The organism is Salmonella sp. HY31, from assembly GCF_042604575.1.
GTDB lineage: Bacteria > Pseudomonadota > Gammaproteobacteria > Enterobacterales > Enterobacteriaceae > Salmonella > Salmonella diarizonae.
The window spans coordinates 3852407-4083092 of record NZ_CP170479.1 but is presented as its reverse complement, the minus strand read 5'-3'; the positions used below and the strand labels follow the sequence as shown (position 1 = coordinate 4083092).

The 230686-nt window shown below is 50.4% G+C and carries 206 protein-coding genes, 3 tRNA genes, 3 pseudogenes and 1 CRISPR repeat array (2 of these 213 cut by a window edge); of the genes and pseudogenes, 147 read left to right on the top strand and 65 right to left on the bottom strand.

All coding sequences use genetic code 11. The features are described 5' to 3' along the window. Positions 1-137, bottom strand: the beginning of a protein-coding gene (zapA, locus tag ACE15A_RS19425) for a cell division protein ZapA (RefSeq protein WP_001276011.1). Its footprint begins 193 nt before the window's first position; only the first 137 of its 330 coding nucleotides appear in the window; its start codon is at positions 135-137; its stop codon lies off the left edge, out of view. 166 nt (positions 138-303) lie between these two features. Between zapA and ACE15A_RS19420 the strand changes: the two genes are divergently transcribed. From ACE15A_RS19420 to gcvP, 7 genes are all read left to right on the top strand, one after another. After that, positions 304-882, top strand: a complete 579-nt coding sequence (locus ACE15A_RS19420) for a YecA family protein (RefSeq protein ID WP_000027236.1) — start codon at positions 304-306, stop codon at positions 880-882. Positions 883-907: 25 nt separating this feature from the next. Continuing rightward, complete coding sequence (gene pepP, locus ACE15A_RS19415; protein WP_053508130.1) at positions 908-2224, top strand: Xaa-Pro aminopeptidase; 1317 nt, start codon at positions 908-910, stop codon at positions 2222-2224. Then, positions 2221-3399 carry a 2-octaprenyl-6-methoxyphenyl hydroxylase gene (ubiH, locus tag ACE15A_RS19410; protein ID WP_053508129.1) on the top strand — a complete coding sequence of 393 codons (1179 nt, stop codon included), beginning with the start codon at positions 2221-2223 and terminating at the stop codon, positions 3397-3399. Before pepP ends, ubiH begins: the two co-directional genes overlap by 4 nt. Before the next feature lie 97 nt (positions 3400-3496). Then, a complete protein-coding gene (gene ubiI, locus ACE15A_RS19405) occupies positions 3497-4699 on the top strand; it encodes an FAD-dependent 2-octaprenylphenol hydroxylase (RefSeq protein ID WP_053508128.1) in 1203 nt (400 codons plus the stop codon). A gap of 454 nt (positions 4700-5153) precedes the next feature. Next, positions 5154-6248: a glycine cleavage system aminomethyltransferase GcvT gene (gene gcvT / locus ACE15A_RS19400; protein WP_064055715.1), complete on the top strand. Its 1095-nt coding sequence runs from the start codon at positions 5154-5156 to the stop codon at positions 6246-6248. 25 nt (positions 6249-6273) lie between these two features. Further along, positions 6274-6663, top strand: coding sequence for a glycine cleavage system protein GcvH (gcvH, locus tag ACE15A_RS19395; RefSeq protein ID WP_053508125.1), 390 nt, complete (start codon positions 6274-6276; stop codon positions 6661-6663). 287 nt (positions 6664-6950) lie between these two features. Further along, positions 6951-9824 (top strand): aminomethyl-transferring glycine dehydrogenase, encoded by a 2874-nt coding sequence (gene gcvP / locus ACE15A_RS19390; protein ID WP_380911703.1) that lies wholly within the window; start codon positions 6951-6953, stop codon positions 9822-9824. 64 nt (positions 9825-9888) lie between these two features. Here the strand turns inward: gcvP and bglA are convergent, their stop codons facing one another. Then, a complete protein-coding gene (gene bglA / locus ACE15A_RS19385) occupies positions 9889-11322 on the bottom strand; it encodes a 6-phospho-beta-glucosidase BglA (protein WP_053508122.1) in 1434 nt (477 codons plus the stop codon). Between the two features lie 158 nt (positions 11323-11480). Between bglA and yqfB the strand changes: the two genes are divergently transcribed. Further along, the gene (gene yqfB, locus ACE15A_RS19380) at positions 11481-11792 is read left to right on the top strand and encodes a N(4)-acetylcytidine aminohydrolase (RefSeq protein ID WP_001182976.1); all 312 of its coding nucleotides are present in this window, start codon (positions 11481-11483) and stop codon (positions 11790-11792) included. A gap of 163 nt (positions 11793-11955) precedes the next feature. Then, a complete protein-coding gene (locus ACE15A_RS19375) occupies positions 11956-12615 on the top strand; it encodes a hemolysin III family protein (protein WP_023249205.1) in 660 nt (219 codons plus the stop codon). A 100-nt stretch (positions 12616-12715) separates the two neighbouring features. Here ACE15A_RS19375 and ygfZ read toward each other — a convergent pair whose 3' ends face one another. Continuing rightward, a complete protein-coding gene (gene ygfZ / locus ACE15A_RS19370) occupies positions 12716-13696 on the bottom strand; it encodes a tRNA-modifying protein YgfZ (RefSeq protein ID WP_023249206.1) in 981 nt (326 codons plus the stop codon). Positions 13697-13948: 252 nt separating this feature from the next. Here ygfZ and sdhE point away from each other — a divergent pair, with 252 nt between their 5' ends. Both sdhE and ACE15A_RS19360 read left to right on the top strand, forming a co-directional pair. Beyond that, positions 13949-14215, top strand: coding sequence for an FAD assembly factor SdhE (gene sdhE / locus ACE15A_RS19365; RefSeq protein ID WP_000351186.1), 267 nt, complete (start codon positions 13949-13951; stop codon positions 14213-14215). Then, complete coding sequence (locus tag ACE15A_RS19360; protein ID WP_023249207.1) at positions 14196-14609, top strand: protein YgfX; 414 nt, start codon at positions 14196-14198, stop codon at positions 14607-14609. Before sdhE ends, ACE15A_RS19360 begins: the two co-directional genes overlap by 20 nt. Before the next feature lie 51 nt (positions 14610-14660). On the opposite strand, the gene fldB is transcribed toward ACE15A_RS19360, so the two are convergent. Further along, positions 14661-15182, bottom strand: coding sequence for a flavodoxin FldB (fldB, locus tag ACE15A_RS19355; protein ID WP_001055884.1), 522 nt, complete (start codon positions 15180-15182; stop codon positions 14661-14663). 112 nt (positions 15183-15294) lie between these two features. Between fldB and xerD the strand changes: the two genes are divergently transcribed. From xerD to lysS, 5 genes are all read left to right on the top strand, one after another. After that, the gene (gene xerD, locus ACE15A_RS19350; protein WP_000434302.1) at positions 15295-16191 is read left to right on the top strand and encodes a site-specific tyrosine recombinase XerD; all 897 of its coding nucleotides are present in this window, start codon (positions 15295-15297) and stop codon (positions 16189-16191) included. Between the two features lie 23 nt (positions 16192-16214). Next, positions 16215-16928 carry a bifunctional protein-disulfide isomerase/oxidoreductase DsbC gene (dsbC, locus tag ACE15A_RS19345; protein ID WP_023249209.1) on the top strand — a complete coding sequence of 238 codons (714 nt, stop codon included), beginning with the start codon at positions 16215-16217 and terminating at the stop codon, positions 16926-16928. A 5-nt stretch (positions 16929-16933) separates the two neighbouring features. Next, positions 16934-18670, top strand: coding sequence for a single-stranded-DNA-specific exonuclease RecJ (recJ, locus tag ACE15A_RS19340; protein WP_053508120.1), 1737 nt, complete (start codon positions 16934-16936; stop codon positions 18668-18670). Positions 18671-18774: 104 nt separating this feature from the next. Further along, positions 18775-19873, top strand: a protein-coding gene (gene prfB / locus ACE15A_RS19335) for a peptide chain release factor 2 (protein ID WP_100212306.1) whose coding sequence is annotated in 2 segments (ribosomal slippage) — positions 18775-18849 and positions 18851-19873 — 1098 coding nt in all. Because the reading frame shifts where the segments join, the coding sequence is not laid out codon by codon here. Between the two features lie 9 nt (positions 19874-19882). Then, positions 19883-21400, top strand: a complete 1518-nt coding sequence (gene lysS, locus ACE15A_RS19330) for a lysine--tRNA ligase (protein ID WP_000003339.1) — start codon at positions 19883-19885, stop codon at positions 21398-21400. A 76-nt stretch (positions 21401-21476) separates the two neighbouring features. On the opposite strand, the gene idi is transcribed toward lysS, so the two are convergent. Further along, positions 21477-22022, bottom strand: coding sequence for an isopentenyl-diphosphate Delta-isomerase (gene idi, locus ACE15A_RS19325; RefSeq protein WP_023249211.1), 546 nt, complete (start codon positions 22020-22022; stop codon positions 21477-21479). Positions 22023-22292: 270 nt separating this feature from the next. On the opposite strand from idi, the gene actS reads away from it, so the two are divergent. The 6 genes and pseudogenes from actS (at position 22293) to ACE15A_RS19295 (ending at position 25226) form a co-directional block, all read left to right on the top strand. Further along, complete coding sequence (gene actS, locus ACE15A_RS19320; protein ID WP_023249212.1) at positions 22293-23045, top strand: amidase activator ActS; 753 nt, start codon at positions 22293-22295, stop codon at positions 23043-23045. 79 nt (positions 23046-23124) lie between these two features. Next, positions 23125-23198 (top strand) — tRNA-Gly (locus ACE15A_RS19315). A gap of 161 nt (positions 23199-23359) precedes the next feature. After that, positions 23360-23612, top strand: a pseudogene (locus tag ACE15A_RS19310) (Arm DNA-binding domain-containing protein); the annotation flags it as partial. A 348-nt stretch (positions 23613-23960) separates the two neighbouring features. Further along, on the top strand, positions 23961-24443 hold the full coding sequence (locus ACE15A_RS19305; RefSeq protein ID WP_023249213.1) for an Hcp family type VI secretion system effector: 483 nt from the start codon (positions 23961-23963) through the stop codon (positions 24441-24443). 77 nt (positions 24444-24520) lie between these two features. Continuing rightward, positions 24521-24850, top strand: coding sequence for a polymorphic toxin type 44 domain-containing protein (locus ACE15A_RS19300; RefSeq protein WP_077944415.1), 330 nt, complete (start codon positions 24521-24523; stop codon positions 24848-24850). 22 nt (positions 24851-24872) lie between these two features. Next, positions 24873-25226 carry a hypothetical protein gene (locus tag ACE15A_RS19295; protein WP_023249215.1) on the top strand — a complete coding sequence of 118 codons (354 nt, stop codon included), beginning with the start codon at positions 24873-24875 and terminating at the stop codon, positions 25224-25226. A gap of 1062 nt (positions 25227-26288) precedes the next feature. On the opposite strand, the gene ACE15A_RS19290 is transcribed toward ACE15A_RS19295, so the two are convergent. Then, complete coding sequence (locus ACE15A_RS19290) at positions 26289-27380, bottom strand: TQO small subunit DoxD (RefSeq protein ID WP_023249216.1); 1092 nt, start codon at positions 27378-27380, stop codon at positions 26289-26291. Between the two features lie 788 nt (positions 27381-28168). Between ACE15A_RS19290 and ACE15A_RS19285 the strand changes: the two genes are divergently transcribed. Together ACE15A_RS19285 and ACE15A_RS19280 are read left to right on the top strand one after the other, a co-directional pair. Then, positions 28169-28705, top strand: coding sequence for an STM3031 family outer membrane protein (locus ACE15A_RS19285; protein WP_053508114.1), 537 nt, complete (start codon positions 28169-28171; stop codon positions 28703-28705). A 46-nt stretch (positions 28706-28751) separates the two neighbouring features. After that, positions 28752-29384 (top strand): YfdX family protein, encoded by a 633-nt coding sequence (locus tag ACE15A_RS19280; protein WP_053508113.1) that lies wholly within the window; start codon positions 28752-28754, stop codon positions 29382-29384. Positions 29385-29512: 128 nt separating this feature from the next. Here the strand turns inward: ACE15A_RS19280 and istB are convergent, their stop codons facing one another. Together istB and istA are read right to left on the bottom strand one after the other, a co-directional pair. After that, the gene (gene istB, locus ACE15A_RS19275) at positions 29513-30310 is read right to left on the bottom strand and encodes an IS21-like element IS21 family helper ATPase IstB (RefSeq protein ID WP_000544830.1); all 798 of its coding nucleotides are present in this window, start codon (positions 30308-30310) and stop codon (positions 29513-29515) included. Then, positions 30310-31482 carry an IS21-like element IS21 family transposase gene (gene istA, locus ACE15A_RS19270; RefSeq protein ID WP_000952373.1) on the bottom strand — a complete coding sequence of 391 codons (1173 nt, stop codon included), beginning with the start codon at positions 31480-31482 and terminating at the stop codon, positions 30310-30312. The genes istB and istA overlap by 1 nt, the downstream gene beginning before the upstream one ends. Positions 31483-32412: 930 nt before the next feature. Here istA and ACE15A_RS19265 point away from each other — a divergent pair. The 7 genes from ACE15A_RS19265 to sodC all read left to right on the top strand — a co-directional run bounded on the left by ACE15A_RS19265 (position 32413) and on the right by sodC (position 39490). Next, the gene (locus tag ACE15A_RS19265; RefSeq protein ID WP_064055817.1) at positions 32413-33003 is read left to right on the top strand and encodes a fimbrial protein; all 591 of its coding nucleotides are present in this window, start codon (positions 32413-32415) and stop codon (positions 33001-33003) included. A gap of 119 nt (positions 33004-33122) precedes the next feature. Beyond that, complete coding sequence (stdB, locus tag ACE15A_RS19260; RefSeq protein WP_053510930.1) at positions 33123-35612, top strand: fimbrial outer membrane usher protein StdB; 2490 nt, start codon at positions 33123-33125, stop codon at positions 35610-35612. Positions 35613-35652: 40 nt separating this feature from the next. Further along, complete coding sequence (gene stdC / locus ACE15A_RS19255) at positions 35653-36396, top strand: fimbrial biogenesis chaperone StdC (protein ID WP_023249221.1); 744 nt, start codon at positions 35653-35655, stop codon at positions 36394-36396. Further along, positions 36393-37463, top strand: coding sequence for a fimbrial protein (locus ACE15A_RS19250; protein WP_053510928.1), 1071 nt, complete (start codon positions 36393-36395; stop codon positions 37461-37463). Before stdC ends, ACE15A_RS19250 begins: the two co-directional genes overlap by 4 nt. A 109-nt stretch (positions 37464-37572) precedes the next feature. Continuing rightward, positions 37573-38082, top strand: coding sequence for a CaiF/GrlA family transcriptional regulator (locus ACE15A_RS19245; RefSeq protein ID WP_053510926.1), 510 nt, complete (start codon positions 37573-37575; stop codon positions 38080-38082). Beyond that, positions 38066-38830 carry a transcriptional regulator gene (locus ACE15A_RS19240; RefSeq protein ID WP_074177909.1) on the top strand — a complete coding sequence of 255 codons (765 nt, stop codon included), beginning with the start codon at positions 38066-38068 and terminating at the stop codon, positions 38828-38830. The genes ACE15A_RS19245 and ACE15A_RS19240 overlap by 17 nt, the downstream gene beginning before the upstream one ends. Before the next feature lie 129 nt (positions 38831-38959). Further along, on the top strand, positions 38960-39490 hold the full coding sequence (gene sodC, locus ACE15A_RS19235; protein ID WP_023249225.1) for a superoxide dismutase family protein: 531 nt from the start codon (positions 38960-38962) through the stop codon (positions 39488-39490). Positions 39491-39706: 216 nt separating this feature from the next. Here sodC and ACE15A_RS19230 read toward each other — a convergent pair whose 3' ends face one another. The 3 genes from ACE15A_RS19230 to ACE15A_RS19220 all read right to left on the bottom strand — a co-directional run bounded on the left by ACE15A_RS19230 (position 39707) and on the right by ACE15A_RS19220 (position 45289). Further along, entirely contained in the window at positions 39707-42544 is a 2838-nt protein-coding gene (locus tag ACE15A_RS19230) for an autotransporter outer membrane beta-barrel domain-containing protein (protein ID WP_080153672.1), read from the bottom strand. Between the two features lie 549 nt (positions 42545-43093). Beyond that, the gene (locus tag ACE15A_RS19225) at positions 43094-43954 is read right to left on the bottom strand and encodes a helix-turn-helix domain-containing protein (RefSeq protein ID WP_053510922.1); all 861 of its coding nucleotides are present in this window, start codon (positions 43952-43954) and stop codon (positions 43094-43096) included. A 429-nt stretch (positions 43955-44383) separates the two neighbouring features. Then, complete coding sequence (locus ACE15A_RS19220; RefSeq protein WP_380911675.1) at positions 44384-45289, bottom strand: nickel/cobalt efflux protein RcnA; 906 nt, start codon at positions 45287-45289, stop codon at positions 44384-44386. 121 nt (positions 45290-45410) lie between these two features. Between ACE15A_RS19220 and rcnR the strand changes: the two genes are divergently transcribed. After that, positions 45411-45683 carry a Ni(II)/Co(II)-binding transcriptional repressor RcnR gene (rcnR, locus tag ACE15A_RS19215; protein WP_000019952.1) on the top strand — a complete coding sequence of 91 codons (273 nt, stop codon included), beginning with the start codon at positions 45411-45413 and terminating at the stop codon, positions 45681-45683. 30 nt (positions 45684-45713) lie between these two features. On the opposite strand, the gene ACE15A_RS19210 is transcribed toward rcnR, so the two are convergent. After that, positions 45714-46943: an amino acid permease gene (locus ACE15A_RS19210; protein WP_053510919.1), complete on the bottom strand. Its 1230-nt coding sequence runs from the start codon at positions 46941-46943 to the stop codon at positions 45714-45716. 141 nt (positions 46944-47084) lie between these two features. After that, positions 47085-47540, bottom strand: coding sequence for a multidrug/biocide efflux PACE transporter (locus ACE15A_RS19205; RefSeq protein ID WP_023249231.1), 456 nt, complete (start codon positions 47538-47540; stop codon positions 47085-47087). A gap of 103 nt (positions 47541-47643) precedes the next feature. Between ACE15A_RS19205 and ACE15A_RS19200 the strand changes: the two genes are divergently transcribed. The 6 genes from ACE15A_RS19200 to ACE15A_RS19175 all read left to right on the top strand — a co-directional run bounded on the left by ACE15A_RS19200 (position 47644) and on the right by ACE15A_RS19175 (position 54482). Further along, positions 47644-48507, top strand: a complete 864-nt coding sequence (locus ACE15A_RS19200; RefSeq protein WP_053510917.1) for a LysR family transcriptional regulator — start codon at positions 47644-47646, stop codon at positions 48505-48507. Positions 48508-48629: 122 nt separating this feature from the next. Beyond that, entirely contained in the window at positions 48630-49808 is a 1179-nt protein-coding gene (locus ACE15A_RS19195) for an acetyl-CoA C-acetyltransferase (RefSeq protein ID WP_053510914.1), read from the top strand. Positions 49809-50236: 428 nt separating this feature from the next. After that, positions 50237-51073: a 5-dehydro-4-deoxy-D-glucuronate isomerase gene (kduI, locus tag ACE15A_RS19190; RefSeq protein WP_023249234.1), complete on the top strand. Its 837-nt coding sequence runs from the start codon at positions 50237-50239 to the stop codon at positions 51071-51073. A gap of 56 nt (positions 51074-51129) precedes the next feature. After that, positions 51130-51891: a 2-dehydro-3-deoxy-D-gluconate 5-dehydrogenase KduD gene (gene kduD / locus ACE15A_RS19185; protein WP_023249235.1), complete on the top strand. Its 762-nt coding sequence runs from the start codon at positions 51130-51132 to the stop codon at positions 51889-51891. 353 nt (positions 51892-52244) lie between these two features. Further along, positions 52245-53663 carry an arabinose-proton symporter AraE gene (gene araE, locus ACE15A_RS19180; protein WP_023249236.1) on the top strand — a complete coding sequence of 473 codons (1419 nt, stop codon included), beginning with the start codon at positions 52245-52247 and terminating at the stop codon, positions 53661-53663. Positions 53664-53774: 111 nt separating this feature from the next. Continuing rightward, positions 53775-54482, top strand: a complete 708-nt coding sequence (locus tag ACE15A_RS19175) for an aspartate/glutamate racemase (protein ID WP_023249237.1) — start codon at positions 53775-53777, stop codon at positions 54480-54482. Here the strand turns inward: ACE15A_RS19175 and ACE15A_RS19170 are convergent. Beyond that, on the bottom strand, positions 54454-55389 hold the full coding sequence (locus ACE15A_RS19170; protein WP_053510912.1) for a LysR family transcriptional regulator: 936 nt from the start codon (positions 55387-55389) through the stop codon (positions 54454-54456). The two genes, ACE15A_RS19175 and ACE15A_RS19170, sit on opposite strands and share 29 nt — an antisense overlap. Before the next feature lie 117 nt (positions 55390-55506). Here ACE15A_RS19170 and lysA point away from each other — a divergent pair, with 117 nt between their 5' ends. After that, positions 55507-56769, top strand: a complete 1263-nt coding sequence (gene lysA, locus ACE15A_RS19165; protein ID WP_053510907.1) for a diaminopimelate decarboxylase — start codon at positions 55507-55509, stop codon at positions 56767-56769. 9 nt (positions 56770-56778) lie between these two features. Here the strand turns inward: lysA and ACE15A_RS19160 are convergent, their stop codons facing one another. Then, positions 56779-57801, bottom strand: coding sequence for a LacI family DNA-binding transcriptional regulator (locus tag ACE15A_RS19160; RefSeq protein WP_072158784.1), 1023 nt, complete (start codon positions 57799-57801; stop codon positions 56779-56781). A 10-nt stretch (positions 57802-57811) separates the two neighbouring features. Further along, on the bottom strand, positions 57812-58840 hold the full coding sequence (gene galR / locus ACE15A_RS19155; protein WP_053510900.1) for an HTH-type transcriptional regulator GalR: 1029 nt from the start codon (positions 58838-58840) through the stop codon (positions 57812-57814). 592 nt (positions 58841-59432) lie between these two features. Here galR and aas point away from each other — a divergent pair. Then, entirely contained in the window at positions 59433-61592 is a 2160-nt protein-coding gene (gene aas, locus ACE15A_RS19150; RefSeq protein WP_053510898.1) for a bifunctional acyl-ACP--phospholipid O-acyltransferase/long-chain-fatty-acid--ACP ligase, read from the top strand. After that, positions 61585-62781 carry a lysophospholipid transporter LplT gene (lplT, locus tag ACE15A_RS19145; protein WP_053510896.1) on the top strand — a complete coding sequence of 399 codons (1197 nt, stop codon included), beginning with the start codon at positions 61585-61587 and terminating at the stop codon, positions 62779-62781. Before aas ends, lplT begins: the two co-directional genes overlap by 8 nt. Before the next feature lie 82 nt (positions 62782-62863). On the opposite strand, the gene ACE15A_RS19140 is transcribed toward lplT, so the two are convergent. The 4 genes from ACE15A_RS19140 to mutH form a co-directional block, all read right to left on the bottom strand. Continuing rightward, a complete protein-coding gene (locus ACE15A_RS19140) occupies positions 62864-63904 on the bottom strand; it encodes an NADP(H)-dependent aldo-keto reductase (RefSeq protein ID WP_053510894.1) in 1041 nt (346 codons plus the stop codon). 190 nt (positions 63905-64094) lie between these two features. After that, a complete protein-coding gene (locus tag ACE15A_RS19135; RefSeq protein WP_000758662.1) occupies positions 64095-64313 on the bottom strand; it encodes a YgdI/YgdR family lipoprotein in 219 nt (72 codons plus the stop codon). A gap of 169 nt (positions 64314-64482) precedes the next feature. Then, a complete protein-coding gene (locus ACE15A_RS19130; protein ID WP_000895633.1) occupies positions 64483-65196 on the bottom strand; it encodes a TerC family protein in 714 nt (237 codons plus the stop codon). A gap of 181 nt (positions 65197-65377) precedes the next feature. After that, on the bottom strand, positions 65378-66073 hold the full coding sequence (gene mutH / locus ACE15A_RS19125; RefSeq protein ID WP_023249245.1) for a DNA mismatch repair endonuclease MutH: 696 nt from the start codon (positions 66071-66073) through the stop codon (positions 65378-65380). A 682-nt stretch (positions 66074-66755) separates the two neighbouring features. Here mutH and rppH point away from each other — a divergent pair. The 12 genes from rppH (at position 66756) to recD (ending at position 85178) form a co-directional block, all read left to right on the top strand. Next, on the top strand, positions 66756-67286 hold the full coding sequence (gene rppH, locus ACE15A_RS19120) for an RNA pyrophosphohydrolase (RefSeq protein ID WP_000564482.1): 531 nt from the start codon (positions 66756-66758) through the stop codon (positions 67284-67286). 12 nt (positions 67287-67298) lie between these two features. Further along, complete coding sequence (gene ptsP, locus ACE15A_RS19115; RefSeq protein WP_023249246.1) at positions 67299-69545, top strand: phosphoenolpyruvate--protein phosphotransferase; 2247 nt, start codon at positions 67299-67301, stop codon at positions 69543-69545. Between the two features lie 215 nt (positions 69546-69760). Continuing rightward, positions 69761-70636, top strand: coding sequence for a prolipoprotein diacylglyceryl transferase (gene lgt, locus ACE15A_RS19110; RefSeq protein WP_000204647.1), 876 nt, complete (start codon positions 69761-69763; stop codon positions 70634-70636). A gap of 6 nt (positions 70637-70642) precedes the next feature. After that, positions 70643-71437 carry a thymidylate synthase gene (thyA, locus tag ACE15A_RS19105; protein ID WP_000816247.1) on the top strand — a complete coding sequence of 265 codons (795 nt, stop codon included), beginning with the start codon at positions 70643-70645 and terminating at the stop codon, positions 71435-71437. Between the two features lie 184 nt (positions 71438-71621). Further along, the gene (locus ACE15A_RS19100) at positions 71622-72092 is read left to right on the top strand and encodes a prepilin peptidase-dependent protein (protein ID WP_053510890.1); all 471 of its coding nucleotides are present in this window, start codon (positions 71622-71624) and stop codon (positions 72090-72092) included. Further along, on the top strand, positions 72083-72646 hold the full coding sequence (locus tag ACE15A_RS19095) for a prepilin peptidase-dependent protein (protein WP_053510888.1): 564 nt from the start codon (positions 72083-72085) through the stop codon (positions 72644-72646). The genes ACE15A_RS19100 and ACE15A_RS19095 overlap by 10 nt, the downstream gene beginning before the upstream one ends. Beyond that, positions 72643-73050, top strand: a complete 408-nt coding sequence (locus ACE15A_RS19090) for a DUF2509 family protein (RefSeq protein ID WP_053510886.1) — start codon at positions 72643-72645, stop codon at positions 73048-73050. The genes ACE15A_RS19095 and ACE15A_RS19090 overlap by 4 nt, the downstream gene beginning before the upstream one ends. Next, a complete protein-coding gene (locus tag ACE15A_RS19085; RefSeq protein ID WP_000019288.1) occupies positions 73035-73355 on the top strand; it encodes a prepilin-type N-terminal cleavage/methylation domain-containing protein in 321 nt (106 codons plus the stop codon). Before ACE15A_RS19090 ends, ACE15A_RS19085 begins: the two co-directional genes overlap by 16 nt. A 15-nt stretch (positions 73356-73370) precedes the next feature. Next, positions 73371-76742, top strand: a complete 3372-nt coding sequence (recC, locus tag ACE15A_RS19080) for an exodeoxyribonuclease V subunit gamma (protein ID WP_053510884.1) — start codon at positions 73371-73373, stop codon at positions 76740-76742. A gap of 177 nt (positions 76743-76919) precedes the next feature. Then, the gene (ptrA, locus tag ACE15A_RS19075) at positions 76920-79808 is read left to right on the top strand and encodes a pitrilysin (protein WP_129382496.1); all 2889 of its coding nucleotides are present in this window, start codon (positions 76920-76922) and stop codon (positions 79806-79808) included. Then, the gene (recB, locus tag ACE15A_RS19070) at positions 79801-83346 is read left to right on the top strand and encodes an exodeoxyribonuclease V subunit beta (protein WP_053510880.1); all 3546 of its coding nucleotides are present in this window, start codon (positions 79801-79803) and stop codon (positions 83344-83346) included. The genes ptrA and recB overlap by 8 nt, the downstream gene beginning before the upstream one ends. Continuing rightward, positions 83343-85178, top strand: coding sequence for an exodeoxyribonuclease V subunit alpha (gene recD, locus ACE15A_RS19065; protein ID WP_064055855.1), 1836 nt, complete (start codon positions 83343-83345; stop codon positions 85176-85178). The genes recB and recD overlap by 4 nt, the downstream gene beginning before the upstream one ends. 102 nt (positions 85179-85280) lie before the next feature. On the opposite strand, the gene argA is transcribed toward recD, so the two are convergent. Further along, the gene (gene argA, locus ACE15A_RS19060; protein WP_023249256.1) at positions 85281-86612 is read right to left on the bottom strand and encodes an amino-acid N-acetyltransferase; all 1332 of its coding nucleotides are present in this window, start codon (positions 86610-86612) and stop codon (positions 85281-85283) included. Between the two features lie 232 nt (positions 86613-86844). Here argA and amiC point away from each other — a divergent pair, with 232 nt between their 5' ends. After that, positions 86845-88098 carry an N-acetylmuramoyl-L-alanine amidase AmiC gene (gene amiC / locus ACE15A_RS19055; RefSeq protein WP_000011921.1) on the top strand — a complete coding sequence of 418 codons (1254 nt, stop codon included), beginning with the start codon at positions 86845-86847 and terminating at the stop codon, positions 88096-88098. 109 nt (positions 88099-88207) lie between these two features. On the opposite strand, the gene ACE15A_RS19050 is transcribed toward amiC, so the two are convergent. Together ACE15A_RS19050 and ACE15A_RS19045 are read right to left on the bottom strand one after the other, a co-directional pair. Continuing rightward, positions 88208-88284: transfer RNA gene (locus ACE15A_RS19050), tRNA-Met, on the bottom strand. A gap of 29 nt (positions 88285-88313) precedes the next feature. Continuing rightward, positions 88314-88390, bottom strand: a tRNA-Met gene (locus ACE15A_RS19045). A gap of 207 nt (positions 88391-88597) precedes the next feature. Here ACE15A_RS19045 and mltA point away from each other — a divergent pair. Both mltA and tcdA read left to right on the top strand, forming a co-directional pair. Continuing rightward, a complete protein-coding gene (gene mltA, locus ACE15A_RS19040; RefSeq protein WP_023249257.1) occupies positions 88598-89686 on the top strand; it encodes a murein transglycosylase A in 1089 nt (362 codons plus the stop codon). Between the two features lie 125 nt (positions 89687-89811). Then, the gene (tcdA, locus tag ACE15A_RS19035) at positions 89812-90618 is read left to right on the top strand and encodes a tRNA cyclic N6-threonylcarbamoyladenosine(37) synthase TcdA (RefSeq protein ID WP_063390779.1); all 807 of its coding nucleotides are present in this window, start codon (positions 89812-89814) and stop codon (positions 90616-90618) included. A gap of 54 nt (positions 90619-90672) precedes the next feature. On the opposite strand, the gene rarD is transcribed toward tcdA, so the two are convergent. The 3 genes from rarD to csdA form a co-directional block, all read right to left on the bottom strand. Beyond that, positions 90673-91560, bottom strand: coding sequence for an EamA family transporter RarD (gene rarD, locus ACE15A_RS19030; protein WP_077944428.1), 888 nt, complete (start codon positions 91558-91560; stop codon positions 90673-90675). Between the two features lie 299 nt (positions 91561-91859). Then, on the bottom strand, positions 91860-92303 hold the full coding sequence (gene csdE / locus ACE15A_RS19025) for a cysteine desulfurase sulfur acceptor subunit CsdE (RefSeq protein WP_053509181.1): 444 nt from the start codon (positions 92301-92303) through the stop codon (positions 91860-91862). Continuing rightward, positions 92303-93508 (bottom strand): cysteine desulfurase CsdA, encoded by a 1206-nt coding sequence (csdA, locus tag ACE15A_RS19020; protein ID WP_053509179.1) that lies wholly within the window; start codon positions 93506-93508, stop codon positions 92303-92305. The genes csdE and csdA overlap by 1 nt, the downstream gene beginning before the upstream one ends. A 192-nt stretch (positions 93509-93700) precedes the next feature. On the opposite strand from csdA, the gene ACE15A_RS19015 reads away from it, so the two are divergent. The 4 genes from ACE15A_RS19015 (at position 93701) to rlmM (ending at position 96699) form a co-directional block, all read left to right on the top strand. Further along, on the top strand, positions 93701-93928 hold the full coding sequence (locus ACE15A_RS19015; RefSeq protein WP_000750392.1) for a YgdI/YgdR family lipoprotein: 228 nt from the start codon (positions 93701-93703) through the stop codon (positions 93926-93928). A 346-nt stretch (positions 93929-94274) separates the two neighbouring features. Beyond that, complete coding sequence (gene gcvA / locus ACE15A_RS19010; protein ID WP_000044409.1) at positions 94275-95192, top strand: glycine cleavage system transcriptional regulator GcvA; 918 nt, start codon at positions 94275-94277, stop codon at positions 95190-95192. Between the two features lie 18 nt (positions 95193-95210). Continuing rightward, complete coding sequence (locus ACE15A_RS19005; RefSeq protein ID WP_000203913.1) at positions 95211-95606, top strand: DUF423 domain-containing protein; 396 nt, start codon at positions 95211-95213, stop codon at positions 95604-95606. Further along, positions 95599-96699 carry a 23S rRNA (cytidine(2498)-2'-O)-methyltransferase RlmM gene (gene rlmM / locus ACE15A_RS19000; protein WP_023249262.1) on the top strand — a complete coding sequence of 367 codons (1101 nt, stop codon included), beginning with the start codon at positions 95599-95601 and terminating at the stop codon, positions 96697-96699. The genes ACE15A_RS19005 and rlmM overlap by 8 nt, the downstream gene beginning before the upstream one ends. 58 nt (positions 96700-96757) lie before the next feature. On the opposite strand, the gene fucR is transcribed toward rlmM, so the two are convergent. The 5 genes from fucR to fucP all read right to left on the bottom strand — a co-directional run bounded on the left by fucR (position 96758) and on the right by fucP (position 102589). Next, positions 96758-97468 carry an L-fucose operon activator gene (gene fucR / locus ACE15A_RS18995; RefSeq protein ID WP_023249263.1) on the bottom strand — a complete coding sequence of 237 codons (711 nt, stop codon included), beginning with the start codon at positions 97466-97468 and terminating at the stop codon, positions 96758-96760. Positions 97469-97525: 57 nt separating this feature from the next. After that, positions 97526-97948 (bottom strand): L-fucose mutarotase, encoded by a 423-nt coding sequence (gene fucU, locus ACE15A_RS18990; protein WP_023249264.1) that lies wholly within the window; start codon positions 97946-97948, stop codon positions 97526-97528. 1 nt (position 97949) lies between these two features. Continuing rightward, positions 97950-99368: an L-fuculokinase gene (gene fucK, locus ACE15A_RS18985; RefSeq protein ID WP_053509177.1), complete on the bottom strand. Its 1419-nt coding sequence runs from the start codon at positions 99366-99368 to the stop codon at positions 97950-97952. A 97-nt stretch (positions 99369-99465) separates the two neighbouring features. Beyond that, entirely contained in the window at positions 99466-101241 is a 1776-nt protein-coding gene (gene fucI, locus ACE15A_RS18980) for an L-fucose isomerase (RefSeq protein WP_053509175.1), read from the bottom strand. Between the two features lie 31 nt (positions 101242-101272). After that, positions 101273-102589, bottom strand: a complete 1317-nt coding sequence (gene fucP, locus ACE15A_RS18975; protein ID WP_053509173.1) for an L-fucose:H+ symporter permease — start codon at positions 102587-102589, stop codon at positions 101273-101275. Positions 102590-103144: 555 nt separating this feature from the next. On the opposite strand from fucP, the gene fucA reads away from it, so the two are divergent. Then, complete coding sequence (gene fucA, locus ACE15A_RS18970) at positions 103145-103792, top strand: L-fuculose-phosphate aldolase (RefSeq protein ID WP_023249267.1); 648 nt, start codon at positions 103145-103147, stop codon at positions 103790-103792. Positions 103793-103808: 16 nt separating this feature from the next. Continuing rightward, positions 103809-104951, top strand: coding sequence for a lactaldehyde reductase (gene fucO / locus ACE15A_RS18965; RefSeq protein ID WP_053509171.1), 1143 nt, complete (start codon positions 103809-103811; stop codon positions 104949-104951). Between the two features lie 90 nt (positions 104952-105041). Here the strand turns inward: fucO and xni are convergent, their stop codons facing one another. From xni to queF, 5 genes are all read right to left on the bottom strand, one after another. Continuing rightward, the gene (gene xni / locus ACE15A_RS18960; RefSeq protein WP_023249269.1) at positions 105042-105797 is read right to left on the bottom strand and encodes a flap endonuclease Xni; all 756 of its coding nucleotides are present in this window, start codon (positions 105795-105797) and stop codon (positions 105042-105044) included. Positions 105798-105968: 171 nt separating this feature from the next. Continuing rightward, positions 105969-107336, bottom strand: a complete 1368-nt coding sequence (gene sdaB / locus ACE15A_RS18955; RefSeq protein ID WP_053509169.1) for an L-serine ammonia-lyase II — start codon at positions 107334-107336, stop codon at positions 105969-105971. A 58-nt stretch (positions 107337-107394) separates the two neighbouring features. Further along, the gene (gene sdaC / locus ACE15A_RS18950; protein WP_023178908.1) at positions 107395-108684 is read right to left on the bottom strand and encodes an HAAAP family serine/threonine permease SdaC; all 1290 of its coding nucleotides are present in this window, start codon (positions 108682-108684) and stop codon (positions 107395-107397) included. Between the two features lie 564 nt (positions 108685-109248). Beyond that, positions 109249-110613, bottom strand: coding sequence for a nucleotide 5'-monophosphate nucleosidase PpnN (ppnN, locus tag ACE15A_RS18945; RefSeq protein WP_023249271.1), 1365 nt, complete (start codon positions 110611-110613; stop codon positions 109249-109251). 113 nt (positions 110614-110726) lie between these two features. Next, positions 110727-111575, bottom strand: coding sequence for an NADPH-dependent 7-cyano-7-deazaguanine reductase QueF (queF, locus tag ACE15A_RS18940; protein WP_053509167.1), 849 nt, complete (start codon positions 111573-111575; stop codon positions 110727-110729). Between the two features lie 68 nt (positions 111576-111643). Here queF and syd point away from each other — a divergent pair, with 68 nt between their 5' ends. The 8 genes and pseudogenes from syd to ACE15A_RS18900 all read left to right on the top strand — a co-directional run bounded on the left by syd (position 111644) and on the right by ACE15A_RS18900 (position 118953). Then, a complete protein-coding gene (syd, locus tag ACE15A_RS18935) occupies positions 111644-112189 on the top strand; it encodes a SecY-interacting protein (RefSeq protein WP_023249273.1) in 546 nt (181 codons plus the stop codon). Positions 112190-112802: 613 nt separating this feature from the next. Then, positions 112803-113132, top strand: coding sequence for a YqcC family protein (locus tag ACE15A_RS18930; protein ID WP_023249275.1), 330 nt, complete (start codon positions 112803-112805; stop codon positions 113130-113132). Continuing rightward, complete coding sequence (truC, locus tag ACE15A_RS18925) at positions 113132-113914, top strand: tRNA pseudouridine(65) synthase TruC (protein ID WP_053509165.1); 783 nt, start codon at positions 113132-113134, stop codon at positions 113912-113914. Before ACE15A_RS18930 ends, truC begins: the two co-directional genes overlap by 1 nt. Positions 113915-113932: 18 nt before the next feature. Then, on the top strand, positions 113933-114382 hold the full coding sequence (locus ACE15A_RS18920) for a flavodoxin (RefSeq protein ID WP_023249277.1): 450 nt from the start codon (positions 113933-113935) through the stop codon (positions 114380-114382). Positions 114383-114862: 480 nt separating this feature from the next. Continuing rightward, a complete protein-coding gene (gene gudP, locus ACE15A_RS18915; protein WP_053509163.1) occupies positions 114863-116221 on the top strand; it encodes a galactarate/glucarate/glycerate transporter GudP in 1359 nt (452 codons plus the stop codon). A 61-nt stretch (positions 116222-116282) separates the two neighbouring features. Next, a pseudogene (locus ACE15A_RS18910) lies at positions 116283-116372 on the top strand (hypothetical protein); the annotation flags it as partial. Positions 116373-116392: 20 nt separating this feature from the next. Then, positions 116393-117733, top strand: a complete 1341-nt coding sequence (gene gudD / locus ACE15A_RS18905; protein WP_001275833.1) for a glucarate dehydratase — start codon at positions 116393-116395, stop codon at positions 117731-117733. Positions 117734-117810: 77 nt separating this feature from the next. Next, on the top strand, positions 117811-118953 hold the full coding sequence (locus tag ACE15A_RS18900; RefSeq protein WP_053509161.1) for a glycerate kinase: 1143 nt from the start codon (positions 117811-117813) through the stop codon (positions 118951-118953). Between the two features lie 72 nt (positions 118954-119025). Here the strand turns inward: ACE15A_RS18900 and barA are convergent, their stop codons facing one another. Next, positions 119026-121782: a two-component sensor histidine kinase BarA gene (gene barA / locus ACE15A_RS18895; protein ID WP_053509159.1), complete on the bottom strand. Its 2757-nt coding sequence runs from the start codon at positions 121780-121782 to the stop codon at positions 119026-119028. Positions 121783-121839: 57 nt separating this feature from the next. Here barA and rlmD point away from each other — a divergent pair, with 57 nt between their 5' ends. The 7 genes from rlmD (at position 121840) to ACE15A_RS18860 (ending at position 131618) form a co-directional block, all read left to right on the top strand. Then, complete coding sequence (gene rlmD, locus ACE15A_RS18890; RefSeq protein ID WP_129382495.1) at positions 121840-123135, top strand: 23S rRNA (uracil(1939)-C(5))-methyltransferase RlmD; 1296 nt, start codon at positions 121840-121842, stop codon at positions 123133-123135. Positions 123136-123186: 51 nt separating this feature from the next. Further along, a complete protein-coding gene (gene relA, locus ACE15A_RS18885) occupies positions 123187-125421 on the top strand; it encodes a GTP diphosphokinase (RefSeq protein WP_000226833.1) in 2235 nt (744 codons plus the stop codon). A gap of 74 nt (positions 125422-125495) precedes the next feature. Beyond that, positions 125496-126287 carry a nucleoside triphosphate pyrophosphohydrolase gene (mazG, locus tag ACE15A_RS18880; protein ID WP_053509154.1) on the top strand — a complete coding sequence of 264 codons (792 nt, stop codon included), beginning with the start codon at positions 125496-125498 and terminating at the stop codon, positions 126285-126287. 227 nt (positions 126288-126514) lie between these two features. Continuing rightward, entirely contained in the window at positions 126515-128152 is a 1638-nt protein-coding gene (pyrG, locus tag ACE15A_RS18875) for a glutamine hydrolyzing CTP synthase (protein ID WP_000210861.1), read from the top strand. Positions 128153-128234: 82 nt separating this feature from the next. Then, the gene (gene eno, locus ACE15A_RS18870; protein WP_000036734.1) at positions 128235-129533 is read left to right on the top strand and encodes a phosphopyruvate hydratase; all 1299 of its coding nucleotides are present in this window, start codon (positions 128235-128237) and stop codon (positions 129531-129533) included. Between the two features lie 135 nt (positions 129534-129668). After that, entirely contained in the window at positions 129669-130340 is a 672-nt protein-coding gene (gene queE, locus ACE15A_RS18865; protein WP_023249286.1) for a 7-carboxy-7-deazaguanine synthase QueE, read from the top strand. A gap of 480 nt (positions 130341-130820) precedes the next feature. Continuing rightward, on the top strand, positions 130821-131618 hold the full coding sequence (locus ACE15A_RS18860; RefSeq protein ID WP_053509152.1) for an MBL fold metallo-hydrolase: 798 nt from the start codon (positions 130821-130823) through the stop codon (positions 131616-131618). An 87-nt stretch (positions 131619-131705) separates the two neighbouring features. On the opposite strand, the gene queD is transcribed toward ACE15A_RS18860, so the two are convergent. Continuing rightward, positions 131706-132068: a 6-carboxytetrahydropterin synthase QueD gene (gene queD, locus ACE15A_RS18855; protein WP_053509151.1), complete on the bottom strand. Its 363-nt coding sequence runs from the start codon at positions 132066-132068 to the stop codon at positions 131706-131708. A gap of 470 nt (positions 132069-132538) precedes the next feature. Between queD and cysJ the strand changes: the two genes are divergently transcribed. From cysJ to cysH, 3 genes are all read left to right on the top strand, one after another. Beyond that, complete coding sequence (cysJ, locus tag ACE15A_RS18850; protein WP_053509149.1) at positions 132539-134338, top strand: NADPH-dependent assimilatory sulfite reductase flavoprotein subunit; 1800 nt, start codon at positions 132539-132541, stop codon at positions 134336-134338. Further along, a complete protein-coding gene (gene cysI / locus ACE15A_RS18845; protein ID WP_053509147.1) occupies positions 134338-136050 on the top strand; it encodes an assimilatory sulfite reductase (NADPH) hemoprotein subunit in 1713 nt (570 codons plus the stop codon). The genes cysJ and cysI overlap by 1 nt, the downstream gene beginning before the upstream one ends. A 108-nt stretch (positions 136051-136158) precedes the next feature. Beyond that, on the top strand, positions 136159-136893 hold the full coding sequence (gene cysH, locus ACE15A_RS18840) for a phosphoadenosine phosphosulfate reductase (RefSeq protein ID WP_023249290.1): 735 nt from the start codon (positions 136159-136161) through the stop codon (positions 136891-136893). 87 nt (positions 136894-136980) lie between these two features. Here cysH and sopD read toward each other — a convergent pair whose 3' ends face one another. Then, entirely contained in the window at positions 136981-137934 is a 954-nt protein-coding gene (gene sopD / locus ACE15A_RS18835) for an SPI-1 type III secretion system effector SopD (protein WP_023249291.1), read from the bottom strand. A gap of 440 nt (positions 137935-138374) precedes the next feature. Here sopD and cas3 point away from each other — a divergent pair. The 8 genes and pseudogenes from cas3 to cas2e all read left to right on the top strand — a co-directional run bounded on the left by cas3 (position 138375) and on the right by cas2e (position 146797). Beyond that, a pseudogene (cas3, locus tag ACE15A_RS18830) lies at positions 138375-141028 on the top strand (CRISPR-associated helicase Cas3'). Between the two features lie 11 nt (positions 141029-141039). Then, positions 141040-142596, top strand: a complete 1557-nt coding sequence (gene casA, locus ACE15A_RS18825; protein WP_053509143.1) for a type I-E CRISPR-associated protein Cse1/CasA — start codon at positions 141040-141042, stop codon at positions 142594-142596. Continuing rightward, positions 142593-143129: a type I-E CRISPR-associated protein Cse2/CasB gene (gene casB / locus ACE15A_RS18820; RefSeq protein WP_023249294.1), complete on the top strand. Its 537-nt coding sequence runs from the start codon at positions 142593-142595 to the stop codon at positions 143127-143129. Before casA ends, casB begins: the two co-directional genes overlap by 4 nt. A gap of 13 nt (positions 143130-143142) precedes the next feature. Further along, entirely contained in the window at positions 143143-144198 is a 1056-nt protein-coding gene (gene cas7e, locus ACE15A_RS18815; protein WP_023249295.1) for a type I-E CRISPR-associated protein Cas7/Cse4/CasC, read from the top strand. Between the two features lie 10 nt (positions 144199-144208). After that, the gene (gene cas5e / locus ACE15A_RS18810) at positions 144209-144955 is read left to right on the top strand and encodes a type I-E CRISPR-associated protein Cas5/CasD (protein WP_023249296.1); all 747 of its coding nucleotides are present in this window, start codon (positions 144209-144211) and stop codon (positions 144953-144955) included. Next, entirely contained in the window at positions 144937-145587 is a 651-nt protein-coding gene (gene cas6e, locus ACE15A_RS18805) for a type I-E CRISPR-associated protein Cas6/Cse3/CasE (RefSeq protein WP_053509141.1), read from the top strand. Before cas5e ends, cas6e begins: the two co-directional genes overlap by 19 nt. Next, on the top strand, positions 145584-146504 hold the full coding sequence (cas1e, locus tag ACE15A_RS18800) for a type I-E CRISPR-associated endonuclease Cas1e (RefSeq protein ID WP_053509139.1): 921 nt from the start codon (positions 145584-145586) through the stop codon (positions 146502-146504). The genes cas6e and cas1e overlap by 4 nt, the downstream gene beginning before the upstream one ends. Beyond that, positions 146504-146797: a type I-E CRISPR-associated endoribonuclease Cas2e gene (gene cas2e, locus ACE15A_RS18795; protein WP_023249299.1), complete on the top strand. Its 294-nt coding sequence runs from the start codon at positions 146504-146506 to the stop codon at positions 146795-146797. The genes cas1e and cas2e overlap by 1 nt, the downstream gene beginning before the upstream one ends. A gap of 96 nt (positions 146798-146893) precedes the next feature. Further along, a CRISPR array of direct repeats spans positions 146894-147593; the repeat unit is 29 nt; unit sequence GTGTTCCCCGCGCCAGCGGGGATAAACCG. A gap of 14 nt (positions 147594-147607) precedes the next feature. Here the strand turns inward: cas2e and ACE15A_RS18790 are convergent. Then, a complete protein-coding gene (locus ACE15A_RS18790) occupies positions 147608-148654 on the bottom strand; it encodes an aminopeptidase (protein ID WP_023249301.1) in 1047 nt (348 codons plus the stop codon). Positions 148655-148904: 250 nt separating this feature from the next. Between ACE15A_RS18790 and cysD the strand changes: the two genes are divergently transcribed. From cysD to ACE15A_RS18740, 10 genes are all read left to right on the top strand, one after another. Continuing rightward, positions 148905-149813 (top strand): sulfate adenylyltransferase subunit CysD, encoded by a 909-nt coding sequence (gene cysD / locus ACE15A_RS18785; RefSeq protein WP_000372384.1) that lies wholly within the window; start codon positions 148905-148907, stop codon positions 149811-149813. Between the two features lie 9 nt (positions 149814-149822). After that, positions 149823-151262, top strand: a complete 1440-nt coding sequence (gene cysN / locus ACE15A_RS18780; protein ID WP_053509137.1) for a sulfate adenylyltransferase subunit CysN — start codon at positions 149823-149825, stop codon at positions 151260-151262. Then, positions 151249-151854 carry an adenylyl-sulfate kinase gene (gene cysC / locus ACE15A_RS18775; RefSeq protein ID WP_023249303.1) on the top strand — a complete coding sequence of 202 codons (606 nt, stop codon included), beginning with the start codon at positions 151249-151251 and terminating at the stop codon, positions 151852-151854. The genes cysN and cysC overlap by 14 nt, the downstream gene beginning before the upstream one ends. A gap of 50 nt (positions 151855-151904) precedes the next feature. Further along, a complete protein-coding gene (locus tag ACE15A_RS18770; RefSeq protein WP_023184140.1) occupies positions 151905-152228 on the top strand; it encodes a DUF3561 family protein in 324 nt (107 codons plus the stop codon). A 190-nt stretch (positions 152229-152418) separates the two neighbouring features. Continuing rightward, complete coding sequence (gene ftsB, locus ACE15A_RS18765) at positions 152419-152730, top strand: cell division protein FtsB (RefSeq protein WP_000517481.1); 312 nt, start codon at positions 152419-152421, stop codon at positions 152728-152730. Between the two features lie 18 nt (positions 152731-152748). After that, positions 152749-153459 carry a 2-C-methyl-D-erythritol 4-phosphate cytidylyltransferase gene (gene ispD / locus ACE15A_RS18760; RefSeq protein WP_053509135.1) on the top strand — a complete coding sequence of 237 codons (711 nt, stop codon included), beginning with the start codon at positions 152749-152751 and terminating at the stop codon, positions 153457-153459. Beyond that, on the top strand, positions 153459-153938 hold the full coding sequence (gene ispF / locus ACE15A_RS18755; protein WP_023249305.1) for a 2-C-methyl-D-erythritol 2,4-cyclodiphosphate synthase: 480 nt from the start codon (positions 153459-153461) through the stop codon (positions 153936-153938). Before ispD ends, ispF begins: the two co-directional genes overlap by 1 nt. Continuing rightward, positions 153935-154984 (top strand): tRNA pseudouridine(13) synthase TruD, encoded by a 1050-nt coding sequence (truD, locus tag ACE15A_RS18750; RefSeq protein ID WP_023249306.1) that lies wholly within the window; start codon positions 153935-153937, stop codon positions 154982-154984. The genes ispF and truD overlap by 4 nt, the downstream gene beginning before the upstream one ends. After that, a complete protein-coding gene (gene surE / locus ACE15A_RS18745; RefSeq protein WP_053509133.1) occupies positions 154965-155726 on the top strand; it encodes a 5'/3'-nucleotidase SurE in 762 nt (253 codons plus the stop codon). Before truD ends, surE begins: the two co-directional genes overlap by 20 nt. Next, positions 155720-156346, top strand: a complete 627-nt coding sequence (locus ACE15A_RS18740) for a protein-L-isoaspartate(D-aspartate) O-methyltransferase (protein ID WP_000253545.1) — start codon at positions 155720-155722, stop codon at positions 156344-156346. Before surE ends, ACE15A_RS18740 begins: the two co-directional genes overlap by 7 nt. A 110-nt stretch (positions 156347-156456) precedes the next feature. Here ACE15A_RS18740 and ACE15A_RS18735 read toward each other — a convergent pair whose 3' ends face one another. Beyond that, positions 156457-156681, bottom strand: a complete 225-nt coding sequence (locus ACE15A_RS18735; protein WP_226995555.1) for a peptidase — start codon at positions 156679-156681, stop codon at positions 156457-156459. Between ACE15A_RS18735 and nlpD the strand changes: the two genes are divergently transcribed. Continuing rightward, complete coding sequence (gene nlpD / locus ACE15A_RS18730; protein ID WP_226998567.1) at positions 156572-157642, top strand: murein hydrolase activator NlpD; 1071 nt, start codon at positions 156572-156574, stop codon at positions 157640-157642. The two genes, ACE15A_RS18735 and nlpD, sit on opposite strands and share 110 nt — an antisense overlap. 62 nt (positions 157643-157704) lie before the next feature. Then, positions 157705-158697 (top strand): RNA polymerase sigma factor RpoS, encoded by a 993-nt coding sequence (gene rpoS, locus ACE15A_RS18725; RefSeq protein WP_064055859.1) that lies wholly within the window; start codon positions 157705-157707, stop codon positions 158695-158697. A 46-nt stretch (positions 158698-158743) separates the two neighbouring features. On the opposite strand, the gene ACE15A_RS18720 is transcribed toward rpoS, so the two are convergent. The 3 genes from ACE15A_RS18720 to ACE15A_RS18710 are packed head-to-tail and all read right to left on the bottom strand — an operon-like array spanning position 158744 to position 161011. Beyond that, positions 158744-158980, bottom strand: coding sequence for a non-oxidative hydroxyarylic acid decarboxylases subunit D (locus ACE15A_RS18720; protein WP_053509130.1), 237 nt, complete (start codon positions 158978-158980; stop codon positions 158744-158746). Positions 158981-158990: 10 nt separating this feature from the next. After that, positions 158991-160418, bottom strand: a complete 1428-nt coding sequence (locus tag ACE15A_RS18715; RefSeq protein ID WP_064055860.1) for a non-oxidative hydroxyarylic acid decarboxylases subunit C — start codon at positions 160416-160418, stop codon at positions 158991-158993. After that, the gene (locus ACE15A_RS18710; protein ID WP_053509126.1) at positions 160418-161011 is read right to left on the bottom strand and encodes a non-oxidative hydroxyarylic acid decarboxylases subunit B; all 594 of its coding nucleotides are present in this window, start codon (positions 161009-161011) and stop codon (positions 160418-160420) included. Before ACE15A_RS18710 ends, ACE15A_RS18715 begins: the two co-directional genes overlap by 1 nt. Before the next feature lie 169 nt (positions 161012-161180). On the opposite strand from ACE15A_RS18710, the gene ACE15A_RS18705 reads away from it, so the two are divergent. Then, entirely contained in the window at positions 161181-161585 is a 405-nt protein-coding gene (locus ACE15A_RS18705) for a MarR family winged helix-turn-helix transcriptional regulator (RefSeq protein WP_023249311.1), read from the top strand. A gap of 18 nt (positions 161586-161603) precedes the next feature. Here ACE15A_RS18705 and ygbI read toward each other — a convergent pair whose 3' ends face one another. After that, entirely contained in the window at positions 161604-162368 is a 765-nt protein-coding gene (gene ygbI, locus ACE15A_RS18700) for a DNA-binding transcriptional repressor YgbI (RefSeq protein ID WP_023249312.1), read from the bottom strand. Positions 162369-162564: 196 nt separating this feature from the next. Here ygbI and ltnD point away from each other — a divergent pair, with 196 nt between their 5' ends. From ltnD to ACE15A_RS18670, 6 genes are read left to right on the top strand one after another with little or no spacing between them, the layout of a single operon-like run. Beyond that, positions 162565-163488 (top strand): L-threonate dehydrogenase, encoded by a 924-nt coding sequence (gene ltnD, locus ACE15A_RS18695; RefSeq protein ID WP_053509124.1) that lies wholly within the window; start codon positions 162565-162567, stop codon positions 163486-163488. After that, a complete protein-coding gene (otnK, locus tag ACE15A_RS18690) occupies positions 163482-164744 on the top strand; it encodes a 3-oxo-tetronate kinase (RefSeq protein WP_129382494.1) in 1263 nt (420 codons plus the stop codon). Before ltnD ends, otnK begins: the two co-directional genes overlap by 7 nt. Then, positions 164741-165379 carry an aldolase gene (locus ACE15A_RS18685; RefSeq protein ID WP_053509119.1) on the top strand — a complete coding sequence of 213 codons (639 nt, stop codon included), beginning with the start codon at positions 164741-164743 and terminating at the stop codon, positions 165377-165379. Before otnK ends, ACE15A_RS18685 begins: the two co-directional genes overlap by 4 nt. Before the next feature lie 4 nt (positions 165380-165383). Next, positions 165384-166160, top strand: a complete 777-nt coding sequence (locus ACE15A_RS18680; RefSeq protein ID WP_053509117.1) for an HPr family phosphocarrier protein — start codon at positions 165384-165386, stop codon at positions 166158-166160. A 39-nt stretch (positions 166161-166199) separates the two neighbouring features. After that, positions 166200-167150 carry a D-erythronate dehydrogenase gene (denD, locus tag ACE15A_RS18675; RefSeq protein ID WP_053509116.1) on the top strand — a complete coding sequence of 317 codons (951 nt, stop codon included), beginning with the start codon at positions 166200-166202 and terminating at the stop codon, positions 167148-167150. Next, positions 167147-168643 carry a GntP family permease gene (locus ACE15A_RS18670; protein WP_000202719.1) on the top strand — a complete coding sequence of 499 codons (1497 nt, stop codon included), beginning with the start codon at positions 167147-167149 and terminating at the stop codon, positions 168641-168643. The genes denD and ACE15A_RS18670 overlap by 4 nt, the downstream gene beginning before the upstream one ends. A gap of 41 nt (positions 168644-168684) precedes the next feature. On the opposite strand, the gene ACE15A_RS18665 is transcribed toward ACE15A_RS18670, so the two are convergent. After that, the gene (locus tag ACE15A_RS18665) at positions 168685-169617 is read right to left on the bottom strand and encodes a LysR family transcriptional regulator (protein WP_129382493.1); all 933 of its coding nucleotides are present in this window, start codon (positions 169615-169617) and stop codon (positions 168685-168687) included. 87 nt (positions 169618-169704) lie between these two features. On the opposite strand from ACE15A_RS18665, the gene ACE15A_RS18660 reads away from it, so the two are divergent. Both ACE15A_RS18660 and ACE15A_RS18655 read left to right on the top strand, forming a co-directional pair. Further along, a complete protein-coding gene (locus ACE15A_RS18660; protein ID WP_053509109.1) occupies positions 169705-170913 on the top strand; it encodes an MFS transporter in 1209 nt (402 codons plus the stop codon). Then, on the top strand, positions 170910-171290 hold the full coding sequence (locus tag ACE15A_RS18655; RefSeq protein ID WP_053509106.1) for a DUF4440 domain-containing protein: 381 nt from the start codon (positions 170910-170912) through the stop codon (positions 171288-171290). The genes ACE15A_RS18660 and ACE15A_RS18655 overlap by 4 nt, the downstream gene beginning before the upstream one ends. Positions 171291-171345: 55 nt before the next feature. Here the strand turns inward: ACE15A_RS18655 and mutS are convergent, their stop codons facing one another. Further along, complete coding sequence (mutS, locus tag ACE15A_RS18650; RefSeq protein WP_053509187.1) at positions 171346-173913, bottom strand: DNA mismatch repair protein MutS; 2568 nt, start codon at positions 173911-173913, stop codon at positions 171346-171348. A 146-nt stretch (positions 173914-174059) separates the two neighbouring features. Between mutS and ACE15A_RS18645 the strand changes: the two genes are divergently transcribed. The 3 genes from ACE15A_RS18645 (at position 174060) to ACE15A_RS18635 (ending at position 177256) form a co-directional block, all read left to right on the top strand. Beyond that, on the top strand, positions 174060-175517 hold the full coding sequence (locus tag ACE15A_RS18645; protein WP_053509104.1) for a tyrosine-type recombinase/integrase: 1458 nt from the start codon (positions 174060-174062) through the stop codon (positions 175515-175517). Between the two features lie 11 nt (positions 175518-175528). Next, positions 175529-176113 carry a hypothetical protein gene (locus tag ACE15A_RS18640; protein ID WP_129382492.1) on the top strand — a complete coding sequence of 195 codons (585 nt, stop codon included), beginning with the start codon at positions 175529-175531 and terminating at the stop codon, positions 176111-176113. Between the two features lie 159 nt (positions 176114-176272). Then, positions 176273-177256: a hypothetical protein gene (locus tag ACE15A_RS18635; RefSeq protein ID WP_053509101.1), complete on the top strand. Its 984-nt coding sequence runs from the start codon at positions 176273-176275 to the stop codon at positions 177254-177256. A 127-nt stretch (positions 177257-177383) separates the two neighbouring features. Here ACE15A_RS18635 and ACE15A_RS18630 read toward each other — a convergent pair whose 3' ends face one another. Continuing rightward, positions 177384-177899 (bottom strand): helix-turn-helix domain-containing protein, encoded by a 516-nt coding sequence (locus ACE15A_RS18630; RefSeq protein ID WP_000611155.1) that lies wholly within the window; start codon positions 177897-177899, stop codon positions 177384-177386. Positions 177900-178809: 910 nt separating this feature from the next. Here ACE15A_RS18630 and ACE15A_RS18625 point away from each other — a divergent pair. Beyond that, a complete protein-coding gene (locus ACE15A_RS18625) occupies positions 178810-179241 on the top strand; it encodes a hypothetical protein (RefSeq protein WP_064055861.1) in 432 nt (143 codons plus the stop codon). A gap of 113 nt (positions 179242-179354) precedes the next feature. Here the strand turns inward: ACE15A_RS18625 and ACE15A_RS18620 are convergent, their stop codons facing one another. From ACE15A_RS18620 to ACE15A_RS18600, 5 genes are all read right to left on the bottom strand, one after another. Then, positions 179355-179675: a hypothetical protein gene (locus ACE15A_RS18620; protein WP_001525471.1), complete on the bottom strand. Its 321-nt coding sequence runs from the start codon at positions 179673-179675 to the stop codon at positions 179355-179357. Between the two features lie 26 nt (positions 179676-179701). Then, entirely contained in the window at positions 179702-180088 is a 387-nt protein-coding gene (bamE, locus tag ACE15A_RS18615; protein WP_053509097.1) for an outer membrane protein assembly factor BamE, read from the bottom strand. Positions 180089-180124: 36 nt separating this feature from the next. Beyond that, positions 180125-180403, bottom strand: a complete 279-nt coding sequence (locus ACE15A_RS18610; protein ID WP_022651757.1) for a hypothetical protein — start codon at positions 180401-180403, stop codon at positions 180125-180127. A gap of 178 nt (positions 180404-180581) precedes the next feature. Then, complete coding sequence (locus ACE15A_RS18605; protein WP_053509095.1) at positions 180582-181781, bottom strand: relaxase/mobilization nuclease domain-containing protein; 1200 nt, start codon at positions 181779-181781, stop codon at positions 180582-180584. Next, the gene (locus tag ACE15A_RS18600) at positions 181750-182187 is read right to left on the bottom strand and encodes an ATP-binding protein (protein ID WP_072158699.1); all 438 of its coding nucleotides are present in this window, start codon (positions 182185-182187) and stop codon (positions 181750-181752) included. The genes ACE15A_RS18605 and ACE15A_RS18600 overlap by 32 nt, the downstream gene beginning before the upstream one ends. A 953-nt stretch (positions 182188-183140) precedes the next feature. Here ACE15A_RS18600 and ACE15A_RS18595 point away from each other — a divergent pair. Then, the gene (locus ACE15A_RS18595) at positions 183141-185639 is read left to right on the top strand and encodes an NACHT domain-containing NTPase (RefSeq protein ID WP_053509091.1); all 2499 of its coding nucleotides are present in this window, start codon (positions 183141-183143) and stop codon (positions 185637-185639) included. Positions 185640-186232: 593 nt separating this feature from the next. Here the strand turns inward: ACE15A_RS18595 and ACE15A_RS18590 are convergent. Continuing rightward, entirely contained in the window at positions 186233-186973 is a 741-nt protein-coding gene (locus ACE15A_RS18590) for a hypothetical protein (protein ID WP_129382488.1), read from the bottom strand. Between the two features lie 826 nt (positions 186974-187799). Beyond that, positions 187800-188243: an invasion lipoprotein InvH gene (locus ACE15A_RS18585; RefSeq protein WP_023249323.1), complete on the bottom strand. Its 444-nt coding sequence runs from the start codon at positions 188241-188243 to the stop codon at positions 187800-187802. Positions 188244-188699: 456 nt separating this feature from the next. Here ACE15A_RS18585 and invF point away from each other — a divergent pair, with 456 nt between their 5' ends. The 22 genes from invF (at position 188700) to ACE15A_RS18475 (ending at position 210554) form a co-directional block, all read left to right on the top strand. Next, positions 188700-189350 carry an AraC family transcriptional regulator InvF gene (gene invF / locus ACE15A_RS18580; RefSeq protein ID WP_023249324.1) on the top strand — a complete coding sequence of 217 codons (651 nt, stop codon included), beginning with the start codon at positions 188700-188702 and terminating at the stop codon, positions 189348-189350. Next, the gene (gene invG / locus ACE15A_RS18575; protein ID WP_023249325.1) at positions 189347-191038 is read left to right on the top strand and encodes a type III secretion system outer membrane ring protein InvG; all 1692 of its coding nucleotides are present in this window, start codon (positions 189347-189349) and stop codon (positions 191036-191038) included. Before invF ends, invG begins: the two co-directional genes overlap by 4 nt. After that, positions 191035-192153 (top strand): type III secretion system gatekeeper InvE, encoded by a 1119-nt coding sequence (gene invE / locus ACE15A_RS18570; protein ID WP_023249326.1) that lies wholly within the window; start codon positions 191035-191037, stop codon positions 192151-192153. Before invG ends, invE begins: the two co-directional genes overlap by 4 nt. Positions 192154-192177: 24 nt before the next feature. After that, entirely contained in the window at positions 192178-194235 is a 2058-nt protein-coding gene (invA, locus tag ACE15A_RS18565; RefSeq protein ID WP_053509087.1) for a type III secretion system export apparatus protein InvA, read from the top strand. A gap of 23 nt (positions 194236-194258) precedes the next feature. After that, a complete protein-coding gene (spaK, locus tag ACE15A_RS18560) occupies positions 194259-194666 on the top strand; it encodes an SPI-1 type III secretion system chaperone SpaK (RefSeq protein ID WP_023249328.1) in 408 nt (135 codons plus the stop codon). After that, positions 194663-195958, top strand: a complete 1296-nt coding sequence (gene invC / locus ACE15A_RS18555) for a SctN family type III secretion system ATPase InvC (protein ID WP_023249329.1) — start codon at positions 194663-194665, stop codon at positions 195956-195958. Before spaK ends, invC begins: the two co-directional genes overlap by 4 nt. Then, complete coding sequence (spaM, locus tag ACE15A_RS18550) at positions 195936-196379, top strand: SPI-1 type III secretion system protein SpaM (protein ID WP_023249330.1); 444 nt, start codon at positions 195936-195938, stop codon at positions 196377-196379. The genes invC and spaM overlap by 23 nt, the downstream gene beginning before the upstream one ends. After that, positions 196379-197389 (top strand): SPI-1 type III secretion system protein SpaN, encoded by a 1011-nt coding sequence (spaN, locus tag ACE15A_RS18545; RefSeq protein WP_023249331.1) that lies wholly within the window; start codon positions 196379-196381, stop codon positions 197387-197389. Before spaM ends, spaN begins: the two co-directional genes overlap by 1 nt. Further along, positions 197389-198300, top strand: coding sequence for an SPI-1 type III secretion system protein SpaO (spaO, locus tag ACE15A_RS18540; RefSeq protein ID WP_053509084.1), 912 nt, complete (start codon positions 197389-197391; stop codon positions 198298-198300). Before spaN ends, spaO begins: the two co-directional genes overlap by 1 nt. Beyond that, positions 198290-198964, top strand: a complete 675-nt coding sequence (gene spaP / locus ACE15A_RS18535) for an SPI-1 type III secretion system export apparatus protein SpaP (protein ID WP_000526016.1) — start codon at positions 198290-198292, stop codon at positions 198962-198964. Before spaO ends, spaP begins: the two co-directional genes overlap by 11 nt. Before the next feature lie 25 nt (positions 198965-198989). Further along, complete coding sequence (spaQ, locus tag ACE15A_RS18530) at positions 198990-199250, top strand: SPI-1 type III secretion system export apparatus protein SpaQ (RefSeq protein WP_000342503.1); 261 nt, start codon at positions 198990-198992, stop codon at positions 199248-199250. 3 nt (positions 199251-199253) lie between these two features. Continuing rightward, positions 199254-200045 carry an SPI-1 type III secretion system export apparatus protein SpaR gene (gene spaR, locus ACE15A_RS18525; protein WP_000498971.1) on the top strand — a complete coding sequence of 264 codons (792 nt, stop codon included), beginning with the start codon at positions 199254-199256 and terminating at the stop codon, positions 200043-200045. Continuing rightward, entirely contained in the window at positions 200032-201102 is a 1071-nt protein-coding gene (gene spaS / locus ACE15A_RS18520) for an SPI-1 type III secretion system export apparatus protein SpaS (RefSeq protein WP_023249334.1), read from the top strand. Before spaR ends, spaS begins: the two co-directional genes overlap by 14 nt. Positions 201103-201239: 137 nt before the next feature. Further along, complete coding sequence (gene sicA, locus ACE15A_RS18515; RefSeq protein WP_000386309.1) at positions 201240-201737, top strand: SycD/LcrH family type III secretion system chaperone SicA; 498 nt, start codon at positions 201240-201242, stop codon at positions 201735-201737. Positions 201738-201739: 2 nt separating this feature from the next. Continuing rightward, positions 201740-203521 (top strand): SPI-1 type III secretion system needle tip complex protein SipB, encoded by a 1782-nt coding sequence (sipB, locus tag ACE15A_RS18510; RefSeq protein WP_053509083.1) that lies wholly within the window; start codon positions 201740-201742, stop codon positions 203519-203521. Between the two features lie 27 nt (positions 203522-203548). Then, on the top strand, positions 203549-204778 hold the full coding sequence (locus tag ACE15A_RS18505) for an IpaC/SipC family type III secretion system needle tip complex protein (RefSeq protein WP_053509081.1): 1230 nt from the start codon (positions 203549-203551) through the stop codon (positions 204776-204778). Positions 204779-204848: 70 nt separating this feature from the next. Further along, on the top strand, positions 204849-205880 hold the full coding sequence (gene sipD / locus ACE15A_RS18500) for an SPI-1 type III secretion system needle tip complex protein SipD (protein WP_053509080.1): 1032 nt from the start codon (positions 204849-204851) through the stop codon (positions 205878-205880). 18 nt (positions 205881-205898) lie between these two features. Next, positions 205899-207944: an SPI-1 type III secretion system effector SipA gene (gene sipA, locus ACE15A_RS18495; RefSeq protein ID WP_023249338.1), complete on the top strand. Its 2046-nt coding sequence runs from the start codon at positions 205899-205901 to the stop codon at positions 207942-207944. An 18-nt stretch (positions 207945-207962) separates the two neighbouring features. Continuing rightward, positions 207963-208211, top strand: a complete 249-nt coding sequence (locus ACE15A_RS18490) for an acyl carrier protein (RefSeq protein ID WP_023249339.1) — start codon at positions 207963-207965, stop codon at positions 208209-208211. Positions 208212-208254: 43 nt separating this feature from the next. Further along, positions 208255-208506, top strand: a complete 252-nt coding sequence (locus ACE15A_RS18485) for a hypothetical protein (protein WP_023249340.1) — start codon at positions 208255-208257, stop codon at positions 208504-208506. Positions 208507-208540: 34 nt separating this feature from the next. Continuing rightward, positions 208541-208933: a chaperone SicP gene (gene sicP / locus ACE15A_RS18480; RefSeq protein ID WP_053509078.1), complete on the top strand. Its 393-nt coding sequence runs from the start codon at positions 208541-208543 to the stop codon at positions 208931-208933. Further along, positions 208884-210554: a type III secretion system effector BopA family protein gene (locus ACE15A_RS18475; RefSeq protein ID WP_072158698.1), complete on the top strand. Its 1671-nt coding sequence runs from the start codon at positions 208884-208886 to the stop codon at positions 210552-210554. The genes sicP and ACE15A_RS18475 overlap by 50 nt, the downstream gene beginning before the upstream one ends. 54 nt (positions 210555-210608) lie before the next feature. Here ACE15A_RS18475 and iagB read toward each other — a convergent pair whose 3' ends face one another. From iagB to hilD, 3 genes are all read right to left on the bottom strand, one after another. Then, complete coding sequence (iagB, locus tag ACE15A_RS18470; protein ID WP_023249343.1) at positions 210609-211091, bottom strand: type III secretion system invasion protein IagB; 483 nt, start codon at positions 211089-211091, stop codon at positions 210609-210611. 17 nt (positions 211092-211108) lie between these two features. Further along, a complete protein-coding gene (gene hilA / locus ACE15A_RS18465; RefSeq protein ID WP_053509076.1) occupies positions 211109-212770 on the bottom strand; it encodes a transcriptional regulator HilA in 1662 nt (553 codons plus the stop codon). Between the two features lie 1111 nt (positions 212771-213881). Then, positions 213882-214811 (bottom strand): transcriptional regulator HilD, encoded by a 930-nt coding sequence (gene hilD, locus ACE15A_RS18460; RefSeq protein ID WP_023249345.1) that lies wholly within the window; start codon positions 214809-214811, stop codon positions 213882-213884. Positions 214812-215126: 315 nt separating this feature from the next. Between hilD and prgH the strand changes: the two genes are divergently transcribed. The 10 genes from prgH (at position 215127) to avrA (ending at position 222765) form a co-directional block, all read left to right on the top strand. Continuing rightward, on the top strand, positions 215127-216305 hold the full coding sequence (gene prgH / locus ACE15A_RS18455) for a type III secretion system inner membrane ring protein PrgH (RefSeq protein WP_053509075.1): 1179 nt from the start codon (positions 215127-215129) through the stop codon (positions 216303-216305). 23 nt (positions 216306-216328) lie between these two features. Beyond that, complete coding sequence (locus tag ACE15A_RS18450; RefSeq protein WP_053509072.1) at positions 216329-216568, top strand: type III secretion system needle complex protein; 240 nt, start codon at positions 216329-216331, stop codon at positions 216566-216568. A gap of 18 nt (positions 216569-216586) precedes the next feature. Then, positions 216587-216892, top strand: coding sequence for a type III secretion system inner rod protein PrgJ (gene prgJ / locus ACE15A_RS18445; RefSeq protein WP_000020427.1), 306 nt, complete (start codon positions 216587-216589; stop codon positions 216890-216892). Next, positions 216889-217647 carry a type III secretion system inner membrane ring lipoprotein PrgK gene (gene prgK / locus ACE15A_RS18440; RefSeq protein WP_023249348.1) on the top strand — a complete coding sequence of 253 codons (759 nt, stop codon included), beginning with the start codon at positions 216889-216891 and terminating at the stop codon, positions 217645-217647. The genes prgJ and prgK overlap by 4 nt, the downstream gene beginning before the upstream one ends. Further along, positions 217619-218218 (top strand): oxygen-regulated invasion protein OrgA, encoded by a 600-nt coding sequence (orgA, locus tag ACE15A_RS18435; RefSeq protein WP_077944426.1) that lies wholly within the window; start codon positions 217619-217621, stop codon positions 218216-218218. The genes prgK and orgA overlap by 29 nt, the downstream gene beginning before the upstream one ends. After that, the gene (orgB, locus tag ACE15A_RS18430) at positions 218175-218846 is read left to right on the top strand and encodes a type III secretion system linker protein OrgB (RefSeq protein WP_023249350.1); all 672 of its coding nucleotides are present in this window, start codon (positions 218175-218177) and stop codon (positions 218844-218846) included. The genes orgA and orgB overlap by 44 nt, the downstream gene beginning before the upstream one ends. A gap of 15 nt (positions 218847-218861) precedes the next feature. Further along, positions 218862-219320: a type III secretion system effector protein OrgC gene (locus tag ACE15A_RS18425; protein WP_023249351.1), complete on the top strand. Its 459-nt coding sequence runs from the start codon at positions 218862-218864 to the stop codon at positions 219318-219320. Positions 219321-219666: 346 nt separating this feature from the next. Next, a complete protein-coding gene (gene hilC / locus ACE15A_RS18420) occupies positions 219667-220554 on the top strand; it encodes an invasion transcriptional regulator HilC (protein ID WP_023249352.1) in 888 nt (295 codons plus the stop codon). A gap of 385 nt (positions 220555-220939) precedes the next feature. Then, complete coding sequence (locus tag ACE15A_RS18415) at positions 220940-221695, top strand: transcriptional activator SprB (protein ID WP_023249353.1); 756 nt, start codon at positions 220940-220942, stop codon at positions 221693-221695. 161 nt (positions 221696-221856) lie between these two features. After that, the gene (gene avrA, locus ACE15A_RS18410) at positions 221857-222765 is read left to right on the top strand and encodes a type III secretion system YopJ family effector AvrA (protein ID WP_077918500.1); all 909 of its coding nucleotides are present in this window, start codon (positions 221857-221859) and stop codon (positions 222763-222765) included. Between the two features lie 98 nt (positions 222766-222863). Here the strand turns inward: avrA and sitD are convergent, their stop codons facing one another. Genes sitD through sitA form a run of 4 tightly spaced genes read right to left on the bottom strand, consistent with a single transcriptional unit; the run spans position 222864 to position 226295 of the window. Further along, on the bottom strand, positions 222864-223712 hold the full coding sequence (sitD, locus tag ACE15A_RS18405; RefSeq protein WP_023249355.1) for an iron/manganese ABC transporter permease subunit SitD: 849 nt from the start codon (positions 223710-223712) through the stop codon (positions 222864-222866). Continuing rightward, entirely contained in the window at positions 223703-224563 is an 861-nt protein-coding gene (sitC, locus tag ACE15A_RS18400; RefSeq protein ID WP_023249356.1) for an iron/manganese ABC transporter permease subunit SitC, read from the bottom strand. The genes sitD and sitC overlap by 10 nt, the downstream gene beginning before the upstream one ends. Further along, positions 224560-225381: an iron/manganese ABC transporter ATP-binding protein SitB gene (gene sitB, locus ACE15A_RS18395; RefSeq protein WP_000083165.1), complete on the bottom strand. Its 822-nt coding sequence runs from the start codon at positions 225379-225381 to the stop codon at positions 224560-224562. Before sitB ends, sitC begins: the two co-directional genes overlap by 4 nt. Continuing rightward, positions 225378-226295: an iron/manganese ABC transporter substrate-binding protein SitA gene (gene sitA / locus ACE15A_RS18390; RefSeq protein WP_053509067.1), complete on the bottom strand. Its 918-nt coding sequence runs from the start codon at positions 226293-226295 to the stop codon at positions 225378-225380. Before sitA ends, sitB begins: the two co-directional genes overlap by 4 nt. A gap of 181 nt (positions 226296-226476) precedes the next feature. Between sitA and ACE15A_RS18385 the strand changes: the two genes are divergently transcribed. Beyond that, positions 226477-226821, top strand: coding sequence for a nitrous oxide-stimulated promoter family protein (locus tag ACE15A_RS18385; protein WP_023249358.1), 345 nt, complete (start codon positions 226477-226479; stop codon positions 226819-226821). A gap of 61 nt (positions 226822-226882) precedes the next feature. Here the strand turns inward: ACE15A_RS18385 and flhA are convergent, their stop codons facing one another. The 3 genes from flhA to hypD form a co-directional block, all read right to left on the bottom strand. Beyond that, a complete protein-coding gene (flhA, locus tag ACE15A_RS18380) occupies positions 226883-228961 on the bottom strand; it encodes a formate hydrogenlyase transcriptional activator FlhA (protein ID WP_023249359.1) in 2079 nt (692 codons plus the stop codon). 146 nt (positions 228962-229107) lie between these two features. Then, positions 229108-230118, bottom strand: a complete 1011-nt coding sequence (gene hypE / locus ACE15A_RS18375) for a hydrogenase expression/formation protein HypE (RefSeq protein WP_023249360.1) — start codon at positions 230116-230118, stop codon at positions 229108-229110. Beyond that, positions 230115-230686: the 3' portion of a hydrogenase formation protein HypD gene (gene hypD, locus ACE15A_RS18370; protein ID WP_053509065.1), read on the bottom strand. 550 nt of this gene lie beyond the right edge of the window; only the last 572 of its 1122 coding nucleotides appear in the window; its start codon lies beyond the right edge, outside the window — the gene reads right to left on this strand; it ends in the stop codon at positions 230115-230117. Before hypD ends, hypE begins: the two co-directional genes overlap by 4 nt.

Genomic DNA, 230686 nt, shown 5'->3' with positions numbered 1-230686 from the left:
CTAGTGCGAACTTTCAGATCTTGCAACCGCTGATTCAGATCGTCCGCAGCCTGATTCAACGCATCCCTTTGGTCAGGCGGGCAATTCACTCGCAGTGAACGGCCAAATATTTGGATATCGACGGGTTGTGCAGACATGCCACCTTCCTGCTGATTGACTGCGCTGCCTTCGTCTCCAGACCCAGGGTCCGCGAAGGGGCGACACTATAGCTACCCTGGTGTGAAGATACAAGCCCTTTTCTGGTTCACCAGGGTCCAAAGTGGTAGCATACCATGAATATCCTCCCTTTGATGACGAATGCTTATGTCTATACAGAACGAAATGCCTGGTTACAACGAAATGAACCGGTTTTTGAATCAACAAGGGGCCGGTCTGACCCCGGCTGAAATGCATGGTTTAATCAGCGGGATGATTTGCGGCGGCAACAACGACAGCTCATGGCAGCCGCTGCTTCACGACCTGACGAACGAAGGTCTGGCCTTCGGGCATGAGCTTGCTCAGGCGCTGCGCAAAATGCACGCGGCGACCAGCGACGCGCTGGAAGACGACGGCTTTCTTTTTCAGCTTTATCTGCCTGAAGGCGACGATGTCAGCGTGTTTGATCGCGCGGATGCGTTAGCCGGGTGGGTTAACCACTTTTTGCTTGGCCTCGGCGTAACGCAGCCTAAACTTGATAAAGTCACCGGCGAAACGGGTGAAGCGATTGACGACCTGCGTAATATTGCGCAGCTTGGTTATGATGAGAGCGAAGATCAGGAAGAGCTGGAGATGTCGCTCGAAGAGATTATTGAATATGTCCGTGTTGCGGCGCTGTTATGTCATGACACTTTCACGCGCCAACAGCCGACTGCGCCGGAAGTGCGTAAACCGACGCTACACTAAGAAAAAACGAAATGGAGGCCATGTCATGACTCAGCAGGAATACCAACGTCGTCGCCAGGCATTACTGGCGCAAATGCAGCCCGGCAGCGCCGCGCTGATCTTTGCCGCGCCGGAGGCGACGCGTAGCGCAGACAGTGAATATCCGTATCGCCAGAGTAGCGACTTCTGGTATTTCACCGGTTTTAACGAACCGGAGGCCGTGCTGGTACTGATTAAGAGTGATGACACCCACAACCACAGCGTTTTGTTCAACCGCGTTCGCGACCTGACGGCGGAAATCTGGTTTGGTCGCCGTTTAGGGCAGGATGCCGCGCCGGAAAAACTGGGCGTTGACCGGGCGCTGGCGTTTAGCGAAATCAACCAGCAACTCTTTCAATTGCTTAACGGTCTGGATGTGGTGTACCACGCGCAGGGCGAATATGCGTATGCCGACGAGATTGTTCTGGCTGCGCTGGAGAAGCTACGTAAAGGCTCCCGCCAGAATCTGACCGCGCCGGCCACCATGACTGACTGGCGACCTATCGTCCATGAGATGCGCCTGTTCAAATCGCCGGAAGAGATTGCGCTCATGCGCCGCGCCGGGAAAATTAGCGCGCTGGCGCATATCCGCGCGATGGAAAAATGCCGTCCGGGGATGTTTGAGTATCAGTTGGAGGGTGAAATTCACCACGAATTTAATCGCCACGGCGCGCGCTATCCGTCTTATAACACCATTGTCGGCAGCGGCGAAAATGGCTGCATCCTGCATTACACTGAAAACGAAAGTGAAATGCGCGACGGCGATTTAGTGCTTATCGACGCAGGCTGTGAATATAAAGGTTACGCGGGCGATATCACGCGTACTTTCCCGGTGAACGGGAAATTCACGCCAGCTCAGCGTGAAATTTATGACATCGTTCTGGAATCGCTGGAGACCAGCCTGCGACTGTTTCGTCCTGGTACTTCTATTCAGGAAGTAACCGGCGAAGTGGTGCGCATCATGATAACCGGGCTGGTGAAGCTGGGGATTTTGCGAGGAGAGGTTGATCAACTGATTGCCGAAAACGCGCATCGTCCCTTCTTTATGCATGGCTTGAGCCACTGGTTGGGGCTGGATGTTCACGATGTTGGCGTTTATGGGCCGGATCGCTCCCGCATCCTGGAGCCGGGCATGGTGCTGACTGTAGAGCCAGGTCTCTATATCGCGCCGGATGCCGACGTGCCGGAAGCGTATCGCGGCATTGGCGTTCGAATTGAAGATGACATTGTCATTACCGAAACCGGTAATGACAACCTGACCGCTGGCGTTGTGAAGAAGGCGGATGACATTGAAGCGTTAATGGCGGCGGCGCGGCAGCAATGAGCGTCATTATCGTTGGCGGCGGCATGGCAGGCGCGACGCTGGCGCTGGCCATCTCTCAATTCAGTCATGGGACGTTGCCGGTACATCTGATTGAAGCGAAAGCGCCTGAAGCCGACGGTCATCCCGGCTTTGACGCCAGAGCGATTGCGCTGGCGGCGGGCACTTGCCAGCAACTGGCGCGAATTGGCGTTTGGCAGGCGATTTCCGATTGCGCAACGGCAATCAACACCGTACACGTCAGCGATCGCGGTCATGCCGGATTTGTGACTCTCGACGCGCAGGATTACAGCCTGGCAGCGTTGGGTCACGTTGCGGAGCTGCATGATATCGGGCTGCGTCTGTTTGCGCTCTTGCGTAAAGCGCCGGGCGTTACGCTGCACTGCCCGGAGCGCGTAGCCAGCGTGTCGCGTACCCAGCAGCAGGTTAACGTCACTCTGGAAAACGGCAATGTGATAGCTGGCAGCGTTCTGGTGGCGGCTGACGGTACCCACTCCGCGCTGGCGTCAGCCTGCGGCGTTGACTGGCGTCAGGAGCCTTACGAACAGTTAGCGGTGATAGCGAATGTCGCGACCGCTATCCCGCATCAGGGACGCGCCTTTGAACGTTTTACCCCCCATGGCCCGCTGGCGATGTTGCCGATGTCGCACGGCCGATGTTCGCTGGTTTGGTGTCACCCGCTCGACCAGCGCGATGAGGTGCTGAGCTGGTCTGACGCGCAGTTCTGTCATGCGTTGCAGGCCGCGTTCGGCTGGCGGCTGGGGCGAATGACTCTGGCGGGTAAGCGCAGCGCGTATCCGCTTGCTCTTACTACGGCGGCGAAAGCGTTTACTCACCGGACTGTACTGGTCGGCAATGCGGCGCAGACGTTGCATCCTATCGCCGGGCAAGGGTTTAATCTCGGTCTGCGCGATGTCATGAGTCTGGCGGAAACGCTGGTCGCGGCACAGGACGCGGGCGAGGATATTGGCGCCTGGCACGTGTTATCGCGCTATCAGCAGCGTCGTCAGGTTGACCGGGATACGACGATTGGCGTGACGAACAGTCTGGTCCATCTGTTTGCAAATCGCTGGGCGCCGCTGGTTATTGGGCGCAATATCGGTTTAATGGCGATGGAATTATTACCGCCTGCGCGCGATGCGTTGGCACAGCGTACGCTTGGCTGGGTCGCGCGATAAGTTAACCGTAAGCCGCCATCCGGCAGGCGCTGTACAAGCCCTGATGGCGTTTCGCTTATCAGACCTACGAAAGGCGTCATTTGACCAGGAGTAAATAGTGCAAAGTGTTGATGTAGCAATAGTTGGCGGAGGCATGGTGGGACTGGCTGTCGCCTGCGGCTTGCAGGGGAGCGGTTTGCGCGTTGCGGTACTGGATCACGTTGTCCCCCAGCCGTTGGCGAACGATGCGCCGCCTCAGCTTCGGGTGTCGGCGATTAATGCCGCCAGCGAAAAACTGCTTACCCGTCTTGGCGTATGGTCAAACATTGTGGCGCGGCGGGCAAGTTGCTACCACGGTATGGAAGTCTGGGATAAAGACAGCTTTGGCCGTATTACGTTTGATGACGCAAGCATGGGATATAGCCATCTGGGGCATATTGTTGAAAACAGCGTCATTCACTACGCACTGTGGCAGAAAGCGCAGCAAGCAGCGGATATCACCTTAATGGCGCCAGCGGAGTTGCAGCAGGTCGCCTGGGGAGAGAACGACGCTTTCCTGACCTTAAAAGACGGCGCGATGTTAACCGCGCGTCTGGTGATTGGCGCGGATGGCGCCAACTCCTGGCTGCGTAACAAAGCGGATATTCCCTTAACCTTCTGGGACTACCGACACCATGCGTTGGTAGCGACTATCCGCACCGAAGAGCCGCACGGCGCGGTTGCTCGCCAGGTATTTCATGGTGAGGGTATTCTGGCGTTTTTGCCGTTAAGCGATCCGCATCTGTGTTCCATTGTCTGGTCGCTTTCTCCGCAGGATGCGGAGCGTATGCAACAGAGCGGCGACGAGGCGTTTAACCAGGCGTTGACTATCGCCTTCGATAATCGGCTGGGCTTATGCCGCGTGGAAAGCGAACGACAGGTCTTTCCTCTGACGGGCCGCTATGCTCGCCAGTTTTCCGCACATCGTCTGGCGTTGGTCGGCGATGCTGCGCACACCATCCATCCGCTGGCAGGGCAAGGCGTCAACCTCGGCTTTATGGACGCGGCTGAACTGGTGGACGATCTGCGCCGGCTTCAGCGCCAGGGCAAAGACATTGGCCAACATCTTTATCTTCGTCGTTATGAGCGTAGCCGTAAACATAGCGCGGCGATGATGCTGGCCGGGATGCAGGGTTTTCGTGACCTGTTTGCCGGAGAAAACCCGGCAAAAAAATTGCTGCGCGACATCGGGCTGAAACTGGCCGATACGCTCCCCGGCGTCAAACCCCAACTGCTTCGCCAGGCGATGGGGTTAAACGACCTTCCGCAATGGCTTCGTTAAGCGTTTGACTGCACGCCGGCAAGAGTTTGAAACCCGTCACACTTTGCTTTCCCGGCTATCGTGCCGGGGGGCTATCCTCATTTGAAATAATCTAATTTCACCGCTTATTTCGCATTATATTTTCTAATGTCACCATTTTTAGCTAACGTGATTTTCGACATTTTTTCCGCATTTAATATTAATTCATGTCGGGATAAATCGTATCAGCTTGCTGTTTATGGAGGTCATTTATCGTGATAGTGGTTTTTTGTGCTGATGGGGTTTTGGCGTTTTTTAGTCATAAGCTAATGTGATGGTAAATTCAGCCTTATGGTTTAGCGTTTGGTTCGGTGGTAAGTTCAGGAGTAAGAGAACGTTTGCGTCGGCGCAGGGAAAAGGGCGTCGATGTCAGGTTTCGTGGCGAAGATTTCCCATGAAAATGGTTGTTAGCCCCCGCTAATTCAACGAGGAAAAGATGGCCCAACAGACGCCTTTGTACGAACAACACACGCTATGCGGCGCCCGCATGGTCGATTTTCATGGCTGGATGATGCCCCTGCATTACGGTTCCCAGCTTGATGAACACCACGCTGTGCGCACTGATGCCGGGATGTTTGATGTATCGCATATGACGATTGTCGATCTTCATGGTAGCCGCACACGAGAGTTTCTACGTTATCTGCTGGCCAACGACGTGGCGAAGCTGACCATCACCGGCAAAGCGCTTTATTCCGGTATGCTCAATGCCTCGGGTGGGGTGATTGATGACCTCATCGTCTACTACTTCACTGAAGATTTCTTCCGTCTCGTTGTTAACTCCGCCACCCGCGAAAAAGATCTCTCCTGGATTACCCAACACGCTGAACCTTATGCCATCGACATCACCGTTCGTGACGACCTGTCGCTGATTGCGGTACAGGGGCCGAATGCGCAGGAAAAAGCGGCGACGCTGTTTAGCGAGGCGCAGCGTAACGCGGTAGAAGGGATGAAGCCGTTCTTCGGCGTACAGGCGGGCGATCTGTTTATTGCCACCACCGGTTATACCGGCGAAGCGGGCTATGAAATCGCCATGCCGAATGAAAAAGAGGCGGATTTCTGGCGTGCGCTGGTGGAGGCGGGCGTGAAGCCGTGCGGTCTTGGCGCGCGTGACACGCTGCGTCTGGAAGCAGGCATGAACCTGTACGGTCAGGAGATGGATGAAGGTATCTCTCCGCTGGCGGCCAACATGGGCTGGACTATCGCCTGGGAACCGACGGATCGCGACTTTATTGGCCGTGAGGCGCTGGAGATGCAGCGTGAAAAAGGCCATGAGCAGCTTGTCGGTCTGGTGATGACTGAGAAAGGCGTATTGCGTAATGAACTGCCGGTGCGTTTTATCGATGCGCAGGGCAATCAGCAAGAAGGTATTATCACCAGCGGGACGTTCTCCCCAACGTTGGGCTACAGCATTGCGCTGGCGCGCGTTCCGGCGGGCATCGGCGAGACGGCGATTGTACAAATTCGTAACCGTGAAATGCCGGTAAAAGTGACTAAACCTGTTTTTGTGCGTAACGGCAAAGCCGTCGCGTGATTCATCCTTTTTTGGAGATTGATTGATGAGCAACGTACCCGCAGAACTGAAATACAGCAAAGAACACGAATGGCTGCGTAAAGAAGCGGACGGCACTTACACCGTTGGCATTACTGAACACGCTCAGGAGCTGTTGGGCGATATGGTTTTTGTTGATCTGCCGGAAGTCGGCGCGACCGTAAGCGCGGGCGACGACTGCGCCGTGGCGGAGTCCGTAAAAGCGGCGTCCGACATTTATGCGCCGATAAGCGGCGAGATCGTGGCGGTAAACGATGCGCTGAGCGACTCCCCGGAGCTGGTTAACAGCGAACCGTATGCCGGCGGCTGGATCTTTAAAATCAAAGCCAGCAATGAAAGCGAGCTGGAGTCTCTGCTGGATGCCACCGCGTACGAAGCATTACTCGAAGACGAGTAAATACGCTTCATCCTTCACGCTGCAGGCGCGTTAGCTTTACTCGGCCTGAGGCCTCGCCCCTTCGGGGCCAGCGCAAGCGCTGTTCAAACCGGCGTAGCCGGTTTGTCTTCGCTCATCCCAGTCACTTACTTATGTAAGCTACTGGGGACTCTCTGCGTCGCCGCCGTCCTGCATCGCGAATGATTTTGCGTATTCGTTTTATATGCTCAGGCCCGGTAAGCGCTAGCGTCACCGGGCAACGTAGTCTGACAAATACGATTCACTGCATGTTTCAGGAACCATCGCTCATGACACAGACGTTAAGCCAGCTTGAAAACAGCGGCGCTTTCATTGAACGCCACATTGGACCCGACGCCGAGCAGCAGCAAGAGATGCTGAATGCCGTCGGCGCCGAGTCATTAAACGCGCTGACAGGCCAGATCGTGCCGAAAGACATTCAGCTCGCGACCCCGCCTCAGGTTGGCGAGGCGGCAACCGAATATGCCGCGCTGGCAGAATTAAAAGCCATCGCGGGCCGTAACAAGCGCTTCACGTCGTACATTGGTATGGGCTATACCGCCGTGCAGCTACCGCCGGTTATCCTGCGCAACATGCTGGAAAATCCAGGCTGGTATACCGCCTACACGCCGTATCAGCCGGAAGTCTCTCAGGGGCGTCTGGAAGCGCTGCTCAACTTCCAACAGGTGACGCTGGATCTGACCGAACTGGACATGGCCTCCGCCTCGCTGCTGGATGAAGCGACCGCCGCCGCTGAAGCGATGGCGATGGCAAAGCGCGTCAGCAAACTGAAAAATGCCAACCGTTTCTTTGTCGCCTCTGATGTCCATCCGCAAACTTTGGATGTCGTCCGCACCCGCGCCAAAACCTTCGGCTTTGATGTGATTGTCGATGATGCGGCAAAAGTGCTGGATCATCAGGACGTATTCGGTGTGCTGTTACAACAGGTAGGCACCACGGGCGAAATTCACGACTACAGCGCGCTGGTTAGCGAACTCAAAGCCCGTAAAGTGATCGTCAGCGTCGCCGCCGATTTTATGGCGTTAGTGCTGCTCACCGCGCCGGGTAAACAGGGCGCGGATATTGTTTTTGGCTCTGCGCAACGTTTTGGCGTACCGATGGGTTACGGTGGCCCGCACGCGGCATTCTTTGCCGCCAAAGATGAATTCAAACGCTCCATGCCAGGCCGTATTATCGGTGTCTCAAAAGACGCGGCGGGCAACACCGCGCTGCGCATGGCGATGCAGACGCGCGAGCAGCATATCCGTCGTGAGAAAGCGAACTCCAACATTTGTACCTCGCAGGTGCTGCTGGCTAACATCGCCAGTCTGTATGCCGTTTATCATGGTCCGGTCGGCCTGAAGCGCATCGCTAATCGTATCCATCGCCTGACTGATATTCTGGCGGCTGGCCTGCAACAAAAAGGGCTGAAGCTGCGCCACGCGCACTACTTCGACACGCTGTGTGTGGAAGTGGCCGATAAAGCTGCGGTACTGGCGCGTGCTGAAGCGGCAGAGATCAATCTGCGCAGCGATATTCATAACGCGGTGGGCATCACCCTGGACGAAACCACTACCCGCGACCATGTCCTGCAACTGTTTACGGTACTGTTGGGCGATGACCACGGCCTGAACATTGAAACGCTGGATAAAGACGTGGCGCTTGATAGCCGCTCCATTCAGCAAAGTATGCTGCGCGATGACGCGATTCTGACGCATCCGGTATTTAACCGTTACCACAGCGAAACCGAAATGATGCGCTATATGCATTCGCTGGAGCGTAAAGATCTGGCGCTGAACCAGGCGATGATCCCGCTGGGTTCCTGCACCATGAAGCTGAACGCCGCTGCTGAAATGATCCCTATTACCTGGCCGGAATTTGCCGAATTGCATCCGTTCTGCCCGCCGGAGCAGGCGGAAGGATATCATCAGATGATTAGCCAGCTTTCTGACTGGCTGGTGAAACTCACCGGGTACGACGCCGTCTGTATGCAGCCGAACTCCGGCGCGCAGGGGGAATACGCGGGGCTGCTGGCGATTCGTCACTATCATGAAAGCCGTAACGAAGGGCATCGCGATATCTGCCTGATCCCGGCATCTGCCCACGGCACCAACCCGGCATCCGCTCAGATGGCGGGAATGCAGGTGGTGGTGGTGGCATGCGATAAGAACGGTAACATCGATCTTGACGATTTGCGCGCCAACGCGCAGCAGGCAGGCGAAAATCTCTCCTGCATCATGGTGACGTATCCGTCTACGCACGGCGTCTATGAAGAAACGATCCGTGACGTGTGTGACATCGTTCATCAGTTTGGTGGTCAGGTTTACCTTGACGGCGCGAACATGAACGCTCAGGTTGGTATCACCTCACCGGGCTTTATTGGCGCAGACGTTTCGCACCTCAATTTGCATAAAACTTTCTGTATTCCGCACGGCGGTGGTGGTCCGGGGATGGGACCAATCGGCGTGAAAGCGCATCTGGCGCCGTTTGTGCCGGGTCACAGTGTGGTGCAAATTGAAGGAATGCTGACTCGCCAGGGCGCAGTGTCTGCGGCGCCGTTCGGCAGCGCCTCCATTCTGCCGATTAGCTGGATGTATATCCGCATGATGGGCGCGGAGGGGTTAAAACAGGCGAGCCAGGTGGCGATTCTGAATGCTAACTATATCGCCAGTCGTCTGAAAGACGCGTATCCGGTACTGTATACCGGTCGCGATGGCCGCGTGGCGCACGAATGTATTCTTGATATTCGCCCGCTGAAAGAGGAGACCGGCATTAGCGAGCTGGATATCGCCAAGCGCTTAATCGATTACGGTTTCCATGCGCCAACCATGTCTTTCCCGGTCGCGGGCACGCTGATGGTAGAGCCGACGGAATCTGAAGGTAAGGCTGAGCTGGATCGCTTTATCAATGCGATGCTGGCGATTCGCGCGGAAATCGAGCGCGTGAAAGCTGGTGAGTGGCCGCTGGAAGATAATCCGCTGGTGAATGCGCCGCACACGCAAAATGAGCTGGCGGCGGAGTGGAATCATGGTTACAGCCGTGAGGTTGCCGTCTTCCCGGCGGGCGTGGCGAACAAGTACTGGCCGACCGTGAAACGCCTTGATGACGTGTATGGCGACCGGAATCTGTTCTGTTCCTGCGTACCGATGAGCGAATACCAGTAATTACTACCGCTGTAAAAAAGTTTTGTAGGCCGGGTAAGGCGTAGCTGCCACCCGGCAATCGCAACTATAATTTCTCGCCGTTGCTGGCGATCACCTCTTTGTACCAGTTGAAGCTTTTCTTACGTGAACGTGACATATCGCCAGTACCATCGTCATGCTTGTTCACATAGATAAAGCCGTAACGCTTGCTGTACTGTCCGGTAGTGAATGAAACGCAGTCGATACAGCCCCACGGCGTGTAACCCATGAGATCTACGCCATCCCAGGTCACTGCTTTCATCATCTCTTCAATATGAGCACGTAAATAGTCAATGCGATAGTCATCATTGATGCTGCCGTCTTCTTCAACCTTATCGTATGCGCCAAAGCCGTTTTCGACGATAAATAGCGGCTTTTGATAGCGTTCGTACAGTTCACACAATGAATAACGCAGGCCCACCGGGTCAATCTGCCAACCCCAGTCAGAGGCTTTGACGTAGGGGTTAGGCACGCTGCCTTCAAAGCCGGAAATCGCATCGCCGCTACCGCCTTCGGCTTTGACCGCGTTGGTCATGTAGTAGCTGAAGCCTAAATAGTCGCAGGTACCTTCACGCAAAATGGCTTCGTCGTCTGCTTCCATCTTGATGTTGAAGCCGCGACGCTCCCATTCGTTCAGCACATAGCTTGGGTAGTAGCCGCGTAGCTGGACGTCGGTAAAGACATAGCGTTCGCGCATCGATTCCTGAGCAAACATCACATCTTCCGGTTTACAGGAGAAGGGGTACAGCGCGACCATCGCCAGCATACAGCCGACTTTCATCTGCGGATTAATACGACGTGCCGCTTTTACCGCCAGCGCGCTGGCGACAAACTGATGATGTAAGACCTGATACATGGTTTCTTCTGGATTCTCATGCTCGGTATACACCACGCCGGAACAGCAGTAGCCAAATAGCGGCGCGCGCCAGTTTCGCTGATTGTTGATTTCATTGAAGGTCATCCAGTATTTGACCTTATGTTTGTAGCGTTCAAACACGACTTCAGCAAAACGGACAAAGAAATCAACGACCTTACGATTGGTCCAGCCGCCGTAGTGCTGTACCAGATGTAACGGCATTTCAAAGTGGGAAAGGGTGATGACCGGTTCGATGTTGTATTTGAGCAACTCATCAAACATGTCGTCGTAGAATTTCAGACCGGCTTCGTTTGGCTGGGATTCGTCGCCATTCGGGAAGATACGCGTCCAGGCAATAGAGGTACGGAAGCATTTGAACCCCATTTCGGCGAAAAGCCGGATGTCTTCTTTGTAATGTCCGTAAAAATCGACCGCCTCGTGGTTCGGATAATATTTGCCAGGAACGACGTCCTGGGTGATTTCGCGTGGTACGCCGTGTGCGCCGCCGGTTAACACGTCGCAGATACTGGGGCCTTTACCGCCTTGATTCCAGCCGCCTTCGACCTGGTGGGCGGCAACCGCGCCGCCCCATAAAAAATCTTTTGGCAGGGTGAGTTTTCTCATTGTTGCATAATCTCAATTTATTTAGTCTGTTATCATTCATTCTGCACCAAATGACATGTAAAGCGTACGCAAAATTCCAGGGTGCTCGCGTGTCGGGACAAGAACACATTCAGATCGTAACATTCACTTCAAGGGGCCATATTCAGGGGGATAACCACATGCAGCCAAACGACATTACTTTCTTTCAACGTTTCCAGAATGACATTCTGGCAGGGCGTAAAACCATCACTATTCGTGATGCCTCCGAGTCCCACTTTAAAGCAGGCGATGTGCTACGCGTGGGGCGGTTCGAAGATGATGGCTATTTTTGCACAATCGAAGTGACAGGAACGTCAACTGTGACGCTGGATACGCTGAACGAAAAACATGCGCAACAGGAAAATATGTCTCTTGATGAGCTGAAGCGTGTAATTGCTGAAATCTATCCCAACCAGACGCAATTTTATGTGATTGATTTTAAATGTCTTTAATAAATCTGAACGCTTGTTAGTTGAATTTTTCAATTTAACACGTTGAATAATAATAAAAATATAATTTTACGGATTTATTTTAGCTAACATGTGTTCACTGGAACTATTCTCAGTTACGCTAGAGGCGCAGTTCATCATTATGAACGTTTCTCCGGAGTAAGTTATGGGGCAAAAACCATTAATGGCGCAGGGTTATTCGCTGGCTGAGGAAATCGCCAACAGTATTAGCCACGGCATTGGATTGGTATTTGGTATTGTCGGCCTGGTGCTGTTGTTGGTTCAGGCGGTAGAGGCGAATGCTGGTATGACGGCTATCGCCAGCTACAGTTTATATGGCGGGAGCATGATCCTGCTTTTTCTTGCCTCAACGCTTTATCATGCCATTCCTCATCAGCGGGCAAAAATCTGGTTAAAGAAATTTGATCACTGCGCTATCTATCTGCTCATTGCCGGAACCTATACACCATTTCTGCTGGTAGGTCTGGATTCGCCGCTGGCGCGCGGGTTGATGATTGTGATCTGGAGCCTGGCGCTACTCGGTATCCTCTTCAAGTTGACAATTGCGCACCGGTTTAAAGTGCTTTCACTGGTTACGTATCTGGCAATGGGCTGGCTATCGCTGATTGTGGTTTATCAACTGGCGATTAAGCTGGCGATAGGCGGCGTGACGCTGCTGGCGGTAGGCGGTGTCGTTTATTCGCTGGGCGTGATTTTCTATGTTTGCAAACGCATACCTTATAACCACGCTATCTGGCATGGTTTTGTACTGGGCGGCAGCGTGTGCCATTTCCTGGCCATCTATTTGTATGTGGGGCAGGCGTAATGTCGTGATGCCGGCGCAAGCGCCTTATCTGGCCTACGGCAACAGCGCGTGCGGGCCTGATAGCGCAGCGCCATCAGGCTATCCGGTTTTTAACGCGATATCACTCTTCCAGCGAGTAGGGGAGCGGGACGATATGCAGGGTGTTGGCATCGTCGCGAACGCGGAAGACGCTTTCGGCCTCTAAATCGTTATTCATGACGGCCTGAACCAGTAACTGACCATCGTCCAACTGCGTCGCAGCCAGAATAGCGCCAGTACGACGCCAGTTCTCGCCCATCTGTAGCTCCAGATCTTCTCCTGCTTCCGGTACCCGGCTGGCTTTGCCCGCCAGCGACCAAAGCGCGCGTTTATTGGCGCCGCGGAATTTTGCCCGCGCGACCATCTCCTGCCCGGTGTAGCAGCCTTTCTTGAAGCTGATGCCGCCCAGCGCCTGTAGGTTAGTCGCCTGGGGGATAAACTGACCGCTGTTCGCTGCGTCAATCACCGGAATGCCTGCTTCAATATCCAACGCCAACCACTGTTGGCTGTTATTCAGTTCGGCTTCACCGTGCAACTTCTCCGTTAACATGTTTACCGTAGCGACATCGGTGACAAGCAGGAATCGTTCTGCAGGATGTTCAAACCACAGCAGCGTGGACACACCGTCTCTGACCACCTGATTTTCGCTATTGGGCAGTACGCTAAAGACATTAGCCAGCGCCGCGCGAGCCTGAAAACCCGCCACGCCAAGCAATACGTGGTCGTCATCCGGCGCGATGACCACTTTGGAAAATACGGCGTATTTTTTCAGCTCCGTTAATTGCGCTTCACGCACGCTACGGCGTTCAATCCAGGCGAAACCGTCGCGCTCGCGAAACAGACGCAGATTGCTCCACATCTTACCTTTAGCATCGCAGTGGGCGGTGAGAAGGTGTTGCTGTTCAGTCATCTGGCTTACGTCAGCGGTGACCTGGCCCTGAATATACTTTTCACTGTCTACGCCGGTAATGGTCGCCAGCGCCCAGTCGTCAAGCGCGATCAGCGTCAGCGGCAGGCGGGCTGACGCCGAGGGATGACGTGGTGGAAAGGAGATAAAAGCCATAATTAATGTCCTGGTTAGCTGCAACAATAATGGTTAATGGTAAAAGAGCCATAGCCCATTGCAAGTGCTTTAAATAGCCCATTGAGAGCGGATTGATCGTTTTGCGAGGCGGTATCCAAAACGGGTGAACATATTGATTCCCTGCTTTTTATTTCGCGATCGCGTTCCAGATTACTGAGATTCCCGTAAAACAACGTCAAAAACACGTTACAATAGCCCGGTACTTCATTTTCGCGAGGCAGGAAGAAGAACATGGACATTCACAATAAAGCACGTATTCACTGGGCATGTCGTCGCGGTATGCGCGAACTTGATATTTCCATCATGCCGTTTTTTGAACATGAGTACGATAGTTTAAGCGACGAAGAAAAGCGTATTTTTGTCCGTTTGTTGCAGAGTGATGACCCGGATTTATTTAACTGGTTGATGAATCACGGTAAACCGGCTGACGCTGAACTGGAACAGATGGTCCGACTCATTCAGACACGGAATCGGGAACGTGGTCCTGTGGCAATCTGAATTACGCGTCTCATGGCGCGCTCAGTGGATCTCGTTGCTTATTCATGGGCTGGTTGCCGCGGTGATTTTATTGATGCCCTGGCCGCTGAGTTATACCCCATTGTGGATGATGCTACTGTCGCTGGTCGTGTTTGACTGCGTACGTAGCCAGCGCAGGATTAATACCTGCCAGGGAGAAATCAAGCTGCTAATGGATGGGCGCTTACGCTGGCAGGGGCAGGACTGGACGCTTTTGCGTCCGCCCTGGTTACTGAGGAGCGGGATGGTGTTGCGTTTACGCGCTGAGTCTGGGCACCATCAGCATTTATGGCTGGCGGCGGATAGCATGGAAGCAGCGGAATGGCGTGAGTTGCGTCGGATAATGTTACAGCAACCAATATCGCGCCAACACTGACGGAACGGCACAAAACCGGTTCCGTCGGGAGGCGCATGCAGGGGTAAGGCTTCAGGCGTAGTGTTCGGCCATTTCGCCGAGAATTTGTTCACACCAGGCCTGTATACGCTCATCGCTGAGATCGTACTGGTTCGTTTCATCCAGCGCCAGGCCGACAAACAGTTGCCCATCCGCAATGACCGGTTTATTGCTGGTAAATTCGTAGCCTTCAGTGGGCCAGTAGCCGACAAATTTAACGCCTTTGAGGGCAAGTTTGTCATGCAACATACCCAGAGCATCCAGGAACCACTCACCGTAGCCGAGCTGGTCGCCCATACCGTAAAGCGCAACGATTTTGCCTTCCAGATTGAGATCGTCTAACTGCTCCCAGACGGCTTCCCAGTCCTCCTGGATTTCGCCAAAATCCCAGGTGGGGATGCCTAAAATGAGCACGTCGTACTGCTCCATTAAGGCGGGCGCGTCATCCTTGAGGTTATGTAATGTCACCAGCTCCGGGCCGAGGATATCGCGAATTTTCTCTGCGGCCATCTCGGTGTAGCACGTGCTGGAACCGTAAAAAAGACCCATGTTCATTACGTTACATCTCGATTCTGCTATAGCGTTGCGGGTAGTGTAACAGAATCGCTGCATTCACGGCACAATGAGGCATAATGCACCAAAAGTAAGCGTGAAGTAGGGGGCGCGAATGGAACAGGATTTAGCGCGTATTGAGCAGTTTCTGGATGCCCTGTGGCTGGAACGAAATCTGGCGGAAAATACATTAAGCGCGTATCGTCGCGATTTATCGATGGTCGTTGCGTGGTTGCATCATCGCGGAAAAACGCTTGCGACGGCACAGGCTGATGATTTGCAAACGCTGCTGGCTGAACGGGTGGAGGGCGGATACAAAGCGACCAGCTCCGCACGCCTGTTAAGCGCTATGCGGCGCTTTTTCCAGCATCTGTACCGTGAAAAGTATCGTGAGGATGACCCGAGCGCGCAGTTGGCCTCGCCTAAGCTTCCGCAGCGTTTACCGAAAGACCTTAGCGAGGCGCAGGTTGAACGACTCTTACAGGCGCCGCTTATTGATCAACCTTTGGAGTTGCGCGATAAAGCTATGCTGGAAGTGCTGTACGCCACTGGTTTGCGCGTGTCGGAACTGGTGGGGCTGACAATGAGCGATATCAGTCTGCGGCAGGGCGTGGTGCGGGTTATCGGTAAAGGCAATAAAGAGCGGTTGGTGCCGTTAGGCGAAGAGGCGGTGTATTGGCTGGAGACGTATCTGGAGCATGGGCGTCCCTGGTTACTCAATGGCGTATCGATTGACGTATTGTTCCCCAGCCAGCGTGCGCAGCAGATGACACGGCAGACCTTCTGGCACCGTATTAAACATTATGCGGTACTGGCTGGAATTGATAGCGAAAAACTGTCGCCGCACGTTTTACGTCACGCTTTTGCCACGCATTTGCTGAATCACGGCGCCGACTTGCGCGTTGTACAAATGCTACTTGGACATAGCGATCTTTCGACGACACAAATTTATACGCATGTCGCAACGGAGCGTTTACGTCAACTTCATCAACAGCACCATCCGCGGGCATGAGTGCTGACAGGAAAGGATAGTTTATGAAAAAGCGTTTTATGATGTTCACTTTACTGGCGGCGGCGTTTTCAGGCGTGGCCCATGCGGATGATGCGGCTATCCGTCAGTCGCTGGCTAAGCTGGGCGTTCAGAGTACGGAAATTCAAGCCTCGCCAGTGGCAGGCATGAAAACCGTCCTCACTAACAGCGGCGTACTGTACGTCACTGACGACGGCAAACATATTATTCAAGGGCCGATGTATGACGTGAGCGGCGCGCATCCGGTAAACGTGACGAATAAACTGCTGATGGGCCAGCTAAATGCGCTGGAAAAAGAGATGATCGTCTATAAAGCGCCGGATGAGAAACATGTCATTACTGTTTTTACCGATATCACCTGCGGCTATTGTCATAAGCTACATGAAGAGATGAAAGATTATAACGCGCTGGGGATAACGGTACGTTATCTGGCCTTCCCGCGCCAGGGGCTGGAAAGCCAGGCGGAGCAGGATATGAAATCTATCTGGTGCGCCAAAGACAAAAACAAAGCGTTTGATGACGCCATGGCAGGTAAGGGCGTGAAACCGGCAAGCTGTGACGTGAATATTGCTGATCATTATGCGTTGGGCGTACAGTTGGGCGTTAGCGGTACGCCAGCCATTGTATTGAGTAACGGCTATGTGGTGCCTGGCTATCAGGGACCGAAAGAGATGAAAGCGTTTCTTGATGAGCATCAAAAACAGACCAGTGGTAAATAATACGCGTGAAACAACAGAGACAACTTCGTCGGCGCGAGGCTGATGAGACGGCGGAACTACTACTCGCCGATCTTCCTCCATTACTGCGACGTTTATATGCCAGCCGGGGCGTTCGTAGCGCCCGCGAACTGGAGCGCAGCGTGAAAGGAATGCTGCCCTGGCAGCAGCTTAGCGGCATGGATAACGCGGTGGAGATCCTCTACAACGCCTTTCGCGAAGGTATCCGCATTATTGTTGTCGGCGATTTTGACGCCGACGGCGCGACCAGTACTGCACTAAGCGTATTGGGAATGCGTGCGTTGGGGTGTGACAACATCAGTTATCTGGTGCCTAATCGCTTTGAAGACGGCTACGGTTTAAGCCCGGAAGTGGTCGATCAGGCAAAGGCGCGCGGGGCGCAGCTTATCGTCACCGTAGACAACGGCATCTCATCCCACGCCGGCGTAGCGCATGCAAAGACGCTGGGGCTTCCGGTGATCGTGACCGATCACCATCTACCTGGCGACACGTTGCCGGATGCCGAAGCGATTATTAATCCCAATCTGCGCGACTGCGAATTCCCGTCTAAGTCGCTGGCGGGCGTTGGCGTGGCGTTTTACCTGATGCTGGCGTTGCGGACATTTTTGCGCGACAAAGGATGGTTCGACGAGCGCGGCATCGTGCCGCCGAATCTGGCGGAGCTGCTGGATTTAGTGGCGTTGGGAACGGTAGCAGACGTTGTGCCGCTGGACGCTAACAACCGTATTCTGACCTGGCAAGGGCTAAGTCGTATTCGTGCCGGGAAATGCCGTCCGGGAATTAAAGCGTTGCTGGAGATATCGAATCGCGATCCGCAGCAGCTTGCCGCCAGTGATTTAGGCTTCGCGTTGGGGCCTCGCCTGAATGCCGCCGGCAGACTGGATGATATGTCCGTTGGCGTGGCGTTACTGTTGTGCGACAACCTCGGCGAAGCGCGTGTTCTGGCCAGCGAGCTGGATGCGCTTAACCAGACGCGCAAAGAAATAGAGCAGGGGATGCAGGCGGAAGCGCTTATCCTGTGCGAAAAGCTTGAGCGCAGTAGTGAAACGCTTCCGGGCGGTCTGGCGATGTATCATCCTGAATGGCATCAGGGCGTGGTCGGAATTCTGGCGTCGCGTATTAAAGAGCGTTTTCACCGCCCGGTAATCGCCTTTGCGCCTGCGGGCGACGGCACGCTTAAAGGCTCAGGCCGATCGATTCAGGGGTTGCATATGCGCGATGCGCTGGAACGGCTGGATACGCTTTACCCTGATCTGATGATCAAGTTTGGTGGCCATGCGATGGCGGCGGGATTGTCGCTGGAAGAGCATAAATTCGAGCAGTTCCAGCAACGTTTTGGCGAGCTGGTGACGGAATGGCTCGATCCTGCCCTGTTGCAAGGTGAGGTGATCTCCGATGGTCCATTAAGCGCGGCGGAGATGTCTATGGAAGTGGCGCAACTGTTGCGGGATGCCGGACCGTGGGGGCAAATGTTCCCGGAACCGTTATTCGATGGCCGTTTCCGTCTGCTACAACAGCGCCTGGTGGGCGAGCGTCACCTCAAGGTGATGGTGGAGCCCGTCGGCGGCGGCCCGCTGTTAGATGGCATCGCATTTAATATTGATACTACCTGCTGGCCGGATAACGGCGTGCGGGAGGTAGAACTGGCTTATAAACTGGACATTAACGAGTTTCGCGGCAACCGTAGTTTACAGATTATTATCGATGATATTTGGCCGCTATGATCGGGGCGATTTAACAACACTTTCGCTGTAATTAAGGGGCGAAATCCGCTAATATTTCGCCCTTATAACCGCATTTTGACAAGTCAAATAAAAGAAATCAGACCATGTTTGAAATTAACCCGGTGAATAACCGCATTCAGGACCTCACGGAACGCACCAACGTTCTTAGGGGGTATCTTTGACTATGATGCCAGGAAAGAGCGTCTGGAAGAAGTAAACGCCGAGCTGGAACAGCCGGATGTCTGGAACGAACCCGAGCGCGCGCAGGCTCTGGGAAAAGAGCGCTCATCGCTTGAAGCGATCGTCGATACGCTTGATCAAATGTCTCAGGGGCTGGACGACGTTTCCGGGCTGCTGGAACTGGCGGTAGAAGCTGACGACGAAGAGACGTTTAACGAAGCCGTCGCGGAACTGAATACGCTGGAAGAGAAACTGGCGCAATTGGAATTCCGTCGGATGTTCTCCGGTGAGTACGATAGCGCCGATTGCTATCTCGATATTCAGGCCGGTTCCGGTGGTACTGAAGCGCAAGACTGGGCCAGCATGCTGCTGCGTATGTATCTGCGCTGGGCGGAAGCGCGCGGCTTCAAAACTGAAGTCATTGAAGAGTCGGAAGGTGAAGTCGCCGGCATTAAATCCGCGACTATCAAAATCTCCGGCGAATATGCCTATGGCTGGCTACGTACTGAAACCGGCGTGCATCGTCTGGTGCGTAAAAGCCCGTTCGACTCCGGCGGTCGCCGTCATACTTCGTTTAGCTCCGCGTTTGTGTACCCGGAAGTGGACGACGATATCGATATCGACATTAACCCGTCGGATCTGCGTATCGACGTCTATCGTGCGTCCGGCGCAGGCGGTCAGCACGTTAACCGTACGGAATCCGCGGTGCGTATCACCCATATTCCAACCGGGATTGTGACACAGTGCCAGAACGACCGTTCGCAGCACAAAAACAAAGACCAGGCCATGAAGCAGATGAAAGCGAAGCTTTATGAACTGGAGATGCAGAAAAAGAACGCTGAAAAACAGGCGATGGAAGACACCAAGTCCGATATCGGCTGGGGAAGCCAGATTCGTTCCTATGTCCTGGACGATTCCCGCATTAAAGACCTGCGTACTGGGGTGGAAACCCGCAATACACAGGCGGTACTGGACGGTAGTCTGGATCAATTTATCGAAGCAAGTTTGAAAGCAGGGCTATGAGGAATCAACATGTCTGAACAAAACGCACAGGGCGCTGACGAGGTAGTCGATCTTAACAATGAAATGAAGGCACGTCGCGAGAAGCTGGCTGCACTGCGTGAGCAGGGTATCCCGTTCCCGAACGATTTCCGTCGTGACCGTACCTCAGACCAACTGCACGCAGAGTTTGACGCGAAAGAAGCTGAAGAACTGGAAGCGCTGAATATTGAAGTGTCCGTCGCGGGCCGTATGATGACTCGCCGTATTATGGGTAAAGCCTCTTTTGTTACCCTGCAAGACGTAGGCGGCCGCATTCAGCTGTATGTGGCGCGCGATGATCTGCCGGAAGGCGTTTACAACGAGCAGTTCAAGAAGTGGGATCTTGGCGATATCCTCGGCGCGAAAGGTAAGCTGTTCAAAACCAAAACCGGCGAGCTGTCTATCCACTGCACCGAACTGCGCCTGCTGACTAAAGCGCTGCGTCCGTTGCCGGATAAATTCCACGGCCTGCAGGACCAGGAAGCGCGCTATCGCCAGCGTTATCTGGATCTCATCTCTAACGATGAATCCCGTAACACGTTCAAAACCCGTTCGAAGATCCTGGCCGGTATTCGCCAGTTCATGGTGGCTCGCGGCTTTATGGAAGTCGAAACCCCGATGATGCAGGTGATCCCAGGCGGCGCGTCTGCCCGTCCGTTTATCACCCATCACAACGCGCTGGATCTGGACATGTACCTGCGTATCGCGCCGGAACTGTACCTCAAGCGTCTGGTGGTTGGCGGCTTCGAACGCGTATTCGAAATTAACCGTAACTTCCGCAACGAAGGCATCTCTGTGCGCCATAATCCTGAGTTCACCATGATGGAACTCTATATGGCGTATGCGGACTACAAAGACCTGATCGAGCTGACTGAGTCTCTGTTCCGTACGCTGGCGCAGGATGTTCTGGGCACCACCCAGGTTCCGTACGGTGATGAAGTGTTTGATTTCGGTAAGCCGTTCGAAAAACTGACCATGCGTGAAGCGATCAAGAAATATCGTCCGGAAACGGATATGGCTGATCTGGACAACTTCGATTCCGCGAAGGCGATTGCTGAAAGCATCGGCATTCACGTCGAGAAGAGCTGGGGTCTGGGCCGTATCGTCACCGAGATCTTTGACGAAGTTGCTGAAGCGCATCTGATTCAGCCGACCTTCATCACCGAATATCCGGCTGAAGTGTCTCCGCTGGCGCGTCGTAATGATGTGAACCCGGAAATCACTGACCGCTTCGAGTTCTTTATCGGCGGTCGTGAAATCGGTAATGGCTTTAGCGAGTTGAACGATGCGGAAGACCAGGCGCAGCGTTTCCTGGATCAGGTTAATGCAAAAGCGGCGGGCGACGACGAAGCCATGTTCTACGACGAAGACTACGTGACAGCGCTGGAACACGGTTTACCGCCGACAGCGGGTCTGGGAATTGGTATCGACCGTATGGTGATGCTGTTTACTAACAGCCACACGATTCGCGACGTTATTCTGTTCCCGGCGATGCGCCCGGTGAAATAAGATGTAAATTGCCGGATGGGGCATTAGCCGCCATCCGGCATCTCTTCGTTCAGGCGTAGCGCCATCAGGCAATCATTCAGCGCTGGCAGTAATCGCGCAGTAGTTCACGCGCTTGTTCGTCTGACGTTTGCATGACCATCCACGGGCTAAATGCCCACGGCGTAGCGAGAAGGCTTTTCCATACGCTTTTAAATTCGCTCCACTGATAGTCCATCACCTCTTCGCTGTTAACCTGTAACCCACTGGTCGCCCGCGCGGCAAATACCGGACAGACTTCATTTTCCACAATACCGTTTGGATCTGTCGCCCGATAGCTGAAGTGCGGATAGACGGGGGTGAGATCGGTAATTTCCACGCCGAGTTCGAACCGACAACGGCGGATGATCGCCTCTTCGGTGGTTTCGCCTTGTTGCGGATGACCGCAAACCGAATTCGTCCATACGCCCGGCCAGGCTTTCTTGCTCAGCGACCGTCGTGTTACCAGCAACTGACCATCTTCGTTAAATAGCCAGCAGGAGAAAGCCAGATGCAAAGGCGTATTAAGAGTATGAGCCGCATACTTTTCCAGTGTGCCGGAAGGCTTATCCTGCTCATCCAATAAAACGACATGTTCCTCAGTCATGAAAGCTCCTGAAAATTAAAATGACCCGGCAGCATGGCCGGGCCATATACTCAGACGATCAGCGTAGCTCATAACAGAAAGAAAGGCATTACCAAAACAGGTCTTGACAGAACGCAGACGAGCGCCATTGTGCCGTTAGTCGATATTATGCTGGAATATCGGATACTAGCGGCATCATCATCCACGCTGCTCCTTTCCGGCGTCAATGGATTGGGCATACGGCGTTTGGCTGCTATCATAAGGCGTCTGTCAATAGAGTGAGGAAAAGTTTTGAGCGCAGGACGCCTGAACAAAAATAGCCTGGGTATTGCGGTGCTGTTATGCACAGGGCTGCTGCTGGCGGGGTGTTCCAGTAATTCCGGCTCAGGAACATATTCCGGCTCCGTCTATACCGTTAAGCGCGGCGATACGTTGTATCGTATATCGCGCGCCACGGGAACCAGCGTGAAAGAACTTGCCCGACTGAATGGCATTTCTCCGCCTTATACTATTGAGGTGGGGCAGCGAATTAAAGTGCGCGGCAGCGCAAAGAGCAGCAGTGCAACACGCAAAACCAGCAATAAAACAGCAACAAAAACTGCCGCGGTCAGACCGTCATCTTCGGTGCCAAAATCCTCCTGGCCGCCGGTGGGGCAGCGTTGTTGGGTATGGCCTGCTAACGGTAAAGTGATTTTACCTTATTCCACCGCGGAAGGCGGAAATAAAGGAATCGATATTGCGGGCGCGCGCGGAACGCCTGTTTATGCGGCGGGAGCTGGTAAAGTTGTCTATGTCGGGAACCAGCTGCGCGGTTACGGCAATCTCATTATGATTAAGCACAATGAAGACTACATTACGGCTTACGCTCATAATGACACCATGCTGGTTAATAATGGACAAAGCGTTAAAGCGGGGCAAAAAATCGCTACGATGGGCAGCACGGATGCCGCATCCGTAAGGCTGCATTTCCAGATTCGCTACCGGGCGACGGCCATCGATCCGCTGCGTTATCTGCCGCCGCAGGGGAGTAAACCGAAATGCTGACGGCGAATTAATCGCCAGTCGGTCAGTTAGTCTCTTGCCAACCAGAGCGTAAGGTTTATAATGCCTTACGCATCTCAAAGCGGGCGTAGTTCAATGGTAGAACGAGAGCTTCCCAAGCTCTATACGAGGGTTCGATTCCCTTCGCCCGCTCCAGACAAACCTTCAAGTTCTCCTAACCCCTACAAAACCCAGTAATCACGAGCTTCTCAGGCTATATTGGTGATTTTAAGCTCTACATGGTTCTAGTGAAATCTACACATACAGTTGTATAGTAATGCGTATAGACGGTTTGCCATTCTTTGGAACTATACACAATGCCACTCACAGACCTTGAAATAAGGCGCTCTAAGCCGCGTGAGAAGTCCTATACACTCAATATTCCTGCTCATCGAGCCTAACGGTTCGAAAGGGTGGCGTTTCCGGTACAGATTCGACGGTAAGCCTAAAATGCTCTCGCTGGGCACATATCCGACTATCTCGCTGACTGATGCCCGGCAAAAACGCGATGAGGCTAAAAAGCTGGTTGTGACGGGTATAAACCCTGGCGAAGTGAGAAAGAGGGAAAAGCAACGTATACGAGCGTAGGTAAACATGTGGCAAGTGATTCCGCAGCAAATGCGCAAATACAGGGAACGGTAAACCTTATAGAACTGACCAAAACACAAAAGGCGGCTGTAGCGAGGTTTGATCCGTCCGAGTTGCTCCGCACAAAAGAGTAGTTCTGTGGAATCTGCGCCGTTAGTAGCAAATCGGGTGATTATCGCCGGTGGTGATCATCCGATAATTTTCCGTAATGGGTGTAAATGCAGCCGGTTAATTAACAGTCAGTAACACACTCGTAATTGTTTGCTTTATCCCTGTAGATATTATGGTTATTAGGGAATGACCCCGTAAAACCATAAGGATTTTATATACATGGCTATTCCAGTTTATTTATGGCTGAAAGATGACGGCGGCGCAGATATTAAAGGTTCGGTTGACGTAAGGGATCGCGAAGGCAGTATCGAGGTTAACGGATTTACGCATAACCTGCGCCTGCCTACCGATGCCTTTACCGGGAAAGTGACCGGCACTCGCCAGCATGCGCCGTTGGTTTTTCAGAAAGAAATAGACTCATCCTCGCCCTACCTCATGAAAGCCGTTGCAACCGGACAAACGCTCAAATCAGCGGAGTTCAAATGGTACAACATCAATGATGCCGGGCAGGAAGCTGAGTATTACAATATGCTACTGGAAAACGTGAAAGTTGTCTCCGTTACCCCGTTGATGCATGACATCAAAGACCCCACCAAAGAGAAGCATAACCACCTTGAGCTGGTGGAACTGCGTTACGATAAAATCACCTGGAAATACTGCGACGGCAATTTGCAGTTTGCTGACAGTTGGGCAGAGCGTTAATCATGCGCTTTCCGGTGTACTCAACTCCATATGATATTTCATCGTTCGCACCGCCCGGCGTTGATGTTGTAAGCCATATGGTGATTGCTCGCCTACACGGTGGCGCTTCGCTGATGACTTACGTATGGTTTTATCAGATGGTTCGGAATCATGGCCCGTGGGATTACAAGCAAGGCCACCCACAATATGCGAATTTCGGTAACTTCCATTACGGCGCAATTGGTGCGGCAGCGGGTATTCCTGACGGTGTGCTTTTACGTGGCGCTGGTGCGGCGCAGATTCTGGCTGGTACAAGTAATCCGGTAGAGTTCGCACAGTACCATGCGGTCGACGCATACGGCGATGACCCCGTAGATCAGTCATGGATAAAGGCGGGTATTGATTATGCAAGGCGCAGTGGGTTTTAGCAGGAAGACAGGCGTAATATTTGTGTTGCTTCTTCTGGGTTTTCTGGCTTATCAGTTTCGTGATTTTTTCAGCGTTTATGAGCAGGTGAAAAGCACGGTTAAAATTAACGATAAGTTGACGTTGTACGTTACCGAAGTGTCTAAAAGCTCGCTCTCTAAAGATACCTACAACTACTATTTTTATGATGCTGGTAAGAGCGCGGATGACTTCCTGATTCACGTTAAGAGTATAGAGCCGGTGATGACAACAGATGACTACAAGGCCAGCGCAGAGGTAAAAGACGGCGATATTTATTTCCGCGTTCGCGGGAATGTCTATGCCTTCAGGAGCGTCGGCTATAACGTCAGTATCCACCTCGATACATCGCCATACTGAAAAATGGCCCCCATCCCGTTTCGGCGGGATTTTTCGTTCTCGCCCGGGCGAATGTACCGTTGTGGCACCGGCAACCACTCAGCCCTGCAATGGTGGCGTTCGCTGGCTCACATAACCGGATTATCATGCCCGCGAAATTAAAAAATCCATCTGCGCAAAAAGCGGAAAATCATTGCGCAAAATATCACTGCGCAGAACGGTGGAAACTGGCCTGTAAGTCTTGCCAGCTCTGGGTTTCATATTGCGCAAAACTCTGCGCATCCTGATCCGCAAAGATCCGCCCCAGCCGAAAACTGCGCAGAAAAAAGTTGCGCAGACGATACACAAAAAAGTACGCAATCTGGTACGCAATTTGGTACGCAGATAATACGCAAAATCCGCGTACCGCTTGGCTTAATCGCTGGTGTGCCGTGGGGCTGATATATAGATTTATATAGGTTTCCACGTAATACGATGCTGAGAAATGCTAAGGTTTTGCGTACCGGGTTATGTCAAGGTTTGTTAAGGTTAAAGGCGCAAATTTCGGTTGATGCTTCCTAAGATTTCCTAAGGTCTTGGCGTGAAATGCGGATGCAGATTCCCCATTAGACCACCATCGCGTGATTGAGATATCTGCGCTGGTGGTCATCATGAACGTTGTAATTTGCACCTAAGTTATGGATGCCCTTGATAGGGTAAACAAGTTCAAGCGACAGCTACGTGTGTATAGAAATGTGTATAGAATTAAAGTCCTAACTCAAAGAGTCCTGGTATTTACAGGGCCTATCGGAGTTTGTACGGCTCCCTTCGCCTATCTACTGACGTCTACTAAGTCCACGAATTTACAGCAATTTTGCCTTTCTGAACGTCTGTTGTTGCTTATGTAACCCCCATTCTGGTTAACAATCTTTTTTCATCAGTGGCCATCCAGGCAGTAACCGAGCTTCAGGACGGGATAAGATTTACCACTCAACGACCTGTTATCGACCCTTTAGTCCCCCTGCCTTTGATGATGAGTTGAACATATCAAGAGCAGGGTATTATATAAATGTATGTATACGTCTATTCGCTTTACGTCTGAAATCAGTCGGAAACCCGTTCAAGAGGCGTGCTGAACGTATGTCCTTCCATATCTATCAGTACCAGCGTTACCGGACCGTTCGGTAATCTATCGCTACCTCTTTTTATAACACCAGCAGGAAGGGTGAGCGTGGCGGCTGATCCGACAATAGCCTGTATGCCGTAGTGACCAGGAGCGAATTTGTTGTAGGCATAATCGTTCCGGAAGCTATCAGGCGGTAATGCCGACAGCATGGCGGTGTCCCAGTGAATAAGCGTTGCGCCATCGGCATCTTTCAGCCATGCCTCCATGATATGCTCAGGTGCCTCAGGCGTTCCTGCATCCAGGTAAGCATGAACCTGAACGCGGCCATCAGGGAACAATTTTCCTTCAGTCAGGCGGACATGATGTGTGGTAGGGCTAACAGGGCCATGATGATATGGCGTGACCACTGAGCCCCGATAGTAACTGTAAGTCCCTACATCAAAAACCACCACTAAAGCTAACAGCCATAGCGCCAGTTTTTTATAACCGACCGGGGTTAGCGGCACAGGAAGTGAACCACAACACCACCGGAAAATCCGACTGTCAGCCAAATGGGGCTTTCTCTTCAGGATAACGTTGTCCAGGGCATAGCTGTGTGACCCGCAAAGAAACAATGTGGTTCCCATCGCCAGATTACAGGCAGCCATTGTCCATTCATCAATACAGGTTGCCCCTTGCCAGCCAAACATCAGCATTAGCAATACGGAGAAAAACATCGACAACAGCGCTGAAATACGGGTGAACAGACCTATCATTAGAAACAGCCCGGCGATGAGTTCAGCCGCGCTGAAAAGTATTACGCCGGCATACAGCAGCCAGAAATGCTGGAGCATAAATGAAATTACATGCTCCAGCCCCATAAGAGCACCGGGCATTGCCGTCTGAAACTTGTAGGCCATCCAGTGGGGTGCATCCGGGTTAAGTTTATCCGGCGCATAAATAAAACGTCGGCTCCCACCCCCCCAGTAAATAAATCCCTGGATAATTCTGACCGCCAGTAATCCCAGGCCTGCCAGCAGATAAACATCTGTCACAGGTTTTGCGGGATTAACGTGTGTAGCTGAACTCATAATTATTATCCCCTGTCGTTATATCGTTATGCCAAAAAGGCATATGAGTAAAAATAAAACAATTAACACACAAATGGTTAACAATATTGTTGCTTTATGTAACGGTTGTTAAGAATATTTATCGTTACGTTCTGGGCATTTTAAACAGGAATGGCACCAGGCTAACGACGACTTATGAAAACCATCTCAGTGGAAACCCTTGCCGGAAGGGTTTGGTGGGTTTTCAAACGTATTGCATACATTTTCAGACCCTTGCTTAATGGTGATTTGCATCACATTTTTAGTTGGCGGTATTTTTTTATGTTGACTGGAGCTGTCTGCCAACAGCATAACTTTTACAGCCAGAGAATAAATAAAAGAGCACCAAAATGTCGTATTCTGACATGTTTGCGAAGGGAGTACCGCTCCCTTCTTTTTTTGTTTCCTGAATACTCACTAAACAATGCCGTTACTGCCAGATAACTGCCGCATACCGCTCTCCATAGTCGTTTCCTGCAACTAATTCACAGGCGTTGATTCACCTGGCTGACATGGCTTCTTGCCCGTTATATATCAGTGAACATCTATTTTTGTCAGTTTTTATTTTCCAGTTTATGTATTATTAAATACTGTTTCTGGCCTGGATTTATTTTCATGAATCAAGCCTCCGGGTGGGCAGAGATAAAGATATTTACTGGCGTAACAGATCTCATAATTTAAAAGACTTATTCATACTTTGTTATCACGGAACGATTTTAACTTAATGCATGCCTGTGAGGCATCAGGTAAAAATAACCGGAGAGAAGAAGATGAACAAAATGCTATTAGCCGGAAGTACCGGTATTGTTCTGCTGTCTGCTGCAGCCAGTCCGGTATGGGCAGACGATAATGCCAGTACATTTTCACTCGGATACGCCCAGTCCCATACTAATCACGCCGGAACGCTGCGTGGGGTACGGCTGGCAAACAACTATAAAATGTCACCGGACTGGGGGCTGACAACCTCATTTTCCTGGCTAAATGGAAGCCAGCGCTATTCCGATGAAAGCAGTAATGGTCGTGTAACAACCCGTTATTACTCTCTGCTTGCAGGTCCCTCATGGAAAATAAATAACCAGTTAAGCCTGTATAGTCAGGTGGGCCCCGTATTATTGCATCAGCGTGATCATGGGATAAATGAGTCTGACAGTAAGGTCGGATATGGTTATTCCGCAGGTGTGGCTTACACCCCAGTCAGTAATGTTGCGGTAACTCTGGGTTATGAAGGTGCAGATTTTGATGCTACCCATAACAGCGGAAGCCTTAATAGCAATGGTTTTAATCTTGGCGTGGGTTATCGGTTTTGAACCGGATAATCCGATAAAAAATGTTAATTTGGGGAGATGATGGATTATGAAAAGCCATATTATGCTAGGAGTTGCGCTGATGTTGATCCTGTTTTCAGGAAGTATTATGGCCGCAACAAATATGTCTGATAACGTTACCCTGAATAATGACAAGATATCCGGACAGGCCTGGCAGGCCATGCGTGATATCGGAATGTCGCGATTCGAACTGTTTAATGGTCGGACACAAAAGGCTGAACAACTGACTGCGCAAGCAGAAAAACTCCTGAACGATGACAGTACTGACTGGAATCTGTATGTAAAATCAGATAAAAAAGCACCAGTTGAAGGAGACCGCTATATTCGGATAAATTCATCGATTACGGTAGCAGAAGATTATCTCCCTGCCGGGCAGAAAAATGATGCTATTAATAAAGCAAACCAGAAAATGAAAGAAGGAGATAAAAAAGGCACTATAGAGGCTCTGAAACTTGCAGGTGTCAGTGTTATTGAAAATCAGGAACTCATTCCTCTTCAGCAAACCCGCAAGGATGTGACCACAGCGCTTTCCTTGATGAACGAAGGAAAATACTATCAGGCAGGTCTGATACTTAAATCAGCTCAGGATGGTGTAATTGTGGATTCTCAGTCTATTCAGGAGTCACCGACACCCCCCGTGCAGCATGATGCTGCACATTAATATCCCCCGGCCTGCTGTATATATTACAGTAGGCCGTATTATGCCTGACAGCTATTTGTAGCTGCTTATGTCAACGCCACGATGTTTGACCGTTATTTGCCATTTTCATGCCCGCTAAGATACTTTCGTTACTGATGCTGTCCGCTTTTCACCATTTCATCATCACTGATTGGCGTTGTGTTTTTGGTCAGCACTCCAGCTTTACGTTTCTCTTTTAACCGGTAACTCTCTCCTTTGATATTCAGCGTGGTTGAGTGATGTAGCAACCGATCCAGTATCGCTGTTGCCAGCACGTGATCTCCGAACATTTCTCCCCAGTCTGCGAACCCTTTGTTTGACGTCAGTATGATGCTCGCTTTTTCATATCGACGGTTCAGTAGCCGGAAGAACAGGCTGGCTTCCTCTCTGTTCATCGGCAGATAGCCTATTTCATCCAGGATCAACACCCGGGCATAACTCAGTTGCTGCAGCTGACGCTCCAGACGGTTTTCCTGTTTCGCTTTCATCAGTGTCGCGATCAGTCTGTCCAGTGGCATAAACAGTACCCGATGTCCCGCATCCACCGCTTTCACGCCAAGAGCTATGGCCAGATGAGTTTTTCCGACACCAGGAGGTCCCAGCAGGATCACGTTTTCGCTGCGCTCCACGAACGCCAGACCAGCCAGTTCCCGGACAACCTTACGGTCGATGCCCGGCTGGAAGGTAAAGTCGAACTGCTCCAGCGTTTTGACCCACGGCAGACGAGCCTGCTTCAGCCTGGACTCCATACCGCGCTGATGCCTGCCGTTCCATTCCTGCTGTAGCGCCATGCACAGGAACTCCCGGTAGTTCAGCTCTTTTTTAGCTGCCTGTTCCAGCAGGCTTTCAACGTGATAACTCAGATGCTCCATTTTCAGGCGACTCAGCAGGACTTCCAGCTCATGCATCACAACAGCTCCTCATAGGCACTCAGTGGTCGATGTTCCACCTGACTGACCTGCTGCCAGAGCGGGGCGTGATGCTCCGGCACTGTCTGCCAGCCAGACGATGCCGAACAGAGGCGATGTGAGGCCACCAGTTTCTCATTACTGTAGATCCGCAACTCGTCATCCAGCGATATTCGTATCGATACCGGCTGACCACACAGCGCTTCGGGAACGCTGTAACGATTACCACCAACCTCGATATAGCTGTCCCAGGACACATGGCGGATATCGAAGTAACTGGTATCGAAGTCCGTATCCGGTAACGGCTGCAGATGTTCCTGCTCCAGCGCGAAGCGCTGTTCCGGCGTTTCTTTGAACTGGCGAAGTTCCCGTTTGTCAGCCACATCGGCTATCCATTGCTCCAGTTGTTGATTAACATGAGTGAAGCTGTCGAACCTGCGGTACCGGACGAAGAAGTTCTCCTTGAGGTATTTCACCATTCGCTCAACCTTACCTTTTGTTCTGGCCCTGCGTGGACGGCATGCCCGTGGCAGGAAGTTATAGTGGTCGGCCAGCAACAGGAATCCGGAGTTGAACACGACTTTCCCGTTGTTATTCTTCAGCACCGCAGCCTTCTGGTTATCAACCAGCACCGTTTTCACACAACCACCGAAGTAGCGGAAGGCGCGAACCAGTGATTCGTAGGTATGCTCAGCATCCTGTTTTGGTGCTGCGAAGACATGGAAGCGGCGGGAGAACCCCAGCGTATTAACCGCAAAGTTAACTTTGCACCGTTGCCCGGCAACCTCCACCTCAACTTCGCCCCAGTCGTGCTGGAGCTGGTATCCAGGCTGAGTTTCGAAGCGAACTGTTCTTTTTGACGGACGCATTTTACGTTTGGGCTGGATGTAGTAACGCAGCATGGAACGTCCGCCCGTATAACCCATTGCCTTAATCTCCGCGAAGATAACCTCACTATTCCAGACATTCTCTGCCAGGCGCATGTCGATGTAATCCATAAACGGTTTCAGCTTAACCATTTTGTGGCGGGTCTTTCTGGCTGGCGGTTCAGGGTATTTGAGGTAGCGTCTGACCGTCCGTTCAGAGCAACCAATCTGAGTCGCAATATCGACAATGTACGCGCCCTGCTGGCGCATTTGCTTTATCATGTAAAAGTCCTCTCTGCTCAGCATGTTGATGTCCTTTCTGGTGTGAGAACCTTAAGGAAACAACATGTTGGGTGGAGCGGACAATCCAAATGGTGAATTACCGTCTTATATCACTGGCGCTGACACTTATTGCTGCTCTTTGTTCAGGAAACAATTTCGACAATGTCTCGACAAACTACCAGACAAAGTATGTAACGGCTGAATAGCCAGAAATACTGTCAATGACCTCTTCCGTACTTGACCAGATATACAGTCTGGGCAGCAAGCAGAAATACATTAGGCTCATGAGAGCATTTCAATAGAGTTATGGATTTATTCTTTACGGTGACATTATTTTTAAATTTCTTCCGTGAAGTTCAGTAATGTCATGGTTCTGAAATTGTGATTAACATCACAAATTCAGGAAGATATCATTTCATTTATTATTTTTTAGTATTTCTACTTATGATGGTTCATAGTTATTTGTTAAGTTAATATTTTGGCATTAAATGTCTTTTGTTAATGAATTGTGTGGGTTTTTATTCTGCTAATGATTGCTTTTTTATGTGTGATTAGCATTATGTTTTGTAAATGTTCATTCCGGCAGAAAAGCAAAATATACATTTTTGATGACATATTACAAAATATTTCTTGCTCGCTGAGAATATCTGTCTGTCAGGTATTCATATGCTTATAATTACATTAAAAAGTATTTCTTTGATGATTATTCTTAAATTACGATCATAATCATCGATCGTATCGATCTATTTTTATTGTTTTAATTTGCATGAGAATTTTCTTACAACTGATCAGGCATTAGCTGAAATCAATATTTTTTCGATGAAAAGTTCAGGTGCTTCGTTTAACACCAGACGTTTATTATTTATACGAATCTTTTCTGAACGCTTTCATTAATACCCTCAGACTTGTTTTCAGTCTTTGCAAAATAATTCTCATTCAAAGGACATATTATCTATGCGTAATAAAATAATACTTGTCATGGCGGCTGCCGGTATGATGTATGGCGCTTCTGTATTCGCCGCCGATACTACGCCTACAGCAGGCCCGTTCGGCTCAGGTAAAATTATTTTCACCGGCACCATCACCAATTCACCCTGCGATATCGCACCGGGTGACGATGCGATCACCGTTCCGTTTGGACAGATTTCTTACCGTAAACTGAATACCGCCGATGCAACCACGGACTCAAAACCGTTCACCATTCATCTGCAGAACTGCGCCTTCGATCCGAATGATGCAGGTTCAAATCCTGCTGGCTCCGCAGGGAAAATGTCTAAAGTAACCGTCTCTTTCAGTGGCACAGCTGATACCTCAGGTAAAGCTTACGTCAGCACCGGCAGTGCCCAGCATGTTGGTGTGCAGCTTCTGAAAAGTGACAATATCTCACTGATTACACCCAATACCCCGATGCCGGATGGCGAAGCTCAGCAACTGCAGGCCGGGAATAACGAACTCAACTTCTTTGCCCGCCTGATAGCCCTGACAGATGCCGCAACTCCTGGCGATGTTAACGCATCCGTCACTTACACCCTGAAATACCTGTGATTTTACGCGGTAAATAACGACAGGGATAAGCCGTCCACGGAGGGGTTCGGACGGCTTTTATATCTGACCACGCCTGCGGGCTGTCTGTTACACGGACGACAACACGAAAGCGCCATGCCATGAAAATTACCCGGCTTGCCATTCTGATTACCCTGACATTTTCCGTCCTGAAGTCGCAGGCCACGGAGTTTAATGCCAGCCTGCTGGACAGCGGGAACCTGTCCAATGTGGACCTCACGGCCTTCAGCCGCGAGGGGTATGTGGCGCCCGGTAACTATATTCTCGATATCTGGCTCAATGACCAGACGGTACGGGAACAGTATCCGGTCAGGGTTGTACCGGCTGCCGGACGCGATGCGGCCGTCATCTGTGTGACAACCGATATGGTGGCCATGCTGGGTCTTAAGGATAAGATTATTCATGGCCTGAAACCCGTTACCGGTATCCCGGACGGGCAGTGCCTTGAGCTGCGCTCCGCTGACAGTCAGGTACGGTACAGCGCTGAAAAGCAGCGGCTGACCTTCATTATCCCCCAGGCCTGGATGCGCTATCAGGACCCGGACTGGGTCCCCCCTTCACGCTGGAGCGACGGCGTCACAGCCGGCCTGCTCGATTACAGCCTGATGGCCAGCCGCTACATGCCGCAGCAGGGGGAGACCTCTGACAGCTACAGCCTCTACGGCACCGCCGGGTTTAATCTCGGCCCGTGGCGGCTGCGCAGCGATTACCAGTACAGCCGCCTTGACAGCGGACATGGGGCATCGCAGTCCGATTTTTATCTGCCGCAGACGTATCTGTTCCGTGCTCTGCCCGCACTGCGTTCAAAACTGACGCTGGGACAGACGTACCTCAGTTCCGCTATTTTTGACTCCTTCCGCTTTGCCGGGCTCACTTTAGCCAGCGATGAGCGCATGCTGCCGCCTTCTCTGCAGGGGTATGCCCCGAAAATCAGCGGTATTGCGAACAGTAATGCGCAGGTCACCGTCAGCCAGAACGGCCGCATTCTGTACCAGACCCGGGTGTCGCCGGGGCCTTTTGAGCTTCCCGACCTGAGCCAGAATATCAGCGGCAACCTGGATGTGACGGTGCGCGAAAGCGACGGCAGCGTCCGGACCTGGCAGGTCAACACGGCCAGCGTCCCCTTTATGGCACGCCAGGGACAGGTTCGCTATAAGGTGGCCGGCGGACGTCCGCTGTACGGCGGGACGCATAACAACAGTACGGTCAGCCCTGACTTCCTGCTCGGGGAGGCCACCTGGGGAGCATTTAACAACACGTCGCTGTACGGCGGTCTCATTGCCTCCACCGGCGACTACCGGTCCGCTGCGCTCGGGATAGGCCAGAATATGGGGCTGCTGGGTGCCCTCTCCGCGGACGTCACCCGTTCAGATGCGCGGCTGCCGCACGGGCAGAAGCAGTCCGGTTACAGCTACCGTATCAACTATGCCAAAACGTTTGATAAAACCGGCAGCACCCTGGCGTTCGTCGGATACCGGTTCTCGGACCGCCATTTTCTGTCCATGCCGGAATACCTGCAACGCCGGGCCACCGACGGCGGCGATGCGTGGCATGAAAAACAGAGCTACACCGTGACTTACAGCCAGTCCGTTCCGGTACTCAACATGAGCGCGGCCCTCTCGGTAAGCCGGCTCAATTACTGGAATGCACAGTCCAACAATAACTACATGCTCAGCCTCAACAAAGTGTTCAGTCTCGGCGACCTTCAGGGGCTTTCGGCCTCGGTGTCATTTGCCCGTAACCAGTACACCGGCGGGGGCAGCCAGAACCAGGTCTACGCCACCATCAGTATCCCGTGGGGCGACAGTCGCCAGGTGAGCTACAGCGTGCAGAAGGATAACCGGGGCGGCCTGCAGCAGAACGTGAATTACAGCGATTTCCATAACCCGGACACCACATGGAACATCAGCGCCGGCCATAACCGTTATGACACCGGCAGCAACAGCAGCTTCAGCGGCAGTGTGCAGAGCCGTCTGCCGTGGGGCCAGGCGGCAGCGGACGCTACCCTGCAGCCTGGACAGTACCGCAGCCTGGGCCTGAGCTGGTACGGCTCGGTGACTGCCACCGCCCACGGTGCCGCTTTCAGCCAGTCGATGGCCGGGAATGAGCCCCGCATGATGATAGATACCGGAGACGTGGCCGGTGTGCCGGTGAACGGCAACAGCGGGGTGACCAACCGCTTCGGGGTGGGCGTGGTGAGCGCCGGCAGCAGCTACCGCCGCAGCGATATTTCGGTTGATGTGGCCTCCCTGCCGGAGGACGTGGACGTCAGCAGCTCCGTCATCAGCCAGGTGCTGACGGAAGGCGCGGTGGGCTACCGGAAGATTGACGCCAGCCAGGGGGAGCAGGTGCTCGGTCATATCCGGCTGGCGGACGGCGCCAGTCCGCCGTTTGGCTCCCTGGTGGTGTCCGGGAAAACCGGCAGAACCGCAGGGATGGTCGGGGATGACGGTCTGGCTTACCTGACCGGACTCAGCGGGGAAGACCGCCGGACCCTGAATGTGTCCTGGGATGGCCGGGTGCAGTGCAGGCTCACCCTGCCGGAAACGGTGACACTCAGCCGGGGGCCGCTGTTACTGCCCTGCAGATAAAAATATCCCTGTCACAGAGCAGGACTAAAGGAGAAAACAGGTGAAAAACAGCAGAATAAGCCGTGTGATTTTACTCGCACTGGCGGCAGCATGGAGCCAGTGCAGCCCGGCGGCCGTCAACGTCGACCGGACCCGTATTATCATGGATGCGCCGCAGAAAACGGTGGCCATCACGCTGAATAACGATGACAAAACCACGCCGTTCCTGGCGCAGTCCTGGGTGACGGATGCTGACGGGGTGAGAACGGATGCGCTGATGGCGCTGCCACCGCTGCAGCGTATTGATGCCGGACAGAAATCCCAGGTCCGTATCACCCAGGTTCGCGGGCTGACAGACAAGCTCCCTCAGGACAGGGAAACGCTGTTCTGGTTTAACGTGCGGGGCGTTCCCCCGAAGCCGGAAGACGACAACGTCCTGCAACTGGCCATGCAGAGCCAACTGAAACTGTTTTACCGTCCGAAAGCCATTATCAGAAGCAGCAGTGACCAGCCGGAAAGAAAGCTGACTGCTGAACGGGAAGCGGGGCGCCTGACATTAAAAAATCCGACGCCGTACTACATCACTGTGGCGTGGCTGGGAGCAGACCGCAGCCACAGGCTCAGCGGTTTCCGCGAGGGCGTGATGGTGCCGCCCCTGGGGAGCCTGCCTTTAAAGGCTGTTCTGCCGGCAGAAACCCGGACGCTGTGGGTGGGGTATATTGATGATTACGGTGGACTGCAGATGAACCGCTACGCCTGTGATGCCCTGAACTGCGCGTTTAAGGACGCAGGGGCGACATCATGACAGAACGATTATTCAATATGAAATCACTGATACTGTCAGGTGTGTTTCTGTTTTTTGCTGTCAGTGATTCTGCACGGGCAAATATCGACTGGTCATATTGTAATGCCACTGGGAGTGTTAACATCCAGAATATTAATATTAAAGCAGGGCAATATAGCGCAGGTGATGAACTGCAGAAAATTAAAGACATTCCCTTCAGTTATACCTGCATCACTACAATTAAAACTTATTCAGAACCTTATAATGCCACTATCAGTCTTAAGAATGTGCAACCAATGGTGGATGCCCTGAAAAAGAGCGGTCTTGGTATTGAGCTGTTTATTCAGGAGGGTAGTCGAGATCCTGTTAATTTTTCATGGCGGGAGATACAGGCAGGTTTTGCCGGCTGGGCCAGCTCAAAGATATTTGGTCAAGAGTTGGAACAGAATAAAACATATAATCTGAGTGGAAAGCTTACTGTACGTATTTATGTTGAACAAAGTTTTAAATATAGTTTTTTGAACATAAACATTCCGGCAAGTACATTTGGTATTCTTCCCTATAAACCATCAACCGTACCGCCACCATCTAAACCGTATACACCTTTGTCGGTTTCCGCCTTTAATATCAGAATGATTCCTGACAACTCAGGCACGGTTATTATTTCTCCTTCTGCTACCATCAATATGGGGCGTTTTTATACGGAATATAAGGAAACCATGGTGCCCAGGGAAGTACCTTTCACCGTTACAGCACAACAGAATGTCGGAACGCAGATCCCGTTCGTCGCCCCACTGGCTATAGAGTTCAGGACCAACGGTCTGACACTGGCAGATGCTGACAGCACCGTGATTCTTAAGAATAATAAACAAGAAAACAATGGCTTCGGACTGTCGGTAATTGATGTGGATAATGACACACCAGTTAAATTTAATATGAAAGCAGATATGGGACCTATCCATCTTGATAACGGTGCCGGTGGCAGAATTATAAAGCACTACAAAGCAAAAGTAGAAGCCATACCAGGAGCGGAAATTAAAACAGGTGATTTTTCTGCAGCAATGACAGTTATTGTTACTTACAATTAACAGGATTAAATGCCATTTACTGATAGTTAATTAAAAATAGATATGGATTTATCTTTATGATTATTTTTTTTGCTTCTCGGTCTTTTTCACAAAAAAACGGAGAGTCTGCATGTCTTCTGATAAAAAAACAAAAGAAAAGATAGTTTTTTCAGGTAACGATATTCATTATCCCGGACAGACCAACCATGATGCCTGCTTTATTCCGGAAAGTGTCCGCCAGTATGCCGGCGAGCCCCTGTATATCATCGTGGCACACTGGTGTCTGTTGCAGCAGAACTGGGTGCAGCGTAACCAGATATCAGAGGCGTTTCACATCACGGCCAGACGGGCCAGCTACCTGATTGCCTACCTGCGAAGCAAAACATCACGGGTGGTCAGCGTCTGCCGTCACCAGACCCTGCCCAATAAAGCCCTGCGCTATGAAATTTATGTTTTCCGGGTTCTTGACAGCCCCACCCCGTCCACGCGCCGTGAAAAGGCCGGACCGCCGCCGGTATCAAAACGCCGGGTCGGTAACGGTGACAGGTCGATGGCAAATGAACTGTGGAACCGGCTGTGCAGTAACAGAAATGCGGGAAAAATCCTGAAAAGGAAAGTGAATGATGGCGACGACGTATAACCGGTCAGTCACGCCCCGGCAGGTTATTATTCTCGGTGACTGCTGGCCGGTGACGACCGCTGTGGCACATCTGGTCCGGACATTTCTGCCGGGCAGCGACTGTGAAAGCACATATAGGCTGCCAGCGCTGTTGCAGCAACTGCGCCGGAAACCGGAGGCCATACTGATACTGTGTTTGCGTCCCCGTGAACATCTCTTTTTGTTCTATGCCCTGAGGCAGGTGCTGCCGGAGCACCCGGTGATGGTCATCAGCGATGAGCTGCTTTTCAGTGACCGGGTGGTACTGAAGGTGTACGGGGGTATCCCGGCGCTGCCGGAGCAGGCGCTGGAGGAGATACTTATCCGGGTGCGGCGGGGTGAACAGTGGTCCGGGGGGGCACGTCTGCGGGTGACGGGAGCACTGGAGGGGTTTCTGTTATCACCGACCCCGGTGACGGGTTTTCTGGAGGTGCCACCGATATTTAACAGTCCGAAGCGGCTGATGAACTGTATGGACCATCTGATGCACCGGGAGATACTGGCATGTGGAGTGAGCCTGGCCCAGTTACGTTTGCTTCAGGAAGTTTACCGTGGACGGGGAAGGTTATCAGCGCTATGTGGGAGGCTGAATACGCAGGAGAAGCAAATCTGGCAGGACAAATACCGGTTACTGGTGAAGCTGAGAATGCGGAACCGGTTACGGGAACTGCTGTTTGGTACCCGGTTTTGTAAATCACTGCAGCGAACTCCGTTTATTGCTCCGCAGTAACCCGCATCCGGCGACCACATCACAATAGCCCCGACAGGCCGAATATCTGGCACGAAGATGACAAAAATGTAATGGAATTTTCAGGCTGAAAACATTAACTATAAGGTCTATATAACAGGAGTGGATAAGATGAAAAAAAGGGTCAGCGCATTGATATTAGGTGGTTTTTTTGTGGCTGGAGTCACGTCCGCTGCCACAATGAGTATTCCGATGAATGAAGCCCTGCCTTCAGGAAGCGGAAAGGCGCTCGGGGAGATTACCGTAACAGAAACACCTTATGGTTTACTGTTTCAGCCACATTTGTCTGGTCTTGTTGCCGGGATACATGGTTTCCATGTGCATACTCACCCAAGCTGTTTGCCGGGGCTTGAAAATGGTAAAGAAGTCCCTGCGTTGCAGGCGGGCGGGCATCTCGATCCGGGAAAAACAGGCAAGCACATGGGGCCTTACAATGATAAAGGACACCTGGGAGATTTACCTGGTCTGGTGGTGAATGCAGATGGAACCGCAACTTATGAACTGCTGGCTCCCCGCTTGAAATCTCTGTCGGAACTGAAGGGGCATTCTCTGATGATCCATGCTGGCGGGGATAATTACTCTGATAACCCAGCTAAACTTGGTGGAGGAGGGGCGCGTTTTGCCTGTGGTGTAGTAGAATAAACGACAGAAAACCATTCAGGCGGAGCACTGAATGTATGGCCTTTCATAACAGTATGATGAGTAAAAATGCTTCTGGAATGAAACTCGAAGCGATAACTTCCCGGTACAGTAGATGCCCACTGTACCGGGTTAGCCAGATATTTATTCGAGGTAACGTGTCTGGTGGGGGCCCGTATTATGCGGCGGGACGGGCAGCATGCCGCCCCGTGTAGCATCTCAGAACGACCATGACATGCCTACCGTCGTCCGCCAGGGGGATTGTACTCCGGCCCCATCCCCGTAACCGGCGCTCAGATGCCCTGTCAGATTATCCGTAATTTTGGCATGTACCCCAGTCTGAAATACACCTCTCATGCCGGACAGATCATTATTAAAACGGTCCCTGTTATTGATAGTCACCTGATTATTATTAGCCAACTCCTGTCGTGCAGAAATTTTCAGCCATGGCTGTAGTTCACCCCCATTGCTCAGTATCAGGCGATAATCCATACCCAGGCCAGCCTCTGCTCTTAGCATACGCGTAGTATCCACGTCAGCCTGCATACCATTAGAAAGGGCATATTTCCGGGCGCTGCCCGTAAAACCGGTAAATGCCATATATGGTGTCGCACTCCAGTTATTGTTGCTTAATCGTATCCCGCTTTCCAGGTGAGCCCCAATGCCCCAGGTACGATAATCACCATCCGCAGCGCCTCCGTTATTCATTCGCCCCTTAACGTTATTGTCGAAAAGATTGGCCTTCGCGATGCTATCCAGATAAAAACCGCTTTCGTGCTGTAATCCAGCGTAAGCGCCGAAGGAATAGCTGTCCACGTAACCTTCGCCACCGCGCGAAAAGCCAATATTCGAGTGTGAATAGCTGAAAAATGCCCCCAGCGTACCCGAACTCTTTTCATACTGTGAAAGGCGATCAATGCCCATGATCAGACCTCCAAGCGTTTGTTTAAACTCGGCTCCCGCAGAGGTGGAGACGTTATTCCGGGTATTGTACTGCGTCATCCATAATGGGTCGTCACGCCCGGCCATTTTTCTGGCTTGCAAACGCTCCCGTACACTTTCCAGTTCAGCATCAAATACCAGCGGCTGTACTGCTGCCATATTTAAAACCGCTGCAGTTGATGCCGAAATACGCCGTTTTATATTCTCAGCCGGTAATTCTGGCTGCGGCAGCGGGTCTGGCTGTGGCGCCGGGTCAGGCTGCGGCGCGGGGTCTGGCTGTGGCGCCGGGTCAGGCTGCGGCGCGGGGTCTGGCTGTGGCGCCGGGTCAGGTTGCGGCACCGGGTCAGGCTGCGGCACCGGGTCTGGCTGCGGCACCGGGTCTGGCTGTGGGGCTGGTCTCAGATCCGGGCTGAGTAACCAGCTTCCGCTATTATTTTCTTTCAGTCTGTATTCCCATGTGCCCAGTTCAACGAGCCCTCCTTTATTTCCGAGGGTGAAAACAGCATCACCTCCTCCTGTTTTGACCAGCAACAGGCTGTCATCTGAAGTCGGACTGACTCCGGAGTCCTGAACAAACAACCGAAACGAACCTGTCGCATTTCCGGTTATGTTCAAAAGATCTCCTTTACCACTGGCCACCTCTGTGTGCATATAAAAATCGCCATTACCGGACAGACTGGATAAATTCAGTGTATTCCAGCCTGTGGAGGCACCCGGAGGGGTGTTATAAAGCGCAACACTGCCTCCTGACAGGGCCAGGCTGTTCAGAGTGTACAGACAGTTTGTGGTACACGCGCCAGCATTGTTTAACTGCAGGCTGGCATCATTACTCACCGTCATATCTGCGCCGGATGAGTCCGCGCCGTAACTTAAAACAATCCGTCCTTTGTCCGAAATGGTGATGTCTCCTGTAATAACAGGCTTCATGTTGTTCCTTGCAGGTTCAAGGTAGAGCCCGGCATCCTGACCTGATACGTCCACATTATTTACCGTTCCGCTATATACATACATGGCTCCTCCGTGAGTAACAGTGGTATCAGTGGCTACAGAATTATCAAATACGGTCAGGCGCCCACCATTATTAATGACGGTACCGGAAACTAAGGTGTTCCCGCGTATATTCTGAGAACCGTTATTAATAGTGGTATCAGTGATATTTCCATTTAATACTTCGAAATGCCCACCATTATTCACAACGGTGTTTTTAATAACGGTTGATAAGTTCGCAGCATCAAGGCGTCCGCCATTAATGACGGTATTCGATACAGATCCGCCATGTGCGTATAGCTCCCCGTAGTGATTGATGGTTGTGTCCGTGACAGAACCGCCAGTCACATTCTGGGTGCCCCCATCATTAATAATCGTGTTTGTGACAGAACCGCCAGTCACATTCTGGGTGCCCCCATCATTAATGATCGTGTTTGTGACAGAACCGCCAGTCACATTCTGGGTACCCCCATCATTAATGATCGAGTCCGTGACAGAACCGCCCTCCACATTCTGAATACCTCCATTGTTAATAGTGGTATCACTGGCTTTGCCTCCAGACTGAATATATTGCTGTCCGGACTCGATTATCGTATTTTTAGCAATGCCGGATACATATTGAACTCCACTATTACTTAATGTTGTATTTATTGCCTGCCCTGAACCATAAACAGACTGATATCCACCTTTAATAAGAGTGCCTTCTACCAATCCTGATATTTTTTGCTCGCCGGAAATGGTTGTATTTAATGCAAAACCATCGACATACTGAATTCCACCTGTATGGATAATGGATGACTCATCTGTCGCGTTTTTATTTACCTCCATAATACCACCAGACTCAATATTTATACCATTACTTCTGGCACCATTATCGAGAGTAAGCCGACCGGATGACACAACCGTAGTGTCTGTAACAGAGTCGCCGTTGGTCAATATTTGATGATAGTCTATGATGTTGTGATTGTAATCCGCGGCAAATACTGCTGTGTGGTAATACAGAGCACTGGAGATAAAACCAAAAAAATTTAATTTCACAAGTTCTAAAGCCTTATTTATGACGAATGTCTTGCTAAAAAATATTACTAATGTACGAAAATCAGTAATAATAAAGGTTATACCTGGCATAATACGAAATGGAGGTAAACTCTAAATTACTATGTGTATCAAAACATCTCCTCTATGCTGATAAATTCATATGGTTATGTTTTTAGAGTGAAATTTACAAAGCGTATTAACCATACCAGAAAAAACTATTTTGCATAAAATTATCCTGAATCATTAAGCGCTATGAAATAATAAATGATGAAAAATACGATGAGTAATAGTTTTGTAACCCGTTAGTCATATACCAGGTCATAAACCAAACCGTCAGCATACCGGTAAAGCTAGTAAATCCTTCGAAACTGAAGCCGTTTGTATTCATTGATTATTCCATTAGTTTCGTTATAGGGTGCAGCAGAGAACGCATCTGTAGTCTTACACCGTGTTTCTTCGAAACGGTCGCGACCATTTCAGATAGCAGGTCGCTCACATATCATGTAATTACATTATTATTGTTAAGGTTTATTTTTTTAGTTGTCATTTTTATGATGAAGACTACTCACATGATGACAAAAGGTTTAATTATATATTCCCTGAGCTAAAGTTTTCTCTAACATAGACTTGAACTGCTAGTTAATCTACTGGGATAAAATAATCACATATAAACTCTGGATCATCATCATAGAAATTGATTGTATAATGAAAGAGTTCTATATCTGCGCCACTCCGTCGGTGTAGTTTTGTTTTTGGTAAAATATTCATATAAATATAGTGGCTAAATTTTGAATAATCGCTCCACTTGCCATTAAATACAAATTTAATATAACGTCCGCCTTCTATGTAGAAAGTATCATGTTTTGCAGATTTTTTCTCTACTTCGACACCCGATAACATAGTAATATCAATAACATCACGAATAGCTGAATATCGATTTCTCGGTGGTAAAAAATTTGACGCAATAACAATGTCAGTTTTATATAATTCGGAATAATACCGTATTTTCTTTAGTCTATTTCTTTTTGATTCTAATGTTGGAGTACGCAAAATTTTTTGCTGATAGAAACATTCGTCGCCACTAACATATATTCCGGAACGCTCGATTATACAGCTATCAACGTGCCAGCAGTTATCAAAATTAATAGCTGATACGAGTAAAGATAAATCCCATGAGGGTAAATTTCTGTACTCTGTCGGGGTCATATTAAATGTACGCTTAAATGCCCTGCCAAAGTTTTGTGCGCCGCCAAAATGAACTCGGTGGGCAATTTCAATAACGCTGAGTTTTGTCAAGCGTAGAAGTGTTGCCGCCCGGCACATTTTTCTCTGCCGCATATAAGTCCCGACCGGTAAACCAAATTCCTTTTTAAACATTAGTTGGACCGCGCTGCGACTGTATCCGGTATAATTAACTAAATCATCAATTGTTTTATCCTCTTCAATGTGATCCTCAATCCATCTTACAAAATGCTGCACTATTTTTTTTTCATAGCTCATCTCCCGTTGACGCCTGCCATATTAGCGGAAAAATCTTATACAGTATGCTCATTTTGTGCAAAAAGCCGGAGACAGGTTGCTCTGACTGTAGAAACACACGCATTAACACGCAAATTCTTACTGCTCGGGTTATAGGGGCAGTATGATGAAGTTGAAAGGTCAGAAACGATACCGCCCCAGCGACTGAAAACCCAGCGGGGGGAGCTCCTTTTTAGGTTGATAAAAATGGGTATCGATCTTTCTTTCGCTTTTTCCCGCCCCCGTTAACATCGACGATGCAACACACGGGTTAATCCCAAATACGTAAACTGATGCTATCTGCATGTCCGGGAAAATGACCCGGCAAGATCGAAGGTAAACAGCAATCCGCAGGAGCGACGCGAAAAGACGCCAGAATAATGATACGACCTGAGCAGAAGCGTTACGTATTTACTGCATAATCCCGGTATAGCCATGAAACCCCATATACAGACCGACCAGACCAATCAGAACGCTCGAAAAATAGGGGGCCCGCCGGGCGAGCGTCGTAAAACCACTCCAGCGCTTTGCTGCCTGTTGAACGCTTATCGCCGCGCCAACGCCTACCGTCACCAGCGTTAATGCCAGGCCAAGACTAAAGCACAGCACCATCGTGGCGCCCAGCGTAAACGCGTTAAGCTGGATACAAATCAGTAAAACAGTGATCGCAGCCGGACAGGGGATAAGCCCTCCGGTCAGGCCGAACAGCAGGATCTGTCCATTTGTCACTTTTTGACCATGAAAACGGCGTTGAATATCGGCAGCATGGGCGCGTTCATGGGCATCCTGATACGCTTTTGACGTTGCGCCTTCCGGATGTATGTGACCATGATGGTCGTGGTCGTGGTCGTGGTCGTGGTCGTGGTCGTGGTCGTGGTCGTGGTCGTGGTCGTGGTCGTGGTCGTGGTCGTGGTCGTGGTCGTGGTCGTGGTCGTGGTCGTGGTCGTGGTCATGGTGATTTCCCGCCAGCCACTGCTGCTCGCCTCGCCATGTCCGCCAGAACATCCAGCACGCGGTGCTCAGAATAATGATCGCGGAAATCAACTGCAGCCATGGTTCCACTGATTCAGCGGTGAAGGCCCGGCTAAGATACATCCCACCCAGCGCGATTAACCAGACGATCCCTGTGTGAGAAAGCGTTGCCGCCAGGCCGAGCATAACTGCCTGTTTAACCGTGCCTTTTATGGCAATGATAAAGGCCGCCATCATGGTTTTGGAATGCCCGGGTTCAAGCCCATGCAAAATGCCTAATAAAATGGCGCTGGGAATGAAGAACCAGCCGTTTCCTTGCTGAAGAAGTGTTGAAAATTCACCCATGAGAATGATTCTTAGTTGTTTTATGTGAGCGTTATTCTACTCCCCCCCAGTATGTAATACTACCCCCCAGTAGCATCGTAATGCTATAATTTGTATTTATTAATGTTAATAAGGTGTAGTAATGTCACATACCATCCGGGACAAACAAAAGCTTAAAGCCAGAACCAGCAAGATTCAGGGGCAGGTGATAGCGCTAAAAAAAATGCTGGATGAACCGCATGAATGCGCGGCTGTTTTACAGCAGATCGCGGCGATTCGCGGTGCGGTAAATGGGTTAATGCGCGAGGTGATTAAAGGGCATCTGACCGAGCATATCGTTCATCAGGGGGATGAAGCCAGACGTGAAGAAGATCTGGACGTAATATTAAAGGTGCTGGATTCTTATATAAAATAGCCGGGAGTCATATCCCGACTATCTTCTCCTTTAGCCGAAAAACATCACCGATACGCAAAGTAAACCGACTACCAACGTAATGAAATTACCTACTGAACGATAGGGTTTTAATGCCGGTATCAGGTACGTTGACAATGTGGGCATAATAAATAGGATCATCGCAATGAGCGGGCCGCTAATGGCATAAATCATTGAAATGGCGTTCGGGTTAATACAGCAAATAATAAACGTAATCCCGGAAACCAGCATGATAGACAGTGCGCGATTGAACGCCCGGCTTTTTTTCACGCCGACCTGCTGTAAGGTGGTTCTTACCATTTCGGTTGCGCCCTCAATGACGCCGAAATAGGTGCCGAGGAAAGATTTCGACATGGCCACGACGGCAACGATAATACCGGAAATAGAGAGCCAGGCCGGCGCATTGGGCATCATCGAGAGCGCGGAAAGGATGGTAACACCTTCGTTGCGAGCGTCTTCAATGTATGATGGCGGAATGGAGAGCAGGCAGCTAAAGACAAAGAACAGCACGCTCAGGCAGATAATCAGGTAGGCGACCTTCATGATCTTTTTGCATTTACCCATGGCCTGCTCGCCAAAATTTTCCCGTCTGTCGATGGCAAACGTCGAAATAATGGGCGTATGGCTAAAAGCAAAAACCATCACCGGAATAGAAATCCATACCTGGTGCAGCGTGTGACTATCAAAAGACATTTGCCCGGTCAGTAACGAGGGTTGCCAGCTTCCGGTTAAGTATAGCGAAAGAAACAAGAAGTAAGCGATAAGCGGAAAGACCAAAAAGCCCATTACGCGAATAGTGACATGTCTTCCCATTAAAAAAATCATATTCAGGATAAGTACTACGCCGAAGCTAACTAACATCCGGATGCGAATATCTATCTGAATATGCTTCGCTAATTGCTCTGTCAGGGAGTTGGTAATAGCCACAGCATAAATTAATACCACGACAAAAAACGCAATGAAATAAAGCGCGGTGATAATACTGCCGATTTTCTTGCCGTAATAATGAGTAACGGCACCAGTAATTCCCTCACCTGCAGAAGTCTTTGAAGAAAGAATAAACTGACACAGCGCCTTATGTGGCCAGTATGTTAGAGGCCAGGCGACCAGCGCGGTAATAAATAGCACGATTGCGCCTGCTGATCCCAACTGGATGGGAAGGAAAAGGGTGCCTGCGCCTACAGCCGTTCCGTATAATGCAAAACTCCAGAGAGTCTCATCTTTTGACCAAATTTTAGACATTATTTGAATTTATCAACTATAAAACACACAAAAAGAAGCGTAATTTACCATAAATAGCGTCAGTTGGGGGCGTTTTAAGCAGGTAGATGTCGCGGAGTAAGGGCGCCGGAACCGTTGCGATCCCGGCAAAAAAGAGCAATATCATGCACTAACGTGTTGTTGGCGGCGAGTCACTATTCGCTGGCGTAAAACATCATATGCCCAGTTGTACAGCATCGTGTACGGCAAAAAGAACAAGAAGAAACTAATTTCCAGAGTGAATGCCTGTAGCAGGCTGACGTTCAGTACCCAGGCGACGATACTCACGCCGATGACGATAAACCCGCTTTCAAACCCTAACGCATGGAACGCGCGGACTTTGGCGGTTCGTCTCACCCGGTGCGTCGGCCACAGCCGATCAAACAGAACGTTATAAATGATATTCCAGATCATGGCCGTCGTTGCCAGCAATATCGTCAGGCCGCCCATCTCCAGTACCGAGCGCTGCATTAGCCAGGCGGTAGCAGGCGCCAGTATCGCAGTCGCGATACCTTCAAAACAGACAGCATGGAAAATACGCTCCGGCAGCGAGCGACGTTGTATTGCGTCATGTTGCATAAACGAAAAAACCTTACTCTTCACCAGACTAAAAAAATTTCAGCTATTTTATCGTTTAATATGATACATAAAAGATAACATCCATCGATAAAGTAGATAGGTTATGCGTTATTCCCCTGAAGCATTAATGGCATTTGTTGAGACCGTCTCTTGCGGTTCGTTTTCTGCGGCGGCGCGCCGCTTGCGTAAAAGCCAGTCCACCATTAGTACCGCCATTGCGCATCTGGAGGCGGATCTGGGATTTTCATTATTTAATCGTTCATCGCGCCAGCCCGTTCTGACCGAAGAAGGAAAACGGGTACTTAGCTATGTTCAGGCTATTTTATCGGCGAGCGACCGTCTGGATGAGGTGGCGTTGGCGTTATCCGGCGAGACGGAGGCGAGACTCACGTTCGTTCTCTCTGATACCCTGCATCCAGACAGCCTGGAAGAGTTAATGGCGCAGTTTGATCGTCAATTCCCGCATACCGGCTTTGAATGCTTGATCGGAGAAAATGATGATGTCATCGACCTGTTGCAAAAAGGGCGCGCCCAGATAGGACTGATTGAAGCGCGTGATGACTATCCCACAGACATTGGCGCGACGCGTCTGCCTGTTCAAAGCTGGATGGGGGTTTATGTGGCGACCACCCATCCGTTGGCATTACAGACGAACCTACAATGGGAGCAACTGCATACCTGGCGCGAGCTGCGTCTGAATACCTACCTTGAATCTAACACCAACATTACGCGCGGCCCGGCCTGGTCAGCGCCAAACTATTTATTACTGTTGAGCATGGCGGCTCAGGGATTTGGCTGGTGTGTGTTGCCCTGTGCGCTGGTGGAGGAGTTTGCGGCGGAAAAACCGCTGACGCAACTGGATGTTCCTGGCTGGCCGAGGGCGATTGCTATTGATTTGCTATGGAACAAGAAGACGCCGCCCGGAACGGCGGGGAACTGGCTTCGCTATCATCTGCAGCAGAAATAAGCTACGCCACCGTCAAATTAGCGTCATTTCCTTTGTGATAAAACTCACCTTTTTTAAACAATCAAGATAACTAATTTTAACAATGCTCTACTATGGCGGTGTCATTTTGCGCTGAGGTGGTAATGAAAGAGGTTGTGATCGTGGGGGCCTTACGGACACCCATCGGCTGTTTTCAGGGAACGCTGGCCCGTCATTCCGCCGTCGAGTTGGGGAGCATGGTCGTAAAAGCGTTAATTGAGCGCACCGGCGTGGACGCTAATGCTATCGATGAGGTCATCCTCGGTCAGGTGCTGACGGCTGGCGCCGGGCAGAATCCGGCACGCCAGTCAGCCATCAAAGGAGGACTGCCTACTACCGTTTCCGCTATTACCATTAATGACGTTTGTGGTTCCGGTTTAAAAGCGTTGCACCTGGCGACGCAGGCTATTCAGTGCGGCGAAGCGGACATTGTTATCGCGGGCGGGCAGGAGAATATGAGCCGTGCGCCGCATGTCCTCAATGACAGCCGTACTGGCGCGCTGCCTGATGCCGACAATCTGGTGGATAGTCTGGTACATGATGGTTTATGGGATGCCTTCAACGATTATCACATTGGCGTGACGGCAGAAAACCTGGCGCGGGAATATGGCATCAGCCGTGAATTACAGGATGCTTATGCGCTCAGCTCGCAGCAAAAGGCCAGGGCCGCGATTAATACCGGACGTTTTAAAGATGAGATTGTCCCCATCGTCACGCAACGTAACGGGCAGGCTATGATTGTCGATACGGATGAACAACCGCGGGCCGATGCCAGCGCGGAAGGGTTAGCCCTGCTGCATCCGGCGTTTGATAGCCTGGGTTCGGTGACGGCGGGTAATGCCTCCTCAATCAACGATGGTGCCGCTGCGGTGATGATGATGAGCGAGACGAAAGCCCTGGCGCTGGGGCTGCCGGTGCTGGCGCGCATCCGCGCGTTTGCCAGCGTCGGCGTCGATCCTGCGCTAATGGGGATTGCGCCGGTATATGCTACCCGACGCTGTCTGGAGCGTGCCGGCTGGCAACTGGCGGAGGTCGATCTTATCGAAGCCAACGAAGCGTTTGCCGCTCAGGCGCTGTCGGTAGGAAAAATGCTGGAATGGGATGAGCGACGGGTAAACGTTAACGGAGGCGCGATTGCGCTGGGGCATCCTATTGGCGCTTCCGGTTGTCGAATTCTGGTTTCACTGGTGCATGAAATGGTTAAACGCGACGCGCGAAAAGGCCTGGCGACGCTTTGTATAGGCGGTGGTCAGGGGGTCGCTTTGACTATTGAACGCGACTGATCCTGCGTCAGCCATCCTTTTCCTTTTTCAGTACTCCTGTCATAAAAAAGCCCTCCATCAAGAGGGCAAAGCCAGTTACAGAAACGCCTATTTCGTTGTAGCGCAGAACGTCTTGCCGCGGACGTTACAGACACGTATCACCTTTAGTTCATTTCGCACATCAGACCCATTTCTCAAACAAGCGCTAATTTTTATCTGAGTCACCTCATACCGCGTCTGGCGCGCAGGTCTGAAAATCAGAGAAGGGCGTAAGTTTTAGCGCCGATCGTGATCGCTACGGCAGTTTCAAAAATAACCAACTGTAAAAATGAAACGATGTTTTATTTATTGTTGAAAACCTTTATCCAGGCGACTATGATGCCGTTAAATAAATCAAAACGATGTTTTGATTTTATGTCGTCGCGATCGATTTATTAATGGAGGGGAAGGTGGACGTAAGGCAAAGTATCCATAGCGAGCACGCTAAAACGCTGGACACTCAGGCGCTGCGACGCGAGTTTTTGATAGAAAACATTTTTGTCGCTGATGAATATACGATGGTCTACAGCCATATCGACCGCATTATTGTCGGCGGCATTATGCCCGTCAGTCATACCGTCGAAATCGGCGGGGAAGTGGGTAAACAGCTTGGCGTCTCCCGATTACTGGACCGCCGCGAACTGGGCGTCATTAATATTGGCGGCGCGGGCGTCATTATCGTTGACGGGCAGCGCCATGACATTGGTCATCGCGATGCTCTGTATATTGGCAAAGGGGCGAAAGAGCTGGTTTTCGTCAGCAATGAGGCGAGCAGACCGGCGAAGTTTTATTACAACTGCGCGCCAGCGCATACCGCTTATCCGACGAAAAAAGTGACGCCTGCCGACGTTGCACCTGTCACCTTAGGCGATAACCTCACCAGTAACCGTCGCACTATCAATAAATACTTCGTTCCGGATGTACTGGAAACCTGTCAGCTCAGTATGGGACTCACCGAACTGGCGCCCGGCAATCTATGGAACACCATGCCATGTCATACCCATGAACGCCGTATGGAGGTTTACCTCTATTTCAACATGGAAGAAGACAGTTGCGTCTTCCATATGATGGGGCAACCTCAGGAAACTCGTCATATTGTGATGCGTAATGAACAGGCGGTTATTTCTCCAAGCTGGTCAATACATTCCGGCGTTGGCACCAAAGCCTATACGTTTATTTGGGGCATGGTGGGGGAAAACCAGGTCTTCGATGACATGGATCACGTTGCGGTAAAAGATCTGCGCTAGTCGCGACCGGTGATAACGCCTGTCCGTGACAGGCATGACAAAAGTAAGGATTAACAATGATTTTGAATGCATTCTCTCTTGAAGGTAAAGTTGCGGTTGTTACAGGTTGCGATACCGGGCTGGGTCAGGGTATGGCTTTAGGACTGGCGGAAGCGGGCTGTGACATCGTCGGTATTAATATCGTTGAACCGACGGAAACCATTGCGCGCGTTACCGCTCTGGGACGTCGTTTTTTAAGCCTGACGGCCGATCTGCGTCAAATCGATGGTATTCCGGCGCTCCTGGAACGGGCGGTAGCGGAATACGGTCATATTGATATTCTGGTGAATAACGCGGGCTTGATCCGTCGTGAAGATGCGATTGATTTCACGGAAAAAGACTGGGATGACGTCATGAACCTGAATATCAAGAGCGTGTTCTTTATGTCTCAGGCGGCGGCAAAACATTTTATTGCCCAGGGCAACGGCGGCAAAATTATTAATATCGCCTCTATGCTCTCCTTCCAGGGCGGTATTCGCGTTCCGTCTTATACCGCGTCGAAAAGCGGCGTAATGGGAATAACGCGCCTGATGGCGAACGAGTGGGCGAAACACAATATCAATGTGAATGCTATCGCGCCGGGCTATATGGCTACCAATAATACCCAGCAATTACGCGCTGATGAACAACGTAGCGCCGAAATTCTCGACCGTATTCCGGCTGGACGTTGGGGACTTCCGGGCGATTTAATGGGCCCTGTAGTTTTCCTGGCATCCAGCGCCGCTGATTATATTAACGGCTATACCGTAGCGGTAGATGGCGGTTGGCTGGCGCGTTAAATCGCTAACGGCAAATGAGTTTCTGGGAAAATTGACTCTTTGACCGAAAAAAACTGACAAGACCCTGTCCTCGCGCAGGGTTTTTTATAATCTCATTAACATAGTCCATATTGTGGATTTAACTTAATCCATATGTCGTTAAATAATAGCCATGACCAATGCTTTAATTCATTGAAATATTAGTGGGTTAAAAAAATATCTTAAAATGGCGTTAAGTTTTAAAAGTGTAATATCCATCACATATCGCTATAGCGTAGCCATTTAATCCATATTTATGCCGTTTCCAGCCTGACACTTGAGGAAGAGTATCCCGTAATTTCAGGCTATGTCTTACTCTGTTGTGGCAGGAAAATATGGTCTCTATTAATCATGACTCTGCTTTAACGCCGCGTTCGCTTCGCGACACACGACGTATGAATAGGTTTGTTTCGGTTTCTGCGGCGGTCGCGGGACTGTTATTTGGTCTGGATATCGGCGTTATCGCCGGGGCGCTGCCTTTTATTACCGACCATTTTGTGCTGACCAGCCGACTGCAGGAATGGGTCGTCAGCAGTATGATGCTTGGCGCGGCAATTGGCGCATTATTTAACGGCTGGCTTTCATTCCGGCTTGGGCGTAAGTATAGCCTGATGGCCGGCGCGATTTTGTTTGTGCTCGGCTCGCTGGGATCGGCGTTTGCTTCCAGCGTAGAAGTATTGATTGGCGCCCGCGTGATACTGGGCGTAGCGGTAGGGATTGCGTCCTATACCGCGCCGCTTTATCTCTCTGAAATGGCAAGTGAAAATGTTCGCGGCAAAATGATCAGTATGTATCAACTGATGGTGACGTTAGGCATTGTGCTGGCTTTTTTATCCGATACGGCATTCAGCTACAGCGGCAACTGGCGCGCGATGTTGGGCGTGCTGGCGCTGCCTGCGGTGTTGCTCATTATTCTGGTGGTATTCCTGCCGAATAGTCCGCGCTGGCTGGCGCAAAAAGGTCGCCATATCGAAGCGGAAGAGGTGCTGCGTATGCTGCGTGATACCTCGGAAAAAGCCCGTGATGAACTGAATGAGATTCGGGAAAGCCTCAAACTCAAGCAGGGTGGGTGGGCATTATTTAAAGCTAACCGCAATGTTCGCCGCGCCGTGTTCCTTGGTATGCTGCTACAGGCAATGCAGCAGTTCACCGGCATGAACATCATTATGTACTATGCGCCGCGCATTTTTAAAATGGCTGGCTTTACCACCACGGAACAGCAAATGATCGCCACGCTGGTGGTTGGACTGACCTTTATGTTCGCGACTTTTATCGCCGTCTTTACGGTAGATAAAGCCGGACGTAAACCGGCGTTAAAAATCGGTTTCAGCGTAATGGCGTTAGGGACATTGGTGTTGGGCTACTGCCTGATGCAGTTTGATAACGGTACGGCATCAAGCGGTCTCTCCTGGCTTTCCGTTGGGATGACGATGATGTGTATCGCCGGTTACGCGATGAGCGCCGCTCCGGTAGTGTGGATACTGTGTTCGGAAATTCAGCCGCTGAAATGTCGTGACTTTGGCATTACCTGTTCAACCACGACAAACTGGGTATCGAACATGATCATCGGCGCGACATTCCTGACCCTGTTGGACAGCATTGGCGCGGCAGGTACGTTCTGGCTCTACACCTCGCTGAATATCGCTTTTATCGGCATCACTTTCTGGCTGATCCCGGAAACCAAAAATGTCACCCTGGAGCACATCGAACGCAAGCTGATGGCGGGCGAGAAGCTAAAAAATATTGGCGTGTAATCACCCCTCCCATGCCGGATGACGCCTGTTATCCGGCATGATGAAAAACAGACTGGAAACGGATGTGTAAGTTTGCTTCACTGCCATAATGCTTTAAAAAAGGAGAGCGCAGTGAAAACGATCGGGCTGTTGGGTGGTATGAGCTGGGAATCGACTATTCCTTATTACCGTCTAATCAATGAAGGTATTAAACAGCAGTTGGGAGGCCTGCACTCGGCGAGCTTACTGCTGCATAGCGTAGATTTTCACGATATTGAAATATGTCAACGCCGCGGTGAATGGGATAAAGCGGGCGATATTCTGGCGCAGGCCGCGCAGGGGTTACAACAGGCGGGGGCAGAAGGCATTGTGTTATGTACTAATACCATGCATAAAATCGCGCACATTATTGAATCTCGTTGTGCTCTGCCTTTCTTACACATCGCGGATGCTACCGGGCGAGCCATTGTCCGTCAGGGGTTGCGTCGAGTGGCGCTATTAGGGACTCGCTATACGATGGAGCAGGATTTTTATCGCGGGCGGCTGGAACAGCAATTTGCGATTGAGACCATGGTGCCGGAGGCGGACGATCGGGCGCGAATCAATCAGGTGATTTTTGACGAGCTCTGTCAGGGGAAATTCACTGACGCGTCGCGCCACTATTATTTACAGGTTATCGAACAACTGGCGGCGCAAGGCGCGCAGGGCGTTATTTTTGGCTGCACTGAAATAGGTCTGCTTGTTCCCCAGGCGCAAAGCGCGCTACCGGTTTTCGATACCACGGCAATTCATGCCGCAGATGCCGTGACCTTTATGCTTTCGTCATCGGCCCCAGAATAACCTCCAGCGGTTCGACCAGGCGCGAAAGATGCGTTTGTAAATGCTTACTGAAGGCGTCAACCAGCGCGGAGGCGGGGCGGTGTAGCGGGCGAATCAGACTGACGGTAAAGGGCACATCAATGCTAAAGCGGCGGACGGTGACGCCGCTGGCGGCATAGTCCAGCGCGGTCAGCGGGTTAACGATCGAAATGCCCGCTCCGGCGCGCACCATCGCGCAGACGGAGGCCGCGCTATGCGTTTCCACCACCATTCTGCGCTTCACCTGATGTTCGGCAAATAACGTATCCAACAACTGTCGATAACTGTCCAGACGGGAGAGGCTGATAAAGTTTTCCCCCTGAAAATCGTCCGGCATGAGTACGGTTTTGGCGGCAAGCGGATGGTCGCAGGGCAGTACGCATACTTCATTCAGCGTCAGTAACTCGGTGCGGGTTGTTCCTGCCGGGGCATGAAGCGTCTCCGTCAGCCCTAAGTCGTGGCGCTGGGCGGAGAGCCACTCTTCCAGCAACGGCGACTCCTGCGGCACAATATTCAGGCTGACATCCGGATAACGCGCCAGAAAAGGTGGTAGCAGCGGCGGCAAAAAGGATTGTGAAAAGACCGGCAGGCAGGCGATAGAGAGCTCGCCCTGGCGGAATTCGCGCAGGCTTTCCGCCGCGCTGACGATGCGATCCAATCCATACCAGGAGCGTTGTACCTCTTCGAACAGGCGTAGCCCTTGTACCGTCGGATGTAAGCGTCCGCGCGTGCGCTCAAACAGCGTTAATCCCAGCACTTTCTCAAAACGCGCCAGTTCGCGACTGACGGTAGGCTGTGAGGTATGCAGCAGCCGCGCCGCTTCGGTGAGATTTCCGGCGGTCATTACGGCGTGAAAAATTTCAATGTGACGTAAATTAACGGCAGCCATACGTTTCCCCGAATAATTTATCCCATATCATTTTTGCATAGACTGACGATAAAACGATATTTTTTATTCCTTTTAAGGTATGGCGTAATCGTTAAAAAGCCTGTTCCGGAGTTTGTTATGTCATTGCCGCATTATTACGCAGAAACCGACCTTAACGCTGAAAATTTGCTCAGATTGCCTGCCGAATTCGGCTGTCCGGTCTGGGTATATGATGCGCACATTATTCGCCGTCAGATAGCTGCCCTACAGCAGTTTGACGTCGTGCGCTTTGCGCAAAAAGCCTGTTCGAACATTCATATCCTGCGTTTAATGCGCGCGCAGGGCGTAAAGGTGGATTCTGTTTCATTGGGGGAGATCGAACGTGCCCTGGCGGCGGGCTACGATCCGCAAACGCGTCCTGAGGATATCGTTTTTACCGCCGATGTGATTGACGCCGCCACGCTGGCGCGCGTGAGCGAACTGCATATTCCGGTCAATGCTGGCTCGGTAGATATGCTGGCGCAGCTTGGTCAGATTTCCCCGGGGCATCGCGTCTGGCTACGCGTGAACCCTGGCTTTGGTCATGGCCACAGCCAGAAAACCAACACCGGGGGCGAAAACAGCAAACACGGCATCTGGCATAGCGATCTTCCGGCGGCGCTGGCGGTAATGCAGAAATACCGACTGAAACTTGTCGGTATCCATATGCACATTGGTTCCGGCGTCGATTATGGCCATCTGGAACAGGTTTGTGGCGCGATGGTACGCCAGGTGCTGGAATGTGGTCAGGATTTGGACGCGATTTCGGCAGGCGGCGGCCTCTCGATACCTTATCGCGAGGGAGAAGAGTCCGTTGATACGCGCCATTACTATGGTCTGTGGAACGCGGCGCGCGAGCAAATCGCCCGTCATCTGGGACATGCGGTCAAACTTGAGATCGAACCCGGACGTTTTCTGGTGGCGCAATCGGGTGTGCTGTTGACGCAGGTGCGTAGCGTAAAACAGATGGGAAGCCGCCATTTCGTCCTGGTAGATGCTGGTTTTAACGATCTGATGCGCCCGGCGATGTACGGTAGCTATCACCGTATTTCGGCTCTGGCGGCGGATGGTCGCGCGCTTGAAAACGGCCCGTGGGTCGAGACGGTGGTAGCCGGGCCGTTATGCGAATCAGGCGATGTTTTTACCCAGCAGGAAGGGGGAATGGTCGAAACGCGCCCCTTACCTGCGGTCATCCCCGGCGATTACCTCGTATTGCACGATACCGGCGCGTACGGCGCGTCTATGTCATCGAATTACAACAGCCGCCCGCTCCTGCCGGAAGTGCTGTTTGATAACGGTCAGGCGCGGCTGATCCGCCGTCGTCAGACCATTGAAGAGCTGTTAGCGCTGGAGATGCTCTGAAGAGCTTCATTAGGCCGGGCGTTGAAAAAACGGGCCGGCGGCGACGGACTCGCGCAGAATCAGCGTGCCGGTAAAGGGCGGGATCGGGGCGACCGGCTCGCTGTTCGCCAGGCGGACGGCCTGATCGATCGCGGTGGCGATCATATCCTCGATGGGTAAATAGACCGTCGAAAGCCCCGGCTCAAGCCAGGTTGCGCCCGGCGCATCGTCAAAGCCAAACAGCGACACATCCTGCGGGATGCGTAATCCGGCATGGCGCAGCGCTTTTGCTGCGCCCAGCGCCGTGTCATCATTACAGGCAAATAGCGCGCTAAACGTGACGCCTTCCTCCAGTAATTCCCGGCAGGCGTCATAGCCGCGCGTCAGCGTGTAATCGCCATATTTCACTTTTGCCGACTGCCAGGGAATGCCATATTTTTCCAGCGCCTTGCGATAACCCGCTACGCGTGATGTGCCGGTGGGGGTATGAACAGGCACCGTAATACAGGCGATATCGCGATGGCCCTGCGCAATCAGATATTCCACCGCCTGGAATGCAGCCGCCTCCTGCTCAAAGAAAATAGCGCGGTCGCGGGCCTGAATGACGTTGCGATTAATAATCACCAGCGGCATTTCCGTGGCGTCAATCAACGACAAAATCGCCGGCTCATCCATATAGCGGGTGTAAAGAATAATAGCGTCGCACTGTCTGTCGGCCAACATTTGTACGGCTTCCTGCTCCCGTTCCGGCGTATCGTGACCATCGGTGACGATCAACTGCTTGTTATGAGACTCCGCCTGGCGCGACGCCCGGCGCAACAAACTGCCAAAATAGAAGCCGTCAAACGTAGAGACGACCAGACCGATGCTGTTGCTGGTGCGATTCGCCAGCGAGCGCGCCAGCAGGTTGGTGCGATAGTCCAGCGCCTGCATCGCCGTAAACACTTTCTGGCGCGTACTTTCTTTTACCTGCCCGGTCCCATTCAGCACTCGTGAGACGGTGGCTTTTGATACGCCCGCATGGCGGGAAACATCCAGCATTGTCGCCATCATGCTACCCTGATTAATCGGTTGTCGACAGGTGCCCGGTATCCGTTGGCGTGGATACCGAATGTCGGCGTACTAGTGTCGGACTAAACACATGAGTCACTTCCGGCGTAGGACATTTCCCTGCCAGCGCTAACGCCAGTTCCGCCGCCTGTGTCGCCATGGTGACGATCGGATACCGAATTGTGGTCAGCCGGGGACGCACATAGCGTGAGACCAGAACGTCATCAAAACCGATGAGCGATACTTCGCCCGGCACCCTCACGCCATTATCATTTAATACTCCCATCGCGCCAGCCGCCATCGAGTCGTTATAGCAGGCCACCGCGGTAAAATTTCTGCCGCGACCTAATAACTCAGTCATCGCCTGCTCGCCGCCGCTTTCATCCGGTTCGCCGAACGTCACCAGCCGATCGTTAGCCGGAATATGGCTTTCCGCCAACGCATCGTAATAGCCCTTCAGGCGATCTTCGGCATCGGAGATGGTGTGATTGGAACAGATATACCCAATACGCGTATGACCTTGCTGGATCAGATGTCGGGTCGCCAGCCATGCCCCGTAACGGTCATCCAGCGCGACACAGCGGTGTTCGAACTCCGGTAAAATGCGGTTTATTAGCACCATGCCGGGGATTTGCTTCATTAATGAGGCCAGGTCCGCATCCGGGATCATTTTGGCGTGAACCACTAACGCTGCGCAACGGTGACGAATCAACTGTTCAATAGCCTGATGCTCTTTTTGTTCGTTGTGATACCCGTTGCCAATCAGTAAAAAATTGCCGGTGTGATACGCCACTTGTTCAACGGCTTTCACCATCGCGCCGAAAAAAGGATCGGAAACGTCGCCGACCACCAGACCGAGGGTTTCCGTTGCCTGCTGTGCCAGCGCGCGCGCGTTGGCGTTAGGGTGATAACTAAGGGACTCCATTGCGCTGGTCACCGCCAGCCGGGATGCTTCGCTGGCTTTTGGCGAATCGTTAATAACGCGAGAAACGGTGGCGACTGAAACACCGGCCAGTCGGGCTACATCTTTTATGGTCGCCATGATAATACCTATAGTGGGTAAACGCTTACATTACGCCAGTTTTACGGAAAATGAACGTCTGTTCAAGCCTCTTGCCCCGCGGTGTCGGGCAAATGTGACCTGTACGGGCGAAATGCGTCTGTAAAGTGACAATACAAATCTTTCGTTACAGTTTGCGAAGCGATGTTGCGATTGTCTACTGGCAGGCCAGCGAGTCAGGTTGATAGAGTAGTGATCCCAGAGGTATTGATAGGTGGAATCAACGTTATTGTTGATCACACGAATTACACCAACCTGCGTAGAGATGCGCAGGTTTTTTTTTGTTTCGCCTGAACGTGTAACAGTAACGGATAATTTACACAACTCGTTGCATTTCCGTTTATTCCTTTGCGTTTTCGGACTGGCGATACAGACGAGCGAAGACCACAATCAAGATCCCAGAGGTATTGATTGGTGAGATTATTCGGTACGCTCTTCGTACCTGTCTTTTGCACCAACCTGCGCGGATGCGCAGGTTTTTTTTCGCACTTATTTTGCTATCGCTCCTGTTACGCATCTCGTGTAATCTGCCACAATTCATGTTTTAGCGAATTGTCGGCCAAAGGGAGTTGAAATGCTGTTTGGATTTTTTCGTAACCTGTTTCGCGTGCTTTATCGCGTGCGCATCACTGGCGATGTCCGGGCGCTACAGGGGAACCGGGTCTTAATTACCCCCAATCACGTTTCATTTATCGATGGTATGCTGCTGGCGCTGTTTTTGCCGGTACGGCCTGTCTTTGCGGTATATACCTCCATCAGCCAGCAATGGTATATGCGCTGGTTAACGCCGCTGATCGATTTTGTGCCGCTCGATCCAACCAAACCCATGTCCATTAAACACCTGGTCCGTCTGGTGGAGCAGGGGCGTCCAGTGGTGATTTTCCCGGAAGGACGGATTTCCGTAACCGGCTCGCTGATGAAAATTTATGACGGCGCAGGCTTTGTGGCGGCAAAATCGGGCGCAACCGTCGTTCCGCTCCGTATTGACGGCGCGGAGCTTACGCCTTTCAGTCGCTTGAAAGGCCTGGTTAGACGGCGCTTATTCCCCCGCATTCAGCTTCATATTTTACCGCCGACGCAAATACCGATGCCGGAAGCGCCGCGCGCGCGCGACAGGCGTAAGATAGCGGGTGAGATGCTGCATCAGATCATGATGGAAGCGCGTATGGCGGTGCGCCCGCGCGAGACGTTATACGAATCGTTGCTGGCGGCGCAATATCGTTACGGCGCGGGTAAAAACTGTATTGAGGACATTAACTTTACGCCGGATACGTATCGTAAATTACTGACCAGGACGCTTTTTGTCGGCCGGATTCTGGAAAAGTACAGCGTTGAGGGCGAGAAAATCGGTTTAATGCTGCCGAATGCTGCCATCAGCGCGGCGGTTATTTTCGGCGCGGTTTCTCGTCGCCGCATTCCGGCTATGATGAACTACACGGCGGGGGTAAAAGGGCTGACCAGCGCGATTACCGCTGCGGAAATTAAAACGATTTTTACCTCCCGCCAGTTCCTCGATAAAGGTAAATTGTGGCATCTGCCGGAACAGCTAACGCAGGTTCGCTGGATTTACCTGGAAGATTTAAAAGCGGACGTCACACCCGCCGATAAGCTGTGGATTTTTGCCCACCTTCTGGCGCCGCGACTGGCGCAGGTAAAACAGCAGCCGGAAGACGCAGCGATCATTCTTTTTACCTCCGGCTCGGAAGGGCACCCGAAAGGGGTGGTACACAGTCATAAAAGCATTCTGGCGAACGTCGAGCAGATAAAAACGATTGCGGATTTTACCGCCAATGACCGTTTTATGTCGGCGCTGCCGCTCTTTCACTCGTTCGGTTTGACGGTGGGTTTGTTTACACCGCTATTGACCGGCGCGGAAGTGTTTCTTTATCCAAGTCCGCTGCACTACCGCATTGTGCCGGAACTGGTCTATGACCGTAACTGTACCGTGCTGTTTGGCACATCGACCTTCCTCGGCAACTATGCGCGCTTTGCCAATCCATATGATTTTTATCGCCTGCGCTATGTGGTGGCCGGCGCGGAAAAACTTCAGGAGAGCACCAAACAACTGTGGCAGGATAAATTCGGCCTGCGCATTCTTGAGGGCTACGGGGTAACGGAATGCGCGCCAGTGGTATCGATTAACGTGCCGATGGCGGCTAAGCCTGGCACTGTTGGCCGTATTCTGCCTGGAATGGACGCTCGTCTGCTGGCGGTACCTGGTATTGAAAACGGCGGTCGGTTACAGCTTAAAGGGCCGAATATCATGAATGGCTATCTGCGCGTGGAAAAACCGGGCGTGCTGGAGGTGCCGTCGGCGGAAAACGCCCTGGGCGAAACCGAGCGCGGCTGGTACGATACGGGCGACATTGTACGCTTCGATGAAAATGGTTTTGTGCAGATTCAGGGGCGCGCGAAACGCTTCGCGAAAATTGCTGGCGAAATGGTCTCGCTGGAGATGGTCGAGCAACTGGCGCTTGGCGTCTCGGCGGACAAAATGCATGCTACAGCCATTAAAAGCGATGCCAGCAAAGGTGAAGCGCTGGTACTGTTTACGACGGACAGCGAACTCACCCGCGAAAAGTTACAGCACTATGCCCGTGAACACGGTATTCCGGAACTTGCCGTCCCGCGCGATATCCGTTATCTGAAACAGCTTCCCTTACTTGGCAGCGGAAAACCCGATTTTGTCACGCTGAAAAGCTGGGTGGATGCGCCGGAACAACATCATGAGTGAGTCAGTACGCACTAACACCTCCATCTGGTCGAAAGGGATGCTGTCGGTGATTGTCGCGCAGTTTCTCTCGGCTTTTGGCGATAATGCGCTGCTGTTTGCGACGCTGGCGCTGCTGAAAGCCCAGTTTTATCCGGACTGGAGCCAGCCTGTTCTGCAAATGGTGTTTGTGGGCGCTTACATTCTTTTTGCGCCGTTTGTCGGTCAGATCGCGGACAGCTTTGCCAAAGGCCGGGTGATGATGGTCGCCAATGGCCTTAAACTGGCGGGAGCGGCAGGTATCTGCCTCGGCGTGAATCCTTTTGTCGGTTATACGTTGGTCGGGATTGGCGCGGCGGCTTATTCTCCAGCGAAATACGGCATTCTGGGCGAACTGACGACAGGTGATAAGCTGGTTAAAGCCAATGGTCTGATGGAAGCCTCTACTATTGCGGCGATTTTGCTCGGTTCTGTCGCTGGCGGCGTATTGGCCGACTGGCATGTCATCGCCGCACTGGTCGCCTGTGCGTTGGCCTACGCTGGCGCAGTGGCGGCGAACCTGTTTATCCCGAAGCTTGTGGCGGCGCGTCCAGGACAATCCTGGCGGTTGGCGGCGATGACGCGTAGCTTTTTCTGCGCTTGCGTTGTCCTTTGGCGTAACGGTGAAACGCGTTTTTCGCTGGTGGGCACCGGGTTATTTTGGGGCGCAGGCGTGACGCTGCGTTTTCTGCTGGTACTGTGGGTGCCGGTGGCGCTGGGCATTATGGATAACGCCACGCCGACTTACCTGAACGCCATGGTGGCGGTAGGGATTGTGGTCGGCGCGGGCGCGGCGGCAAAACTGGTGATGCTGGAGACCGTATCGCGCTGTATGCCCGCCGGGATTTTGATTGGTGTTGTGGTCGCGATCTTCTCATTACAGCACGCATTGTTGCCTGCTTATGCCTTGTTGCTGTTGATAGGTATGCTGGGCGGCTTTTTTGTAGTGCCGCTCAACGCCTTGCTACAGGAGCGCGGTAAGAAGAGCGTTGGCGCCGGGAATGCCATTGCCGTACAAAATCTGGGCGAGAATAGCGCCATGCTATTAATGCTGGGGTTGTACTCGCTGGCGGTGCTGGTTGGCGTTCCGGCAGTGGCGATAGGTATCGGCTTTGGCGTGCTGTTCGCGCTGGCGATCGCGGCGCTGTGGATCTGGCAGCGCCGGCAGGCATAATGCAGAATGAATATGCCGGGTGGCGAGTGCGCCTTATCCGGCTTGCAGGTTCGGGAAGCGTAGCGCCACCGGGCACTGACCATCACGGCGCCGGATAGGTATAAACCTGATGCGCCGCCTCAATCTCCGCCAGGACCTCTTCGCTTAACGTCAGATGCAGACTTTCCACATTCGTCTTGAGCTGCGCCATCGTGGTTGCGCCCAGTAACGTACTGGCGACAAACGGCTGGCGGCGAACAAAGGCCAGCGCCATCTGCGCCGGATCAAGATTGTGACGCTTCGCGATGTCGACGTAGGCGGCAACGGCTTTTTGCGCCTGTTCGCCGCTGTAACGTGTGAAGCGGCTGAACAAGGTATTCCGCGCGTCTGCGGGTTTGGCCCCGTTCAGGTATTTACCGGTTAACGTGCCAAACGCCAGACAGGAATAGGCGAGCAATTCAACGCCTTCATACTGGCTGACTTCCGCCAGCCCGACCTCGTAGCTGCGGTTTAACAGGCTATAGGGGTTCTGGATAGTGACAATACGCGGCAGGTCATGTTTTTCCGCCAGATGCAGATAGCGCATAACGCCAAACGCTGTCTCATTTGAAACACCAATATAACGAATCTTACCCGCTCGCTGAAACTCACTAAGCGCGTCTAACGTCTCCAGTAGACTTACTACTGGTGCGGAGTCTGTCCAGCTATAGCCGAGTTTACCGAAGCAGTTAGTGGGTCGCTGCGGCCAGTGCACCTGATACAAATCCAGATAGTCGGTCTGCAATCGGGTCAAACTGTCGTGTAGCGCTTCGCGAATATTTTTTCGATCCAGCGCCTGATGAGGTCGGATGCCTTGATCATTATGACGTGCCGGTCCGCTGACTTTGCTGGCGATGATCAGTTTTTCACGGTTGCCGCGTTTGGCGAGCCAGTTACCGATATAGGATTCCGTCAGCCCTTGCGTTTCCGGGCGCGGCGGTACCGGATACATCTCGGCGGCGTCGATAAGGTTAATGCCATTTGCGACGGCATAGTCGAGCTGTGCGTGAGCGTCGGCTTCGCTGTTTTGTTCACCAAATGTCATTGTGCCCAGCCCTAGCGTACTTACTTCGAGCGAGCTGTGGGGTATACGGTGATAGTGCATAGCCGTTTCCTTTTTATTATGAAGTCAGAAATTCCCGACAAAGGACAATAAAAATGGCAGAGGGAAGGGAAAAGGGAAAGTAAAATTGCAGGCTGCGCGGCGTAATTGTTACCGGGAGTGGTCGCCACGCACCGTTCCTGGACGCAGCCTGAAGGTCTACAGAATGCTGACCCCGATCACAGGCTATCGTTTAACGTTCGATGATTTGAGACACTTCGTCACGGTTGATTTGCATCTCGTTTCCCTGTGCATCGGTATAGCTGACCAGACCGGTATCGTCGTCAACTTGCGGTTTTCCATCGGTCAGGATCATACGACCATCTTTTGTCGCCATCACGTAATCGCTGCTGCATCCGGATACCGCAAAAGCCAACCCTACTGCGGAAATTACAACTGCCCATTTTTTCATCCGTTTGTCCTCACGTAACCTGCATCTGATAATAGTCTGTTAATCATATGTCTGATAATAGTCTAGTAATAACGCGCAGCTCTGCATGTCGGAAGCAGCAAAATCTTAATCTGTGAGAAGAAAGGAAATAAAGTGAGTATTCGCTCCCCGGCGGGGGAGCGAGACAGGATTACAGCGGATTCTTTTTACTGCGCAACAGATTCAGGCTCTCTACTGCGATAGAGAAGAACATGGCGAAATAGATATACCCTTTCGGAACGTGAACGTCGAAACTTTCCAGAATCAGGGTAAAGCCAACCAGGATCAGAAAGGAGAGCGCCAGCATTTTTACCGACGGATGACGATCGACAAACTCGCCGATGGGCCGTGCCGCAAACATCATGACGCCCACGGCAATAACGACCGCCGCCATCATAATAAACAGATGGTCGGAGAGGCCAACCGCTGTGATAACTGAATCAAGACTGAAAATAATATCCAGCAGCATAATCTGCACTATTGCGCCCAGGAAAGAAGAAACACGGGTTTTTAACCCCTCTTCTTCGCCTTCGATGGACTCATGAATCTCCTTGCTGGCTTTCCAGATTAAAAATAACCCGCCCAGTAAAAGAATGAGATCGCGGGCGGAAATCGCTTCGCCGAAAAGCTCAAACAGAGGATTAGTCAGGCGAGTGACCCAGGCGATTGATGCCAGCAACGCCAGACGCATTATCATCGCCGCCGCCAGCCCAAGCCGCCGCGCGTGGTTCCGTTGCGCCGTAGGAAGTTTTGCTACCACCAGAGAAAGAAAAATAATGTTGTCGATCCCAAGTACAATCTCCAGCAGCGTCAGCGTACCGAGCGCCAGCCAGGCATTGGGATCGGTTATCCATGCAAATAACATCGAACAAAGTCCTGCCAAAAAAAGAAGCGGTAATTATAGGCCTGTCGTGCGGCGGGCGAAAGCCCGGGCTGAATTTGCGCAACCGCGAAGGGTGTAAAATAGCGGCGACAATGCGTTTACGCTTATCGGACGTCGGCCCGATGCGTAGCCATAGCGGGGGCGCGTTTGCGCGTAGCGGGCGTTACGGATTCTGCAATAAAAAATGGCGAGCCAGCAGCGCCTGCGTAAAATTTTTTTTCAGATAAAATCCACGCGGTAGCGTCAAAATCGGTTCCCCGCGCGCGCCGATAGCCTCGGTGAGCGCCCTGGCATTGGCGGCTTTGGGCCGCAGTTGCAAGACTTCGCCATGGCGGGCGGTAATGCGTTCCACCTGCCCCAGCACTATCATGTCCATCAGCTCTTCCCAGTCGAGGCGTAATTGTCTGTCTTCTTCTTCATTTGGACTCCAGAGTAGCGGTGAACCTACGCGGCGTTCGGCTAACGGTATGTTACGCTCGCCTTCGACCGGGACCCATAGTACGCGCTTCAGTTTATGGCGTACGTGGCTTGTCTCCCAGGTCACGCCGCTGTTACCGGTTAACGGCGCCACGCAAACAAAGGTTGTTTCCAGAGGACGACCCAGGCTATCCACAGGGATGGTTTTCAGTTCTACGCCTAACGCGGCGAAATCCTGCTCCGGCTTGCTTCCGGCGCTGGCGCCGAGCCAGATCTCCAGCAGAACGCCGATCCAGCCTTTGTCTCGCTTCAAATCTTTAGGTGTGGTAATACCAGCTATCGCTGCCAGCTCGCCTAACGTATAGCCGGAAAGCTGCCGCGCCTGGGCTAACAGCAATGCTTCCGAAGCAGGCGGAGTCAGTAGCGGACAAAGAGCGGACATTGCAATTACCTTAGGTTAAAAAATGAGCAGTGATTTTATACCGTGTGAACAGAGTTTATCTTTTTCTGTGTCCTATATTCAATAGACTGATTTTTATTGCTTTTTTTGTGTTGTTTCTTCGTGTTGCGCAACGCAGGAGCAGGTTTTCCAATTCTGGTCACTGACAATAAACAGGATCTTACACTATGTTATCCACAGAAAGTTGGGATAACTGTGTAAAACCACCACTACTGTTTCCATTTACAGCCTTGACGTGCGACGAAAATCGAAAATTCAGACAAATAGTGCGTAAGTTATTGGCACAATCTGTGGATAAAACCGACGCTGGTTGATCTTTCATCAGCATAAGGATCTTAGGTGTGACGCTGGTCACGATTTATGAAGGTGACATGTAATATTGGTCTATAACGCCATGAATATAAGGCACTATTTTTACTGTCTCTCACACGAGGAATTCAGACTGTTCTGGGTTTTCCCGTGGTAATTCCATACTTCTTCACAACTATATCCACAGAAAAGGTGAATAAAATGGCGCAAGGGCGTCATCATCTGTTTATAACTCGGCCATTTACTGTGAGTTATTCAATTGTTATTAGGCTGTGTCACTATTACAGAGTGGTTTACCGCCTCACTGGAGTATGAAACAATCGTTCATATATAAGGTTTATGTTGAGGTAGTCCGGTGATTGATGACGATGGCTACCGCCCAAATGTAGGTATCGTAATTTGTAATCGTCAGGGGCAGGTGATGTGGGCCCGGCGATTTGGTCAGCACTCCTGGCAGTTCCCGCAGGGCGGGATAAATCCAGGGGAGTCGGCAGAACAGGCGATGTACCGGGAACTGTTTGAAGAAGTAGGGTTAAGCCGTAAAGATGTGCGAATCCTTGCTTCAACTCGCAACTGGTTGCGTTACAAGTTACCAAAACGTTTGGTGCGTTGGGACACAAAGCCGGTATGTATCGGCCAGAAACAAAAATGGTTTCTTTTGCAGTTAATGAGCGCCGACGCCGAAATCAATATGCAAACCAGCAGCACGCCGGAGTTTGACGGCTGGCGCTGGGTAAGTTACTGGTATCCGGTTCGACAAGTGGTGTCGTTTAAACGCGATGTCTACCGCAGGGTAATGAAAGAGTTTGCAAGTGTTGTAATGGCGCTTCAGGATAATACGCCTAAGCTACAAAGCGCGCCTGCTTATCGACGTAAAAGAGGTTAAGCCACGCAAATTATGCTCACTCGCCTGCGCGAAATAGTCGAAAAAGTGGCCAGCGCGCCGCGTCTGAACGAGGCGCTGAATATTCTGGTCACGGATATCTGTCTTGCGATGGATACAGAGGTTTGCTCGGTTTACCTGGCCGATCATGACCGACGCTGTTATTACCTGATGGCGACGCGGGGATTGAAAAAACCGCGTGGTCGAACCGTTGCGCTTGCGTTTGATGAGGGGATCGTTGGCCTGGTGGGTAGGCTGGCGGAACCCATTAACCTTGCCGATGCGCAAAAACATCCCAGCTTTAAATACATTCCGTCGGTAAAAGAGGAACGTTTTCGCGCGTTTCTCGGCGTGCCGATCATTCAGCGTCGCCAACTTCTGGGCGTGCTGGTCGTACAGCAGCGCGAATTGCGCCAGTACGATGAAAGCGAAGAGTCTTTCCTCGTCACGCTCGCCACGCAGATGGCGGCTATCTTGTCACAGTCGCAGGTCACAGCGCTGTTCGGGCAATACCGGCAGACACGAATCCGCGCGCTTCCTGCGGCGCCGGGCGTGGCTATCGCGTCGGGCTGGCAAGATGCGACCATGCCGCTGATGGAACAGGTTTACGAAGCGTCTACGCTGGATACCTCTCTTGAACGTGAACGATTGACCGGCGCGCTGGAAGAGGCGGCGAACGAATTCCGACGGTACAGCAAACGCTTTGCCGCTGGTGCGCAAAAAGAGACGGCGGCCATTTTCGATCTGTACTCACACCTGCTTTCAGATGCCAGATTGCGTCGCGAGCTTTTCGCCGAGGTTGACAAAGGCGCTGTTGCGGAGTGGGCCGTTAAAAAAATCATCGAAAAATTTGCCGAACAATTTGCGGCGCTAACCGATAACTACCTCAAAGAACGTGCGGGAGACTTACGCGCTCTGGGGCAGCGACTGTTATTTCATCTTGATGATTCAGTCCAGGGGCCAAACGCCTGGCCGGAACGTTTTATTCTGGTCGCGGACGAGCTGTCGGCGACCACGCTGGCGGAGTTGCCGCAGGACAGGCTGGCTGGCGTTGTGGTGCGCGACGGCGCGGCAAACTCTCATGCGGCGATTATGGTGCGCGCGCTCGGTATCCCGACCGTTATGGGCGCTGATATTCAGCCTTCGGTGCTACATCGTCGTACTTTGGTGGTGGATGGTTATCGCGGTGAATTACTGGTCGATCCTGAACCGGTGCTTATTCAGGAATATCAGCGGCTCATTAGTGAAGAGATCGAACTCAGTCGCCTGGCAGAGGACGACGTCAATCTTCCCGCCCAACTGAAAAGCGGCGAGCGCGTCAAAGTGATGCTGAATGCCGGGCTCAGCCCCGAGCATGAGGAAAAGTTAGGCGCTCGGATCGACGGTATCGGCCTGTACCGTACTGAAATCCCCTTCATGCTGCAAAGCGGGTTTCCCTCGGAAGAAGAGCAGGTGGCGCAGTATCAAGGGATGCTGCAAATGTTTAACGATAAACCGGTGACGCTGCGGACCCTGGATGTGGGAGCGGATAAGCAACTGCCCTACATGCCGATCAGCGAGGAGAACCCGTGTCTGGGCTGGCGCGGGATTCGCATTACGCTGGATCAGCCGGAGATCTTTTTGATCCAGGTCCGCGCGATGCTGCGCGCCAATGCGGCGACTGGCAACCTCAGCATTTTGCTGCCGATGGTTACCAGCATTGATGAAGTCGATGAAGCGCGCCGCTTGATCGAACGCGCCGGACGCGAGGTCGAGGAGATGATCGGCTATGCGATCCCGAAACCGCGTATCGGTATTATGCTGGAAGTACCGTCAATGGTATTTATGCTGCCGCATCTGGCTAACCGGATCGACTTTATCTCGGTCGGCACTAACGATTTAACGCAATATATCCTGGCGGTAGATCGCAACAATACCCGCGTGGCCAGTATTTATGACAGCCTGCATCCCGCTATGCTGCGCGCACTGTCTATGATTGCGCAGGAAGCTGAAAAAAATGGCATCGATCTTCGCCTGTGCGGCGAGATGGCGGGCGATCCGATGTGCGTAGCGATTCTTATCGGTCTGGGATATCGCCATCTTTCGATGAATGGCCGTTCGGTAGCGCGTGTGAAATATCTTCTGCGGCATATCGATTTTGAAGACGCGCAAACCCTTGCCAGGCGCAGCCTTGAGGCGCAGATGGCGACCGAGGTGCGTCATCAGGTGGCAGCCTTTATGGAGCGCCGCGGGATGGGGGGATTGATTCGCGGAGGGTTATAACGACCGGAGCGGGAAAAGAGAGTGACTCTGGATTCACGGCGCAGACAACACGCCTGCAAGGTGAAAGACAATGCGTATACATATCTTTTAACGGTAATCGGCATCTCGCTTTTAACCCTTGTGCTATTATTCGCACCTTTGGAGCGTCTGCAACGCGCAGGCGCGCTTATCAATCGCTATCTCTTCAGCGAAATAACAAGAAATTGTGGTGACAGATGACCAGTAGCTATCTGCATTTTCCGGACTTTGATCCGGTCATTTTCTCAATTGGGCCCGTCGCGCTTCACTGGTATGGCTTGATGTATCTGGTGGGGTTCGTTTTCGCGATGTGGTTGGCGGTGCGTCGCGCTAACCGTCCGGGAAGCGGTTGGACCAAAAACGAAGTTGAAAATTTACTCTATGCAGGTTTCCTGGGGGTCTTCCTGGGGGGACGTATTGGCTATGTCCTGTTTTATAACTTCCCTCTGTTTCTGGATAACCCGCTCTATTTATTCCGCGTCTGGGACGGCGGCATGTCCTTCCACGGCGGGCTTATCGGCGTGATACTGGTGATGATTATCTTCGCCAGGCGCACGAAGCGCTCGTTCTTTCAGGTGTCTGATTTTATTGCACCGTTAATTCCGTTCGGCCTGGGCGCCGGGCGTCTGGGCAACTTTATCAACGGTGAATTGTGGGGGCGAGTCGATCCTAACTTCCGGTTTGCCATGCTCTTTCCTGGCTCACGCGCGGAAGATATTGCGCTGCTGCCGTCACATCCGCAATGGCAGCCTATTTTTGATACCTACGGCGTATTGCCGCGCCACCCTTCCCAGTTGTATGAGCTGGCATTAGAAGGCGTGGTGCTGTTTATCATCCTTAATCTCTTTATTCGCAAACCGCGTCCGATGGGCGCAGTCTCCGGATTATTCCTGATTGGCTATGGCGCGTTTCGTATCATTGTTGAATTCTTCCGCCAGCCGGACGCGCAATTTACCGGCGCGTGGGTACAGTACATCAGCATGGGGCAGATTCTCTCTATCCCGATGATTATCGCTGGCGCGATCATGATGGTTTGGGCATATCGCCGCCGCCCGCAGCAACACGTTTCCTGAGGAACCATGAAACAGTATTTAGAACTGATGCAAAAAGTGCTGGATGAAGGCACACAGAAAAACGACCGTACCGGCACCGGCACGCTTTCCATTTTTGGCCATCAGATGCGTTTTAACCTGCAGGAAGGCTTTCCTCTGGTGACGACAAAACGCTGCCATTTACGTTCAATTATTCACGAACTGCTATGGTTTTTGCAGGGCGATACCAACATCGCTTACCTGCACGAAAATAATGTCACCATCTGGGACGAATGGGCCGATGAGAACGGCGATTTAGGCCCGGTTTATGGCAAGCAGTGGCGGGCATGGCCAACACCGGATGGCCGCCATATCGATCAGATCGCCACGGTTTTAAGCCAGCTTAAAAACGACCCGGACTCTCGTCGTATTATCGTTTCTGCGTGGAACGTCGGCGAGCTGGATAAGATGGCGCTGGCGCCGTGTCACGCTTTTTTCCAGTTTTATGTCGCAGATGGAAAACTCTCCTGTCAGCTTTATCAGCGCTCCTGCGATGTGTTCCTCGGTCTGCCGTTCAACATTGCCAGCTACGCGTTACTGGTGCATATGATGGCGCAACAGTGCGACCTGGACGTCGGCGATTTTGTCTGGACCGGCGGCGACACGCACCTGTACAGCAACCATATGGAGCAGACGCACCTGCAATTAAGCCGTGAACCGCGCGCGCTGCCGAAGTTGGTCATTAAGCGTAAACCCGATTCGCTTTTTGACTACCGGTTCGATGATTTCGAAATTGAAGGCTATGATCCGCACCCCGGTATTAAAGCGCCGGTCGCTATCTAAGCGCTGACGATCCTGCCATAACCGACGTTATCGCGCGTCGGTTTTTTTTACCCTTTGTCTCAATCTTCGGCGCGGATTCCTGAAATTTTGCAACGCGCTGCAAGACATGAACTTTTTTCCGTAACGCGCCGAACAATCTGTATTTGGCGCTCGTTATTTTTCTTCCGCCCGCCATACTGCCGACATGAAAAAACAACAAGGCTATACGCTCATTGAAACGGTGGTCGCGATGTCGCTCATTATCATTCTCAGCGCCACAGGACTTTATGGCTGGCAACGTTGGCAGCAGCAACAGCGCCTGTGGCAAACCGCATGTCAGGTGCGGGATTATCTGCTGCAACTTCGTGAGGACGCTCACTGGCATAACCGCGATCACATTCTTCGCGTGGTCAGCGAAGGCGGTTCATGGTGCGTTGTCAGCTCTGTTGCTACGCAAACATCGTGTACGCCATCTTCCCCCTTTGTGTTTACGCCCGACTGGCGTGATGTCGTCCTTGCCGATATCACGCCATCGTTAGCCTTCTTTGGCTTGCGCAATACGGCATGGGCAGGGCACATCGTACTGAAAAACGCAGCCGGAGAGTGGCGTCTGGTCATCTCCTCATGGGGGCGAATCAGGCTATGCGAGCGTAACGAGGCCGACACATGTCAATAACCACGCGGGGGTTCTCGCTACTGGAGGTCGTGCTGGCGATGGCGATAGGTTCCATTTTACTGCCTGGAACTGCACGATTTTTACCGGCGCTACAGCGTGAGATCTGGCACAACACGCGACAGTTATCGCTGGAAGATGAAATCTGGCAGCGAACCTATACCGTAGCGAAGCATCTTCAACGTGCGGGTTACTGTCATGGCCACTGTATCGGCGAAGGGTTACATCTTGCCGAGCAGGGGCAATGCGTCATCGTTCAGTGGGACGGGAATAATAACGGCGTCTGGGATACCATACCGGCGAAAGAGGCCGACCAGACCGGGTTCCGTGTGAAGGATAACGTCCTGGAAACATTACGCGGAGCAACATCTTGCCAGGGTAAGGGATGGGAAAAAATGACCGATCCCAATACGGTACTCATCACGGCGTTTAGCGTTGAGCGCCAGGATATAACGGGATTCTCGCCAATGCTCATGCTGCATCTGCGCGGCGCCAGCAAAGCCGAGCCTCAGACGGTTATTGACGCGCAATACAGCGTAACGGGATTTAATCTGTGAATCGGGAACGTGGCGCTTCTTCGCTAATACTGGCGCTTTTAATACTGATTCTGGGTAGTCTGCTCCTGCAAGGCGTAAATCAGCAGCAGGCCAGCTATGCCTCCCGCGTGGCGACGCAGAGCCTGGCGATACAACGCCAGGCGCTCGTACAGTCGGCGCTGGAATGGGGACGAGGGCAGCTATGGTCAGGCGTAGCCGAAATGGAATGTCGGCGCTATTCCTCTTCGGGAGCGCGAGTCTGTTTGCGGAGATTATCGGGGGATGAGGTGGTGATGGCGGCGCAAGATGACGGCATGACGTTATGGCGTTTGGGCAACGTCATTCAGGGAACCATTGTCTTTTCTCCCCACGGCTGGAGTGATTTTTGTCCGTTAAAAGAGGTGGCGTTATGTCGCATCCCCTGAATTTACAACGCGGGTTTAGCCTCCCGGAAGTTTTAGTGGCGATGGTTCTAATGGTAATGATCGTAACCGCATTGTCAGGCTATCAGCGGGTATTAATGCACAGTTTTGCATTACGACACCAGTATCTCCAGATCTGGCGGCAGGCGTGGCAGCAAACGGCGCTGTATCCATTTTCGCCTGCTGACGGCTGGAAGGCCAACCGGATGCAGACAACGCAATCGGGATGTGTCAGCATCAGCGTCACGATGGTTTCACCCTCTGGCAGGCAGGGGCAGATGACGCGCTTGCATTGTCCAAATCGTTAATCGTCAGGAGTAATTATGTTAAGGGTCTACCACTCCAATCGTCTGGATGTGCTGGAAGCGTTGATGGAGTTCATCGTCGAACGCGAGCGGTTGGATGATCCCTTTGAACCAGAAATGATTCTGGTGCAAAGCACGGGTATGGCGCAGTGGCTGCAGATGACCCTTTCACAAAAGTTTGGTATTGCGGCGAATATCGCTTTTCCGTTACCGGCGAGTTTTATCTGGGAGATGTTTGTCCGCGTGTTGCCGGAAATCCCCAAAGAAAGCGCTTTCAGTAAACAAAGCATGAGCTGGAAACTGATGACCTTGCTGCCGCAGTTGCTGGATAAGGATGAGTTTGCACTGCTGCGCCATTATCTGACCGACGACACCGATAAACGCAAACTCTTTCAGCTTTCCGCGCGTGCTGCCGACCTGTTCGATCAATATCTGGTTTATCGGCCTGACTGGCTTACGCAGTGGGAAGCGGGAAAAACCGTGGAAGGACTGGGGGAGGCGCAAAACTGGCAGGCGCCGCTGTGGAAAGCATTGGTGGAATATACCGCCGCGCTGGGTCAACCGCGCTGGCATCGCGCCAATCTCTACCAACGCTTTATTCAGACGCTGGAGCGCGCGACCTCCTGCCCGCCAGGGTTGCCGTCCCGCGTTTTTATTTGCGGCATTTCCGCGTTACCGCCAGTGTATCTCAGAGCATTGCAGGCGTTGGGTAAACATATTGAAATCCATCTTCTTTTTACTAATCCGTGTCGGTATTACTGGGGGGACATTAAAGACCCAGCCTGGCTGGCAAAACTAATGGCTCGCCAGCGCCGTCACAGTTTTGAAGACCGTCATTTACCTTTGTTCCGTGAAAACCAGAATCCGCAAGCCTTATTTAACAGCGACGGCGAGCAGGATATCGGTAATCCGCTACTGGCCTCATGGGGAAAACTGGGGCGGGATTATATCTACCTGCTATCTGAACTGGAAAACAGCCAGGAACTGGATGCGTTTGTTGATATTACGCCAGATAATCTTTTGCATCGGATTCAGGCGGATATTCTTGAACTGGAAAGCCATGCGGTGGCGGGCGTAAATCTTGAGGAGTATTCGCGCAGCGACAATAAGCGTCTGCTCGATCCCGAGGATAACAGCCTCTCTTTTCACGTTTGTCACAGCCCGCAGCGCGAGGTGGAAATACTGCACGATCGCCTGCTGGCGATGCTGGAAGCCGATCCGACGCTAACACCGCGCGACATTATCGTTATGGTGGCTGATATTGACAGCTATAGCCCGTTTATCCAGGCGGTATTTGGTAGCGCGCCGACGGAGCGCTATCTGCCTTATGCCATTTCCGATCGGAGGGCGCGTCAGTCACATCCGGTGTTACAGGCGTTTATCAGTCTACTTTCGTTACCGGACAGCCGCTTTGTCTCCGAAGATGTTCTGGCTCTGTTAGACGTACCGGTATTGGCTGCCCGCTTTACGATCAACGAAGATGGGCTGCGTTATTTGCGCTTGTGGGTCAATGAGTCAGGCATTCGCTGGGGAATCGACGACGACAACGTACGCGAGCTGGAACTTCCTGCCACGGGGCAGCATACATGGCAATTTGGCCTGACGCGTATGCTGCTGGGATATGCCATGGAAAGCGCCCAGGGCGAGTGGCAGTCTGTTCTGCCTTATGACGAATCCAGCGGCCTGATTGCTGAGCTGGTCGGCCATCTGGCTTCGCTGCTGATGCAGCTTAATATCTGGCGGCGCGGTCTGGCGCAGGAGCGACCGCTGGAAGAGTGGTTACCCGTTTGTCGCGATATGCTCAATGATTTCTTCCTGCCCGATGCGGACACGGAGGCGGCAATGACATTGATTGAACAGCAGTGGCAGGCCATTATCGCCGAAGGCGTCGCGGCGGAATATGGCGACGCGGTACCGATTTCGCTACTGCGGGATGAACTGGCGCAGCGTCTGGATCAGGAACGTATTAGCCAGCGCTTCCTGGCGGGCCCCATCAATATTTGTACGCTGATGCCGATGCGTTCCATTCCGTTCAGAGTCGTTTGCCTGCTGGGAATGAACGACGGCGTATACCCGCGCCAGCTTGCGCCGTTGGGTTTTGACCTGATGAGCCAAAAACCAATGCGCGGGGATCGTAGTCGTCGCGACGATGACCGCTATCTATTTCTGGAAGCGTTAATTTCGGCGCAGCAGACGCTTTATATCAGCTACATCGGCCGCTCCATCCAGGATAATAGCGAACGCTTTCCCTCTGTCCTGGTGCAAGAGTTGGTGGATTACATCGGGCAAAGCCACTATTTGCCAGGCGACGAAACGCTGACCTGTGATGAGAGCGAAGCACGCGTTAAAGCGCATATGACGCGTCTGCATACCCGTATGCCTTTTGATGCGCAAAATTACCAGCCGGGCGAACAGCAAAGTTATGCCAGAGAGTGGTTGCCCGCGGCGAGTCAGTCGGGAAAAGCGCATTCTGACTTTGTGCAGCCGCTTCCTTTTACGATGCCGGAAACACTGACTCTGGAAAGTCTGCAGCGTTTTTGGGCCCATCCGGTCCGCGCATTTTTTCAGATGCGGCTTCAGGTTAATTTCCGCTCGGAAGAGAGTGAGATTCCTGATGCGGAACCGTTTGAATTAGAGGGATTGACGCGATATCAACTTAACCAACAGTTGCTCAATACGCTGGTTGAAGAAGAAGACGCCGAACGCTTGTTCCGCCGTTTCCGTGCTGCGGGAGAGCTGCCTTACGGTGCGTTTGGTGAAATATTCTGGGATGCGCAATGCCAGGAGATGCAGCAACTGGCAAGCCGGGTCATCGCCTGTCGTAAGCCGAGCCAAAGCCTGGAAGTGGATCTGCTTTGCAATGGTGTTCAGCTAACCGGCTGGCTACCGCAGGTACAGGAGGATGGATTATTGCGCTGGCGTCCCGCTTTAATCAGCGTTGCGCAAGGTGTGCAACTTTGGCTGGAACACCTTGTCTATTGTGCCAGCGGCGGTAGCGGCGAAAGCCGCCTGTTTTTGCGCAAAGAGGGAAAGTGGCAATTTCCGCCTCTTGATAAAGCGCAGGCAATGGCTTACCTGGCGCAACTGATTGAAGGCTACCGGGAAGGTATGTCTTCTCCGCTATTGGTACTGCCGGAAAGCGGCGGCGCATGGATAAAAGCCTGTTATGACGCGGAAAATGATGTCATGTTAGACGACGATGACACCTTACAGAAGGCCAGAACAAAGTTTCTACAGGCTTATGAAGGCAACATGATGGTGAGCGGCGAAGGCGAAGATATCTGGTATCAACGTCTTTGGCGTCAGCTGGAATCTGAAACGTTGCAGGCTATTATTGCGCAGTCCCGGCATTACCTGTTACCGCTGTTTCGTTTTAATCAGTCTCGTTGATTGTATGAAAATTGCGCAATTAAAAGGCTTCGACTATGATGCGCTCTTCGTCACAGACTGATTACTGATAAAAAGATGCTGCCTGGTTCAGCACAATAATATCCCGTTCTGCTCAGGTTGATGGTTTATGTGGCCATAGAGATGAGTGGGACTGAAAGTTAATGATGAGGTCCGTGAATGCCCCGCAGCATCTGGTTCAAAGCGTTATTGTTGTTGGTCGCCCTCTGGGGGCCTGTAGTTCAGGCGGCTATCGGTTGGCAACCGCTGCAAGAAACTATCCGTAAAAGCGATAAAGATACCCGGCAGTATCAGGCGATACGTCTTGATAATGATATGGTGGTATTGCTGGTATCCGATCCGCAGGCTGTAAAGTCTCTTTCAGCGTTAGTGGTGCCCGTTGGATCGCTTGAAGATCCTGAGACTCATCAGGGGCTTGCTCATTACCTTGAGCATATGTGTCTGATGGGGTCAAAAAAATATCCGCAGGCGGATAGCCTTGCCGAATACCTTAAAAGACATGGCGGTAGCCACAACGCCAGCACCGCGCCTTATCGAACAGCCTTCTACCTGGAGGTTGAAAACGATGCGCTTCCAGGCGCCGTAGATCGCCTGGCCGACGCCATTGCCGCGCCATTGCTCGATAAAAAGTACGCCGAACGCGAACGAAACGCGGTGAACGCCGAGCTGACGATGGCGCGCACCCGCGACGGTATGCGCATGGCGCAGGTAAGCGCCGAAACCATTAACCCGGCGCACCCAGGCTCGCACTTTTCTGGCGGCAATCTGGAAACGCTAAGCGATAAGCCGGGCAATCCGGTGCAACAGGCGTTGATCGCTTTTCATGAAAAATACTATTCAGCTAATCTGATGAAGGCGGTGATTTACAGTAATAAACCCTTGCCGGAGCTGGCGCGTATTGCCGCAGCAACCTATGGCCGCGTGCCGAATAAACAGATTAAAAAACCGGAAATTACCGTACCTGTCGTCACCGACGCGCAGAAGGGCATCATTATTCATTACGTGCCGGCGCTACCGCGTAAAGTACTGCGCGTGGAGTTTCGTATTGATAACAATAGCGCGCAGTTCCGTAGCAAGACTGATGAACTGGTCTCTTATCTGATTGGCAATCGTAGCCTGGGGACGCTCTCTGACTGGCTGCAAAAACAAGGTCTGGTCGAAGGTATTAGCGCGGATTCCGATCCGATTGTTAATGGTAACAGCGGCGTATTTGCCATTTCGGCAACGCTGACCGATAAAGGTTTGGCCAATCGTGATGAAGTCGTCGCGGCTATCTTCAGCTATCTCAATATGTTACGCGAAAAAGGGATAGATAAACGTTACTTTGACGAGCTGGCGCATGTGCTGGATCTCGACTTCCGCTATCCGTCGATTACCCGCGATATGGATTATGTAGAGTGGCTGGCGGACACCATGATCCGCGTCCCGGTAGCGCATACGCTGGATGCGGTGAATATCGCCGATCGTTACGATCCTGCCGCTATCAAAAATCGCCTGGCGATGATGACGCCGCAGAATGCGCGCATCTGGTATATCAGTCCCCAGGAACCACATAATAAGACTGCGTATTTTGTGGATGCGCCCTATCAGGTCGATAAGATTAGCGAACAGACGTTTAAAAACTGGCAGCAAAAAGCACAGGGCATTGCGTTGTCCCTGCCGGAGTTAAACCCCTATATTCCTAATGATTTTACGCTTGTTAAGAATGACAAAAACTACGTGCGGCCAGAACTGATTGTCGATAAAGCGGATTTGCGCGTGGTTTATGCGCCGAGTCGTTATTTCGCCAGCGAGCCAAAAGCTGACGTGAGCGTGGTATTGCGTAACCCGCAGGCGATGGACAGCGCCCGCAATCAGGTATTGTTCGCCCTTAATGATTATCTGGCGGGAGTGGCGCTCGATCAGCTCAGCAACCAGGCGGCAGTGGGCGGCATTAGCTTTTCCACTAACGCTAACAATGGTCTGATGGTCAATGCGGACGGTTATACCCAGCGTTTGCCGCAGCTTTTCCTGGCGTTGCTGGAAGGATATTTTAGCTACGACGCCACGGAAGAACAGCTGGCGCAGGCGAAGTCCTGGTATACGCAGATGATGGATTCTGCGGAGAAGGGAAAAGCCTACGAACAGGCGATTATGCCGGTGCAGATGATTTCGCAGGTGCCTTATTTTTCCCGTGATGAACGTCGCGCTTTGCTGCCGTCCATTACGTTGAAAGAGGTGATGGCCTATCGTAATGCGTTAAAAACGGGCGCTCGTCCGGAATTTCTGGTTATAGGGAATATGAGCGAAGCCCAGGCGACCACTCTGGCACAAGATGTTCAAAAACAGCTCGCGGCGAACGGATCGGCGTGGTGTCGCAACAAAGAAGTGGTGGTTGAGAAAAAGCAGTCCGTAGTATTTGAAAAAGCGGGCAGTAGCACCGACTCCGCGTTAGCTGCGGTCTTTGTCCCGGTCGGCTACGACGAGTACGTCAGCGCCGCCTACAGCGCGATGTTAGGTCAGATTGTTCAACCGTGGTTTTACAATCAGTTACGAACCGAAGAGCAACTGGGATACGCCGTTTTCGCCTTTCCGATGAGCGTTGGCCGTCAGTGGGGAATGGGATTCCTGCTACAGAGCAACGATAAACAGCCTTCTTACCTGTGGCAACGCTATCAGGCATTTTTCCCTGACGCCGAGACGAAGCTGAGGGCGATGAAGCCGGAAGAGTTCGCACAAATTCAGCAGGCGATTATTACGCAAATGCGCCAGGCGCCGCAGACGCTGGGCGAAGAAGCATCCCGGTTAAGCAAGGATTTCGATCGGGGTAATATGCGCTTCGACTCGCGTGATAAAATCATCGCTCAGATAAAATTGCTGACGCCGCAAAAACTTGCTGACTTCTTCCATCAGGCTGTGGTGGAGCCGCAAGGCATGGCAATATTGTCACAGATTGCCGGTAGCCAGAATGGGAAAGCAGAATACGTGCATCCGACAGGCTGGAAAGTGTGGGATAACGTCAGCGCATTGCAGCAAACTTTACCTCTAATGAGCGAAAAGAATGAATGATGTCGCCGAGACTCTTGATCCTCTGCGCTTGCCCCTTACAGGCGAGCGTCTGATTGAAGCGTCAGCGGGTACAGGCAAAACGTTTACTATCGCGGCGCTGTATTTGCGGCTACTGCTCGGCTTAGGCGGAGGCGCCGCATTTCCCCGCCCGCTGACCGTTGAAGAACTGCTGGTGGTAACGTTTACGGAGGCCGCCACTGAAGAGTTGCGTGGGCGAATCCGCAGTAATATCCATGAGTTGCGCATCGCCTGTCTGCGGGAAAGCACGGATAATCCGCTGTACGCCCGCTTGCTGGAAGAAATTGGCGACAAAAAGCAAGCCGCGCAGTGGTTATTACTGGCTGAACGACAAATGGACGAGGCCGCGGTCTTTACCATCCACGGTTTTTGCCAGCGTATGCTCAGCCTGAACGCTTTCGAATCCGGCATGTTGTTTGAGCAACAGCTTATTGAAGACGAATCTCTGTTGCGTTATCAGGCCTGCGCCGATTTCTGGCGGCGTCATTGCTATCCGCTGCCGCGCGACATCGCGCAGGTGGTGTTTGACGTGTGGAAGGGGCCGAAGGCGCTTTTAAAAGATATCGATCGTTATCTGCAGGGCGAAGCGCCGGTCATTAAAGCGCCGCCATCGCAGGAGGAGACGCTGGCATCGCGTCATGAACAGATCCTGGGGCGCATCAACCAGGTGAAGCAGCAGTGGCGTGAGGCGGTTAGCGAGCTGGACGCGCTGATCGAATCATCCGGCATCGATCGCAGAAAATTCAACCGCGGCAATCAGGCGAAATGGATCGAAAAGATCACCGCGTGGGCGCAAGAAGAGACGAAAAATTATCAATTACCCGAGGCGCTGGGGAAATTTTCACAGCGTTTTTTAGCTGAGCGCACCAAGGCTGGCGGCGTGACGCCCCAGCACCCATTGTTTGTCGCCATTGATAACCTGTTGGGCGAACCGCTATCGATTAAAGATCTGGTTCTTACCCGGGCGCTCTCAGAGATCCGTGAGACGGTGGCTCAGGAAAAACGACGGCGCGGCGAGCTGGGATTTGACGATATGCTCAGCCGTTTAGATACAGCGCTGCGTAGTGAAAGCGGCGAGGCGCTGGCTGCGGCGATTCGTACCCGCTTCCCGGTGGCGATGATCGATGAATTTCAGGATACCGATCCACAACAGTACCGTATTTTTCGCCGTATCTGGCGTCATCAACCCGATACGGCGCTATTGCTGATCGGCGATCCTAAACAGGCGATTTATGCGTTTCGCGGCGCGGATATCTTTACCTACATGAAGGCCCGCAGCGAAGTGAGCGCGCACTATACGCTTGACACTAACTGGCGTTCCGCGCCGGGGATGGTGAATAGCGTTAACAAGCTGTTCAGTCAGATGAACGATGCCTTTATGTTCCGCGATATTCCCTTCAGTCCGGTAAAGTTTGCGCACAGAAACCAGTCGCTGCAATTTAAAGTGAATGACACTCCTCAACCGGCGATGACCCTGTGGCTAATGGAGGGGGAAAGCTGCGGCTCGGGCGATTACCAAAGCTGTATGGCTCAGGTGTGCGCCACGCAAATTCGCGACTGGCTGCGCGCCGGACAAACGGGCGACGCGCTGCTGATGAACGGCGATGTGTCGCGGCCGGTTCGCGCCTCGGATATCAGCGTGTTGGTACGCAGCAGGCGGGAAGCCGCGCTGATACGGGATGCTCTGACCTTACTGGCGATTCCCTCCGTCTATCTTTCTAACCGCGACAGCGTATTCGAAACGCTCGAAGCGCAGGAAATGCTATGGGTATTGCAGGCGGTGATGGCGCCCGAACGGGAGAATACGCTGCGTAGCGCTCTGGCGACATCGATGATGGGCCTTACCGCGCTGGATATCGAAACGCTTAACAATGATGAAAATGCGTGGGATGCGGTTGTCGAAGAGTTTGATGGCTACCGGCAGATTTGGCATAAACGCGGCGTGATGCCTATGCTGCGCGCGCTAATGTCGGCGCGCAATATTGCTGAAAACCTGCTGGCGACGGCGGGAGGCGAACGTCGGCTGACGGATATTCTGCATATTAGCGAACTGTTACAGGAAGCCGGTTCGCAACTGGAAAGCGAACATGCGCTGGTGCGTTGGCTGGCGCAACATATCCTTGAACCCGATAGCAATGCTTCCAGCCAGCAACTACGTCTGGAAAGCGATAAGCATCTGGTGCAAATCGTCACCATCCATAAATCGAAAGGTCTGGAATATCCGCTGGTCTGGCTACCTTTTATCACCCATTTCCGCGTGCAGGATCAGGCTTTTTATCACGACAGGCACTCTTACGAAGCGGTGCTGGACCTTAGCCACGCTGAAGAGAGCATAGAACTGGCGGAAGCCGAACGCCTGGCGGAAGATCTGCGCCTACTTTATGTCGCGCTGACCCGGGCAGTGTGGCACTGCAGCCTCGGCGTCGCGCCGCTGGTGCGGCGTCGCAGTGATAAGAAAGGCGAGACGGATGTGCACCAAAGTGCGCTTGGGCGGCTCCTGCAAAAAGGCGAACCGATGGATGCCGCAGGCCTTCGCGGCTGTATTGAGGCGCTATGTGACGAGGATATCGTGTGGCGCACGCCGGGCAATACGGATAACGACCGCTGGCAAATTGCCGCTGCATCGCACGCGGAACTCAGCGCCAGAATACTGCAACGCCTGCCTTATGATAGCTGGCGCGTCACCAGTTATTCCGGTTTGCAACAGCGGGGGCATAGCGTGGCGCAAGATCTTATTCCTCGCCTCGACATTGACGCCGCAGGCGTTGGCGAAGCGGCGGAAGCGTCGGCAATGACGCCACATCACTTTCCTCGCGGGGCATCACCGGGAACATTTTTGCACAGCCTGTTTGAAGATCTTGATTTTACTCAGCCTATAGATCCCCATTGGGTACAGGAAAAACTGGAGCTGAGCGGTTTTGAGACGCGATGGGAACCCGTGCTTACCCGCTGGCTGGACACCGTGTTGCACGTTCCCCTTAACGAGACGGGCGTCAGTCTGAGCGTGCTGACCGAGCGTGAAAAACAGGTCGAAATGGAGTTTTATCTCCCGATCGTCCAGCCGCTTACTGCCAGAGAGTTGGATGCGTTGATTCGTCGATACGACCCGCTTTCAGCAAGCTGCCCGGCGCTGGATTTCATGCAGGTTCGCGGCATGTTAAAGGGCTTTATCGACCTGGTGTTCCGTTATGAGGGGCGCTATTACCTGCTCGACTATAAATCCAACTGGCTGGGCGAGGATAGCGCCGCTTATACCCAGACGGCGATGGCTACGGCGATGCAGGCGCATCGCTATGATTTGCAGTACCAGCTTTATACGCTGGCATTGCACCGTTACCTTCGTCATCGAATGGCGAATTACGACTATGAACGCCATTTCGGCGGCGTCATCTATCTCTTTTTACGCGGGGTGGATAGCGAACGTCCACAGCAGGGTATTTTTACCACTCGCCCTGCGGCGGCGTTAATTAACCAACTGGATGACATGTTTGCAGGTGAAATGAGTGAGGAGGCGCAATGACAATCCAGGAGCGGTTACTGGAGGCCGTTGGACAAAAACTATTACGGCCCATTGATGCCCAGTTTGCTTTAACCGTCGCCGGTAACGACGATCCCGCCGTGACGCTGGCGGCGGCGCTGCTTAGCCATGACGCGGGCGAAGGTCACGTGTGTCTGCCGTTATCGCGTTTAATGTTAACGGAGGAGGCGCATCCCTTACTGGTCGCGTGGATAAGCGAAACGGCTACGCCAATCGACTGGAAAAAACGGTTACTGGCGTCGGCGGCGGTGAGCTGTGGCGATAGCCCCGCGCCGTTAATTTTGTGCGGCGATCGTCTCTACTTGAATCGAATGTGGTGTAACGAGCGTACGGTTGCGCGCTTTTTTAACGAGGTTAACCAGGCCATCGACGTAGATGAAGCGCAGTTGTCCCGTATTCTGGACGCGCTTTTCCCTACGACTGACGAAGTGAACTGGCAAAAAGTGGCCTCCGCCGTAGCGCTAACTCGTCGTATCTCCGTAATTTCAGGCGGTCCCGGCACCGGTAAAACCACCACCGTCGCGAAGCTGCTGGCGGCATTAATTCAAATGGCGGATGGCGAACGTTGCCGTATCCGACTGGCGGCGCCGACGGGGAAAGCGGCTGCACGCCTGACGGAGTCGCTCGGCGCGGCGTTGCGTCAGCTTCCTCTTACTGATGCGCAGAAAAAACGTATACCGGAGGACGCCAGTACGCTGCACCGACTGTTAGGCGCACAGCCCGGTAGCCAGCGATTACGCCATCATGCGGGTAACCCGCTGCATCTGGACGTGCTGGTGGTCGATGAAGCATCAATGATTGATTTGCCGATGATGTCACGTTTGATTGACGCTCTGCCGCCGCACGGGCGGGTCATTTTTCTTGGCGATCGCGATCAGTTGGCATCCGTTGAGGCGGGCGCTGTGTTGGGCGATATTTGCGCCTATGTCAACGCAGGGTTTACGGCGGAACGCGCCCGGCAGCTAAGTCGGCTAACAGGGTGCGCCATTCCGGCTGGGGCCGGAACGCAAGCCGCCTCTTTGCGCGATAGCCTCTGTTTGTTGCAAAAGAGCTACCGTTTCGGCAGCGATTCCGGTATCGGCAAGCTGGCGGCGGCGATTAACTGCGGCGACAGGTCGGCAATCCAGGCTGTTTTTCAGCAGGGCTTTAGTGATATAGAGAAGCGTACATTACAAAGCAGCGACGATTATGCCGGGATGCTGGATGAAGCGCTGGCGGGCTATGGTCGCTACCTGCGGTTGCTGCATGAGAAAGCGACGCCGGAGGCAATCCTTCAGGCTTTCAATGAGTATCAATTGCTTTGCGCGCTGCGCGAAGGCCCATTTGGCGTGGGGGGACTGAATGACCGTATTGAGCAGGCGATGGTTCAGCAGCGAAAAATTCACCGGCATCCGCATTCTCGCTGGTATGAAGGGCGTCCGGTAATGATTGCGCGCAACGATAGCGCGTTGGGGTTATTTAACGGCGATATTGGTATTGCGCTCGATCGCGGACAGGGGCTACGCGTCTGGTTTGCGATGCCGGACGGCGCGATCAAGTCCGTTCAGCCCAGCCGCCTGCCGGAACATGACACAACCTGGGCGATGACGGTACATAAATCACAGGGGTCTGAATTTGATCACGCCGCGCTGATTTTACCCAGCCAGCGTTCGCCGGTCGTGACGCGGGAGCTGGTGTATACTGCCGTTACACGGGCACGGCGGCGTTTATCGCTGTATGCCGATGAACGGATCCTGGCAGGCGCGATTGTGACGCGTACGGAACGGCGCAGCGGGTTAGCCACCTTATTTGATGAAGTCAGTCGTACCGGATAAGACGAGTTCTCGCCGGATGGCGACGCATAGCGTCTTGTCCGGCCTACAAACGATGCTTTCGAGCGTAGACCTGATAAGCGCAGCGCCCTCAGGCAACCCTTGTTACCCTAAATCAGCCATCAGCACCTTTGAACGCCGCTGATAGTTATACATTTTTTTCTTGCTCTCTGGCAGTAACTCAATATCGACAGGCGTGAAACCGCGCTCCTGGAACCAGTGAATACTGCGCGTCGTCAGCACAAACAATTTACTCAGCCCCATTTGCCGCGCCTGGGCGGCAACCCGCTCCAGAAGCATTTCTCCGCGCGATGAGCTGCGATAATCCGGATGCACTGCTACGCAGGCCATTTCGCCTATCTTCTCTTCCACAAAAGGATACAGCGCCGCGCAGGCGATAGTCATATTATCGCGCTGAATAATGGTAAATTTATCGATTTCCATCTCCAGTTGTTCGCGGGAACGGCGTACCAGAATGCCCTGCTGTTCCAGTGGGCGGATAAGCTCCAGAATACCGCCAATATCGTTGATGGTGGCGCGGCGAATCTGCTCGGCGCTCTCCATGACGATCTGTGTGCCGATACCGTCACGCGAGAACAATTCCTGTAATAGCGCGCCATCTTCCTGATAGCTGATCAGATGGCAACGACGGACGCCGCTACGACAGGCTTTTACCGCGCCGCGCAAAAAACGTACGGTGCCGGAGTTGTAATCGCCCTGCGCTTCCAACTCTTCCACCCGCGCCTGCGCTTCATTCGGGAAGAGTTCAGAAATGATGCCGCCCTCACTATTGGTAACGCCCTGAGAAGAACAGAAACCGATCATTTTTTCCGCTTTCAGTTTAACGGCGAGTTGAGTGGCAATCTCTTCTGAAGTCAGATTAAAACTTTCGCCGGTCACTGAGACAGCGACCGGCCCCATTAGAACAATCGCGCCGTTATCCAACTGGCGGTTGATGGCATCTTCATCAATTCGACGGATACGACCGCTATGACAGTAGTCCACGCCATCATCAACGCCCAGCGGTTGCGCAATGGTGAAATTGCCGCTGACGACATTAATGTGCGCGCCCTGCAACGGCGTATTGTTCAGACTCATCGACAGACGGGCGGTAATATCAAGCTGGAGTAAACCGGCGGCCTGTTTCACCAGCTCCAGCGCTTTGGCGTCCGTCACCCGCGTGTTTTTGTGGTAAATCGGTTCATGCTGATGCGCGGCCAGATTGGCGTCGATTTGTGGTCGTGCGCCATACACCACGACCAGGCGAATACCGAGACTATGTAACAGTCCGATATCGTTAACAATACTGGAAAAATTGTCGTGCTCAATGGCTTCGCCGCCGAGCATAATGACAAAGGTTTTTCCGCGATGGGTATTGATATAGGGAACCGAATGGCGAAACCCCTCTACCAGTTCGGTTCTACGTTCCTTTATCATTGCGCGCCCCAATAGTGAATTATTATTCGAAATTATCGTATTTTTATTCTGTTTTTGTCTTGTGTGCAAGCGTAAATTTTATGCGGACCGATCGCTTTTCTTAGTAATGCCGTGAATATAAAAAGAATGTTTACCCTTTTATAGATGACAGATTATGCGTCATTCGCTAAAGTTTCCGGTCAATTTGGATGAACTTTGTATGATCTCTATTTAGTTTTTGCTCGGGAGAAGCATGTCGGGAGCCAATTCAGCAATCAGCCGTCGCCGTTTACTACAAGGCGCGGGCGCCATGTGGCTATTAAGCGTGAGCCAGGTCGGGCTGGCTGCCGTAAGCCAGGTCGTTGCGGTGCGTATCTGGCCTGCGTCCAGCTATACCCGCGTCACGGTAGAGTCGAATCGTCTGCTGAAATATAAACAATTTGCCTTAAGTAACCCGGATCGCGTGGTTGTGGATATTGAGGATGTGAATCTGAACTCGGTGCTTAAAGGCATTGGCGCGCAGATTCGCAGCGACGATCCGTATATTAAATCCGCAAGAGTAGGGCAGTTTGATCCTAAGACTGTGCGTATGGTCTTTGAGCTAAAACAAAACGTGAAGCCGCAGCTATTTGCGCTGGCGCCTGTGGCAGGCTTTAAAGAACGCCTGGTGATGGATCTTTATCCTGCCAATGCGCAGGATATGCAGGATCCGCTGCTGGCGCTGCTGGAAGACTACAATAAAGGCGATCTGGATAAGCAGGTGCCGCCTTCGCAAAGCGGGCCGCAGCCCGGTAAAGCGGGGCGCGATCGTCCCATTGTCATTATGCTTGATCCGGGACACGGCGGCGAAGATCCGGGCGCGATAGGCAAATACAAAACGCGTGAAAAAGACGTGGTGCTCCAGATAGCCCGCCGCCTGCGAGCGTTGATCGAAAAAGAAGGCAACATGAAGGTCTATATGACGCGCAATGAAGACATCTTCATTCCGTTAAAAGTCCGGGTGGCGAAAGCGCAGAAACAGCGCGCCGACCTGTTTGTCTCTATTCATGCGGATGCCTTCACCAGCCGGCAGCCTAGCGGTTCATCCGTATTCGCGCTATCGACCAAAGGCGCCACCAGTACCGCGGCGAAATATCTGGCGCAAACGCAGAACGCCTCGGACTTAATTGGCGGCGTGAGCAAAAGCGGCGACCGTTATGTCGACCATACGATGTTCGATATGGTGCAATCACTGACCATTGCCGATAGTTTGAAATTCGGTAAAGCGGTGCTGAAGCAGCTTGGTAAAGTTAATGACCTGCATAAAAACAAGGTCGAGCAGGCGGGGTTCGCGGTGTTAAAAGCGCCCGATATTCCGTCTATTCTGGTCGAGACAGCGTTTATCAGTAACATTGAAGAAGAACGCAAGCTCAAGACCGCCACGTTCCAGCAACAAGTCGCAGAGTCAATTCTGGCGGGCATTAAAGCGTATTTTGCCGATGGGGCGACGCTGGCGAGAAGAAGTTAACCTGATATGACGGAGAGCTTATTGCGCGGGTAAGTAGGATACTGCCCGCACTGTCGTTGCGGACCGGACGACAGAAACAAAAAAACACCCGTAAGGGTGTTAATTAAGTTGGTTGCGGGGGCCGGATTTGAACCGACGACCTTCGGGTTATGAGCCCGACGAGCTACCAGGCTGCTCCACCCCGCGTCCGTCTAAACTTTCATTCTCATTGTAATTGGTTGCGGGGGCCGGATTTGAACCGACGACCTTCGGGTTATGAGCCCGACGAGCTACCAGGCTGCTCCACCCCGCGTCCGTGGATGCGCACTATACTCCGCTGAGCTTTTGTTGCAACCCTTTTTTAATATAAATCGCTAATTTCTCATGGATTGCGCAAATACGCCGCAGATAGCGCGATTTTTAAACGAATTTACATAATGAGATAGCGATCGCATTTCATTACCCTGGACGGTTTGTTATCTTCACCGGGCACTTACGATTATGCAGAAGATGAGACACCATGAAAGGACGTTGGGCAAAATATGTGGCGACAGGCGTAATGCTGGCAATGCTGGCTGCCTGTTCATCAAAACCGACCGATCGCGGTCAGCAATATAAGGACGGGAAATTTACCCAGCCCTTCTCCCTGGTAAACCAGCCGGACGCGGTGGGCGCGCCGATTAATGCCGGTGACTTTGCCGAGCAGGTCGACCAGATCCGTTCCGCGTCGCCGCGTTTATACACTAATCAAAGCAACGTCTATAACGCTGTCCAGAACTGGTTACGTTCCGGAGGCGATACGCGCACTATGCGTCAGTTTGGTATCGATGCCTGGCAGATGGAGGGCACCGACAACTACGGTAACGTCCAGTTCACGGGCTACTATACACCCGTCGTTCAGGCTCGCCATACGCGCCAGGGCGCGTTCCAGTACCCTATCTATAGTATGCCGCCAAAACGCGGACGCTTACCGTCCCGTGCCCAGATCTACGCAGGCGCGCTGAGCGATAAGTACATCCTGGCCTACAGTAATTCGCTGATGGATAACTTTATTATGGATGTTCAGGGCAGCGGCTATATTGATTTCGGCGACGGTAGTCCGCTGAACTTCTTTAGTTATGCGGGTAAAAACGGTTGGCCCTATCGCAGTATTGGTAAAGTGCTTATCGATCGCGGTGAAGTGAAAAAAGAAGATATGTCGATGCAGGCTATACGCGAATGGGGAGAAAAGCACAGCGAAGCGGAAGTGCGTGAATTGTTGGAGCAGAACCCGTCGTTTGTCTTCTTTAAGCCGCAATCTTTTGCGCCGGTGAAAGGCGCCAGCGCCGTACCGCTGATTGGACGCGCGTCCGTCGCCTCCGACAGCAGCATTATTCCGCCCGGCACTACTTTGCTGGCGGAAGTGCCGTTGCTGGATAACAACGGTAAATTTAGTGGTCAATATGAGCTACGTTTAATGGTCGCGCTGGACGTCGGCGGAGCGATTAAAGGCCAGCATTTTGATATTTACCAGGGTATTGGCCCGGACGCTGGGCATCGTGCCGGATGGTATAATCACTATGGTCGCGTTTGGGTGTTAAAAACGGCGCCGGGCACCGGGCGCCTGTAACGTGTTTAGCGGCTGATTGTGGTATTCTGCAATAACTGTATTGTCCGATAACGAGAGCGTTATCGGGCCTGAAAACATTGAGCAGGGGTGAGGGATAACCTCACCTTTTTTTATTCTGAGGTCATATGTCTGTGGTGATAAGTGATGCCTGGCGTCAACGATTTGGCGGCACCGCGCGTCTGTACGGTGAAAAAGCGCTGCAGCGGTTTGCTGAGGCGCATATCTGCGTCGTGGGAATCGGCGGGGTGGGATCATGGGCGGCAGAGGCGCTGGCGCGTACTGGCATCGGCGCGATTACGCTGATTGATATGGATGATGTCTGTGTGACCAATACGAACCGCCAGATCCATGCGTTGCGCGATAACGTCGGGTTGGCGAAAGCGGAAGTGATGGCCGAACGGATTCGTCAAATTAACCCGGAGTGCCGGGTAACGGTTATCGATGATTTTATCACGCCGGATAATGTGGCGGGTTATATGAACGCGGGTTTTACCTATGTCATTGACGCCATTGACAGCGTTCGCCCGAAAGCCGCGCTGATTGCGTACTGTCGCCGATATAAGATTCCTTTAGTGACCACTGGCGGCGCGGGCGGGCAGATCGATCCAACGCAAATCCAGGTCGTTGATTTGGCGAAAACCATCCAGGACCCGCTGGCGGCAAAATTGCGCGAGCGATTGAAACATGATTTTGGCGTAGTGAAGAACAGCAAAGGTAAGCTGGGTGTAGACTGCGTTTTTTCCACCGAAGCGCTGGTTTACCCACAGTCGGACGGTTCTGTATGCGCGATGAAAGCCACCGCAGAAGGGCCAAAACGGATGGATTGCGCCTCCGGCTTCGGTGCGGCGACGATGGTGACGGCAACGTTCGGTTTTGTCGCTGTTTCCCATGCGCTGAAGAAGATCATGGCTAAAGCGGCGCGACAGGGGTAAAAGGACGGGGCGGAGAGTCACGCAGACGCGTGTTATCCAGCCCTGCCCCCTTTGTTAGCGAAAGAAGCGATGTACCCTGCCAAGCACCGGTTTCAGACGGGAGCGAAGATAATGAGAATATAAATTTTCAGATATGCATAGAAACAACCCGAACCATACCGCAGAAAAGCAGAGCAGTTCCGCATAATTAATGTGCTCGCCAAATATCATAATGGCAAGTAAGAACTGTAAAGATGGCTCTATATATTGCGCCAGACCGGTGACAATCAGTGAAGTGTGATTTAACGCGATGGCAAATAATACCAGCGGAATAATCGTCACTGGCGCCGTCATGACATATAAAAAGAAAGGAGTATTAGCAGATATAATCGGTCCGGCATCGCTAAAGAGAAAAATTAATAGTGAGACAGGCAACGCCCATAATGTTTCAATCGTTATAGAGGTCATCACATCATAATGTATAAACTTTCGCGCCAGGCCATATAACGCAAATGATAATCCCATTGTTAGCGCCAGTGCCGGAAAATGCCGTAGCATGATAATTTGAAACGTCAGGCCACAGACGCCGGAGAAAACCGCGATGGCCTGAAACAACGAAAGTTTTTCTTTAAGAAAAATGCATCCCAGCGCAATAACAAATAGCGGGTTGATAAAATAGCCGAGGCTGGCATCAAGTACCAGATGATTAGTTAGCGCATAAATAAAGGATGACCATGAGACGATCATCAAGAGTCCGGCGATCATGCAGAAGAAAAAGGATTTTTTATCTTTCCAGGCATCATGAAAACGCGTTCGCTGCCGAAATAACAACCTTACCGCCAGTAATAATGGAATCGACCAGAAAACCCGGTATATCAATATTTGTGCGAGATTACCCCCTGATAAATATTGATAGTATAAAGGTGTTAACCCCCATAATATAAATGCCAGTACCACAAGCATGGGGCCGTTACGCAGATATTTTTCCACTTATCCATATCCTGTTATATCATCACCCGATGCGTATGAATTTTCCAGCTCTCCTGCTACGCTAAATCGGGTGGTTTTATTTACTATAAAATCTTCACGCCGTTTTAACATGAATTCTAACATTGTCATTTCATTGTGATAGCTGATAAAAATCAAAAGAATGTTTATCAGGGAAATCTGATACCGAAAATAATAAAGTCACTGGATTATTCTATCAGTACCACCTGATAGCGTCAGGCGGTACTGTCAGGCAACAGAATATTTACGCTATTTCAATGCTCATGCGTCGCGGCAACAATCGCTTCACTCAGCGCGTTCAGCCCCTGACTACGTGAGGCGCTAAGCTGGGTGCGTAAGTCCAGCTCATCAAACAGCGCCAGCGGGGAACGAGCCTGCAGTTCGGCGGCGTTTTTTCCTTCCACCGCGGTGAGCAATACCGCCAGCAGGCCGCGGACAATCCGCCCCTCGCTGTCGCCGAAAAAGTGCATAGTGCCGTTATCTGACCGGGTAAAGCCCAGCCAGACGAGGTTCTCGCAACCGGCTATCTCTTTCGCCTGCGCTTTGCATTCATCCGGCAGAGCGGGGAGCTGTTTTCCTAACAGAATTAGCTGACGATATTTATCTTCCCACTGGGTCAGCGGGATAAAGATAGCGCGTAATGTCTCTTCCGTTATCGTTGTGCCGAACGGGTGTCCGGTATAAAGAGGGTTTGTCATTAATCCACCAGCAGTTCCAGTGCGCGGTCAACGGCGTTAACCAACGCATCCACATCATGTTGGGTATTATACGGGGCAAAAGAGGCGCGCAGAGTCCCTGTTACGCCAAGTTCCGCCAGCAATGGCTGGGCGCAATGTTGCCCGGCCCGGAGCGCAATACCGTATTCCGCCAGCAGCGTCACCATATCGCCGTGGTGTACGCCGACAAAATCAAAGGCCAACAGACTGGAGTCCTGGCAGCGGAACGAGCGAAAGCCCGGCCGTTTCGCCAATGCGTCTTCCGCCAGCGTCGCCAGCCCCCGGCTCCAGTTTTCGGCTTGTTCAATATCGACGTCGGACAGCCATTCCAGCGCAGCGCTCAGGCCAATGACACCGGCGACGTTAGGCGTTCCCGCTTCCAGCTTCCAGGGAGCGCTTTGAGTGGTGAAACCTTCAAAGCTAACGTCACGGATCATCTTGCCGCCGCCAAGCCAGGGCGACATCGCCTCAAGGAGATCCGGCTTACCGTACAGCACGCCGATACCGGTTGGACCATACAGTTTGTGAGCGGAAAAAGCATAAAAATCGATATCAAGCTGCTGGACATCCGCCGGGAAGTGTACCGCGCCTTGCGCGCCATCCACCATCACTACCATTCCCACCGCGTGAGCGGCGCTGATAGCGTGCGCGAGATCCGGGCAGCCGCCCGTTACGTTCGACATTTGCCCTAGTGCCAGAATCCGGCTGCGCGACGTGATCAGCTCCGGCAGACGCTCAACATCAGGAAGACGTCGGTCATTAAGCGGCAGTTTTATGACGTGCGCGCCGGTTTGTTGCGCCACCATCAGCCAGGGCACAAGGTTGGCGTGATGCTCGGCGACGCTAACGATAATTTCATCGCCGGGGCGCAGACGGGAACGAGCGTAACACTGCGCCACCATGTTGATCGCTTCGGTGGTACCGCGTGTCCAGACGATACTTTTTTCATCGGGCGCGTTTAACAGCCGCGCTGCTTTTGCTCTGGCCGCTTCATATTGCGCCGTCAGGCGCTGCGCCTGTGCGAACTGGCTACGATGAACGTTACCGGCGCTCAAACGATAAAACTGGTGCGTGGCGTCAATCACCGCCTGCGGCTTTAATGCCGTGGCGGCGCTATCGAGATAAACACCCGCATCGGTTAGCGCGGGAAACTGCGCGCGAAACTGCGTGGGATTAAAAGCGTTCATGATATTCCTCGGTTCAGTTTACCGATCGTGGCGTAAAAGTGCGGCTGATACAAGGTTTGTCCTAACCATCGGAATCGTCTGTATATCCTGGCGAATTATGTAAAGGAGGTTATGCTGAATAATGTTAGGCGAATGTTTAAGCCTGTTACGGAGTCCGCTTTAAATAGCACAAACAGCTTTAAGGAGAAGAAGATGAAAAAGACTGCCGCAATTATCTCTGCATGTATGCTGACTTTTGCCCTGAGCGCCTGTTCCGGTCCTAATTACGTTATGCACACCAATGACGGACGTAGCATTGTGACCGACGGTAAACCCCAGACCGATAACGATACCGGTATGATTTCGTATAAAGACGCTAATGGCAACAAACAGCAGATCAATCGTACTGACGTGAAAGAGATGGTGGCTCTGGAAGACTAACCGTTTGTTATGCAAAAAAAAGCACCGCAATATGGCGGTGCTACATTAATCACTATGGACAGACAGGGTAAATGTACAGGAAGTGAAAAAGGGTAGCTTTGCTACCGTGGTCTGAATAGCAGACCAATTGCAAACACAACAACACAACATCACAACCGTAAGCCAAAAGCCCATCAGAACACGCATTCCGATAAAACTTTTCGTTCCGGCTCAGGAAGTGCCGCCACTATAGGTATTTGCTGGTAGAACCTCAACGGACAATTTATAATGTCTCAGATTAAAAAAACTAATAGGTTACATAGTGTTACCTATTTGTTAAATTCATTCGACATTAAGTCCAGAGGCCATGTCAAAACGATTACCTCCTTTAAATGCTTTACGCGTTTTTGATGCTGCCGCGCGCCACTTAAGTTTTACGCGGGCAGCGGAAGAACTTTTTGTGACGCAGGCCGCAGTAAGCCACCAAATCAAGTCACTTGAGGATTTTTTGGGGCTAAAACTGTTTCGCCGCCGCAATCGTTCGCTGCTGCTGACGGAAGAAGGCCAAAGCTATTTTCTCGACATTAAAGAGATATTTTCCCAGCTAACGGAAGCAACGCGTAAGCTCCAGGCGCGTAGCGCCAAAGGGGCGCTGACGGTGAGTTTACCGCCCAGTTTTGCCATCCAGTGGCTGGTGCCCAGACTCTCTAGCTTTAACTCAGCTTATCCGGGAATTGACGTCAGGATACAAGCCGTTGACCGTCAGGAGGATAAACTGGCAGACGATGTCGATGTCGCGATTTTTTATGGCCGCGGAAACTGGCCGGGCTTGCGCGTCGAAAAATTATACGCAGAATATTTACTGCCCGTCTGTTCCCCTTTATTACTCACAGGCGAAAAACCATTAAAGACGCCGGAAGATCTGGCGAAACATACGCTATTGCACGATGCCTCCCGGCGTGACTGGCAGGCCTATACTCGTCAGTTAGGGCTCAACCATATTAACGTCCAGCAAGGGCCGATATTTAGCCACAGCGCGATGGTGCTACAGGCCGCTATTCACGGACAGGGGATCGCGCTGGCGAATAATGTCATGGCGCAGTCTGAAATTGAAGCCGGGCGACTGGTGTGCCCATTCAATGATGTTCTGGTGAGTAAAAATGCTTTTTATCTGGTTTGTCATGACAGCCAGGCAGAACTGGGTAAAATAGCCGCCTTCCGTCAGTGGATTTTGGCGAAGGCGGCGACGGAACAAGAAAAATTCCGTTTTCGTTACGAACAATAATTAACTTAGGGTATGACCATGACCAGCCGTTTTATGCTGATTGTCGCCGCTATCAGCGGTTTTATTTACGTTGCTCTGGGCGCGTTTGGGGCGCATGTTTTGAGTAAAACCCTGGGCGTGGTTGAAATGGGCTGGATTCAGACCGGCCTGCAATATCAGGCGTTCCATACGCTGGCGATCTTTGGTCTGGCGGTGGCGATGCAGCGCCGTATCAGCATCTGGTTTTACTGGAGCAGCGTTTTTCTGGCGCTGGGTACGGTGCTGTTTAGCGGCAGCCTGTACTGTCTTGCGCTTTCGCATTTGCGCCTGTGGGCGTATATCACGCCTGTCGGCGGCGTCAGTTTCCTGGTAGGCTGGGCGCTATTGCTGATTGGCGCCATTCGTATGAAACGTAAGGGCGCGAGCCATGAATAAAGTTGTATTGCTCTGCCGTCCGGGGTTTGAAAAAGAGTGCGCCGCAGAAATTACCGATAAAGCAGGAAAACGGGAAATATTTGGTTTTGCGCGCGTAAAAGAGAACGCAGGCTATGTCATTTATGAATGCTACCAGCCGGAAGATGGCGAAAAGCTGATTTCCGAACTGCCGTTCAGTTCGCTGATTTTCGCCCGCCAGTGGTTTGTGGTGGGCGAACTGCTGCAACATTTACCACCGGAAGACAGAATTACGCCGATTGTCGGAATGTTGCAGGGCGTAGTGGAAAAGGGCGGCGAGCTACGGGTTGAAGTCGCCGACACGAATGAAAGTAAAGAACTGATGAAGTTCTGCCGCAAATTTACGGTGCCGCTACGTGCGGCTTTGCGGGATACGGGAGTATTGACGAATTATGAAACGCCGAAGCGTCCGGTAGTCCATGTCTTTTTTATCGCGCCAGGATGCTGTTATATCGGTTATTCGTTCGCGCATAACAATTCACCGTTTTATATGGGCATCCCGCGTTTGAAGTTTCCGTCCGATGCGCCGAGCCGCTCAACGCTGAAACTGGAAGAGGCGCTCCACGTTTTCATCCCGGAAGATGAGTGGGATGAACGTCTGGCGAACGGCATGTATGCGGTGGATTTGGGCGCCTGTCCAGGCGGATGGACTTACCAGTTAGTGAAGCGCAACATGTGGGTCTACTCCGTAGATAACGGCCCAATGGCGCAAAGCCTGATGGATACCGGACAGGTGACCTGGCTGCGCGAGGATGGCTTCAGGTATCGTCCGAACCGGAATAATATTTCGTGGATGGTCTGCGATATGGTGGAGAAGCCGGCCAAAGTCACCGCGTTGATGGCGCAGTGGCTGGTGAACGGCTGGTGTCGGGAGACGATTTTTAATCTTAAACTGCCGATGAAAAAACGCTATGAAGAGGTGTCGCATAACCTGGCGTATCTTCAGGCGCAGTTGGATGAGCATGGCGTTAATGCGCAGATCCAGGCGCGTCAGCTTTATCACGATCGCGAAGAGGTGACGGTGCACGTGCGTCGTTTGTGGGCGGCCGTCGGCGGGCGTCGCGACGAGCGATAAAAACGCGCAGTCGCCATCCAGCGTGTAATCAGTACCGGATGGCGCACGCTTATCCGGCCTACGACTGCGGCGCATCTGAAACAATATGCGTCACGTTATCCAGATGCCCGATGCGCGCCTCTCCCGAACGATTAAATTTACTTTTATCAATCAATAATAAAGACTGCGATGCGCGCCTGAGCAGGATAGATTTAAAATCGGCGTTGATCGCATTGGAGTCCCACAGATCGCCGCCGCCGTCGATCCCCTCACAGGAAAAGATGAACAGATCGATATCAAGCGATTTTAACTGTGAGATAAGAGATGGATTAACGTAACAGCCATATTTGCGTTCAAGCTGACCGCCGGAGCTTATCAGCGCAATGTGTTCGCGTTTTCCCAGTTCCTGACAGATAGGATGGCTATTGGTAAAAACCTGAACATGAATATCCGGCAACTGGCGGGCCAGATACCAGCAGGTTGAACTGGCATCCAGCGCAATCGTCATTCCTTCTTCTATCCACGCTAACGCTTCACGGGCAATATCGGCTTTATGCGCATAATGACTTTTCAGACGGATATGGAATGGATCGCCGCTGTCCTGATTTTCACGATGAATATATTTAGCTCGTCCGTGATTACGCAGCACTTTTCCCTGTGTCTGTAGTTCACTGAGATCGCGGCGGATGGTCTCTTTACTGACGTTAAGCCGGGTGGCCAGCGCTTCGGTGGTCAGACTTTTATGATTGATCAGCAGATCGACTATCGCTTGTTGGCGTGCCGCTTTCATTTTTCTCACCCCATCATTCGATGAACGCCCGCGCCATGCGGGCGCACCGACAAGAGATTACGGCGTTACCCCTTTTTTTAAAAGAATATTTCCGTACTTCGCGCACTCACCTGTGATAACGATCGCAAACGCTTTTTGCGCCCGTTCATAAAACGCATAGCGGTTGAGACGAACAATATCCGGGCACGGCGCTTCTAATGACAAGGCGTTCCGATAGCGCGCTTCAACGCTGGGGTCGAGCGTGTCGCCTTCCACGGCAGCCATCATCACCAGCGGTGGAGCGTAGCTATCCAGTTCAAATAGCGGAATAATTGCCCGCAGTAGATCGCTGACGCTAAGACCATCGGCACGAATCACCTGTGGGCCCAGACTCTGCGCGGGAAAGTGAGCGTCGGAAAAAATGATTTCATCCCCATGGCCCATCTCGGCTAGCACTTTGAGCAGTGTCGGGGAAATTAATGGTGAAATGGTTTTTAACATTTCATACTCCCTCAATAATTTCGGGTTCGGTTTGCGGCCAGAAATAGCGATACTGATAATTGACCTGCGCGCGCGCCTGCTCCGGGCTACTAAATTCGCCTACGCCGTACCAGCCGAACATGGCGGCGCCGGCAACGGTGGTTTCTGCGTCGTCCAGCACTTTGATAGGGATATCAAGATGATTAGCTTTCATTTGATTCCACAAAGTGTTGCGACTGCCGCCGCCAACCAGTAACAGTTCTGTGGCGTTAAAATGACCGATTTTCTCCAGCGTGCGCAGATTACGCTGAAGTTGCGCCGTCAGGCCTTCCAGCGCGGCGCGATAGAAATGGCCGCGGGTGGTATTGAGCGTCACGCCCTGCCAGCCTGCATTTTGACAGGCGAGCAGATCGCACTGCATCCGCACGCCTTCCGTGCCAGCGGGAATAGCGCGCGCTTCGTCGATCAGCGTTTGCCATGGCGTTTCCGGCGTCCACAGCAGTTTTCGTACCCATTCGAGTACTCCGGAGGCCAGCCACTGCATTCCAGGGTTATAAAGCCCCGACTGACTGTCCAGTTCACAGGTTGAGCCCGGATACTGGCTGAGCAGCGAGGTATCCACCTGACCGCTGCGAACCATCAGAATCTCCCACGTTCCGGAGGAGAGTACCGGTTCACCTTGCTGTGCGCCAGCGCCGAATAACGCGAACTGAGTATCGTGTCCGGCAGAGATCACCGGGACACCCGCTGGTAGCCCAAGTAGCCTGGCCGCGTCTGTCTGTAGCGTGCCTATCGGTGCGCCCGCTTCCACGATACGTGGGAACAGGCGGCGCGCCAGGCCTGTCGCCTGCAAGATTTCCGGACTAAAGTCGCGCTGATGGATATCCAGTAGCTGACTGGTGCCAGCCATAGTGATATCGGTCGTAAACTCGCCGGTCAGACGGTGGTTAATCAGCGACGAGATAAACAGCCAGCAGTGAGCTTGCTCCAGCAAGCGCGGATGATTTTCTTTAAGCCAGACCAGCTTATACAGCGTGTTGAAGCTGAACGCGCCGACGCCGGAGAGCGTCTGCAATTGCCGGGGTGAGATATAGCGCTCGATCGTTTCCATCACGGCGGCGGTCCGCGGGCATTTCCAACTAATGACCGGATAGAGCAGCTTGCCCTGTGCATCGACCAGCGCGCCATCGACGCCGAAAGTAGTCACCGTAATACCGCGAACAGCACACTCTGACAGGGCGCCGGAGAGTGACCTGCAGCAGTCGGCGAAACGTTGTAGAATGGCGTCCAGCGACCACTGATGCCAGGCGCTATTTTCTACGGTAATGTCGCTGGCATTAGCGATTGAGGCGCGGGCGACAATTTTTCCCTGGCGATCAACGGCGATCGCCCGAACGTTAGTCGCGCCGCAGTCGAGAACCAGGATGACGTCTTGTTTCATAGATAACTCCATAAACGCCGCCCGATGGCGCTACGCTTGTCGGGCCTACGTGGTGCTGTAGGCCGGATAAGCGCAACGCCATCCGGCATCCGGTGTCTTAACGCTTATACAGCGGGCCATAATTCTGGCAGGCGCGATAATCCTGGCCTTCAATATCCATACCGTGAGCCGCCCAGGCGGAAGGACGGTAGATCTTCGCCTCCTCTACGTTGTGCATACATACCGGGATACGCAGCATCGCGGCGAGAGTAATAAAGTCCGCCCCTACATGGCCGATGGTGAGTACGCCGTGGTTAGCGCCCCAGTTCGCCATCACCGAATAGACATCGGTAAACGGGCCTTTGCCGGTAAGACGCGGCGCAAACCAGGTGGTAGGCCAGGTAGAGTTGGTGCGGGCATCAAGCTGATCGTGCATCGCTTTCGGCAGTTCGACGCTCCAGCCCTCGGCGATTTGCAGTACTGGCCCCAGGCCTTTGATGATATTCACGCGGGTCATAGTGAACGGCACGCCACCTTCGGTCAGGAAACGGGATGAGTAGCCGCCGCCGCGGAAGTATTCGTGAATCGCCGGGCACCATTCGGTGGCCGCCAGACATGCATCCGCCTCTTGTTGGCTGATTTCCCAGTGTGGCTTCATGGTCGGCTTGCCTTCGCTGTCGCGCTGTTTACAGGCACCGTCCAGAGCTGCAGAACCGGAGTTAATCAGGTGAATAATGCCGTGCTCCGCCAGTCCGCTGAGCGCCTGGCCGGTGACGCGTTCTACGGCTTCCGGCGACCAGTAGGTTCGTACGTCGGCGAAAATCTGCGCGGTACCGGTGAGTTGATGGCCAAATAGCATCGCTACGCCGTTCAGACTGTCATTTTCGGTGGCGACGACAAACGGTTCGCGTACGCCGTTCCAGTCAAAAGAGCTGTTGAGCAGCGCTTCGGCGGTATCGCCGTTCGGGTATTGATCGGTCCAGTGGCGCTGGCCCTGGAAGCCGGCGGCAATGGCGTTGTAGCCCAGCGATTCTTCAACTAACCCTTTGTCCGCCAGCGTCTTGTTGCCCTGCATCATGTCGCGAATACACATCGCCATCAGCAGGCTTTCTTTTAGCACCGCGCGGTTCTGGGCTTCATTGCGCTTATACTGCGGGGCGTTCTGATCTTCGCCGTAGCGGAAGTTTTTATCCGCCCACGCCAGCGCCATCTCCAGTTCGGCCTCATCATAAATTTTCTGATCGATACGGCGACGCAGTTCGGTCATATCTACCGCTTGTACCTTCATGCCCAGCCAGGATTCAAAGAAGTTATGATCGACAATGGAACCAGCGATCCCCATCGACACGCCGCCGACGGAGAGGTAGCTTTTGCCTTTCATACTGGCTACCGCTAACCCTGCCCGCGTAAAACGCAGCAGTTTTTCTTCGACGTCGGCGGGAATGGAGGTATCGTCGGCATCCTGCACGTCATGACCATAAATGGAGAACGCCGGAATGCCTTTCTGGCTGTGCGCCGCCAGCGCCGCGGCAAGGTAAACCGCCCCGGGACGCTCTGTTCCGTTAAAGCCCCAGATGGCTTTCGGACGCATTGGGTCCATATCAATAGTTTCGCTGCCATAGCACCAGCACGGCGTAACGGTAATGGTCACGCCCACGTTCTGGCTGCTGAATTTTTCTTCACAGGCGGCGGATTCCGCCATACCGGCAATACAGGTATCTGCAATGACGCACTCCACCTGTGCCCCGCAGGCGTGGCGGATTTTCTCGGTGATGAGTGCCGCCGTCGCTTTCGCCATATTCATGGTCTGCTCTTCGAGCGACTCGCGTACGCCCATACGACGTCCATCAATCACCGGGCGGATACCGATTTTCGGTAAGCTGATTTTTTTCATGACAGATTCCTCACGTTATTCGGATAAATGTTCAGTTTGTCGCCGCTTGTGAACGGAAACGGGCAAAGATGAAGATGATGGCAAAGCACAATGCCGGAACCAGTTCAGCGGTCGGGATTTTGCCTGCGGCGTCGCTAACGAAGCCCATTACTGGCGTGACAATACCGCCGCCAATGATGGTCATGACGATAAAAGACGAGCCGTACTTAGTGTCCTGTCCCAGATTTTTGATACCCAGCGAGAAGATGGTCGGGTACTGGATTGACATAAATGCGCTACACAACGTCAGCGCCAGCAGGCCGATATGTCCGCCGCTAAAGGCGGAAATCAGACACAGGAGCATGGCAAACAGGGCGTAGGCGGCCAGCACTTTATGCGGCGCGAAGCGGCTGATAAGCCAGGTACCGGTGAAACGGCCGATAAAGAAGCACACCATCGTGCCGGTCAGGTAATTGGCGGCGAAGCCGGGCGTCATTCCTGGGATCTCCTCAATGGCGTAGCGGATCAGATAGCTCCAGCAGGCGGTTTGCGCCCCCACGTAGCAGAACTGCGCCAGCACCGCCCAGCGCCAGTGGCGGATACGGATGAGTCGGGAGAGAGAAGATAAGAAAGAGCTTTGTTTAGCATCGCTGTGATCGTCACTTTGCAGGGCCGGAAATTTGGTCAGCATAATCAGCAGCGCAACTACTAATACGATGGCGACGATAATCATGTATGGCGCTTGTACCGATAACACCAGACTGTGTTTATAGGCGCTAAGCTGATCCGGCGTCATTTTATCAAGCGCTTCCTGTGATTGATGCGGCACGTTAGACAAAATAAGACTTTGCCCAAACACAACGGCGATAATAGCGCCAAAGGAGTTAAAAGTTTGCGCCAGATTAAGCCGAAAATGGCCACCGCTTTCTGGACCCAATACTGTAACAAAAGGGTTGGCCGCAGTTTCAAGACAGCCTAAACCGGCAGCGATGATAAACAGGCCAATTAAAAATAATGTATAATTCATTATTTCGGCGGCAGGCCAGAATAATGCGGCGCCAAAAGCATACAAAAAAAGCCCGGTGATAATCCCAGCTTTATAACTGAGTTTTTTCATCAAAATCCCGGCGGGAATTGGAATGACGAAATAACCGAAATAAAAGGCTGATTGAATCAGTCCGGCCTGAAAGTTGGTTAGCGTAAAAGCCTGTTGAAATTGCGGTAGTAAAATGTCATTCAGATTATTGGCGACAGCCCATAGAAAAAATAGCGAGCAAAGTAAGGCGAATGGAATAATGTAGCGCTTGCTCTTGCTTTGCTCTGCATCCACAGCACGAAAACTCTGCGTTTGTATTGTTGTGTTTCCCATAGCATCCTCATTGGTTCAGAAGCTTTTGCGTGCGGTCGGCTCTACTCACCAGACCGTAAAATTAGGTGAGTTCGCTTTTCTTACCGGTAATAAATTGGCGTCCGGAATGAACTCATGGATTCATTTTCAAATAAAAAAGGCCTTTTAATATGATGGTGGTCACATTTATACCTGAGAGCATAGCGTTCTGTGATTATCATCACTTTAATTTCTATAAAAAAATGACCGTTTGAGATGTTTAATTTAAAAAACCACAGGATGAATGCCCGAATTAAATTATTGCTACGAAAACGGGCAGGTGTAACTTATTCTTCATATTTGCCCGTTTTAAAAAATATTATTAATAGCGGGCATTTATTGACGATTGAAACGGTAGTCGTCTGGTTTATCGTGGCGGATTAATTGATGTGTATCACAAAATATCGTCATTTAAATTCCCTTCTCTTTATTCAGTATGATGATAGTTGCTAACTATTCGATTATTTCAACTGGACAGCAGCGTGATGCAGAAGGCGGTTTTGTTGTCTCATTTTGAATCACAGAGAGAGGTAAATAATGGAACGAAATAGACTGGCGCGGCAGATTATTGATACCTGTCTGGAAATGACGCGGTTAGGGTTAAACCAGGGGACGGCGGGTAACGTGAGCGTACGTTATCAGGGCGGAATGCTGATTACGCCGACGGGGCTCCCCTACGAGAAGCTGACAGAGTCGCACATTGTCTTTATTGATGCTGACGGTCAGCATGAGCAGGGCAAACTGCCTTCCAGCGAGTGGCGTTTTCATATGGCGGCATACCAGACTCGCCCTGACGCCAATGCTGTGGTACATAACCACGCTGTTCATTGTACGGCAGTCTCGATCCTGAATCGCCCGATTCCGGCGATTCACTACATGATTGCCGCCGCGGGTGGGAACTCTATTCCCTGCGCGCCCTACGCCACCTTTGGCACCCGCGAACTTTCTGACCATGTTGCCGTGGCGCTTAAAAATCGTAAAGCGACGCTGCTACAGCATCATGGGCTTATCGCTTGTGAAGAAAATTTAGACAAAGCGTTGTGGCTGGCGCATGAAGTGGAAGTGCTGGCGCAGCTCTATTTAAGTACGCTGGCAATTGTCGATCCGGTACCGGTACTGGATGACGAGGCGATCGCTATCGTGCTGGAGAAATTTAAAACTTACGGGTTACGTATTGAAGAGTGATGTCAGGAGACAGGCTATGGCGAACAGAATGATTCTGAATGAAACGGCATGGTTTGGCCGGGGAGCGGTGGACGCATTAACCGATGAGGTGACGCGTCGCGGTTATCATAAGGCACTGATTGTTACGGATAAAACGCTGGTAAAATGCGGTGTGGTCGATAAGGTGACAAGCAGAATGGATGCCGCAGGACTGGCGTGGGAGATCTATGCAGGCGTGATCCCTAATCCTACGATTTCTGTTGTCCAGGAAGGGCTTAAGTTCTTTACCCAAAGCGGCGCGGACTATCTCATCGCCATTGGCGGCGGTTCTCCGCAGGATACCTGCAAAGCGATCGGTATTATCAGTAACAATCCAGAATTTGCCGATGTGCGCAGTCTGGAAGGGCTATCACCGACCCGTAAACCCAGCGTGCCGATTATGGCGATTCCGACAACGGCGGGAACCGCGGCGGAAGTCACTATCAATTATGTGATTACCGATGAAGAGAAACGGCGCAAATTCGTTTGTGTCGATCCGCATGATATTCCGCAGGCGGCATTTATCGATGCTGATATGATGGACGGTATGCCGCCCGCGCTGAAAGCGGCAACGGGCGTGGATGCCCTGACCCATGCTATTGAAGGCTATATTACCCGGGCCGCATGGGCGCTGACGGATGCATTGCATATCAAAGCTATTGAAATGATTGCTGGCGCGCTGCGCGGCGCTGTTGCCGGAGAAAAAGAGGCCGGTGAGGCGATGGCGCTGGGGCAATACGTTGCCGGGATGGGGTTTTCCAATGTGGGGCTGGTGCATGGGATGGCGCATCCGCTGGGGGCGTTTTACAACACGCCGCACGGCGTTGCGAATGCTATTTTGCTTCCGCATGTGATGCGTTTCAATGCCGGACATACCAACGAGAAATTCCGTGATATTGCCCGGGCGATGGGGGTGAAGGTAGAAGGATTGAGCCTTGAAGAGGCACGTAATGCCGCCGTGGAAGCCGTATTTACGCTAAATCGCGATGTGGGAATTCCGCTGCATTTGCGTGATGTCGGCGTTCGAAAAGAGGATATCCCGGCGCTGGCGCAGGCGGCGTTCGATGATGTCTGTACTGGCGGCAATCCGCGTGAAGCGAGTCTGGCGGACATTGTCGAACTGTACCATATCGCCTGGTAATTTTGCCGGATGGTGGCGTGACGCCTTATCCAGCCTACAGAATGGCACGAAATGTAAGCCGGATAAGCACAGCGCCATCCGGCAACATTGTTACCGCACCAGCCGTAGCTGCTGTAAGTTTCCGTCAATATGTAAATCGGTTTGCAGACGTGCAATATCGCGGCAGAGAAATGCCATTTCTTTATGCGTCTCAAGCTTTTTGCGCCACTTTTCCGGCATCTCATCCAGGTGGGCGTAAATTCCCTCCAGATTTTGAAACTGAATCAACAACTGGGTCGCGCTTTTGGGGCCGATACCGGCAACGCCGGGGACTTTCGAACTGCTGATTCCTGCCAGACCCCAGTAATCCGGCAACTGCCGGGGAAGTACTCCAAACTCTTTTTCAATAAACGGCGCGTCCAGCCAGCGTTTCTGGAAGTAGTCGCGAATGCGCAATCCCGGAGAGAGTAACTGGCAATAGCCTTTATCAGTTGACACAATGGTTGCCTGGTGTCCGGCTTCGGTAACTTTTAGCGCCAGCGTCGCCGCCAGATCGTCCGCTTCGTTACCGTCTGATGCCCAACAGCGCACGCCGCGCTGTTCAAACGCGGCGCGTAGGGCGGGCATTTCATTATGTAAATCGTCAGGCATCGGCGGACGTCCTGCTTTGTAGTCCGGCAAACGCTGATGACGCCAGCCGCTGCTGCGCGCGTCGTCATCAAAGACCGCTACGGCATGGGTTGGCTGGCTGTGGATAATCAATTGATCGAGCGCGTGTTGGCAGGTTTCCACACAGGGCGATCCCTGAACGGCGTGAATACGGCGAATCAAATTGAGTGCGTCGACGATAAGCAGATGAGCAGCCACGGTGTTCTCCCTTACAAACCTGCGCGTAGGGTAACACTGGCGGAGAGACGAGGCTAATGTCAGGCATCAACATTTTACCGGATGGCACCGCGCTGCGGCTTATCCGGTCTACAAATGACACCCGTAGTGTAGGCCCGGTAAGCGTCAGCGCCACCGGGCAATGAGAAACGACTAATCGCAGGTAACGATCTTCATCGCCAGGCCGCCGCGCGAAGTTTCGCGGTACTTAGCGTTCATGTCTTTACCGGTTTCGTACATGGTCTCAATCACTTTATCGAGGCATACGCGCGGTTCGCTGGTACGGCGCAGCGCCATACGCGCGGCGTTGACCGCTTTGACTGAGGCAATCGCGTTACGCTCAATGCAGGGAACCTGTACCTGACCGGCAACCGGATCGCAAGTTAACCCCAGATTATGCTCCATAGCGATTTCTGCGGCGATACACACCTGGGCCGGACTACCGCCCAGCAGCTCGGCCAGACCCGCTGCCGCCATGGAACAGGCTACGCCGACCTCTCCCTGACAACCCACTTCGGCGCCGGAAATAGAGGCGTTCATCTTATACAGCGAGCCAATCGCGCTGGCGACCAGCATATAGCGAGCAAGCGAGTTAGCATTTACTTCGCGGATAAACTTGTCATAGTACGCCAGCACCGCCGGAACAATACCACATGCGCCGTTAGTCGGCGCGGTGACCACTCGTCCGCCTGCGGCATTCTCTTCGTTCACCGCCAGCGCGAACATATTGATCCAGTCAACGACCGCCATCGGATCGGTGGTGGTCTTATCCTGACTGACCAGCATCCGACGCAGCGCCGCCGCGCGACGCGGAACGCGCAGTTTACCCGGCAATACGCCCTCGGTGGTGATACCGCGCTCAATACCTCTGCGCATTACCTCCCAGACCCTGGCGAAGTGCTGCTCCAGCGCTTCTTTACTGTGCAGGGCCAGTTCGTTTTGCATCATCAGACCAGAGAGCGACAGGCCCGTCTCCTGACAGTGACGCTGTAAATCTGCGGCGGTTTTGTAAGGGTACGGTACGTTGACGGGTTCGCTATTCGACAAACCAAAGTGTTCTTCATCGACGATAAAGCCCCCGCCAATGGAGTAGTAGGTTTGGCTGTAGAGAACCTTATCGCCCGCCAGCGCGGTAATACGCATCCCGTTCTCATGCAGAGACAGGTTGTCGGCGTGGAAATTCATGCACTTATCGACCGGAAATTCGACTTCATGCTGCCCATTGGCCAGTAGTAAACGCCCGTGGGTGTTCACATCCTGGATAAAGGACGGAATGGCGTCGATATCGACGGTGTCCGGCAGATTCCCCGCCAGGCCCATGATAATGGCGATATCGGTGTGGTGGCCTTTACCCGTCAATGACAGAGAGCCGTAGACATCCACCACTACGCGGGTGATATCCGTAAGAATATGGCGGGCAATCAGATCGTCCGTGAACTGCTTGCCAGCTTTCATTGGTCCGACGGTGTGAGAACTGGAAGGGCCAATGCCGATTTTAAAAATATCGAATACGCTAATCATAGGGCATCCATTGCGGTTGTATCATAGAGAAGCGCCGCGGTAAGCGGCGCTAAAGGACTTAGCTGAACAGCGAGTAGAAAATAGCGGAGATGGCAATCAGGCCCATAATCACAACGAATACGTTGCTGATATGACCGCTGTACTTACGCATTGCCGGTACTTTCTGGATGGCATACATCGGCATCAGGAACAGAATCATCGCGATGATCGGGCCGCCCAGGGTTTCAATCATGCCCAGGATGCTGGGGTTCAGCGTAGCCACAATCCAGGTGGTGACCAGCATAAACAGTGCGGTAATTTTGTTCAGTTTGTTGATTTCGATGGATTTACCTTTACCACGCAGCGATTTAATCACCATCCCGTTAAAGCCTTCACGCGCGCCCAGGTAGTGGCCGAGGAAGGATTTGGTGATAGCAATCATCGCAATGATCGGCGCCATCCAGGCGATGATCGGTGCGTTAAAGTGGTTCGCCAGGTAAGACAGAATAGAAATGTTCTGCTCTTTTGCCGCCGCCAGATCTGCCGGCGTCAGGCTCAGCACGCAGCTGAAGACGAAGAACATCACGGTCAGCACCATCATGATGTGGGCGAAGGCCAGAATTTTAGAACATTTCTTCTCAGCGCCTTCACCGTACTCTTCACGCTTCGCCACCGCGAAGGAGGAGATGATCGGGGAGTGGTTGAAAGAGAAGACCATCACTGGAATCGCCAGCCACAGCGTCATCCACAGACCGTTGCCGGTAGACGCGGCAGAATCAAAGGACAGCGTTTCCAGCGCCGCGCCGCTCCACTGCGGGATCAGGTACAAGGCCAGCAGCATCAGCGCGGCAACGAACGGGAATACCAGGATACTCATCGCCTTAACGATCATCTGCTCGCCGAAGCGCACGATGGTCATCATGCCGACAATCAGGATCAGGGAAAGAATCGCACGCGGCGGCGGATTAATCGCTAACTGATGGGTCAGGAAGCTTTCCACGGTATTAGTAATAGCCACGCTGTAAACCAGCAGGATAGGGTAAATCGCGAAGAAGTAGAGCAGGGTAATCAGTTTACCTGCACCGATACCGAAGTGTTCCTCAACGACTTCAGTGATGTCTTCGCCCGGATTTTTACCGGACAGCACGAAGCGGGTTAAACCACGGTGTGCGAAAAAGGTCATCGGGAAAGCGAGAATCGCCATGATGATGAGCGGAATCATGCCGCCGACGCCTGCGTTGATTGGCAGGAACAGAACGCCCGCGCCGATAGCCGTGCCGTAAAGGCCCAGCATCCACATGGTATCTGTTTTGCGCCATGCGCTTCGAGAGTCAATCGAAGCAATAGTGCTGGTCTGAGTGGTTTCTATCTATTTCTCCTGGAGGATGCTAAAAATCAGGTTGCTGGTCTAATCCAATGAAAAAAGACCTGATCGTAAAATGAAATCTGCTTAGGGACGCTTTTTATATAATTTTTCGCCGTAATAATTTTCGGGCGGAAAGATACATTTAAGTGATGAATGTATCAGTGATCGCGATCTCAAATGCAATAATCCGCTTTTTATGTGGATAAATTTGGACCATTAATCTATTAAAAAAACGTCATAACGAATTTCCGGGCGCGAAGGCTACCATTAACGATATAAGGCCGGAAAGATTGGGGCGCAAGATACGGAGGTTCCGCTATAAAAATCAATGTTTTTAGTGGATTCTGGTGGCGAATAATCGTTTAGACCGATAAATCACGGTAAGAGGAGTGAGGAAAACGTTTGCCTGGCAATCTATTTATGCCGAATCATAAATGGTGTTTATAAAATAATGCGGGCTATGCCTCTGATGACAATCATAAAAAATGAAGGCATACGTCGGTCGCCATACCGCAATGAAAGGAATGGGAGAAACGCCCGGCTGTTGTCAGCAACCGGGCATAAGCATTAAGCGCAGATCTCGTAACAGGGGATGTAGGCGGAACCCGGCAATTTCATACGATGCTGCGCGACGAATCCCTGAAGCAGATCGTCCATGCGACGCATCATCTCTCGATCGCCGTGGATTTTATACGGACCATTAGCTTCAATGGCGCGTATCCCCACCTCCTTCACGTTCCCCGCGACAATGCCGGAGAAGGCGCGCCGCAGATCGGCCGCCAGAATCTCAACCGGCTGATCCGGGTACAGTTTCAGGTTGGCCATATTGTCATGTGACGGCTCAAACGGCACCTGAAGATCCGGTGAAATACGAATCGACCAGTTAAAGCTATAGGCGTCGCCGGTATCGCGGCGATTTTCTTTCACCAGCGGCATCGCTTTCTTCATCAGCCGCGCCACCTCCGCCGCATCGTCAATGATGATGCGGTAATGACGGCGGGCCGCTTCGCCCAGCGTATGGGTAATAAACTCATCCAGAACGCGGAAGTAATCGGCGCTCTCTTTTGGTCCAGTCAGGATCAGCGGCAGCACCTGATTTTTATTGGCCGGATTCATCAAAATACCCAGCAAATAGAGCAGTTCTTCCGCCGTACCTACGCCGCCCGGGAAGATGATGATACCGTGTGCGATACGGACGAACGCTTCCAGGCGTTTTTCGATATCCGGCATGATAATCAGTTCGTTCACCAGCGGGTTAGGCGGTTCAGCCGCAATAATGGAAGGTTCAGTCATGCCGATAAAGCGGCTGTCTTTATAACGCTGTTGCGCGTGACCGACCGCCGCGCCCTTCATGGGGGCTTCCATCGCGCCCGGGCCGCAGCCGGTACAGATGTTCAGCTCGCGTAATCCCAACTGCGTGCCGACGCGACGGGCATACAGGTACTCGTTTTCGTTAATTGAGTGGCCGCCCCAGCATACCACCATGTTTGGCGCTTCGCCGACGTGCAGCGCCCGGGCGTTGCGCAGAATGGAGAACACCAGATTGGTGATATGTGCTGAGCTTTCAAGATCCAGATGCTGGAAACGCCCGGCATTATGGATCTGCCCATTCACAAAGAGAATGTCGCGCAGCACCGCGAACAGGTTAGCCTGTAGCGCACGAATAATCCGTCCGTCAACAAAGGCGTCTTCAGGCGGATTAATCAATTCCAGCTTCACGCCGCGCTCGCGGCGCAGTACGTTGATATCGAAACTTTCAAAGCGGGACAGCAGCTCTTTGCTGTTGTCAGTCAGGCTGCCGGAGTTAAGAACGGCAAGTGAACAGTTACGAAACAGTTGATACAGGTCGCTACTGGCCGTGCGTTTCAGCATGTCCACTTCCAGTTGCGACAGCATATCCATTGAGCCAAGCGGGCTAATATGTGTAATCAAGTAAACTCCTTATGGGACGCAACACGCCATTCCCCGTTGATTACAATAGCCCTGGCTGATGATCTTTCACAACCTTACATGCGCAATCCGGCACGCAAAATTGACAAAAAAGATTACTGACGCGCCAGCCTGCCCGTGGCGGGCACAAAATCGGTATTGCTGCGCCATGGATTAATGTCCAGCCCGCCGCGGCGGGTATAGCGCGCATAAACGCTTAGCGTTTCCGGCTGGCAGAAGTGCAGAATGTCATTGAAAATGCGCTCTACGCACTGCTCGTGAAATTCATTATGGTGACGGAATGAGACCAGATAGCGCAGCAGTTTTTCCCTGTCGATTTTGCGTCCGCGGTACTGAATTTGTATCGAGCCCCAGTCCGGTTGGTGGGTGATCAGGCAGTTGGATTTTAACAGATGACTGACCAGCGTCTCTTCCACTCTCTTCTCGCCGCTGACCGCATGTTGCAGATAGTCGGTAGTAAGCTGGTAGTTGTCGATACTGATATCCTGATCGTCAATACAGGCGCCGTGGAAATGGGCGACAGGCTGTCCTTCCAGCTCATTAAGACGATGAAGCCTCACGCTAACGTCGCCCTGCGCGCAGGCACGCAGATCGCGTTCCAGCGTCTGGCGCACCGTCTCCCAGGTGTCAAAGCGCGTCTGGTTAAAGCTGTTCAGATACAGTTTAAAGCTTTTGGATTCAATTAAATTAACGCTGGTGTAATCCAGTTCGACATGCCCGACTGCGACCTGAGGAAGACCATGGCTGTTAAGCCAGGAAAGTTCATATAACGTCCAGATATCCGCGCCGTGGAACGGCAGATTATCGGCTTTTAATCCGAGCGGGTCGCGATTTAAACTGCGCGGCACGCCCTGCAGCAGGCTGGCATCGTAATTGTCCCGATAATCCGTTGATTTTCCGAGAGTCAGGCCATCGAGAGCCTGATGGTTTTCATAAGAAGACATGTTTCACCGTCATAAACCAGATACACTATACGCCAAGTGTATCCTGGCTTTTATGAAGAGAGAAACTGGTGGACGAACTGACAGCGCAGGCGTTGAAAGCCTTTACGACGCGTTACTGCGACGCGTGGCAAGAAAAACACGATAGCTGGCCGTTGAGCGAAGAACTGTATGGCGTACCTTCCCCGTGCATTATTTCTTCAACCCGCGATGCCGTTTACTGGCAGCCGCAACCTTTTGAAGGCGAAGAAAATGTAAACGCGGTTGAACGCGCCTTTGATATTGTGGTACAACCTGCGCTCCACGCGTTTTACACCACGCAGTTTGCTGGCGACATGCCCGCGCAGTTTGCGGATGAAAAGCTCACGCTACTGCAAACCTGGAGTCAGGATGACTTTCGGCGCGTGCAGGAAAATCTGATAGGCCATCTGGTCACGCAAAAGCGGCTCAAGCTTTCTCCCACGCTTTTTATTGCGACGCAGGAAAATGAGCTTGAGGTTATCTCGGTCTGTAATCTGTCCGGCGAGGTGATTAAAGAAACGCTGGGCACCCGCAATCGTACCGTCCTTGCCGCAACGCTTGCGGAATTTCTTACGCAACTTAATCCTCTTCTGTAATCGTTTGCCCTAACAAGTGTGAGAGATCTCTTACAAGGTCTGTAGGAGATCGCCAGGATATCAGCGAATACATGGCCTCCTCTTTCTTATGTAAGTCTATATAAATCAATATATTAAAATGTTATTGAGCGCTTTCATATGAAAATTTACTTAAGGTATTGTCTGTAAGCGTCTTGTAAGACAAGGTGAAACAGGCGATTCTATCTTCGTCGACAGGGAGTCGTACACCGAAGTGAACGTCAGGATGATGACGCTTCAGCAGGACACGCCAGGATGGTGTTACAAGGAAAGGCTTCAGGATGAAGCAAAGTGGAAAGCGCAGGATGCGTTAAAGGACACCTCCAGGACGGAGAACGAGAGCCGATGAGGATGTTCGGCGGGTATGGATGACCAGGGACGCTTCAGGATGAAGCTATCACATCGGGGCGATGTGCGCAGGATGCAAACGTTCAGGATGAGCAGGCCGTAAGGTCACAGGAAAAGTTGTCACGGATGAGCAGGGAGCACGAAAAGTAGCTGGAATGCTGCGAAACGAACCGGGAGCACTGTTTACACAGTGCTCCCTTTTTTTTGTTATTCTTCGCGCCAGATTTTCATCATTGAGGTTTTTAACATGACGACTCATGACCGTGTGCGTCAGCAGTTACATGCGCTTGAAACGCTGCTGCGCGAGCATCGCCACTGGCGGCTGGATGCGCCGCAGGCGCACCTGTTTACCAGCACGCAGCCATTTTATATGGATACCATGGCACCGCTGGAATGGTTGCAATGGGTATTGATCCCGCGTATGCATACCCTACTTGATAATGCGCAGCCGCTGCCCGAGGCGTTTGCCATCGCCCCTTATTACGAAATGGCGCTGGCGGCGGATCATCCGCAGCGGGAGGCGATCCTGGCGGTTTTGCAGGATCTGGATGCGCTATTCACCCGCGATAAATCCTGATGCTGGAGATCCTCTATCAAGACCCGTGGCTGGTTGCCGTGAATAAACCTGCAGGCTGGCTTGTTCACCGGAGCTGGCTGGATCGCGACGAAAAAGTTGTGGTTATGCAAACGGTACGCGACCAAATTGGCCAGCATGTTTTTACCGCTCATCGTCTCGACAGACCCACGTCGGGCGTACTGTTGATGGGGCTGTCCAGCGAAGCGGGACGCCGCCTGGCGCAGCAGTTCGAACAGCACCACATCCGTAAACGCTACCATGCCATTGTGCGCGGCTGGCTGATGGATGACGCGGTACTGGATTATCCGCTGGTGGAAGAGCGCGATAAAATTGCCGATAAATTCGCCCGGGAGGATAAAGCGCCCCAGCCGGCTGTAACGCAGTATCGCGGACTGGCGACGGTCGAAATGGCGGTGCCGACCGGACGTTATCCCACCACGCGTTATGGTCTGGTTGAACTGGAGCCGAAAACGGGACGCAAACACCAGCTCCGTCGTCATCTGGCGCATCTGCGCCATCCTATCATCGGCGACAGTAAACACGGTGATTTGCGACAAAACCGCAGCGCGGCGGAACATTTTGCCTGTCGTCGCCTGATGCTTCATGCCAGCCGACTTGAACTGACGCATCCCTTCACCGGGCAGCCGTTGATGATTCAGGCCGGGTTGGATGAAACCTGGATGCAGGCGCTGACACAGTTTGGCTGGCGGGGACTTCTCCCTGACAATGAAAGGGTTGAGTTTACGGCGGCGTCCCGGCAGGATGAGTCTCATCAGGCATAATTCAGGGAGATACGCATAATGGCGGAAATTGGTATTTTTGTCGGGACCATGTATGGCAACTCACTGCTGGTGGCGGAAGAAGCGGAAGCGATCCTCGCCAGACAGGGCCACAGCGCGACCGTGTTTGAAGATCCTGAACTGTCCGACTGGCAGCAATATCAGGACAAGGTTGCGCTGGTGGTCACCTCGACGACCGGGCAGGGCGATCTACCGGACAGCATTGCGCCGCTCTTTCACGGCATTAAAGATACGTTAGGTTTTCAACCAAACCTGCGTTACGGGGTGATTGCGTTAGGTGATAGCAGCTACCCCAATTTCTGTAATGGCGGCAAACAGTTTGATGCCCTGCTGCAGGAGCAAAGCGCGCGACGGGTGGGGGAGATGTTATTAATTGACGCCAGCGAACATCCGGAGCCGGAGAGCCAATCCAATCCCTGGGTTGAACACTGGGGAACCTTACTTTCCTGAGGTAAATCCCTCCCCCTACGGGAGGGTACCTTTTTGTTTGCTTGCGTTGCCAGTAAGCAAAATAACGACCTGTACACAGTGTAAAGAAACTGAATCGTGTTAGCTTTGTGCATATACCCGCAAAAGCGGCAGTTTTTTACGGGCGTTTTCATGTAATCAAGCGACCTGTTTCACATTCTTCTCTTTTTATCCCTCCTGCGTCGGCGCCTGACGCCTTCTGATTTCATTTCCGTGAAGTGGCTTCCACTGTCCTGGGCTTTTGCCATAAACAGGCGTAATTCATCGCCAAAATACTGTGTTGTTGCACGGTGAGTGTGCGTGGCGCGCTTTTTATACTTCTCCTGCCAGTGAATAAAAGCATGCAGCGTGCAAAGCAAACGACCTAATAAAGGCTGCAACAAGGAAACGTTATCTCTGATTCCCTACCGGTTGTGCAATTCAGAGTGAGCGTAGCTAACGCGAAATTTCAGGAGTGCAACAATGAGTTCATTAAGCCACGCGGCGAGCGGTGCGGAGAAACGCACGAACGCCCGCTACTGGATAGTGGTGATGCTGTTTATCGTCACATCCTTCAACTACGGCGACCGCGCCACATTGTCCATTGCCGGCTCAGAAATGGCTAAAGATATCGGTCTTGACCCGGTAGGCATGGGCTACGTTTTCTCTGCGTTTTCATGGGCCTATGTTATCGGGCAGATCCCGGGCGGCTGGCTGCTGGACCGCTTTGGTTCCAAACGCGTCTATTTCTGGTCTATTTTCATCTGGTCAGTCTTCACCCTGTTGCAGGGTTTTGTCGATATCTTTAGCGGTTTCGGCATTGTTGTCGCCCTCTTTACGCTTCGTTTCATGGTCGGTCTGGCGGAATCGCCTTCTTTCCCGGGCAACAGTCGCATCGTTGCAGCCTGGTTCCCGGCGCAGGAGAGGGGAACGGCGGTGGCCATCTTTAACTCCGCGCAATACTTCGCCACGGTTATTTTCGCGCCAATTATGGGTTGGCTGACGCACGAAGTGGGCTGGTCGCATGTCTTCTTCTTTATGGGCGGGTTAGGAATCATCATTAGCTTTATCTGGATGAAAGTTATCCATGAACCGAATAACCATCCGGGCGTAAACAAGAAAGAGCTGGAGTACATCGCAGAAGGTGGCGCGCTGATCAACATGGATCAGAAAGATACGAAAGCGAAAGTACCGTTTAGCGTCAAATGGGGCCAGATCAAACAGTTGCTGGGCTCTCGTATGATGATTGGCGTCTACATCGGTCAGTACTGTATTAACGCCCTGACTTACTTCTTTATTACCTGGTTCCCGGTCTATTTGGTCCAGGCGCGCGGTATGTCGATTCTCAAAGCGGGCTTTGTCGCCTCGGTTCCTGCGGTCTGCGGCTTTGTCGGCGGCGTGCTGGGCGGCATTATTTCCGACTGGCTGATGCGTCGTACTGGCTCCCTGAATATCGCGCGCAAGACGCCGATTGTACTGGGGATGTTGCTGTCAATGGTTATGGTGTTCTGTAACTATGTGAACGTGGAATGGATGATCATCGGCTTTATGGCGCTGGCTTTCTTCGGTAAAGGTATCGGTGCGTTGGGCTGGGCCGTGATGGCGGATACCGCGCCGAAAGAGATCAGCGGTCTTTCCGGCGGCTTGTTTAATATGTTCGGCAATATTTCCGGTATTGTGACGCCAATCGCGATTGGTTACATCGTTGGCACCACCGGTTCCTTCAACGGCGCTTTGATCTATGTCGGCGTTCATGCCCTGGTAGCCATCATCAGCTATCTGGTGCTGGTCGGCGATATTAAGCGTATTGAACTGAAATCTGTCGCAGGACAATTATCATGACAACGCAATCCAGTCCCGTTATTACGGACATGACAGTATGCTACTCAACATGGCGTGAAATGGGACACGCGGTGATGCTCAACGCAGTATGCAGTACCTGATCCCTGGCTGGACTTTTGATCGCAAACGCCCTGTTTTTGGTCGTCACTAATTCTGAATAAGGACTTGATTATGAGCGCACAATTTACGACGCCTGTGGTTACTTCAATGCAGGTTATCCCGGTCGCAGGCCATGACAGTATGCTGATGAACCTGAGCGGCGCGCACGCTCCCTTCTTTACGCGAAATATTGTCATTATTAAAGATAACTCCGGGCACACCGGGGTCGGCGAGATCCCGGGCGGCGAAAAAATTCGCAAAACGCTGGAAGATGCGATCCCACTGGTGGTGGGAAAAACGCTGGGTGAATATAAAAATGTCCTGACCGCCGTTCGTAACCAGTTTGCCGATCGCGATGCGGGCGGACGCGGTTTACAAACATTCGATCTCCGTACCACTATCCATGTGGTGACTGGCATTGAAGCGGCAATGCTTGACCTTCTGGGCCAACACCTTGGCGTCAACGTCGCTTCGCTGTTAGGCGACGGTCAGCAGCGCAGCGAAGTCGAAATGCTGGGTTATCTGTTCTTTGTCGGCAATCGCAAGGCCACGCCGCTACCGTATCAGAGCCAGCCGGATGAGCAATGCGACTGGTATCGCCTGCGTCATGAAGAAGCGATGACGCCGGAAACGGTAGTGCGTCTGGCAGAAGCCGCCTATGAAAAATATGGCTTCAACGACTTTAAACTGAAAGGCGGCGTGCTGGCGGGCGAAGAAGAGGCCGAGTCAATCGTGGCGCTGGCGAAACGCTTCCCGAACGCGCGCGTGACGCTTGATCCGAATGGCGCGTGGTCTCTCAATGAAGCGATCAACATCGGTCGTTATCTGAAAGGATCGCTGGCCTATGCGGAAGATCCTTGCGGCGCGGAACAGGGCTTCTCCGGACGCGAAGTGATGGCGGAGTTCCGTCGCGCCACCGGCCTGCCGACGGCGACCAATATGATTGCTACCGACTGGCGTCAGATGGGGCATACGCTATCGCTACAATCTGTAGATATCCCGCTGGCGGACCCGCACTTCTGGACTATGCAAGGCTCTGTACGCGTGGCGCAAATGTGTCATGAGTTCGGCCTGACCTGGGGCTCCCACTCTAATAACCACTTTGATATTTCGTTGGCGATGTTTACCCACGTTGCGGCGGCGGCGCCGGGCAAGATCACCGCGATCGATACCCACTGGATCTGGCAGGAAGGTAATCAGCGTCTGACTAAAGAGCCGTTTGAAATTAAAGGCGGTATGGTGCAAGTACCGACCAAACCGGGGCTGGGCGTTGAGCTCGATATGGATCAGGTGATGAAGGCGCATGAGCTCTATCAAAAGCATGGCTTAGGCGCGCGTGACGACGCGATGGGAATGCAGTACTTAATTCCAGGCTGGACGTTTGATAATAAGCGCCCTTGTATGGTGCGTTAAGTCAGAGTCGGTTTCGTAAGGGGCCGGTACTTCTCTGGGTGTATGCTTAACAGGAGCAACATGCATAAGGGCGACTTATGAAAATAGTGATCGCACCAGACTCGTATAAAGAAAGTTTGAGTGCTCTTGAGGTAGCGACCGCCATTGAACAAGGATTTCGCGAGATCTGGCCTGACGCGGATTACCTGAAACTACCGCTGGCGGATGGCGGGGAAGGTACTGTCGAAGCGATGGTCGAAGCGACGGCGGGGCGAATCGTGCATGTTGATGTCACCGGGCCGTTGGGGCATCGCGTCAATGCGTTTTATGGGCTTTCCGGCGATGCGCGTTCCGCGTTCATTGAAATGGCGGCCGCCAGCGGGCTGGAGCAGGTACCTCCCGCGCAGCGCGATCCGCTGAAAACCACGTCATGGGGAACCGGCGAGCTGATCCGTCATGCGCTGGATGCGGGCGTTGAGCATATCATTATCGGTATCGGCGGTAGCGCCACCAACGACGGTGGCGCGGGGATGGTGCAGGCGCTGGGGGCCAGGCTACGGGATGCGCAGGGCAATGATATTGCGCAAGGCGGCATTGGGCTGGAAACACTCGCCAACATTGATATCAGCGGTCTGGATAAGCGTTTGTCGGCGTGTCGTATAGACGTCGCCTGCGATGTGACGAACCCCCTGACCGGCAAAGAGGGCGCTTCTGCGGTTTTTGGTCCGCAAAAAGGGGCGACGCCGGAGATGATTGAACGTCTGGATACGGCATTGATTCGCTATGCGCATTTGATTGCCCGCGATCTGCATGTTGATGTGTTGGATCTGGCAGGCGGCGGAGCGGCTGGCGGCATGGGAGCGGCGTTATACGCGTTTTGCGGCGCGCAGCTACGGCGTGGCATTGAGATTGTCACCGATGCACTTCATCTGGAAGAATGCCTTGCGGATGCTGATTTAGTCATCACCGGCGAGGGACGCATCGACAGCCAGACCATTCACGGTAAAGTACCCATTGGCGTGGCAAACATCGCCAAACGGCATAACAAACCGGTAATTGGTATTGCGGGTAGCCTGACGGCGGATGTTGGCGTGGTTCATGAACATGGACTTGATGCCGTTTTCAGCGTGATTTATACCATCTGCACGCTGGAGGACGCTCTGGAGAATGCCGCCGAAAATGTGCGTATGACTGCGCGAAACGTGGCCGCTACGCTGAAGATAGGGCCGCTTTTACGCTAAAGCCAAAGTGGATTCGTAGGCCGGATAAGGCGAAGCCGCCATCCGGCACATTACCGCCTGATAGCGCTACGCTTATCCCAATATCTTCTTCGCTTCACGCGCGACATTATCCATCTCATCCAGCAGCTCCAGAAACTCAGGCTCCATCTCCTCTTCGTGGACGCCGCTGCGAAGCTGTTGCTCAATAAGCTGGCAAAGGTTCTTCATCCGCGGTACGCCGCTATAGCCGCAGCTCCCGTGTAGCTTATGGACCAGATCGACCAGACCGTTGGGATTTTCTCCCACCAGTTGTTCTTCAATTTTGTTGCGCACTTCCGGCAGGAAATCAATCAGCATTTGCAGCATATCCCGCGCCAGATCGGGCTTACCGGCAGCCTGGCGGAGCGCAAGCTGCCAGTCGAGCGTCGCATTCGGATTGAAGATAAATTCAGCCGGTTCCGGCGCCATCAGACGCGCCGCTACGTTGGCGCCGGGTTTATAGCGCAGCAACAGATTATGTAACTTCTCTTCTTCTATCGGTTTAGCCAGATAGTCGTTCATGCCCGCGCTGAGTAACTTCTCTTTTTGCCCCGCCATCGCATGTGCCGTAACGGCAATAACCGGTGTTTGCTGCTGATGAGGAAGCTGGTGAATCAACTCACAGGCGCGTATGCCGTCCATATCCGGCATCTGAATATCCATCAAAATCAGATCAAACTGCATTTGTTTCGCCCGATCTACCGCCTGATGCCCGCTATCACAAAGCTCTACGTGTTGGACTTTATCTTCCAGTAACGCGCCGATAAGCTTCAGATTGGCGGGATTATCATCAACTGCCATGACCGTCATGGCGATTTTACTGGCATCCATCAGTAGCGGTTCAGCATGGTGATTCAACTGGCAATATTCCGTCAGCGCTGGCAACAGGCGCGTTGACGTCAACGGTTTTAACAGACAGGCCGCCGCGCCTCCTTGTTTCAGCTTTTCTGCGTTAATTTGCGCATGGCAAGGCAGCGCCAGCAGCAGGAAGTCCGTCATAGACGCCGCTTTCGCCAGCCGTTCATGCTGCATGGTGAGCGGCTCGCGGAAGGTCACCGGAACGCTCAAAATCATAATATCGTAGTGCGTTAACGGCAGCGCGGAGAAGGTTGGACTGTAAACCACTTCCACTGGCGTGTCGCTCAGCAGATCCAGGGTACATTGCGCGGCGGTAGCATTCGGTTCGACATAAGCCAGTCGTTTTCCGGCCAGACACGCGGTCGACGGCCCGTCAATAATGACATTTGGGTTAAGATCAAGATTAATGTGAAACCAAAAGGTCGAACCGCGATTAGGCTGGCTGTGGAAAGAGATATCCCCGCCCATTTCGTTGACCAGCTTTTGCGTAATCACCAGCCCAAGCCCGGTGCCGCCGTGACGACGAGAAATACTGGCATCGGCCTGGCGAAACGCCTGAAACAGTCGCGACTGGTCGCGCTCCGGAATGCCGATCCCCGTATCACGGATCTGCACTTCAATCTGTACTTTGGTGTTACTGAGCGCCCGCTTTTCTACCAGAATATCGATATTGCCACTCTCGGTGAACTTAATAGCATTACCCACCAGGTTAGTAATGACCTGTTGCAGGCGCAGCGGGTCGCCAATCACATTATCCGGGACGTCGTTTTTAATATTTAACGTCAACTCCAGCCCTTTATCATGCGACGAGTGGGCCAGCAGAGTAACCACTTCATCCAGCGTATTACGCAGTGGAAAAGGGATACTTTCCAGAATGAGCTTACCGGCTTCCAGCTTGGAGAAGTCGAGCACGTCATTAATGATCGCCAGCAGATTATTCGCGGAACGCTCAATGGTGTTCAGATGGTCGCGCTGGGTGGGATTCAGCTCCGTTTTTAATGTCAGGCGAGTAAAGCCAATGACGCCGTTCAGCGGCGTTCGCAGTTCGTGCGACATGTTCGCCAGGAACTCCGACTTAATACGCGCCGCCTCCTGGGCGCGCTTTTTCGCCAGATCCAGCTCAACGTTTTGGATTTCCATCTGCTCAAGGGTTTCACGCAGATCCGAGGTGGCCTGATCGATATTATGCTGCATCTCTTCGTGATAGGCGGCAAGCGACATCGCCATGGAATTAATGCCGTTTTTCAGCATATCCAGTTCGCCCAGCATAAACCCTTCCACACGGCTATCCAGTTGTCCGCGCCGAATACGGTCAACGGTATTCACCATATTACGGATAGGCCCGGTGACATCGCGCATAAGCCGCCAGCCAAAGATCAGCGCAATACCAATACAAAAAAGCATCATCACGCTGGAGATAAAAATCTCTTTGTATTGCTGTAGCCTTACCGACTTGAGATCCAGTTCAAGCGCCACATACCCCAGCATATTTTTGGTATTTTTCGCGTCGGCAATAATGGACTCGTCCGGCGAATAGCTCTCCGAGATAATCGGTGTGCGCAGGATCATGATATCGCCGTGGCGATCGACGCTCAGACGACGTGGAAACGGCGCTCCGGCGGGAAGCTGCATCTGTGAGGGGTCCAGATGGAAATTAGATGTTACAAACAGACGGTTATGATCGTCATAAACGGAAATCGCCCGCACAATATCAGAATGTCTGCGGTGCAGAACGCTGATAAGTTGGCCGATAGACTCCCGGTTTTGTAAGTTCATACCATATTCGCTGGAGACGGCGAGCGGTTCAATAATACTGGCGCCGGCATCTTCCAGTTGACGCTGCAGGTCGTTATAGCGGTGCACCACAAAAAAGATACTGAGCAGCAAACCTATCAGGACGGTCGGGGCCAGGATCAGAATCATCATGCGTGCGCGCAGGCTGTAGTTGGTCATGGAGTTCCGTTATGGGACAATTAGGGTCACACTGTTAAATTGAGAAAAAGCTGGTCGATGGCGCAATTCTACTCTGCAAAACGGCGCGTGACGACGCGTCAGATCATAACCGTTAAAGTCAATGACCTCGATCCATTTGGTCAGGGCGTAGCCCGTCATAACGGAAAGGCGCTGTTTATCCCCGGTTTATTGCCTGAGGAAAGCGCAGAAGTCATTATCACAGAAGATAAAAAGCAATTTGCCCGCGCACGCGTTTCGCGCCGTTTGAATGATAGCCCGGAACGAGAGGCGCCGCGCTGTCCGCATTTTGGCGTCTGCGGCGGTTGTCAGCAACAACATGTCGGCATCGCCTTGCAACAACGCAGCAAAAGCGCGGCGCTGGCGCGTTTGATGAAACACGAGGTGAATGACATCATTGCCGGCGCGCCCTGGGGCTATCGGCGTCGTGCGCGGTTAAGTCTGAATTGCCCGCCGGATAAACCGCTGCAAATGGGATTTCGCAAAGCGGGTTCCAGCGATATCGTCAATGTCGAACAGTGCCCTGTTTTGGTGCCCCAGCTTGAAGCATTGCTGCCCCGAATCAGAGCGTGTCTGGCGAGTTTACACGGCACCCGACACCTTGGGCATGTCGAGCTGGTACAGGCGGGAAGCGGTACGCTGATGATTCTGCGCCATACCGCGCCATTGAGTGCAGCGGATAAAGAAAAACTGGAACGCTTTTCGCATTCTGAGGGATTGTCTCTGTTTCTGGCGCCGTTTAGCGAGATACTGGAAACGGTCTCCGGCGAAGCGCCCTGGTATGACTCGCACGGCTTACGTTTAGCCTTCAGTCCGCGAGACTTTATTCAGGTTAATGAAGCGGTAAACCAGCAAATGGTCGCCCGCGCGCTGGAGTGGCTTGATGTGCGCGCCGAGGATCGTGTCCTGGATCTGTTCTGCGGAATGGGGAATTTTACGCTGCCGCTGGCAACGCGCGCAGCAAGCGTGGTAGGGGTTGAGGGCGTTCCGGCGCTGGTAGAAAAAGGCCGTGAAAACGCCATCCGCAATGGGTTACATAATGTGACATTCTTCCATGAGAACCTGGAGGAAGATGTCACGAAGCAGCCGTGGGCGAAAAACGGCTTTGACAAAGTCTTACTCGATCCTGCGCGTGCGGGGGCTACAGGAGTGATGCGACATATTTTAAAATTAAAACCTATTCGCATTGTTTATGTATCCTGTAATCCGGCGACGCTGGCGCGCGATAGTGAAGCGCTAGTCAATGCGGGATATGAGGTTACGCGTTTAGCGATGCTCGACATGTTCCCGCACACAGGACATCTGGAATCAATGGTTCTGTTCGAGCACATGTAATGATTACCGGCTTACCGACTTCGGTAGGCCTGGTCCCTTAAGGAGAGGACGATGGTCGCGGTAAGAAGTGCACATATTAATAAAGCTGGTGAATTTGATCCGAAGAAGTGGATCGCAAGCCTGGGAATTTCCAGCCAGCAGTCGTGTGAGCGCTTAGCCGAAACCTGGGCGTATTGCCTGCAACAGACACAAGGACATCCGGATGCGGATCTGTTGCTGTGGCGTGGCGTGGAGATGGTAGAAATTCTTTCCACGCTGAGTATGGATATCGACACGCTGCGGGCGGCGCTACTGTTCCCTCTGGCCGACGCCAACGTGGTCAGCGAAGATGTGCTGCGCGAAAGCGTCGGCAAATCTATCGTTACCCTGATTCATGGCGTGCGCGATATGGCGGCGATCCGCCAGTTAAACGCTACTCATAACGACTCTGTTTCTTCGGAGCAGGTCGATAACGTCCGTCGAATGCTGTTGGCGATGGTGGATGATTTCCGCTGCGTGGTGATCAAACTGGCCGAGCGAATCGCTCATTTGCGCGAAGTGAAAGATGCGCCGGAAGATGAGCGCGTGCTGGCGGCTAAAGAATGTACCAACATCTATGCGCCGCTCGCTAATCGTTTGGGGATTGGGCAACTGAAGTGGGAGCTGGAAGACTACTGTTTCCGCTACCTGCATCCGGCAGAATACAAACGCATCGCTAAACTGTTGCATGAACGGCGGATCGATCGTGAGCATTACATTGAAGAGTTTGTCGGGCATCTGCGCGCCGAAATGAAAAACGAAGGCGTTATGGCGGAAGTCTACGGACGACCAAAACATATTTACAGTATCTGGCGCAAAATGCAGAAAAAGCATCTGGCGTTTGATGAACTCTTTGACGTCCGCGCTGTGCGTATCGTCGCCGAGCGCCTCCAGGACTGCTATGCCGCACTGGGGATAGTGCATACTCACTATCGTCACCTGCCGGATGAATTCGATGACTATGTCGCCAACCCGAAGCCGAACGGCTACCAGTCTATCCATACCGTGGTACTGGGGCCGGGCGGTAAAACCGTTGAGATCCAGATCCGTACCAAACAGATGCATGAAGACGCCGAACTGGGCGTGGCGGCGCACTGGAAGTATAAAGAAGGCGCCGCGTCCGGCGGCGTGCGTTCCGGCCATGAAGACAGAATTGCGTGGCTGCGTAAGCTGATCGCCTGGCAGGAAGAGATGGCGGATTCCGGCGAAATGCTGGATGAAGTGCGCAGCCAGGTGTTTGACGATCGAGTCTACGTCTTTACGCCAAAAGGCGATGTGGTGGATTTGCCTGCCGGATCTACGCCGCTCGATTTTGCTTACCACATCCACAGCGATGTCGGGCACCGCTGCATCGGCGCTAAAATCGGCGGCCGTATTGTTCCATTCACCTATCAGTTGCAGATGGGCGATCAGGTTGAAATTATCACTCAGAAGCAGCCGAATCCCAGCCGCGACTGGCTGAATCCAAACCTGGGCTATGTGACGACCAGCCGCGGGCGTTCGAAAATTCACGCCTGGTTCCGCAAACAGGATCGTGACAAAAATATTCTGGCTGGACGGCAGATCCTCGACGATGAGCTGGCGCATTTGGGGATTAGCCTGAAAGAGGCCGAAAAGCATCTGCTGCCGCGCTACAACTTTAATGAGCTGGAAGAGTTGCTGGCGGCGATAGGCGGCGGCGATATCCGTCTTAATCAGATGGTGAATTTCCTGCAATCGCAGTTCAATAAGCCGAGCGCGGAAGAGCAGGATGCTGCGGCGCTGAAGCAGCTTCAGCAAAAAACGTACGCGCCGCAAAATCGTCGTAAAGACGACGGACGTGTGGTGGTGGAAGGCGTGGGTAATTTGATGCACCACATCGCCCGCTGCTGCCAGCCGATTCCGGGGGATGAAATTGTCGGATTTATCACTCAGGGGCGGGGAATTTCCGTGCACCGGGCCGATTGTGAACAACTGGCGGAGCTGCGCTCTCATGCGCCGGAGCGGATCGTAGAGGCGGTATGGGGCGAGAGCTACTCGGCAGGATATTCGCTGGTGGTGCGCGTAACGGCCAACGATCGCAGCGGCTTACTGCGCGATATCACCACCATTCTGGCCAATGAAAAAGTCAACGTGCTGGGCGTCGCCAGCCGCAGCGACATTAAACAGCAGATCGCCACCATCGATATGACGATCGAGATCTACAACCTGCAAGTGCTGGGCCGCGTGCTCGGCAAGCTCAACCAGGTGCCGGATGTCATTGACGCCCGTCGTTTGCACGGGAATTAATAACGTGTACGCCATCCGGCGTTTTTCGCCCGATGGCGCTTTGCTCATCGGGCCTATGTTTTCAGGATATTTTAATGAATCAAATTGACCGTCTGCTTAATATCATGCAGCGCCTGCGCGACCCGGAAGGCGGCTGCCCGTGGGATAAAGAGCAGACCTTTGCCAGCATTGCGCCCTATACGCTTGAAGAAACTTATGAAGTACTGGATGCGATTGCGCGTGAGGATTTTGACGATTTGCGCGGCGAACTGGGCGACCTGTTGTTTCAGGTGGTGTTTTACGCACAGATGGCGCAGGAAGAAGGCCTTTTCGATTTTAATGATATCTGCGCTGCCATCAGCGACAAACTGGAGCGCCGCCATCCCCATGTTTTTGGGGAGCTTTCCGCGAATAATAGCGAAGACGTATTAGTCCGCTGGGAGCAAATAAAAACGGAAGAACGTGCGCAAAAAGCGCAGCATTCCGCGCTGGATGATATTCCACGCAGTTTACCGGCCTTAATGCGTGCACAAAAAATACAGAAACGGTGTTCAAACGTGGGCTTTGACTGGACGACGTTGGGACCGGTCGTCGATAAGGTCTATGAAGAGATCGATGAAGTCATGTTTGAGGCGCGGCAGGCGGTTGTTGATCAGGCTAAACTGGAAGAGGAAATGGGCGATTTGATCTTTGCCACGGTCAACATGGCGCGTCATTTAGGTACGAAAGCGGAGCTCGCATTGCAAAAAGCAAACGATAAATTTGAACGTCGTTTTCGAGAAGTTGAACGCATTGTCGCAGCCAGAGGCCTGGAAATGACCGGGGTGGACCTGGAAACAATGGAAGAAGTTTGGCAGGAGGTAAAACGCCAGGAAATTGATCTCTAAAGGTTTTAGGCGGTCAAGAGCGATTTGTGTGATTTTTTAAATAACAAGCGCTTGATTTACGTCAAAAACATTTACCTCAAAGGGGCTATTTTCTCACTCCCTATGTGAATGTCAGCCTGACGAAGAGGAGGAATAATGAAAGTTTGTGGCGTAGGTCATGTTCGGGTATACTGCTTTCCCGTCCTGGTTATTCCATCGTCTTTTAAACCTAACTTCTCAGGTTCCGCATGACAACGAACTATATTTTTGTGACCGGCGGGGTCGTATCCTCTCTGGGTAAAGGCATTGCCGCAGCCTCCCTCGCAGCCATTCTGGAAGCCCGTGGTCTCAACGTGACCATCATGAAACTGGATCCGTACATCAACGTCGATCCGGGTACTATGAGCCCAATCCAACACGGGGAAGTGTTCGTTACTGAAGACGGCGCTGAAACCGACCTGGACTTGGGGCACTACGAGCGTTTCATCCGCACCAAGATGTCTCGCCGCAATAACTTCACGACTGGCCGTATCTACTCCGACGTTCTGCGTAAAGAACGCCGTGGCGACTATCTGGGCGCAACCGTACAGGTGATCCCTCACATCACTAATGCGATTAAAGAGCGTGTGCTGGAAGGCGGCGAAGGCCATGATGTGGTACTGGTGGAAATCGGCGGTACCGTCGGCGATATCGAATCGCTGCCGTTCCTTGAAGCGATTCGTCAATTGGCGGTGGATATCGGTCGTGAACACGCGCTGTTTATGCACCTGACGCTGGTGCCTTACCTGGCGGCAGCGGGCGAAGTGAAAACTAAACCGACTCAGCACTCCGTGAAAGAGCTGCTGTCTATCGGTATTCAGCCCGATATTCTGATTTGTCGTTCCGATCGCGCGGTTCCTGCCAACGAGCGTGCAAAAATTGCATTGTTCTGTAATGTGCCGGAAAAAGCCGTTATTTCAATGAAAGATGTCGATTCCATTTATAAAATTCCAGGCCTGTTGAAATCTCAGGGGCTTGATGATTATATTTGTAAACGATTCAGCTTGAACTGTCCGGAAGCAAACCTGTCTGAATGGGAACAGGTCATTTACGAAGAAGCAAACCCGGCAGGCGAAGTGACTATCGGCATGGTAGGCAAGTACATTGAATTGCCGGATGCCTATAAGTCGGTGATCGAAGCGCTGAAGCACGGTGGTCTGAAAAACCGTGTTACCGTCAACATCAAATTGATCGATTCGCAAGATGTTGAAACGCGCGGCGTCGAAATTCTGAAAGATTTGGACGCTATCCTGATCCCTGGCGGTTTCGGCTATCGTGGCGTTGAAGGTAAAATCGCCACTGCGCGCTATGCGCGTGAAAATAATATTCCTTATCTGGGCATTTGCCTGGGGATGCAGGTTGCGTTGATTGAGTTCGCTCGTAACGTGGCCGGTATGGACAACGCCAACTCAACGGAATTTGTGCCAGACTGTAAGTACCCGGTTGTGGCGTTAATTACCGAGTGGCGTGATGAAGACGGCAACGTTGAAGTCCGTAGCGAGAAAAGCGATCTGGGCGGCACTATGCGCCTGGGCGCGCAGCAGTGCCAGCTTAGCGATGACAGCCTGGTACGTCAGTTGTATGGCGCGCCGACGATTGTTGAACGTCATCGCCATCGCTACGAAGTCAACAATATGTTGTTGAAACAAATTGAAGCAGCGGGTCTGCGTGTCGCAGGCCGTTCCGGTGATGATCAGTTAGTCGAGATCATTGAGGTACCGAATCATCCGTGGTTCGTGGCCTGTCAGTTCCATCCGGAATTTACTTCCACGCCGCGTGATGGACATCCGTTGTTCGCCGGCTTTGTTAAAGCCGCCAACGAGCATCAGAAACGTCAGGCGAAGTAAAAAAGTTAGAACGGCGGTGCACCCTCAGCGGTGCACCGTTTGTCTGAAGTTTTAGTTTAACTAGTGACTTGAGGAAAACCTAATGTCCAAAATCGTTAAAGTCATCGGTCGTGAAATCATCGACTCCCGTGGTAACCCGACTGTTGAAGCTGAAGTACACCTGGAAGGTGGTTTCGTAGGTATGGCGGCGGCTCCGTCAGGTGCTTCTACTGGTTCCCGCGAAGCGCTGGAACTGCGCGATGGCGACAAATCCCGTTTCCTGGGTAAAGGCGTAACCAAAGCTGTTGGCGCGGTTAACGGCCCGATCGCTCAGGCTATTCTTGGCAAAGACGCTAAAGACCAGGCTGGCATCGACAAAATCATGATCGACCTGGACGGTACTGAAAACAAATCTAACTTCGGTGCAAACGCTATTCTGGCTGTCTCTCTGGCTAACGCCAAAGCTGCTGCTGCCGCTAAAGGTATGCCGCTGTACGAGCACATTGCTGAACTGAACGGCACTCCGGGCAAATACTCCATGCCGGTTCCGATGATGAACATCATCAACGGCGGCGAGCACGCTGACAACAACGTCGACATCCAGGAATTCATGATCCAGCCGGTTGGCGCGAAAACGGTTAAAGAAGCCATCCGTATGGGTTCTGAAGTTTTCCATCATCTGGCAAAAGTGCTGAAAGGCAAAGGCATGAACACCGCTGTGGGTGACGAAGGCGGCTACGCGCCGAACCTGGGCTCCAACGCTGAAGCACTGGCTGTTATCGCTGAAGCGGTTAAAGCGGCTGGTTACGAGCTGGGTAAAGACATCACCCTGGCGATGGACTGCGCAGCATCTGAATTCTACAAAGACGGTAAATACGTGCTGGCTGGCGAAGGCAACAAAGCGTTCACCTCCGAAGAATTCACCCACTTCCTGGAAGAGCTGACCAAACAGTACCCGATCGTTTCCATCGAAGATGGTCTGGACGAGTCTGACTGGGACGGTTTTGCCTACCAGACCAAAGTACTGGGCGACAAAATCCAGCTGGTTGGTGACGACCTGTTCGTAACCAATACCAAAATCCTGAAAGAAGGCATCGAGAAAGGCATCGCTAACTCCATCCTGATCAAATTCAACCAGATCGGTTCTCTGACCGAAACTCTGGCTGCAATCAAGATGGCGAAAGACGCTGGCTACACTGCTGTCATCTCTCACCGTTCTGGTGAAACTGAAGACGCTACCATCGCTGACCTGGCTGTTGGTACCGCTGCAGGCCAGATCAAAACCGGTTCTATGAGCCGTTCTGACCGCGTTGCTAAATACAACCAGCTGATTCGTATCGAAGAAGCTCTGGGCGAAAAAGCACCGTACAACGGTCGTAAAGAGATCAAAGGTCAGGCGTAATCCTGCTTTTACCTCTTAACGTATAAACCCGCTTCGGCGGGTTTTTTTGTATCTGTTCAATAGCGCAGCCGCTGCGCATGACCGGGCAGACGAAATCTGCAATAATTAACGATTATCCCCTTAACAGAGAACGCTATGCAGTACCCGATTAACGAGATGTTCCAGACCCTACAAGGCGAGGGTTACTTTACCGGCGTCCCCGCTATTTTTATTCGTTTACAGGGATGTCCGGTTGGCTGTGCCTGGTGCGATACCAAACACACCTGGGATAAACTTAGCGATCGGGAAGTTTCCCTGTACAGTATCCTTGCAAAAACCAAAGAGAGCGACAAATGGGGTGCTGCGAGCAGTGAAGATCTGCTGGCGGTGATTAATCGTCAGGGCTATACCGCGCGTCACGTTGTCATCACCGGTGGCGAACCCTGTATTCACGATCTCATGCCGCTCACCGATCTGCTTGAAAAGAATGGTTTTAGTTGTCAGATTGAGACCAGCGGGACGCACGAAGTGCGCTGTACGCCCAATACCTGGGTAACGGTTTCACCAAAAGTGAATATGCGTGGGGGATATGACGTGCTTTCCCAGGCACTGGAGCGCGCCAATGAAATCAAGCATCCCGTTGGGCGAGTTCGTGATATTGAGGCGCTGGATGAACTGTTAGCCACGTTGAGCGATGATAAACCGCGTGTGATTGCTTTGCAGCCCATTAGCCAGAAAGAAGACGCGACGCGTCTGTGTATTGAAACTTGTATTGCGCGTAACTGGCGGCTGTCTATGCAAACGCATAAATATTTAAATATCGCCTGATGCGCTATCAATTTTACGGACGGCCTGTCGTTGCCGTCTGTGACTCATCCATTACCTTGCATTCTTTATTTTCTCTATGTGAATTTTGATGAGTGTATAGAAGCACTGATAAATTTTTCCTTAGCGATGCATGGATCACGCTATTTTAGTAAATTTAAAGAAAAAAACATTCTATGAGTTTTTTGCATCAAAATCAGTAAATTAACTTTTCTTTAATAATTTAAATTTGTTGTGATTAGGTCGATAGAATGTAGTGCTTATAAAAAGCACTTCATAAATAATGAGATACATTTACTGTGTTCCCCACGCCCGCGGGGATAAACCGGAACAGCAGGGCTTAACGCCAAAAGACCTGGAGTGTTCCCCGCGTCAGCGGGGATAGCCGTTGCATAATCATAATCTGTATACCAGTAATGGCTTATACAAACCTGTAAAGTAAAAAAAACATCTTCCCGGTTGGGTTTTATACAGGAGAGGGGCATGGCGTTAACGATCAGAGTATTGCTCGAAAATCATAAGGGAGCGGGAGCGAATCAATCGTTGAAGGCCAGACCGGGATTAAGCCTGTTGGTCCAGGATGAATCTACGTCGATATTGTTCGATACCGGCCCTGATGGCAGTTTTATGCAAAATGTGTTGGCAATGGGGATCGATCTATCCGATGTGTCTGCTGTGGTGCTTTCGCATGGTCACTACGATCATTGCGGCGGCGTGCCGTGGCTTCCTGATAACATCCGAATCATCTGCCATCCAGATATTGCGCGCGAACGCTATGCGGCAATGACCTTTCTCGGTATTACCCGAAAAATAAAAAAATTGTCGCGTGAAGTGGACTATTCACGTTACCGAATGGTGTACACGCGTGACCCTTTGCCGATTGGCGAAAACTTTATCTGGTCAGGGGAAATACCGATGGTCGTGCCTGAAGCCTACGGAATTTTTAGCGACCACGATGCGGAGCCAGACTCTATTTTGGACGAGGGCGTACTGATTTACCAGTCGGCAAAAGGATTAGTCATCATTACGGGATGCGGGCATCGTGGGATCGCAAATATTGTTCGGCACTGTCAGAACATTACCGGTATAAAACGGATTTACGCGCTTGTCGGCGGATTTCATCTCCGCTGCGCATCTCCATTTACGCTGTGGCGGGTCAGGCGCTTTTTGCACGAACAAAAACCGGAAAAACTATGCGGTTGCCACTGTACCGGGGCCTGGGGACGGTTGTGGTTGCCGGAAATAACCGCACCTGCAACCGGCGATGTGCTGCGCTTTTAACACAGCGCTCAAGGCAATGTTTTCTCTGATGAAACGCCGTGTGGATGGGCTGGAATCAATCCGGCATCCAGCCCATACTTCTTAAACCTACTCGCCGCGATAGACGCAGCCGGCTGTACAGGTCTCTTTCACCATAACGGCGCTCAGTAGCGGCACGACGGGTTTAACCTGATCCCAAATCCATTTTGCCAGTACTTCGCTGGTGGGATTGGACAGCCCTGGAATATCATTCAGATAGTAGTGATCAAGACGATCGTAAGTGGGTTTAAACGCCGCTTTCAGATCCGCGAAATCTATGATCCAACCGGTATGCGGATCGACTTCACCGGTAATTTCCAGACGCACCGTAAACGAGTGTCCGTGCAGACGGCCGCACTTATGCCCTTCAGGCACGTGAGGCAGTCGGTGAGCGGCTTCAAAGGTGAAATCTTTATACAACGTGGTGGACATGATGAACTCTCAGGCAATAAAAAACCGCCGTAGGGTACCGGAAAGCGCATTTTTTATCATTAACTAAAACCATTCTCCGCTCTGTGACAGGCAATTAATTTAAGGCCTTCCAGAAAATTTAATAATTATCAATCAATTATAAAATCGGTTTTGGCGTTAATAACGATAACTAAAACAGGTTAGTTCATTTGGTTATGTGTTATTTCCAACCCTTCTTTAATTGTTATTGCTCTCACCGTTAATCTTATCCTCAGTTTGGGTTTTATCGCTTATACACTTCATTCTTCAAGCCGCATTTGTGTTGACTGCGTTTACTCACCCCAGTCACGTACTTATGTATGCTCCTGGGATTCGCGTTCTCGGCTTACAGCAGCCAGCACAAGCGCTGTTCAAAACGCTAAAGCGTTTTGTGATGCAACTTGAATGATTTTGTGTATAGATCCGCTTTGCTTACTGGAACATAACGACGCATGACGACACCGGCTCCACTGACTGGGTTGCTTCCGCTTAATCCGGAGCAACTGGCGCGCCTCCAGGCCGCGACAACCGACCTTACTCCCGAACAGCTTGCCTGGGTCTCCGGCTATTTTTGGGGTGTACTGAACCCGCGCTCAGGCGCTGTTGCCGTAACGCCTGCTCCTGAGGGGAAGATGCCGGGGATTACGCTTATTTCCGCTTCGCAAACCGGCAATGCGCGTCGTGTGGCGGAAGCTCTGCGTGATGATCTGCTGGCGGCCAACCTTAACGTGACTCTGGTGAACGCTGGCGACTACAAATTCAAACAGATTGCCAGTGAAAAACTGCTGGTGATGGTGACGTCCACTCAGGGAGAAGGCGAGCCGCCGGAAGAGGCCGTCGCGCTACATAAATTCCTGTTCTCCAAAAAAGCGCCAACGCTCAACGACACCGCTTTCGCTGTTTTTAGCCTGGGTGATACGTCATACGAATTTTTCTGTCAGGCCGGTAAAGATTTTGACAATAAGCTGGCGGAACTCGGTGGCGAACGCCTGCTGGATCGCGTGGACGCCGATGTGGAATATCAGTCTGCCGCCGCACAATGGCGCGCGCGGGTGGTTGATGTCTTAAAATCCCGCACGCCGACGGCGACGTTTGCACAGCCTGTTGCCAGCGGCGCGGTAAATGAAATCCACACCAGCCCCTATACCAAAGAAGCGCCTCTGTGCGCCTCGCTCTCGCTGAATCAGAAAATCACTGGCCGCAACTCGGAAAAAGACGTTCGTCATATTGAGATTGATTTAGGCGACTCCGGTCTGCGTTATCAGCCGGGTGATGCACTGGGCGTCTGGTATCAGAACGATCCCGTGCTGGTTAAAGAGATCGTGGAACTGCTGTGGTTGAAAGGCGACGAATCGGTAACCGTTGATGGCAAACTGCTGCCGTTGGCGGAGGCGCTCCAGTGGCATTTCGAACTGACGGTGAATACCTCCAATATTGTCGAGAACTACGCGACCCTGACGCGCAGTGAGTCTCTGTTGCCGTTAGTAGGCGACAAAGCGCAGTTACAGCATTACGCCGCCGTCACGCCCATTGTTGATATGGTGCGCTTCTCACCGGCGCAACTGGATGCCGACGCGTTAGTTGGCCTGCTGCGTCCGCTAACGCCGCGTCTGTACTCTATTGCATCGTCACAGGCGGAAGTCGAGAACGAAGTCCATCTCACCGTCGGCGTTGTCCGTTATGACATCGAAGGACGAGCTCGAGCAGGCGGTGCTTCCAGCTTCCTTGCCGACCGTATTGAAGAAGATGGCGAAGTACGCGTGTTCATCGAGCATAACGACAATTTCCGTCTGCCGACGAATCCGGAAACGCCGGTCATTATGATTGGCCCCGGCACCGGTATCGCGCCGTTTCGCGCCTTTATGCAACAGCGTGCCGCGGAGGATGCGCCGGGCAAAAACTGGCTGTTCTTCGGTAATCCGCACTTTACCGAAGATTTTCTCTACCAGGTGGAGTGGCAGCGCTACGTGAAAGAGGGGCTGTTAAGCCGTATCGATCTCGCCTGGTCACGCGATCAAAAAGAAAAAATTTACGTACAAGACAAGCTGCGTGAGCAGGGCGCCGAGCTGTGGAGCTGGATCAATGATGGTGCGCATATTTATGTCTGCGGCGACGCCAATCGCATGGCGAAAGACGTTGAGCAGGCTTTGCTGGAAGTGATAGCTGAATTCGGCGGTATGGACCTCGAATCGGCAGACGAATATTTAAGTGAGCTGCGCGTAGAGCGCCGTTATCAGCGAGATGTCTACTAATGAGCGAAAAACATCCAGGCCCACTGGTGGTCGAAGGTAAACTGTCCGATGCCGAGCGCATGAAGCTGGAAAGCAACTATTTGCGCGGTACCATTGCGGAAGATTTAAATGACGGCCTCACCGGCGGTTTTAAAGGCGACAACTTTCTGCTGATCCGCTTTCACGGTATGTATCAGCAGGACGACCGCGATATCCGCGCCGAGCGTGCGGAACAGAAACTGGAACCGCGCCACGCCATGCTACTGCGCTGCCGCCTGCCGGGCGGGGTGATTACTACGGCGCAATGGCAAGCGATCGACAAATTTGCGGCGGATAACACGATTTATGGCAGTATCCGTCTGACCAACCGCCAGACCTTCCAGTTTCACGGTATTCTGAAGAAGAACGTAAAGCCGGTACATCAGATGCTGCACGCCGTCGGGCTGGACGCGCTGGCCACCGCCAATGACATGAATCGTAACGTGCTGTGCACTTCCAATCCCTACGAGTCGCAGTTGCACGCCGAAGCCTACGAATGGGCGAAGAAGATCTCTGAACATCTGCTGCCGCGTACTCGCGCCTATGCGGAGATCTGGCTCGATCAGGAAAAAGTGGCGACCACCGACGAAGAGCCGATCCTCGGTCAGACCTATCTGCCGCGTAAATTCAAGACCACGGTGGTGATCCCGCCGCAAAACGATATCGATCTGCATGCCAACGACATGAACTTTGTGGCAATTGCCGAGAATGGCAAGCTGGTCGGCTTTAACCTGCTGGTCGGCGGCGGACTATCGATTGAGCATGGCAATAAGAAAACGTATGCCCGTACCGCGAGCGAATTTGGCTATCTGCCGCTGGAGCACACCCTGGCGGTGGCGGAAGCTGTGGTGACCACGCAGCGCGACTGGGGCAACCGTACCGACAGGAAAAACGCCAAAACCAAATACACCCTTGAGCGCGTGGGACTGGAGACGTTTAAAGCGGAAGTCGAGCGGCGCGCGGGGATCACATTTGAACCCATTCGTCCGTATGAATTTACCGGGCGTGGCGACAGGATTGGTTGGGTGAAAGGCATTGATGATAAATGGCACCTGACGCTGTTTATCGAGAATGGCCGTATTCTGGATTATCCGGGTCGTCCACTGAAAACCGGCCTGCTGGAGATCGCGAAAATTCATCAGGGCGAGTTCCGTATTACCGCTAACCAGAACCTGATCGTTGCCAGCGTGCCGGAAAGCCAGAAAGCGAAGATAGAGAAGCTGGCGCGTGGCCACGGTCTGATGAACGCCGTGACGCCGCAGCGTGAAAACTCGATGGCCTGCGTCTCTTTTCCGACTTGCCCGTTGGCGATGGCCGAAGCTGAACGCTTCCTGCCGTCGTTTATCGATAAGGTGGAAGCGATGATGGCCAAACACGGCGTGGGAGATGAACATATCGTTCTGCGCGTAACCGGCTGCCCGAACGGCTGTGGCCGCGCGATGCTGGCGGAAATTGGCTTAGTAGGGAAAGCGCCCGGCCGTTATAATTTGCATCTTGGCGGTAACCGCATCGGGAGTCGTATCCCACGGATGTATAAAGAAAATATCACCGAGCCGGATATTCTGGCCTCGCTGGATGAACTGATTGGGCGTTGGGCGAAAGCGCGTGAAGTGGGTGAAGGCTTCGGCGACTTTACGGTGCGTGCGGGCATCATTCGTCCGGTACTCGATCCTGCGCGTGATTTCTGGGAGTAACGCGCATTGCCGGATGGCGGCATAAATGCCTTATCCAGCCTACCGTCATGTCGTTTTGTCGGCCTGATAAGCGCAGCGCCATCAGGCAAGGCAAACAGTGAGGAACTTATGTCCCAACTCGATCTCAACGCTTTGAATAACCTGCCAAAAGTAGATCGCATTCTGGCTCTGGCAGAAACTAACGCCGAACTGGAGACGCTGACTGCCGAAGAACGCGTGGCGTGGGCGCTGGAAAATCTGCCCGGCGAATATGTGCTTTCTTCAAGCTTTGGCATACAGGCGGCGGTGAGTCTCCATCTGATAAACCAAATCCGTCCGGAAATCCCGGTGATTCTTACCGATACCGGCTATTTGTTCCCGGAAACCTATCAGTTTATTGATGAGTTAACGGATAAACTCAAACTCAACCTGAAAGTTTACCGCGCGGGCGAAAGTCCGGCCTGGCAGGAGGCGCGCTACGGCAAGCTGTGGGAGCAGGGCGTAGAAGGTATTGAGAAATACAATGAGATCAACAAAGTCGAGCCGATGAACCGGGCGCTGCAAGAATTAAACGCGCAGACATGGTTTGCGGGCCTGCGCCGCGAGCAGTCCGGCAGCCGCGCGCATTTATCTGTTCTCGCTATTCAACGCGGCATTTTTAAAGTGCTACCGATTATCGACTGGGATAACCGCACGGTATATCAGTATCTGCAAAAACAGGGTCTGAAATACCACCCGCTGTGGGAACAAGGCTACCTGTCGGTGGGCGATACGCATACTACCCGCAAGTGGGAACCGGGCATGGCGGAAGAAGAGACGCGCTTCTTCGGACTGAAACGTGAGTGCGGGCTACATGAAGGGTAATTGTCCTTACGCGGTATGATTATACTTGCCACTATGAAAAATCCGGCAGGCTGCCGGATTTTAAATCGGTTATTTTACTCAATATCATTATGTCAGTAATATATTGCGACTGCACTCATTTTTACCAATATGCAAAGAATGTTCATGCGCTAGATATATTCTTTCAAGAATTACATCAATAAACATTTTATTTTTATGATAGCCGTTATAATCCTGATTAAGTTCATTTAAAAAACCTGCATTTGTTCCTTTAAAATCTACAAGCGGCGTATAGGTATGTAGCAAATAGGAGATGCATGGATGCATCATGCTAAAAGCGACTTCACCTTCTACTTCCTGATAACCTATTTTGCAAAACTGAGTTGTAGGCTCAAAGTTACCTGCATTAATACAGGTCAGCATCGACTTTTCATTTTCAGTAAGTGAGTCCTGCCATTCAACAAGCTGGTGGTCGGGCGCTTCTGCGGGACGCATCATCCCATAAACCGCCTCTTTGATTTGTGCATTACCAGTGACTTCTTTTCGTAGGGTTGATACCGATCCCTGAAGTAACTCTGGGTGCCAGGTAATCGTCGCGCCAATCACCTCGCATATTTGTAAAAATAGCTGTCTCTCCTCTCTACTCATAGATTCTACTACTACATTATCTGAGGTATTGAGGATATCCTGAATCTTGCTTTGGCTGATCACCGTGTCGCCGACCATAAATAAAAGTTGTGTCTGAGAGGCATCCATCTCAATCTTAAACAGATCCTGGTGAGCGGGACAGGCTAAATGTTGTAACCGTTTAAACGCGTAAATTTTACTCATATCCTCTACGTTGACTTCCATTTCTCCAGGTTCCCCAGGACCCCGCCCGTGAATAATGGCGTATAATACTTCCAGCGCATGGTCCTTTTTTTCCGATCTAAAGTGGTCCCGGACTTTATCCCAGTTCCCCATATGGGTTGCTTTTTCTTTATCTGCACTTAGCAGATGAGCAAGCCGAGTTTCATTAAGCGTATAATTTTGATGGTTACCGAAATTTAGAGTGACTGGCATAATTTTTCCTTCAAATTTATATTATTCAACTTCGGGGGTAAAATATGCCGTTCAGTTCACTATTCTTTTATTAAAACAGCCAGAGTTGATCGCAGGAGATAATCTGAACAGCACTGTAAATATAGCAGATTTATTGTTGGCGCTACTTTGGAGTGAAGAGATTTCAGACAAAAGGTAGATAATTCGTTGAGGATGTTCGTTTTTTTAAAGTTTGGCTTATGCCGGAGGCATTGAAAGAGGTCTCTTCGAATGCCTTTTCCAGAAGAAATGGCGGGGAATTTTATAATAATTATTCGTGAAATAAATGCTTTGGCAAAAAATATAAAGTTGAGAGGGAATATTTAAATATAATATTAAGAAGTGCAATTTCGTGAGGTGTATCAAAAAAAAGATCATTAAAAAGGCGTAGAGTATTTTATTATTATCATACGGGAGTTTACGTGTCGATATATCATTACTGGGGAAAGTCCCGGCAGGGGGAGCCTGACGGCGGCGATGATTATCATTTGCTTTGCTGGCATTCTTTAGATGTTGCGGCTGTGGGTTACTGGATGGTGATAAATAATATTTATTTTATTGACCACTATCTAAAAAAATTAGGCCTTCAGGATAAGGAGCAGGCAGCGCAATTTTTTGCCTGGATTTTATGCTGGCATGATATTGGGAAATTTGCTCACTCCTTCCAGCAACTATACCGTCATGAGGCTTTAAATGCCTTTAATGAGCCTACACGGCATTATGAAAAAATCGCGCATACCACGCTGGGATACGAGTTGTGGAACTCCTGGCTAAGTGAATGCCCTGAATTGTTTCCTCCTTCCTCGCTTTCAGTTCGTAAAAGTCAGCGCGTTATGACGCTTTGGATGCCAGTCACTACAGGCCATCATGGACGCCCTCCAGAGGCAATCCAGGAACTGGATCAGTTTCGCCAGCAGGATAAAGACGCGGCTAGAGATTTCCTTCTCAGCATAAAAGCGCTCTTTCCTTTAATTACTCTGCCTGAAGCCTGGGATGAAGATGAAGGTATCGCCCAATTTCAGCAACTTTCCTGGTTTATTTCCGCTGCGGTTGTACTGGCGGACTGGACAGGTTCTGCCAGTCGTTATTTTCCGCGTACCGCGGAAAAAATGCCTGTTGATACCTACTGGCAGCAAGCGCTCGTTAAAGCACAAACTGCTATTACGCTATTTCCGCCAGTGGCGAATGTGTCTACCTTTACGGGCATAGAGACGCTTTTCCCTTTTATTCAGCATCCCACACCGTTACAACAAAAAGCGCTTGAACTGGATATCAACGTGGATGGCGCGCAACTCTTTATTCTGGAAGATGTCACCGGGGCTGGAAAAACAGAGGCGGCGCTCATACTGGCTCATCGGCTGATGGCGGCAGGTAAAGCGCAGGGACTTTATTTTGGGCTGCCAACAATGGCGACGGCTAACGCGATGTTTGAACGCATGGCGAATAGCTGGCTGGCGTTGTATCAGCCGGATTCTCGTCCCAGCCTGATTCTGGCGCATAGCGCGCGTCGCTTAATGGATCGTTTCAATCAGTCAATATGGTCGGTCACTCTTTCTGGTACCGAAGAAGCCGATGACGTACAGCCTTATAGTCAGGGATGCGCCGCCTGGTTTGCCGACAGCAATAAAAAAGCGTTGTTGGCGGAGGCACGTTGGATCAGGCGATGATGGCGGTAATGCCATTTAAACATAACAACCTGCGGTTACTGGGACTCAGCAATAAGATTTTACTGGCGGATGAGGTCCATGCCTGCGATGCCTGGATGTCCCGAATACTCGAAGGCTTGATTGAACGGCAGGCCAGTAATGGCAATGCCACGATTCTGTTATCCGCGACGCTATCGCAGCAGCAGCGAGATAAGCTGGTGACGGCGTTTTCCCGTGGGGTGAGGCGTAATGTGCAAGCGCCGTTGCTGGGCCATGACGATTATCCCTGGCTGACTCAGGTCACACAAACAGAGCTGATTTCTCAGCGGGTTGATACACGTAAGGAGGTTGAGCGTAGCGTAAACATTGGCTGGCTACACAGCGAAGCGTTGTGTCTTGAACGTATAGGCGAAGCAGTGGAAAAAGGAAACTGTATCGCCTGGATACGTAACTCCGTTGATGATGCGATTCGTATCTATCGCCAGCTTCAACTGAGTAAGGTTGTCGCTGCGGAAAACCTCTTACTCTTCCATAGTCGCTTTGCTTTTCACGATCGTCAGCGGATTGAGACCCAGACGCTGAATCTCTTTGGCAAACAGAGCGGGGCGCAACGTGCCGGTAAGGTCATTATCGTCACGCAGGTAATCGAACAAAGTCTGGATATTGACTGCGATGAAATGATCTCTGATTTAGCGCCGGTGGATTTATTAATTCAGCGGGCCGGCCGGCTACAGCGCCATATTCGTGACCGTAACGGTCTGGTGAAAAAGAGTGGGCAGGATGAGCGCGAGGCGCCAGTGCTGCGCATTCTTGCTCCGGAGTGGGATGACGCGCCGCGGGAGAACTGGTTATCCAGTGCCATGCGCAACAGTGCCTATGTCTATCCCGATCATGGGCGCATGTGGCTGACGCAGCGCATATTACGTGAGCAGGGGGCCATTCGGATGCCGCAATCTGCCCGATTGTTAATCGAGTCAGTTTACGGCGAAGATGTCGACATGCCGGTTGGATTTGCAAAAACCGAGCAATTGCAGGAAGGCAAATTTTATTGCGACCGGGCATTTGCCAGCCAGATGCTGCTTAACTTTGCGCCGGGCTATTGTGCGGAAATTAGCGACTTTCTGCCGGAGAAACTTTCGACACGCCTGGCGGAAGAGTCGGTTACGTTGTGGCTGGCGAAAGTTGTGGATGATGCGGTGACTCCTTATGCGCCAGGTGGGCACCCGTGGGAGATGAGCGCTCTGCGAGTACGTAAGAGCTGGTGGGAAAAACATAACGGTGAGTTTGAACGGTTAGAAGGTGAATTATTTCAACAGTGGTGCGTTGAACAACACCAGAATAAGGACCTTGCCATCGTGATTGTGGTAACGGACTCAGCAGCATGCGGTTACTCGGCGACAGAAGGTCTGACCGGGAAGATGGAGGCGTAATAAGAGTCTATATGAAAAGTTTTTCACTATTAACGAATTGCTGGCTTCCCGTCCGTTTCAACGACGGCTCGACGGGTAAGCTGGCCCCCGTCGATCTGGCGGATGAAAACGTGGTGGACATCGCCGCAACGCGAGCCGATTTACAGGGAGCGGCCTGGCAGTTTCTGCTGGGGTTGCTGCAATGCAGCATCGCGCCGAAGAATAGCGCCCGCTGGGAGGATATTTGGTTGGATGGGCTAACAGAGGAAATGCTGCGTGAAGCATTAGCGCCGTTAGAGCACGCCTTTCAGTTTGGCGCGGAAACGCCGTCTTTTATGCAGGATTTTGAACCGTTAACCGGTGAAAAAGTGTCAGTTGCCTCGCTGCTTCCGGAAACACCTGGCGCGCAAACGACCAAATTTAATAAAGATCATTTTGTCAAACGTGGCGTAACGGAACGATTTTGCCCGCACTGCGCCGCGCTGGCGCTGTTCTCGTTACAGCTTAACGCCCCTTCTGGCGGCAAAGGCTACCGTACCGGGCTACGCGGCGGCGGGCCGATGACCACGCTAATTGAATTGCAGGCGTATCAGAGCGAGCGGCAAACGCCGTTGTGGAGAAAACTGTGGCTGAACGTAATGCCGCAGGATGCTGCGGATCTGCCGTTACCTGTGACCTGTGACGCGTCGGTTTTCCCGTGGCTTGCCGCAACACGAACCAGTGAACAGGCGAGCGCGGTGACGACGCCAGAGCAGGTTAATGAGCTGCAGGCATACTGGGGAATGCCGCGCCGTATCCGTCTTGATTTTACGACCACACAGCCAGGCGCCTGCAATATCTGCGGTGCTGACAGTGATGAGCTGCTGAGCGTTATGACAGTTAAGAACTATGGCGTTAATTATGATGGCTGGCGCCATCCGCTGACGCCCTATCGTCTGCCGGTGAAAGAGGGGAGTGGATTCTTCTCGGTTAAACCTCAGCCTGGCGGGCTTATCTGGCGCGACTGGCTGGGATTAAGTCAGGAAAACCATACAGAAGCGAATAAAGAATATCCGGCGCTGGTTGTGAAAGTGTTTAACGCGCGTCGTCTCAGGGATGTCAAAGCGGGGCTATGGGGTTTTGGCGCGGATTTCGACAATATGAAAATTCGCTGCTGGTATGAGCATCACTTTCCGTTACTGATGACGGAAGGTCTGATCCCTGATTTACGTAAAGCAGCACAAACCGCCGCCCGTCTCCTTAGTCTGCTGCGCAGTGCGCTAAAAGAAGCGTGGTTCGCCAGTGCGAAGGATACGCGGGGTGATTTCAGTTTTATTGATATCGATTTCTGGAACCTGACGCAGGGACGTTTTCTCAATCTGATCCACGATCTTGAAAACGGACACAAGCCGGACGAAAGGCTGACTAAATGGCAACGCGAACTTTGGCTATTTACCCGGCGCTACTTTGACGACCATGTCTTTACCAGCCCTTATGAGAGTAGCGATCTGAAACGCATTATGACGGCACGAAAAAAATATTTTACGACATCGGCGGAAAAACAAAGCGCAAAAGCCGCCAAAGCAAAAAAGCAGGAGGCTGCTGAATGAGTATCGTGAAGGACGATCATAATGCCACGCTGCGCCAGTGGCATGAAGAGTTACAGGAACAGCGCGGCGCGCGGGCCAGTCTGCGACGCAGCGTAACGGTGAACGACGTTTGCTTGTCGGAAGGATTCCGCTCCCTACTGATGCAGACCCATACGCTATGGAAAATCGAAGGGCAGGAGTGGCGCTTTACCGCGCTGGCGTTGACGGCGGCAGTAGCGGCCCATATCAAATCGATAGATGAGCGGCAAAAATTCGCCGCACAGCTAAATAACGTCATGTCGGAGCTACGATTTTCCCGACTTTGCGCGGTAAAAACCCCCGATGAACTGCTGCGCCAGCTCCGACGCGCGGTGAAGTTGTTAAATGGCACAGTCAACCTGATTTCGCTGGCGGAGGATATTTTCCACTGGTGCCAGGAAAATAATGAGTTGCTGAACCACCATCGCCGCCAACAGCGGCCAACCGAATTTATCCGTATCCGCTGGGCGCTGGAATACTACCAGGCCGGCGATGACGATAACGAAAAAGATTAACAGGGACTCTCAAATGACAACGTTTATTCAACTCCATTTATTAACCGCTTATCCTGCCGCCAACCTCAACCGTGACGACACCGGCGCGCCAAAAACGGTAGTGCTTGGTGGCGCAACGCGTTTGCGCATCTCTTCGCAAAGCCTGAAACGCGCATGGCGCACCTCTGAATTGTTTGAACAGGCGCTGGCCGGGAATATCGGTATTCGCAGCGGGCGCATCGCGCGTGAAGCGGCGCAAATCCTGATTGATAGCGGTATTGACGCCAAAAAAGCGGTTGAATATGTAGAAAAAATCGCCAACTGTTTTGGTAAAATAAAGGCAGACAAGAAAGCGAAAGATCCATTAACGAACGCGGACACCGAGCAACTGGTGCATATCAGCCCTGCTGAGTTTGAGGCGGTAAAAGCGCTGGCACACCGTCTGGCGGAAGAAAAACGTCCGGCGACGGAAGAAGAGGCTGCACTGTTGCGTCACGATCGTATGGCCGTCGATATTGCGATGTTTGGTCGTATGCTGGCCAATAAACCCGATTTTAACGTTGAAGCCGCCTGCCAGGTTGCGCACGCGTTTGGCGTCAGCGAAACTATCGTCGAAGATGATTTCTTTACCGCCGTTGACGATCTGCGCGCCGCCTCCGATGATGCAGGCGCAGGCCATCTCGGCGAAACCGGCTTTGGCTCCGCGCTGTTTTACACCTATATCTGCATCGACAAAGATCTGCTGGTAAAAAACCTTAACGGCAATGAAGAGCTGGCAAACAAAACGCTGCGGGCCTTTACTGAAGCGGCGCTGAAAGTCTCGCCGACCGGCAAGCAGAACAGCTTTGCCAGCCGTGCCTATGCCTCGTGGGCGCTGGCCGAAAAAGGCACCGACCAACCACGTTCACTGGCGGCCGCGTTTTATGAACCGATCAACGGTACAGACCAATTGAACGTTGCGGTTAAGCGTATTACCGCGCTGCGTGAAAATATGAATGCGGTCTATGCACAGGAGACTGCGTTCAAAGACTTTAACGTTATGAATCAGCAGGGAAGCATGAAAGACATGCTTGATTTCATCTGCGCGTAAGGGGCGGCTTATGAGCCAATATCTGGTTTTTCAGCTTCACGGGCCGATGGCGTCCTGGGGCGTGGATGCGCCAGGCGAAGTGCGCCACAGCCATGATCTGCCCTCGCGCTCGGCGTTGCTGGGGCTGCTGGCGGCGGCGCTGGGTATTCGGCGTGATGAAGAGGAACGGCTAAGTGCGTTTAATCGTCACTATTCCTTTTTGCTGTGCGCCAGCCGCAACCCTCGCTGGGCGAGGGATTATCACACCGTCCAGATGCCGAAAGAGGTACGTAAGGCACGTTACTTCAGCCGCTGTGAAGAGTTGCAGGATCCTGAGTTACTGAGCGCGCTGATTTCCCGACGCGACTACTACACCGACGCCTGGTGGATGATCGCTGTCAGCGCGACGCCGGACGCACCTTACACGTTGGCGCAGCTTCAGGCGTCGTTACAACATCCTGTGTTCCCGCTGTATCTGGGGCGCAAAAGTCACCCTCTGGCGTTGCCGCTTGCGCCGCAACTGCTGGAAGGGAGTGCGGCGGATGTGTTACGCGAAGCGTATCGTCAGTATCAGGATAAATTCAATGCGCTGAAACTGACTCTCCCCAGATTACAGAACGAATGCTGGTGGGAAGGTGAACACGAGGGCTTAACGGCAAACAAAATATTACGTCGTCGCGACATGCCGTTGAGCCGCCAGCAATGGCTGTTCGGTGAACGTAGCGTGAATCAGGGGCAGTGGCTTCGCAAGGAGGACGCGTGTATCTCTCAAGAATAACTTTACATACTGCTCAGCTTGTTCCCTCGCAGCTACTTCACCTTGTGGAGCGCGGCGAGTACGTGATGCACCAGTGGCTATGGGAGCTCTTTCCCGGCGGCAAGGAACGGCAGTTTCTCTATCGTCGTGAAGAGCTACAGGGGGCGTTTCGCTTTTTTGTTCTGTCACAGGAACGGCCAGCGGAGAGCGCGATTTTCGACGTACAGTGTCGCCCATTTGCCCCTGAGCTAAGTGTTGGTCAGATACTACGTTTTACCCTGCGCGCAAATCCAACCATTTGTAAAGCGGGTAAGCGCCACGATCTGTTGATGGAGGCGAAGCGTCAGGTAAAAACGCAGCCTGATAGTCGGGATATCTGGACTTATCAGCAGCAGGCAGCGCTGGAGTGGTTATCGCGCCAGGGTGAACAAAATGGATTCTCTCTGCGCGAGGCAAGTGTCGATGCTTATCGGCAACAGCAGATACGACGCGAAAAATCCCGGCAGATGATTCAGTTTAGCAGTGTGGACTATGCAGGTGTGCTGGTGGTGAATAACCCTGTGCTGTTTCTGCAACGGCTGGTGCAGGGATACGGTAAAAGCCGGGCATTTGGCTGCGGGATGATGTTGATCAAACCCGGAGACAGTGAGTGACGTTCGTACCGCTCAATCCGATCCCGTTAAAAGATCGAACCTCAATGATCTTCCTCCAGTACGGGCAGATTGACGTACTGGATGGGGCATTTGTATTAATCGATAAAACCGGGATTCGTACGCATATCCCGGTGGGGTCGGTCGCCTGCATCATGCTTGAACCGGGAACGCGAGTTTCACATGCCGCAGTACATCTGGCGTCAACGGTCGGCACCCTGTTGGTATGGGTGGGAGAAGCTGGCGTGCGGGTTTATTCTTCCGGGCAGCCAGGCGGAGCGAGAGCAGATAAATTACTCTACCAGGCAAAACTGGCGCTGGATGACGATTTGCGTCTGAAGGTAGTGCGTAAAATGTACGAGTTGCGCTTTCGCGAACCGCCGCCAGCCCGCCGCTCTATTGAGCAGTTGCGTGGTATTGAAGGTAGCCGTGTGCGGGCGACCTACGCGTTGCTTGCAAAGCAATACGGCGTTAAGTGGAATGGCCGTAACTACGATCCTAAAGACTGGGAAAAAGGCGATGTGGTAAATCGATGCATCAGCGCAGCGACATCATGTTTGTATGGGATTTCCGAGGCGGCGGTGCTGGCGGCGGGTTATGCGCCTGCAATCGGTTTTATTCATAGCGGAAAACCGCTGTCTTTTGTTTATGACATTGCTGACATTATTAAATTTGAATCTGTCGTGCCAAAGGCATTTGAGATCGCCGCTCGTCATCCGGCGGAACCTGATAAAGAAGTGCGCCTGGCCTGCCGTGATATTTTTCGCAGTTCGAAGCTGACCGGAAAATTGATCCCACTGATCGAAGAGGTGCTCGCTGCCGGTGAAATTGAACCACCTCAGCCTGCGCCGGATATGTTGCCGCCAGCAATACCTGAGCCGGAATCTCTGGGTGACAGCGGACATCGGGGGCATGGTTAATGAGCATGGTGGTGGTGGTGACTGAAAACGTACCGCCGCGCCTGCGAGGGCGGCTTGCCATATGGTTACTGGAGATTCGTGCGGGGGTTTATGTTGGCGATACATCAAAACGCATTCGGGAGATGATCTGGCAACAGATTACACAACTGGGTGGAGTCGGAAACGTAGTAATGGCCTGGGCAACAAATACGGAGTCAGGTTTTGAGTTCCAGACCTGGGGGGAGAACCGCCGTATTCCGGTAGATTTGGATGGACTCAGATTAGTTTCTTTTCTTCCCGTTGAAAATCAATGAGTTGAATGTTCTTTAATAATAAGAAATTGTTATCTTAATGTTGGTGGATTGTTGGGTGGCAAAAAAGGCTTTCTGGAACAAATATATAGATTTAGTGTGTTCCCCGCGCCAGCGGGGATAAACCGCGCGCCACGTGGCAACGTCATTAGCACAGAAGGTGTTCCCCGCGCCAGCGGGGATAAACCGCGGGGTCAGCGTCTGGTGGGAGATAAAAAATGGTGTTCCCCGCGCCAGCGGGGATAAACCGGGAGAAACACCCGCAGCACCACGGGCGATGCAGTGTTCCCCGCGCCAGCGGGGATAAACCGATTACAAATAATGCGACTATGTATGCAGAAAAGTGTTCCCCGCGCCAGCGGGGATAAACCGGTGTCTGGAGATACCACCACGACGCATCGTTAGTGTTCCCCGCGCCAGCGGGGATAAACCGGCGCGTTGATAGGTATTGTTCTGGGTATTGGTGTGTTCCCCGCGCCAGCGGGGATAAACCGCCAGTGTAATTGTTGTCTGTGACATATAATCCGTGTTCCCCGCGCCAGCGGGGATAAACCGGTGGACGACCTTGAGCATTGATTTAGGTTACGGTGTTCCCCGCGCCAGCGGGGATAAACCGATGATTTTCTCCTCAATTACCCGCTATAATACGTGTTCCCCGCGCTAGCGGGGATAAACCGTTTGCGCTCGCTGACGTCAACAGCTTCTACGCGTGTTCCCCGCGTCAGCGGGGATAAACCGCTGCCGGTCAGGCTGCTGAAGTTACTGTGGTCGTGTTCCCCGCGTCAGCGGGGATAAGCTATTTTTACCAGCAGATCAGGATGTCTTTTCCGTCTTCGCCAGCTCTTTTACTAGCGGCAGCATTATCCGTACTACGTCGCGACTACGGCGCTCAATTCGTCCTGGCAGCGCCTTGTCAATATGCTGTTGATTATCAAGCCGTACGTCGTGCCAGCTATTGCCGTTCGGGAAGGAAGCATTTTTCGCGCGTTGCTGGTATCCGTCTTTTTTACCCAGATTCCAGTTTGTCGCCTCAACGGAAAGCACAGAAATTCCCGCTTTATCGAAAACCTCCGCATCATTACAGCAACCCGTTCCTTTGGGGTAGGACGGATTGAGCCCCGGATTGGTGCTGGCGGCGATACCATAACGGCGCGCAATCGCTAATGCTCGATCGCGGGTCAGTGTACGCACCGCTTCCGGCGTATTTTTCCCGCTATTAAAATAGAGCTTGTCGCCAACAATCAGATTATCGAAATTAATGACCAGCAGCGTATTTTTCTTCTCAGCGTCACTCATTCGTTTGAGTAAATTTTCCGCGCCTGGCTTTCCCTCTTCTTCCCCGCTGGTGGCGATAAAACGAATCCCATAATGGGTCGGTATATCTTTCAGACGCGCCGCCAGTTCCAGCATAACGCCTAATCCCGCGGCATTATCATCCATTCCCTGTAACGTTAAACCGCCCAGATTGGCATCAACATCGGCATCGCTCTGCGGAGCGTAGGTATCCAGATGCGCCATGATGATGATCTGTTGCGGCACGCGCCCTTCATGGGCGGCAATGACCGTACTGCCCGTCACGTTATGCCAGTTTTTGCGATTATCCTTCGTGGTATAAATAAATCGGCTATTAAACGTTCGAATATCGCTTTGGTATCCCATCTGGGTAAATTGTTGGCGTAAATAATCGGCAGATAACATCTCGGCGGGGGAGCCAGTCATTCTCCCGGGAAAAAAGGTGGCGATATGTCGTGCCTGAGTATTCGCTATTTCACCAGGCCCTGGTGATGCTGCTTGTGCAGGAAGGATAAAGCCTACGCCGAGCGCCAGAATGACGGTAAAACGGCGCGTTGCGGAAAACATAATGAGTCCTTAAATACAGAACAAAATTTTACCCGGTTAGTATGAAACTGCGATCGTGTTAACACAATTTCATTTGCTCCTAAATGCCGGGAATCCGGTACGTTAAGCATTTTTTGATATTGGTTTTTGGGCCGCGTTATTCCTTTGAGGAACTACTCATTCCAATTCGTCATTTCATTCACTCTCCTGCGCTCCCTATAGTCGTGTAATCGAAATGTTTAGCAAAAAACGGTATTGCAAAGGAACGGTTATGGATCAAAAACGACTCACCCACCTGCGGCAACTGGAGGCGGAAAGTATCCACATTATCCGTGAAGTGGCAGCGGAATTCGCTAATCCGGTCATGCTGTACTCCATTGGTAAAGACTCCAGCGTCATGCTGCATCTGGCGCGTAAGGCGTTTTATCCGGGTACGTTACCGTTCCCGCTATTGCACGTTGATACCGGTTGGAAATTCCGTGAGATGTACGCCTTTCGCGATCGTACCGCCAACGCATACGGCTGCGAATTGCTGGTACATAAAAATCCGGAAGGCGTGGCGATGGGCATCAATCCGTTCGTTCACGGTAGCGCTAAACACACCGACATTATGAAAACCGAAGGGTTAAAGCAGGCGTTGAATAAGTACGGTTTTGATGCCGCGTTCGGCGGCGCAAGGCGCGATGAGGAAAAATCCCGCGCGAAAGAACGTATTTACTCCTTTCGTGACCGTTTCCATCGCTGGGACCCGAAAAATCAGCGGCCAGAGTTGTGGCGTAACTATAACGGTCAGATTAATAAAGGCGAAAGTATACGCGTCTTCCCGCTCTCCAACTGGACAGAGCAGGATATCTGGCAATACATCTGGCTGGAAAACATCGACATTGTGCCGCTGTATTTGGCTGCTGAACGCCCGGTACTGGAACGTGACGGCATGTTGATGATGGTGGATGACGATCGTATCGATCTCCAGCCTGGCGAAGTCATCAAAAAAAGGATGGTGCGCTTCCGTACACTTGGCTGTTGGCCGCTCACCGGGGCGGTGGAATCCCATGCGCAAACGCTGCCGGAAATTATCGAAGAGATGCTGGTTTCCACCACCAGCGAGCGCCAGGGGAGGATGATTGACCGCGATCAGGCGGGGTCGATGGAGCTTAAAAAACGTCAGGGGTATTTCTAAGGAGCCGCCATGAACACCATACTTGCACAACAAATCGCCAATGAAGGCGGCGTCGAAGCCTGGATGATTGCCCAACAACACAAAAGCCTGCTGCGTTTTTTAACCTGTGGCAGCGTTGATGACGGTAAAAGTACGCTGATAGGTCGTTTGCTGCACGATACCCGCCAAATTTATGAGGATCAGCTCTCTTCCCTGCATAATGACAGTAAACGTCATGGTACGCAGGGAGAAAAACTCGATCTGGCGCTGCTGGTCGATGGGCTGCAGGCTGAGCGTGAACAGGGCATTACTATTGACGTCGCGTACCGCTATTTCTCCACTGAAAAACGAAAATTTATTATCGCCGACACGCCAGGGCATGAACAATATACCCGTAATATGGCGACCGGGGCGTCCACCTGCGATCTGGCGATCTTGCTGATCGACGCGCGTAAAGGCGTGCTGGATCAGACGCGTCGCCATAGCTTTATCTCCACTCTGTTGGGGATCAAACACCTGGTAGTGGCAATCAACAAAATGGATCTCGTTGACTACCGCGAAGAGACCTTCGCCCGTATTCGCGAAGATTATCTGACCTTTGCTGAACAGTTGCCGGGCGATCTGGACATTCGCTTTGTCCCGCTTTCTGCGCTGGAAGGGGATAATGTCGCCGCGCAGAGCGCGAATATGCGCTGGTACAGCGGTCCGACGCTGCTGGAAGTCCTGGAAACGGTAGACATACAGCGTGCGGTAGACCGTCAGCCGATGCGCTTTCCGGTACAATACGTCAATCGCCCGAATCTCGATTTTCGGGGATATGCCGGCACCCTGGCGTCTGGTAGCGTCAAAGTCGGAGAGCGTATTAAAGTGCTGCCGTCCGGCGTGGAATCCAGCGTGGCGCGTATCGTCACTTTTGACGGCGACAAAGAAGTAGCATATGCGGGCGAAGCCATTACCCTGGTACTCAACGACGATATTGATATTAGCCGCGGCGATCTGCTGCTGGCGGCAAACGAGACGCTGGCACCTGCGCGGCACGCCGCGATCGATGTGGTATGGATGGCGGAACAGCCGCTGGCGCCGGGCCAAAGCTACGACGTTAAACTCGCGGGTAAGAAAACCCGTGCGCGTATCGAGACTATCCGCTATCAAATTGATATCAACAATCTGACCCAACGAGACGTCGAGAGCCTGCCGTTAAACGGCATTGGTCTGGTGGAGATGACATTCGATGAGCCGCTCGCGCTGGATATTTATCAGCAAAATCCGGTGACGGGCGGGCTGATTTTTATCGACCGACTTTCTAACGTCACCGTGGGCGCAGGCATGGTGCGGGAGCCGGTCGAACGCGGAGTGACACCACCCGTGGAATACAGCGCGTTTGAGCTGGAGCTGAATGCGCTGGTACGCCGTCATTTCCCGCACTGGGACGCCCGTGATTTGCTGGGAGATAAACATGGCGCTGCATGATGAGAACGTGGTCTGGCACTCTCATCCCGTCACCGTCGCCGCCCGCGAACAGCTCCACGGCCACCGTGGCGTGGTGCTGTGGTTTACCGGACTCTCCGGTTCGGGAAAATCAACGGTAGCCGGCGCGCTGGAAGAGGCGTTACATCACCGTGGCGTCAGTACCTACCTGTTGGATGGCGATAATGTGCGCCACGGTTTGTGTCGTGATTTAGGCTTTAGCGATGCCGATCGCCAGGAGAATATCCGGCGGGTAGGCGAAGTGGCCAGTCTGATGGCGGACGCCGGTCTGATTGTTTTGACGGCATTTATTTCTCCGCACCGCGCCGAGCGGCAACTGGTGCAAGAGCGCGTCGGCCACGATCGTTTTATTGAAATTTATGTCGATACGCCGCTGGCTATCTGTGAACAGCGTGATCCTAAAGGGTTGTATAAAAAAGCGCGCGCGGGCGAGTTACGTAACTTTACCGGCATCGACGCCATTTACGAAGCGCCTGAATCGCCACAGATTCATCTTAATGGTGAACAATTAGTAACAAATTTGGTTTCCCAATTATTAGACCTACTAAGACGGCGCGATATTATCAGATCCTAGGGCACCACCGGGCTTGTATGCCTGGTATGGTCAAGGTTACAGGATTTGATATGCGTAATAGCCATAACATTACTTTCACAAGGTCAGACGCCTTCATTGTCGACGATGACACCACCAGTTCATTACCGGGGGCGGTGGTCGGCTTTGTGTCGTGGCTGCTGGCGTTGGGGATACCTTTTCTGCTTTATGGCCCTAACACGCTGTTTTTCTTTCTCTATACCTGGCCCTTTTTCCTCGCGTTAATGCCAGTATCGGTGATTATCGGCATTGCGTTGCATCTGCTGGTAAAGGGCAAGATACTTTTTAGCATTATGTTTACTCTACTGGCGGTAGGCGCGCTGTTTGGCGTGTTATTTATATGGTTACTAGGGTAGATGGGTTATCAGTGCGCCTCCGGTCATAATTCAAACCGTAACCAACAATGAGATTATGTTCTCCTTACTCGGGTATACGTAACACCCGGCAAATGTGGTACATTTGCCGGCGTTGTCGCGGCAATCCCGTCCTTAATGTGGAGTCACAGAGGTCGTTATGGGATGATGATGCCGTTTTTCAGGGGGCAGGATGGGTAAACTAACGCTGCTGTTGCTGGCTTTACTGGTCTGGCTACAGTATTCGCTGTGGTTCGGTAAGAACGGTATACATGACTATAGCCGCGTCAACGATGATGTGGTCGCGCAGCAGGCGACAAACGCCAAACTTAAAGCGCGTAACGATCAGCTTTTTGCCGAAATTGACGATCTCAATGGCGGACAGGAAGCGATTGAGGAGCGCGCGCGCAACGAACTTAGCATGACCAAACCGGGCGAAACCTTCTATCGCCTGGTGCCTGACGCCTCAAAACGCGCGGCAACGGCGGGGCAGACTAATCGATAAACCATCCAGGGATTTAACATGGCAGCCACTTTATTGGACGTTTGCGCCGTGGTGCCGGCTGCCGGATTTGGCCGCCGAATGCAAACAGAATGTCCTAAGCAGTATCTCTCAATCGGTAATAAAACCATTCTGGAGCACTCAGTTCATGCGCTGCTGGCGCATCCTCGGGTGACCCGCGTCGTTATTGCTATCAGCCCTGGTGATTATCGCTTTGCCCAACTTCCGCTGGCGAATCATCCGCAAATCACAGTCGTGGATGGCGGCAACGAACGCGCTGATTCTGTTCTGGCCGGGTTACAGGCCGTTGCAGAGGCGCAGTGGGTGCTGGTGCATGACGCGGCAAGACCCTGTTTGCATCAGGATGACCTGGCGCGGTTGCTGGCCATCAGCGAAAACAGCCGGGTCGGCGGTATCCTCGCCAGTCCGGTACGCGATACCATGAAACGCGGCGAACCGGGGAAAACCGCTATTGCCCATACCGTAGAGCGCGCCGATTTATGGCACGCGCTCACGCCGCAGTTTTTCCCCCGCGAACTCTTGCACGATTGTCTGACGCGTGCGCTGAATGAAGGTGCGACCATCACCGACGAGGCGTCAGCGCTGGAGTACTGCGGTTTTCATCCGGCGCTGGTTGAAGGTCGCGCGGATAACATCAAGGTTACCCGCCCGGAAGATCTGGCACTGGCGGAATTTTATCTGACCCGAACTATCCACCAGGAGATAATATAATGCGAATTGGACACGGTTTTGACGTACACGCGTTTGGCGGAGAAGGCCCGATTACCATTTGCGGCGTACGTATCCCGTATGAAAAAGGGCTATTGGCGCATTCTGATGGCGATGTGGCGTTACATGCGCTGACCGATGCGCTGCTGGGTGCTGCGGCGCTCGGCGATATCGGCAAGCTCTTCCCGGATACCGATCCGGCATTTAAGGGGGCGGATAGCCGCGAACTGCTGCGTGAAGCCTGGCGCCGTATTCAGGCGAAGGGATACACTCTCGGTAACGTGGATGTCACCATTATTGCGCAGGCGCCGAAAATGCTGCCGCATATTCCGCAAATGCGCGTATTTATCGCCGAAGATCTCGGCTGCCATATGGATGATGTTAACGTGAAGGCGACGACGACAGAAAAACTCGGATTTACCGGGCGCGGCGAAGGGATTGCCTGCGAAGCGGTCGCGCTGCTGATGAAGACAGCGAAATGACAGAGTTTGACAATCTCATCTGGTTGCACGGAAAACCACAAAGTAGCGGATTGCTGAAAGCGAATCCGGAAGATTTTGTGGTGATTGAAGATTTAGGCTTTACGCCGGATGGCGAAGGCGAGCATATTCTGCTGCGTATTTTGAAAAACGGCTGCAATACCCGTTTTGTCGCTGACGCGCTGGCGAAATTCCTGAAAATTCACGTTCGCGAAGTTAGCTTTGCCGGGCAAAAAGATAAACACGCCGTTACCGAGCAGTGGCTGTGCGCGCGCGTACCGGGTAAAGAGATGCCCGATTTTAGCGCGTTTCAACTGGAAGGTTGTAAGGTGCTGGAATACGCGCGTCACAAGCGTAAGCTGCGTTTAGGCGCGCTGAAAGGCAATGCATTTACGCTGGTGTTGCGTGAAATAAGCGATCGACGCGATGTCGAAACACGATTGCAGGCGATTCGCGATAGCGGCGTGCCGAACTATTTTGGCGCGCAGCGATTTGGTATTGGCGGCAGCAACTTGCAGGGCGCGCTGCGCTGGGCGCAAAGTGATGCGCCGGTGCGCGATCGCAATAAACGCAGTTTTTGGTTGTCGGCGGCGCGTAGCGCGTTGTTTAATCAAATTGTTCACCAGCGGCTGAAGAAACCAGACTTTAATCAAGTTGTTGATGGCGATGCGCTACAATTAACGGGTCGTGGAAGCTGGTTCGTCGCGACATCTGAAGAACTGCCTGAATTGCAGCGCCGGGTAGACGAAAAAGAGCTGATGATTACAGCGTCGTTGCCGGGCAGCGGAGAGTGGGGAACACAGCGGGAGGCGCTGGCGTTTGAGCAAGACGCCATTGCCCAGGAAATGGTGTTGCAATCGCTGCTGCTGCGCGAAAAAGTAGAGGCGTCGCGCAGAGCGATGCTGCTTTACCCGCAACAATTAAGCTGGAACTGGTGGGATGACGTTACCGTCGAGTTACGTTTCTGGCTGCCCGCAGGCAGTTTTGCCACCAGCGTAGTAAGGGAATTGATCAACACAATGGGTGATTATGCGCATATTGCTGAGTAACGATGACGGGGTTCACGCGCCCGGTATACAAACGCTGGCGAAAGCGCTGCGTGAGTTTGCTGATGTACAGGTCGTAGCCCCGGATCGTAACCGCAGCGGCGCGTCTAATTCCCTGACGCTGGAATCTTCGCTTCGTACTTTTACCTTTGATAATGGCGATATCGCCGTACAGATGGGAACGCCGACCGATTGCGTCTATCTGGGCGTTAATGCCTTAATGCGTCCGCGTCCGGATATTGTCGTTTCTGGTATTAACGCGGGTCCGAATCTGGGCGATGATTTGATCTATTCCGGTACTGTCGCCGCGGCGATGGAAGGTCGTCATCTCGGCTTTCCGGCATTAGCGGTCTCCCTTAACGGCTATCAGCATTACGATACGGCGGCGGCCGTGACTTGCGCGCTTTTGCGAGGGTTAAGCCGGGAGCCGTTGCGTACCGGGCGTATTCTCAACGTGAATGTCCCGGATCTGCCGTTAGCGCAGATTAAAGGTATCCGCGTGACTCGCTGCGGTAGCCGCCATCCGGCGGATAAAGTAATCCCGCAGGAAGATCCGCGCGGCAATACGCTGTACTGGATTGGGCCGCCGGGCGATAAATGCGACGCCGGGCCGGATACCGATTTCGCGGCGGTGGATGAAGGCTACGTCTCCGTCACGCCGTTGCATGTAGATTTAACCGCGCACAGCGCGCATGATGTGGTTTCAGACTGGTTAGACAGCGTGGGAGTTGGCACGCAATGGTAAGTGGACGTGTACAGGCTCTTCTTGAACAATTGCGCGCGCAGGGCATCAGAGATGAGCAGGTGCTTAATGCACTTGCCGCAGTGCCGCGCGAGAAATTTATTGATGAAGCGTTTGAACATAAGGCCTGGGAAAATATCGCCTTGCCGATAGGCCAGGGTCAGACGATTTCGCAGCCCTATATGGTGGCGCGAATGACGGAACTGCTCGAACTGACGCCGCAATCCAGGGTGCTGGAAATTGGCACCGGTTCCGGCTATCAAACAGCGATTCTGGCGCATCTGGTACATCACGTTTGCTCCGTTGAGCGGATTAAGGGGCTGCAATGGCAGGCGCGCCGCCGCCTGAAGCAGCTCGATTTACATAATGTTTCTACCCGTCATGGCGATGGCTGGCAAGGCTGGCAGGCGCGTGCGCCGTTTGACGCTATCATTGTGACGGCCGCGCCGCCGGAAATTCCTACCGCGCTCATGGCACAGTTGGATGAAGGCGGCATTCTTGTTCTGCCCGTGGGTGATGAGCAGCAGTTTTTGAAACGCGTGCGTCGCCGGGGCGGCGAATTTATTATTGATACCGTGGAGGCCGTTCGCTTCGTCCCGTTAGTCAAGGGAGAGCTGGCCTAGTTTGCCCTGCAAACACCCACTATTACGCCTGATGAAGCCGGCACGAATACCTGGAGTTTTCCTGGTTATTCCCGGTGGGTTAAGCGTATCGTGAACACATTTTCCCGTGTTCACTTAATGCGTTGCACGGTTCTTACGTCACTGGTTGTTAACCAAATTTTTCCTGGGGGATAAATGAGCGCGGGAAGCCCAAAATTCACCGTTAGTCGCATTGCGGCACTGTCACTGGTTTCACTATGGCTGGCCGGTTGTACCAGTTCGTCAAACCCTCCGGCGCCGGTCACATCTGTGGACGGTGGTTCGTCATCAAATACTAATTCCGGGATGTTGATCACACCGCCGCCAAAAATGGGCGCGACGACGCAACAAGCGCCGCAAATTCAACCCGTTCAGCGTCCTGTTACGCAGCCCTTGCAAACTCAACCTGCCGCGGAACAGCCCGTACAGATGGAAAATGGGCGAATTGTATACAATCGCCAGTATGGGAATATTCCGAAAGGTAGCTACGCCGGTGGCAGTACTTACACCGTGAAAAAGGGTGATACGCTTTTTTACATCGCCTGGATTACCGGGAACGATTTCCGCGATCTGGCCCAGCGAAACAGTATTCCTGCCCCGTATAGCCTGAATGTGGGGCAAACTTTGCAAGTTGGCAACGCATCCGGTACGCCAATTACTGGCGGAAATGCGATCACTCAGGCGGATGCAGCACAGCAAGGAGTTGTGACTAGGCCTGCACAAAATTCCACCGTTGCAGTTGCGTCTCAACCAACAATTACGTATTCTGAGGGCTCAGGTGAACAAAGTGCTAACAAAATGTTGCCAAACAACAAGCCTGCTGGGACGGTTGTCACAGCGCCTGTAACGGCACCAACGGTAAGCACGACCGAACCAAATGCAAGCAGTACGTCAACCAGCGCGCCAATTTCCGCATGGCGCTGGCCGACGGATGGCAAAGTGATCGAAAACTTTGGCGCTTCCGAAGGGGGCAATAAAGGGATCGACATTGCAGGCAGTAAGGGACAGGCTATCGTCGCAACCGCAGATGGGCGCGTCGTATATGCCGGTAACGCACTGCGTGGTTACGGTAATCTTATTATCATCAAACATAACGATGATTACCTGAGCGCCTACGCCCATAATGATACGATGCTGGTCCGGGAACAACAGGAAGTTAAGGCGGGGCAAAAAATCGCTACTATGGGTAGCACCGGCACCAGCTCTACACGCTTGCATTTTGAAATTCGTTACAAGGGGAAATCCGTAAACCCGCTGCGTTATTTACCGCAGCGATAAAGCGGCGGAACCAGGCTTTGACTTGCTAGTTCCGTCAAGGGATCACGGGTAGGAGCCACCTTATGAGTCAGAATACGCTGAAAGTTCATGATTTAAATGAAGACGCGGAATTTGATGAGAACGGAGTAGAGGCTTTTGACGAAAAAGCCTTGAGTGAAGAGGAACCCAGTGATAACGACCTGGCTGAAGAAGAGCTGTTATCGCAAGGGGCCACACAACGTGTGTTGGACGCGACTCAGCTATACCTTGGTGAGATTGGGTATTCACCACTGTTAACAGCCGAAGAAGAAGTCTATTTTGCGCGTCGCGCACTGCGTGGAGATGTCGCTTCTCGCCGTCGCATGATTGAGAGTAACCTGCGTCTGGTGGTAAAAATTGCCCGTCGTTATGGCAATCGTGGACTGGCGTTGCTGGACCTGATTGAAGAGGGCAATCTGGGGCTTATCCGTGCAGTCGAGAAGTTTGACCCGGAACGCGGGTTCCGCTTCTCAACATACGCAACCTGGTGGATTCGCCAGACAATCGAACGGGCGATTATGAACCAAACCCGTACGATTCGCTTGCCGATTCACATTGTTAAAGAGCTGAACGTATACCTGCGTACCGCGCGTGAGTTGTCGCATAAACTGGACCACGAACCGAGTGCGGAGGAAATTGCAGAGCAACTGGATAAACCGGTTGATGACGTCAGCCGTATGCTTCGTCTCAATGAGCGCATTACTTCGGTAGACACCCCGCTGGGCGGTGATTCCGAAAAAGCGTTGCTGGACATCTTGGCCGATGAAAAAGAGAACGGTCCGGAAGACACCACGCAAAATGATGATATGAAACAGAGCATCGTCAAATGGTTGTTCGAACTGAACGCCAAACAGCGTGAAGTGCTGGCGCGCCGTTTCGGTCTGCTGGGATATGAAGCTGCGACACTGGAAGATGTAGGCCGTGAAATCGGTCTTACGCGTGAACGTGTTCGTCAGATTCAGGTTGAAGGCCTGCGCCGTCTGCGCGAAATTCTGCAGACGCAGGGGCTGAATATCGAAGCGTTGTTCCGCGAGTAAGTACCTTTCGTCAAAAAAAGGCCAGTCGACAGACTGGCCTTTTTCTTTACCGTTTATCTTCTGCCAGCAGCGGCGGGATATTCGGCACCATTGGCGCGTTATCAATATCTTTTTGCGTCATGCGAAACGCTTGTGGATAGTGTTCGCGGCTGGTACGGCGTAACGGTTCGGTATCGCGCCAGGTATACAGGCAATGCTGACACTGATATACCGTCCAGACTCCTTTTACCGGCGAAGTCGCCATGAGTTCAATATGTGCATCGGCACAGCGTGGACAAATCATTGGTTACTCCTTATTTACGGTTGGCCAGCATGGCGGTCAGCTTTTCAGCCCAGGCGTTAGTTTCCGGTAAATCAACAACCGGCTGGCTATAGTGACCACGGTTATCTGGCGCAACCGGCGTGGTGGCGTCAATGATCAGCTTGTCGGTAATCCCCGCCGGGCTTGAACCCGGGTCCAGTTCCAGGACGGACATATTTGGTAGCTGTACCAGATCGCCTGCCGGGTTCACTTTCGACGACAATGCCCACATCACCTGCGGCAGATTAAACGGATCGACATCTTCATCGACCATAATCACCATCTTCACATATCCTAAACCGTGTGGCGTCGTCATCGCCCGCAGACCCACCGCGCGGGCGAAGCCGCCATAGCGTTTTTTGGTCGAGATGATGGCCAGCAGGCCGTGGGTGTACATGGCGTTTACCGCCTGCACTTCCGGAAATTCGGCCTTTAACTGTTGATACAGCGGCACGCAGGTCGCCGGTCCCATCAGGTAGTCGATTTCCGTCCACGGCATACCTAAATAGAGCGATTCAAAAATGGGTTTGCTGCGGTAAGAGACCTTATCGATACGCACCACGGTCATGTTGCGACCGCCGGAATAGTGGCCGGTAAATTCGCCGAACGGTCCTTCAATTTCGCGTTTACGGCTTTCGATGACCCCTGCGAGAATGACTTCAGATCCCCACGGTACATCAAAACCGGTCAGCGGCGCGGTAGCGATAGGATAGGGGCTTTCACGTAACGCGCCCGCCATTTCATACTCTGACTGATCGTATTTCAGCGGCGTTGCGCCCATCAGGGTAATGATCGGATCGTTACCCAGCGTGATCGCAATCGGCAGATCTTCGCCACGCTCTTCCGCTTTGTGCAGGTGCAATGCGATATCATGCATCGGTACCGGTTGCAGACCCAGCTTACGCTTGCCTTTAACTTCCATACGGTAGATACCGACGTTCTGCTTGCCGAAATTCTCGGGATCGAGCGGATCGCGTGATACCACACAGGCTTTATCCAGATAGAATCCACCGTCGCCGTCGTTCAGACGAAACAGTGGCAGGATATCAAACAGGTTGATTGCGTCGCCGTCGACGGTATTTTCCGCCCATCCCGGATTCGCCCGGCGTTCCGGCGCCACCGGAAAATTGTCCCAGCGGCGGATAAATTCATCGATCTGTTTTTTAACCGGCGTGTTAGGCGGCAAGCCCAGCGAGATGGCATGGTTCTGCCAGGAACCGATAGTATTCATTGCCACGCGGGCGTCGGTAAAACCACGAATATTGTCAAACCACAGCGCGGGCGCGCCATCACCGATTCGTCCCGTTGCGTTGGCTGCGGCGGCTAAATCCGGCTCCGCATTCACTTCCTCGCTGATTTTCAGCAGTTGTCCCTGCTGATCCAGCGCATGTAAAAAACTGCGCAAATCATCAAATGCCATTATCCATTCTCCTGTGAAAAATTTGCTGCCTGTCGCAGTCCTTGCCAGCGGCGCGCGCGCATATGCTCCAGACCAAACTGGTCGAGAACGCGCGCCACGATGTGCTGGATAATATCGTCAACGGTTTGCGGCAGGTTGTAGAATGCGGGCATGGGCGGCACTATCGCCACCCCCATACGAGAAAGCGCAAGCATGTTTTCCAGATGAATCGTGCTGAGCGGCATTTCCCGCGGCACCAACACCAGCTTGCGACCCTCTTTCAACACGACATCGGCAGCGCGTCCCACCAGCCCTTCGGCATAGCCGGCGCGAACCCCAGCCAGTGTTTTCATACTGCAGGGGATAATAATCATGCCGTCGGTACGAAATGAGCCGGAGGAAAGGGGCGCCGCCTGATCGGCCGGGCTATGACAATAATCTGCCAGGGCGGTTACCTCAGCGGGCGTGTAGGGCGTCTCCAGTTCGATAGTGGTTTTCGCCCACTTTGACATCACCAGATGCGTTTCAACATCAGGTAGCGCCCGCAATGCCTGGAGTAGCGCGACGCCAAGCGGCGCGCCGGTCGCGCCGGTCATCCCCACAATCAATCTCATTTCTTACCTCAATTATTGTTCGTATACGAACGTTTTGATCAAAATACGCCCACACGGCCCTCCCGGCAAGAGCCTCCCGACGCCTGCGCACGTTTAGCTAAAGCATTCGTCATTAAAAAACCCGGCATAAGTCGTTATGATAGAAAAAGTTAATTTATCCGGAGTGCTCATGGAGTTACGAAACACCGCGTTTCATCTGTTACGCCAACTTTTTCAGCAACATACCGCACGCTGGCAACATGAATTACCGGAACTGACCAAACCTCAATATGCGGTGATGCGCGTTATTGCTGAGCATCCGGGTATTGAACAGGTCGATCTGACCGAAGCGGCGGTCAGCACTAAAGCGACGCTGGCGGAGATGTTAAGCCGGATGGAAAATCGTGGGCTGGTAAAGCGAGAAAACGATCCGCTGGATAAGCGTCGGCGTTTTGTCTATCTCACCGTTCAGGGCCAAACGTTGCTCGCCGCCGCGATACCACAGGGGGATCGCGTGGACGATGAGTTTTTGGGACGACTGAGCGATGAAGAACGCGAACAGTTTACGCAACTGGTACGCAAAATGATGACGTAAGCGGCTTGCACCGCTTCGCTATTTTTTTGCCATCAGCAGTGAGATATCCACTTTGGCCAGCGCCCGAATAGCGCTTTCCGGCAGGCCGTCATCGGTGACGATTTGGTTGAATTCCGCCAACGGTAACGCCAGCCATGTGGCGACCTGGCCGTATTTGGTCGCGTCGCACACCAGAATTTTTTGTCGGCTGGCGCTGGCGACGGCCCGTTTCACCGCAACTTTATCTTCCGCTGGCGTTGAAATACCGCGCACGCTCCAGGAAGAGGCGGAAATAAAGGCCTGGTCAATCATCAACCCACGCAAAAGCGTCGCCGCGGCTTCGCCGACGCACGACCGGTTTTCCCGACATACTGCCCCGCCAGTGTGAATAATTGTGCAACCGCTATTGTCCATCAGGTAATCGGCGATAACGAAATCATTAGTCACCACCGTAAGTTTATTCATCGTAACAAGCTGTCTGGCAATCGCCAGCGTGGTAGTACCGGCGTCAAGGTAGATACAGCTTTCTGGCTGTACCAGGCTGGCGGCCAGTTTGCCAATCGCCGCTTTCTGCGGCGTCGCCAGTTCGCTTTTGATCTGATGCGAGGGTTCGTGCGCCACGCGAGTCGATGACTGCACTCCGCCAGAGACCTGGATTACCGCGCCTTGCTGCTCCAGTTTTTGTAAATCACGGCGGATGGTCATATGGGATACATGCATGCGCTCGGTCAGTTCAGCGATACTGACGATGCCTTTCTCCGCCACCATATCAAGAATTATTTGTCGACGCTCAGTAGGTATCAACGTCTGCTCCTTTCTTTAGTCCTGTCGCGATTTTACGCGATTTCTCGCCACAGCGTGTGAAGTTCTATGGGGATTGTCTTCACAAAAAATAACATATTTTGTTATTTTTTGTGAATAAACTCACCGCAATTGTTTACAAAAACGCCTATATTCACATAACAAAACATAATATCACGTAAATTAACATGGAGTGATAATGACAACAGGAACTGATTTTCATGTCGGCATTGTGGGGCTTGGCTCAATGGGAATGGGCGCTGCTCGTTCATGCCTGCGTGCCGGGCTTTCCACATGGGGGGCCGATCTTAACCCGCAAGCGTGCGCGAATCTGCTCGCTGAAGGGGCTTGTGGGACTGCCGCCAGCGCCAGGGAGTTCGCCGGAGTCGTGGATGCGTTAGTTATTCTGGTCGTCAATGCCGCCCAGGTCAGACAGGTTCTATTCGGTGAGGATGGCGTTGCCCATCTGATGAAACCCGGCAGCGCGGTAATGGTTTCGTCCACGATTTCAAGCGCCGACGCGCAAGAGATCGCCGCGGCGTTGACGGCATTGAATCTTAACATGCTGGATGCGCCGGTTTCCGGCGGTGCGGTAAAAGCGGCGCAGGGCGAAATGACGGTGATGGCCTCCGGGAGCGAGGCGGCGTTTACCCGCCTGAAGCCTGTGCTGGACGCCGTTGCCAGCAACGTTTATCGCATCAGCGATACGCCGGGCGCAGGCTCAACCGTCAAAATCATTCATCAACTGCTGGCTGGAGTGCATATTGCGGCGGCGGCCGAAGCGATGGCGCTGGCCGCGCGGGCCGGTATTCCTCTGGACGTGATGTATGACGTCGTGACCCATGCCGCCGGAAACTCCTGGATGTTCGAAAACCGTATGCAGAATGTCGTTGACGGCGACTATACCCCACGTTCGGCAGTCGACATTTTTGTCAAAGATTTGGGGTTGGTTGCCGACACGGCGAAAGCGCTGCGCTTCCCCTTACCGCTGGCCTCTACGGCGTTAAATATGTTCACCAGCGCCAGTAACGCCGGTTATGGCAAAGAGGATGACAGCGCTGTGATCAAAATTTTCTCAGGGATTACTCTGCCTGGCGTCACGCCTGAGGAGCCGTCATGTTAAAAATTGGCGTCATTGCCGACGATTTTACCGGCGCGACTGACATCGCCAGTTTTCTGGTCGAAAACGGGATGCCGACAGTGCAGATCAATGATGTCCCAACCGGGACGCAACCGGAAGGGTGCGACGCGGTGGTTATCAGCCTGAAAACCCGCTCATGCCCGGCGCAAGAGGCGATAAAACAATCGCTGGCGGCGCTGGTATGGCTGAAAAAACAGGGCTGCCAGCAAGTCTATTTCAAATATTGCTCGACTTTCGATAGTACCGCCGAAGGCAATATCGGCCCGGTCACCGATGCGCTGATGGTGGCGCTGGATACCTCATTTACCGTGATTTCTCCCGCGCTGCCGGTTAACGGACGCACGGTTTATCAGGGTTATCTGTTTGTCATGAACCAATTGCTGGCGGAGTCCGGTATGCGCCACCACCCTATCAATCCGATGACCGACAGCTACCTGCCGCGTCTGATGGAAGCACAGGCGCAAGGGCGCTGCGGCGTTATTCCGGCCCAGACGCTTGATGAAGGCGTTGCAGCGACCCATGCGGCGCTGTCGCGTTTACAGCAGGAAGGATACCGCTACGCGGTACTTGACGCGCTCAATGAGCGACATCTGGAAATGCAGGGCGAGGTTTTGCGTGATGCCCCTCTGGTAACTGGCGGTTCCGGGCTGGCAATGGGGCTGGCGCGTCAGTGGGCGAAGAGCGGCGCTTCTCAGGCCCGCTCCGCAGGCTATCCGCTGAGCGGCCGCGCGGTGGTGCTTTCCGGTTCCTGTTCGCAGATGACGAACCAGCAGGTGGCCTGTTATCGACAACATGCTCCCACACGCGACGTTGACGTGGCGTGCTGCCTGTCATCCGAGACGCGCGAGGCCTACGCTGAAGCGCTGGCGCAGTGGGTGCTCAGTCAGGACAGCGAACTGGCGCCAATGATTAGCGCCACCGCCTCCACGCAGGCGCTGGCCGCCATCCAGCAGCAATATGGCGCTACCGAAGCCAGCCATGCGGTAGAGGCGCTCTTTTCCCTGCTGGCTGCTCGCTTAGCGGAAGGCGGTATCACCCGGTTTATTGTGGCGGGCGGCGAAACCTCGGGCGTGGTGACGCAAAGCCTCGGTATTACCGGTTTTCACATCGGACCGTGCATTTCACCCGGCGTGCCGTGGGTCAACGCGCTCCATGCGCCAGTCTCGCTGGCGCTAAAGTCAGGTAATTTTGGCGATGAATCCTTTTTCATCCGCGCTCAAAGGGAGTTTCAGGTATGACGACACTGGCAAAAGAAGAGCACGCTTTGCGAGACGAGATGGTCAGGATAGCCGCCTCGTTTTTCCAGCGCGGCTATGCTACCGGCTCGGCAGGCAACCTCTCGCTGTTACTGCCGGACGGCAATATTCTGGCGACGCCCACCGGTTCGTGTCTGGGTAATCTCGACCCGCAGCGGCTATCCAAAGTGGACCCGCAGGGCGAATGGCTCAGCGGCGATAAACCGTCTAAAGAGGTGCGTTTTCATCTGGCGTTGTATCGCAATAACCCTTGCTGCAAGGCCGTGGTACATCTGCACAGCACCTGGTCAACGGCGCTTTCCTGTCTCGAAGGGCTGGACCCGCAAAATGTGATTCGCCCGTTTACCCCCTATGTGGTGATGCGGATGGGCGACATTCCGCTGGTTCCCTACTATCGCCCGGGGGATGACCGAATTGCCCGCGATTTGGCTGCGCTGGCGGCCCGGCATCAGGCCTTTTTACTGGCTAATCATGGGCCGGTCGTGTGCGGGGAGAATTTGCAGGAAGCCGCTAATAATACCGAGGAGCTGGAAGAGACGGCAAAGCTGATTTTTATCCTTGGCGAACGCCCGATTCGTTATTTAACCACCGAAGAAATTGCGCAGTTAAGGAGATAACCCGATGCCGCGTTTTGCCGCCAATTTGTCGATGATGTTTACCGAAGCGCCGTTTATCGAGCGTTTTGCCGCCGCTGCCGCAGCCGGTTTTCAGGCCGTTGAGTTTCTGTTCCCCTACGACTTTGCCGCCAGCGAGATTAAAGCCCAGCTATTGCGTCATGATCTGACGCTGGCGCTGTTTAATACTTCGGCGGGCGATATCGCAGCGGGCGAGTGGGGGCGTGCCGCGCTGCCGGGGCGCGAACACGACGCGCGAGCCGATATCGATCTGGCGCTGGAATACGCTCTTGCGCTGGAATGCGAGCAGGTTCATATCATGGCGGGCGTAGTGCCGGATGGCGCTGATGGCGCACGTTATCGCACCACGTTTATCGATAATTTGCGTTATGCCGCCGACCGGTTTGCCGCCCACGATAAACGTATTTTGATCGAAGCGCTGAGTCCCGGCGTTAAACCCGGCTACCTCTTTTCCAGCCAATATCAGGCGCTGGGCATCGCAGAAGAGGTTGACCGCCCGAATGTGTTCATCCAGCTCGACACTTTCCACGCGCAAAAAGTGGATGGCAATTTGAGTCACCTGATTCGCGAGTACGCGGGCCGCTATGCCCATGTGCAAATCGCCTCGCTACCGGACAGACATGAACCGGATGATGGCGAGATCAACTACCCGTGGCTGTTCCGGTTGTTCGATGACGTGGGTTATCGCGGCTGGATAGGCTGCGAATACCAACCACGGAATACCACTCAGGACGGGCTTGGCTGGTTTAACGCCTGGCGCTAATCCTGAACTACCCTACACAACAATAAAGAGGACATCCGGATGCAGATTATCATTACCGGCGGGGGCGGCTTTTTAGGCCAGAAACTCGCAAGCGCCTTATTAAATTCATCGCTGGCGTTTAACGAACTGCTTCTTGTTGATTTAAAAATGCCTGCACGGTTATCAGACTCCCCTCGTTTACGCTGCCTGGAAGCTGACTTAACCCAGCCGGGCGTGCTGGAGAATGTGATTACCGCTAATACCTCTGTTGTTTATCATCTCGCTGCGATTGTCAGCAGTCATGCGGAAGACGATTTCGATCTGGGATGGAAAGTTAATCTGGATCTTACCCGCCAGTTACTTGAGGCGTGTCGTCGGCAACCGCAGAAAATTCGTTTTGTCTTCTCCAGCTCGCTTGCCGTTTATGGCGGTACGCTGCCGGAATGCGTCACCGATACCACCGCGCTCACGCCGCGCTCGTCTTATGGCGCGCAGAAGGCCGCCTGTGAACTGTTGGTCAACGATTATACCCGCAAAGGCTATGTGGATGGGCTGGCGCTGCGTTTGCCGACGATCTGTGTTCGCCCGGGTAAACCAAACCGCGCCGCTTCTTCTTTTGTCAGCGCGATTATTCGTGAACCGTTGCAGGGCGAGACGACCATCTGCCCGGTATCGGAAAGTTTGCGTTTGTGGATTTCCAGCCCGGCGGCGGTGATCCATAACCTGTCGCTGGCCGCAACGTTACCCTCGCCTGGTGAGGCGAGCAGTATCAACTTACCCGGGATCAGCGTAACCGTGGGCGAGATGCTGGAAACGTTGCGTCAGACGGGCGGTCAGGCGGCGCGCGATCGGGTTACGCATCAGCGCGACGAAGGCGTCGAGAAAATCGTCGCCTCCTGGCCGGGACGTATCGATAACCAGCGTGCGCTGGCGTTAGGTTTTGTCGCCGACAAGCGTTTCGATGACATTATCGAACGCTTTCGACAAGATGATATGGAGACGAGGTCATGACAAGTTTACCGACACCGATTATCGGCCTGATCGTTGCCGTTTTCGTTCTGGTATGGCTGGTGTTACGCACCCGCGTTCATGCGCTGATCGCGATGCTGGCGGCGGCCTGTATTGCCGGTTTGTTGGGGGGAATGGGCATTGATAAAACGCTCTCTGTCATCACCAGTGGATTCGGCACGACGCTGGGCAGCATTGGCCTGGTGATTGGTCTCGGCGTAATGATGGGACGCTTGCTGGAGGTCTCCGGCGCGGCGGAGCGTATCGCCTGGAGCTTTATCAAATGGCTGGGGAAACGTCGTGAAGAGTGGGCGCTGGCGATCACGGGTTATATTGTCAGTATCCCGATTTTCGTCGATTCCGCTTTTGTGATTCTTTATCCGGTAGCGAAAGCGCTGGCGAAAAGCGGTAAACGTTCGCTGCTGACGCTGGGCGTCGCGCTGGCGGGCGGGCTGGTGGTCACTCACCATACGGTGCCCCCGACGCCCGGCCCGCTGGGGGTAGCCGGGATTTTTAACGTCGACATCGGCGCAATGTTATTGACCGGGATGGCGCTGGCGGTGCCCTGTGTGATCGGCATTGTGTTCTATGCGCAGTGGCTGGATAAACGCTACCCTGATTTCGTGCCGCGCACGCTGAACGCCGATGAAGTAAATGCCGCGCTGGAGCAGTACAACAAAGAGAAAGAGCAAAAGGATCTGCCGAGCCTGACGCTCTCACTGCTGCCTATTGTGGTACCGATCGTTCTGATCTTCCTGAAGGCTATCTGTTCCACCCTCGCCACCATAGAAGGATGGTCCGGTCTGGCGACGCATCCGGTGGTACAGGCAATCAACTTTGTGGGAAGTCCAGTGATCGCGTTGGCAATCAGCGTTCTGCTGGCGGTGTATACGCTGGTGCCGCGCATGGATAAACATACCACCGCAGAGCGTCTGGAAGAGGGTTTGCAAAGCGCCGGGATTATCTTACTGGTCACGGGTGCTGGCGGCGCGTTAGGCGCGATCCTGCGCGACAGCGGCGCGGGTCAACAGCTGGCGGAGCAGGTTGCCAACCTGCCGATCTCGCCGATCCTGATCCCATTTATCGTGGCGACGCTGGTACGCCTGATTCAGGGATCGGGGACGGTGGCGATGATCACTGCCGCCTCGATTTCCGCGCCGATCCTGGCGCAGATCCCCGGCATCAATATGTTGCTTGCCGCTCAGGCCGCAACGATGGGGTCGCTGTTCTTCGGCTACTTTAACGACAGCCTGTTCTGGGTGGTTAACCGCATGATGGGCGTCTCTGATGTCAAACAGCAGATGGTGGTTTGGTCTGTACCGACGACCATTGCCTGGGCGATTGGCGGCACCGGCGTGGCGCTGATTAACCTGCTGTTCGGTTCCGGCGGCAGTTGGCTCGATCCGTTATTGCCGATTGTCGTTCTGGCGGCAATTATGCTGTGGGTGCGCTGGCAGGCGCAGGGGATCAAAGACAAGCTGGTGGTTAAGGATTAAGACGATATTATCCGTCCGGGAGCGCAATGCTCCCGGACTGGCTACGATGATGGGGCGTGCTCCCCGCAATCCCATTGCGAACGTAAAAAATCAATAAATGCGCGTACTTTTGTCGATACATGGCGGGCGTCCGGATAAACGGCATAAATGCCCTGGCGGGGAAAATGATAGTCGGGTAACACGTGAATTAACGTTCCATCCTCCAGTGCGGTTTTGACTAACCATCGCGGCAATAATGCGACGCCGCTTCCCGCGAGAGCGAAGGCTATCAGCGAGCGGGCGCTGTTGACAGAAATTCTGCCGGCTTTACTTATCTCTAGGCGCGAGTGTTGGCCATGATTATTCGTTATTGTCCATCGTAGCGGCGTAGGTAATCGCTCATGAATAATCCATTCTGCCTGGGCCAATGATTCCAGCGACGAAACAGGGTAGTGGGCGAGCCACTGCGGCGCGGCGACCGGCAGAATGGTAAAGCGGGATATCAGCGCGGCGCGATAGCGGGAGTCCGCCAGCGAGCCAAGCCGAATCGCCACATCAAAGCGCTCAGCAATTAAATCGGCATGATGTGATGAGGACATATGCCGAATACGGAGATCGGGATGGCGTTGACTAAACTGCGCCAATACCGGAATGACCACCTGTTCGCCAAACTCGGGTGTGGTGGTAATACGTAACTCGCCGCCCAGCCCACTATGGCTGGCGCGCACTTCATCCTGCAAATTTTTCGCTGCGTTGAGTAAATTCACGCCTTTTTGGTAAAAGAGGACGCCGGCGTCTGTGAGCGTCAGTTGTCGGGTGGAACGTAGCAGTAACGTTACGCCAAGCTCTTTTTCAAGCTGCCGAATATTAAAGCTCACTACCGCTTTTGTTTGGCCCGATGCGGCGGCGGCGGCCGTGAAGCTGCCGCTATCTACCACGGCGACAAACAGCGACATACGCTGCAAATTGAGCATGGCGAGTTCCTTTACTGTCAAAATTATTTTGACAGTATATCGTTGAAGCGCGGACTTATCTGGTTTTCTCCGGACGGCTACATTAGTGCCTCTGGCGGAGGATGCATAATGACGTATCGCAGTAAAGTGGCGGTGGTTTACCTGCTTGGCTTCTTTCTTGATCTGATTAATCTGTTTATCGCCAGCGTGGCTTTTCCCGCGATGTCCGTGGATCTGCATACGTCCATATCGGCGCTGGCATGGGTGAGTAACGGTTATATTGCAGGATTAACGCTGATCGTTCCGTTTAGCGCGTTTCTTTCGCGTTATCTCGGCGCACGACGGCTGATCATGTTTTCGCTCATTCTGTTTAGCGTTGCCGCCGCTGCCGCAGGTTTTGCCGATTCCTTACACAGCCTTGTTTTCTGGCGTATTGTGCAGGGGGCGGGCGGTGGCTTATTGATCCCGGTTGGTCAGGCGTTAACCTGGCAACAGTTTAAACCGCATGAACGCGCTGGCGTGTCATCGGTTGTCATGATGGTGGCGCTACTGGCGCCGGCATGTTCGCCTGCGATTGGCGGGCTGCTGGTGGAAACGTGCGGCTGGCGCTGGATATTCTTTGCTACGCTGCCGGTGGCCGTTCTCACTTTATTGCTCGCTTATCGTTGGCTGAACGTCGCTTCGACGACAATGGCGTCAGCAAGATTGCTCCATCTGCCGTTGTTGACGGACAGGCTGCTGCGTTTTGCCATGATCGTCTATCTGTGTGTGCCGGGTATGTTCATTGGTATCAGCGTGGTCGGGATGTTTTATCTACAGAACGTCGCGCAGCTATCGCCTGCGGTGGCGGGGTCGCTGATGCTCCCCTGGTCGATCGCTTCATTTGTCGCCATTATGCTTACCGGACGTTACTTCAATCAGCTTGGGCCGCGTCCGCTGATTATCGTCGGCTGTCTTCTTCAGGCCGCAGGGATATTGTTTTTAACTAACGTTACGCTTGCGACATCTCACCGTGTACTGATGATGATATTCGCGTTAATGGGCGCTGGCGGCAGTTTGTGCAGCAGTACCGCGCAGAGTGGCGCTTTCCTGACTATTGCTCGCCGGGACATGCCTGACGCCAGCGCGCTATGGAATCTTAATCGTCAGCTCAGCTTTTTCATTGGCGCGACGTTGTTGACGCTGCTGTTAAACGCACTCCAGCGCGTTATGTCGCTTGAGGTTGCTTATCGCTGGACCTTTATTGCCGCAGCCGGTATCACCCTGCTGCCCCTTATTTACGCTGTCTGTCTAAACAATAGAAAAGCGCTTCTGTGCCTGAAAAAGGAAAGACCATGAATCCATATAAAGAAGAAATTATTCACGCCCATGAGGCGATTGAGAACTGGCTTAGCAAGGGTATGGGCAGCCTGGAGGCGTTGATACCGCGTTTCGCTGCTGATTTTACGCTGATAACGCCAGGCGGTGTTTGTCTGGATTATCCGGCGCTTGGCGCTTTTTTCCAGGCGCAGCGCGCGTGTCGCCCGGGGCTGGTTATCGTGGTTGAGCACATTGACCTTGTGGCGGAGTGGCCGGAAGGTGCCGCGCTTCATTATCGTGAGCGGCAGCAACTGCCGGGCCAGGCAGAGACGGTACGCTGGTCGACGGTCATTTTAAAAAGGGAAAGAGGACGGATAATCTGGCGCCATTTACACGAAACGACAGTCACAGCCTGAAAAGCCTGTTCCGGCGCGCGGACCCGATAGCGCGGCGCTATCGGGCCTGACACGTTTACACCAGACTTTTCAGCCGATAGATCCACTCCAGCGCCTGGCGTGGCGTCAGGGAGTCCGGATCGAGATTCTCCAGCGCTTCAACGGCGGGCGATGTCTCTTCCGGAGCGGCAAGCAACGACATTTGCGTGCCGTCCACCTGCGTTGCCGCCGCAGTGGGCGAGATGCTCTCCAGCTCGCGGAGTTTTTGCCGCGCGCGTTTGATTACCTCTTTAGGGACGCCGGCAAGCGCCGCGACCGCCAGACCATAGCTCTTACTTGCCGCGCCGTCCTGCACGCTGTGCATAAACGCGATAGTATCGCCGTGTTCCAGCGCATCCAGGTGGACGTTCGCTACGCCTTCCATTTTCTCCGGTAATTGGGTCAGCTCGAAGTAGTGGGTAGCGAACAGCGTTAACGCTTTAATCTTATTCGCGAGGTTCTCCGCGCAGGCCCAGGCCAGCGACAGCCCGTCATACGTGGAGGTACCGCGTCCGATTTCATCCATCAATACCAGACTGTTTTCCGTCGCATTATGCAGAATGTTCGCGGTTTCGGTCATCTCCACCATAAAGGTCGAACGCCCGGAGGCCAGGTCGTCTGCTGCGCCGACACGGGTAAAAATACGGTCGATTGGGCCGATTTCCACGTTTTGCGCTGGCACGTAACTGCCAATATAAGCCAGCAGGGCGATCAATGCCGTTTGTCGCATATAGGTACTTTTACCGCCCATATTCGGCCCGGTGATAATCAACATCCGGCGCTGCGGCGACAGATTGAGTGGGTTAGCGATAAACGGCTCATTCAGTACCTGCTCTACCACCGGGTGGCGACCTTCGGCGATACGAATACCAGGTTTGTCGGTAAACGTCGGACAGGTGTAATTCAGCGTCCAGGCACGTTCGGCCAGGTTAACCAGTACATCCAGTTCCGCCAGCGCGTTGGCGCTCTGCTGTAAATCCGCCAGATGCGGCAACAGCAGATCAAACAATTCGTCGTATAGCTGTTTTTCCAGCGCCAGCGCTTTGCCTTTCGAGGTCAGAACCTTATCTTCGTACTCTTTTAGCTCAGGAATAATGTAGCGTTCGGCATTTTTCAGCGTCTGGCGACGCACGTAATTGATGGGCGCCAGATGGCTTTGACCACGGCTAATCTGAATGTAATAACCATGCACAGCGTTATAGCCGACTTTCAACGTATCCAGCCCGGTACGCTCACGCTCGCGAATTTCCAGACGATCGAGATAATCGGTGGCGCCGTCCGCCAGCGCGCGCCATTCGTCCAGCTCTTCGTGATAGCCGGGCGCAATAACGCCGCCGTCGCGGACCAGTACTGGCGGCGCGTCAATAATGGCGCGTTCCAGAAGATCGCGCAGCTCGGCAAAATCGCCCATTTTTTTACGCAATGCCTGCACCGGCGCGCTGTCAACGGTTTCAAGCTGAGCGTGCAATTCCGGCAGTTGCTGGAAGGCATGACGCATTCGGGCGAGATCGCGCGGACGCGCGGTGCGCAGTGCCAAACGCGCAAGGATACGCTCCAGATCGCCGACCTGACGCAGCACCGGTTGCAGTTCGCTGACGGTGTCCTGCAAGGCGCCGATGGTCTGTTGGCGTTCACGCAATATGTCGGTATTTCGTACCGGCATATGCAGCCAGCGTTTAAGCATTCGGCTACCCATTGGCGTCACGGTACAGTCAAGCACCGCGGCGAGGGTATTTTCGACACCGCCGGCCAGGTTCTGGGTAATTTCCAGATTGCGGCGGGTCGCGGCATCCATAATGATGCTGTCCTGCTGGCGTTCCATCGTAATGGAGCGAATATGCGGCAGGGAGGTGCGCTGGGTATCTTTTACGTACTGTAACAGGCAGCCTGCCGCACATAATCCACGCGAGGCATTTTCGACGCCGAAACCGACCAGATCCCGCGTACCGAATTGCAGATTTAACTGCTGGCGGGCGGTATCAATCTCAAACTCCCACAACGGGCGACGGCGCAGACCCCGGCGTCCCTCTATTAACGCCATTTCAGCAAAATCTTCGGCATACAATAGTTCGGCGGGATTGGTGCGCTGCAGCTCTGCGGCCATCGTTTCACGGTCGGCGGGTTCGCTCAGACGAAAGCGCCCGGAGCTGATATCCAGCGTGGCGTAACCGTAGCCTTTACCATCCTGCCAGATAGCCGCCAGCAGGTTATCCTGACGCTCCTGTAGCAGGGCTTCATCACTGATGGTGCCAGGCGTAACGATACGCACGACCTTACGTTCAACGGGACCTTTGCTGGTGGCCGGGTCGCCAATCTGTTCGCAAATAGCGACGGATTCGCCCTGATTGACCAGTTTTGCGAGGTAGTTTTCTACGGCGTGGTGCGGGATACCCGCCATAGGGATAGGTTCGCCAGCCGATGCGCCGCGTTTGGTCAGCGAAATATCAAGCAACTGCGACGCACGCTTTGCGTCGTCATAAAACAGTTCGTAAAAGTCGCCCATACGATAAAACAGCAGAATCTCCGGGTGCTGGGCTTTCAGTTTGAGATACTGCTGCATCATTGGCGTATGGTCTGAGAGATCCTTGTCGATAGACTCTTGCATATTGATTTTACTCATTTTTTAAGTCTTGCGGTTACCCATGTGGCCCCATGTAAAACCGCTTTAAACCCATATAAATCGATAAATTTGTATACCAGAAGTATACCGGTTAGTATCGGGTATACACTCTGACTTGCTGGTATACATTTATGAAAATGACACTTACTCAGTCGATTATAATCAATAAGTTATCTATCGACGTGAAACCAGATCTCGACCAGCAAGGGCGAGTAGTCTACTTACCCAATCCTGAACGAAAGCCGTATATTATCACTGACAACCACAGGGATTCACCCGTAGGTTTCGGTGTCAAAATCAGTGCCACCAAAAAAACCTATATCATTCAACGACGGGTGGCATCAGCAGACAAGCGACCCTCGACGGGTGGCAAGGCACCGAAACAGGTTATCAGATCTACGATTGGTAATGTTTCAGATTTTGCCAACATTGATCAGGCACGCGATGCTGCTCGCAAATTCGTTGAAACTATGAAGTTGACCAGACGAAATCCGAATGCAGTAAAGCGAGAAGCAGAGGCTTCTGAGCTAACGATCAGTGAAGTTTTTGCGCAATACAGAAGTCATCTTATGGGCAGATCGAAACCGGCAAAGCCCAACACATTAAATGTGCTGAACAAAGCCGAAAATCGCCTGAAAGAGTGGGAAAATCTTAGAGTAAAAGATCTGACAGGCAACGAGATATTGCGCAAGTTTGATGAGATCGCTTCAAGAGCCAGAACTGCGGCAGAGCAGACTTTTCGCTGGGTGAATGTGGCGGTAAGACATGCAATTGAGATCGAAGCGGGAAATGCTCAGACACAACAACGACAACCGACACTAAGCTACAACCCCTTTTCAATTCTGACGATTCAGAAAAAATTCAGAACCCGTTCACAGCTTGAAGAAAGCTATCGCGCAAAAGGTGTACGAAACCCACTGTCGCCAAAAGACACCTTGGGGCGATTTTTAACGGCATTGCACAACAAGAGAAGCTTCAACCGCCTGGGATGCGATTATCTTTTGCTGACTGTTCTGACAGGAGCCAGGAAAGAAGAAACAGCTTCATTGTGCTGGCGAGAGGCTCTGACAGAAGAAGAAGCCAGAACGACCAGCTATGTTGATCTTGAAAATAGGATAATTCGATTTTACGACACTAAAAACCGCAACGACCATGAACTTCCAATTTGTGATGCTACGAAGCGAATTCTTGAAGACCGAAGAGATTTAGTCAACGAGACTGAAAAGCGAGCAGATAAACGCAAATGGGTTTTTCCTGCTCGGTCGTCACGAAGCAAAGTTGGGCACTATTCAGACAGCAAAAGCCTACGCGAGTATATCTGCCAGGAAGCCGGAATAGGGAAGTTGGGAATGCACGACCTGCGAAGAACCTTTGGTCGTGTTGCAGAAGGACTAACTTCATATAGTGTGGTGAAAAGGTTGCTCAACCATCGCAATACTACTGATCCTACTGAACGGTATGCAATGCCTGATAATGATCGAATTTATGAGGCACTTCAAAGTATTGAGCTCCATATGCTTATGACTGCACCAGAGTTGTATAATACACTTCTGGCTTCGGCGAAATATCAACCATTGCCAACAAATTAGGGGAACAGGGAATGAGTGCAATCGATACTTTAAGGGAGTATGCCGAAGTATGGCGGCTATTTGGTAGTATGCCAGATGATGCAACCCTGAGTGCTGAGGTTTCGGCCCTTTATCTTGGTGTAAGTGTCAAAACATTGGCTCGTTATCGCCAGACTGGTAATGGCCCTGATTATATCCAATACCAGGCAGAAGACAGCAAAGCAAGGAACCAACGAGTAAATTATCTTTTAGGTGATTTAAGAATATGGCGTGATCGTCATAAGGTAAGCAGCACAATGGAGGCTGCACAGGTCCGTGGACTGGCTTTTACTTCGTTGGTTGACTTTATCGAACCGGAGCCTTTCTGGACTATTGATAATAAAATTTATTCACATGTTCTTACTGTTTCTGACGAAATATTCAAGGAACTGTTAAATACAACCCGTGCAGAAGTTATCTGGATCTCTGTGGAAAAAGTTTTGTCTGAGAACTGGCATACTGCGAGAGAACGGCAGAGATGGAATGATTTGTTTATTGGGGTTATGACAGGATTGGTAGATGCTTGTGTGTCTGAGCAGGAGAGGCATGTATTGTATGAAGAAATTTTGCAATCATAATTTAATTTCTATTTTTTTTGTTATTTTGAATAAGTTTATTATTGATTATGCTCAGTGTAATAATATTCAGTTAATAATGGATTGCAAAGAGTAAATAATTTGAAAATTCAATATCGTAGCACATATATCTTTTAATCTTTTATCATTCCGGAGTTAACTATGAGTATTGACTCACGATTTGAAAAATTCATGCTTTCATTACCTTCAATAGAAAGCATAGATTCAATAGAATTGAGTGAGGAACTCAGAAAAGAGAAAAAGGCTGATTATTTGGGAATGGGAAGGAAGATCATTTTTGAACAAAAATGTATAACACAAGAGCAATCTCAAAAAATCGAACTTGAGTTAGAGCAATATGTCAATGACGAAAACTATCCTGTTTTCTATGGTGAAAGGGATTTCAATTTAGTCATAAAAGATCTTCCTAATAGTGAAGATATCAAAAACAGAGTATTTGTTCGAATTACAAAATTACTTGAGTCATATTTGAGTCAGGCATGTAAACAAATAGAATCATCTAAAAATATTTTTAATTTAGATAATTCAGTTGGTGTGCTTGTCATTTTAAATGAGAAAATAAAAATACTATCACCAGATTTAGTTGTTTACCGATTACAACAAAGAATGAAAGAAAAAAAAGATGGAGAGTATAGATTTAACTCTATTGACTATATAATATTTATATCTGAAACACATGAGATAAACGGTAATCCAGTTGTGATTATTTTAGAAGGTTCTAATGCGGCTAAGAACCCTGTAGAAATTAATGAATATTTGAATTATATTGCTAATGGGTGGTCTCAATTTAATGGTCGTAATACTATGAAAATTGACAATGCCAGAGATTTATTCATTAATTTAGAAGAGAAAGAAGAGCCTAAATCAAATAGTTTAACTCGCACTGATGAAAGAAAACTATGGTATCGTAAAAACCGATATATGAAAGATTGGTCAGATGATAAAGTTTTACAGGCGGCGGTTGAACATATGAACAAAATAATGCCATTTATTTTGAAAAATGGACCAAAATTACCAGTGGATAAGTTAGGTGAGCTAATGTTGGCATTTGGTGATTTTATTGAAGAGTCCAACATGCGTGGCTTAGATCTAAAAGGACTTAATAACCTTTTCACGGATAAGTGATTTTTAAAGATATCAAATATAATATATTATAATTGTTGCCATTTTTTGTAACTAATTAAAAATGGCAACCTTTTTAGTATTGTTTTTATCATTCTAGATATATATATATTAGTACTGTGAGATTTATTCACGATTGTTTTTTTCTAACACTATAAAAACTAAATGAGTTATCAAAGTCCTCAGTTTCTGCTTTGGATCTCTTGAATTTACCCATTTGCTCCTCATTAAATTTATGAGGAATCCCTTTTACACATAAATTAGAGTTCAAATAAACATGATCGTCTTCTGCATTTCGAATCAATATTTTCTTTTCGAATAATTCTTTGAATGCTCTCGAAACATTAGATTTTTGTAGTCCTAAATCTTTTGCTACCCTTGATTGAGAGAAGTTAACAAGAATATTACCATAATCAATGATTGAAAAAAGATAAATAATTATTCGAAAAGAAGTTGGTGTTAGCTTCATTTTTGCGAGAGTGCCGATATTTGTTTTAAAGATCATGGAAAAATCATCCTTAAAGGAAGTTTTCCTTTTATTACTGGCTTTAATTCTAAGTTCTTCTAAATCGTCTAATGATACGTCTAATGCTTCTGCAATCGCGGATTTTTGTTCTCTGGTTAGAATAACATTTGTATTTATCATATTATCTCCTTTTGTTGTTTATCTGATAATATATATTGCATATTTTATTTAATTGTCAAATTTTTATTCGTAAAAACACAAATTATTTTATCTATATTGATATATAGAGTATTAAATTAAATACTATGGGTGGTAGATTTAATGTTTCAGGTTATGAAATAAATAAATTTACTTCATGGAAGTCATTACCGCTCATCCGATGTAATGTTATGATTTACTTAGTTTTATTTTATTTGTCTTTCGCAAGATGAAAGATAAATAAAGAAATAAGAAACCATAGCATTATAATACTAATTGGAACTGCCATATTGTCTTGCTTGATTCCATATTGAATATACCCATTATGCTTATGTGTATAAATGTAATGAAGTCTGCGCAACTTCAGTGTTGCGCCATTGGACTTCGGTTATCATTATTTTTTTGGACTAAATGTAAATAATTACGCTATATACAGATATCTGGAGTTAAATAATGAGCAAGGTTGTCGCAGAAGAGCTTAGATATCAGAATAACTGAAAATCATTGTATTACATGATTATAAAAACCGGCTTTCGCCGAAAACCTCTGGAAAATTATTTCTACTTCAGCGAGTGAGTGCTTTGTGCACTCAGCGGTGCTGCAAGAAAGTCCGTAGAGAAGTATAAACCAATATCTTCGTATCAGTATACGGGGCGTAAGCCAGTGCGAAGCACTTTGTCATAAAGATCCGTAGAAGGTTTTTTATTAATTGGTTTTAAATTCGATTAAAGGAAGATTGTTATTTAACTTACATATATTATTGTTTTGTTTCCAAAAAGTAAGATGATAATTATTTCTCATTGGTAATGATAAAAAAATATTTTGTTTTAGGTGTTGATTTTTTATGTTGGCATGATAGTACTTGATTATAAAACTAAAAAAGGATCAAGCTATGTGTAATAACATTACTCTTTCGCAGGAAGAAAAATTTATCCAGTTGATTGATAAATATATCACTCAGCATCGTGATGATGCTATTAATGCTGTGTTTTACCGAAAGCTGTATGTGCTTTTCGTCGGATATCACCTTAAATATTATTACTCACGTAAGCAATACTGTAACTCGTGTTTTCATGTCGATAATATTATGCAGATGTTCACAGGTGTAGTTTCATCACTCAGGGCTAATGTGCTAATAAAGCTCAACAACAGCCATACGATGCTTTATTGCTTGAATGGGCTTGTGGATTATATTTCTGGTAACCTCATGGAGGTTGAACAACTCTATGCAAATTTGCTGGCACAGTATGAAAGGAAGAGCATTTCACATTCATTGAATTACGTACCACCACCTATAGGTGGCAGGAAAAGGCTATGGGGATAAGGTGATGTGCTTTATGCACACTATTCAGTTCGTGGTACGGTGAGATATGTGGGTAAGAAAAAGCAGGAGTTGGTTATCCAGGATCCTGCCTGCGGGGATAATTTTCTGGAATTTTACTTATCTACGACCTGCCAGCCATCATCCGTTTTGACCATTGTGACAGCTGCGGTGGCCTTGTCGTTATTGACAACAACCGTCACATTACATTTATAGCTTTTATCCGATACTTTCACACAGTCATGCTTTTTGACTGATTTTAATTCCCGCAGTGCGTCTTTTGGGACATCTTTACCGGCTATGGATGTGACGATGGCATTCGTCTGCTCCACGACCTTATTCATTGCATTATAAAGTTCTTGCTCGGAGGGCTCATTATTACAGCCACTCAGTAAAAAAATTGAGGCAATGAGTGTAGTAATTGCATATGTTTTCATAAAATAATTCCAGATGGTAGAGTGCGTTATTGAATAAGACTGGTTTTCATCTTGCTGTTATTTTCTGAGAACGTCCACTTTCTGACCGTTTCGTCTTTAAATTCGATTTCGAGTCTTTTTGCCTGTGTCTGTGAACCACCCGTCAGTAATCCAACGATCGGGATGAATGTGGTGGCGTCAAACTGATTGTTATTCATAAAGTAAGTCCATTCTTCATTACCGTTATCAAGAGTGGTTCTTGTATCTGGCTCGCCCAGGAGGGCGGTGATTTCTGATTTCGTTGTCTTATTTTTAGTAATTTGCGACTGTAGACTTTGTGATGTTTCGTTTTTGAGATGTTGATTGCCTGATGTTGAGCAACCAGAAGTAAAGGAAACGGAAATAAAAAATACAGAAGCAATAAGTCTGTTCATAAGCTCTCTCATTTTAATGTTTTATGCAGTGCAGAATTAATTTCGTTGAATAAAAACAACTCTGTTTGCATATGTCTTTTTAATTATACAGATAAGAATAATGATGCTGGCAAAAAACGTAATGACTGAAACAGAAGTGCTATCGGTCAATGAAAATACTAACCATGCGAGACCGAAGGCCACGAATTGAAACAGGAAGGCCACACTGAGCGGACTTTCACCATAGGCCACTTTTGCATGGCATCCGGTGCATATTTTTACGCCGTGGGGACTTTCTTTAAAACAAAAGGGGCACTGAACAGTTTGCTTACTCATTGCAACTCCCTGACCTGATTTAAGGCGATGTCTTTTTGAGCATTTTCAATGAATGAACTGCTTTAGTAAAATTGCTTGTACCGATCGATGGATTCCTGTTGATAGTTTTTATCTATCACAAATGAATTATCGATCTATATAAACGATAAATAATTTCTTGACTAAATTGAAAAATGAACTATTTGAAATGTGGTTTGTAGTTGGATCCTTTGCTAACCAATTGTTCTGAATGTATTTCATCGCCAGGTTCAGGAGAGGAGGTAAGTAAGTGAAGATGATAGATTTGTCTAAAGGGACGAGAGGTCGCATACAACACAGAACTACCCAACTGTCTGAGCAGTTGTATGAGCCTGCTAAGAAATGGAAGCCACACCTGGAAGTGGGATTGGTGTTGTCTGGATATCTGATGGGCCGTAAAGCGTAGTTTTTGGTTCAATTGGATGGTATGGGCAAGTTCATTCTCCCTTTCATTTCTGACTTGCTCGTCGAGTTGCAGTAGTTTATCGAGAATAGTTTCTCTGCTGGGATGTTGTGCTTCTGGCTGTTTACAAGGAGCAGGAGCAAACTTAGATCCTGTATTAAGTAGTTTTACATGTCCAGTCGAGTAATCAATAAGTGTCTGAATATTTGACCAAGCATACCTTTTCCCAAGCTGTGAAGCCTTGAAGGCAATCCCCCGAAATTCAAATGAAAAACCATTCATTTTGCCCGTCGAAGCAATGTTGGGCTGGCAGGTTACACCCACTTGTTCCAGTTGCTTAATGAACGATAACAAATCTGGGCGATTGGCTAACACATTATCGATGCAAGTTTGCAAAGCGACTTTTGGGCAGGGAGTTGCCGTTCGTTCAGAGAGCATCTTTTCGTTGCGCGAAAGCTTCTTTATGCCCTGAGCTCGTCGGTTTGAAGTAGTCGCTGTTTCTGTGAGACCATGTATTCTTTCCAGCTCACTGATAATTCGAGTGCTGATAAGGTTCTCATTTTTTCCCAGATACAACTTTCCGTCAGTAATATCGATGCGACTGGCAATAATGTGAATATGCTGTCCAGCCTCATCATTATGAAGAACATAGCAACGAAGATGTGTATCAGTAAAACCCATACGAGACATATAATCGTCGGCTACGGTTGCCCATTGTGCTTCTGATAATTTTTCTCCATGCGGTAAGCGAAGAGAGTTGTGCCATACCGGTTTTTTGATATCAGGTCGTAAAATTTTTGTTTGTCCAAACTCGCGAATAAGGTCAACGATATGGTTGCCAGCCATATTGCCACCAACAACCTTGGGATCAGTTTTGTGGTGTGAAGCCGGTTCAAGTGCATAGATCACTACTCCAGCAAAATGCTTACCTCTCTTGATTTTCTGCATGCCTTTCATTTGTATTACTCCAAAAAGTTGAGGGGAGTAGAAGAGTGCGAAGTGTCTGCACCTGCCGTTTGATTACATGCATTTCTGTCAGGGTTGGATCGCTGTCTGGACTTTTACTATTGAGGTAGGTCAGCAGGCGATTTAAGTCTTGCGAAAGGCGACCAAGCTCTACCCATGCACTTTTATTAATCTCTGGTAATACCAAAGGAAGTCTATTCAGCGAAGCCATCCTGAGCCATTCTCCTTTTTTATAAGAACCTCTTTTTTCTTCTAAAATAGATAATTCATTTTTATTTAATCTGACACTTACACAGTATGATCTGATTTCATCCTCTGGTAGTCGTCCAGTATGAAATTTTCCTCTTCTAGATGTTTTTGTTAAATCTGGCTGTTGTTTTTGGTGATTATAATGCATAGGAATACCTAAATTTTAATATGATATGATTTATATATAAAAGATAATAATAAAACGTCAAGTGTATAATGGTGTTAAAATGAACACCAAGTAAAGGAGTGCCTCAAATGATTTAAGATTCATGCTCTTTATACTTAAAATGTATAATTTTGAGTCTGGTATGAATCTTTCACATTTAATTCATGTTTCTAATATACGTTCACTATTAATACCATCTCCTTTAGAGCGTTTCTTTCCTGATCATGCTATAAGAGTAGTGAGCATAAATTGAGAATATAGTTAGAGTTTTCCTCTCTATAATAATATGCGAGAGAATAGGTAAGGTAGAAATCATGGTTATAAATGTAGCTTTTGTAGAGGCTTGAAAAATGTGGTTTGTACAATATATAAATATCTGCATTTTAATGTGTTTTAGGAGCATAATTTGCGAGGGTTGAGTGGTTTTATTTTTTTTATTTCCCATTCTCCTTTGTTATTTATTTAAATAAAATTCGCGTTAAAATATGAATTATATATTAAATGGAATCAATTTTTTATTGCGGTGTTGTTATTAAGAGTAATATATTAATTTAATATGTTAATTGTAATATTGCGCAGTACTATATCGTGCTGAGAGAGTTTGATTTATCGCATTACAATAACTATTATTGTGACTAAGAGCAAAAAATTACTCAAAACTCTTCTTACCTTTTGATAATTATGGCAAAATGCCTATAACTAATATTTTCAAGCATAAGGTATATAACCTATGTATAGCCACGATGACGACAGTAATCTAAATCTCTATTTGAAAGCCATACAAGCATTAAAAGAGGATGATTTTTCAAAAAATGTACTTAAGCCACTTTTTGAGTCGATGTCGTTTTCACGAGTGGATTTTGTAGGTGGCCCTTATGAGTATGGGAAAGATTTAGTAGCGATACATGATATTCCTTTGAAGGGGACATGTATATATGTTATACAAACAAAGAAAATTGGTGAGAAATCAAATACATCAGAAAAAAAATATACTCTCGGATCTTATACTTCAATTAAGACAGTGCTTATCAAAAAAAGTAAAATTGCACAATGGATTCGAACAACTCCCTGATTATGTTTATTTGGCTTCTCCATTTCAGATTAGCCAGAGATTACTTTCTGAAATTCATGAACAGCTTCGTTTTGGTGATAAAAATGTTGAAATTTTAGATGGCCCGCAAGTCATAGAATTAATCAAAAAATATAAACCCTTACTTTTAGAAAATCTACTTTCAATCAGTGACAAACTTCAATTACATGATGTGCAACAATTAAATAATTTAGAGTTAATAGCTGCTTTAAATCAAAAATATTCCATTGATGAACTTAATTGTTACAGTGATTTGGCATTTTTTATGGGGACGATAGACAGCAACATATTACTTGATAGCACGTTCTCCATAAAAAAAGAAAAAATTATCCTGTCGAAAGGTTCATGGGATTTATTGAATAAAGAAGTATTTCGTTCATTAGAAAAAATTTTAGGGTACTATCCTTTAACCCAACCAAGTGATGTTATAGATGATGCTTATAATAAAGCAATGTTAAAGTTCAAATCTAAAACAAATCAAAAAATAAAAAAGGATATTGACCAAGTTCAGCAACTTATTTCCACTAATACTCAATCGATAAATAGAATCGTATCCTATATCGATTCATCAATTAATGGAATGCTATCTCTTGGTAGCGATAGTGTGATTTTGCCTTTAGCTATAGAATGCAATAAAATCCTTAAAAAAATCGTTTCTAATTCCTTCTCTAAACAAGAAATCGATGCGGTTGAAAATTTTATTTCTAAAGAAAATATACATAAGGTATCAGAACAGCATAAACAAAGTGTTTTCCCTGAATTTCTCAATGCAATAAAAGTTATCAAAAAAATTATTTCACAAAAACAAGAGCTTACGGTTTTATCAAATGAATATATAGATGAGCCACAAATTTCTATAATTTTTCAGAATGATAAAATTGATAGATGGATTGAAAGTAAGTGCAAAGCTTATAAGCAAAACATATATGATATTAACAAAAGCAAAGAGTGTGTGGATTTAGCTCTCTTTTTAACAGATACGCAAAAAACACTTAATGCTTTGGACATACTCATTAATAAAGTTGAGGATAGTAAGAAATTTATAACAATAACCAAAAAATCTAAAGAATACAGTGACGGACTGTCTATTTCGCCATTTGAACTTTTTGATAGTAGCTATGATATTGCTGTTTTTGGGGGAGCTGGAGCAGGAAAAACTACAACATTACAAATGTATGTTAAAAAACTATTAAGTGACTCAAATAGTAAAGTTATCTATATCCCACTAAATAGATACATGAGTAAAATTAATGTATCTTTAGATGATAAAATAGGGCATTATGATATTTTACTTTCGCTTATATTAACCGCAAAGGATTTGGAGTCCAACCAAGATAATATTATCAGTATCAAGAATTATTTTTCTGATGAAGTAAAAATCAAATTAGTACTTGATGGTCTCGACGAAGCATATGCCAAATATCCAGGTATAATCGATGCTATAAATGAATTTAAAACAAAGCATCCTTTAATTCAAATATTGATCTCCAGTAGAGATTGCGTGAGTTATCTTTCGAAAGTTAATTTCTTAGGTATAACTCTTTTACCTTTCAGCGAACAGCAACTTTATAAATTCATCACCTCATGGTTTAAAAATAATGATGTGATTCTTGGTGAGCGGGTAATTGAAAGCATCAAAGGTAAAGAGATTGCTGAAATAGTTAAAACTCCTCTTCTTGCAACATTGTTATGTGATCTTGCTGAAAAAGGTATTGATATACCACGAAGTGAAAGTGAAATTTTCACAAAAAGACTCGAACTTTTTTGTGGTGTATATGATACATATAAAGCTATACGTAGAACGACTCTGTCGCAAAGTATTTTGCAAAAAGCAGCAATAAAAATTGCGTATGCTTTGCATTCTCGAAATCTTCGTTCAGGTACAAAGAGTGATATTATAAAATTCATCGCTAATGATAGTAGCTTTAATTATGACAATGAAACCTGTTCTACTGCTGTAGGAGAGCTAATTGATCCGTGCAATATGCTTGTTCATGATGCAATATCTGGAACTTACTCTTTCGGTCATTTACGATATCAAGAGCATTTAGCATCATTAGAGCTTTTACAGAATAGATCAATTGAAATAGTTCCTTATTTAAAGAATGACTGGTGGAGGGGAACTTTGTGCCTTTATGCTCAAAATTGTGAGTTTTTCTCACTTATTGAAGAATTTACATTGAAATATCATAATATCCAGTCAGCATTAATAACTCTACGGGAAATGACTAAGTATCGTCCAAAAAAAGAACAAGCTAATCTATTATATTTGATTGGTAAATATGAAGGTACTGATGATTCATTTTATGTTGATCCCGATTGGGAGCATACATCTCATTGGTAGAATTCTTCTTGTTCGTAATGCAATAATAAAAGGAGGGTATTACTCTCCTTCTTCTACGTATATATAAAATAGAAAAATTATTATTTTTTATCGTTACTTTGTCGGGCTTAAGTTAAATAAAGGTTTTAAGATTTGATTAGTAATATAGACCGCATAGTTGGCTACATATGACGACATACCTTAAATATGTTGAATATATAAGTCATAGTTAAGCTCTTTGAGTTCTTTTTTCTTTTCTAACCAAAGGGCGGAAAAGCAAGGTCAACCCGAAGAAGCATACGCAGTAGCTTCGCAGAGTTAGCCCTTGCTTCTCTTATAATTGGCATTATTCATTAAAGAACAATAGGAGCTTCGCTTGCACAAGCGAAGCTATAATATTAAGCTGTCGATTAATTATTATAAAAATATTTAATCAGAACCTATTGACATAAATAAAATATGAGATAAATATAAAATATGCCATAAGAAAAGTTTTTATGTCATACGTCTCCTGCACTATGTGCAGTTAATATACTACTTGCCCCATATCTGGGGATATTGGAAAGGCTACTTAAAAATAAGGGGCCTTTCGTCATGTTATATGAATGCAATGATCAAGCAGATTCAGTTCTTTTATTATAATCTATAATTGATTCTTTTATTTCATTTGAATAACGACCAAATTCATTTACTACAAATGGAAGGAAATTTTCATTGAGAATAATGTCGTTAAACTGATTAACTTGTAGGACTCCAGCTTCTGTTGCTTTCTTCACTGATTTAAGCATCAACTTTTCTTTTTTGGTTTTCCTACTTTGTTTTTTTAGTGTTTTATGAAAGTCGGGTAAATGACCGTTATTATGAGTAATGTAATTTCTAATTACTCTTAGATAGTCTACATCATTGACTGCTCTATCTACATTGTTATTTATAACTTTGGAAAGCATCCAGTGTGTTTTTTGTAATATTCCTTGCTCAGATATTTTTTTGCTTTCTGACTTTTTTGAGATATCAATCATGAGTTCTCTGCATCTATTCATGCGATATTCAAATAGACCAAAAATATTCATAAATGCTGATCGTCTGTACATTTGTGATATTAAGTGAGAATATTTATCTATTACCTCCTGTTCTGAATCTCCTGATGTGCTCAAATAATAATAAGTTTCATGGTAGTAGCTATGTTCTTCATCATAATCGCCTTCAACAACATGACAGCTTACCGCTCCGGTTTTTTTAACATCATTGATAGCTGCAATAATCGATGATTCTGTATGTTTTACCAGCATATTGATGTCATAGACTGACATGACTGCATCCCATACCGGAGCAAGTTGAAAACTAATTTTTGCCACTTTGTACTCTCTTTGAGGTTAATTTGTTTTGCCTTCTATCAAAGACATAACTTGGTTAGGAATGAAGGAAAAAGCACTTCTGAGAAGAAACAGCAAGAATCTAAATTATGTATACTATATGTATATTAATAGAGTATTTTTTTATTAAAATTTTGTTTTTCAATATGTTAATTAATGTACTCAGATACTGCTGCATCATCGGCGTGTGTAAATCCAGGTTTTTAATGTCAGTCATAGACGTATGCTTATTAATCATTTGAATTTTAAACAAATTTTATTCATTCTGGCTTTATGTCTCATATATTGCATAAAAGGAGGGGCGGGTCAGACTTGCCGACACGGCCTGGACCTTTGACGTTGGCAAAAGGATAAACCCCACAAATTAAGGCAACCATATCATCAGCTAAAATGGGATTTATCGGGCGCTTCAGGCATCGAGACGTTTCTGCCGCTATACTAGCCCAGTAGCCAATACGCTGTCACAGGTAAAAAGAACGTTATCCGCAAAAAGTGGATGGGGTATCGCAAGAATGCGAACATGCGGGGAAAGAGGGGGATGTCAGTTTACCGCGATATACCAGACAATAGATTGTCAGTATAAGTTTCGGCTATTTTCCCGAGTTTGGGAGAGCAGTTCTTTATCACAAATAAAAAAGCAGCAGCGAGGCGCTGCTGTATCAAAAAACAGTTTGATAAATGCAACGTAAGAGACAAGTGGCCAACCGTAAAAGTGACCACAACTATAATAGTTATATTGATATTAGGTGGCAATGCAAAATGTAGTCTTAATTATGTCATGATGAGTTCAGCCAAAGGTCGTATGACATTATAAGGCTTGCAGCCTTTCATGGGCAACAAGTAACGTTTGATATATGCTTAAATTCTTATTCCCGGGTTCGAGCAGAACTTTTTTAAATTCGGTCATCAGTTGCTCTTCATCTTCTTTCGAACGCATATATTGTGGATGTTCCTGGAAGAAGGTGAACGCCTGCTCTTTGGTTTGTTTATATTTTTCGCAAAAAACGCTTGAGCTGATTGTGTTATTTTTTGATGCGGAATTATCAGCGTTCTGATTTGATAATGTTTTATTCTTCGCAAGGTCTGACGGTACATACGGAAGAGACAGACACTCATCAATACTATTTGCACTGGCCTGTTGCTCCTTTTGAGCGCCAGTCTGTTGTACAGGTTTACTCCCGGAGATAGGGAGAGGTACCTGGGCACAGCCGATCAGTAAAAAGATAGGAAGACAACTATAAATTTTGTTCATATTATACTCCTGCTACAGAAGAATGATGCTTAATGTTTTAATACAACTGTCAGAACGTTATCTGACAACAGTTATAAGGGGAATATGCCTTTCAGGAATGCTAGCAAAAAAAATTCTTGATATAAACAGTTAATTCTCTATGCCGGTGACATTATCTGATTTTTTACTGCTATGAAATAATAGGCCAGAATTTATATACTCTGAGCTGATTTTCTATTTTAAATAATAAGGTGTCGTACGAGCTGGTCAATTTAATTAGCGGGTGGCATCAGATTCATAATGATTGCATCAGGATTTTGTCACTCGCTCCCGGTATTGTTTACATACTAAAATGATTTTCAACTGGTGCTGACAACTATGCTAAATACACAGGAAGTACTCAAAGAAGGAGAGAAGCGGAGAATCCGCAGCCCGGAAGCATGGTTTATGCAGACGTGTTCTGCGCAAAGGCTGCATATGTCATTTTCTGAAGGCCAACACAATGAAAGCTGCCTGGTTCAGGAAGGCGCGCTGCTTTTTATCGAGCAGGCGGTTGTCGCACCAGTATCAGGAGATCTGATTTTTCGACCGTTAAAAATTGAAGTACTCAGCAAATTACTGGCGTTTATTGATGGCGCAGGACTTATGGATACGACATACGCTGAACCCGATAAATGGGTTTTGCTGAGTCCTGAGTTTCGCGCTATTTGGCAAGATCGTAAACGCTGCGAGTACTGGTTTTTGCAGCAAATTATTACGCCCTCTCCGGCTTTCAGCAAGGTATTAACGCTTTTACGAAAAAGTGAGAGTTACTGGTTGGTCGGTTATTTACTCGCCCAGTCAACAAGCGGCAGCACGATGAGAATGTTAGGAGAAGACTATGGTGTTTCTTATACCCATTTTCGTCGTTTGTGCAGCAGGGCGTTAGGCGGAAAAGCGAAGAGTGAATTACGAAACTGGCGTATGGCGCAATCACTGCTGGATAGCGTAGAAGGACACGAGAATATCACCCAATTAGCTGTCAATAATGGTTACTCATCGCCTTCACATTTTTCTAATGAAATCAAAGAGCTGATCGGCGTTTCGCCGCGGAAATTATCAAATATTATTCAATTGGCAGACAAATGAAGACGCATATTCTTTTGGCCAGAGTGCTGGCATGTGCCGCGCTTGTTCTGGTAGCACCTGGTTATTCAAGTGAAAAAATACCTGTAACGGGAAGTGGGTTTGTTGCGAAAGACGATAGCCTGCGAACATTTTTCGATGCTATGGCGCTACAGCTAAAGGAGCCTGTCATTGTTAGCAAAATGGCGGCACGAAAAAAAATTACGGGCAACTTTGAGTTTAACGATCCTAACGTATTACTGGAGAAGCTTTCCCTACAATTAGGGCTGATCTGGTATTTCGATGGGCAGGCTATCTATATTTATGACGCCAGTGAAATGCGCAATGCCGTCGTTTCTTTACGGAACGTTTCGCTCAATGAATTCAACAACTTTCTAAAACGCTCAGGTTTATATAACAAGAATTACCCGCTACGTGGCGATAACCGTAAAGGAACATTCTATGTTTCAGGGCCGCCTGTCTATGTTGATATGGTGGTTAACGCCGCCACCATGATGGACAAGCAAAACGATGGTATTGAACTGGGGCGCCAGAAAATAGGGGTGATGCGTCTGAACAATACCTTCGTGGGCGATCGTACCTACAATTTGCGCGATCAGAAAATGGTTATCCCCGGTATTGCCACGGCCATTGAAAGGTTATTGCAGGGAGAAGAGCAACCCTTAGGCAATATTGCCAGTAGCGAACCTGTCCCGGCGATGCCAGCGTTTTCAGCGAATGGAGAGAAAGGTAAAACATCAAATTATGCCGGTGGCATGAGTCTCCAGGAGGCTTTAAAGCAAAATGCCGCGGCGGGCGATATTAAAATCGTGGCCTATCCGGATACCAATAGTTTGTTAGTAAAAGGAACGGCTGAGCAGGTGCATTTTATCGAAATGCTGGTTAAAGCACTGGATGTCGCCAAGCGTCACGTAGAATTATCCCTGTGGATTGTCGATCTTAATAAAAGCGATCTGGAGCGTCTGGGTACTTCATGGAGCGGTAGTATTACTATCGGGGACAAACTTGGCGTGTCATTAAACCAGTCTTCAATTAGTACTCTGGATGGCAGTCGGTTCATCGCCGCGGTAAATGCGTTAGAAGAGAAGAAGCAGGCGACGGTAGTTTCGCGCCCGGTATTACTGACTCAGGAAAATGTTCCCGCTATTTTTGATAACAACAGAACGTTTTATACCAAGCTGATTGGGGAGCGTAATGTTGCGCTTGAGCATGTTACATACGGAACAATGATTAGGGTGCTACCCCGTTTTTCCGCAGATGGCCAGATAGAAATGTCGCTGGACATTGAAGATGGTAACGATAAGACGCCGCAAACCGATACCACCACCTCTGTAGATGCGTTACCCGAAGTCGGACGAACGTTAATTAGCACTATTGCGAGAGTTCCGCATGGAAAAAGTTTGCTGGTCGGTGGTTATACACGGGATGCGAATACCGATACTGTCCAAAGTATTCCGTTCTTAGGAAAAATACCGTTTATTGGTGGTCTGTTCCGTTATTCCAGTAAGAATAAAAGTAATGTTGTTCGAGTATTCATGATTGAACCAAAAGAAATTGTCGACCCGTTAACGCCGGACGCCAGTGAATCGGTAAACAATATTCTGAAACAAAGCGGTATCTGGAGTGGGGATGATAAGTTACAAAAATGGGTTCGTGTTTATCTGGATAGAGGCCAGGAGGCAATTAAATGATTCCTGGTTCAACCTCCGGTATTTCATTTTCCAGAATATTGTCCAGGCAGACATCTCATCAGGATGCGACCCAACATACTGATGCGCAACAGGCGGAAATACAACAGGCTGCAGAGGAATCGTCTCCAGGGGCGGAAGTACAGAAATTTGTCCAGTCGACGGATGAAATGTCAGCGGCGCTGGCGCAATTTCGTAACCGTCGCGATTATGAAAAAAAATCCAGTAATTTATCTAACAGTTTTGAACGCGTGCTGGAGGATGAGGCTTTACCGAAGGCGAAGCAAATATTAAAGCTAATTAGCGTACATGGCGGCGCGTTAGAGGATTTTTTACGTCAGGCGCGTAGCTTATTTCCTGACCCCAGTGATTTAGTCCTTGTGTTACGCGAATTGCTTCGTCGTAAAGACCTGGAAGAGATCGTGCGGAAAAAACTGGAGTCGTTACTCAAGCACGTTGAAGAGCAAACCGATCCGAAGACCCTCAAGGCAGGGATTAATTGTGCGTTGAAAGCCCGGCTTTTTGGGAAAACATTATCGCTAAAACCAGGCTTATTACGCGCCAGCTATCGGCAATTTATCCAGAGTGAATCACATGAAGTGGAGATTTACGCTGACTGGATAGCCAGTTATGGCTACCAACGTCGACTGGTGGTACTGGATTTTATTGAGGGTTCGCTATTAACCGATATTGACGCTAATGACGCCAGTTGTTCACGCCTGGAGTTTGGCCAACTTTTACGACGCCTGACGCAACTTAAAATGTTGCGCTCCGCTGATCTACTGTTTGTGAGTACATTGTTGTCGTATTCGTTTACCAAAGCGTTTAATGCAGAGGAGTCGTCGTGGTTACTACTGATGCTTTCGCTATTGCAACAGCCACATGAAGTGGATTCGCTGTTAGCCGATATTATAGGTTTGAATGCGTTACTGCTTAGTCATAAAGAACATGCATCCTTTTTGCAGATATTTTATCAAGTATGTAAAGCCATACCTTCTTCACTCTTTTATGAAGAATATTGGCAGGAAGAATTGTTAATGGCGTTACGTAGTATGACTGATATTGCCTACAAGCATGAAATGGCAGAGCAGCGTCGTACTATTGAAAAGCCGTCTTAATTTAATATTAACAGGATACCTATAGTGCTGCTTTCTCTACTTAACAGTGCTCGTTTACGACCTGAATTACTGATTCTGGTACTAATGGTGATGATCATTTCTATGTTCGTCATTCCATTACCTACCTATCTGGTTGATTTCCTGATCGCGCTGAATATCGTACTGGCGATATTGGTGTTTATGGGGTCGTTCTACATTGACAGAATCCTCAGTTTTTCAACGTTCCCTGCGGTACTGTTAATTACCACGCTCTTTCGTCTGGCATTATCAATCAGTACCAGCCGTCTTATCTTGATTGAAGCCGATGCTGGGGAAATTATTGCCACGTTCGGGCAATTCGTTATTGGCGATAGCCTGGCAGTGGGTTTTGTTGTTTTCTCTATTGTCACCGTGGTCCAGTTTATCGTTATTACCAAAGGTTCAGAACGCGTTGCGGAAGTCGCAGCTCGTTTTTCTCTGGATGGTATGCCCGGTAAGCAGATGAGTATCGATGCCGATTTGAAGGCCGGTATTATTGATGCGGATGCCGCGCGCGAACGGCGAAGCGTACTGGAAAGGGAAAGCCAGCTTTACGGTTCCTTTGACGGTGCGATGAAGTTTATCAAAGGTGACGCCATTGCCGGCATCATTATCATCTTTGTGAACTTTATTGGCGGTATTTCGGTGGGGATGACCCGCCATGGTATGGATTTATCCTCCGCGCTGTCTACTTATACTATGCTGACCATCGGTGATGGTCTTGTCGCCCAGATCCCTGCACTGTTAATTGCGATTAGTGCCGGTTTTATCGTTACTCGCGTAAATGGCGATAGCGATAATATGGGGCGGAATATTATGACGCAGCTGTTGAACAACCCATTTGTATTGGTTGTTACGGCTATTCTGACCATTTCAATGGGGACTCTGCCGGGATTCCCGCTGCCGGTTTTTGTTATTTTGTCGGTAGTTTTAAGCGTACTCTTTTATTTTAAATTCCGTGAAGCAAAACGTAGCGCAGTCAAGCCTAAAACCAGCAAAGGCGAGCAGCCGCTCAGTATTGAGGAAAAAGAAGGGACGTCGTTAGGACTGATTGGCGATCTCGATAAAGTCTCTACAGAGACCGTACCGTTGATATTACTTGTGCCGAAGAGCCGACGTGAAGATTTGGAAAAAGCTCAGCTTGCGGATCGTCTACGTAGTCAGTTCTTTATTGATTATGGCGTGCGCCTGCCGGAAGTATTGTTACGCGATGGTGAGGGCCTGGACGATAACAACATCGTATTGTTGATTAATGAGATCCGTGTTGAACAATTTACGGTCTATTTTGATTTGATGCGAGTGGTAAATTATTCCGATGAAGTCGCTTCCTTTGGCATTAATCCAACAACCCATCAGCAAGGGAGTAGTCAGTACTTCTGGGTAACGCATGAGGAAGGGGAGAAACTCCGGGAGCTTGGGTATGTGCTGCGGAACGCGCTTGACGAGCTTTACCATTGTCTGGCGGTGATGCTGGCGCGCAACGTCAATGAATATTTCGGTATTCAGGAAACAAAATATATGCTGGATCAGTTGGAGGCGAAATTTCCTGATTTACTTAAAGAAGTGCTCAGACATGCCACGGTGCAACGTATATCTGAAGTTTTGCAGCGTTTGCTAAGCGAACGTGTTTCCGTGCGTAATATGAAATTAATTATGGAAGCGCTCGCATTGTGGGCACCAAGAGAAAAAGACGTCATTAACCTTGTGGAACATATTCGTGGAGCAATGGCGCGTTATATCTGCCATAAATTCGCCAATGGCGGTGAATTACGAGCAGTAATGGTATCTGCTGAAGTTGAGGATGTTATTCGCAAAGGGATCCGTCAGACCTCTGGCAGTACCTTCCTCAGCCTTGACCCGGAAGCCTCCGCTAATTTGATGGATCTCATTACACTTAAGCTGGATGATTTATTGATTGCACATAAAGACCTTGTCCTCCTTACGTCTGTCGATGTCCGTCGATTTATTAAGAAAATGATTGAAGGTCGTTTTCCGGATCTGGAAGTTTTATCTTTCGGTGAGATAGCAGATAGCAAGTCAGTGAATGTTATAAAAACAATATAAGGGTTTAATTAAGGAAAAGATCTATGCAACATTTGGATATCGCTGAATTAGTTCGTTCTGCACTGGAAGTAAGTGGTTGCGATCCTTCGCTAATTGGAGGAATAGATAGTCATTCGACAATTGTTCTGGATTTATTTGCCTTGCCCAGTATCTGTATCAGCGTCAAGGACGAAGATGTATGGATCTGGGCGCAATTGGGTGCTGATAGCATGGTGGTATTACAACAGCGGGCCTATGAAATCTTAATGACCATAATGGAAGGATGCCAGTTTGTCCGCGGCGGGCAATTGCTATTAGGGGAACAGAATGGGGAACTAACGCTTAAGGCCTTAGTGCATCCGGATTTTTTATCTGACGGTGAAAAGTTCTCTAATGCCTTGAATGGATTTTACAACCATCTGGAAGTTTTTAGTCGGTCGCTAATGAGATGAAAACACCTCGTTTACTGCAATATCTGGCCTACCCACAAAAAATAACGGGCCCAATCATTGAGGCGGAATTGCGCGATGTGGCCATTGGCGAGCTGTGTGAAATACGCCGTGGCTGGCATCAAAAACAGGTCGTCGCGCGTGCGCAGGTGGTTGGCTTACAGCGGGAACGCACCGTGCTGAGCCTTATCGGCAACGCGCAGGGACTGACCCGTGATGTCGTGCTTTATCCCACTGGACGCGCGTTATCGGCGTGGGTGGGATATTCGGTATTAGGCGCGGTGTTGGACCCGACGGGGAAAATCGTTGAGCGTTTTACCTCTGAAGTGGCGCCGATTAGTGAAGAACGCGTTATTGATGTCGCACCGCCTTCTTACGCTTCGCGCGTTGGCGTCCATGAACCGCTGATTACCGGCGTGCGCGCGATTGACGGGTTATTGACCTGTGGCGTAGGTCAGCGGATGGGCATTTTTGCCTCCGCAGGATGCGGTAAGACCATGCTGATGCATATGCTGATCGAGCAAACGGAGGCGGATGTCTTTGTTATCGGTCTTATCGGTGAACGAGGCCGTGAGGTCACTGAATTCGTGGATATGTTGCGCGCCTCGCATAAGAAAGAAAAATGCGTGCTGGTTTTTGCTACCTCCGATTTTCCCTCGGTGGATCGCTGCAATGCGGCGCAACTGGCGACAACCGTAGCGGAATATTTTCGCGACCAGGGAAAACGTGTCGTGCTTTTTATCGACTCTATGACCCGTTATGCGCGCGCTTTGCGAGACGTGGCTCTGGCGTCAGGGGAGCGCCCGGCCCGTCGCGGTTATCCGGCCTCCGTATTTGATAATTTGCCCCGTTTGCTGGAGCGCCCTGGGGCGACCAGAGATGGAAGCATCACTGCCTTTTATACGGTGTTGCTGGAAAGCGAGGAAGAGGCTGACCCGATGGCGGATGAAATTCGCTCTATTCTTGACGGCCACCTGTATCTGAGTAGAAAGCTGGCCGGGCAGGGGCATTACCCGGCAATCGATGTACTGAAAAGCGTAAGCCGTGTTTTTGGACAAGTCACGACGCCGACACATGCTGAGCAGGCGTCTTCCGTGCGTAAATTAATGACGCGTCTGGAAGAGCTCCAGCTTTTCATTGACTTAGGAGAATATCGTCCTGGCGAAAATATCGATAACGATCGGGCGATGCAGATGCGGGATGGCCTGAAAGCCTGGTTATGCCAGTCGGTAGCGCAATATTCATCCTTTGATGACACGTTGAGCGGTATGAATGCATTCGCTGACCAGGATTAAAGTACTACAGCGGCGCTGTACGGTATTTCATTCGCAGTGTGAGTCGATATTACTTCGCTATCAGGATGAGGATCGCAGGCTGCAGGCGGAGGAGGAGGCGATCGTTGAACAAATCGCGGGTCTGAAATTGCTATTAGATACGCTGCGTGCAGAAAACAGACAGCTCAGTCGTGAGGAAATTTATGCGTTATTACGTAAGCAGTCTATTGTTCGCCGACAGATAAAAGATTTAGAACTTCAGATTACACAAATTCAGGAACAACGGGACGAACTGGAAAAGAAAAGGGAAGAGTTTCAGGAAAAAAGTAAATATTGGTTGCGCAAAGAAGGGAACTATCAACGCTGGATAATTCGTCAGAAAAGACTCTATATTCAGCGAGAGATACAGCAGGAAGAGGCCGAGTCAGAGGAGATAATTTAATGGGCGATGTGTCAGTTGTCAGTTCATCCGGAAATATTTTACTGCCGCAGCAAGACGAGGTCGGCGGTTTATCAGAGGCATTAAGAAAAGCGGTGGAAAAACATAAGACAGAATATTCCGATGATAAAAAAGATCGCGAGTATGGCGATACTTTCGTGATGCATAAGGAAACGGCATTACCGGTTTTACTGGCGGCAATGCGACATGGCGCACCAGCGAAATCAGAACATCACAATAGCCGCGTATCTGGTCTGCATCATCACGTGAAAGGCGAGCTTAGGATTGCTGAAAAACTGTTGAAAGTCACTGCTGAAAAATCCGTCGGTTTGGTCTCTGCGGAGAGCAAAGTAGATAAATCGGCAGTACTGCTATCGTCTAAAAATGGGCAGTTAGAGGGCGTAAGCGGTAAAAAATTATCTGCTGATTTAAAAGGCGTGGAAGCCGTCAGTGAATTAGCGGATAACGCCACGGGAATCTCTGACGATAATAACAAGGTATTGCCTGGGGATAATAAAGTCATCGCGGGCGAAGGCGTTCGTAAAGAGGGCGCGCCGCTGCCGCGAGATGTCGTACCTTCCCGAATGGCTGCAACCAATACCAATAAGTCTGATGATAAAGAACATAAAAAGATCAAAGAAGCTTCTCAGCTTCCCCTGCAACCAACAACTATCTCCGATCTTAGCCAATTATCCGGCGGCGATGAAAAAATGCCTTTAGCGGCGCAATCAAAGCCGATGATGACTATTTTTCCGACCACCGATGGCGTGAAAGGAGAGGATAGCTCGCTGACTTACCGTTTTCAGCGCTGGGGAAATGACTATTCAGTCAATATTCAGGCGCGCCAGGTAGGGGAGTTTTCGTTAATACCGTCAAATACGCAGGTTGAGCATCGTTTGCATGATCAATGGCAAAACGGTAACCCCCAGCGCTGGCACCTGACGCGAGACGATCAGCAAAATCCGCAGCAGCAACAGCACAGACAGCAAGCTGGTGAGGAGGATGACGCCTGATGTCATTGCGTGTGAGACAGATTGATCGCCGCGAATGGCTATTGGCGCAAACCGCGGCAGAATGCCAGCGCAATGGCCAGGAAGCTACGCTGGAATATCCGACGCGACAGGGAATGTGGGTTCGGCTGAGTGATTCAGAAAAACGTTGGTCAGCCTGGATTAAACCCGGGGACTGGCTTGAGCATGTCTCTCCCGCTCTGGCGGGGGCGGCAGTTTCTGCTGGCGCTGAGCACCTGATCGTTCCCTGGCTTGCGGCGACAGAGCGTCCCTTTGAATTGCCCGTGCCGCATTTGTCCTGTCGGCATTTATGTGTAGAGGACCCCGTGCCAGGAAGCGCGCTGCCGGAAGGGAAATTGTTGCACATTATGAGCGATCGGGGCGGCCTGTGGTTTGAGTATCTTCCTGAACTGCCCGCGACCGGGGGCGGCAGGCCGAAAATGCTGCGTTGGCCGTTGCACTTTGTGATCGGTAGCAGTGACACGCAGCGGGCGTTGCTGGGCCGTATCGGGATCGGAGATGTACTCCTGATTCGAACTTCCAGTGCGGACGTTTATTGCTATGCGAAAAAGTTAGGTCATTTCAACCGTGTTGAAGGGGGAATTATTGTGGAAACATTAGATATTCAGCATATCGAAGAAGAAAAAAATGAAACAGAAACTGCAGAAATTCTGCCTGGCCTGAACCAATTACCCGTCAAACTGGAATTTGTCTTGTATCGTAAGAATGTTACCCTCGCCGAACTCGAAGCAATAGGGCAGCAACAGCTATTATCTCTGCCGACAAATGCTGAACTTAACGTTGAGATTATGGCGAATGGCGTTTTGCTTGGTAATGGTGAATTGGTACAGATGAATGACACCCTGGGCGTTGAGATTCATGAATGGCTGAGTGAGTCTGGTAATGGGGAATGATATCTCATTAATTGCCTTACTGGCATTTTCCACTCTGTTGCCATTTATTATTGCATCAGGAACCTGTTTCGTTAAATTTTCTATTGTATTTGTCATGGTGCGTAACGCCCTGGGTTTGCAGCAGATACCTTCAAATATGACGCTTAACGGCGTCGCATTGCTGCTTTCTATGTTTGTTATGTGGCCAATAATGCACGATGCCTACGTCTATTTTGAGGACGAAGATGTCACGTTTAATGACATTTCGTCATTAAGTAAACATGTTGATGAAGGTCTGGATGGCTACCGTGATTATCTGATCAAATATTCAGATCGAGAGTTAGTTCAGTTTTTTGAAAATGCGCAACTGAAGCGTCAGTATGGAGAGGAGACCGAGACGGTAAAGCGTGATAAAGATGAAATTGAAAAACCTTCAATATTTGCGTTATTACCTGCCTATGCGCTGAGTGAAATAAAAAGCGCGTTTAAAATTGGTTTTTATCTCTATTTGCCATTTGTTGTCGTCGACCTGGTGGTATCCAGCGTGCTACTGGCGCTGGGGATGATGATGATGAGTCCGGTAACAATATCTACTCCCATTAAGCTGGTTCTTTTTGTTGCGCTTGATGGTTGGACCTTATTGTCTAAGGGTTTGATATTACAGTATATGGATATTGCAACATGACATCATTACGAGACGGGATAGTTAAATGGATGATTTAGTGTTTGCAGGTAATAAAGCGCTCTATCTTGTTCTAATCCTTTCAGGATGGCCGACGATTGTCGCAACGATTATCGGCCTCCTGGTAGGGTTATTCCAGACGGTAACGCAATTACAGGAACAGACGCTACCTTTTGGTATTAAATTACTTGGCGTGTGCTTGTGCCTGTTTTTACTGTCTGGCTGGTATGGCGAAGTTTTACTCTCTTACGGGCGCCAGGTGATATTCCTGGCGTTGGCTAAGGGGTAAAAAATGTTTTATGCGTTGTACTTTGAAATTCATAACCTGGTTGCGTCTGCGGCAATGGGGTTTGCTCGTGTGGCGCCGATTTTTTTCTTCCTGCCGTTTTTGAATAGCGGGGTATTAAGCGGCGCGCCGAGAAATGCCATTATCGTCCTGGTGGCATTGGGAGTATGGCCGCATGAATTGAGTGAGGCACCGCCATTTTTATCGGTGGCGATGATCCCGTTAGTTCTGCAAGAAGCGGCGGTAGGCGTCATGCTGGGCTGTCTGCTGTCATGGCCTTTTTGGGTTATGCATGCGCTGGGTTGTATTATCGATAACCAGCGAGGGGCAACGCTAAGTAGCAGTATCGATCCGGCAAATGGCATTGATACCTCGGAAATGGCTAACTTCCTGAATATGTTTGCCGCTGTCGTTTATTTACAAAACGGCGGTCTGGTCACGATGGTTGACGTGTTAAATAAAAGCTATCAGCTATGCGATCCGATGAACGAGTGCACGCCTTCATTACCGCCGCTATTAACGTTTATTAATCAGGTGGCTCAAAACGCGTTGGTTCTGGCCAGCCCTGTGGTATTAGTGCTGTTGCTGTCAGAAGTGTTCCTGGGGTTATTGTCGCGCTTTGCTCCGCAAATGAACGCCTTTGCGATTTCACTGACGGTAAAAAGCGGCATTGCCGTTTTAATTATGCTGCTTTATTTCTCGCCGGTACTACCGGACAATGTGTTGCGACTCTCTTTCCAGGCCACAGGATTAAGTAGCTGGTTTTACGAACGAGGGGCGACGCATGTCCTCGAATAAAACAGAAAAACCGACTAAAAAACGGCTGGAAGATTCCGCTAAAAAAGGCCAGTCGTTTAAAAGTAAAGATCTTATTATCGCCTGCCTGACGCTGGGAGGAATTGCTTATCTGGTGTCGTATGGCTCATTTAATGAGTTTATGGGGATTATTAAGATCATTATTGCGGATAATTTTGAGCAGAGCATGACTGACTACAGTCTGGCCGTTTTGGGGTTAGGGTTAAAATATCTGATCCCATTTATGCTGCTCTGCTTAGTATGCTCCGCATTACCGGCGTTATTACAAGCTGGTTTTGTGCTGGCGACAGAGGCATTAAAACCTAATTTGTCGGCGCTAAACCCGGTAGAAGGGGCAAAAAAACTTTTCAGCATGCGAACGGTAAAAGATACGGTCAAAACCTTATTATATCTCTCATCCTTTGTGGTGGCCGCTATCATTTGCTGGAAAAAATATAAGGTTGAAATCTTTTCTCAGTTAAATGGCAATGTCGTGGGTATTGCCGTTATTTGGCGTGAGCTTCTTCTCGCGTTGGTATTAACTTGCCTTGCCTGCGCATTGATTGTCTTATTATTGGATGCTATCGCTGAATATTTCCTGACCATGAAAGATATGAAAATGGATAAGGAAGAAGTGAAGCGTGAAATGAAGGAGCAGGAAGGGAATCCAGAGGTTAAATCTAAAAGACGTGAAGTTCATATGGAGATTCTGTCTGAACAGGTGAAATCCGATATTGAAAACTCACGCCTGATTGTTGCCAACCCAACGCATATTACGATCGGTATTTATTTTAAACCTGAACTGATGCCGATTCCGATGATCTCGGTGTATGAAACTAATCAGCGCGCACTGGCTGTTCGCGCTTATGCGGAGAAGGTTGGCGTACCGGTTATCGTCGATATCAAACTGGCGCGCAGTCTTTTCAAAACCCATCGCCGTTATGATTTGGTGAGTCTGGAAGAAATTGATGAGGTTTTACGTCTTCTGGTTTGGCTGGAAGAGGTAGAAAACGCGGGCAAAGACGTTATTCAGCCACAAGAAAACGAGGAACGGCATTGATCCGCGTGAAGCAGTAGCGATTTATTCATTGGGCGTTTTTTGAATGTTCACTAACCACCGTCGGGGTTTAATAACTGCATCAGATAATCGCAGTAGTTAAGTTCTACAAAGTCGGTGACAGATAACAGGAGTAAGTAATGGATTATCAAAATAATGTCAGCGAAGAACGTGTTGCGGAAATGATTTGGGATGCCGTTAGCGAAGGCGCCACGCTAAAAGACGTTCACGGGATCCCTCAAGATATGATGGATGGTTTATATGCTCATGCTTATGAGTTCTATAACCAGGGGCGATTGGATGAAGCTGAGACATTCTTTCGTTTTTTATGCATTTATGATTTTTACAATCCCGATTACACCATGGGACTGGCGGCGGTATGCCAACTGAAAAAACAATTTCAGAAAGCATGTGACCTTTATGCAGTGGCCTTTACGTTACTTAAAAATGATTACCGCCCCGTTTTTTTTACCGGGCAGTGTCAATTATTAATGCGTAAGGCGGCAAAAGCCAGGCAGTGTTTTGAACTTGTCAATGAACGTACTGAAGATGAGTCTCTGCGGGCAAAAGCGTTGGTCTATCTGGAAGCGCTAAAAACGGCGGAGACAGAGCAGCACAGTGAACAAGAAAAGGAATAATTATGGTAAATGACGCAAGTAGCATTAGCCGTGGCGGATATACCCAAAATCCGCGCCTCGCTGAGGCGGCTTTTGAAGGCGTTCGTAAGAACACGGACTTTTTAAAAGCGGCGGATAAAGCTTTTAAAGATGTAGTGGCAACGAAAGCGGGCGACCTTAAAGCCGGAACAAAGTCCGGTGAGAGCACTATTAATACGGTGGGTCTGACGCCGCCTACGGACGCCGCCCGGGAAAAACTCTCCAGCGAAGGGCAACTGACGTTACTGCTTGGCAAATTAATGACCTTATTGGGGGATGTTTCGCTGTCTCAATTGGAATCTCGTCTGGCCGTATGGCAGGCAATGATTGAGTCACAAAAAGCGATGGGAATCCAGGTATCGAAGGAGTTTCAGGCGGCGCTGGGAGAGGCGCAGGACGCGACGGATCTCTATGAAGAAAGTATTAAAAAAACGGATACCGCCAAGGGCGTCTATGACGCGGCGGCCAAAAAACTGACGCAGGCGCAAAACAAATTGCAATCGCTGGACCCGTCCGATCCAGGCTATGCGCAGGCTGAAGCCGCGGTAGAGCAGGCTGGAAAAGAAGCGACGGAGGCGAAGGATAAGTTAGATAAGGCCACGGATGTGGCGACCAAAGCGGGCACAGACGCAAAAGCTAAAGCCGAGAAAGCGGATAACATTCTGACCAAATTCCAGGGCACGACGAATGCTGCCTCTCAGAGTCAGGTTGCCCAGGGTGAAAAGGATAACCTGTCAAATGTGGCTCGTCTCACCATGTTGATGGCCATGTTCATTGAGATTGTAGGCAAAAATACCGAAGAAAGCCTGCAAAACGATCTTGCGCTGTTCGGCGCTTTGCAGGAAGGCCGTCAGGCGGAGATGGAAAAGAAATCGGCTGAATTTCAGGAAGAGACGCGCAAAGCCGAAGAAACCAACCGCATTATGGGGTGTATCGGGAAAATCCTCGGCGCGCTGCTAACAATCGTCAGCGTTGTGGCCGCTATTTTTACCGGTGGGGCGAGTCTGGCGCTGGCTGCGGTGGGGCTTGCGGTAATGGTTGCCGATGAAATTGTGAAGGCGACGACGGGGGTGTCGTTTATTCAGCAGGCGCTGAACCCGATTATGGAACACGTTCTGAAGCCGTTAATGGAACTGATTGGCAAAGCGATTACCAAAGCGTTGGAAGGATTAGGCGTCGATAAGAAAACCGCAGAGATGGCCGGTAGTATTGTTGGCGCGATTGTCGCAGCCATTGCGATGGTGGTGGTAATTGTCGTAGTGGCGGTGGTCGGGAAAGGCGCCGCGGCGAAACTGGGTAATGCGCTGAGTAAAATGATGGGCGAAACGATTAAGAAGCTGGTGCCTAATGTGCTGAAACAGTTGGCGCAAAATGGCAGCAAACTCTTTACCCAGGGGATGCAACGTATTACTAGCGGCCTGGGTAATGTGGGTAGCAAGATGGGCCTGCAAACGAATGCCTTAAGTAAAGAGCTGGTAGGTAATACCCTAAATAAAGTTGCGTTGGGCATGGAAGTCACTAATACCGCAGCCCAATCAGCCGGCGGCGTTGCTGAAGGCGTATTTATCAAAAACGCCAGCGAAGCGCTTGCTGATTTTACTCTCGCACGTTTTGCCATGGACCAAATTCAGCAGTGGCTTAAACAGTCTGTAGAGATATTTGGTGAAAACCAGAAAGTGACTGCGGAATTACAAAAAGTCATGTCCTCTGCGGTACAGCAAAATGCGGATGCTTCACGTTTTATTCTGCGCCAGAGTCGCGCATAAAACTCGCCAAAATAAAGGGAGAGAAATATGTTAATTAATAATGCGGGGATTAATCCTGCTACTTATTTAAATCATCATTCTGTTGAGAATACTCCACAGCCTGGTTCGCAATCCGTTAGCGTTAAAGATATTCTGAGCAGCATTGGCATTACTGGTAGCAAAGTCAGTGAACTGGGGTTGAGTCCTACGCTGACAGCCCCTGCGCCTGGTGTATTAACGCAAACCACAGGAACGGTAACGTCCTTTTTGAGAACCAGCATTCAGAATAGTGATATTAATCAGGATCTGAACGCCCTGGCTAATAATTTTAGCAACAAAGCGAACGACATGGTTCAAACCCATCTGCGGGAGCAGCAGGCTGAAGTCGGAAAATTTTTTGATATTAGCGGTATGTCTTCCAATGCCGTTGCGCTGTTGGCTGCCGCGAATGTTTTAATGCTGACGTTGAACCAGGCTGACACCAAACTGTCCGGCAAATTGTCACTCGTCAGTTTTGACGCTGCAAAAACGACGGCAAGTTCCATGATGCGTGAAGGGATGAATGCGCTGTCCGGTAGTATTTCTCAGGGCGCGCTTCAGTTGGGGATCACTGCCGTGGGCGCAAAACTGGAACATAAAGGGCTGCAGAATGAAAGAGGCGCGCTTAAACATAATGCCGCGAAGATCGATAAACTGACCACTGAAAGCCACAGTATTAAAAATGTGCTGAACGGGCAGAATAGCGTCAAACTCGGTGCTGAAGGCGTCGATTCTCTGAAATCGTTAAATATGAAGAAAACCGGCGTTGATGCGACGAAAAACCTTAATGACGTGACGCTTAAATCTAATGCCGGAACAGGCGCCACGGAAAGCCTGGGCATTAAAGACAGTAATAAACAAATTTCCCCTGAACATCAGGCCATTCTGTCGAAACGTCTTGAGTCTGTCGAATCCAGTATTCGTCTTGAGCAGAATACCATGGATATGACCCGGATCGACGCGCGTAAGATGCAGATGACCGGCGATTTGATTATGAAGAACTCGGTCACTGTCGGCGGGATCGCGGGATCGGCGGGGCAGTACGCCGCTATCCAGGAACGTTCCGAACAGCAAATTAGCCAGGTGAATAATCGGGTTGCCAGCACCGCATCAGATGAAGCGCGTGAAAGTTCACGTAAGTCGACCAGCCTGATTCAGGAAATGCTGAAAGCAATGGAGAGCATTAACCAATCGAAGGCCTCCGCATTCGCCGCTATTGCGGGAAATATTCGCGCTTAATTTGATAGGTCATCTATACGCCATCAGGAGATTTATTAAATAACGCTCCTGATGGTGAACTGGGGATATTATGCTTAATATTCAAAATTATTCCGCTTCTCCTCGTCCGGGACTTGCTGCCGAACGGCCACAGGCAACCGCGGCGAGCGATCACGTAGAGATTACCGCTGCGCCGTCCACAGCAGAACATCGCGGCGCGGATATTATCTCATTATCTCAGGCGGCCACGAAAGCCCAACAGGCACAGCAGACGTTACGATCAACGTTGCCGATCTCCGAAGAGAATAATGACGAGCGTACTCTGGCTCGCCAACAATTGACCAGTAGTCTGAATGCGCTGGCAAAATCAGGTGTTTCATTATCGGCAGAACAAGATAAAGGGCTGCGGAGCGCGTTTTCTGCACCTGCGTTGGCATTATTTAGCACTGCGCCTATGGTGCAGCCGAGAACAACCATTTCCGATGCAGAGATTTGGGATATGGTTTCCCAAAATATATCGGCGATTGGCGACAACTATCTGGGCGTTTATGAGAACGTTGTGGCAGTTTATACCGATTTTTATCAGGCATTCAGTGACATCCTTTCCAAAATGGGAGGCTGGTTATTACCTGGTAAGGATGGGAATACCGTTAAGCTGGATGTTACTTCACTCAAAAATGATTTAAACAATTTAATCAATAAATATAATCAAACCAATAAAAATACCATCTTATTTCCAGCGCAATCAGGCAGTGGTGTTAAGGGGGCAACGGAAGCTGAAGCGAGGCAGTGGCTCAGTGAGTTGAATTTACCCGATAGCTGCCTGAAATCAACGGGATCAGGTTATGTCGTTACCGTCGATCTGACGCCGTTACGAAAAATGGTTCAGGATATTAGTGGATTAGGTAAGCCGGGAGATGATTCCAAACTTGAAATGGATAACGCGAAATACCAGGCCTGGCAAGCAGGTTTTAAAGCTCAGGAAGAAAATTTAAAAACAACATTACAGACGCTGACGCAAAAATATAGCAATTCCAATTCATTGTACGACAACCTGGTAAAAGTGCTGAGTAGTACGATAAGTAGCAGCCTGGAAACCGCTAAAAGCTTCCTGCAGGGATAACAGAAGAGGATATTAATAATGGTAGCAAGTGTAAGAACTCCGCCTCCCGTCGTGATAACTGGTATGCAAACCGAGATCAAAACGCAGGCCACAAATCTTGCAGCAAATATCTCCGCAGTCAGCGGAAATGCCACATCGACGTTGTCAGGGGAAATTAACGGCCCACGACTGGAAGATTTTCCCGCGCTGACCAAACAGTCGAGTCTGGAGGCGTTGTTCAAATGTGGAAAAGATGCCGAGGCGTTAAAAGAAATTTTTACCAGCTCAAGTAATACCGGCGCCAGGAAGGCGGTAACGGAATTTGCGGGACTCTTTCATTCAGCGCAAAAAGCCACCAGCGACTCGCCTGCGGCGAAGGAGCTACTGATGAAGGTGGGGGCAGAGTATACCGCGCAAATGATGAAAGATGGTCTGAAAGAAAAATCGGCTTTTGGACCATGGACGCCAGAAACGAAGAAGGCGGAAGCGAAGCTTGAAACGCTTCATAATAAGCTGCTGGATATCATCAAAAATCATACCGGCGGTGATTTAAGAAACTTATCTACGCAGTATGTCATGCATGAAGTGATGCCCTATATTACCGATTGTATTGAACATCAATTTGGTTGTACGTTAGATCCGCTAACCCGTAGCAATATTGCACAGCTTGTTGATAAAGCGGCGGAGAAGGCGGTTGACGCACTTGATATGTGTCACCAAAAATTAACGCAAGAGCAGGGTACCAGCGTAGGAATGGAAGCACGACACCTTGAAATGAAAGCGTTGATACCTCTGTTGCTACGTAATGTTTTTGCACAAATTCCGGCAGACAAACAGCCTGAGCCTAAAATTCCGGAACCAGCGGCTGGACCGATGCCTGATGGTGGTAAAAAGCCTGAACCTGCAGGTATTAATATCAATATCAATATTGATAGCAGTAATCATAATGTGGATAACAGTAAGCATATTAACAATAGCCGAAGCCATGTCGATAATAGCCAGCGCCATATTGATAATAGCAACCATGATAATAGCCGGAAGACTATTGATAATAGCCGAACACTTATTGATAACAGCCAACGCCATTACGAGTCACACCATTCGAGTAACAGCAGTAGCGTAAGTCATAATCATTCGCGTGTAGACTCAAATACGCATCAAGCGGAGACGGTACGCGGTGCCAGCACGCAGGATATCGCGGGTAAAATTGATGTCACGGCTCATGCCACTGCAGAGGCTGTGACCAACGCTTCATCCGAAAGCACAGATGGAAAGGTGATAACGTCTGAAAAGGGAACCACGGGTGAAACAGCCTCTTTTGATGAAGTCGATAGCGTAACCAGCAAGGTCATTATCGGCAAGCCGGTGCAGGCCACGGTGCATGGCGTTGATGATAATAAAGAGCAAAGCCAGACGGCAGAGATTGTGGATGTGAAGCCGCTTGCCAGCCAACTTGCTGGCGTCGAGAATAATAAAATTGATACCTTGCAGCCAGAAACCTCGGTAATTACAGGTACTAAAGCGGGTACGACTGATAATGATAATAACCAGGCAGATAAGGCTGGCCAATTTTCTGGTCTGAAGTTTAAGCAAAATAGTTTCCTTTCAGCAATTCCGAGTGTTACGAATATGCGTTCAATGCATTTCAATACCCGTGATATGTTTTTGGGGGTGGTACGTAAAGCCCTGGAGCCGGATACCTCCACACCGTTTCCAGTACGCAGAGCGTTTGACGGGTTGCGTGCGGAAATATTGCCCAGTGACTCTATAAAGAGTGCAGCGTTGAAAGCGCAATGTAGCGATATTGAAAAGCATCCAGAATTGAAAGCGAAAATGGATATGCTTAAAGAGGTCATTACTCATCATCCACAAAAAGAAAAACTGGCCGAGGTTGCGCTGCAGTTTGCCAGAGAGGCGGGTTTGACCAGACAAAAAGGGGAAACTGACTATGTGTTAAGTAGTGTGCTGGACGGCCTTATCGGGGACGGTAGCTGGCGAGATGGCCCGGCTTACGAGTCATACCTGAATAAACCCGGCGTGGAACGGGTCATTACTACCGTTGATGGCTTGCACATGCAGCGTTAATTAACTGGAAAAGATGCGATGAATATGGATATTGAAGCAAGAGTCAAAAAAGTGATCACCTCCTGTATTGCCGTTGATATTGATTGCATCAATGGTCAGACCCATCTGGTTGAGGATCTTTACGCTGACTCATTGGATTTAATTGATATTGTATTTGGTCTTAGTGAGGAGTTTGACATTAGTTGTAATGAAAACGATCTTCCGGATATGACGACCTTTGCGGATATATGCCGTGTTGTTGAAAAAAGTCTTGAGTCGAGAGTATAGTATTATTCTCTCGCTCGACAACAATTGAATATGGTTAATTGTTATGAAAATCATCACACATGTAGTACCCGGTTCAGATATGGCTGAAATATATGATGATATTGCTGACAGTTCGCTTTTCTTTAGTAAAGGAAAGTTACGCCATGTTGAAAACGATCCGAAAGAGTTGCTGATATGTGTCCCGACACGTAGTGAGTGGTTATTTTACTGGATTAAAGGAGATAAACATTGCGCCCGGCGACGGGCGCATAAGAATATCAAACATGACATTTCTCTGGTAAAACCGAAAAATTAAACTTATAAAATAAATAATTAAAGAGGAAGATAATTTGCAAGCACACCAGGATATTATCGCTGATATTGGTGAAAAATTAGGTTTGCCACTCACTTTTGATGACAACAATCAGTGTTTATTACTGCTCGATACCGATATTTTTATGTCTATTGAAGCTAAAGATGATATCTGGTTATTGAACGGTATGATTATACCACTATCGCCTTTTTGTGGCGATTCTATCTGGCGACAGATTATGGTGATTAATGGTGAACTGGCAGCGAAGAATGAAGGCACGTTAGCGTATATTGATAGCGCAGAGACATTATTGTTTATAGATGTAATTACCGATCTGACAAATATATATCATATTATATCGCAGCTTGAGTCATTCGTGAATCAGCAGGAAGCGCTCAAAAACAGGCTGCAAGAATACGCTAAAGTATGAGGAGAGGAAGTTGAATAATTTAACATTGTCTTCATTTTCAAAATCTGGCGTACCGAGTGATGCCCGACTATATATTGCTAAGGAAAATACTAATAAGGCATATGTTGCGCCTGAAAAATTTTCGTCAAAAGTATTAACCTGGCTTGGAAAAATGCCGTTATTTAAAAATACTGAAGTGGTGCAAAAACACACGGAAAATACCAGAATACAGGATCAAAAAACTTTACAGGTATTTATCCAGGCATTAACGGAAAAATATGGGGAAACAGCAGTAAATGACGCACTATTAATGTCCAGAATAAATATGAACAAACCCCTTACCCAACGTTTAGCAGAGCAGATCACGGAGTGTGTAAAAGCTGCTGACGAAGGGTTTATAAATCTTATTAAGAACAAGGATAATGTTGGTATCATGAATTCCGCTTTAGTAATAAAAGGCGGCGAGACAAAAGTGACAGAGCAAAATGGCGATGTTGGTGCAGAGATGAAACAGCATTTACTCGATATTGCGCTAAACGGACTTAAGAGTGCAATACCTCAACTGGAACAAATGGACGGAAATAAGCTGCGAGAAAACTTCCAGGAGATGGCTTCGGGTAGCGGTACGCTACGTTCATTAATGACGAATTTACGGAATTTAAATAAAATTCCAGAGGCTAAACAACTTAATGATTATGCTGTAACGTTAACAAATATTCAGGTAGGTGTAGCCCGGTTCTCACAATGGGGAACCAGTGGAGGAGAGGTCGAGAAGTGGATTGGTAAAGCCTCCAGTCAAGAATTAACGCAGGCTGCAAAAAAGATTCAGGCTATTACTAACGAACTGAAAAATGTTACAACTGAACTTGAGAACATAAAAGCTGGTGCGCCAATGCCACAGATGTTGAGCGGACCTACACTGGGTCTGGCACGGTTCGCAGCCAGCAGCATCCCGATTAATCAGCAAACTCAGGTGAAATTGAACGACGGAACGCCTGTGCCAGTGAATACGCTAACTTTTGCCGGTAAGCCAGTGGCATTAGCCAGTTCGTATCCAAAATCTACGCCAGCCGCGCTGGAAGCGCACATGAAAACGCTTCTTGAAAAAGAGTGCTCATGCCTGGTGGTGTTAACGCCGGAAGAGCAGATACAGGCAAGTCAATTACCCGCCTATTTCAGGGGGATTCATACCTTTGGCGAGGTACATACCAGCAGCCAAAAAGTGAACTCAGGGAATCAGGAAGGCACGATAGACCGATACAATATGCAACTGTCCTGGGGAGAAAAGCAGTATACGCTCCCGGTACTACATGTGAAAAATTGGTCAGATCACCAGCCGTTACCGTCCGCTGCTCAGTTAGAATATCTGGCAGATAGCGTGAAAAATATTGCCAACCAAAATGGCGCGCCGGGGCGTAGTACATCGGATAATCATTTACCGATGATTCATTGTCTGGGCGGAGTGGGAAGAACCGGAACGATGGCTGCGGCCCTTGTGCTTAAGGATAATCCTCATAGCAATCTGGAGCAGGTACGTTCAGATTTTCGGGATTCACGGAATAATAGAATGCTGGAAGATGCATCGCAGTTTGTACAGCTAAAAGCAATGCAAGCCCAATTGCTTACGAACACGGCAATCTGATTAAAAAATAGCTTACTTTTGGATGTGATCTGAAAGTAAGCTATTGTTATATGATTATTTGTTTAACGCGATAGAAAGTCTTTTGTTCTTCTCTTCTGCTGGCATCTCTTTTAATTTTTTGTAATTCTCCCAAATTTTTTTAGCATAACTTTTCCTTATATCAGCTCTTTTCGGCGACGTCCCGGCATTATAAGCACCAACGGCCTCCCAGCTATAACCGTAGATTTTCATCATATCTGATAAAATGGATGCGCCAACAATGACAGAAATGCAGGGATCATGTAATAACTGTTTTTCACTGATCCCCATTTTTTTCAATCTTTTCATATGGAAGCTATTAATTTGCATCAGGCCAATATCGGTAGAACCATCTCGGTTATAACCAATGGCGCCTGGTTTCATCGCTGATTCCTGTTGAGCGATAGCATAAAGTAGTTCTGATTCAATATTGAACATTTTTTCAGCCTGAAGCCAGCAATCAGCCCGTGCCGTACTCATACTAAGCAACCAGATTACGATGATAAAAAAATAATGCATATCTCCTCTCTCAGATTTTACCGTAATTTAACCAAGCGGGGATCCTGTTTCCATCTTTTGAACCAAATGTTGTCTTCGTTTTTAAATTTACTCCACATTTTCTCGGCAATAACTTCTCCATGGGCAATCAGTACTAACGGTAATAGCCCTGGATTATTATCAATACTCTGTTCAGTTTCCAGAAATTCTCTTATCGCCGGTAAGGCACGCTCACTATTCTGACAGTATTCAGCATAAAGAAGATTAACAGCAATAAGCCCTGTTATTTCATGTGTGGATATTTCTTTAGTTAATTTTCGTGCCAGTTCATGTTTACCTTTAAGCGAAAGAAACATAACCTGCATACTTAATAATATTGGATTATCCTGCAAATGTTGCGAACGTAATTCATCTCCTAAACGTATAGCATCATCAAGGCCAGTATGATAGTAGGTAATCCATAGTTTAGTGATCCCTGCTGCTGCGCGCGTTGGGTCCAATTTTAAACACTCGTTAATCGTTTGTAAGGCCTCCTCCAACTGACCAGCCATGAAGAGGTTCCAGCCATAATAATATTTAATATCCGCAGAGACGGGCGAAATTAAATTAGCTTGTTTGAATAGTAAACTCCCAACGATGTATTCTGAATGAATCGTATTAATTAACCCCAGTAATCCTAAAGCTTGCGGATTATTATGGTCCAGCTCTGTCGCCTTAATGGCATGTTCTTTGGCTTTGATCATAGCGTTTTGTTTGTCAAAAATTCCCATTTGCGCCATGCTGAGATAGCATTCTGCCAGCGCACAATAAGGCGCAATGCTATTTGGCGACATATTGACGCATTGAGTTAACAACTTAAGCGCTTGCTGTAAGCTATAGGGGGTATATTGGTTTAATTCATGCTTACCGCGTAAATAGACCATGGTACTGTCAATCGAATTTAGCTCGCTAACCTGCTTTGTGTCCCAGCGAAGCCCCGGGATACATCTGAGCAAAAGATTCGCAATTTTGTTTTGCAAGAGAGAGGTGGGCTGGTTTTCCACCAACTTAATGCTTTCCTGATGCAATAGGTTATAGCCTTTAACCCGAACGATCTCGATCTGCACAACATTATCGTTGCCATCGGGGATCATCTGTCCGGAGATGTAATAATCGGGGCGCAGTTGATCCATGAGCTCCAGAATGTCCTTAACACTGCGACAATTCTTAGTAATGGTCACCGGCAGCACGCTCAGGCCAAAGGGCGCATACTGAGATAGTCCCTTCACGATAGAGTAATGCAGGCTCTCAGATTGAATTTGATCCTGCATCTGAAAAGGAAGAATCGCCAACGTATGAGTGGTGGGTTGCGGCGCTGGCGGAGACACTACCACGACCGGACGATTAAAACGATAGCCTTGCCCATATAACGTTTCGATGTAACGATGTTCTTTATCTTCCGACAGGATACGTCGTAAAGCATAAATACAGCGGGTAAGAGATTCTTCGTTAACCTCGGCGTCGCCCCATACCTGGTCCAGTAAGGTGTTTTTACTAACAATCTCGCCGGCGGCTTCGAGCAGGATGACCAGAACGGCATATTCTTTTGGCGGAATATTCACTTTCTTTTCTGCTCGTAGCAGGGAGCCATCCATGTTGAGTATGAAATCATCAAAGACGAATTTTTTATTAGATACAGGAACAGGATTAAAATGTGGCATGATAGTTGTATATTCTCTTACAGGGTGAAAATTATAATGGTTAATACCCGCCGTTAGTACGGAATTTACTGTGCCAGTAATTTTGCTGTTATTAGTAACGGTCAGGCTGAGCTTTTATCTTGAGCTTAATGTCATATCCTATGGGCTCGGATTTATATGTTTTGCTCTGTATTTTACATTTGATGATTTAGCTTATGTTTGTGATTTAAAAAACTGACATGTTGATAATAACAATTTTTATAACTGACTGTAATTATTGAGTGGGCGCTGTCGTATGTGTTATTGCAGAGATAATCAGCGCCGGGTATCTAAATATTTACATATTTAACTCGACCTCATTGCAATTGAGATTGGATTTATAGCTATCTTACTGTATTTTTCTGGGGTGTAAATGCTGCTTATTATACCTTCATATCTAATGGTCTGATAATTATACCATCAGAACCAATTCTACCGTGGATTCTTAAGAAATGACTATTCGTTGAAAGTTTAAAGATGTAATTTAGCTTAAGCGTGAAAATATAAATGACAGACTGTTTTGAGTATTGCGCTTATTTTTATGTTTTTTTGCAGAATAATGATATCTCCTTTTCTTTATTTCCCAGCGGTATCGCGTCAAAAGGGCAGTGAATTTGTGAGCGGTATCATCCTTAAACTAGCCTTGACAAGATATGGATATCAGGATGAAGAGAGGAGGTATGATAGGTAAGAAGACGTCAACGATACTGACAAGCGTGACTGTTTCTATTTATACTATCCAGGCAGGCGTTTGCTACAGGGAGCGAATGGTATATAAACATGAATAAAATGCCAGCTTTAGTCCACAGGGCTAAAGCCGGAAGGAGATAGTTTCATCTGGACAGATTCTTACGCTGTGAATAAGGTAATATCGGTCTACCAGTCATCATAGCGATGACAAGTTCACAAAAGTCGCGTTGTATAATTAGCCTTATTTTAAATTTCCAGACATATCAGTACAGAGTGTCTTCTGGACAGAATAATGATATTGAATAACCTCCAATCCTACTATGGTGTGTTATGAAACGATTAGAATTTTAAATTATTAAAATTTCAATAAAAATTTTTTCTTGAGTAAAAGATACAAAAAACGCTAGTGGTTCGCCATTCTAATGAATGTCGATGGCGTAGTTTTAAAATATTTTTTAAAACATTGAATGAAATAGGACGTACTATCATAACCGCATTTTAATGCTACAGAATTGACATTATGGTTACCTATGCGTAAAAGTTTTGCCGCCTGATTCATTCTCGCAGATAAGTAGATATCACTAAAGCTGGTACCTTCTTCTGCTAGTTTCCTTTTGAGCGTTGATGTGCTCATAAATATATGGTCGGCAACATCCGTAAGTTTCCACTGCTTACTCGGTGAGGAGGAAATAATGTTGTAGACGCGCTCCTTTAACGTTATCTGAGCTGAGCTAAGGATGATCTCATAACTCTCCGGAAGCCGGAGGAAAGCGGTAAGCAGGAACAGCAGAAAATAAGGGATTAATTCCTCATTTTCAATACAACTTTGGTTGTTACAGCTATTGCAACTTTTGCTTGTATCCATAGTACAGGAGAACGCTGTTTTCAGGTGTTCAAATACCTCTCTTCTGGCAGGAAAGTCAGGCGTATAGAAGATCTTCTGCACTTTCTCGACAGGTTTCGCCATTTTGGTTTGCTGCTCATTTGGGATAAGCGCATAGAGATCGCCAAGTCGTTGCGTCGGTATCTCGAGTATATCGAAATCCATGTGGCCATTGACCTCTTCCAGCGTCACGTTAACGACCTGCTCCTTTTTGAGTACCAACATCCCAGGCTCTTCACAGTAAATCGTATCGTGATTATTGCTAATCGTCAGTTTACCACTACGAAAGCAAACTAAAGTGAAACTACTTACATAAAGATTTTTTATGGTGATCTGCTGAGTCTGACTTTTAATTTGCTGCTGGGTATTCGTCAAAAGTGATTTTAATTTCTGTAAGTTATCCGCGGCAGGACGCTGATGACTATTACTTACAAAGGTTACATTTTCCATATTATCCCTTTGTTGATGTTATTTTAATGTTCCTTACTTGTATCCTACTGAAAAAATCTGAGTTGTAAATGCTCTTTATTAGGGTGTGTTGGCAATGGTCTGATTGTTATACCAAAAGAACTCAAATTTGGGTAATTTATCTACAGTAGTTTAAGCCGCAACGGGGACGATAGTTCTTTTAATATGTGTTGAGACGCATTATACAGAATAAATTGATTTTATTTCTCACTTTTCATTCTATTTTCATCAGGAATCCCTGTGTCCCACGCTGTAATCTGCTGCTATCGAGAACGACAGACATCGCTAACAGTATATATGGAAACATCAAAAGAGAAGACGATAACAAGCCCTGGGCCATACATAGTTCGATTACTTAACAGCTCACTGAACGGCTGTGAGTTTCCATTGCTGGCAGGCCGAACACTGTTTGTGGTAGGCCAGAGTGATGCGCTCACTGCTTCTGGCCAGCTCCCTGATATACCTGCCGATAGCTTTTTTATCCCGCTGGACCATGGCGGAATAAATTTTGAAATCCAGGTGGATACGGATGCGACCGAAATTATACTCCATGAGCTGAAAGAAGGAAATTCTGAATCTCGTCCGGTGCAATTAAATACGCCAATACAGGTCGGTGAATTGCTTATCCTGATTCGCCCGGAAAGCGAGCCGTGGACGCCTGAGCAACCTGAGACGTTGGAGACGTCTGAAAAGAAGATCGAGCCGCGTTTTAAAAACGGAATTGTGGCGGCACTGGCTGGTTTTTTTATATTGGGGATTGGGACGGTAGGTACGTTATGGATACTTAACTCGCCGCAGCGGCAGGCCGCAGAGCTTGATTCGTTGTTGGGCCAGGAGAAAGAGCGCTTTCAGGTGTTGCCAGGACGAGACAAAATGCTCTATGTCTCTGCGCAAAATGAAAGGGATACGCTGTGGGCTCGTCAGGTTTTAGCCAGAGGCGATTATGATAAAAATGCGCGAGTGATTAACGAAAACGAAGAGAATAAGCGTATCTCTACCTGGCTGGATACTTATTATCCGCAGTTGGCTTATTATCGCCTTCATTTCGATGAACCGCGTAAACCCGTTTTCTGGTTAAGCCGCCAGCGAAACAATATGAGCAAAAAAGAGATCGAGGTTTTAAGTCAAAAGCTGAGAGCGCTAATGCCATACGCAGATTCGGTTGACATCACGTTGATGGATGATGTTGCCGCAGCAGGCCAGGCGGAAGCGGGGCTAAAACAGCAGGCGCTTCCTTATTCCCGTAGGAATCATAAAGGCGGCGTAACGTTTGTTATTCAGGGAGCGCTCGATGATGTAGAAATACTCAGAGCTCGTCAATTTGTCGATAGTTATTACCGAACATGGGGAGGACGCTATGTGCAGTTTGCTATCGAATTAAAAGATGATTGGCTCAAGGGGCGCTCATTTCAGTACGGGGCGGAAGGTTATATCAAAATGAGCCCAGGCCATTGGTATTTCCCAAGCCCACTTTAACTTAACGTAAATAAGGAATAAGTATGGCTAACTGGTCAGGTTATCTGGATGAAGTCTCCGCGACTTTTGATAAAGGTGTTGACGATTTGCAAGCGCAGGTGACGAAAGCACTTACGGATTTAGCAGCAAAGCCCTCCGATCCGGCGCTACTGGCGCAGTATCAGAGTAAGCTCTCGGAATATAACTTGTACCGTAACGCGCAATCGAACACGGTAAAAGTCTTTAAGGATATTGATGCTGCCATTATTCAGAACTTCCGTTAATCAGTTATAAGGTGGATTATGTCGATTGCAACTATTGTCCCTGAAAATGCCGTCATAGGGCAGGCGGTCAATATCAGACCTATGGAAACAGACATTGTCTCGCTGGATGACCGTCTACTACAGGCTTTTTCTGGTTCGGCGATTGCCACGGCTGTGGATAAACAGACGATTACCAATCGGATTGAGGACCCTAATCTGGTGACGGACCCTAAAGAACTGGCCATTTCGCAAGAGATGATATCAGATTATAACCTGTATGTTTCTATGGTCAGTACCCTTACTCGTAAAGGAGTCGGGGCAGTTGAAACGCTATTACGCTCATGATTCGTCGATATCTATATACCTTTCTGCTGGTAGTGACCCTTGCTGGCTGTAAGGATAAGGATCTTTTAAAAGGACTGGACCAGGAACAGGCTAATGAGGTCATTGCCGTTCTGCAAATGCATAATATAGAGGCGAATAAAATTGATAGCGGAAAATTGGGCTATGGCATTACCGTTGCTGAGCCTGATTTTACCGCTGCGGTGTACTGGATTAAAACCTATCAGCTTCCTCCCCGGCCACGGGTAGAAATTGCGCAGATGTTTCCGGCGGATTCGCTGGTATCGTCTCCGCGAGCTGAAAAGGCCAGGTTATATTCGGCTATTGAACAGCGACTGGAGCAGTCATTACAGACGATGGAAGGCGTGCTCTCCGCCAGGGTCCATATCAGTTATGATATTGATGCTGGTGAAAATGGCCGCCCGCCAAAACCTGTTCATCTGTCGGCATTAGCCGTATATGAACGAGGTTCGCCGCTTGCGCATCAGATCAGCGATATCAAGCGTTTCTTAAAGAATAGTTTTTCCGACGTGGATTATGACAATATTTCTGTTGTGTTGTCAGAACGTTCAGATGCCCAATTACAGGCTCCCGGCACGCCAGTAAAACGTAATTCTTTTGCAACTAGTTGGATTGTATTGATTATTTTGTTATCCGTGATGTCAGCAGGATTTGGCGTCTGGTATTACAAAAACCATTATGCCCGGAATAAGAAAGGCATAACGGCTGATGATAAGGCGAAATCGTCAAATGAATAGGCAGCCATTACCCATTATCTGGCAAAAAGTCATTTTTGATCCGTTGTCGTATATTCATCCTCAGCGGTTGCAGATAGCCTCGGAAATGATTGTCAGACCTGCCGCCAGGGCGGCGGCGAATGAGTTAATACTGGCGACCTGGCAGCTTAAGACCGGAGAAAAGGAGAGTATTCAAAACTCACTGACGCAGCTGTGGCTGCGTCAGTGGCACCGACTACCGCAAATAGCGTACTTACTCGGTTGCCATAAACTGAGAGCCGATCTGGCAAGGCAGGGAGCCTTGCTTGGCCTGCCGGATTGGGCGCAAGCATTTTTGGCAATGCATCAGGGAACAAGTTTATCTGTCTGCGATAAGGCGCCGAATCACCGGTTTTTACTCAGCGTCGGGTATGCACAGTTAGATGCCCTGAGTGAATTTTTACCTGAATCTTTAGCACAGCGTTTTCCTTTGCTTTTTCCTCCATTTATTGAGGAGGCATCGAAGCAGGATGCTGTAGAAATGTCAATTTTGCTACTGGCCTTACAATATGCTCAAAAATATCCCAATTCCGTCCCCGCTTTCGCCTGTTGAGGGGATACTGATAAAGCGTAAAACGCTGGAACGTTATTTCTCTATTGAGAGATTAGAACAGCAGGCGCATCAACGGGCTAAGCGTATTTTGCGAGAGGCGGAAGAAGAGGCAAAGACCTTGCGGATGTATGCCTACCAGGAAGGTTACGAACAGGGAATGATAGACGCGTTACAGCAGGTCGCAGCTTATCTTACCGATAGTCAGACAATGGCCTGGAAATGGATGGAAAAAATACAGACTTATGCCCGAGAGTTATTTTCAGCAGCAGTCGATCATCCAGAAACGCTTTTAACCGTACTGGATGAGTGGCTGAGGGATTTTGATAAGCCGGAGGGACAACTTTTTTTAACACTGCCAGTTAATGCGAAAAAAGATCACCAAAAACTGATGGTGTTGCTTATGGAGAACTGGCCAGGTACTTTTAATCTTAAATATCATCAGGAACAGCGCTTTATCATGAGTTGCGGCGATCAGATCGCAGAATTTTCACCTGAACAATTTGTTGAAACGGCGGTAGGTGTTATTAAGCATCATCTTGATGAACTTCCACAAGACTGCCGGACGATTTCTGATAGTGCCATTAATGCACTTATTGATGAGTGGAAGACAAAAACGCAAGCATCATAAAATGGAGGTTAAAAGATGATACCAGGCACAGTTTCAACTTCTTATTTGGTCCCGACAGCGAATACTGAAGCGACGGGTAGCAGTGTTGTTTCGTTAAGCGCCAGGGCGGCTACGTTGAATAATGTGGATAGCGCACGTTTAAGCAATGGCACTGATGTTGAGCTCTATGACGTGTTCTACCAGAGGCTTTTGTCGCTTCCTGAGTCAGCCTCTTCTGAAACGCTTAAAGATGCCATTTATCAAGAAATGAATGCCTTCAAAGATCCTAACAGTGGCGATCCTGCATTTGTCTCCTTTGAGCAGCAAACGGCTATGCTACAAAATATGATGGGAAAAGTTGAGTCGGATACCCGTTTATATGAGGCCTTAAATGGGTTATTAGTTGGCACGATGAACGCACAGTCACAAATGACTTCCTGGATGCAGGAGATTATTTTATCAGGCGGGGAAAACAAAGAGGCAGTTGACTGGTAAGTCTCCCATTGCTGGCAGTTTGTGATAAGGTATGGTGTATACGTCAGTGAATAGTGTTGATAGTGCACCATGCTAACTCAGCTATGTTACTGATAAATAGTACTTATTGCAGTATCTGTAAGGCGTTTTATCCTGGAAAATCCATATTAATATTGTAAGTTTTCATTACAAGATTGTGCATAAAGTTTATAAAAGTATCTTTGTATGAAAAAAAACAACGCACTTTAGAATGTAATTATTGGCTACAATAATAAAACAATCAGATTTAAATCATCTTTGTGAGTTTTAATTATTTCTTTATAAGAATATAACGATTTTAAGTTCCTTATAGCACACAGGATAAAATATGGTATTGCCTTCAATGAATAAATCAGTTGAGGCTATTAGCAATAATCACCTTCAACAGCCGAGTAGAGCTTCATTAATAAACGGATTAGCTGATGTAAGAGACTATTATGTCGCAAATTGCGTATTAATCAAACTTAATAAAGGCAGTTTGCGGATTGAAAATGAGTTTGGGGAGTTCATTGAGCAACCTGCACCGTGTTTATTTTTATTGGAAAAAGATCAAACGATAACGTTTAGTATGAGCGAAATTGAAGGTCATATAGATTTTTCCTCATTGGAAGTTTCTTATGACTTAATGCAAAAATTCTACAAAGTCTTTTACAGCACAAGAAATTATAATGACAGAGAGTTATCATTAAAAACGAAGCCAAAGCATTTTTTCCATGCCGAGCTGTTGCCCGGAATGAGTGATACTTTTGACTCTATTTTGAATGGCGTGGCGTGTCCACGGGTTTGTAGTAATGTGAGTATTGATGATCATGATTATTCATATTACTCATTAATGTATCTTATATCGGCATTTGTACGCAAACCCGGTGGGTTTGATTTCCTTGAGCGAGCGGTAAAGATTACGACAAAAGAGAAAGTTTATAACATTATTATTAGTGATATCACCCGTAAATGGTCTCAAGCTGAGGTGGCTGGAAAACTGTTCATGAGCGTATCAAGTCTGAAACGCAAACTGGCCGCTGAAGATGTGAGCTTTAGTAAAATATACCTGGATGCTCGTATGAATCAGGCTATAAAATTACTACGTATGGGCGCTGGAAATATTTCACAAGTCGCGACGATGTGTGGCTATGATACGCCATCCTATTTTATCGCTATTTTTAAACGGCATTTTAAAATTACACCACTTAGCTTTATGCGTACAATAAATCATTAATTTTTGAAATTGTTTTAAACGTTACTATCTGTTTGCGTACAGATGCGAAAATATTTCTCTTAATAGCAGTATATAGTCCAGTATCACTACACCTGTGATACGCAGTTAATAAAAGAGAGTCGAAAGCATTCATTGTCAGACATACCAGGTCACAAGGAATCCGGCAATCGTTGCACTGCAAGAGATTACCGTAAAGTAAAAAAGAAAATTTAATCATTATCAGATTCGTAAAAGGAATTCATTTCGGTAACAGCATTGCGCATGTAATAACGTATCAAGCATTATTACGTTTGTTGCAAGAGGGCGTTATCCACTTGCGCAGTAGCTGCCCAGGAAGAAAAATCATTACCGAAGCTGTGGTCAGTTTTCAGAAAAGGATAAGCAAATGAAAAATGTAATTATATACGGTATCAACTGGACTAATTGTTATGCCCTTCAGTCCATCTTTAAGCAAAAATACCCGGAAAAACGCGTCAAAACATGTAATTCGTTAACCGCACTCTTGCATTCTATATCCGATATGCCGGATGCCGGGCTGATTTTATCTTTGAACCCTCATGAGCATGTTTATCTTTTTCATGCGTTGCAGGCGCGGTTGCAGAGTCGTAAAGTTCTGGTAGTGGCAGATCGCTTGTATTATATCGATCGCTGTGTGCTGCAATATTTTGGCGTTATGGATTATGTTCTAAAAGACGAGCTATGCTGCATTATCCGCTCGGATCGAGAGAAGTCTCGTTTTCCGGAGGCCTGGCTGCGTTTCTGCCACAGGCCACAGAGGAAAACTGTGGCTGCTACGTATGCTTTTAATGCCGGAGAGACGCCGGAAGAGATACTGTTTAATATCAATCAATACGCCTGGTGGAATCTACCGCCCGGCGTCACCCAGGCGAAATATGCGCTGCTGATATTATTATCCTCCGGACATCCGGCAATTGAACTGGCGAAAAAATTTGGCCTGGGAACAAAAACCGTCAGTATTTATCGTAAGAAGGTAATGTATCGTTTGGGGATGGACTCTTCACCGCTATCTCTTTTCCGGGGGCTGAAATTAGACGCGCATTTACAGCGCACTGCTTTTGCACATAACCATAGCGTACCGGACGATAATTGCTCGTTACCGATTGCGGTAGGAATGAATTAAAATATTTTTTATTATTTATGACCATATGTTGAGTTTTTATTATAAAAAAATATTTTTTGAGTAGTAATTATTATATCTGATCATTTGGAGGTGGTTGGTACCCTGGCTCAATCATTGATGCATATTTTTGCGGACAATATATTGAATCTGAAAAGTTAAAGATGATATTTTCAGTGCAGGAGAGATCATGTGGAGGGGAAAGTATGCTAAGTCCTACAACTCGTAATATGGGGGGGAATCTATCGCCTCAGCCAGAAGTAAGCGGGGGGCTAAACACCGAAGCATTGACCTGTATTATTGAGCGTCTGGAAAGTGAAATTATAGATGGGAGCTGGATTAATATCAGTTACGAGGAGACCGATCTCGAAATGATGCCTTTTCTTGTTGCACAGGCCAATAAGAAGTATCCAGAGTTAAATCTTAAATTTGTTATGTCAGTCCATGAGCTTGTTTCCTCTATAAAGGAGACCAGAATGGAAGGCGTTGAATCTGCCCGATTTATCGTAAATATGGGAAGTTTAGGTATCCACATTTCAGTCGTCGATTTTAGAGTTATGGACGGAAAGACATCGGTGATTTTGTTCGAGCCAGCAGCGTGTAGCGCTTTTGGACCTGCTTTACTGGCGTTGAGGACCAAAGCAGTTATTGAACGTGAACAACTGCCTGATTGTTATTTTGCTATGGTCGAGCTGGACATTCAACGGAGCTCTTCTGAATGCGGTATTTTTAGCCTGGCGCTCGCCAAAAAACTTCATCTTGAATTTATGAATTTAGTAAAAATTCATGAAGATAATATTTGTGAACGTCTGTGTGGAGAAGAACCTTTTCTCCCGTCTGATAAAGCAGACCGCTATTTGCCGGTGAGTTTTTACAAACATACTCAAGGCGTACAACGATTAAATGAATATGTGGAGGCCAATCCGGCGGCGGAAAGCAGTATAGTAAACAAAAAGAATGAAACGCTTTATGAGCGATTCGATAACAATGCCGTTATGCTAAACGATAAAAAACTCTCTATATCCTCTCATAAAAAAAGGATAGCTGAATATAAATCTTTACTTAAATCGTAATGAACTCATAAAGTTGCCTGCCAGAGGAAATCTTTATAGCGCCATAAGACTACTCTATATTATGACCGCATGTTTCCTGAATAGCAGGCAAAAAAGTGTTAACCTTGCGCCTCTGGTACGATTTCATTACGCCTGTCGCGCCATGTTGAGTAAATAAATGCCGCAATAAATATGATGGCAAACAATACTACGATGGTCGGCGCTGGCGCGCTATCAAGATAAAATGACAGATAGACGCCCGCAAAAGCGGTTATAACTGACAGACTGACCGCTAATCCCAGCGCGCGCGCAAAGCGTCGCGTTAGCAAAATGGCAATTGCGCCGGGGGCGATAAGCAGTGAGATCGACAGAATAATTCCCACCGATTTCAGCGTGGCGACGATAGTCAGCGCAATCATACATAGCAGGCCATAATGCAGTAGCGTGGTATTTAACCCGCTGGCTTTCGCCTGGTGCGGGTCAAAGGCGTGTAGCAGGAGATCTTTCCATTTCAGTCCAATGATTAACGCAATACCCAGCGCAATGACCGACGTTTGTACTATATCCCCCAGCGATACGCCCAGCATATCGCCAAACAGGATGTGATCCAGATGCACTTCCGATTGAATAGAGACATAGAGCACCAGACCTGCGCCAAACATCCCGGAAAAGACGATTCCCATCACCGTATCACGTTTGATGCGGCTATTATCGTCCAGATAACCGGTCGCGATAGCGCAAAATAATCCGGCAATGAAAGCGCCAATCGCCAGGGGAATACCCACAATATATGCCAGCACGACCCCGGGGAATACCGCATGACTCATTGCGTCGCCCATTAACGCCCAGCCTTTTAACACTAAAAATACGGACAGCAAGGCGCAGGGAATCGCCACAATGACCGAAACCATAAGGGCATTCACCATAAAATCAAACTGAAATGGCTCCAGCAACGTTGTTAATAACATGTCGGCTCCTTCTGCAGGCGGGCGCGTCGACGGTTGGCTAGCAGACCGTGTTTCGGGGCGAAAATAAAGGCCGTGATGAACAGTAAGGTTTGCATGACGACAATAATTCCGCCAGTGGCGCCATCCAGCCAGTAGCTAAGCCAGGCGCCCAGAAAACTGGTCAGGCTGCCAATTACTACGGCAATCATGAGCAGACGTGGAAAACGGTCGGTGAGTAACCAGGCCGTCGCGCCCGGCGTGACGACGAGACAGATGACCAGGAACGCCCCGACGGTTTGCAGGGCCGCCACGGTGGAGACGGATAATAGGGTGAAAAACAGCAGCTTTAGCCGACCCGGATTAAGCCCGATAGAACGCGCATGGGTTTCATCGAAAAAGACGACCATCAAATCTTTCCACTTTAACAGCAAAATCGTCAGCGAGACTGCGCCGATAATCGCCAGTTGCGCAATATCCGCTGGCGCGATCGCCAGCACGTTGCCGAGAATTATCGTCTGGATATTCACCGACATTGGATTGAGCGACACCATAAAAAGACCGACGCCAAAAAAAGAGGAGAAGATAAGTCCGATAATTGCGTCTTCTTTCAGGCGTGAGCGTTGGTTAAGAAAGAGCATACTGCCAGCAGCCAGTCCGCCGGAAAGAAACGCGCCGAGCGAGAAGGGCAGCCCTAACATCCAGGCGCCAGCGACGCCAGGCACAATGGAGTGAGATAGCGCATCGCCAATGAGCGACCAGCCTTTGAGCATCAAATAGCAGGAGAGAAACGCGCACAGGCCGCCCACCATCGCGGAGACCCACATCGCGTTGAGCATATACTGGTAGCCAAACGGCTCAACAAGCCAGTTCATGACGATTTTCCTCCACTGGCCACGCGCCGGGAAATAAAGGGGCGCTCGTCATCGGTGATGATGTGCTCTTCGCCGCCGCTTAGCGCGATATGACGTAGAACGCCGCTAAACGCCTGCTCCAGATTCGCGGCGGTAAACGTGGTTTCTGTAGGACCGCTGGCCAGTACGGTCCCTTTAATCATTACCGTATAGTCGCAAAACTCGGTGACGGAGCCGAGATTATGCGTTGATACCAGCATCGTGCGGCCTTCATCGCGCAGCTCCCGCAGTAGATCGATGATTCGGGCTTCGGTTTTTACATCTACGCCGGTAAAAGGTTCATCCAGCAGGATCACCTGTCCATCCTGAGCAATGGCCCTGGCAAGAAATACGCGTTTTTTCTGCCCACCGGACAGCTCACCAATCTGCCTGTGACGATATTCCTGCATATCCACCCGCGCCAGCGCGGCGTCAACACAGGCGTGATCATGCGCAGTAGGACGGCGTAGCCAGCCCATATGGCCGTAGCGTCCCATCATCACCACATCTTCCACCAGTACCGGAAATGACCAGTCCACTTCTTCCGATTGCGGAACATAAGCAATGAGGTTTTTTTTCAGCGCTGTATTGACCGACTGTTGCAGTATAGTGATATCGCCCTGCGCAAGATGCACAAAGCCCATTAACGCTTTAAATAACGTAGATTTACCGGAACCATTTACACCTACCAGAGCGGCGATTGTACCGCCAGGCACCTGAAAAGTAGCATCCCGTAGGGCGGTATGGCCGTTGCGATACGTCACCGTGACTTGATCAACGGTAATCGCAGATTGACTCATTGTTGACTCCTCAGTCCGTCGTTAATGCCGTTGACGATGGTTTCGGTAGTGACACGCAACAGATCCAGATAGGTTGGTACAGGACCATCGGCGGCGCTCAGAGAATCGACATACAGCACGCCGCCATAATGCGCGCCGGATTCACGCGCGACCTGGCGGGCTGGTTTATCGGAAACCGTACTCTCGCTAAAGATGGCGGGAATATGGTGCTTTTTAATGGTATCAATCACTTTACGCACCTGTTTTGGCGTACCCTGTTGATCGGCGTTAATTGGCCAGAGATAGAGCTCTTTCATGTTGTTATCGCGCGCCAGGTAAGAGAACGCGCCTTCGCTGGTGACCAGCCAGCGCTGATCGGCGGGAATTTTTTCCAGTTCGGCGCGCAGCGGATCGGCCATTTGGCGAATTTTCGCTTTATAGCGTTCGGCGTTTTGCTTATAGATCTCCGCATTATCCGGATCGTACTTCACCAGAGCATCGCGAATGTTATCGACATAAATCAGCGCGTTTTCTGCCGACATCCAGGCGTGCGGGTTCGGTTTACCGTTATACGGGCCTTCGGTAATGCCCATCGGTTTGACGCCGGTGGAGACGACGACTTCCGGTACGCCGGAAAGGTGCTGATAAAAGCGGGTGAACCACCGCTCCAGGTTCAGACCATTCGCGAGGATAAGCTGGGCCCCCTGCGCTCGTTTTATATCGCCGGGCGTTGGCTGATACTCATGGATTTCAGCGCCGGGCTTGGTAATCGAGCTGACTTCCGCTGCGTCGCCCGCCACGTTTTTCGCCATGTCGGCAATAACGGTAAATGTGGTAATTACTTTAAATTTCTCTTTTGCATAGGCCGGCGATAGCGCGAGTATCGCTACAATACCGGCAATCAGGAGTGTTTTCAGACGGCGCAGATTCGTCATAGTATCCCTCGCAACAATGTGGTTAATTAATCATCGAATATAGCCTTTGCTATGTTATATAGCACAAGGTATGAATAAATGAAAATAATTCTTATTTGCGAAAGCGTGACGATACGCAGTGATAGTGCTAAAGAGAGATAAGGTGTAAAATAAATGCATCTTAATGTTTGGAGAGGACACGATGTCTGGTAAACGTATCGCTCGTGAAAAACTGACGATCAAAAAAATGATCGCGCTCTACGCGAACCGGTGTCCGCAAGCTTCAAATGATAAGGCGCATTATGATGCGCTGTTTTCCTACGCGCAAAAACGTCTTGATAAGTGCGTATTTGGCGAGGAAAAACCCGCCTGTAAGCAGTGCCCGGTGCACTGCTATCAGCCGGCTAAACGCGAGGAGATGAAGCAGATTATGCGTTGGGCAGGCCCGCGAATGCTTTGGCTGCATCCTGTCCTGACCGTGCGGCATCTTATCGACGATAAGCGCCCCGTTCCGGAATTGCCGGAAAAATATCAGCGTAAGAAGTGAAGGGGAAGCGCCAGGTCTACGGCGCGCATCATCTCCAGGCCGGATAAGATCCGGCAACCCGTTACGCTAATGCGTCTTTATCAATACCTAATCGCTTCATACGCGACAGCAGGGTGGTTCGTTTAAGCCCCAGACGTTGTGCCGCGCCTTTTGGTCCAGCCACTACGCCATTGGTCTCTTTCAACACGCGTATAATAAGCTGATATTCATCTTCGCCTTCTTTGGCGCTTTCCGTCGCAACAGCCGAGGTATCGGGCGTTACGGCGATAATATCCGGCAGCGACAGTTGTAGCACATTGCCGCGCGTCAGCAGCACGGCGCGCTCGACGACATTCTCCAGTTCGCGAACGTTCCCTGGCCATTCCATGCTGCTGAGCGTGCGCAGCGTTTCAGCAGGAATACTGTCGATATTACGACCCATTCGGCGGGCGATTTTGAAGGTGAACGCTTTGACCAGTAGCGGAATATCTTCCGGACGTTCGCGTAACGGAGGAAGTTGGATCGGAAAAACATTCAGCCGATAGTAGAGATCGTTACGGAATTCGCGATCGGCGACCATTTTTTTTAGATCGCGGTTAGTTGCGGCGATCAGTCGCACGTCGGTCTGGATCAGTTTATTGCTGCCGAGACGTTCAAACTCTTGTTCCTGAAGGACGCGCAACAGCTTAGGCTGTAGCTCCAGCGGCATGTCGCCCACTTCATCCAGAAACAGCGAGCTTTTATCTGCCAGCTCGAAACGACCAATCCGCTGCGCGCTGGCGCCGGTAAACGCGCCGCGCTCGTGACCAAACAGATCGCTTTCCAGCAGCCCCGCCGGCATCGCGGCGCAGTTCATCTTTACCATCCTGCGCCCGCTACGTCCGCTCAGGTTGTGAATGGCGCGGGCAATCAACTCCTTACCGGTTCCCGTTTCGCCCAGAATCAGCACGGTACTGTCGCTCTGCGCCACCATCTCAACCTGCTTTAGCACGTTGTACATTGCTTCGCTGCGCCCGATGATCTCGCCAAACTCGCTGTCAACGTTATTAAGCTGTTCCGTGAGCGCCAGATTTTCGTCGACCAGGCGTTCCTTCAGACGGTGGATTTCCTGATAGGCCAGCGCATTATCCACTGCAATTGCCACCCGTTCGGCAATCTGACGCAGCAGCTTGAGGTTAGCCGTGGTAAACACTTTTTCTTCGCACTGCGCCAGTTTGAGTACGCCAAGCATCGTCTTGCCGGACATCAACGGCAGCAGGCAAAGCGTCTGGATCTGATTGCCCCAGGTATCGAACAGCATTCGTTCGTAGGGGGCAAGCGGATCGCGTTCGTTGAGGTTGATAAGCAGCATCTCTTTGCTTTTAAAGACGCGCTCCGTGAGCGTGCCGGCTTCGTCGACTTCGCTCTGTTCGTGCGCCGGATGATGCTCATCAAGATAGTGGGTGGAGTAGATATTCAGCTTATTTTTGCGATGGCTGCGCAACACGATGCTGATCGCATCGATATTGAAATAGTGGTGGATCTCTTTAGCGACTTCGCTTACCAGCTCATCAATATCCAGGCGCGACAGGACGGCGTTGGTGATCGCAACCAGAATACGGAAGTTATCGCGTTCGCGACACAACAGATCATAATCGACATTATTGTTTACCCGGTCCTGAATTTGCTCGGCGACCACGCCGACAATTTGGGTAAACGTATGCAGACGGTCATACTCCTTTTCACTCCAGGGGCGATCTTCCTGACGGATAAACTCGCAGCCGCCGAAAATACGGCCTTCCGCGGCTAAAGGAAGCAGGCAGTAATGACCAAATTCCGAGTAGAGACCGCCCGCGGCAAGCTGCGGCCAGGTTTCGGTAAACTCATGGAAATTACAGTGCAACGCATCGGGGCGAGAAAGGATGCGACGTACCGGGCCGTGCGCCAGTACGGTTTCATCTTCATATTCAACAGGACGGCCATTTTCTCGCGTCGCATAATATTGTGCGCGTTGCGACTGCGCCTGCCATAGCACAATGCCGGCGCTGTCGGCGAGCGCTGAACGCTTTACCAGTTGCGAAAGCGCTTCACTGAGCGACGCCAGATCGGGCTGCTGCAATAAGGTACGAGTGATATCGAACAAGCCTTGCTGTCCAAGATCGCTCATGGGTGTATACGACATGTTGCTTTTCCAGGAAAATACCGCGGCGCGGTGCGAAAAGGTCTATGAATTATAGGTATTCGTTTTACATTTTTGCCGGATGGCGCTGACGCTTATCCGGTAGCTACGAGTCAGGCCGGGTAAGCGTAGCGCTACCGGGCTGTGTATCAGCATATACGAGGCAGCGGTTCGGCGTGTGGCAAATCAAGGGTTCGCTTCACGCCATAGAGTCCGGCTAAGCGAACGCCTTTGCGTTCGACGACTTCGCCAATCAGCGCCGCATCACGTCCCAGCGGATGCGCGCGTAACGCCGCCAACGCCCGATCTGCGGCCTGCCGTTCAACGGCAATCACCAGTTTTCCTTCGTTGGCAAAGTTCAGAGCATCCAGCCCCAACAGCTCGCAAACGCCGCGCACGGCAGGTTTGAGCGGAAGTGCGGATTCGGACAATTCAATACCGTAACCGCAGGACGCCGCAAACTCATGGGCGACCGCATTCACGCCGCCGCGCGTGGCGTCACGCAATGCCTTCACTCCGTCAATATGCCGCAGCGTCTGAATAAGTGGCGTTAATACTGCGCAGTCGCTCGCCAGCTCGCCATCCAGCCCCAGTTGCTCACGCAAGTTGAGGATAGTGGCCCCGTGATCGCCAAGCGTACCGCTGACTAACAGCACATCGCCAACGCTCAGCGTTTGCGCGCCCCAGTGAATATCGGCGGGAATCGCCCCCATGCCGGCGGTGTTGATAAACAATTTATCCGCCGCGCCGCGCTGCACAACTTTGGTGTCACCGGTTACAATGGCGATACCCGCTTCCCGCGCGGTCGCCGCCATGCTATTGACCACGCTTTTTAACATCTCCATCGGCAGCCCTTCTTCAAGGATAAAGCCGCAGGAGAGATAGCGGGGGATCGCGCCGCTCACCGCAACGTCGTTCGCCGTACCGCAAATCGCCAGTTTGCCGATATTGCCGCCGGGGAAAAAGAGCGGATCGATCACATAGCTATCGGTAGAAAACGCCAGACGGTCGCCCTCCGCCGTCAGTTGCGCCAGCTCCAGACGTGCCTGATCTTCTTGTTCCGCCAGCCACGGGTTGGCAAAGGCCTCCATAAACAGGCTATTAATCAACTGTTGCATAGCCTGGCCGCCGCTGCCGTGGGCGAGTTGTATATTGTTCAAACTTCACACTCCTGCTGACGATACTGATACCAGGCGGCGCATGCGCCTTCGGAAGAGACCATTAGCGCGCCGAACGCGGTCTCTGGATTACATGTTTTACCAAATAGCGGGCACTGATGCGGCTTGCATCTGCCGGTCAGCACTTCGCCGCAGCGGGCACGCGGATCGTCGTAGACTTGCTGCGGCTCTGGGCGGAAATGCGCTTCGGCGTCAAAGCGCTGATACTCTGGCGTCAGGTGGACGCCGGAAGATTCAATCACGCCCAGACCGCGCCACTCGCTGTCGCCATTAACGCAGAACACATCGGCGATGGCTTGCTGCGCCAGCATATTTCCGGCATCCGGCACCACGCGGCGGTATTGGTTTTCAACCTGGCTTAGGGCCGCTATTTTCTGCTCAACCAGCATGACCACGCCTTGCAGTAGATCAAGCGGTTCGAATCCTGCCACCACCAGCGGGCGATTAAAACCGGCGGCGATAAACTGGTACGCCTCGGTGCCGATGACCATGCTGACGTGGCCTGGCGCAAGGAATGCGTCAATGCCGTTGTCCGGCTGTTCCAGTAGGC

Coding starts and splice junctions, on each gene's coding strand:
- ACE15A_RS19420 (WP_000027236.1), top strand. CDS start 304: ATGTCTATACAGAACGAAATGCCTGGTTACAACGAAATGAACCGGTTT.
- pepP (WP_053508130.1), top strand. CDS start 908: ATGACTCAGCAGGAATACCAACGTCGTCGCCAGGCATTACTGGCGCAA.
- ubiH (WP_053508129.1), top strand. CDS start 2,221: ATGAGCGTCATTATCGTTGGCGGCGGCATGGCAGGCGCGACGCTGGCG.
- gcvT (WP_064055715.1), top strand. CDS start 5,154: ATGGCCCAACAGACGCCTTTGTACGAACAACACACGCTATGCGGCGCC.
- gcvH (WP_053508125.1), top strand. CDS start 6,274: ATGAGCAACGTACCCGCAGAACTGAAATACAGCAAAGAACACGAATGG.
- gcvP (WP_380911703.1), top strand. CDS start 6,951: ATGACACAGACGTTAAGCCAGCTTGAAAACAGCGGCGCTTTCATTGAA.
- bglA (WP_053508122.1), bottom strand. CDS start 11,322: ATGAGAAAACTCACCCTGCCAAAAGATTTTTTATGGGGCGGCGCGGTT.
- yqfB (WP_001182976.1), top strand. CDS start 11,481: ATGCAGCCAAACGACATTACTTTCTTTCAACGTTTCCAGAATGACATT.
- ACE15A_RS19375 (WP_023249205.1), top strand. CDS start 11,956: ATGGGGCAAAAACCATTAATGGCGCAGGGTTATTCGCTGGCTGAGGAA.
- ygfZ (WP_023249206.1), bottom strand. CDS start 13,696: ATGGCTTTTATCTCCTTTCCACCACGTCATCCCTCGGCGTCAGCCCGC.
- sdhE (WP_000351186.1), top strand. CDS start 13,949: ATGGACATTCACAATAAAGCACGTATTCACTGGGCATGTCGTCGCGGT.
- fldB (WP_001055884.1), bottom strand. CDS start 15,182: ATGAACATGGGTCTTTTTTACGGTTCCAGCACGTGCTACACCGAGATG.
- xerD (WP_000434302.1), top strand. CDS start 15,295: ATGGAACAGGATTTAGCGCGTATTGAGCAGTTTCTGGATGCCCTGTGG.
- dsbC (WP_023249209.1), top strand. CDS start 16,215: ATGAAAAAGCGTTTTATGATGTTCACTTTACTGGCGGCGGCGTTTTCA.
- lysS (WP_000003339.1), top strand. CDS start 19,883: ATGTCTGAACAAAACGCACAGGGCGCTGACGAGGTAGTCGATCTTAAC.
- idi (WP_023249211.1), bottom strand. CDS start 22,022: ATGACTGAGGAACATGTCGTTTTATTGGATGAGCAGGATAAGCCTTCC.
- ACE15A_RS19305 (WP_023249213.1), top strand. CDS start 23,961: ATGGCTATTCCAGTTTATTTATGGCTGAAAGATGACGGCGGCGCAGAT.
- ACE15A_RS19300 (WP_077944415.1), top strand. CDS start 24,521: ATGGTGATTGCTCGCCTACACGGTGGCGCTTCGCTGATGACTTACGTA.
- ACE15A_RS19290 (WP_023249216.1), bottom strand. CDS start 27,380: ATGAGTTCAGCTACACACGTTAATCCCGCAAAACCTGTGACAGATGTT.
- ACE15A_RS19285 (WP_053508114.1), top strand. CDS start 28,169: ATGAACAAAATGCTATTAGCCGGAAGTACCGGTATTGTTCTGCTGTCT.
- ACE15A_RS19280 (WP_053508113.1), top strand. CDS start 28,752: ATGAAAAGCCATATTATGCTAGGAGTTGCGCTGATGTTGATCCTGTTT.
- istB (WP_000544830.1), bottom strand. CDS start 30,310: ATGCATGAGCTGGAAGTCCTGCTGAGTCGCCTGAAAATGGAGCATCTG.
- istA (WP_000952373.1), bottom strand. CDS start 31,482: ATGCTGAGCAGAGAGGACTTTTACATGATAAAGCAAATGCGCCAGCAG.
- ACE15A_RS19265 (WP_064055817.1), top strand. CDS start 32,413: ATGCGTAATAAAATAATACTTGTCATGGCGGCTGCCGGTATGATGTAT.
- stdB (WP_053510930.1), top strand. CDS start 33,123: ATGAAAATTACCCGGCTTGCCATTCTGATTACCCTGACATTTTCCGTC.
- ACE15A_RS19250 (WP_053510928.1), top strand. CDS start 36,393: ATGACAGAACGATTATTCAATATGAAATCACTGATACTGTCAGGTGTG.
- ACE15A_RS19245 (WP_053510926.1), top strand. CDS start 37,573: ATGTCTTCTGATAAAAAAACAAAAGAAAAGATAGTTTTTTCAGGTAAC.
- ACE15A_RS19240 (WP_074177909.1), top strand. CDS start 38,066: ATGGCGACGACGTATAACCGGTCAGTCACGCCCCGGCAGGTTATTATT.
- sodC (WP_023249225.1), top strand. CDS start 38,960: ATGAAAAAAAGGGTCAGCGCATTGATATTAGGTGGTTTTTTTGTGGCT.
- ACE15A_RS19230 (WP_080153672.1), bottom strand. CDS start 42,544: ATGCCAGGTATAACCTTTATTATTACTGATTTTCGTACATTAGTAATA.
- ACE15A_RS19225 (WP_053510922.1), bottom strand. CDS start 43,954: ATGAGCTATGAAAAAAAAATAGTGCAGCATTTTGTAAGATGGATTGAG.
- ACE15A_RS19220 (WP_380911675.1), bottom strand. CDS start 45,289: ATGGGTGAATTTTCAACACTTCTTCAGCAAGGAAACGGCTGGTTCTTC.
- rcnR (WP_000019952.1), top strand. CDS start 45,411: ATGTCACATACCATCCGGGACAAACAAAAGCTTAAAGCCAGAACCAGC.
- ACE15A_RS19210 (WP_053510919.1), bottom strand. CDS start 46,943: ATGTCTAAAATTTGGTCAAAAGATGAGACTCTCTGGAGTTTTGCATTA.
- ACE15A_RS19205 (WP_023249231.1), bottom strand. CDS start 47,540: ATGCAACATGACGCAATACAACGTCGCTCGCTGCCGGAGCGTATTTTC.
- ACE15A_RS19200 (WP_053510917.1), top strand. CDS start 47,644: ATGCGTTATTCCCCTGAAGCATTAATGGCATTTGTTGAGACCGTCTCT.
- ACE15A_RS19195 (WP_053510914.1), top strand. CDS start 48,630: ATGAAAGAGGTTGTGATCGTGGGGGCCTTACGGACACCCATCGGCTGT.
- kduD (WP_023249235.1), top strand. CDS start 51,130: ATGATTTTGAATGCATTCTCTCTTGAAGGTAAAGTTGCGGTTGTTACA.
- araE (WP_023249236.1), top strand. CDS start 52,245: ATGGTCTCTATTAATCATGACTCTGCTTTAACGCCGCGTTCGCTTCGC.
- ACE15A_RS19170 (WP_053510912.1), bottom strand. CDS start 55,389: ATGGCTGCCGTTAATTTACGTCACATTGAAATTTTTCACGCCGTAATG.
- lysA (WP_053510907.1), top strand. CDS start 55,507: ATGTCATTGCCGCATTATTACGCAGAAACCGACCTTAACGCTGAAAAT.
- ACE15A_RS19160 (WP_072158784.1), bottom strand. CDS start 57,801: ATGATGGCGACAATGCTGGATGTTTCCCGCCATGCGGGCGTATCAAAA.
- galR (WP_053510900.1), bottom strand. CDS start 58,840: ATGGCGACCATAAAAGATGTAGCCCGACTGGCCGGTGTTTCAGTCGCC.
- aas (WP_053510898.1), top strand. CDS start 59,433: ATGCTGTTTGGATTTTTTCGTAACCTGTTTCGCGTGCTTTATCGCGTG.
- lplT (WP_053510896.1), top strand. CDS start 61,585: ATGAGTGAGTCAGTACGCACTAACACCTCCATCTGGTCGAAAGGGATG.
- ACE15A_RS19140 (WP_053510894.1), bottom strand. CDS start 63,904: ATGCACTATCACCGTATACCCCACAGCTCGCTCGAAGTAAGTACGCTA.
- ACE15A_RS19135 (WP_000758662.1), bottom strand. CDS start 64,313: ATGAAAAAATGGGCAGTTGTAATTTCCGCAGTAGGGTTGGCTTTTGCG.
- ACE15A_RS19130 (WP_000895633.1), bottom strand. CDS start 65,196: ATGTTATTTGCATGGATAACCGATCCCAATGCCTGGCTGGCGCTCGGT.
- mutH (WP_023249245.1), bottom strand. CDS start 66,073: ATGTCCGCTCTTTGTCCGCTACTGACTCCGCCTGCTTCGGAAGCATTG.
- ptsP (WP_023249246.1), top strand. CDS start 67,299: ATGCTCACTCGCCTGCGCGAAATAGTCGAAAAAGTGGCCAGCGCGCCG.
- lgt (WP_000204647.1), top strand. CDS start 69,761: ATGACCAGTAGCTATCTGCATTTTCCGGACTTTGATCCGGTCATTTTC.
- thyA (WP_000816247.1), top strand. CDS start 70,643: ATGAAACAGTATTTAGAACTGATGCAAAAAGTGCTGGATGAAGGCACA.
- ACE15A_RS19100 (WP_053510890.1), top strand. CDS start 71,622: ATGAAAAAACAACAAGGCTATACGCTCATTGAAACGGTGGTCGCGATG.
- ACE15A_RS19095 (WP_053510888.1), top strand. CDS start 72,083: ATGTCAATAACCACGCGGGGGTTCTCGCTACTGGAGGTCGTGCTGGCG.
- ACE15A_RS19085 (WP_000019288.1), top strand. CDS start 73,035: ATGTCGCATCCCCTGAATTTACAACGCGGGTTTAGCCTCCCGGAAGTT.
- recC (WP_053510884.1), top strand. CDS start 73,371: ATGTTAAGGGTCTACCACTCCAATCGTCTGGATGTGCTGGAAGCGTTG.
- ptrA (WP_129382496.1), top strand. CDS start 76,920: ATGCCCCGCAGCATCTGGTTCAAAGCGTTATTGTTGTTGGTCGCCCTC.
- recB (WP_053510880.1), top strand. CDS start 79,801: ATGAATGATGTCGCCGAGACTCTTGATCCTCTGCGCTTGCCCCTTACA.
- recD (WP_064055855.1), top strand. CDS start 83,343: ATGACAATCCAGGAGCGGTTACTGGAGGCCGTTGGACAAAAACTATTA.
- argA (WP_023249256.1), bottom strand. CDS start 86,612: ATGATAAAGGAACGTAGAACCGAACTGGTAGAGGGGTTTCGCCATTCG.
- amiC (WP_000011921.1), top strand. CDS start 86,845: ATGTCGGGAGCCAATTCAGCAATCAGCCGTCGCCGTTTACTACAAGGC.
- mltA (WP_023249257.1), top strand. CDS start 88,598: ATGAAAGGACGTTGGGCAAAATATGTGGCGACAGGCGTAATGCTGGCA.
- tcdA (WP_063390779.1), top strand. CDS start 89,812: ATGTCTGTGGTGATAAGTGATGCCTGGCGTCAACGATTTGGCGGCACC.
- rarD (WP_077944428.1), bottom strand. CDS start 91,560: ATGCTTGTGGTACTGGCATTTATATTATGGGGGTTAACACCTTTATAC.
- csdE (WP_053509181.1), bottom strand. CDS start 92,303: ATGACAAACCCTCTTTATACCGGACACCCGTTCGGCACAACGATAACG.
- csdA (WP_053509179.1), bottom strand. CDS start 93,508: ATGAACGCTTTTAATCCCACGCAGTTTCGCGCGCAGTTTCCCGCGCTA.
- ACE15A_RS19015 (WP_000750392.1), top strand. CDS start 93,701: ATGAAAAAGACTGCCGCAATTATCTCTGCATGTATGCTGACTTTTGCC.
- gcvA (WP_000044409.1), top strand. CDS start 94,275: ATGTCAAAACGATTACCTCCTTTAAATGCTTTACGCGTTTTTGATGCT.
- ACE15A_RS19005 (WP_000203913.1), top strand. CDS start 95,211: ATGACCAGCCGTTTTATGCTGATTGTCGCCGCTATCAGCGGTTTTATT.
- rlmM (WP_023249262.1), top strand. CDS start 95,599: ATGAATAAAGTTGTATTGCTCTGCCGTCCGGGGTTTGAAAAAGAGTGC.
- fucR (WP_023249263.1), bottom strand. CDS start 97,468: ATGAAAGCGGCACGCCAACAAGCGATAGTCGATCTGCTGATCAATCAT.
- fucU (WP_023249264.1), bottom strand. CDS start 97,948: ATGTTAAAAACCATTTCACCATTAATTTCCCCGACACTGCTCAAAGTG.
- fucK (WP_053509177.1), bottom strand. CDS start 99,368: ATGAAACAAGACGTCATCCTGGTTCTCGACTGCGGCGCGACTAACGTT.
- fucI (WP_053509175.1), bottom strand. CDS start 101,241: ATGAAAAAAATCAGCTTACCGAAAATCGGTATCCGCCCGGTGATTGAT.
- fucP (WP_053509173.1), bottom strand. CDS start 102,589: ATGGGAAACACAACAATACAAACGCAGAGTTTTCGTGCTGTGGATGCA.
- fucA (WP_023249267.1), top strand. CDS start 103,145: ATGGAACGAAATAGACTGGCGCGGCAGATTATTGATACCTGTCTGGAA.
- fucO (WP_053509171.1), top strand. CDS start 103,809: ATGGCGAACAGAATGATTCTGAATGAAACGGCATGGTTTGGCCGGGGA.
- sdaB (WP_053509169.1), bottom strand. CDS start 107,336: ATGATTAGCGTATTCGATATTTTTAAAATCGGCATTGGCCCTTCCAGT.
- queF (WP_053509167.1), bottom strand. CDS start 111,575: ATGTCTTCTTATGAAAACCATCAGGCTCTCGATGGCCTGACTCTCGGA.
- ACE15A_RS18930 (WP_023249275.1), top strand. CDS start 112,803: ATGACGACTCATGACCGTGTGCGTCAGCAGTTACATGCGCTTGAAACG.
- truC (WP_053509165.1), top strand. CDS start 113,132: ATGCTGGAGATCCTCTATCAAGACCCGTGGCTGGTTGCCGTGAATAAA.
- ACE15A_RS18920 (WP_023249277.1), top strand. CDS start 113,933: ATGGCGGAAATTGGTATTTTTGTCGGGACCATGTATGGCAACTCACTG.
- gudP (WP_053509163.1), top strand. CDS start 114,863: ATGAGTTCATTAAGCCACGCGGCGAGCGGTGCGGAGAAACGCACGAAC.
- gudD (WP_001275833.1), top strand. CDS start 116,393: ATGAGCGCACAATTTACGACGCCTGTGGTTACTTCAATGCAGGTTATC.
- ACE15A_RS18900 (WP_053509161.1), top strand. CDS start 117,811: ATGAAAATAGTGATCGCACCAGACTCGTATAAAGAAAGTTTGAGTGCT.
- barA (WP_053509159.1), bottom strand. CDS start 121,782: ATGACCAACTACAGCCTGCGCGCACGCATGATGATTCTGATCCTGGCC.
- rlmD (WP_129382495.1), top strand. CDS start 121,840: ATGGCGCAATTCTACTCTGCAAAACGGCGCGTGACGACGCGTCAGATC.
- relA (WP_000226833.1), top strand. CDS start 123,187: ATGGTCGCGGTAAGAAGTGCACATATTAATAAAGCTGGTGAATTTGAT.
- mazG (WP_053509154.1), top strand. CDS start 125,496: ATGAATCAAATTGACCGTCTGCTTAATATCATGCAGCGCCTGCGCGAC.
- pyrG (WP_000210861.1), top strand. CDS start 126,515: ATGACAACGAACTATATTTTTGTGACCGGCGGGGTCGTATCCTCTCTG.
- eno (WP_000036734.1), top strand. CDS start 128,235: ATGTCCAAAATCGTTAAAGTCATCGGTCGTGAAATCATCGACTCCCGT.
- queE (WP_023249286.1), top strand. CDS start 129,669: ATGCAGTACCCGATTAACGAGATGTTCCAGACCCTACAAGGCGAGGGT.
- ACE15A_RS18860 (WP_053509152.1), top strand. CDS start 130,821: ATGGCGTTAACGATCAGAGTATTGCTCGAAAATCATAAGGGAGCGGGA.
- queD (WP_053509151.1), bottom strand. CDS start 132,068: ATGTCCACCACGTTGTATAAAGATTTCACCTTTGAAGCCGCTCACCGA.
- cysJ (WP_053509149.1), top strand. CDS start 132,539: ATGACGACACCGGCTCCACTGACTGGGTTGCTTCCGCTTAATCCGGAG.
- cysI (WP_053509147.1), top strand. CDS start 134,338: ATGAGCGAAAAACATCCAGGCCCACTGGTGGTCGAAGGTAAACTGTCC.
- cysH (WP_023249290.1), top strand. CDS start 136,159: ATGTCCCAACTCGATCTCAACGCTTTGAATAACCTGCCAAAAGTAGAT.
- sopD (WP_023249291.1), bottom strand. CDS start 137,934: ATGCCAGTCACTCTAAATTTCGGTAACCATCAAAATTATACGCTTAAT.
- casA (WP_053509143.1), top strand. CDS start 141,040: ATGAAAAGTTTTTCACTATTAACGAATTGCTGGCTTCCCGTCCGTTTC.
- casB (WP_023249294.1), top strand. CDS start 142,593: ATGAGTATCGTGAAGGACGATCATAATGCCACGCTGCGCCAGTGGCAT.
- cas7e (WP_023249295.1), top strand. CDS start 143,143: ATGACAACGTTTATTCAACTCCATTTATTAACCGCTTATCCTGCCGCC.
- cas5e (WP_023249296.1), top strand. CDS start 144,209: ATGAGCCAATATCTGGTTTTTCAGCTTCACGGGCCGATGGCGTCCTGG.
- cas2e (WP_023249299.1), top strand. CDS start 146,504: ATGAGCATGGTGGTGGTGGTGACTGAAAACGTACCGCCGCGCCTGCGA.
- ACE15A_RS18790 (WP_023249301.1), bottom strand. CDS start 148,654: ATGTTTTCCGCAACGCGCCGTTTTACCGTCATTCTGGCGCTCGGCGTA.
- cysD (WP_000372384.1), top strand. CDS start 148,905: ATGGATCAAAAACGACTCACCCACCTGCGGCAACTGGAGGCGGAAAGT.
- cysN (WP_053509137.1), top strand. CDS start 149,823: ATGAACACCATACTTGCACAACAAATCGCCAATGAAGGCGGCGTCGAA.
- cysC (WP_023249303.1), top strand. CDS start 151,249: ATGGCGCTGCATGATGAGAACGTGGTCTGGCACTCTCATCCCGTCACC.
- ACE15A_RS18770 (WP_023184140.1), top strand. CDS start 151,905: ATGCGTAATAGCCATAACATTACTTTCACAAGGTCAGACGCCTTCATT.
- ftsB (WP_000517481.1), top strand. CDS start 152,419: ATGGGTAAACTAACGCTGCTGTTGCTGGCTTTACTGGTCTGGCTACAG.
- ispD (WP_053509135.1), top strand. CDS start 152,749: ATGGCAGCCACTTTATTGGACGTTTGCGCCGTGGTGCCGGCTGCCGGA.
- ispF (WP_023249305.1), top strand. CDS start 153,459: ATGCGAATTGGACACGGTTTTGACGTACACGCGTTTGGCGGAGAAGGC.
- truD (WP_023249306.1), top strand. CDS start 153,935: ATGACAGAGTTTGACAATCTCATCTGGTTGCACGGAAAACCACAAAGT.
- surE (WP_053509133.1), top strand. CDS start 154,965: ATGCGCATATTGCTGAGTAACGATGACGGGGTTCACGCGCCCGGTATA.
- ACE15A_RS18740 (WP_000253545.1), top strand. CDS start 155,720: ATGGTAAGTGGACGTGTACAGGCTCTTCTTGAACAATTGCGCGCGCAG.
- rpoS (WP_064055859.1), top strand. CDS start 157,705: ATGAGTCAGAATACGCTGAAAGTTCATGATTTAAATGAAGACGCGGAA.
- ACE15A_RS18720 (WP_053509130.1), bottom strand. CDS start 158,980: ATGATTTGTCCACGCTGTGCCGATGCACATATTGAACTCATGGCGACT.
- ACE15A_RS18715 (WP_064055860.1), bottom strand. CDS start 160,418: ATGGCATTTGATGATTTGCGCAGTTTTTTACATGCGCTGGATCAGCAG.
- ACE15A_RS18710 (WP_053509126.1), bottom strand. CDS start 161,011: ATGAGATTGATTGTGGGGATGACCGGCGCGACCGGCGCGCCGCTTGGC.
- ACE15A_RS18705 (WP_023249311.1), top strand. CDS start 161,181: ATGGAGTTACGAAACACCGCGTTTCATCTGTTACGCCAACTTTTTCAG.
- ltnD (WP_053509124.1), top strand. CDS start 162,565: ATGACAACAGGAACTGATTTTCATGTCGGCATTGTGGGGCTTGGCTCA.
- otnK (WP_129382494.1), top strand. CDS start 163,482: ATGTTAAAAATTGGCGTCATTGCCGACGATTTTACCGGCGCGACTGAC.
- ACE15A_RS18685 (WP_053509119.1), top strand. CDS start 164,741: ATGACGACACTGGCAAAAGAAGAGCACGCTTTGCGAGACGAGATGGTC.
- ACE15A_RS18680 (WP_053509117.1), top strand. CDS start 165,384: ATGCCGCGTTTTGCCGCCAATTTGTCGATGATGTTTACCGAAGCGCCG.
- denD (WP_053509116.1), top strand. CDS start 166,200: ATGCAGATTATCATTACCGGCGGGGGCGGCTTTTTAGGCCAGAAACTC.
- ACE15A_RS18670 (WP_000202719.1), top strand. CDS start 167,147: ATGACAAGTTTACCGACACCGATTATCGGCCTGATCGTTGCCGTTTTC.
- ACE15A_RS18660 (WP_053509109.1), top strand. CDS start 169,705: ATGACGTATCGCAGTAAAGTGGCGGTGGTTTACCTGCTTGGCTTCTTT.
- ACE15A_RS18655 (WP_053509106.1), top strand. CDS start 170,910: ATGAATCCATATAAAGAAGAAATTATTCACGCCCATGAGGCGATTGAG.
- mutS (WP_053509187.1), bottom strand. CDS start 173,913: ATGCAAGAGTCTATCGACAAGGATCTCTCAGACCATACGCCAATGATG.
- ACE15A_RS18645 (WP_053509104.1), top strand. CDS start 174,060: ATGAAAATGACACTTACTCAGTCGATTATAATCAATAAGTTATCTATC.
- ACE15A_RS18640 (WP_129382492.1), top strand. CDS start 175,529: ATGAGTGCAATCGATACTTTAAGGGAGTATGCCGAAGTATGGCGGCTA.
- ACE15A_RS18635 (WP_053509101.1), top strand. CDS start 176,273: ATGAGTATTGACTCACGATTTGAAAAATTCATGCTTTCATTACCTTCA.
- ACE15A_RS18630 (WP_000611155.1), bottom strand. CDS start 177,899: ATGATAAATACAAATGTTATTCTAACCAGAGAACAAAAATCCGCGATT.
- ACE15A_RS18625 (WP_064055861.1), top strand. CDS start 178,810: ATGTGTAATAACATTACTCTTTCGCAGGAAGAAAAATTTATCCAGTTG.
- ACE15A_RS18620 (WP_001525471.1), bottom strand. CDS start 179,675: ATGAAAACATATGCAATTACTACACTCATTGCCTCAATTTTTTTACTG.
- bamE (WP_053509097.1), bottom strand. CDS start 180,088: ATGAACAGACTTATTGCTTCTGTATTTTTTATTTCCGTTTCCTTTACT.
- ACE15A_RS18610 (WP_022651757.1), bottom strand. CDS start 180,403: ATGAGTAAGCAAACTGTTCAGTGCCCCTTTTGTTTTAAAGAAAGTCCC.
- ACE15A_RS18605 (WP_053509095.1), bottom strand. CDS start 181,781: ATGAAAGGCATGCAGAAAATCAAGAGAGGTAAGCATTTTGCTGGAGTA.
- ACE15A_RS18600 (WP_072158699.1), bottom strand. CDS start 182,187: ATGCATTATAATCACCAAAAACAACAGCCAGATTTAACAAAAACATCT.
- ACE15A_RS18595 (WP_053509091.1), top strand. CDS start 183,141: ATGTTATACAAACAAAGAAAATTGGTGAGAAATCAAATACATCAGAAA.
- ACE15A_RS18585 (WP_023249323.1), bottom strand. CDS start 188,243: ATGAACAAAATTTATAGTTGTCTTCCTATCTTTTTACTGATCGGCTGT.
- invF (WP_023249324.1), top strand. CDS start 188,700: ATGTCATTTTCTGAAGGCCAACACAATGAAAGCTGCCTGGTTCAGGAA.
- invG (WP_023249325.1), top strand. CDS start 189,347: ATGAAGACGCATATTCTTTTGGCCAGAGTGCTGGCATGTGCCGCGCTT.
- invE (WP_023249326.1), top strand. CDS start 191,035: ATGATTCCTGGTTCAACCTCCGGTATTTCATTTTCCAGAATATTGTCC.
- spaK (WP_023249328.1), top strand. CDS start 194,259: ATGCAACATTTGGATATCGCTGAATTAGTTCGTTCTGCACTGGAAGTA.
- invC (WP_023249329.1), top strand. CDS start 194,663: ATGAAAACACCTCGTTTACTGCAATATCTGGCCTACCCACAAAAAATA.
- spaM (WP_023249330.1), top strand. CDS start 195,936: ATGCATTCGCTGACCAGGATTAAAGTACTACAGCGGCGCTGTACGGTA.
- spaN (WP_023249331.1), top strand. CDS start 196,379: ATGGGCGATGTGTCAGTTGTCAGTTCATCCGGAAATATTTTACTGCCG.
- spaO (WP_053509084.1), top strand. CDS start 197,389: ATGTCATTGCGTGTGAGACAGATTGATCGCCGCGAATGGCTATTGGCG.
- spaP (WP_000526016.1), top strand. CDS start 198,290: ATGGGGAATGATATCTCATTAATTGCCTTACTGGCATTTTCCACTCTG.
- spaQ (WP_000342503.1), top strand. CDS start 198,990: ATGGATGATTTAGTGTTTGCAGGTAATAAAGCGCTCTATCTTGTTCTA.
- spaR (WP_000498971.1), top strand. CDS start 199,254: ATGTTTTATGCGTTGTACTTTGAAATTCATAACCTGGTTGCGTCTGCG.
- spaS (WP_023249334.1), top strand. CDS start 200,032: ATGTCCTCGAATAAAACAGAAAAACCGACTAAAAAACGGCTGGAAGAT.
- sicA (WP_000386309.1), top strand. CDS start 201,240: ATGGATTATCAAAATAATGTCAGCGAAGAACGTGTTGCGGAAATGATT.
- sipB (WP_053509083.1), top strand. CDS start 201,740: ATGGTAAATGACGCAAGTAGCATTAGCCGTGGCGGATATACCCAAAAT.
- ACE15A_RS18505 (WP_053509081.1), top strand. CDS start 203,549: ATGTTAATTAATAATGCGGGGATTAATCCTGCTACTTATTTAAATCAT.
- sipD (WP_053509080.1), top strand. CDS start 204,849: ATGCTTAATATTCAAAATTATTCCGCTTCTCCTCGTCCGGGACTTGCT.
- sipA (WP_023249338.1), top strand. CDS start 205,899: ATGGTAGCAAGTGTAAGAACTCCGCCTCCCGTCGTGATAACTGGTATG.
- ACE15A_RS18490 (WP_023249339.1), top strand. CDS start 207,963: ATGAATATGGATATTGAAGCAAGAGTCAAAAAAGTGATCACCTCCTGT.
- ACE15A_RS18485 (WP_023249340.1), top strand. CDS start 208,255: ATGAAAATCATCACACATGTAGTACCCGGTTCAGATATGGCTGAAATA.
- iagB (WP_023249343.1), bottom strand. CDS start 211,091: ATGCATTATTTTTTTATCATCGTAATCTGGTTGCTTAGTATGAGTACG.
- hilA (WP_053509076.1), bottom strand. CDS start 212,770: ATGCCACATTTTAATCCTGTTCCTGTATCTAATAAAAAATTCGTCTTT.
- hilD (WP_023249345.1), bottom strand. CDS start 214,811: ATGGAAAATGTAACCTTTGTAAGTAATAGTCATCAGCGTCCTGCCGCG.
- prgH (WP_053509075.1), top strand. CDS start 215,127: ATGGAAACATCAAAAGAGAAGACGATAACAAGCCCTGGGCCATACATA.
- ACE15A_RS18450 (WP_053509072.1), top strand. CDS start 216,329: ATGGCTAACTGGTCAGGTTATCTGGATGAAGTCTCCGCGACTTTTGAT.
- prgJ (WP_000020427.1), top strand. CDS start 216,587: ATGTCGATTGCAACTATTGTCCCTGAAAATGCCGTCATAGGGCAGGCG.
- prgK (WP_023249348.1), top strand. CDS start 216,889: ATGATTCGTCGATATCTATATACCTTTCTGCTGGTAGTGACCCTTGCT.
- orgA (WP_077944426.1), top strand. CDS start 217,619: ATGATAAGGCGAAATCGTCAAATGAATAGGCAGCCATTACCCATTATC.
- orgB (WP_023249350.1), top strand. CDS start 218,175: ATGCTCAAAAATATCCCAATTCCGTCCCCGCTTTCGCCTGTTGAGGGG.
- ACE15A_RS18425 (WP_023249351.1), top strand. CDS start 218,862: ATGATACCAGGCACAGTTTCAACTTCTTATTTGGTCCCGACAGCGAAT.
- hilC (WP_023249352.1), top strand. CDS start 219,667: ATGGTATTGCCTTCAATGAATAAATCAGTTGAGGCTATTAGCAATAAT.
- ACE15A_RS18415 (WP_023249353.1), top strand. CDS start 220,940: ATGAAAAATGTAATTATATACGGTATCAACTGGACTAATTGTTATGCC.
- avrA (WP_077918500.1), top strand. CDS start 221,857: ATGATATTTTCAGTGCAGGAGAGATCATGTGGAGGGGAAAGTATGCTA.
- sitD (WP_023249355.1), bottom strand. CDS start 223,712: ATGTTATTAACAACGTTGCTGGAGCCATTTCAGTTTGATTTTATGGTG.
- sitC (WP_023249356.1), bottom strand. CDS start 224,563: ATGAACTGGCTTGTTGAGCCGTTTGGCTACCAGTATATGCTCAACGCG.
- sitB (WP_000083165.1), bottom strand. CDS start 225,381: ATGAGTCAATCTGCGATTACCGTTGATCAAGTCACGGTGACGTATCGC.
- sitA (WP_053509067.1), bottom strand. CDS start 226,295: ATGACGAATCTGCGCCGTCTGAAAACACTCCTGATTGCCGGTATTGTA.
- ACE15A_RS18385 (WP_023249358.1), top strand. CDS start 226,477: ATGTCTGGTAAACGTATCGCTCGTGAAAAACTGACGATCAAAAAAATG.
- flhA (WP_023249359.1), bottom strand. CDS start 228,961: ATGTCGTATACACCCATGAGCGATCTTGGACAGCAAGGCTTGTTCGAT.